Source organism: Roseivirga seohaensis subsp. aquiponti, assembly GCF_001267955.1.
Lineage (GTDB): Bacteria > Bacteroidota > Bacteroidia > Cytophagales > Cyclobacteriaceae > Roseivirga > Roseivirga seohaensis.
On the sequence record NZ_JSVA01000009.1, the window covers coordinates 1 to 192,752 of the forward strand.

The 192,752-nt window shown below is 39.2% G+C and carries 179 protein-coding genes and 1 riboswitch; of the genes, 97 read left to right on the forward strand and 82 right to left on the reverse strand.

Going from position 1 to position 192,752, the window contains the following annotated elements:
• Window positions 1-293: integrase core domain-containing protein (locus OB69_RS08635; protein ID WP_157608522.1), on the forward strand; the 293-nt coding region annotated here is incomplete at its 5' end.
• A gap of 1 nt (window position 294) precedes the next feature.
• On the opposite strand, the gene OB69_RS18985 is transcribed toward OB69_RS08635, so the two are convergent.
• From OB69_RS18985 to uvrA, 3 genes are all read right to left on the reverse strand, one after another.
• Window positions 295-480 carry a VOC family protein gene (locus tag OB69_RS18985; RefSeq protein WP_082338130.1) on the reverse strand — a complete coding sequence of 62 codons (186 nt, stop codon included), beginning with the start codon at window positions 478-480 and terminating at the stop codon, window positions 295-297.
• Window positions 481-513: 33 nt separating this feature from the next.
• Entirely contained in the window at window positions 514-993 is a 480-nt protein-coding gene (locus OB69_RS08640; RefSeq protein ID WP_221404867.1) for a DUF7000 family protein, read from the reverse strand.
• A 265-nt stretch (window positions 994-1,258) separates the two neighbouring features.
• On the reverse strand, window positions 1,259-4,078 hold the full coding sequence (gene uvrA / locus OB69_RS08645; protein ID WP_053223322.1) for an excinuclease ABC subunit UvrA: 2,820 nt from the start codon (window positions 4,076-4,078) through the stop codon (window positions 1,259-1,261).
• 278 nt (window positions 4,079-4,356) lie between these two features.
• Between uvrA and OB69_RS08650 the strand changes: the two genes are divergently transcribed.
• The 4 genes from OB69_RS08650 to OB69_RS08665 are packed head-to-tail and all read left to right on the forward strand — an operon-like array spanning window position 4,357 to window position 7,030.
• Window positions 4,357-4,956, forward strand: a complete 600-nt coding sequence (locus OB69_RS08650; protein ID WP_053223323.1) for an RNA polymerase sigma factor — start codon at window positions 4,357-4,359, stop codon at window positions 4,954-4,956.
• A complete protein-coding gene (locus OB69_RS08655; protein ID WP_053223324.1) occupies window positions 4,931-5,167 on the forward strand; it encodes a hypothetical protein in 237 nt (78 codons plus the stop codon). Before OB69_RS08650 ends, OB69_RS08655 begins: the two co-directional genes overlap by 26 nt.
• A 14-nt stretch (window positions 5,168-5,181) precedes the next feature.
• Window positions 5,182-5,835: an endonuclease III gene (gene nth, locus OB69_RS08660; RefSeq protein WP_053223325.1), complete on the forward strand. Its 654-nt coding sequence runs from the start codon at window positions 5,182-5,184 to the stop codon at window positions 5,833-5,835.
• Between the two features lie 19 nt (window positions 5,836-5,854).
• Window positions 5,855-7,030 (forward strand): glycosyltransferase family 4 protein, encoded by a 1,176-nt coding sequence (locus OB69_RS08665; RefSeq protein ID WP_053223326.1) that lies wholly within the window; start codon window positions 5,855-5,857, stop codon window positions 7,028-7,030.
• An 11-nt stretch (window positions 7,031-7,041) separates the two neighbouring features.
• Here OB69_RS08665 and gldB read toward each other — a convergent pair whose 3' ends face one another.
• Window positions 7,042-8,025: a gliding motility lipoprotein GldB gene (gene gldB / locus OB69_RS08670; protein WP_157608523.1), complete on the reverse strand. Its 984-nt coding sequence runs from the start codon at window positions 8,023-8,025 to the stop codon at window positions 7,042-7,044.
• A 43-nt stretch (window positions 8,026-8,068) separates the two neighbouring features.
• Here gldB and OB69_RS08675 point away from each other — a divergent pair, with 43 nt between their 5' ends.
• On the forward strand, window positions 8,069-8,716 hold the full coding sequence (locus tag OB69_RS08675; protein WP_053223328.1) for a porin family protein: 648 nt from the start codon (window positions 8,069-8,071) through the stop codon (window positions 8,714-8,716).
• A 19-nt stretch (window positions 8,717-8,735) separates the two neighbouring features.
• Here the strand turns inward: OB69_RS08675 and OB69_RS08680 are convergent, their stop codons facing one another.
• Entirely contained in the window at window positions 8,736-9,017 is a 282-nt protein-coding gene (locus tag OB69_RS08680; protein WP_053223329.1) for a hypothetical protein, read from the reverse strand.
• 172 nt (window positions 9,018-9,189) lie between these two features.
• On the opposite strand from OB69_RS08680, the gene OB69_RS08685 reads away from it, so the two are divergent.
• The gene (locus OB69_RS08685) at window positions 9,190-9,402 is read left to right on the forward strand and encodes a helix-turn-helix domain-containing protein (RefSeq protein ID WP_053223330.1); all 213 of its coding nucleotides are present in this window, start codon (window positions 9,190-9,192) and stop codon (window positions 9,400-9,402) included.
• A gap of 223 nt (window positions 9,403-9,625) precedes the next feature.
• Window positions 9,626-9,937 (forward strand): hypothetical protein, encoded by a 312-nt coding sequence (locus OB69_RS08690; RefSeq protein ID WP_157608524.1) that lies wholly within the window; start codon window positions 9,626-9,628, stop codon window positions 9,935-9,937.
• A gap of 22 nt (window positions 9,938-9,959) precedes the next feature.
• Here OB69_RS08690 and OB69_RS08695 read toward each other — a convergent pair whose 3' ends face one another.
• Window positions 9,960-12,221 (reverse strand): TonB-dependent receptor, encoded by a 2,262-nt coding sequence (locus OB69_RS08695; protein WP_053223332.1) that lies wholly within the window; start codon window positions 12,219-12,221, stop codon window positions 9,960-9,962.
• 114 nt (window positions 12,222-12,335) lie between these two features.
• Window positions 12,336-12,785 (reverse strand): Lrp/AsnC family transcriptional regulator, encoded by a 450-nt coding sequence (locus tag OB69_RS08700; RefSeq protein ID WP_053223333.1) that lies wholly within the window; start codon window positions 12,783-12,785, stop codon window positions 12,336-12,338.
• A gap of 125 nt (window positions 12,786-12,910) precedes the next feature.
• Here OB69_RS08700 and OB69_RS08705 point away from each other — a divergent pair, with 125 nt between their 5' ends.
• The 4 genes from OB69_RS08705 (at window position 12,911) to OB69_RS08720 (ending at window position 18,221) form a co-directional block, all read left to right on the forward strand.
• Window positions 12,911-13,342 carry a VOC family protein gene (locus OB69_RS08705; protein ID WP_053223334.1) on the forward strand — a complete coding sequence of 144 codons (432 nt, stop codon included), beginning with the start codon at window positions 12,911-12,913 and terminating at the stop codon, window positions 13,340-13,342.
• Window positions 13,343-13,497: 155 nt separating this feature from the next.
• Complete coding sequence (locus OB69_RS08710) at window positions 13,498-16,611, forward strand: S41 family peptidase (protein WP_053223335.1); 3,114 nt, start codon at window positions 13,498-13,500, stop codon at window positions 16,609-16,611.
• 4 nt (window positions 16,612-16,615) lie between these two features.
• On the forward strand, window positions 16,616-16,942 hold the full coding sequence (locus tag OB69_RS08715; protein WP_053223336.1) for a Rieske (2Fe-2S) protein: 327 nt from the start codon (window positions 16,616-16,618) through the stop codon (window positions 16,940-16,942).
• A 40-nt stretch (window positions 16,943-16,982) separates the two neighbouring features.
• On the forward strand, window positions 16,983-18,221 hold the full coding sequence (locus OB69_RS08720; RefSeq protein WP_157608525.1) for a DUF418 domain-containing protein: 1,239 nt from the start codon (window positions 16,983-16,985) through the stop codon (window positions 18,219-18,221).
• Here OB69_RS08720 and OB69_RS08725 read toward each other — a convergent pair.
• Window positions 18,218-19,192 carry an isoaspartyl peptidase/L-asparaginase family protein gene (locus tag OB69_RS08725; protein WP_053223338.1) on the reverse strand — a complete coding sequence of 325 codons (975 nt, stop codon included), beginning with the start codon at window positions 19,190-19,192 and terminating at the stop codon, window positions 18,218-18,220. The two genes, OB69_RS08720 and OB69_RS08725, sit on opposite strands and share 4 nt — an antisense overlap.
• A gap of 94 nt (window positions 19,193-19,286) precedes the next feature.
• Between OB69_RS08725 and OB69_RS08730 the strand changes: the two genes are divergently transcribed.
• The 6 genes from OB69_RS08730 (at window position 19,287) to OB69_RS08755 (ending at window position 25,264) form a co-directional block, all read left to right on the forward strand.
• Complete coding sequence (locus tag OB69_RS08730; RefSeq protein ID WP_053223339.1) at window positions 19,287-21,569, forward strand: family 20 glycosylhydrolase; 2,283 nt, start codon at window positions 19,287-19,289, stop codon at window positions 21,567-21,569.
• 379 nt (window positions 21,570-21,948) lie between these two features.
• Window positions 21,949-22,587: a hypothetical protein gene (locus tag OB69_RS08735; RefSeq protein WP_053223340.1), complete on the forward strand. Its 639-nt coding sequence runs from the start codon at window positions 21,949-21,951 to the stop codon at window positions 22,585-22,587.
• 82 nt (window positions 22,588-22,669) lie between these two features.
• A complete protein-coding gene (locus OB69_RS08740; RefSeq protein WP_053223341.1) occupies window positions 22,670-23,857 on the forward strand; it encodes a hypothetical protein in 1,188 nt (395 codons plus the stop codon).
• Complete coding sequence (locus OB69_RS08745) at window positions 23,854-24,219, forward strand: YccF domain-containing protein (protein ID WP_053223342.1); 366 nt, start codon at window positions 23,854-23,856, stop codon at window positions 24,217-24,219. Before OB69_RS08740 ends, OB69_RS08745 begins: the two co-directional genes overlap by 4 nt.
• 53 nt (window positions 24,220-24,272) lie before the next feature.
• Window positions 24,273-24,809: an antitoxin Xre/MbcA/ParS toxin-binding domain-containing protein gene (locus OB69_RS08750; protein ID WP_053223343.1), complete on the forward strand. Its 537-nt coding sequence runs from the start codon at window positions 24,273-24,275 to the stop codon at window positions 24,807-24,809.
• Window positions 24,806-25,264 carry an RES family NAD+ phosphorylase gene (locus OB69_RS08755; protein ID WP_053223344.1) on the forward strand — a complete coding sequence of 153 codons (459 nt, stop codon included), beginning with the start codon at window positions 24,806-24,808 and terminating at the stop codon, window positions 25,262-25,264. Before OB69_RS08750 ends, OB69_RS08755 begins: the two co-directional genes overlap by 4 nt.
• A 25-nt stretch (window positions 25,265-25,289) precedes the next feature.
• Here OB69_RS08755 and OB69_RS08760 read toward each other — a convergent pair whose 3' ends face one another.
• Complete coding sequence (locus OB69_RS08760) at window positions 25,290-25,595, reverse strand: hypothetical protein (RefSeq protein ID WP_053223345.1); 306 nt, start codon at window positions 25,593-25,595, stop codon at window positions 25,290-25,292.
• 156 nt (window positions 25,596-25,751) lie between these two features.
• On the opposite strand from OB69_RS08760, the gene OB69_RS08765 reads away from it, so the two are divergent.
• From OB69_RS08765 to OB69_RS08795, 7 genes are all read left to right on the forward strand, one after another.
• Window positions 25,752-26,639, forward strand: a complete 888-nt coding sequence (locus OB69_RS08765) for a phospholipase D family protein (RefSeq protein ID WP_053223346.1) — start codon at window positions 25,752-25,754, stop codon at window positions 26,637-26,639.
• A 28-nt stretch (window positions 26,640-26,667) separates the two neighbouring features.
• On the forward strand, window positions 26,668-30,561 hold the full coding sequence (locus OB69_RS08770; RefSeq protein ID WP_053223347.1) for a class I SAM-dependent DNA methyltransferase: 3,894 nt from the start codon (window positions 26,668-26,670) through the stop codon (window positions 30,559-30,561).
• 251 nt (window positions 30,562-30,812) lie between these two features.
• Window positions 30,813-31,223, forward strand: coding sequence for a hypothetical protein (locus OB69_RS08775; protein ID WP_053223348.1), 411 nt, complete (start codon window positions 30,813-30,815; stop codon window positions 31,221-31,223).
• Window positions 31,207-31,632, forward strand: a complete 426-nt coding sequence (locus OB69_RS08780) for a helix-turn-helix domain-containing protein (RefSeq protein WP_053223349.1) — start codon at window positions 31,207-31,209, stop codon at window positions 31,630-31,632. Before OB69_RS08775 ends, OB69_RS08780 begins: the two co-directional genes overlap by 17 nt.
• A complete protein-coding gene (locus OB69_RS08785) occupies window positions 31,629-32,078 on the forward strand; it encodes a protein-export chaperone SecB (protein ID WP_053223350.1) in 450 nt (149 codons plus the stop codon). Before OB69_RS08780 ends, OB69_RS08785 begins: the two co-directional genes overlap by 4 nt.
• 449 nt (window positions 32,079-32,527) lie before the next feature.
• On the forward strand, window positions 32,528-33,082 hold the full coding sequence (locus OB69_RS08790) for a hypothetical protein (protein WP_053223351.1): 555 nt from the start codon (window positions 32,528-32,530) through the stop codon (window positions 33,080-33,082).
• A gap of 331 nt (window positions 33,083-33,413) precedes the next feature.
• Window positions 33,414-33,980: an RNA polymerase sigma factor gene (locus OB69_RS08795; protein ID WP_053223352.1), complete on the forward strand. Its 567-nt coding sequence runs from the start codon at window positions 33,414-33,416 to the stop codon at window positions 33,978-33,980.
• 1 nt (window position 33,981) lies between these two features.
• Here the strand turns inward: OB69_RS08795 and OB69_RS08800 are convergent, their stop codons facing one another.
• Window positions 33,982-36,417 carry a bifunctional UDP-N-acetylmuramoyl-tripeptide:D-alanyl-D-alanine ligase/alanine racemase gene (locus tag OB69_RS08800; protein ID WP_053223353.1) on the reverse strand — a complete coding sequence of 812 codons (2,436 nt, stop codon included), beginning with the start codon at window positions 36,415-36,417 and terminating at the stop codon, window positions 33,982-33,984.
• Between the two features lie 9 nt (window positions 36,418-36,426).
• Window positions 36,427-36,768, reverse strand: coding sequence for a tRNA-binding protein (locus OB69_RS08805; protein WP_053223354.1), 342 nt, complete (start codon window positions 36,766-36,768; stop codon window positions 36,427-36,429).
• 130 nt (window positions 36,769-36,898) lie between these two features.
• On the opposite strand from OB69_RS08805, the gene OB69_RS08810 reads away from it, so the two are divergent.
• Window positions 36,899-37,270, forward strand: a complete 372-nt coding sequence (locus OB69_RS08810; protein WP_157608526.1) for a hypothetical protein — start codon at window positions 36,899-36,901, stop codon at window positions 37,268-37,270.
• A gap of 78 nt (window positions 37,271-37,348) precedes the next feature.
• Window positions 37,349-39,727: a TonB-dependent receptor gene (locus tag OB69_RS08815; protein ID WP_053223356.1), complete on the forward strand. Its 2,379-nt coding sequence runs from the start codon at window positions 37,349-37,351 to the stop codon at window positions 39,725-39,727.
• Between the two features lie 5 nt (window positions 39,728-39,732).
• Here the strand turns inward: OB69_RS08815 and OB69_RS08820 are convergent, their stop codons facing one another.
• From OB69_RS08820 to OB69_RS08830, 3 genes are all read right to left on the reverse strand, one after another.
• Entirely contained in the window at window positions 39,733-40,467 is a 735-nt protein-coding gene (locus OB69_RS08820; RefSeq protein ID WP_053223357.1) for a 1-(5-phosphoribosyl)-5-[(5-phosphoribosylamino)methylideneamino]imidazole-4-carboxamide isomerase, read from the reverse strand.
• Window positions 40,468-40,645: 178 nt separating this feature from the next.
• Window positions 40,646-41,356 (reverse strand): response regulator transcription factor, encoded by a 711-nt coding sequence (locus OB69_RS08825; RefSeq protein ID WP_053223358.1) that lies wholly within the window; start codon window positions 41,354-41,356, stop codon window positions 40,646-40,648.
• Window positions 41,349-42,899, reverse strand: coding sequence for a sensor histidine kinase (locus tag OB69_RS08830; protein WP_185096888.1), 1,551 nt, complete (start codon window positions 42,897-42,899; stop codon window positions 41,349-41,351). Before OB69_RS08830 ends, OB69_RS08825 begins: the two co-directional genes overlap by 8 nt.
• 140 nt (window positions 42,900-43,039) lie before the next feature.
• Here OB69_RS08830 and OB69_RS08835 point away from each other — a divergent pair, with 140 nt between their 5' ends.
• From OB69_RS08835 to OB69_RS08850, 4 genes are all read left to right on the forward strand, one after another.
• Window positions 43,040-44,041, forward strand: a complete 1,002-nt coding sequence (locus OB69_RS08835) for a T9SS type A sorting domain-containing protein (RefSeq protein WP_185096889.1) — start codon at window positions 43,040-43,042, stop codon at window positions 44,039-44,041.
• Window positions 44,042-44,136: 95 nt separating this feature from the next.
• Window positions 44,137-45,369 carry a diaminopimelate decarboxylase gene (lysA, locus tag OB69_RS08840; protein ID WP_053223361.1) on the forward strand — a complete coding sequence of 411 codons (1,233 nt, stop codon included), beginning with the start codon at window positions 44,137-44,139 and terminating at the stop codon, window positions 45,367-45,369.
• Window positions 45,370-45,498: 129 nt separating this feature from the next.
• Window positions 45,499-45,912, forward strand: coding sequence for a c-type cytochrome (locus OB69_RS08845; RefSeq protein WP_053223362.1), 414 nt, complete (start codon window positions 45,499-45,501; stop codon window positions 45,910-45,912).
• Window positions 45,913-45,994: 82 nt separating this feature from the next.
• The gene (locus OB69_RS08850; RefSeq protein WP_053223363.1) at window positions 45,995-46,933 is read left to right on the forward strand and encodes a hypothetical protein; all 939 of its coding nucleotides are present in this window, start codon (window positions 45,995-45,997) and stop codon (window positions 46,931-46,933) included.
• Here the strand turns inward: OB69_RS08850 and OB69_RS08855 are convergent.
• Window positions 46,930-47,709 carry a LytR/AlgR family response regulator transcription factor gene (locus OB69_RS08855; protein WP_053223364.1) on the reverse strand — a complete coding sequence of 260 codons (780 nt, stop codon included), beginning with the start codon at window positions 47,707-47,709 and terminating at the stop codon, window positions 46,930-46,932. The two genes, OB69_RS08850 and OB69_RS08855, sit on opposite strands and share 4 nt — an antisense overlap.
• 106 nt (window positions 47,710-47,815) lie before the next feature.
• Here OB69_RS08855 and OB69_RS08860 point away from each other — a divergent pair, with 106 nt between their 5' ends.
• A complete protein-coding gene (locus OB69_RS08860; RefSeq protein ID WP_053223365.1) occupies window positions 47,816-50,839 on the forward strand; it encodes a PAS domain-containing protein in 3,024 nt (1,007 codons plus the stop codon).
• An 8-nt stretch (window positions 50,840-50,847) separates the two neighbouring features.
• On the opposite strand, the gene OB69_RS08865 is transcribed toward OB69_RS08860, so the two are convergent.
• Together OB69_RS08865 and OB69_RS08870 are read right to left on the reverse strand one after the other, a co-directional pair.
• The gene (locus tag OB69_RS08865) at window positions 50,848-54,534 is read right to left on the reverse strand and encodes a metallophosphoesterase (RefSeq protein ID WP_053223366.1); all 3,687 of its coding nucleotides are present in this window, start codon (window positions 54,532-54,534) and stop codon (window positions 50,848-50,850) included.
• Between the two features lie 32 nt (window positions 54,535-54,566).
• Window positions 54,567-55,466, reverse strand: coding sequence for an SdiA-regulated domain-containing protein (locus OB69_RS08870; protein WP_185096890.1), 900 nt, complete (start codon window positions 55,464-55,466; stop codon window positions 54,567-54,569).
• 23 nt (window positions 55,467-55,489) lie between these two features.
• Here OB69_RS08870 and OB69_RS08875 point away from each other — a divergent pair, with 23 nt between their 5' ends.
• Together OB69_RS08875 and OB69_RS08880 are read left to right on the forward strand one after the other, a co-directional pair.
• A complete protein-coding gene (locus tag OB69_RS08875; RefSeq protein ID WP_053223368.1) occupies window positions 55,490-56,710 on the forward strand; it encodes a Pycsar system effector family protein in 1,221 nt (406 codons plus the stop codon).
• Window positions 56,711-56,870: 160 nt separating this feature from the next.
• Entirely contained in the window at window positions 56,871-57,545 is a 675-nt protein-coding gene (locus OB69_RS08880) for an ABC transporter ATP-binding protein (protein WP_053223369.1), read from the forward strand.
• Window positions 57,546-57,615: 70 nt separating this feature from the next.
• Here the strand turns inward: OB69_RS08880 and OB69_RS08885 are convergent, their stop codons facing one another.
• The 8 genes from OB69_RS08885 to OB69_RS08920 all read right to left on the reverse strand — a co-directional run bounded on the left by OB69_RS08885 (window position 57,616) and on the right by OB69_RS08920 (window position 64,403).
• Window positions 57,616-58,302: a fatty acid desaturase gene (locus OB69_RS08885; RefSeq protein WP_053223370.1), complete on the reverse strand. Its 687-nt coding sequence runs from the start codon at window positions 58,300-58,302 to the stop codon at window positions 57,616-57,618.
• Window positions 58,303-58,325: 23 nt separating this feature from the next.
• Entirely contained in the window at window positions 58,326-59,171 is an 846-nt protein-coding gene (locus OB69_RS08890; protein ID WP_053223371.1) for a 4-hydroxy-3-methylbut-2-enyl diphosphate reductase, read from the reverse strand.
• 74 nt (window positions 59,172-59,245) lie between these two features.
• A complete protein-coding gene (locus OB69_RS08895; RefSeq protein WP_053223372.1) occupies window positions 59,246-60,082 on the reverse strand; it encodes a phytoene/squalene synthase family protein in 837 nt (278 codons plus the stop codon).
• A gap of 26 nt (window positions 60,083-60,108) precedes the next feature.
• Window positions 60,109-61,584, reverse strand: a complete 1,476-nt coding sequence (locus OB69_RS08900; protein ID WP_053223373.1) for a phytoene desaturase family protein — start codon at window positions 61,582-61,584, stop codon at window positions 60,109-60,111.
• A gap of 12 nt (window positions 61,585-61,596) precedes the next feature.
• A complete protein-coding gene (locus OB69_RS08905) occupies window positions 61,597-62,106 on the reverse strand; it encodes an RNA polymerase sigma factor (protein WP_053223490.1) in 510 nt (169 codons plus the stop codon).
• A 252-nt stretch (window positions 62,107-62,358) separates the two neighbouring features.
• Window positions 62,359-63,258, reverse strand: a complete 900-nt coding sequence (locus OB69_RS08910; protein ID WP_053223374.1) for a MerR family transcriptional regulator — start codon at window positions 63,256-63,258, stop codon at window positions 62,359-62,361.
• Between the two features lie 2 nt (window positions 63,259-63,260).
• On the reverse strand, window positions 63,261-63,710 hold the full coding sequence (locus OB69_RS08915) for a sterol desaturase family protein (RefSeq protein WP_053223491.1): 450 nt from the start codon (window positions 63,708-63,710) through the stop codon (window positions 63,261-63,263).
• A 42-nt stretch (window positions 63,711-63,752) separates the two neighbouring features.
• On the reverse strand, window positions 63,753-64,403 hold the full coding sequence (locus OB69_RS08920) for a carotenoid biosynthesis protein (protein WP_053223375.1): 651 nt from the start codon (window positions 64,401-64,403) through the stop codon (window positions 63,753-63,755).
• Between the two features lie 80 nt (window positions 64,404-64,483).
• Here OB69_RS08920 and OB69_RS08925 point away from each other — a divergent pair, with 80 nt between their 5' ends.
• The 3 genes from OB69_RS08925 to OB69_RS08935 all read left to right on the forward strand — a co-directional run bounded on the left by OB69_RS08925 (window position 64,484) and on the right by OB69_RS08935 (window position 65,518).
• A complete protein-coding gene (locus OB69_RS08925; protein WP_053223376.1) occupies window positions 64,484-64,786 on the forward strand; it encodes a DUF4286 family protein in 303 nt (100 codons plus the stop codon).
• A gap of 122 nt (window positions 64,787-64,908) precedes the next feature.
• Window positions 64,909-65,136, forward strand: a complete 228-nt coding sequence (locus tag OB69_RS08930; RefSeq protein WP_053223377.1) for a hypothetical protein — start codon at window positions 64,909-64,911, stop codon at window positions 65,134-65,136.
• Window positions 65,117-65,518 (forward strand): type II toxin-antitoxin system VapC family toxin, encoded by a 402-nt coding sequence (locus tag OB69_RS08935; protein WP_053223378.1) that lies wholly within the window; start codon window positions 65,117-65,119, stop codon window positions 65,516-65,518. The genes OB69_RS08930 and OB69_RS08935 overlap by 20 nt, the downstream gene beginning before the upstream one ends.
• Window positions 65,519-65,524: 6 nt before the next feature.
• On the opposite strand, the gene OB69_RS08940 is transcribed toward OB69_RS08935, so the two are convergent.
• Both OB69_RS08940 and serS read right to left on the reverse strand, forming a co-directional pair.
• The gene (locus OB69_RS08940; protein WP_053223379.1) at window positions 65,525-66,001 is read right to left on the reverse strand and encodes a GNAT family N-acetyltransferase; all 477 of its coding nucleotides are present in this window, start codon (window positions 65,999-66,001) and stop codon (window positions 65,525-65,527) included.
• Between the two features lie 46 nt (window positions 66,002-66,047).
• Window positions 66,048-67,319 (reverse strand): serine--tRNA ligase, encoded by a 1,272-nt coding sequence (gene serS / locus OB69_RS08945; RefSeq protein WP_053223380.1) that lies wholly within the window; start codon window positions 67,317-67,319, stop codon window positions 66,048-66,050.
• Between the two features lie 259 nt (window positions 67,320-67,578).
• Between serS and rho the strand changes: the two genes are divergently transcribed.
• The 7 genes from rho (at window position 67,579) to OB69_RS08980 (ending at window position 77,268) form a co-directional block, all read left to right on the forward strand.
• The gene (rho, locus tag OB69_RS08950; RefSeq protein ID WP_053223381.1) at window positions 67,579-69,240 is read left to right on the forward strand and encodes a transcription termination factor Rho; all 1,662 of its coding nucleotides are present in this window, start codon (window positions 67,579-67,581) and stop codon (window positions 69,238-69,240) included.
• A gap of 201 nt (window positions 69,241-69,441) precedes the next feature.
• Window positions 69,442-71,403, forward strand: a complete 1,962-nt coding sequence (locus OB69_RS08955; RefSeq protein WP_053223382.1) for a histidine kinase dimerization/phosphoacceptor domain -containing protein — start codon at window positions 69,442-69,444, stop codon at window positions 71,401-71,403.
• Window positions 71,404-71,409: 6 nt separating this feature from the next.
• On the forward strand, window positions 71,410-72,021 hold the full coding sequence (locus OB69_RS08960; RefSeq protein ID WP_053223383.1) for a response regulator transcription factor: 612 nt from the start codon (window positions 71,410-71,412) through the stop codon (window positions 72,019-72,021).
• Window positions 72,022-72,092: 71 nt separating this feature from the next.
• Window positions 72,093-74,066 (forward strand): histidine kinase dimerization/phosphoacceptor domain -containing protein, encoded by a 1,974-nt coding sequence (locus OB69_RS08965; RefSeq protein WP_185096891.1) that lies wholly within the window; start codon window positions 72,093-72,095, stop codon window positions 74,064-74,066.
• Window positions 74,067-74,148: 82 nt separating this feature from the next.
• Window positions 74,149-74,535, forward strand: coding sequence for a response regulator (locus OB69_RS08970; protein WP_053223385.1), 387 nt, complete (start codon window positions 74,149-74,151; stop codon window positions 74,533-74,535).
• A gap of 104 nt (window positions 74,536-74,639) precedes the next feature.
• Complete coding sequence (locus OB69_RS08975; RefSeq protein WP_053223386.1) at window positions 74,640-75,254, forward strand: response regulator; 615 nt, start codon at window positions 74,640-74,642, stop codon at window positions 75,252-75,254.
• Window positions 75,255-75,741: 487 nt separating this feature from the next.
• Window positions 75,742-77,268: a GH3 family domain-containing protein gene (locus OB69_RS08980; protein ID WP_053223492.1), complete on the forward strand. Its 1,527-nt coding sequence runs from the start codon at window positions 75,742-75,744 to the stop codon at window positions 77,266-77,268.
• Here the strand turns inward: OB69_RS08980 and OB69_RS08985 are convergent.
• Window positions 77,263-77,865: a M48 family metalloprotease gene (locus OB69_RS08985; protein WP_053223387.1), complete on the reverse strand. Its 603-nt coding sequence runs from the start codon at window positions 77,863-77,865 to the stop codon at window positions 77,263-77,265. The genes OB69_RS08980 and OB69_RS08985 overlap by 6 nt on opposite strands.
• A 234-nt stretch (window positions 77,866-78,099) precedes the next feature.
• On the opposite strand from OB69_RS08985, the gene OB69_RS08990 reads away from it, so the two are divergent.
• Together OB69_RS08990 and OB69_RS08995 are read left to right on the forward strand one after the other, a co-directional pair.
• On the forward strand, window positions 78,100-78,456 hold the full coding sequence (locus tag OB69_RS08990; protein WP_053223388.1) for a response regulator: 357 nt from the start codon (window positions 78,100-78,102) through the stop codon (window positions 78,454-78,456).
• Between the two features lies 1 nt (window position 78,457).
• Entirely contained in the window at window positions 78,458-79,831 is a 1,374-nt protein-coding gene (locus OB69_RS08995) for a sigma-54-dependent transcriptional regulator (protein WP_053223389.1), read from the forward strand.
• 62 nt (window positions 79,832-79,893) lie between these two features.
• Here OB69_RS08995 and OB69_RS09000 read toward each other — a convergent pair whose 3' ends face one another.
• Window positions 79,894-80,514 carry a porin family protein gene (locus tag OB69_RS09000; protein WP_053223390.1) on the reverse strand — a complete coding sequence of 207 codons (621 nt, stop codon included), beginning with the start codon at window positions 80,512-80,514 and terminating at the stop codon, window positions 79,894-79,896.
• A 153-nt stretch (window positions 80,515-80,667) separates the two neighbouring features.
• Here OB69_RS09000 and OB69_RS09005 point away from each other — a divergent pair, with 153 nt between their 5' ends.
• From OB69_RS09005 to OB69_RS18465, 7 genes are all read left to right on the forward strand, one after another.
• A complete protein-coding gene (locus tag OB69_RS09005) occupies window positions 80,668-82,107 on the forward strand; it encodes a PAS domain-containing sensor histidine kinase (protein ID WP_053223391.1) in 1,440 nt (479 codons plus the stop codon).
• 132 nt (window positions 82,108-82,239) lie between these two features.
• Window positions 82,240-82,764, forward strand: coding sequence for a Dps family protein (locus tag OB69_RS09010; protein ID WP_053223392.1), 525 nt, complete (start codon window positions 82,240-82,242; stop codon window positions 82,762-82,764).
• Window positions 82,765-82,966: 202 nt separating this feature from the next.
• Window positions 82,967-83,158, forward strand: coding sequence for a CsbD family protein (locus tag OB69_RS09015; RefSeq protein WP_053223393.1), 192 nt, complete (start codon window positions 82,967-82,969; stop codon window positions 83,156-83,158).
• A gap of 4 nt (window positions 83,159-83,162) precedes the next feature.
• Window positions 83,163-84,080 (forward strand): mechanosensitive ion channel family protein, encoded by a 918-nt coding sequence (locus OB69_RS09020; RefSeq protein WP_053223394.1) that lies wholly within the window; start codon window positions 83,163-83,165, stop codon window positions 84,078-84,080.
• Between the two features lie 33 nt (window positions 84,081-84,113).
• A complete protein-coding gene (locus tag OB69_RS09025) occupies window positions 84,114-84,503 on the forward strand; it encodes a zinc ribbon-containing protein (protein ID WP_062301296.1) in 390 nt (129 codons plus the stop codon).
• A 24-nt stretch (window positions 84,504-84,527) separates the two neighbouring features.
• Window positions 84,528-85,016, forward strand: coding sequence for a hypothetical protein (locus tag OB69_RS09030; protein ID WP_053223396.1), 489 nt, complete (start codon window positions 84,528-84,530; stop codon window positions 85,014-85,016).
• Between the two features lie 247 nt (window positions 85,017-85,263).
• Window positions 85,264-85,422, forward strand: a complete 159-nt coding sequence (locus tag OB69_RS18465) for a DUF1328 domain-containing protein (RefSeq protein WP_082338133.1) — start codon at window positions 85,264-85,266, stop codon at window positions 85,420-85,422.
• Window positions 85,423-85,502: 80 nt separating this feature from the next.
• On the opposite strand, the gene OB69_RS09035 is transcribed toward OB69_RS18465, so the two are convergent.
• From OB69_RS09035 to OB69_RS09050, 4 genes are all read right to left on the reverse strand, one after another.
• Window positions 85,503-87,119, reverse strand: coding sequence for a mechanosensitive ion channel family protein (locus OB69_RS09035; protein WP_053223397.1), 1,617 nt, complete (start codon window positions 87,117-87,119; stop codon window positions 85,503-85,505).
• Between the two features lie 56 nt (window positions 87,120-87,175).
• Entirely contained in the window at window positions 87,176-87,898 is a 723-nt protein-coding gene (locus tag OB69_RS09040) for a LytR/AlgR family response regulator transcription factor (protein ID WP_053223398.1), read from the reverse strand.
• Window positions 87,899-87,915: 17 nt separating this feature from the next.
• Window positions 87,916-88,962, reverse strand: coding sequence for a sensor histidine kinase (locus tag OB69_RS09045; RefSeq protein WP_053223399.1), 1,047 nt, complete (start codon window positions 88,960-88,962; stop codon window positions 87,916-87,918).
• Window positions 88,963-89,030: 68 nt separating this feature from the next.
• Window positions 89,031-90,350, reverse strand: coding sequence for an NAD(P)/FAD-dependent oxidoreductase (locus OB69_RS09050; protein WP_053223400.1), 1,320 nt, complete (start codon window positions 90,348-90,350; stop codon window positions 89,031-89,033).
• 358 nt (window positions 90,351-90,708) lie between these two features.
• On the opposite strand from OB69_RS09050, the gene OB69_RS09055 reads away from it, so the two are divergent.
• Together OB69_RS09055 and OB69_RS09060 are read left to right on the forward strand one after the other, a co-directional pair.
• Entirely contained in the window at window positions 90,709-91,608 is a 900-nt protein-coding gene (locus tag OB69_RS09055; RefSeq protein WP_053223401.1) for a 1-aminocyclopropane-1-carboxylate deaminase/D-cysteine desulfhydrase, read from the forward strand.
• Window positions 91,605-92,189 (forward strand): hypothetical protein, encoded by a 585-nt coding sequence (locus tag OB69_RS09060; RefSeq protein ID WP_053223402.1) that lies wholly within the window; start codon window positions 91,605-91,607, stop codon window positions 92,187-92,189. Before OB69_RS09055 ends, OB69_RS09060 begins: the two co-directional genes overlap by 4 nt.
• A 3-nt stretch (window positions 92,190-92,192) precedes the next feature.
• Here the strand turns inward: OB69_RS09060 and radA are convergent, their stop codons facing one another.
• The 5 genes from radA to OB69_RS18800 form a co-directional block, all read right to left on the reverse strand.
• Window positions 92,193-93,566, reverse strand: coding sequence for a DNA repair protein RadA (gene radA, locus OB69_RS09065; protein WP_053223403.1), 1,374 nt, complete (start codon window positions 93,564-93,566; stop codon window positions 92,193-92,195).
• A gap of 290 nt (window positions 93,567-93,856) precedes the next feature.
• Window positions 93,857-96,787 (reverse strand): DEAD/DEAH box helicase, encoded by a 2,931-nt coding sequence (locus tag OB69_RS09070; protein ID WP_053223404.1) that lies wholly within the window; start codon window positions 96,785-96,787, stop codon window positions 93,857-93,859.
• A 95-nt stretch (window positions 96,788-96,882) separates the two neighbouring features.
• Window positions 96,883-98,109: an ABC transporter permease gene (locus OB69_RS09075; RefSeq protein WP_071426752.1), complete on the reverse strand. Its 1,227-nt coding sequence runs from the start codon at window positions 98,107-98,109 to the stop codon at window positions 96,883-96,885.
• Window positions 98,110-98,112: 3 nt separating this feature from the next.
• Complete coding sequence (gene rbfA / locus OB69_RS09080) at window positions 98,113-98,493, reverse strand: 30S ribosome-binding factor RbfA (RefSeq protein WP_053223406.1); 381 nt, start codon at window positions 98,491-98,493, stop codon at window positions 98,113-98,115.
• 207 nt (window positions 98,494-98,700) lie between these two features.
• The gene (locus OB69_RS18800) at window positions 98,701-98,859 is read right to left on the reverse strand and encodes a hypothetical protein (RefSeq protein ID WP_157608527.1); all 159 of its coding nucleotides are present in this window, start codon (window positions 98,857-98,859) and stop codon (window positions 98,701-98,703) included.
• A 130-nt stretch (window positions 98,860-98,989) separates the two neighbouring features.
• Here OB69_RS18800 and OB69_RS18805 point away from each other — a divergent pair, with 130 nt between their 5' ends.
• On the forward strand, window positions 98,990-99,631 hold the full coding sequence (locus OB69_RS18805) for a hypothetical protein (protein WP_221404868.1): 642 nt from the start codon (window positions 98,990-98,992) through the stop codon (window positions 99,629-99,631).
• A 14-nt stretch (window positions 99,632-99,645) separates the two neighbouring features.
• On the opposite strand, the gene rpiB is transcribed toward OB69_RS18805, so the two are convergent.
• The 4 genes from rpiB to OB69_RS09105 all read right to left on the reverse strand — a co-directional run bounded on the left by rpiB (window position 99,646) and on the right by OB69_RS09105 (window position 102,719).
• Entirely contained in the window at window positions 99,646-100,077 is a 432-nt protein-coding gene (gene rpiB, locus OB69_RS09090) for a ribose 5-phosphate isomerase B (protein WP_185096892.1), read from the reverse strand.
• 1 nt (window position 100,078) lies between these two features.
• A complete protein-coding gene (gene tatC, locus OB69_RS09095; RefSeq protein ID WP_053223409.1) occupies window positions 100,079-100,897 on the reverse strand; it encodes a twin-arginine translocase subunit TatC in 819 nt (272 codons plus the stop codon).
• Window positions 100,898-100,901: 4 nt separating this feature from the next.
• Window positions 100,902-102,176 (reverse strand): serine hydroxymethyltransferase, encoded by a 1,275-nt coding sequence (gene glyA, locus OB69_RS09100; RefSeq protein WP_053223493.1) that lies wholly within the window; start codon window positions 102,174-102,176, stop codon window positions 100,902-100,904.
• Between the two features lie 99 nt (window positions 102,177-102,275).
• The gene (locus OB69_RS09105; protein ID WP_053223410.1) at window positions 102,276-102,719 is read right to left on the reverse strand and encodes a response regulator; all 444 of its coding nucleotides are present in this window, start codon (window positions 102,717-102,719) and stop codon (window positions 102,276-102,278) included.
• A 299-nt stretch (window positions 102,720-103,018) separates the two neighbouring features.
• Between OB69_RS09105 and OB69_RS09110 the strand changes: the two genes are divergently transcribed.
• The 16 genes from OB69_RS09110 to OB69_RS09190 all read left to right on the forward strand — a co-directional run bounded on the left by OB69_RS09110 (window position 103,019) and on the right by OB69_RS09190 (window position 120,320).
• Entirely contained in the window at window positions 103,019-103,558 is a 540-nt protein-coding gene (locus tag OB69_RS09110; protein WP_053223411.1) for an RNA polymerase sigma factor, read from the forward strand.
• 66 nt (window positions 103,559-103,624) lie between these two features.
• The gene (locus OB69_RS09115; RefSeq protein ID WP_157608530.1) at window positions 103,625-104,590 is read left to right on the forward strand and encodes a tetratricopeptide repeat protein; all 966 of its coding nucleotides are present in this window, start codon (window positions 103,625-103,627) and stop codon (window positions 104,588-104,590) included.
• Window positions 104,591-104,940: 350 nt separating this feature from the next.
• A complete protein-coding gene (locus tag OB69_RS09120) occupies window positions 104,941-105,591 on the forward strand; it encodes an AlbA family DNA-binding domain-containing protein (RefSeq protein WP_053223413.1) in 651 nt (216 codons plus the stop codon).
• Between the two features lie 60 nt (window positions 105,592-105,651).
• A complete protein-coding gene (locus OB69_RS09125) occupies window positions 105,652-106,197 on the forward strand; it encodes a lipid-binding SYLF domain-containing protein (protein ID WP_053223414.1) in 546 nt (181 codons plus the stop codon).
• A gap of 127 nt (window positions 106,198-106,324) precedes the next feature.
• On the forward strand, window positions 106,325-107,236 hold the full coding sequence (locus OB69_RS09130) for a CPBP family glutamic-type intramembrane protease (RefSeq protein WP_053223415.1): 912 nt from the start codon (window positions 106,325-106,327) through the stop codon (window positions 107,234-107,236).
• 105 nt (window positions 107,237-107,341) lie between these two features.
• Window positions 107,342-109,069 carry a DUF885 family protein gene (locus tag OB69_RS09135; protein WP_053223416.1) on the forward strand — a complete coding sequence of 576 codons (1,728 nt, stop codon included), beginning with the start codon at window positions 107,342-107,344 and terminating at the stop codon, window positions 109,067-109,069.
• Window positions 109,070-109,175: 106 nt separating this feature from the next.
• Window positions 109,176-109,841 carry an FKBP-type peptidyl-prolyl cis-trans isomerase gene (locus OB69_RS09140; RefSeq protein WP_053223417.1) on the forward strand — a complete coding sequence of 222 codons (666 nt, stop codon included), beginning with the start codon at window positions 109,176-109,178 and terminating at the stop codon, window positions 109,839-109,841.
• 117 nt (window positions 109,842-109,958) lie between these two features.
• A riboswitch (cobalamin riboswitch) is annotated at window positions 109,959-110,156 on the forward strand.
• A 27-nt stretch (window positions 110,157-110,183) separates the two neighbouring features.
• On the forward strand, window positions 110,184-111,377 hold the full coding sequence (locus OB69_RS18470) for an ABC transporter substrate-binding protein (protein ID WP_053223419.1): 1,194 nt from the start codon (window positions 110,184-110,186) through the stop codon (window positions 111,375-111,377).
• Window positions 111,378-111,396: 19 nt separating this feature from the next.
• The gene (locus OB69_RS09155) at window positions 111,397-112,455 is read left to right on the forward strand and encodes an iron ABC transporter permease (RefSeq protein WP_053223420.1); all 1,059 of its coding nucleotides are present in this window, start codon (window positions 111,397-111,399) and stop codon (window positions 112,453-112,455) included.
• A 7-nt stretch (window positions 112,456-112,462) separates the two neighbouring features.
• Window positions 112,463-113,473, forward strand: coding sequence for an ABC transporter ATP-binding protein (locus OB69_RS09160; protein ID WP_157608531.1), 1,011 nt, complete (start codon window positions 112,463-112,465; stop codon window positions 113,471-113,473).
• Entirely contained in the window at window positions 113,470-115,350 is a 1,881-nt protein-coding gene (locus tag OB69_RS09165) for a TonB-dependent receptor plug domain-containing protein (protein ID WP_053223422.1), read from the forward strand. Before OB69_RS09160 ends, OB69_RS09165 begins: the two co-directional genes overlap by 4 nt.
• 4 nt (window positions 115,351-115,354) lie before the next feature.
• Complete coding sequence (locus OB69_RS09170; protein ID WP_071426754.1) at window positions 115,355-116,038, forward strand: Dph6-related ATP pyrophosphatase; 684 nt, start codon at window positions 115,355-115,357, stop codon at window positions 116,036-116,038.
• Window positions 116,039-116,043: 5 nt separating this feature from the next.
• On the forward strand, window positions 116,044-116,733 hold the full coding sequence (locus tag OB69_RS09175) for a Dph6-related ATP pyrophosphatase (RefSeq protein ID WP_053223494.1): 690 nt from the start codon (window positions 116,044-116,046) through the stop codon (window positions 116,731-116,733).
• 96 nt (window positions 116,734-116,829) lie between these two features.
• Window positions 116,830-117,609, forward strand: coding sequence for a DUF547 domain-containing protein (locus OB69_RS09180; protein ID WP_245620796.1), 780 nt, complete (start codon window positions 116,830-116,832; stop codon window positions 117,607-117,609).
• Window positions 117,610-117,776: 167 nt separating this feature from the next.
• Window positions 117,777-119,051, forward strand: coding sequence for a serine hydrolase domain-containing protein (locus tag OB69_RS09185; protein ID WP_053223424.1), 1,275 nt, complete (start codon window positions 117,777-117,779; stop codon window positions 119,049-119,051).
• A 90-nt stretch (window positions 119,052-119,141) separates the two neighbouring features.
• Window positions 119,142-120,320, forward strand: coding sequence for a DUF4221 family protein (locus tag OB69_RS09190; protein ID WP_185096893.1), 1,179 nt, complete (start codon window positions 119,142-119,144; stop codon window positions 120,318-120,320).
• Between the two features lie 93 nt (window positions 120,321-120,413).
• Here the strand turns inward: OB69_RS09190 and argH are convergent, their stop codons facing one another.
• From argH to lon, 4 genes are all read right to left on the reverse strand, one after another.
• The gene (argH, locus tag OB69_RS09195; protein WP_053223426.1) at window positions 120,414-121,745 is read right to left on the reverse strand and encodes an argininosuccinate lyase; all 1,332 of its coding nucleotides are present in this window, start codon (window positions 121,743-121,745) and stop codon (window positions 120,414-120,416) included.
• A 140-nt stretch (window positions 121,746-121,885) separates the two neighbouring features.
• Window positions 121,886-123,274, reverse strand: a complete 1,389-nt coding sequence (gene hslU, locus OB69_RS09200) for an ATP-dependent protease ATPase subunit HslU (protein WP_053223427.1) — start codon at window positions 123,272-123,274, stop codon at window positions 121,886-121,888.
• A gap of 1 nt (window position 123,275) precedes the next feature.
• Window positions 123,276-124,307, reverse strand: a complete 1,032-nt coding sequence (porQ, locus tag OB69_RS09205) for a type IX secretion system protein PorQ (RefSeq protein ID WP_053223428.1) — start codon at window positions 124,305-124,307, stop codon at window positions 123,276-123,278.
• Between the two features lie 56 nt (window positions 124,308-124,363).
• Entirely contained in the window at window positions 124,364-126,829 is a 2,466-nt protein-coding gene (lon, locus tag OB69_RS09210) for an endopeptidase La (protein WP_053223429.1), read from the reverse strand.
• Window positions 126,830-126,995: 166 nt separating this feature from the next.
• Here lon and OB69_RS09215 point away from each other — a divergent pair, with 166 nt between their 5' ends.
• Window positions 126,996-128,978, forward strand: a complete 1,983-nt coding sequence (locus OB69_RS09215) for an OmpA family protein (protein WP_053223430.1) — start codon at window positions 126,996-126,998, stop codon at window positions 128,976-128,978.
• Between the two features lie 131 nt (window positions 128,979-129,109).
• On the opposite strand, the gene OB69_RS09220 is transcribed toward OB69_RS09215, so the two are convergent.
• The 7 genes from OB69_RS09220 to OB69_RS09250 all read right to left on the reverse strand — a co-directional run bounded on the left by OB69_RS09220 (window position 129,110) and on the right by OB69_RS09250 (window position 133,560).
• Window positions 129,110-129,301 (reverse strand): hypothetical protein, encoded by a 192-nt coding sequence (locus OB69_RS09220; protein WP_053223431.1) that lies wholly within the window; start codon window positions 129,299-129,301, stop codon window positions 129,110-129,112.
• 3 nt (window positions 129,302-129,304) lie between these two features.
• Window positions 129,305-129,730 (reverse strand): type II toxin-antitoxin system VapC family toxin, encoded by a 426-nt coding sequence (locus OB69_RS09225; RefSeq protein WP_053223432.1) that lies wholly within the window; start codon window positions 129,728-129,730, stop codon window positions 129,305-129,307.
• The gene (locus tag OB69_RS09230; RefSeq protein WP_053223433.1) at window positions 129,727-129,984 is read right to left on the reverse strand and encodes a DUF6364 family protein; all 258 of its coding nucleotides are present in this window, start codon (window positions 129,982-129,984) and stop codon (window positions 129,727-129,729) included. Before OB69_RS09230 ends, OB69_RS09225 begins: the two co-directional genes overlap by 4 nt.
• A gap of 337 nt (window positions 129,985-130,321) precedes the next feature.
• Window positions 130,322-130,639 carry a type II toxin-antitoxin system RelE/ParE family toxin gene (locus tag OB69_RS09235; protein WP_053223434.1) on the reverse strand — a complete coding sequence of 106 codons (318 nt, stop codon included), beginning with the start codon at window positions 130,637-130,639 and terminating at the stop codon, window positions 130,322-130,324.
• The gene (locus tag OB69_RS09240; protein ID WP_053223435.1) at window positions 130,639-130,872 is read right to left on the reverse strand and encodes a hypothetical protein; all 234 of its coding nucleotides are present in this window, start codon (window positions 130,870-130,872) and stop codon (window positions 130,639-130,641) included. The genes OB69_RS09235 and OB69_RS09240 overlap by 1 nt, the downstream gene beginning before the upstream one ends.
• Window positions 130,873-131,085: 213 nt before the next feature.
• Window positions 131,086-132,393, reverse strand: coding sequence for an RIP metalloprotease RseP (rseP, locus tag OB69_RS09245; protein WP_053223436.1), 1,308 nt, complete (start codon window positions 132,391-132,393; stop codon window positions 131,086-131,088).
• A gap of 3 nt (window positions 132,394-132,396) precedes the next feature.
• Entirely contained in the window at window positions 132,397-133,560 is a 1,164-nt protein-coding gene (locus tag OB69_RS09250; RefSeq protein WP_053223437.1) for a 1-deoxy-D-xylulose-5-phosphate reductoisomerase, read from the reverse strand.
• A gap of 517 nt (window positions 133,561-134,077) precedes the next feature.
• Here OB69_RS09250 and OB69_RS09255 point away from each other — a divergent pair.
• On the forward strand, window positions 134,078-135,562 hold the full coding sequence (locus OB69_RS09255) for a trypsin-like peptidase domain-containing protein (RefSeq protein WP_053223438.1): 1,485 nt from the start codon (window positions 134,078-134,080) through the stop codon (window positions 135,560-135,562).
• Between the two features lie 185 nt (window positions 135,563-135,747).
• Here OB69_RS09255 and OB69_RS09265 read toward each other — a convergent pair whose 3' ends face one another.
• Window positions 135,748-137,529 (reverse strand): sodium:solute symporter family protein, encoded by a 1,782-nt coding sequence (locus OB69_RS09265; RefSeq protein ID WP_053223440.1) that lies wholly within the window; start codon window positions 137,527-137,529, stop codon window positions 135,748-135,750.
• 82 nt (window positions 137,530-137,611) lie between these two features.
• On the opposite strand from OB69_RS09265, the gene OB69_RS09270 reads away from it, so the two are divergent.
• From OB69_RS09270 to OB69_RS09290, 5 genes are all read left to right on the forward strand, one after another.
• Window positions 137,612-138,502 carry a nucleotidyltransferase family protein gene (locus tag OB69_RS09270; protein ID WP_053223441.1) on the forward strand — a complete coding sequence of 297 codons (891 nt, stop codon included), beginning with the start codon at window positions 137,612-137,614 and terminating at the stop codon, window positions 138,500-138,502.
• Window positions 138,502-139,518: a phosphotransferase enzyme family protein gene (locus tag OB69_RS09275; RefSeq protein ID WP_053223442.1), complete on the forward strand. Its 1,017-nt coding sequence runs from the start codon at window positions 138,502-138,504 to the stop codon at window positions 139,516-139,518. Before OB69_RS09270 ends, OB69_RS09275 begins: the two co-directional genes overlap by 1 nt.
• Window positions 139,515-140,012 (forward strand): cupin domain-containing protein, encoded by a 498-nt coding sequence (locus tag OB69_RS09280; RefSeq protein ID WP_053223443.1) that lies wholly within the window; start codon window positions 139,515-139,517, stop codon window positions 140,010-140,012. The genes OB69_RS09275 and OB69_RS09280 overlap by 4 nt, the downstream gene beginning before the upstream one ends.
• Before the next feature lie 50 nt (window positions 140,013-140,062).
• Window positions 140,063-140,383 (forward strand): heavy metal-binding domain-containing protein, encoded by a 321-nt coding sequence (locus OB69_RS09285; RefSeq protein WP_053223496.1) that lies wholly within the window; start codon window positions 140,063-140,065, stop codon window positions 140,381-140,383.
• Between the two features lie 161 nt (window positions 140,384-140,544).
• Window positions 140,545-140,754, forward strand: coding sequence for an LPXTG cell wall anchor domain-containing protein (locus OB69_RS09290; protein WP_053223444.1), 210 nt, complete (start codon window positions 140,545-140,547; stop codon window positions 140,752-140,754).
• A 15-nt stretch (window positions 140,755-140,769) separates the two neighbouring features.
• Here OB69_RS09290 and OB69_RS09295 read toward each other — a convergent pair whose 3' ends face one another.
• From OB69_RS09295 to OB69_RS09315, 4 genes are all read right to left on the reverse strand, one after another.
• Window positions 140,770-141,009 carry a VF530 family protein gene (locus tag OB69_RS09295; RefSeq protein ID WP_053223445.1) on the reverse strand — a complete coding sequence of 80 codons (240 nt, stop codon included), beginning with the start codon at window positions 141,007-141,009 and terminating at the stop codon, window positions 140,770-140,772.
• Between the two features lie 136 nt (window positions 141,010-141,145).
• Window positions 141,146-142,291, reverse strand: a complete 1,146-nt coding sequence (locus tag OB69_RS09300) for a hypothetical protein (RefSeq protein ID WP_053223446.1) — start codon at window positions 142,289-142,291, stop codon at window positions 141,146-141,148.
• A gap of 50 nt (window positions 142,292-142,341) precedes the next feature.
• On the reverse strand, window positions 142,342-143,088 hold the full coding sequence (locus tag OB69_RS09305) for a lysophospholipid acyltransferase family protein (RefSeq protein WP_071426755.1): 747 nt from the start codon (window positions 143,086-143,088) through the stop codon (window positions 142,342-142,344).
• 899 nt (window positions 143,089-143,987) lie between these two features.
• Window positions 143,988-145,355 carry a Gfo/Idh/MocA family protein gene (locus OB69_RS09315; RefSeq protein ID WP_053223449.1) on the reverse strand — a complete coding sequence of 456 codons (1,368 nt, stop codon included), beginning with the start codon at window positions 145,353-145,355 and terminating at the stop codon, window positions 143,988-143,990.
• A gap of 193 nt (window positions 145,356-145,548) precedes the next feature.
• Between OB69_RS09315 and OB69_RS09320 the strand changes: the two genes are divergently transcribed.
• Genes OB69_RS09320 through OB69_RS09335 form a run of 4 tightly spaced genes read left to right on the forward strand, consistent with a single transcriptional unit; the run spans window position 145,549 to window position 148,161 of the window.
• The gene (locus tag OB69_RS09320) at window positions 145,549-146,901 is read left to right on the forward strand and encodes a PhoH family protein (protein WP_053223497.1); all 1,353 of its coding nucleotides are present in this window, start codon (window positions 145,549-145,551) and stop codon (window positions 146,899-146,901) included.
• Window positions 146,902-146,915: 14 nt separating this feature from the next.
• Window positions 146,916-147,488, forward strand: a complete 573-nt coding sequence (locus OB69_RS09325) for a hypothetical protein (protein WP_053223450.1) — start codon at window positions 146,916-146,918, stop codon at window positions 147,486-147,488.
• Between the two features lie 42 nt (window positions 147,489-147,530).
• Window positions 147,531-147,881 carry a type II toxin-antitoxin system RelE/ParE family toxin gene (locus OB69_RS09330; protein ID WP_053223451.1) on the forward strand — a complete coding sequence of 117 codons (351 nt, stop codon included), beginning with the start codon at window positions 147,531-147,533 and terminating at the stop codon, window positions 147,879-147,881.
• Window positions 147,871-148,161: a helix-turn-helix domain-containing protein gene (locus OB69_RS09335; RefSeq protein WP_053223452.1), complete on the forward strand. Its 291-nt coding sequence runs from the start codon at window positions 147,871-147,873 to the stop codon at window positions 148,159-148,161. Before OB69_RS09330 ends, OB69_RS09335 begins: the two co-directional genes overlap by 11 nt.
• A 48-nt stretch (window positions 148,162-148,209) precedes the next feature.
• On the opposite strand, the gene purT is transcribed toward OB69_RS09335, so the two are convergent.
• The 4 genes from purT to polX form a co-directional block, all read right to left on the reverse strand.
• Complete coding sequence (purT, locus tag OB69_RS09340) at window positions 148,210-149,370, reverse strand: formate-dependent phosphoribosylglycinamide formyltransferase (RefSeq protein ID WP_053223453.1); 1,161 nt, start codon at window positions 149,368-149,370, stop codon at window positions 148,210-148,212.
• Window positions 149,371-149,483: 113 nt separating this feature from the next.
• On the reverse strand, window positions 149,484-149,753 hold the full coding sequence (locus tag OB69_RS09345) for a hypothetical protein (protein ID WP_053223454.1): 270 nt from the start codon (window positions 149,751-149,753) through the stop codon (window positions 149,484-149,486).
• Window positions 149,750-150,766 carry a glycosyltransferase family 9 protein gene (locus OB69_RS09350; protein ID WP_053223455.1) on the reverse strand — a complete coding sequence of 339 codons (1,017 nt, stop codon included), beginning with the start codon at window positions 150,764-150,766 and terminating at the stop codon, window positions 149,750-149,752. Before OB69_RS09350 ends, OB69_RS09345 begins: the two co-directional genes overlap by 4 nt.
• Window positions 150,759-152,471: a DNA polymerase/3'-5' exonuclease PolX gene (gene polX / locus OB69_RS09355; protein ID WP_053223456.1), complete on the reverse strand. Its 1,713-nt coding sequence runs from the start codon at window positions 152,469-152,471 to the stop codon at window positions 150,759-150,761. Before polX ends, OB69_RS09350 begins: the two co-directional genes overlap by 8 nt.
• A gap of 104 nt (window positions 152,472-152,575) precedes the next feature.
• On the opposite strand from polX, the gene OB69_RS09360 reads away from it, so the two are divergent.
• The 5 genes from OB69_RS09360 to OB69_RS09380 are packed head-to-tail and all read left to right on the forward strand — an operon-like array spanning window position 152,576 to window position 157,036.
• The gene (locus OB69_RS09360; protein ID WP_053223457.1) at window positions 152,576-152,983 is read left to right on the forward strand and encodes an EVE domain-containing protein; all 408 of its coding nucleotides are present in this window, start codon (window positions 152,576-152,578) and stop codon (window positions 152,981-152,983) included.
• A complete protein-coding gene (locus OB69_RS09365; protein ID WP_053223458.1) occupies window positions 152,983-154,527 on the forward strand; it encodes a hypothetical protein in 1,545 nt (514 codons plus the stop codon). The genes OB69_RS09360 and OB69_RS09365 overlap by 1 nt, the downstream gene beginning before the upstream one ends.
• 52 nt (window positions 154,528-154,579) lie before the next feature.
• Window positions 154,580-155,128: a bifunctional pyr operon transcriptional regulator/uracil phosphoribosyltransferase PyrR gene (gene pyrR, locus OB69_RS09370; protein ID WP_053223459.1), complete on the forward strand. Its 549-nt coding sequence runs from the start codon at window positions 154,580-154,582 to the stop codon at window positions 155,126-155,128.
• Window positions 155,128-156,060 (forward strand): aspartate carbamoyltransferase catalytic subunit, encoded by a 933-nt coding sequence (locus tag OB69_RS09375; RefSeq protein WP_053223460.1) that lies wholly within the window; start codon window positions 155,128-155,130, stop codon window positions 156,058-156,060. The genes pyrR and OB69_RS09375 overlap by 1 nt, the downstream gene beginning before the upstream one ends.
• A 4-nt stretch (window positions 156,061-156,064) precedes the next feature.
• Window positions 156,065-157,036, forward strand: a complete 972-nt coding sequence (locus OB69_RS09380; RefSeq protein ID WP_053223461.1) for an alpha/beta hydrolase — start codon at window positions 156,065-156,067, stop codon at window positions 157,034-157,036.
• A gap of 129 nt (window positions 157,037-157,165) precedes the next feature.
• Here the strand turns inward: OB69_RS09380 and OB69_RS09385 are convergent, their stop codons facing one another.
• Complete coding sequence (locus OB69_RS09385; RefSeq protein WP_053223462.1) at window positions 157,166-158,068, reverse strand: AbiTii domain-containing protein; 903 nt, start codon at window positions 158,066-158,068, stop codon at window positions 157,166-157,168.
• Between the two features lie 196 nt (window positions 158,069-158,264).
• Here OB69_RS09385 and OB69_RS09390 point away from each other — a divergent pair, with 196 nt between their 5' ends.
• Window positions 158,265-159,641: a pyridoxal-phosphate dependent enzyme gene (locus OB69_RS09390; protein WP_053223463.1), complete on the forward strand. Its 1,377-nt coding sequence runs from the start codon at window positions 158,265-158,267 to the stop codon at window positions 159,639-159,641.
• A gap of 336 nt (window positions 159,642-159,977) precedes the next feature.
• Window positions 159,978-160,754 (forward strand): HAD-IIA family hydrolase, encoded by a 777-nt coding sequence (locus tag OB69_RS09395; RefSeq protein ID WP_053223464.1) that lies wholly within the window; start codon window positions 159,978-159,980, stop codon window positions 160,752-160,754.
• A 12-nt stretch (window positions 160,755-160,766) separates the two neighbouring features.
• Here OB69_RS09395 and OB69_RS09400 read toward each other — a convergent pair whose 3' ends face one another.
• Window positions 160,767-161,588, reverse strand: a complete 822-nt coding sequence (locus OB69_RS09400; protein ID WP_053223465.1) for a universal stress protein — start codon at window positions 161,586-161,588, stop codon at window positions 160,767-160,769.
• A gap of 179 nt (window positions 161,589-161,767) precedes the next feature.
• Between OB69_RS09400 and OB69_RS09405 the strand changes: the two genes are divergently transcribed.
• Window positions 161,768-162,868, forward strand: coding sequence for a DegT/DnrJ/EryC1/StrS family aminotransferase (locus OB69_RS09405; protein WP_053223466.1), 1,101 nt, complete (start codon window positions 161,768-161,770; stop codon window positions 162,866-162,868).
• A 210-nt stretch (window positions 162,869-163,078) separates the two neighbouring features.
• On the opposite strand, the gene OB69_RS09410 is transcribed toward OB69_RS09405, so the two are convergent.
• Together OB69_RS09410 and tnpA are read right to left on the reverse strand one after the other, a co-directional pair.
• Complete coding sequence (locus OB69_RS09410; protein ID WP_053223467.1) at window positions 163,079-163,789, reverse strand: pirin family protein; 711 nt, start codon at window positions 163,787-163,789, stop codon at window positions 163,079-163,081.
• A gap of 677 nt (window positions 163,790-164,466) precedes the next feature.
• Window positions 164,467-164,931, reverse strand: coding sequence for an IS200/IS605 family transposase (gene tnpA / locus OB69_RS09420; protein ID WP_053223469.1), 465 nt, complete (start codon window positions 164,929-164,931; stop codon window positions 164,467-164,469).
• 540 nt (window positions 164,932-165,471) lie between these two features.
• Between tnpA and OB69_RS09425 the strand changes: the two genes are divergently transcribed.
• The 4 genes from OB69_RS09425 to OB69_RS09440 are packed head-to-tail and all read left to right on the forward strand — an operon-like array spanning window position 165,472 to window position 169,950.
• Window positions 165,472-166,284, forward strand: a complete 813-nt coding sequence (locus tag OB69_RS09425) for a glycosyltransferase family 2 protein (RefSeq protein WP_082338137.1) — start codon at window positions 165,472-165,474, stop codon at window positions 166,282-166,284.
• Window positions 166,285-167,772, forward strand: coding sequence for a cellulose synthase family protein (locus tag OB69_RS09430; RefSeq protein WP_053223470.1), 1,488 nt, complete (start codon window positions 166,285-166,287; stop codon window positions 167,770-167,772).
• Window positions 167,765-169,072 (forward strand): hypothetical protein, encoded by a 1,308-nt coding sequence (locus tag OB69_RS09435; protein ID WP_053223471.1) that lies wholly within the window; start codon window positions 167,765-167,767, stop codon window positions 169,070-169,072. The genes OB69_RS09430 and OB69_RS09435 overlap by 8 nt, the downstream gene beginning before the upstream one ends.
• Before the next feature lie 26 nt (window positions 169,073-169,098).
• Window positions 169,099-169,950: a hypothetical protein gene (locus tag OB69_RS09440; protein ID WP_157608533.1), complete on the forward strand. Its 852-nt coding sequence runs from the start codon at window positions 169,099-169,101 to the stop codon at window positions 169,948-169,950.
• A gap of 264 nt (window positions 169,951-170,214) precedes the next feature.
• Here the strand turns inward: OB69_RS09440 and OB69_RS09445 are convergent, their stop codons facing one another.
• The 5 genes from OB69_RS09445 to OB69_RS09465 all read right to left on the reverse strand — a co-directional run bounded on the left by OB69_RS09445 (window position 170,215) and on the right by OB69_RS09465 (window position 175,998).
• The gene (locus tag OB69_RS09445; RefSeq protein ID WP_053223473.1) at window positions 170,215-170,442 is read right to left on the reverse strand and encodes a hypothetical protein; all 228 of its coding nucleotides are present in this window, start codon (window positions 170,440-170,442) and stop codon (window positions 170,215-170,217) included.
• A 137-nt stretch (window positions 170,443-170,579) separates the two neighbouring features.
• Window positions 170,580-171,221 (reverse strand): DUF4253 domain-containing protein, encoded by a 642-nt coding sequence (locus OB69_RS09450; RefSeq protein ID WP_053223474.1) that lies wholly within the window; start codon window positions 171,219-171,221, stop codon window positions 170,580-170,582.
• 309 nt (window positions 171,222-171,530) lie between these two features.
• Window positions 171,531-172,652 carry a hypothetical protein gene (locus tag OB69_RS09455; protein ID WP_053223475.1) on the reverse strand — a complete coding sequence of 374 codons (1,122 nt, stop codon included), beginning with the start codon at window positions 172,650-172,652 and terminating at the stop codon, window positions 171,531-171,533.
• Window positions 172,653-172,734: 82 nt separating this feature from the next.
• Window positions 172,735-174,852 carry a methylmalonyl-CoA mutase gene (gene scpA / locus OB69_RS09460; RefSeq protein WP_053223476.1) on the reverse strand — a complete coding sequence of 706 codons (2,118 nt, stop codon included), beginning with the start codon at window positions 174,850-174,852 and terminating at the stop codon, window positions 172,735-172,737.
• Window positions 174,853-174,861: 9 nt separating this feature from the next.
• Window positions 174,862-175,998 (reverse strand): methylmalonyl-CoA mutase family protein, encoded by a 1,137-nt coding sequence (locus OB69_RS09465; protein WP_053223477.1) that lies wholly within the window; start codon window positions 175,996-175,998, stop codon window positions 174,862-174,864.
• Window positions 175,999-176,265: 267 nt separating this feature from the next.
• On the opposite strand from OB69_RS09465, the gene dnaA reads away from it, so the two are divergent.
• Entirely contained in the window at window positions 176,266-177,681 is a 1,416-nt protein-coding gene (gene dnaA / locus OB69_RS09470) for a chromosomal replication initiator protein DnaA (protein WP_053223478.1), read from the forward strand.
• Between the two features lie 60 nt (window positions 177,682-177,741).
• On the opposite strand, the gene OB69_RS09475 is transcribed toward dnaA, so the two are convergent.
• From OB69_RS09475 to OB69_RS09525, 11 genes are all read right to left on the reverse strand, one after another.
• Window positions 177,742-180,348, reverse strand: coding sequence for an ABC transporter permease (locus OB69_RS09475; RefSeq protein WP_053223479.1), 2,607 nt, complete (start codon window positions 180,346-180,348; stop codon window positions 177,742-177,744).
• 1 nt (window position 180,349) lies between these two features.
• On the reverse strand, window positions 180,350-180,676 hold the full coding sequence (locus OB69_RS09480) for a PadR family transcriptional regulator (RefSeq protein WP_053223480.1): 327 nt from the start codon (window positions 180,674-180,676) through the stop codon (window positions 180,350-180,352).
• Between the two features lie 824 nt (window positions 180,677-181,500).
• Entirely contained in the window at window positions 181,501-182,745 is a 1,245-nt protein-coding gene (locus tag OB69_RS09485; protein ID WP_053223481.1) for a TlpA family protein disulfide reductase, read from the reverse strand.
• A 409-nt stretch (window positions 182,746-183,154) separates the two neighbouring features.
• A complete protein-coding gene (locus tag OB69_RS09490) occupies window positions 183,155-184,642 on the reverse strand; it encodes a bifunctional metallophosphatase/5'-nucleotidase (protein ID WP_053223482.1) in 1,488 nt (495 codons plus the stop codon).
• A 280-nt stretch (window positions 184,643-184,922) separates the two neighbouring features.
• Window positions 184,923-185,135, reverse strand: a complete 213-nt coding sequence (locus OB69_RS09495; protein ID WP_053223483.1) for a hypothetical protein — start codon at window positions 185,133-185,135, stop codon at window positions 184,923-184,925.
• Between the two features lie 37 nt (window positions 185,136-185,172).
• Entirely contained in the window at window positions 185,173-185,748 is a 576-nt protein-coding gene (locus OB69_RS09500; RefSeq protein WP_071426756.1) for an RNA polymerase sigma factor, read from the reverse strand.
• On the reverse strand, window positions 185,723-186,118 hold the full coding sequence (locus OB69_RS09505) for a hypothetical protein (protein ID WP_157608535.1): 396 nt from the start codon (window positions 186,116-186,118) through the stop codon (window positions 185,723-185,725). The genes OB69_RS09500 and OB69_RS09505 overlap by 26 nt, the downstream gene beginning before the upstream one ends.
• 328 nt (window positions 186,119-186,446) lie before the next feature.
• Window positions 186,447-187,982 carry a YifB family Mg chelatase-like AAA ATPase gene (locus OB69_RS09510; protein WP_053223485.1) on the reverse strand — a complete coding sequence of 512 codons (1,536 nt, stop codon included), beginning with the start codon at window positions 187,980-187,982 and terminating at the stop codon, window positions 186,447-186,449.
• Window positions 187,972-188,559, reverse strand: coding sequence for a D-sedoheptulose 7-phosphate isomerase (gene lpcA / locus OB69_RS09515; protein ID WP_053223486.1), 588 nt, complete (start codon window positions 188,557-188,559; stop codon window positions 187,972-187,974). Before lpcA ends, OB69_RS09510 begins: the two co-directional genes overlap by 11 nt.
• Before the next feature lie 65 nt (window positions 188,560-188,624).
• A complete protein-coding gene (locus OB69_RS09520) occupies window positions 188,625-190,454 on the reverse strand; it encodes an ABC transporter ATP-binding protein (RefSeq protein ID WP_053223487.1) in 1,830 nt (609 codons plus the stop codon).
• Between the two features lie 49 nt (window positions 190,455-190,503).
• On the reverse strand, window positions 190,504-192,168 hold the full coding sequence (locus OB69_RS09525; RefSeq protein ID WP_053223488.1) for a hypothetical protein: 1,665 nt from the start codon (window positions 192,166-192,168) through the stop codon (window positions 190,504-190,506).
• A gap of 161 nt (window positions 192,169-192,329) precedes the next feature.
• Between OB69_RS09525 and OB69_RS09530 the strand changes: the two genes are divergently transcribed.
• Window positions 192,330-192,572 carry a type B 50S ribosomal protein L31 gene (locus tag OB69_RS09530; protein WP_053223489.1) on the forward strand — a complete coding sequence of 81 codons (243 nt, stop codon included), beginning with the start codon at window positions 192,330-192,332 and terminating at the stop codon, window positions 192,570-192,572.
• Window positions 192,573-192,752 lie beyond the last annotated feature (180 nt).

The following is a 192,752-nucleotide window of genomic DNA, read 5'->3' on the forward strand; positions in this document are numbered from 1 at the left end:
GGATAGAGTTTAAGTTCATCCAGCCCGGTAAGCCCACTCAAAACGCGCTTATCGAACGGTTCAACAAAACTTATCGAAATGCTGTGCTGGACAGTTACCTGTTTGAATCACTCGATGAAGTAAGGATGATTACTGATGATTGGATTAAAGATTATAACCAAGAGCGACCCCATGACGCCCTAGGAGGCTTAAGTCCAGCAATGTATAAGAACAAAAACGAAAAGCTTCTTGGCCTTCGTTCCGCTACGCTCCACTTAGGCCAAGAAGCTTTAAACAATCAATATATTTTATAATTTAGAACCGTACTAAAAATGGGGAGCCTACAATTCCCAATTCCAGATTTTTGTTTTTTGAGATTAAGTGTACAAACCAATCGCTATCAAAGTCCACCTTAAAGTCGAATAGTTTTGTGTAAAAATCTCGACTGGCCGCTAAATTGTCCGAGCAGATATTCGTCATTATTCGATTAATTGCCTTCATATTTTTCTTTTGTAGTTCAAGTTTAGACTTGAGTCAATTTAGTGTTTTTAGATAGTTCAATATTTCTTCCGAGGTAGTAATCATTTTAGCTTCTATCTGTTCGGTTAGTTTGGCCAAATTGTTGAAATCAGGATTTTCAACTAAAACCGCTTCAAGAATTGAGTATGCTGGCATTTCGTCTTTGTCATTGTTCCACTTTGTGCTTTTTGATAATTCCCAGTATTTCTTTTGAATCGGCTTTGTATTTCCAAGTAGCCAAACCTCAAACCTCATTTCTAAGTGATTTAATACTAGTCCGAGTTTTAGTTTTTTAGTTTTTAAAAAAACGTTCGAATAGTAAAAATATGTGTAGTCCATATATCCGTGAAGAATTCCCGTAAACGAATATTTATCAGAAAGCCCTTTAATAAATTCCGTTCTCAACTTCATAACAAATTTGACTAATTCGTTATAAGCAACTAAGATGTCTCCCTTGTCTAATTGCTCTTTATAAATTGCGACATATTTATTCAAGTCCTCCATTTAAATATCTCTAAAACTCTTCCGTTTCGTTGTTTTTTAAGTTTAAGCACAGCAGTATACATCAGTCACATTTATGACTGAGAACCATAAATATATTCATTTTTATGACTGACATACCAGTCACTGCTTAGCTTATAATTTGAAAACAACCCTGTAAATATGTTGAGGGAGTGCATTAACTTTCCAAAAGTTCTCCTTATTGAACCTTGATTATTAAAAGATGATGGGTGGAGTAGCCAGTTAACTTTTGGAAAGTTTATTTTCCCATATCCTCAGCCAAATACTGAGCGGTGTAATTGTCTTTGAGTTTGATCATTTCTTCTGGGGTGCCAGTAAAAGTGATATTACCGCCTTCTTGGCCGCCCTCTGGACCAAGGTCAATAATCCAGTCGGCCAGTTTAATGACTTCGGTGTTGTGCTCAATAATAATGACGGAATTGCCTTGTTCAATCAGTGCATTGATGGCTTTCATCAGTTTACTAATATCATGGAAATGAAGACCTGTGGTCGGTTCATCAAAAATGAAAAGAATGTGCTCCTTGTCATTCGATTTTCCTTTTCCTAAATAGAAAGCCAGTTTCACCCTTTGCGCTTCGCCTCCACTGAGCGAATTGGAAGACTGCCCTAAACGGATATAGCCCAAGCCCACTTCTTGCAGCGGCTTCAGTTTACTATGCACTGCTTTTTCATTGGCGAAGAAGTCCATAGCATCATCAATGGTCATGTCCAATACATCGGCAATGCTTTTGTCGTTATAGGTGGCTTCTAGAATTTCTTGTTTGAAACGCTTGCCTTTGCAGCTTTCGCAAGTCAGCTGAATGTCGGCCATAAACTGCATTTCAATTTTCACTACACCTTCACCTTGGCAAGTTTCGCAACGACCACCATCTACGTTAAAGGAGAAAAATGCGGGCTTATAACCGCGCTGTTTTGAAAGTGCTAAGTTGGAATATAAAGCCCTGATAGCGTCATAGGCTTTTACATAAGTAACCGGATTCGACCGAGATGATTTACCAATGGGGTTTTGATCAATGAACTCGATTTGGGTTACCTTTTTGGTGTCGCCTTCAAGCGCATCCATTTTTCCGGTTTGTTCGCCCACCGTGCCCAACATTTTACCCAATGAAGGATAAAGAATTTTCTTTACTAAGGTAGATTTTCCCGAACCACTTACCCCGGTAATTACGGTCAGCACGTCCAAGGGAATATCAACACTCACGTTTTTGAGGTTGTTTTCTCTGGCGCCTTTTATTTTGAGCGCATCACGCCATTTTCTTCTGTGTTCAGGAATTGGCAATTTTTCTCTTCCGCTCAAATAATTGGCGGTATGACCTGTGCCATTCTGAACCAATTCGTCAATCGTGCCTTGAAAAATCAACTCTCCTCCATGCGAACCTGCATCGGGTCCAATATCTATGATTTGGTCAGCCGCCTGCATTACTTTCTCTTCGTGCTCTACCACCACAACGGTATTTCCCAAATCGCGCAGGGTAAGCAGTACAGAAATCAGTCGGTCGGTATCGCGAGGGTGTAAGCCTATACTCGGTTCATCCAAAATATACATAGAGCCTACCAAGGCACTACCTAAAGAAGTGGAGAGTTTAATGCGCTGAAACTCCCCGCCCGACAAAGTGCTAGTCAATCGGTTGAGAGTAAGGTAACCTAAACCTACTCGACCTAAATACTCAAGTCGGTTCTGGATTTCTTGAAGTAACCTTTTGGCAATTTTTTCTTCATGCGCAGTAAGCGGAAGTTTTTCAAAGAAAACAGCTGCTTCTTTTACAGGCATTAGTACGATGTCGGTAATACTTTTACCGTCTACCTTTACATAAGCAGCATCTTTTCTTAATCGAGTGCCTTTGCACTCTGGGCAGTCGGTGCGGCCACGGTAACGCGAAAGCATTACGCGGTACTGAATTTTGTGTGTTTTCGACTCTAAATGTTCAAAAAACTTATTAAGCCCTTTAAAATATTTGTTGCCGGTCCAAAGCAGCTCCTTCTCTTTTTCGGTAAGTTCTGCATAAGTTCTGTGAATAGGAAAATCAAACTCAATGCCGTGTTTTAATAGCGGTTGCAACCATTTGTTCATGGTTTCGCTTCGCCAAGGAGCAATAGCACCTTCATATATCGAAAGAGATTTATCGGGAATGACCAAGTCAATATCAATTCCTAAAACCTTCCCAAAACCCTCGCAGCGCTTACAAGCACCAAAGGGGTTATTAAAGGTGAATAGGTTAACGCTTGGCTCTTCAAACAAAATTCCATCTGCCTCAAATCTGTCTGAAAAAGCCGTTCGGCCTTCACCAATCACTTCAACAATACAATCCCCTTGCCCCTCAAAAAGGGCGGTTTGTACCGAATCTGAAAAACGGAATTGTGTGTCTTCATTATGGGCCACAACACCTCTATCAATAAGAATTTCTAAGTCTTTGGAAACAATGTCCTTTTCGTCCTTGAGTAAATCTTCTATAAAATAGGGCTCGCCTTTGGCTACCACACGGGTATAACCTTTTTGTAGCAAGAGGTTCAGTTCTTCTGCTACGCTACGCTCTTCTTTCTGAATCAGCGGACAAAGAATCATCACCTTGGTGCCCTCCTCTTTGGCCATCAAAAACTCTACAATACTGGTTACGCTATCGCGGCTCACTTCTTTGCCACTTACTGGGCTATAGGTCCTTCCAATTCGGGCAAAAAGTAATTTTAGATAATCGTAAATTTCGGTAGTAGTGCCTACCGTAGACCGAGGGTTTCGGGTATTTACTTTTTGCTCAATAGCAATGGCAGGTGAAACGCCTTTAATGTAATCTACCTCGGGCTTTTCCATTCGCCCTAAAAACTGGCGGGCATATGAACTCAAGCTTTCCACATACATGCGCTGCCCTTCAGCAAAAAGCGTATCGAATGCCAGCGATGATTTTCCAGAACCAGAAAGGCCAGTAACCACTACCAGTTTATTCCTTGGAATGGCCACATCTACACTTTTGAGGTTATTTACTCTAGCTCCTTTAATAATAATGAACTCTCTGGGGTTCAGGTCATCAATAGGGGTAGGGCGGCTAAGTGTTGTTGAATTCATAAGATTGCAAAGATAACAGAGCTAACAACTAATTGTTAACTGAAAAATAATTACCTTTTTCAGAATTAAATTCTAAACTCTGGCATTATACTTGATTAAAGTTTTGCAATAGTGCTGAAGGCATTAGCCTAAAGCTTGAAAATCAAAAATTACGATCAAATATTTGTAATCTGTATTTGAATCAATACATTTGAGATTGTTACTTTCATTAATCCATTTCCAAAAACTAAACATTACCGTATGATATAAACCTCTACTTAGACCTAACAATAACTAACATGAGGAAGTACGAAGTAAGCGATAGCCAATTAATATCGCTATACAAAAACGGTAATGAAGACGCATTCGCGGAATTAGTATCACGTCACAAAAACAAAATCTTTACAACAATCTATATGATTGTAAAAGACCATGATCTTGCAGAAGATTTATTGCAGGAAACTTATGTAAAAGTGGTGAATACAGTAAAGTCTGGACGCTACAATGAAGAAGGTAAATTTTTGCCTTGGGTGAGCCGAATCGCACATAATTTAGCGATTGACCACTTTAGAAAGGCCAAGAGGTACCCTACAATTGTGATGGAAGATGGCAGCAATGTGTTCAACAGTTTAGAGTTTTCTGAAGAATCTATCGAGGATCGTCAAATAAAAGAAGATACACATGCGTTACTTAGGGAGTTAATAAAAGAGCTACCCGATTCACAGCGAGAAGTTCTTATGATGAGGCACTACATGCAAATGAGCTTTCAGGAAATTGCTGAAGTAACAGATGTTAGTATCAACACCGCCCTTGGTCGTATGCGTTATGCGCTCATCAATCTTAGAAAAAAGATGGACAAAATGAACGTTGCGTATGATAAGAACATCTACCCAGAATGACCTGATCAGATACATATATCAGGAAACCGACACAGAAGAAAATATCGAAATTCAAACTGCTGCTATTTTAAATGGCTCGCTGGCGCATGAGTTGCATGAACTTGAGCAAACAGTGAAGTCTATTACGGCAGCTGAACGAGTACCTTCTGAGTCGGCTATCGACAAAATACTAAGTTACTCTAAATCCTATGACCTTCATTCCTTGAAATAGCCTAATTTAGGGGCATGACGAGGAAGCAGAGATACGAGGCTTTTATAGCATACTTTAGTGAAAACCAACCACAGGCCGAAACGGAACTGCAATATGGCAATCCGTTCGAGCTGCTCGTGGCTGTGGTTTTGAGTGCTCAATGCACCGATAAGCGAATCAATATGGTTACGCCCAAATTGTTTCAAGATTTCCCTACCCCGGCCCATTTAGCGGCTTCTCATTTTGACGAACTTTTTCCCTATATAAAAACCGTTTCGTACCCTAACAACAAAACCAAGCACCTTTTGGGCTTAGGCAAAATGTTGGTGGAAGATTTTAATTCTGAAATTCCAGAAACCATTGAGGATTTACAGAAACTGCCCGGTGTAGGCAGAAAAACAGCTAATGTGATTACTTCTGTAATTTGGAATCAGCCCAGTATGGCGGTAGACACGCATGTATATAGAGTCTCCAAAAGATTGGGTTTGGTGAATCAGAATGCCAATACCCCCTTGGCAGTAGAAAAACAATTAGTAAAACACTTACCAAAAGAGGTGATTCCCTTGGCGCATCATTGGCTCATATTACATGGTCGCTATACTTGCTTAGCCCGTACTCCCAAATGCGAGTCATGCGCTTTAACTTCTTTTTGCCGTTATTTCGAAAAAAAGGAAGGAATAGCACGATAGCGCCCGTTGATTGTTCACCATGAAAATTCTGTATATCCACCAATATTTTAAAACGCCTCAAGAAGGTGGAGCCATTCGCTCTTACTACTTGGCCAAAGGCTTGGTGGACGAGAGTGTTGAGGTTGAAATGATTACAAGCCACAATGAAGGAATCTATCAGAAAACCGTGATTGATGGAATCACAGTCCATTATTTGCCAGTTTATTATAGCAATGATTTAGGGTTTCTTAAGCGTATTTTTTCTTTCTATTCATTTCAAAAAAAGGCCAAGCACCTGATTTCAAAAGAGAACTTGAGTTTTGACTTGGCATATTTAACTTCCACACCATTAACAGTAGGCTTGGTAGGTCTTTGGTTAAAGAAAAAATTAGGCAAACCCTATATTTTTGAAGTACGAGATTTGTGGCCCACTGCCCCGATTCAGATTGGGGCTATTAAGGCTGGTTGGTTAAAAAAGCAGCTTTATGCGCTTGAAGCTAAAATATACAACCATGCAGATAAGGTTATTGCACTTTCACCTGGCATGGAAGATTGGATTAAAGAAGTAGTTCCTGAAAAAGAAGTGCACATGATTCCAAATATGGCCGATTGCGAGTTTTTTAGTAAGGAATTAAAAGACCCAAAACTGACTTCGTTTTACCATGTAAACGATGCCTTTGTTGTTACCTATTTGGGAAGTATTGGAATTACCAATCACCTCGAGTTTTTGCTAAAAATTGCTGAAAAATGTTTGAAAGCAGGGCTAAATATAAAATTTAAAGTTGTGGGTGAAGGCTCGAAACTTCATCAAATTAAACTTGAGGCCTATTTAAAAAACCTAAGTAATGTAGAGTTTTATGGCCATCAGAATAAGGAGGGTGTGCGAAGATTACTGAACGTAACCGATGCCACATATGTCTCTTTTGCCAACATTCCTGTTTTAGGCACCAACAGCCCAAACAAAATGTTCGACAGTCTGGCTTCGGGTAAGCTTACCATTGTAAACTCAACCGGCTGGACAAAAGACTTAGTGGAAGAAAATCAATGTGGTTTCTACGCTAACCCAGAAGATCCTACTGATTTTATTCAGAAGATTACACCATTTATTAATCAACCCCAAAGGCTAGAAGAGTACAAAAACAACGCACGTAACGTGGCAGAAAAACTTTACTCTAGAAGACTCCAAGTACAGAAGTTGATTTCCGTACTTAAGTAGAGCAATAAAGGCTAGTTGTTTTTAGGTCTGTATCTGGATTGCAATAGAATGTCATTTGCGTCCGTCAATTTCATCAATTCGGTAAAGTCCAAATCCTTTTCTTCTTGATATTTCTGAACGATTCTCCAACCCATCCACTGGCCAATTCTACCAGGGCAAATGGGGTCAATTTCAGGAACTCCCGGGCGTTCATCAATATACTTCGTCAAATTGAGGGGATCTTTATTGTATAACAATGCATTATCAACAAAATACGACCAAAGAAAGCCTTCGCTTCGAATTGAAGAGGCTAAAGTTTCGCTATCATAGCCCATAATCAAACTATCGGGCAAGCATGGCAACATAGTTTTAGTAAACTCAAGTGCCTTTCCATAATAAACCATTTCCTCTAAAATAGTGCGCTCACCATTATCAAAAGTATCGTTGAATTTCAATGAGGTGAACTGAACAATGTGCGGAACCAGATGCTCTGGAGTTAATCTAACTAACAAATAATCATACACATTTGGTCGGTATGACGCTTCTGGCCCTAAATAATAATCAATTCCAATAACCACTAGGGAATCCGAAAAAAACACATCGTTACCAAAGGCAGAGTAAACAGTTTGAACTTTGGGCACTTTGTATTCTGGATAGTAAGACTTGATACGCTTAAAAGCTATTTCTAAATCTTGCTCTAATTGGGCTTCATTTATAATCTGCTTGGTTTGCTGATAGAGTGTATCCACAAAAGGGTTTTTTATGAGATTGAAAACCTCTGTAAGCATCTCAGCTTTAGACGGATAATCGGCCGCTAAAAAGAAGTAATCGCGTACCACAGGATTTTCTTCAAAAAAAGCACTCAATGCCGCAGTATCTTCTACCGAATGAATTTGGTCTACCAAACTCTTATAGTCCAAATCAAGGTCTATATTTGGAATGTCTTTGCAAGGGTCGTCTTTGCCACAAGCCATTACCAACAAGAAAACGAAACTAATAATCCAGCTTTTGTTCATACTTAATTTTAAATGACAAAAGTATTCATTTATTTTATTCCCCATGAGGAAATTCACTTTTGCAGCAGTTCTGTTAACCTTATTTAGTATATCAGCACTGGCACAAGATTATAACATAGGCATTAAATTAGGCCCTACACTTACTTATTCAAAACCAAGTACGGATGGTGCAAGCACGAATTACGATGATAACGGTTCTTCCGTTCAGTTTTTAATTGGTGCTTTTGTAGATTACCAGTTTAAAGAAAACTACTTTTTCAGTGCAGGAATTAATTATGCTTCCAAAGATTTTGGAGTAACTGCTCGATCAACCAATAGCATAGCCAATGTAATTGGAGCTGCCGATTTTAGCCAAGAGTTTTTGCAGGTTCCGGCTTTATTGAAACTTTACACAAATGAAGTAATCCTCGACACAAAAATCTACTTCAATTTTGGAGTGGTGCCTGAAATACGCCTGAGCAACTCTCCCAAATCCGACAATTCAGATATCATTCGCGAATTCAGAAGCTTTGATGTGGCAGGGAATTTTGGCGGAGGCTTAGAACGAACTATTGGCGTTAATACTCGCCTTTACGCTGGCCTTTTCTATAATTTAGGTTTCATTAATCAGGTAAAAACTCAAAACGAAACCTACGATGAGCTAAGCCTTAAAAACAGGCTGTTTGCATTAGAAGTTGGAATTAAGTTTTAAATGGGCATAATACGCTTGATCAAGTGAAGCTTTCAAGGGATTTATAAATCTGAAGAGCAACTATATAAAGCCCTGCCTCGTCTCCCCAAGCCACCTTTTCTATCTTGGACATTCCTTCCACATATACATCTGCCCAAGTGTCTAAGGTTTTTACATTAGAGTGCCCCATTAAAGCTCGAATAACACGAACTAAGTCGGGGTAGAACTCTATATGAATACCCACATTGTTTAGGCCAATAACCATCTGACGATACTTAAGGTCTTGTTTTATTAGATGCAAGGCGAGGGCTTTTTTATCCATAACAATTAGTTTAAACGTTTGTAATCTTCACTCAAAATTAAAATTTTTATCGTTAAACACAATTATTAGTTCATTATACGATATAATAATTAAGCAAAACGACATCTTGATTTATCACTAGTAGTTTTAATTTTCCTATTTTGGCCAATAATTTGCGTTAAACGATGATTTTATGGCTGATAAAAAAATTTACAACCGTATTAAGGCGGTATTAGCAGAGAAGGGAAAAACTAATAATTGGCTTTCCGAACAAACAGGGAAAAATATAACCACTGTCTCTCGCTGGTGTACTAACGATATGCAACCTACTATGGAAACCCTGTTTACTATTGCCAAAACACTAGACGTAGACGTTAGAGAGTTATTAGTAAGAACAAAAGAATAACTTATCGGTACACCTGATGAGTTTAGCCCTCCTCTTTTCAGAGTTATTTTATCTGCGCTTTTTGTTAAGTTTGAGTTAATGTATTGGTTCAACCATTAACCCAATGAACAAATATGTAATCATTTGATTACTAAAACAAACATATGATAACATTATTTTAATTATGTCAGTAAATGATCGAGTGGAGCTATTGATGAGGCACTTTGGGTTATCTGTAAATTCAATGGCTAAAAAACTGAATTTCAGTCGTACTACAATTCATAATATAGTTTCTGAAAATGGCAGACGCACATCTCCCAGTCATGACTTCTATTCAAAACTGAAAGAATCATATGAGAACATAAATTTAAACTGGCTTGTTACTGGAGAAGGTGAAATGTTACTTGATAATGAACCACTATTGGCAGCCGACTCCGCAGTAGAATACAAGGTTCTAGAACCGAAAAAGACTGATTTACAAGAGGCTTTAGCAGAAATAAAAAAAGAGCTACAATCTGTAAATCAACGAATTGACAAATTAGAGAGAGACCAATAGGCCTGAGCACTCAAAACTGCGGTTAATAAGAGAACTTTAATCTCGCGCCTATAAAGTAGTTTCTACTTGGTGCTGGCTGAAAGTAGCGATTGCCAAAAGCGTTAAGGTCGTTGCCCAAACTATAATCCACATCAAAAATATTGTTCACCCCTCCAAACACCTCCCATTGCGCCTTTTTCTTTTTAGGGATAAGGTAACTGTAATTCATATTCCATAGGTTGTAAGGTCTTGAATATACCGTGTTCGCATCGTTGAGGGGAATAGCGTCTGAATAATGATAACTTAGGTTCACGTCTAGGTTGTAAATGAAGCTCGCATTTACTTGTAGGTTCACTACATTTTTGGCCGTTCCGGGTAAAGCGTTTCCTGAGAAATCATCGCCATCATTCACATAATTTTTATATTCAAAAGCATGAAAAGTGTATGAAAGCGATGTACTCAAATTCTGCAAAGACTGTTTTTCATCTTTAATCCATTCGCCCAAAAGCTGCCATTCTAATCCTTGCTGAATGTTTTTTCCTGCATTTCTAAAGAGCACAACACCATCACCATTAGTATAAGATGAAATAGATTCCTTTAGGTCGAACCTAAAAATGGCCATGTCGAATGAAAGCCGAGAATTCAGCAAAGTGCCCCGTACATTCCATTCATAATTGGTGCCTTTTTCAGGTTGAATGTCGCGGTTAATGCTGCCCTCATTGGTACGTACTTCAGTGGTGGTTGGGGGTGAAAAGCCCTGCGAAATACTGAAGTGAACCGATAGATCTTCATTCAATTTTTTCGATACCCCTAGCCTTGGCGACCATACCGTTTCGAATTCCTTATTGAACTGAGTAGGATTGTTATTCACTTTATCCACCAAGCGATTAATGTCATAATTCAGTGCATTTCGGCTAAGACCAGCGGTGACAAAAAGATCTTTCATAGGTTCTATTTTAAAAGAACCAAACAAAATGGACTGCCTAGAATTGATGTCATCTTCAAAGTTAATGGTGTCTGCTTGACCCATCACGTTTCCAAAGTTCTTCCCTGAAAAAAAGGACTTCTGAAACTCTGCCCCAACTACAAACGAGGCGGGTTTTTCAGCCAAAATAACATCCCTACTCACCTCCATTCTTCCTCCCAAAATATCTTGTTCGTCTTGTTTATAGTCCAGAATAAATGGGTTTTCGAAGTCCATCTTCGAACCAAAAACGGACATTTTCCCTTTCCAGGCCCTGCCCCACTCTAACTCCTGTCCCAATTTCATAAGCCAATACTGATTATCAACAGAAGCATTTCTGTCTATACTTCCCGGCCTCGATTGCCTCCTGTTTTCACTTCGTTGTAAAGGATTTAGGGCTCCGGGTATTTCATAGAACAGGTTTGAGTATAGCCATGAAATCGAAAAGGTCTGTTTGTTATTCGGAAAAAATAAGGCATCCATTTCCAAAATACGCCTGTCCATTGCGTTGTGCTCTCTATAGCCGTCTGCTTTTTGAATGGCTGCTTTTACGGTAAGACTGTTTTTCTCGCTCAACTGATTGAAAATCACATCCGCTTTTTGCATTCCATAAGAACCCACCATGGCCGATGCCTGTATACTATTGTTCAGATCGCCCGGCACTGTACTTTTTAGTTTGATTACTCCGCCTGTTCCTGCGCCATAAATACTACTTGCAGGGCCTTTGATAATTTCAATTCCAGAAATATTGTTAAGGTCGAGCAAGTTGATAAAGGTATTTCCTCCGGGTTCAGTAAAGGGGATGTCGTTCCAATACACCTTCACATTTCGCACACCAAAAGGAGAGCGAACCGAACTTCCACGAATAGAAATGCGATAGCTTGCTCCGGCCCTTTCTTCGAAACGAATGCCAGGGACAGAATTAACAGCTTGCACTAAAGAGCTTCGATCGAAGCGTTGTAAATCCCTCAGTCCAATGGTTGAAATGGCACCTGCTTGCTCGCTAAGATCAGTGTTTTCCAAAAAGCCTTCTACCTCTACACTTTGTAAGTTGGTTGTATTTGGGCTAAGCGTAATGGTTTGCCAAGAGTCTACTTTGATCTCAATTTCCGTAGTTTTAAAACCGACATGAGAAATATTGACTTTACTGTTCTCTGTAATTTCAAGCACTACAATACCCCGTTGGTCGCTTACCTTCACTTGGCTTGTGCCTAGTACATTCACTAAGGCTCCTTCTACGGGTTCGGCATTCTTGCCTAAGAGTATTATTCCCGTTTGGGCCTTGGTTAAAAAACTTATACTCAAAAAGAATAGCACCAAAACTAACTGAGCATGCTTCATAATATATTTTGATTTCCGACCTCTCTTTGCAACGTAATTTTCCACACTCGAAGATCGGATTTTTTGTGGATTGAGAACACTTTGCCACCCTGTTTTAAAGGATTTCAGGCTTAGTTATTTCGAAATAGTGTAAGTGGTTTTTTCTTTGTCGATTTCTACTTCTGATAATATGAGTTGGGTGAGCGTATCACCGTATTCCATAATTTTATCGATAAGCTTCTGTAACTGCAGCCTGTCTTTTGCAATGATTTCTAGCTGAACATTCTGACCACCCGTAATTCTATAAGCTCTTTTTACTTCAGGGTAAGTTCCTACAACACTTAAAAAAGACTTGAGTTTGCCGTGAAATACCTTCACCGAGATAAAAGCCTCAATATCATACCCAAGTAAACGACTGTTGATTTCTACTGTATAATTAGAAATCACCCCTTTCTCTTCTAGCTTTTGCACACGCTCTCTTGTGGCAGAAGGGGAAAGACCAACAAGCCTCCCGATTTCGGCAAAGGAAAGCCTTGAGTTTTTCTCTAAAACCTTCAGGATTTTTAAATCTAAAACATCAATCATTGAATCAACTGCTAATCGTTAACAAAACCATTCATAAAACTGAAATATCTAATTTACACAATTCAATCCGTTTTATAATGAAGCAACCACAAAAGAACTTTGTGAGAAAATAACTTTAATACAAAATGAAAAAACTTAATCCATTTCACTTGGCTATTCCTGTTCAAAACTTGGAAGTATGCCGAGAATTTTATGGTCGAGTCTTAGGTTGTGCCGAAGGAAGAAGCGCTGAAAAGTGGGTCGACTTCAATTTTTTTGGCCATCAACTCGTCATTCACAAAACCTCTAAGGATCAAGAAATCGACAAAGCTCAATCTAACCCTGTAGACGGACATGATGTTCCCGTTCCTCACTTTGGTGTAGTATTAGACTGGAGCGAATGGGTGGATTTGTCGGAACGGTTAAAAGCCGAAGAAATCCATTTCGTTATAGAACCATATGTCCGTTTTAAAGGCGAAGTTGGAGAACAAGCGACCATGTTTTTTCTAGATCCTGACGGCAACGCTCTAGAGTTTAAAGCTTTCAAAAATATCGATCAATTATTTGCCAAAGGTTAAACCCCTTAAAATCGACAGTTTTTGCGATTGCGAATTCAACCGATTCTTGGCAGACGTTTGAAAGTAAAGTACAAATCCGATACATTTAATCACTAGTTACATGGTAGAACAGCCGTTTTGCCATGTAATTGGCTTCCATCATGAATCAATTTTGTATGAAAAAGACTTATTCGATACTCACTTTAATAATTTTAGCCACGTCACTTCATGCGCAAAGCGATGTATACTTTGCCTCCACGCCTAGCCTAAATCCAGATGGTTCGGAGGTTATTTTTGCTTATGAAGGCGATTTATGGAAAGTAGCTACCGCTGGTGGAACTGCCAGCCGAATTACAGCCATGGACGGCAATGAGAGTTACCCGCGCGTGAGCCCCGATGGCAAATGGATTGCTTTCTCTTCGGAACAATACGGAAATAACGACATCTACTTGATGCCCTATAACGGTGGCGAAATCAAGCAACTGACTTTCAATTCATCGAACGACCAGATGGAAACCTGGGCCTGGGACAGCAAAACGATTTACTTCCAGTCTAACCGTTACAATAGTCGATCGGCTTATTCGGTATCGGTTGACGGAGGAACACCTAAGCGCCTTTTCGAACATTACTTTAACTGGCCACACAACTTGGCCATTCACCCCGATGGTACAATTTATTTTAACGAAAGCTGGGAAAGCAGCAATCAAGTAGCCCGAAAGCGATACAAAGGCGCCTTCAATCCAGAAATTAAATCGTACAATCAAAAGACAGGCGATTTTAAGGTGCACACCAATTACGATGGAAAAGACATGTGGGTAACAATCGACCGAAAAGGGAATTTATACTTTGTGTCGGACGAAGCCAATGAGCAATACAATTTGTATGCGCTTGCAAATGGCAATAAAACTCAGTTAACCAGTTTCAATACTTCTATTAAAACGCCACAAGTAAATGCGAATGGTGGCAAGGTCGTTTTTGAAAGAGATTACCAGCTATATGTTTACGATGTAGCCAGTAGGAAGAGCGAGAAACTCAAAATCTCGATTTTCGAGAACACTACTTTGGCGAAGACCACAGACTTTAACACCAACGGAAATATTTCTGCCTTCGATATTTCTGGAGATGAAAAGAAAATGGCCTTTGTATCGAGGGGCGAGCTATTCGTTTCGGACATCAGCGGTAAGTTTATACGGCAGGTAAGCACTAATCCTAAGGAAAGAGTAACCGAAGTAAAGTGGCTTAAAGACAACAAAACTTTGATTTATACGCAAACAGTAAAGGGTTACACCAACCTTTTTAGCATTGATGCGGCTGACCTACAAGCCAAAGAAAAGCAACTGACACAAGATGATCAATCGGCCAGAAACCTTGAGCTCAATAAAGAAAAAACGCAGGGGGTTTACCTAAGCGGAATTAATGAAGTGCGTTTGCTAGACTTAAGCACACTAAAAAGCGAAACCATTGCTACTGAAGAACTTTGGGGGCTGTACAATCCAATACCAAGATTCTCGCCCGATGGCCAGTACATTGCCTTTACGGTTAGAAACGATTTCGAAGATGATGTTTACCTCTATCATATTCCTTCCAAAAAATTAACCAATTACACGAATACTGGCGTACCAGAAACCAGTCCATTTTGGGGGCCTGACGGCAAATACCTCTATTTCGTTTCAGACAGAACCAAGCCGAGTTACCCTTTTGGTATGCAGAATGGCAGAGTGTACCGAGTGCCACTTTCTCGTCAAGAAGAAGCCTTTAAATCAGATAAACTGAACGAGGTTTTTGAAAAAGAGAAGAAAAACGACAGCAGCAAAGTGGCGGTTTCAATCGACTTTGAACAGGACTGGCTGAGAAGTTTAGAGCGAATGAGTCCTAATTTTGGGGCACAGAGCAACCCCGTAGTAATCAAATCTGGTGACAAAACCCATGTGATTTATTCTTCTAACCACGATGAAAATCAGCGTTCGCTTTGGGTAACGACCATTGAACCATTTGAAAGAAACAAGACAGAAAAAATTGCTGGAACTGGCCGTGTAGGTGGCGACATTATTACGGTTAACAAAACGCATTACTTGTTGAATGCCGGTGCCATAAGCAAGCTAAACCTAGCGCAGAATAAGGTGAGCAGTATTGAAACTGACTTTACATTCAGAAAATCGCTACGCAACGAATTCGACCAGATGTATGATGAAACTTGGGCGGGCATTGAAGAGAACTTCTACAACGAAACCTTTCATGGTGCCGATTGGCCAAAGCTTAGAACACAGTACGCCCAATTTCTTCCGCATGTAAAAAGTAGAGATGAATTACGTGTGCTTCTGAATGATTTACTAGGCGAATTAAACTCTTCACACATGGGCTTTAATTCTGGAGGAAGAGAAGAACGCACTTATTATAACACCCAAAGCTTGAATTTAGGAGTACTATTCTCAAACGAAAACCCATATGAAATAACAAAAGTGGTTAGTGAAGGGCCAGCCGATTATTCGAGTAAGAACATACGAAAAGGCGACATTATCACTTCGATTAACGGTATGGAAGTCGATTCGAAAATGAACCGTGAGTATTACTTGGCACAGCCTTCGGTAGACGAGGAAATTACGTTGGGCATAAAACGAGGAAAAGAGAACTTAACCGTGAAAGTGCATCCTTCTAGCATGGGCGTCTTGCGTGGCAACTTGTATGACGAATGGATTGCCGACAACCAAAGCAAAGTAGATAAAGCCACCAATGAGCAAGTGGCTTATGTTCACATGAAAAACATGAGCACAGGTTCGCTAGAGGATTTCCTAATCGAAATGACTTCCGAAGGTCATAACCGCAACGGACTTATTTTAGATTTGAGATACAATACGGGTGGAAATGTTCATGACGAAGTGCTTAAGTTCCTTTCTCAAAAGCCTTATTTGCAATGGAAGTTTAGAGAAGGAAAACTTACTACTCAGGCCAATTTTGGAGCAGGCGCCAAGCCAATGGTACTCTTAATTAACGAGCAATCGTTGAGCGATGCAGAAATGACTGCGGCAGGCTTTAAAGAACTTGGTTTGGGTAAAATAATAGGTACCGAAACTTACCGCTGGATTATTTTCACAAGCTCGGCAGGTTTGGTCGATGGCTCTTCTTACCGCTTGCCTTCTTGGGGTTGTTACACCATGGACGGCAAAAATCTGGAAAGCGAAGGCGTAAGCCCAGACATTTTGGTAAACATGGATTTTAAAGACCGCATTAATGGCAGAGATCCACAGCTCGATCGAGCTATTGAAGAAGTGTTGAAGCAACTGAAAAATTAGCACCATGACATCATATAAACTCTTTGATTCCAAAGAGGAGTTGCTACAAAGGCTAGGAGATGAAGGGCGAAAGATTATTAGAATTGGGGACAAAAAGATTTGCTTAGTTTTATACCAAGGAGAATTCCACGTGTTTGACCATCTTTGCCCTCATAATCAGCATTCTTTGCTTGAAGGGGCAATTAATTATAAAAATGAAGTGGTTTGTCCGCTTCATGCATATCGTTTTAGTTTGAAAGATGGGATGGAATGTGAACAAAGAACAAAGCCACTAAAAATTCATTCTTTAAAAATTGAAAATGATGGTGTTTTTCTGCAAGTCAATGATTGATTTCACGATTAAAAACTAATTCACTAATATTAGTCCAGTTTTGGCAGGTTCATCATACATTCTTCAGCCCATCGACACCCAAAAGCGGGTAATATCTCTAGATATTTTGAGGGGACTAGCCGTGCTCGGTATTCTATTAATGAGTATTCAGAGTTTTGCAATGCCACCTTCTGCCTACTTGAACCCAACCTCTTTCGAAAACCTAGAAGGCATAAATTTCTACGTTTGGTTATTGAGCCATGTATTTGCCAATGAAAAGTTTCTGGCCATTTTAGCCATGCTTTTTGGCGCTAGCATTATTCTAATCTCTCAAAAAGCAAAAAAAGAGCATTTGCGATCGGGCAACTTACAGTACCGCAGACTTTTTTGGCTACTTATTATTGGTGTTTTTCATGCATACCTGCTTTGGTACGGAGATTTGCTTGTCGCTTTTTCCATTTGTGGCTTCTTTATGTTTGCTTTCCGAAGCAAGAGTAAAGCCTATCTTTTTAGGGCCGGAATAATATTTCTTGTACTTGGTTCGGCACTTAAACTTTTATTGGCGTACAGCATTCCGTTTTGGGAATCAGGTCAGTTTATGAAGCTTGAAGAAGAAGTTTGGAGGCCAAGTGCGGCTACAATTTCTTACCAGATTGACCATTACACTAGCAGTTGGGAAAGGCAAATGCTGATTAGAGTTCCTGAGGCATTAAACATGCAAACCAAAGTGTTTCTATCGGAAATATTTTGGAAAGTAAGCGGACTTATTCTCTTAGGCATGGCCTTTTACAAAAAAGGGGCACTTACCACAAAACAATCTAAAAAGTACCTATCTAAAATGGCCATCTATGGTATTGGAATCGGACTACCAATGGTAATTGGAGGGGTGATACTTGATTTCCATTATCGTTGGGATTTCGAATTGAGTTACTTCTATTTTTCTCAATTTAACTATTGGGGCAGTGTTTTATTGGCCATTGGCTATTGTGGTATAATCGCATTAATCTGTAAGATTTCCACCCGAAGCATTATTGCCAAAAGCCTTTCTTATGTAGGTAGAATGAGTCTTTCCAACTACCTGTTTCAGTCCATCATTTGCAGTTTTATATTTTACGGACATGGCTTAAGCCTCTATGGCGATTTAGACCGCTCGGCCCAAGCGGTAGCTGTATTGGTTATCTGGATTTTCCAGATTGCCTTTTCCACCATTTGGCTTAGCTATTTTCAATATGGCCCGTTTGAATGGATTTGGCGATCGCTCAGCTATGGACGTTTACAGGCCATTCGAAAAGTAGATTAAACCGCAGATTTAGAATCTATCAATTCATCCTGAGTATTTGATTTTACCGCAAAGTTAAACCCTTTGTGAATTCCATAAGCTCCATACTCTCCTGTTTTGCTTAAAGCCAAAAAGCCCACCTGCAAATCCATATAGTTGTTTTTGTACTTTCTTATAATTCGATCTACGGCTTCTTTACAGGCTTCTTGCGGAGGATAACCTTGGCGCATCAGCTCAACAATCATGTGTGACCCACAAATCTTAATCACAAATTCGCCTAAACCAGTGGCAGTGGCAGCTCCAATTTCATTATCCACATATAGGCCTGCTCCGATAATTGGAGAATCACCTACTCTACCGTGCATTTTCCAAGCTGCCCCGCTAGTGGTACATGCGCCAGAAAGATCACCGTCTGCATCTAAAGCCAACATACCGATGGTGTCGTGGTTTTCGACATTAATTTTCGGTTTGTAATCCTGATTTTTAAGCCAATTTTTCCAAGCCTTTTCAGCATTTGGTGTAAGCAGGTTTTCTTCTTTAAAGCCCTGCTCCAAAGCAAATTTTTTGGCGCCCTCACCTACCAACATCACATGAGGTGTATCGTCCATCACCTTTCTTGCCACAGAAATAGGGTGCATAATGTTTTGAAGAAAAGCGACTGATCCACAGTTTTCGTTATGGTCCATAATACAAGCATCAAGCGTTACGATGCCATCGCGATCTGGAAAACCACCAATTCCTACCGTAGCATTATCAGGGTCGGCTTCGGTAATTCTTACCCCTTGTTCCACAGCATCAACGGATTTCCCTCCTTTAGACAAAATCTCCCAAGCACCTACATTGGCTTGCATTCCGTGGTTCCAGGTAGAAATAACAATGGGCTTTTGGCCTGCTTTGGCTGGGGTGGCACAAGCCAAAGTGGATAGACTTCCGGTGGTTACTGCAAGGCCTCCTAATATGCCCGACTTGATGAATTTTCTGCGATTGCTCATGGTAAAAATTTTAGGAAGTTAAAAAAATGTACCGACCTGTGACATACCTTTTCACATTGATTTTATATTTGTTTGAATCTCAATATCTTCCCGAATGAAAAAAATAGTAGCGATTCTTGGTGTATTCGCCATCTTGGCCTCTTCATGCCAATCTAATTCTTATGAAGATCTGGCGGTTAGTTCGGTTCAAATTGTTCCTCAGCCTCAAAGTATTGAAACCACAAATAACGAAACGATGGTGATTTCTTCGGGCTTAACCATTGTAGCCGTAAATGAAGAAGAACAAAAAATCGCCAATTATTTGAAAGACTATCTCACTGAAATTAATTGGACGGTGAAAATTAAAGAAGATACACCAAGCAGTAATTTCATTGCTATTCAACAAAAATCAATTGGTTCAGATAACCCCGAAGCCTATGTACTGAGTACTACTAAAGAGGGTGTTAAAATAGAAGCCGCTAATGGCAAAGGCTTGTTCTATGCCGTTCAATCATTAATTCAAATGCTGCCCCTCAATGGAGAAGCTGTGAAACTCCCTGTAATGAAAATTAATGACGAACCTCGGTTCGTATATCGTGGAATGCACCTTGATGTAGCTCGCCATTTTTTCCCCGTAGAGTTCATAAAAAAGTACTTGGACATGATGGCCTTTTACAAAATGAACAACTTTCATTGGCACCTTACCGAAGATCAAGGTTGGAGAATTGAAATCAAGCAATACCCTAAACTTACCGAAGTGGGCAGCATGCGTAAAGAAACCATGGTAGAAAAAAACTTTAGTCCGTATGTAGGTGATGGCACTCCTCACGGTGGTTTTTATACTCAAGAAGAGGTGAAAGAAATTGTGGCTTACGCCATGGAAAGGCAAATCAATGTAATTCCTGAAATTGAAATGCCGGGACATAGCATGGCAGCTTTAGCAGCTTACCCTGAACTGGGCTGTACGCCTGGCCCTTTTGAAGTAGGTACCATTTGGGGTGTATACAAAGACATCTACTGCCCAAGCGAAGAAACGTTCACTTTCTTAGAAAATGTGCTTTCAGAGGTAATAGAGCTTTTTCCTGGTCAGTATATCCACATTGGCGGTGATGAAGCTCCAAAAGACCGATGGAAAGAAAGTGCTGTGGCACAAGCGGTGATCAAACGCGAAGGTTTGAAAGATGAATTCGAGTTACAAAGTTATTTCATCAGAAGAATCGAAAAATTCTTAATCAGCAAGGGGAAAAAACTCATCGGGTGGGACGAAATTTTAGAAGGAGGTTTAGCTCCTGAAGCCACGGTAATGTCGTGGAGAGGTGAAGCCGGAGGCATTGAAGCGGCAGAGCAAGGCCATGACGTAATTATGACACCAAACAGTGTTGCTTACTTTGACCACTACCAAGCAGGCCCAGAAGGTGAGCCATTGGCCATTGGTGGTTTTACTACGCTTCAAGATGTGTATGATTACGAACCAATTCCTGAAGAGCTTTCTAAAGAGAACCAAAAACATGTGCTGGGTGCTCAGGCCAATGTTTGGACAGAGTATATGAAAACCTCTGATCATGTGGAATACATGGTTTTTCCGCGTATGCTGGCCCTTTCAGAAACGGTTTGGACGAAGCCTGAAAATAAGAACTGGGAAAGATTTCAGAAGAAGCTAAAATACCAATACCAGCTGCTCGATTCAAAGAACATAAATTATCATGTGGCTGCTCCGGCAGGTTTGAAGCAAGGCTTAACACTTTCCGAAAAAATTGAGATTGAACTTTCTGTGCCGTATTCAGACGCAAAAATTTTCTATACAACAGATGGAAGTCAGCCTTCGGAAAATTCAATAGAATATACCGCTCCATTCATTCTGAACATAGCTGAAAAAGAATTGCAAGTAAAAGCGGTAACCGTTACTTCTACAGGAAAATCCAGTCCTATCGTTCAGGGAGTTTACAAGAAAGCTGAGTTGGTTGAATCCATAAACCCTCTAAAAGTAGATAATGGATTACAAACCATGCTTTACAAGCGAAACTATTCAAGTGTAAGCCAAATTGAGGGAAAAGCTTCTTCTACTTTTGTTTCCGAAAATGTTGTCTTGCCTACTAATCAACCAAATCAATTTGGGTTGGTGTTCCAGGGTCTCATCAATGTTCCTACTGATGGCATTTACATTTTTTACACCACTTCTGATGATGGTAGTGTACTTAATATCGATGGGCAAAAGGTGGTTGATAATGATGGTCCACATGGCGCTCAGGAACGAATGGGAGAAATTGCCTTAAAGGCTGGCTATCATAATTTTCTACTCAAGTATTTTGAAGCTGGAGGGGGTGAAACTTTGTCGGTTGCCTTTCAAGGCCCAGGTATAGAAAAACAAGCAATTCCGGCTAACATGTTTAAACATTAGGCTTCGCATTTATTCGATTCTGAATGCTCACACCAAACCGCGAAAAGCATATTTCACGACACACAATATCGACCTAAAAAATCCGTCCGTAGTGCTATCAATAGGCGGGTGTAATTCGCCTAACTCAATTGAACAGGCAGATTAAAAATGAAGAAAACTATGCTTTGGCAACTCATTTATTTTAAAGATATTGGATAGGTCAAACTCAAAAAACACTATCATGTCATTCTCCTATATTCGAATGGCTTCACGAAGCCGAGTTAAAAACAGCGTTTTTCTTTGCTCGGCACCTCTAGTTTTAACCTAGGCATAGTTGTTTTAAAGGTGAATTTTCAAACCCTGAAAATTGCCGAATTCACACCTACGAATACACTGCGTTATGAATAAAACATTTAGGAAAAACATCTTACTAGCCCTTGTACTGACTACATTTTCTCTGTTCAGTTGCGACCGGAGAAATGATGAAGATCGATTTCAGGCCGAAATCCGCTATTTCATTTTGGAGCATTTGGATAATGATATTGCCTATAACCCCGTTCGTTTTCAGCGTATAGACAATGATTTTCTATCGTCTGATATGACATTAATGACTTCCGTTTTAGCCATTCAAGATACGGTGAGAACAAAGGTAAACATGGCATTAAACTTTTCTGTAGAATTTGAAAGCCCTGTTATCCAAGCCTTTCTTAGCATGGAAAACAATTTCGAAATCGATTTGATTGATGAGTTAATTCTGGAAAACGTCAAATTAGACAACGCGCTTAAGGCCAAACTTAAATCAAGCCAATCAACTTTCCCCGAAAACTATCGTGCACAGCAGCAGCTTTTCAACGATCAGCTTTTCGATATTAACAATGCGTTGAGTCACTTTAACCTTTCAGCTTATCATATTGACCTCAGCGGAAAAACTTCTACTTTTTACTTACACGAATACCAACTTAACCAAGCGCAAAGCATCACCACGGTTTTTGAATTAAATACAGAGAGTTTAGAGGTACTTTCTTTTAAAGATATTTAGGCTCATTGACTGGTCTGCTTATTGAATAAAATGTCGGAATAGTTTATTCTTTTTTCAATAATTTATTAGCTTTCATATTGATATGAAAGCAAACCACCTTAAGTCCCTCGCAGCAGTAATTTTTTCAATATTCGCGCTAGCCTCCTGTTCTTCAAACAGTTCCACTGACAGTGAAAACTCAAACCTTGAAGGGAGTTACGAGCTGGTTAAAGTAGATTCTTTAATGGTACCTGTTTTAGAACCACTTCAGATCACCGATTATAACCCAAAAACGAATCGTTTCTTAGCCTATGGTACTCAAAGTAAGGCATGCATGGAGATTGATGCAGAAGGAAATGTACTCAGCTCAGTCGATCTGACAGGTGAGGGGCCAGGGCACTTTGGTCCTGGAATGAGTGGCTTGGGCTATTTAGGCACAAATATAGTTGTAGAGGGAGCTGGCGCTTACTATTTCTTCGATACCGACTGGAATTACCTTGAAAAATTCACTCCTGGCTCTAGCTATATTCCTTTAGGCTATATTAGCGGAAAGCCTGATGTAGTAGAAATAAATGGCGTAAACACTGTTATCAAAGCTAAGAGTCAGAACTATAATGGAGGTATTAAGTTAAAAGAAGATCATTTTAATACTGCTATGATGTTGGAGGCATTTAATTCTAAAAGCCAAGAACCAACAGAATTGTTACCTTATCCAGAAAATTCAATTTACAGGACTAGTGAGCTTTATTTTGACGGACATGAGCCTAAAATTAGCTATAATAAGCAGAAGGAAGAACTGATTTTAGTGTTGCCTTTGGAGCCGAAAATGTACAAATATGAACTCAAGAATAACCGGTTCGAATTTGTGAGTACATCGAATCTGGATTTGAAAAATTTCAGAACACCACAAGGTATACCTTATGAAGATCAGCATAAGAACCCACTCAAAAATTTCGGCAGGTCTAACGAGTTAAATTATGTTTATAGAGAACTGAATAGTAGTGTTTTAGATGTAAGTAGTTATGGTGAAATTACCATGATTAGGCATAAAACAGGGGCTAAAGAACCAACCAGTCTAACTAATTACATGGAAGCATCTAAATATGCTGACTCTGAAAGCGAAGCTCTTTATTCCTTTTTCGTTCAGGATAAAAAAGTGTTGGAAATCAATGATGATCTTGGCAGATATGTAAGATTAAGTGAAACTCAATTTTTAGTACCTTATGTAAACGAGGAAGAGGAACTCGATTATAATAAATTCTATATTTATGAGCTTAAGAAAATAGAATGAGTTTAATCGGAAACATAATCTGGATCGTATTTGGGGGCTGGATGATCGCCTTGGAATACATTATTGGCGGTATTGTCTTATGTCTTACCATTGTAGGAATTCCATTTGGAATTCAGTGCTTTAAACTGGCTATTGTAGGCTTTGCACCTTTTGGGCAGCAAGTTCAACCGGGCAGAACGCTTACGGGCTGCCTTTCGCTTCCGCTAAATATTATCTGGTTTATTTTTGGTGGCTTCTGGGTCTTTCTTACCCATCTTTTTTGGGGCGTTATCTTCTGCATTACTATCATCGGTATTCCTTTCGGAATGCAACACTTCAAACTCGCAGGTTTGGCCTTTGCTCCGTTTGGGAGGGGCATTTGAAACAGTTGTAAAATTTTTCCGTATATTTATATATTCAGTAAAATTTTACAGCAATGGAAGACTATAAAAGCTCTGATCCAACCCAGATTTTAGAAGAACCACAAGTGGTTTACCAAACCTTTGAAAAGTATTTCGGTTTACTTGGGCTCAAACCATTTGCCGAAGTATTCACTCCCATTAATGTACTTCCCCAAGAAGCCCAAGAAATTCACGCTTTGTTCGATGAGCCAATTTATATGCACAGGCTTTCAAGGTTAGCCTATCCACAATCGGTCTATCGGGTGTTGAAAGAAAACCTAAATCTCACCAATGAAGATTACCAATCAATTATGGGGCATACTTGGGCATCCGTAAGAAATCGCAGCTCAAATGATTTGGTTTCCAACGAGCATTCTGAAAAGCTGCTTCACAATACACAGGTTTTGCTAAAAGGGGTAGAGGTTTTTGGTGATGTTCCCCCCTTGAATAACTGGCTAAGAAAGTTCAACCCATTTTTAGATGCTCGTCCCATAGATTTACTCGGTACCGTTACTGGTTCCGAAATGGTTTTAGATGAACTGATCAGGCTACAAGAAGGCAGTGTTGCATGAATGTTTGGCGCGTTTCTTACATAAGTAGTTTAGGGGGTTCCGATGTACCCGGCAGATGGAATGAGAAAGGCATCAAGGTGCTATACACATCGGCCAACCCTTCCCTTTGTTCATGGGAATATTTTGCGCACAAAGTGGGTGAAAAAGACTGGCCCATTAACTTGAAACTTTTGGAGCTAAGCATTCCCAATGAGCATCCAGATATTGTAAAACTACCAATCAACAAATTGACCGAGGGTTGGAACGGATTGGCCTACAAACGCAATGTTCAGAAAACGGCACGACAAGAACTGCTTCATAAAAACAGGTTGGGTATTTGGGTGCCAAGTGTGGTGATTCCCGAAGACTATAACCTTATTCTAAACCCGAACTATGCTGGCTTTGAAAGCCTAATTAAGCGTAAATCCATTTTCCCATTTGAATACGACCAGCGTTTTAAAGTTATTTTTGAATAAAATAGGCTCACTTCAAAGTTTTTCTTTAAGCACCTAACATTTCAATTTTGCATCCGCTTTCCATGTTTCCGGAAACTACACAAGTGCAATCAGGTTTAACCCTAAGCATTGAAGTTCCAACCTGTGTAGCTTCAAAGCGGGCACTTACCGCATATTCAAAATTAACGCCCGGAACCTCAAAGGAGAAGCCTGAAGACCCAGGGTTCACTGTTATCTCTCTCCATGGGTTTTTAGGAAAATCAGTTGTTTCTGTCGGCTTTTGAAAAATAGTGATATGGCTCGGGTGGTTCGACTGATTTTCTACGGTCATCGTAATGGTAAACACGCTCATGTTTTTAAATTTTCCATGAATATAGAACTATTACATAAACAAATTGGCAGGCTTGGCTTTTGCTCTGTTTGGGAGGTGATTTAATATCTAATATTATTTTTAATAGATTTAGAAAAATGCGTTTCTTCGTGAATTATTCATTTTTTTTGGAATTAAATGGCAAAATTCATATCTGGTAAAGAGCTTGTTGAAGCAGTAGACGAAATCATTTACTCAGCCAAGTCAAGGCTTTTAATTATATCACCCTACATTCGGCTTGATGAGCATTTCAAAGACCTCTTTAAAAGTCATAAAAGTAATGCTGATGTTGAAATTATAATTGGTTTCGGTAAAAATGAAGAGAATGTATCAAGAAGCCTGAACCATTCTGATTTTGAATTTTTCAAAGACTTTCCCAACATAGGCATCGTGTATATCCCTAACCTCCATGCTAAATATTATTCAAATGAAAAGGTTGGGCTTGTAACCAGTATAAACCTTCTAGACTCATCTTTTCGGAACAATATAGAATACGGTGTTCTAGGTGAGCCTAATCTATTAGGAAATGGTGATAAATTTGATTTAGCTGCATTCGATTATAGTAGTAAAATTCTCAAAGATGGTTATGCAGTTTTTGCCAGAAAGCCCAACTTTAAAAAGAAATTATTTGGTCTTGCAAAGGATTATGTAGGATCAACAACAGAATGGGATATCATCGATGATTTAGTCTACAATCGAAGACTTGAACCGCATAATATTTTCGAATTCTTGGATAAAGAAAAGTTCGTGAAGTTTGACCAATCTCCAAGACCTAAAAGGCAAATTCAAGAAGATCAGTTTAATGTTCAAAAGTTTAAGAATAGAATAGATGAACATACTGGCCACTGCATAAGATGTAATTCAGACATAAACTACAGTGTTGATAAGCCATATTGTTATAGCTGCTATCAAATATGGGCTAATTATGGCAATTATGATTATCAAGAAAACTTTTGTCATTCTTGTGGTAAAGACGAAAGAACAAGTATGGAGAAGCCTGAATGTTATTCATGTTATATGTCTTAAATGTCTTGATTATTACTAATTTCATTGAATGCTTCTCTACCCCATACAGCCGAAAGACGCGCTTAACCAAGCTTACCGAAAAGTAAAGCCTTTTAGAAATGATGTTGATGCGTTTAGGCAAAACTTACTCTACCTCATTAGTCAGGTAGATGATGCTAAAGACGAGGAAAACCACAAAACCGAAATGCGGGATTTTCTCAAAAAGACCTATTTCGGAGAAGATTACTACTTTAATGTAAAGCAGAATATTGACTGGGCGATTTTCAATGGCCCTAAAAGCAGCGATTCGGTTGGGGTGATTATTGAAGCGAAAAGACCCACCAATAAGGCCGAAATGGTAACCAAAGACAACCTGAACCGCAAGGCCTTTCATGAGCTGATCTTATACTACTTGCGCGAACGCATCACGGAGAAAAACCTCGAAGTTCGGCACCTTATCATCACCAATATTCACGAGTGGTTCATTTTCGATGCGCAGGTTTTCGAAAAGCTGTTCGCCCAAAATAAGAGCTTTGTTAGGCAGTTCGAGCAATTTGAAAGCAAGCAACTTTCTGCTTCCAACACTTCGGTTTTCTACAACGAAATTGCCAAACCATTTTTAGATAAACTCGAAAGTGAAATTACTTTCACCCATTTCGATTTAAAGGATTACGAAACAGTTTTAAAAAAGGGTGATAGCGAAAGCAGCAAAAAACTAATTGCGCTGTATAAGATTTTCTCTCCAGAGCATTTGCTCAAACTCAATTTTGCCAACGACAGCAACAGCCTCAATAAAGAATTCTACAAAGAACTTCTTCACATTATTGGCTTGGAAGATAAGAAAGAAGGCGGCAAGCACATTATTCAGCGCAAAGCCAAAGCACAACGTAATGAGGCATCACTTTTAGAAAATACCATTAAGCAGCTAGATAAGCGCGATCTTATTTTTCAGGTGGAAAAACCAACCCAATATGGCGCTTCTAAAGAGGATCAACTTTTTGGAGTGGCGCTGGAGCTTGTGATTACTTGGGTAAACCGCGTACTTTTTCTCAAGTTGCTCGAAGCCCAACTGATTAGCTATAACAAAGACAAAGCCTTTGCTTTTCTGAATGCCGATTTGATTCATGATTATGACGATCTAGACGACCTCTTCTTTGGCGTTTTGGCCAAAAGGCCTGAAGAACGTGATGAGGAAAACCACAAAAAATTTGGCCATGTACCCTACCTCAACAGTTCTTTGTTTGAATCCACTTCCTTAGAAGCTTCAACGCTATATGTCGGTTTGTTGCGCGATGAACGCCAGTTGCCTTTGCACAACCAAACGGTGTTGAAAGATAACAACGGCAAACGTAAAAACGGTGAATTAAGCGCGCTGCACTATCTCTTTGCTTTTCTCGATGCCTATGATTTCAGCTCTGAAAACGGAGAGGAAATTCAAGACGAAAAGAAAACGCTTATCAACGCTTCGGTGCTGGGCTTAATCTTCGAGAAGATTAACGGCTATAAGGATGGCTCTTTCTTTACGCCCGGTTTTATTACCATGTATATGTGTCGCGAAACCATTAGAAGGGCGGTTTTGCAGAAGTTTAACCAATCCCTGCTTGAGGAGGGTGACCGTAGGTCGGGAGGTGAAGAAAATACCGTTGAGCTTTATGAAACGTTATCCGACTTGTATAGAGATATTGGTCGTGGAAAGCGGTTTAGCTTTGTTCAAGCCAATGAATTGATCAACAGCCTAAAAATCTGCGACCCTGCGGTGGGTTCTGGTCACTTTTTGGTTTCGGCTTTGAACGAATTGATCGCCATTAAAAGCGAACTGGAAATACTGATTGACAAGGACGGAAAGCCCTTGCGCGATTGCACTTTTGAAGTGATTAATGATGAATTGATTATTAAGCTTGACGATGAGCTTTTTCAGTACAACCCTAAAAACCCAACGAGTCAGCGCATTCAGGAAACGATTTTTCATGAAAAGCAGACCATTATTGAAAACTGCCTTTTTGGGGTTGATATTAACCCAAACTCTGTAAAAATTTGCCGCCTTAGGCTTTGGATTGAGTTGTTGAAGCATGCTTACTATCGTCAAAGTACAAAGGATCGTCACCCTGAACTCGTTTCAGGGTCTGCCAGTGATGAGATGCTGAAACAAGTTCAGCATGACCAGCTACGGCAACTAGAAACCCTCCCAAACATCGACATCAACATAAAATGCGGCAACTCGCTCATCAGTCGTTTTGGGCTAAACGAAGACCTGAGCGGAATCCTTAAAAAATCAATGAAATGGGACATTGAGGTGTATAAAAACTTGGTATTGGATTATAAACACGCCAACAACAAAGAGGAAAAGAAAGGACTAGAACAACTCATCGGACAGATTAAGAAAGACTTCCGCAGCGAGATTGCTAAGAATGATAAAAAAGTAATCCGTAAGAATAAACTGGGCGGAGAACTCTTTAACCTTACCCAAGAAAGCCTTTTTGAGGAAAGCGCTGCCCAAAAGAAAAAGAGAAAAGCCGAAATTGAGAAAAAGGAAAAGGAACTCAACAAGCTTTCTACAGAAATAGAAGAAATCGAAAGAAACAAGATTTACGAAAACGCCTTTGAGTGGCGCTTCGAATTTCCTGAAGTGCTAAATAATAATGGCGACTTTCTAGGCTTCGATGTGGTGATTGGAAATCCGCCCTACATTAGGCAAGAAGCTTTTTCTGCCGATAAACCCTATTTACAGCAACACTACCAAACCGCAGCAGGCACGGCCGACCTCTTTGTGTATTTTGTAGAAAGGGGAATGAACGTATTGGCACAAAATGGCCAATTCATTTACATTTTACCTAACAAATGGATGCGGGCCGGCTATGGCAAAAACCTGCGCAATTGGGTAGGCCAATTCTCTATCGAATCTATTGTAGACTTTGGTGATTTGCCCGTTTTTGAAGAAGCCACTACTTACCCCTGCATTTGGCATATGAGCAAATCCGCCAATGCCGAACCCAACTTTAAAGCCACCACCATTGAATCACTAGATTTTGAAGTGTCTTTGGGCGAATATGTAAAGCAAAACCAGTTTGAGGTTAACCAAAGCCTATTGCCAGAAAACGGCTGGACGCTTGTGAATGACAAAATTCAGCGCCTTTTAGAAAAGATAAAAAGCCAAGGAACGCCACTTGGCGAGTATGTAGAGGGTAAAATTTACAGAGGTGTATTAACTGGTTATAATGAAGCCTTTGTAATTGATGAGGCTACCAAAAACCAACTGATTGAAGAAGACCCCAAAAGTGAAGAAATCATTAAACCGTTTTTAGCTGGCCGAGACATTAAACGATATCAGCAGCCCAAGAGCGATAAGTATTTGATTTTTACGCGAAGGGGAATTGACATTGACAATTATCCAGCAGTTTTAAAATATCTCAGTCAAAATAAAACCAAGCTTGAGCCTAAACCAAAAGACCATAAAGGGGATTGGCCAGGAAGAAAACCCGGTAGCTACAAATGGTATGAAATTCAAGATGCTGTGGATTATTATGAAGAGTTTGAGAAGTTTAAAATAACCTGGCCTGAAACTTCATTAGATAATCAGTTCACATTTGTTCAACCAGGAGACTATCTCAATAAAACGAGCTTTTTCATTCCCAGTGAACACAACTATTTATTGGCAATTTTGAATTCGAGAGTTTCCAAATTCTATCTGGACTCCATTGTTTCCAAAATGAGGGGAGGGTATTTCTCATTGTCAAAGGCCTATGTTGAAACCTTAAGAATTATTGATTCTAATATTAATGAATTCAGTAGTATCAATTCCAAAGTCGACCAAATCCTTTCTCTCAAAAAGGCCAACCCAAAGGCAGATACTTCAGCCTTAGAGCGCGAAATTGATTTGATGGTGTATGAACTGTATGGGCTAAGCGAAGAGGAGATTGAGATTGTGGAGGGCACCAATGAATAGTAAAAACTGTTTATGGCCATCAATAACGGAAATTTAAAGAATGGATACGTCAAAGTATAGTTTGCTTCACTATATGAGTAAATAAAATTATTTTTTAATGATTTTACTTAACTTATCTGCCTATAATACATCAAAGACGATGATTAGACGGGTTTTACGCTGTCTTTACATCTCCATGCCAGAAGAATTATTCCTCTGGCTTCTTTAAAAAAGAGGTTAATAATTTTTAAAAATTAAGCAATAAGTTAATTTTGCCGAAACGAAAAGCTATATTAATCAGTTCATCAAGTAATGGAAGGAAAGCCATTTACGTTGATGTTGAGAATGCAGCACAGATTTTGGCATTTTTAGGCAGTAAACAATCGTACCTCAATAAATTTGAAATTGTAAAGGATTTGATTCTTGAGAGAAACATGCCACCAAGGGATTTATACGATAAAGAAGATTTTGAGAAAGGGTGTGAACATATTACTGCAATTAAATTGGCCAAAGGGAAGGACAATCCCAGAATCTATTGTCAGCAATACACACATGCTGAAAAAAAAGTGTTCGTAATTATTGCCTGCGAATTACTTGAAAAGAAAAAGTCTGAAGGACTTACCAATAAAGAAAAACAACTCATCAGAAAAGTAGCCAAATACGACTATGAACTTGAAGACTAAAAAGGATATTCAAAGTGCATTTGCTCAATTATCGTCAAACCAAACACCAGAGCAAAAGGTAGAAGGTAAAGCCAGTGCTTTAGCCCTCACGTTTCTTGCAGAAATCGACAAGGCCATGGCGGCTAAAAAAATGAACAAAAAAGAGTTGGCCTTGGCTGTAGATACATCTGCATCTTATATCACTCAACTATTCAGAGGAGATAGAAAACCAAACTGGACGATGCTAGTGAAAATGAGCGAAGCGTTGAGTTTAGACTTCCACATTACCACGAAAGATGATTTTTATGCGTCCATGTATTCTCCAAAAGGAGACAACAATGGAATGTGGGTATACAAGAATTTTGACAAACAGAAACAGGACTTCACAACATCTGCCTTTGATGACTCTATAAACCCAATAGCAGTATGAAAGCGAACGTCTCACCTCTAAAACTGCTCAATTTTTACATGCTCGAAAATCATTTTCGATTCGAGGAGCCTGAAAAGGATGTGAAGAATGTGCTTGAACTATTCGATAAATACGAGATTGAGATTGACTTTTCTCACTTCACTTTAGAAAACGACTTTTTCGAAGCCCACGTTAAAGTTCAAGTAAATGCAGACCAAAAACATAAGGGTTATGTTTTGGCTGCTTCTGGCTATGGTGTCTTCAAACTCTACGAACATTCAGAGATGGAAGAGGGCGTTAAGGATAATTTAAAAGGTTTTTCTTCGGTAAGTATAGGGATTAACTGCATTAGAAATTTGTTCAGTACTTCTACAGCAAACGCACCTATGGGTAGATATATTCTGCCCGCAATTGATATTCAGTCGTTATTTAGAGATAAGGAAGGTCAGCAAACTAAAGCTTCATGATCGAAGGAATTGTTTAGATTCTTACCAACCCTGCCATGAAAGGTTTGGTGAAAATTGGAATGACAACTCGTGAAATGGTTGATACCCGCAAGGGTAAATTGTGCAATAAGCCTTAGAAAAAGGAAACACCAATAATTCTAGAGTAAGAGATATTTGTAATGTTAGTAAAGCTACTGCAACTAGATACTTGACAGAACTTGATGGAGAGTTTCTTGAAAGAGTTGGTAAAACAGGTGAAGGAACCTACTACATTATAAAGGGCTCGTAAAGGGCTCATGATTTAATGGGTTAGATGAATTAAGAGCCAATAAGTAACTGTTAATAATCATTTTACTACGATTAAAGACAAATAATGGATTCAGAATGAAATCTGAATAGAATAACTGCGGATAGAAATGGTTTACTTTTAGTTAATGCTGTGAAAATTTAAGAAAGATAAATTAGAGCAAATGGGAATTACGCTAACCGCCATCACTAACGTGTCATTACCGCCCAACCACGGCAAAGCGTATTATGTTGCCGTTTTAGAAAAACTAAAAGCACTCAATCTTTCAACCACCTATATAGATCATAATGGCAAAGAATGCATTGATGATACGCCTTGGCGTTACTACAAAGAGCTGGTTTGGCTTGAGTCGAAAAACAGAGAAGAAGAAGTAGGTGTCGTTTTTGAAAACCCTACTTGGTACGAACCAATACTTTACCCAGAAGTTGGCTATATTATGACAGACCACAGGTACAATTTTTTATTTGATGCAGCCTTCTACCAACGCACTCGGCCAAATATTGAAAAGTTAGCCAAGGCTTTGGGCGGTACAGAAGTAATTTGGCTTAGTGACGCGGAACCACTTTGGAAATATGAAGAATTGGCCTACGATGCCGAAACCAGTTATGAAGAAATTAAGACGTTAATGCTTAAAGAACTTGGGCTGCCCATTACCCAACATTCAGTGCTAGACCCAAATAATGATAATCATTATTTTTTAGATAAATTTGAAGTGTAAAGTCACTGTAACCACGCCTTGCGAGTGTGATCGCCCTCAGGACTTTGTTTTTTACTGATAAAGTTTGGATCTGAGCAGTCGCCTCGCGAACGAAAAGATAGCGCTCTCTCCAGCCAGCCTTTGATTTTGTGGATTTTTTCAGATATTTAAGACGATGATTAAACAGGCTAAACTCTGTTTTCACATCTCCATGCCAGAGGTTAACCCCTCTGGCTTTTATAGATACACCTATAAATCCTAATCAACCCCTTTCCCAAAAACGATCATGTATTTTTCTACCTTTGTATTTCTTTGGTTCAGGCTTAAGAAAACAACATTGGGTTAAAGCTTTATGCTGAAAAACGACAATTTATCGGACGAGGAGGTAATTGCATTCTTGAGAGCAGGAGGCCACGAACGCTATTTCGAGATCATTACCAGAAGGTATGAGACTTATATTATTAAGAAGTGTCGTAGCTACGTAAAAAATGAAGACGTTTCGGAAGATCTTTGTCAGGAAATTCTGATTAAGGTATTTATGCAGCTCAAGAATTTCCGCAGCGATGCAAAGTTCAAAACCTGGCTCTATTCCATTATTCACCACACCTGCATAGATTATTTACGGAAAGAGAAAAAGAAAACGCACACCGTAATTTCTGAAAAATTGATGGATGAAATGATCGACTTGGTGGAAGAAGATGTACTGGACAAAGACGCCATGGAAACGGCTTTGTTCAAGTTATTGGAAGACATTACTCCTGAAGAAAAGTTGATTCTACTGCTCAAATACAAAGAAAAACACTCGATTAAAGAGATTGAGCAAACCATGGGCATTTCGGAAAGTGCCGTGAAAATGCGTCTTTCCAGGGCCAAAGAAAAAATCAATAAGCTATATTCTAAATACAGCAATCACGATTAACCTATTCTGCAAAGTAAACCCGTTTTACCCGGTCGCTCACATTGGTGAGAATTTCGTAAGGAATTGTTTTGGCCTTTTTAGCCAAATCTGAAATGGTTGGCTTCTCTCCAAAAATAATGACGGTATCGCCTTCTTCGGCTTCAATATTAGAAATGTCAATCATCGTCATGTCCATACACACATTACCAATCACTTTGGCCATTTGTCCATTCAGCATTACCTCTCCATTACCGTTACTGAAGATTCTTGAAAAGCCATCGGCATAACCAATCGCAATGGTGGCAATGCGCATGTTTTTGGTCACTTTCCCTTTTCTTCCATAACCAATCGTTTCCCCCTTCTTCACATTTCTAATTTGTGAAATAACCGTTTTCAAAGTGCTAATCGACTTTAGCTCATGCTGCAAGTTACCACTGGGTTCAATGCCATAAAGGCCAATGCCTAACCGTACCATATCGAATTGGTATTCGGAGTAAGCTACAATGCCTGCGGAATTCAATGCATGCTTTATGGTCTTTATACCCAATTGCTGTTCTACTTTTTCAGCATAAGCTTTAAAGGTTTGTAATTGCTGAAGAGAAAAGCTCTTGTGCTCTGCCTCGTCAGATGCCGCCAAATGCGTGTACAAACTTTGTACTTTAACATGGGGCAGATGCTTAATTTCATTAACTAAAGCTTCCAAATCTTCTGGGTCAAAGCCTAAACGATTCATACCAGTATTGATGGTAAAGTGGCCTTTCAGCTCAATACCCTTTTTCATATAAAACTCTGAAAAAACTTTTAGCTGCGCGAAACTGTAGATTTCAGGCTCAATATTATAAGTCACCAAATTAGGTAAATCTTCCTCCGAAGGGTTGATTACCATAATTGGAAGGTTGATTCCTGCTTTTCGTAACTGTACGGCCTCATCTACATAAGCCACACCCAAATAATCTACCTTATGAAACTGTAAAAGGTGTGCAATTTCAGACCCTCCACTTCCATAGGCCAGAGCCTTCACCATAATCAATAGTTTGGTATCTGCTTTTAACTGTTGGCGATATACATTAAGGTTGTGCGTCACCGCATCTAAATCAATTTCTAGTACTGTGCGGTGAATACGCTCGGTTAACTGCTTCGCGATTTGCTCAAAGCCAAAACTTCTGGCGCCTTTAATCAGAACAACCTCTTTTTCAAAATTATCTGTCGAATGTTGAAGAAAGTCTTCAGTAGTTGGGTAAAACTTGGTTGAAGACGGAAACAAGCTTTTAAAGTCAGCCAATTCGCTCCCAATGGCATAGAGCTGTGTTATGTCTTTTTCTTGTACCAATTCTGCCACGCGCGCATATGTACTTTCTTTCGGAGCTGACTGCGGAATGTCAGAAAGAATCAGTGATTTTTGGGGGTAATGCTTCTGTTGAGACAAAAAGTCGAGCGCAATTTCAAGCCCAGCCAAATCATTATTGTAGGTATCATCTATAATGTAGGTCTGGTTAATTCCCTTTTTCAGCTCCAGCCGCATTTTTATAGGCCGTAGAGCATCAATTCCTTTTTGAATTTCAGAAGGCGACCAACCATTAAAATATGCAAAGCAGATACAGTGCATTATGTTTTCTACATAAGTCTCATTAACTGAATGTAGTTTTAAGGTAAAGGTCTCGGTTTTACTTTTCAGTATAAAAAACGAACCTTCTTTTTTTGCTACTTGAAGATCGGCTTCAGAATTAAATCCCCAAGAAGTTTTATGCTTGGGTGGCTTTTTCATTCGGCCAATACCTTCATTAATCAGGGGGTTATCATTACAATAGTAGAGCTGGTCTATAGCTTCAAATAGAATAAGTTTTTCGTCTAACTTTTGTTCAATCGAGGTAAAGTATTGCTCATGGGCCGAACCAATATTCGTAAGGATTCCGTGCGTAGGCTGAATTACCCTTTTCAAAGAAGTCATTTCGCCTGGTTCCGAAATGCCTGTTTCAAAAATTCCCAAGTCGTGTGCATCACTCAAAGGCCAAACCGAAAGTGGCACCCCAATTTGCGAATTGAAGCTTTTCGGGCTCTTGCATATGTTCTGTTTTTCGGAAAGCATTTGAGCCAACCATTCTTTTATAATGGTTTTTCCGTTGCTGCCTGTAATTGCCACTACATGCTTATTAAACAAAGCCCTTTTGGCTTCCGCTATTGCCTGCAGCGCCCTAACGGAAGAGGCTACTTTAATAATATTGATTTTTTCAGAAAAGGCTTCAATTTCCTTTTCCACCACAAAATTTTGAAATCCTGCTTTAATTAATTCAGGAATAAAAGAGTGGCCGTCATGGTGTAGCCCATCAATAGCAAAGAAAAGCCCCGACTCTAAATCAAAAGCCTTTCTACTATCGGTCATTAAATGTGCTATATCATGATCTATTCCTATAGATAGATATTCGCCATCTATTAATTCAAAAATCTGTGAGAGTTTCAAGGCTTAAAATTAGAAAAGTTTAGCACCATTCGGCACGGCCTTGTCAGGTCTAGCCAAAATTATATTTCCGTCCTTATCAGGAAAACCTGTCACTAAAATTTCTGATTTAATATTAGCGATTTGTTTTGGAGGGAAATTCACAACACACATTACTTGAGTGTTAAGTAAATCTTCTTTCTTGTAGTGGTGTTTTATTTGTGCACTAGATTTCTTAACACCTATTTCGGCACCTAAGTCCACGTGAAGAATCCAAGCCGGCTTTTTTGCCCTTTCAAAATCCTCTACTCGTACAATAGTGCCTATCCGAATGTCAACTTTTTCAAAATCTGACCAACTGATAAGATTATTCATATAAGATTATTGTTTACAGAGTTTTAACACTAAGTTAGTGGTTAGGTAAGAAAACTAAACAAAATAAAATATTGACCGTTTAGATAATTGCGATTTTTTATTAATTTTATCGCCCCATGAGATAAATACTATGAATAGACAACTACTTCGTATCTTCACTTTCGGAATTTTAGGGATGTCAATGCATTCTATGAGTGCCTTGGGTCAAGAGGGTGAAGAAGTGCTTTTACCTATTCCTAGGCAAGAAAATGTGGCTACTCAAGATAGTATTCTTCCTGTAGATTTTCATACGGAAGGAAAACGTGATCTACCTCGAAGCACTTCTGAGTCGACCATTTTAGGCACCGAGCTAAATTCTATTACTCTAGAAAAATCAACAGAGAAAAAGAACAACCAACCAAAAGTTGCCAATAAAGAAGATAGCCAATCTGCGCTGTCATTCAATTTTCTTTACTACATATTCTATAAATTTAAGCCCTCAGAGGTTTTTGAGAAGAAATAAATACCTTCTTTAACCTCTTTTGACCTTTTGAAAATTCATAGTTGCAATGGAGTTGCATTTACGCATACTTTTGGCCTTATGATTCTCAAGCGTCTATCTTTATTAATTCTACTTCTCGGCTTTTTTAACTATTCTGGCATAGGTCAAACCAATTGTGACTTAAAACTCTCTGGAGTTATTGTTGAAAAAAATAGTGGTGAAACAATTCCTTTAGCCACAATCGAAGTTACACACACTCAGAATGGGGCAATTGCAAACGAAAATGGTGAGTTTGAGATAACGAATCTTTGTTCAGGAAGCTATGAAATCTTAATACGATTTGTTGGCTATACTCCTTATAAAGAAACCATTAGCATCACTAAAAACACTAAGATCCAGGTAGAATTGGTTCCTGAAATCAAAGATTTAAGCGAAGTAACAGTTGAAGCTGAAAAAGCGGAAGAAATTGCAACCTTAAAACAACTCGAGTTTAAAAAAGAAGAGCTTTTTAGAAAGAGTGGCGAATCTTTAGGAAAGACTCTTTCAGGTATGTCTGGAGTAAATATGCTTCAGACAGGCCCAAATATAGCCAAGCCAGTAATTCACGGCTTACACAGCAGCCGTATTCTAATTTTGAATAATGGTATAAGACAAGAAGGTCAGCAGTGGGGACAAGAGCATGCGCCAGAAATTGACCCATTTGTAGCGACTAATCTTCAATTAATTAAAGGGGCTGCGGCAGTAAAATATGGTTCCGATGCAATTGGTGGTGTTATTTTAGTAAATCCACCAGATTTACCAGAAACAGCAGGTATTTCTGGCTCATTCAATGCCGTTGGCAATTCCAATAATGGCATGTATACTGGTAGTGCCATGGTGGAAGGAGGAATTGAAGGACTTAATGGCTTTGGCTGGAGACTTCAGGGCAGTTATAAAAAGGCTGGAGATTCTAAAGCACCAAATTATAGACTTACTAACACCGGTACACTAGAAAAAAATTTTTCAATTGGGCTGGGTTATCATAAAGAAAAAGGTGGGCTGGAATTATACTTCAGTAGTTTTGATGCCGAAATGGGTGTGCTCAGAAGTGCTCATACAGGAAACCTCACCGATTTAGAACGCGCTATTGGAAGTGACAGACCGTTATACATCAGCGAATTCAGTTACGACATCAATAATCCTAGGCAACACGTTCAGCACCAACTACTCAAATTAAATGGACATACAGATTGGAGTAACCTTGGTACTTTTAACATGCAATATGGGCTTCAGAGAAACCAAAGAAAAGAATTTGACATTAGACGAGGAGGCCGATCTACCATTCCTGCGCTTTCGCTAGAGCTCATCACTCATACTGTAGAACTCGACTTAGACATGAAGCCGATTGGTGATTTTAAGGGAGATATTGGCGCAAGTTTTCTTTTTCAAGGAAATTCTAACGACTCAGAAACTGGCATTAAACCATTGATCCCCAATTTTGACAATTGGACTGTAGGGGTACATGGCATATGGCGATACATTCAAAATTCTTATGAATTGGAAGCGGGAGTTCGATATGACTATAAACATTACCTAGTAAAACGCTTTGACTCACAAAACAACCTTCTAAAGCCAGAATTTGATTTTAATAATATTACCGGCTCGCTTGGAGCCGTATTTTTTCTTCCTTCAGGCTGGAATTTCAGAACCAATTTAGGAACTGCCTGGCGTGCGCCTCATATTAACGAGCTATACAGTGGGGGGCTTCACCATGGCTCTGCAGCCATTGAAATGGGAAATGAGAACCTTTTAAGCGAAAAGGCCATTAAGTGGATCAGTAGCTTTGAAAAGGCCTCTGAGAACTTCGATGTAAATATATCTGCTTATTACAATTACATATATGATTACATTTATTTAAGACCAGAGAATGTTGAACTGACCATTCAAGGCGCTTTCCCTTTATTGAGTTACACTCAAACAGATGCTTCGTTTATTGGGCTAGACACAGATCTAAAATATCATCTCAATGAGCATTTTGATGTTACAGGTAAACTGTCACTGATAAAGGCAGAAGATCAGTTGAATAACGGGCCGCTAATCAATATTCCGGCCAATAGACTATCAGCCGGAGTTACCTACAATTTTAATGACGGTTGGTTAAAAGAACCATACATTTCACTATCAGCCGATATGGTAGACAAGCAAAGAAATGCACCAAGGGTGGTGAGTATTTCTGAAGTAATAGAAGCGAATGCCACAAATTCGGATCTTTTCACGAACGATAAAACCGTATTTGACTTTTTGGCAGCACCGGCTGGTTATACCAATTTTGGTTTTAGCGTTGGCTTTAAAGTGCCAGTATCAGAAAACTACATTGCCGTTTACGCTTCTGTTGAAAACATGTTCAACAATAGCTATCGTGACTACATGAATAGATTACGCTACTACTCAGATGAGGTAGGCCGGAACTTTAGTATAAAACTGAATTATAGCTTTTAAAAGGCCTACTTAGATTGGCTTACTATAAACTTCTCTATGTCTTTAAGAGTCAAGTTACCTTCGTAATATGCTCTTCCAAAAATTACAGATTTAACACCAATTTCTTCTAGCTTTTTGATGTCATCTATATTTCTTACTCCACCGCTGGCCAACACGTGAATTCCTTTAAAGCGAGATACGATTTCCTTATACATCTCGAAGTTAGGGCCTTCTTGAATACCGTCTTTAGCTACGTCTGTGCTCTTTACATATTTGAGTCCACGCATGTAGTAGTAATCAATATGATCGAACAAATCAATATTGGTGTCTTTTTGCCATCCTCTAATGGCTATTTTCCCATTCCTAGCATCGGCTCCTAAAATAATTTTTTCTCTTCCGTAAGAAACAAGCCAAGAACCAAACTGCTCTTTATCTGAAGTAGCAATGGAGGCAGCGGTAATTGAAGTAGCTCCATATTCGTAAGCTTTACTGATATCACCATCTGTTGCGATACCTCCACTATAGTCTACTTTTAGTTTTGTGTAGCCCACTATAGATTCCAAAATATCATAGTTTACGGGAGTGCCACTTCTTGCTCCATCTAAATCAACGATATGGATTTTCTTTACCCCACAATCTTCAAACCTTCTAGCAATGTCTACCGGACTGTCTTTGTAAACAGTACCATGTTCGTAATCACCTTGTTTTAAGCGGGTTAGTTTTCCGTTGATAATCGATATAGAAGGAACAATTTTTATCATATAGTTGGGAATATAAAGCTTACAGAGCCAAAATTAGCAGTTTCTAACACCAAAAAGAAAAAAACGATATTAATATTATGTTAGAATTCAAGCCAAGTAAAATAGGCCTTTTGAGTCAAAATTCAAAGCGAAGAAGGGCGAAATATTAACTAGTTAAAAGACAACACCTTTTAATTACCTATTCCTTTTCTGCATGTCCCTCCGTTATTAACTTAAAACCAGACCCATGAATGGTAATGATTTGAACCGATTCATCTGCTTTCAACATTTTTCTGAGCTTAGCAATGTACACATCCATGCTTCGAGCATTAAAATAACTATCGTCTCTCCAAATAATTTTCAACGCAGTGGATCGGTCTAAAGGCTGGTTTTCATGCAAACACAATAACCTTAAAAGCTCAGATTCTTTGGATGTAAGCCTATTCTCACCCCCATCCCAAGAAAGTATCTGTTTATCAAAATCAAATCGAAATGAGCCAAACTCAAAAATCTTTTGATCTGAAATTTGAGGATTTTTTTCAGCCGTCCTTCGAAGTATGGCTTGTATACGCAGTAGCAATTCCTCCATGCTAAAAGGTTTGGTGATGTAATCGTCACCTCCAATTTTAAAGCCTTCAATGGTGTCTTCTTTCATAGATTTGGCCGTGAGAAAAATAATTGGAGTTACTTTATCATCTCTCCTAATCTCTTTAGCCATAGAAAAACCATCCTTTTTTGGAAGCATCACATCAAAAAGACAAAGATCGAAAGCTTCGCGTTTGAACGCCTTAACGCCCTCCTCACCATCGCGGCAAAGCTTCGTTTCATACCCTTTTAGCGAAAGGTATTCGTTTAAGATTTGACCCAAGTTAGGGTCGTCTTCTACAAGTAATATTTTAAAACTAGCCATGATTGAAAGGTAAATATACTTTAAATGTGCTTCCTTTTCCTAGGTCGCTTTTCACTGAAATGGTTCCTTTGTGCATTTCAACAATGTTTTTTACGTAAGATAGCCCAAGGCCAAACCCTTTAACATCGTGAATATTGCCTGTAGAAACACGGTAAAATTTTTCGAAAATTTTGTCAATATCTTCTCGGCTCATACCAATGCCCTTATCGGATATTTTAATGATAACGCCTGTTGAAATGTTTTCTGTTCTAATATGTATTTCTGGCGGTTCTGGAGAATACTTATTGGCGTTATCTAACAGGTTATAAATAATATTAGTGAGATGCACCCTATCTGCTTCAATTATTGGGTTTGAAGCCAACAACTGACTGGTAATTGAACCTTGACGTTTTTGAACCAAGATGTCGATGTTAACCAAAGCCTTCTCAATAATATCATGCACATCGGCAGTTTCAAATTTCAACCTAAAGTCTTTTTTATCCAGACTAGCAATTTGAAGTACCTTTTCTACTTGCATCCCTAGCCTTTTATTCTCGTCACGAATAACTTGTATGTATCGGTCTACTATGCCTTCATTCTTGCGAAGGTCGGCATCTTGAAGTGCTTCGGTAGCCAAAGAAACCGTAGCAATAGGCGTTTTAAACTCGTGCGTCATGTTATTAATGAAATCGTTCTTGATTTCAGAAATCCTTTTCTGACGAAGAATAACTACAACAGCGTATGTAAAACAACCAATCAAAATTAGCATTAACAGCCCTGAAGCTGATAGCGGCAACAAACCCTGCTTCAATAGAAATTGCTTTTGGCTCGGAAAATAAACGCTTAGAAAATAATCTTTAGGCTGTAAATCTGTTGGAAAGAGGTTGGCCTGTAATTTTGAGTTTTTGATATTCTCTAAATCATCTACACTTGAAGTATTTATCAAATTGGTCTTTCCCGTTCTACGTTCAATAATTCCGTAATTGTACTCTAAGTCAATCCCGCGATTCCTCATTTCCCTTTTTAAAAGCGTATCTAACTCTGCTGGGTTTACCCTAGAAAAGAGGTTGTTACTTCCTACCAAATGTTCTGCCCAGTCTTTCTGAATAGACCTCCACCTATTCTTCATTTGTTGCTCTAGCTGAAATCTCTCCTGATCAAAATTTGGGTTGGCCTGATCATAAAAATCCTGAATCAAAGCATCAAAATTTACTTGAAAGTTAATTCTCTGATTCACCTCGTCTATTTCTACACCAAATTGTATCAAACTTTGATCAACATAAGGCACAGGGCGCCTGTTTTGAGGCCGGTAGAAACTTGATAAACTATCCCCTTGCTGCATTCGCTCTGGCGGACTCGGCATCATTTGGCTAACATCCGTCTGCAAAAAGTTGGTGTCGTTTAAACGGGCCAGCTTATTAGTGACTTCATTCAGTGCTGTCTGAACATTTTGAGTAAACCGCTCTTCGTTTACCTTAGTTACTTCCTTGATCCAATAAAACTGGAAGAAGATCAAACCAAGCATGGCTATGCTCAGCAATCCTATCAACCATCTTATCTTCATTCTACTCATGGTTCAAAAGTACTTTAATAAAACGGTCATGGTTATGGGCTTAACAAAAATTAACATGATTTAACCGCCTTTTAACAATGCCATTTTCGTTTATTAAATACTTTCGTATCAACAACTTAAAGGTTAAAAAGATGAATAGGTCAGGTAATAAAAAAACACTAAAAATGGTGGCATTCATTGCCATAATTACTTTACTCGCTACCAGTTTTGTTGGTCATGCACAAACCCAAGAACGTAGACAATCGCAGTCGGTTTCTATAAATACCACTGAAGATGGTAAAATAAAGCTCAAGGTGGTAATGAAAGAGGGGAATGACACCAAGACTTTTGAAAAAACATATGATAGCTACGATGAAATTAACGGTGATCCGGATTTAGAGAAAAATGGCATCGATTTAAGTGGCTGGAACTTTGGCGGAGGAAACTCAGGTTTTGGCTCTTCATTAAGGTCCTTCCGCAGCGGCCCATCCATGTTTGATTTCGATATGGATAATATGCGCAAATACATGGAATCAATGATGCGCGGAGGCTTTGGAACCAACAACTTCTTTTTCAATTTTGATAATGACGATCCTTTTTTTATGAACATGGATTCACTCCAAAATAAACTAAATTTTCATTTCAAAAATGGGAAAATGTTTCAGAATGGAGACGAGATTATGGACATGGACTCGATTAGAGACGCCTTGAAAAACAGGTTTGGCAGTATGAATTTTGACTTCGACTTTGATAATGACAGTGGAAATTCTAGCGGATGGGGTTTTGGTAGCGATAATGATGATGAAGGTTTCCATATAATCTCACGAGCTCGAGTTTTTATTCGCGCAGCAAAAGACAAGGATAAAGAAGTAGTTGGAGCAGATAAAATGGAGCCGCTTGAAATTAAAGACATAAGCTTTTACCCGAACCCAAGCGATGGGCGGTTTGATCTAGAAATAGAAACTACTAGCCGCGGGCCATTACAAGTCAAAATTGTAAGCCCAACTGGAAAGGTAATATATAGCAAAACCGATTCATCAGGCGAATCGGGCTTTAGCTTCGACATTGATATTTCAGATGAAAAAGAAGGTTTATATATTTTACAAGTAATTCAGAACAATAAAACGCTTACAAAAAGGGTGATTATTGAGTAAAAAATATTCATTCTCATTTTCAAAGAGGAAGGTTTGGTCGATCTTCCTCTTTTTTATTTTTCTACACAGTATATTTGCCCCTTAATTTATTTGAAATGGATTTAGTGAATGACCGATACACCATTCAGGGTGTAGATTTAGTGGAGCTTACCGAAACGTATGGCTCTCCACTTTACGTATATGATGCCGATAAAATTGAAGCTCAGTTTAAAAAGCTTACTTCTGCTTTTAGCGGAGTTAAAATGAAGGTAAAATATGCCACTAAAGCCCTTACAAATATTTCAATTCTTAAGCTCTTGCGTAGCATTGGTTCCGAACTCGACTGCGTTTCTATTCAAGAAGTACAATTGGGGCTAAAAGCTGGCTTTGAGCCCAATCAAATTTTATATACTCCCAACTGTGTTTCTATTTCTGAAATAAAAGAAGCGGTGGAATTAGGAGTGATGATTAACCTCGATAATATTTCTATTCTAGAACAATTCGGAAACGAATTCCATGATACCGTACCGGTTTGTATCCGCTTAAACCCACATATTATGGCGGGTGGAAACAAGAAAATTTCAACCGGTCATGCCGATTCTAAATTCGGAATTTCGATCTATCAACTTCAGCATATTGTTAGAGTTGTAAATACATACGGACTGAATGTTACGGGTTTACACATGCACACGGGTTCTGACATTTTAGATGCCGAGGTTTTTTTAAGGGCTGCCGCTATTTTATTTGATGCCGCAAAAAGCTTTAAAGATTTAGAATTTATCGATTTCGGTAGTGGCTTTAAAGTAGGCTATAAAGAGGCCGATATTGTAACCGATATTGAAGAACTTGGCGAGAAATTAAGTGCGGCTTTTAAGGATTTCTGTAAAGAATATGGCCGCGAGCTAGAAATGTGGTTTGAACCGGGTAAGTTTTTAGTGAGTGAAGCAGGTGTTTTTCTTACCAAAACCAACGTAGTTAAAACCACGCCAGCCACCGCCTTTGTAGGGGTTGATTCTGGAATGAATCATCTGATTCGTCCTATGATGTACGATTCGTATCATGAAATAATGAACTTGTCGAACCCAAATGGCACAAAGCGAATTTACACCGTAGTGGGCTATATCTGTGAAACCGATACTTTTGGATTAGACAGAAAAATGAATGAGGTAAAAGAAGGCGACATTATTGCCTTCAAAAATGCTGGAGCATATGCCTTCAGTATGGCCTCTAACTATAATTCAAGGTTAAAGCCTGCCGAAGTTCTGATTTACAAAGGCGAAGCAAAGCTAATCAGACAAAGAGAGGTGTTCGAGGATTTAGTTCGGAACCAGGTTGAGATAGATATTTAGAATATTTAGTTTTTGGTTCGGTTTCTGTATAAGAACGAACTGAAACGAGCAACTTCTGGCTTTTTTGTTTTCAGAGTTACGGGTTTCAAAATATTCTCATACTTTTACTAACAATACAATCTAAGAGAGATGAAAAAAACATACATTCTATTTGCGGTTTTGGCCATTGCCACAATTTCATTCAGCTTCACTACTGTTCAAGATGCCGAGTTAAAAAAGAGCATGGCTGACGGCAAAAGTGTTTACGAAGGGCTTTGCATGGCTTGTCATATGAACGAAGGACAAGGTATTGCCAATGTTTTTCCTCCATTAGCTAAGTCTGATTATTTAATGAAAGACCTCGACAGATCAATTAACGTGTTGATTAAAGGCCAGCAAGGTGAAATCACTGTAAATGGCAAAAAGTATAAAGGAGTGATGCCAGCAACCGGTTTAGACGACAAAGACATTGCCGATGTACTTAACTACGTTCGAAACTCTTGGGGCAACAAAGGCGATAAAGTTACCGCAGAACACGTAGCCAAAGTTCGGGCAAAAAAATAAAACAACATCTAATAGCCTCAAACGAGGCTATTTTTGTTTACACCAAGTCTTTTCTAAAACAAACAGAAATACTTTTAAGAAAATGAGCGTTAAGGCTGTAATGAAAACCCTAAAAACTGGACTAATACTTTTTGTGCTAACAACATTTGTAGCCGCAGGTTGTAAAGAAGTTTCTGGCGATGATACTCCAGCAGACAATGCTGAAATCAGTAATTTATTTTCCGCTGCGCAAGAAGTAGGTACAATTGCTTCTGAAGATATTGACGAAGCCTCAGGCCTTGTAGCCAGCCGTTCTAACAGCAACTATTTATGGACACACAATGATAGCGGTGGCGAACCCATCGTATATCTAATGTCGAAAACTGGGGCCGATGCCAGCAAAGCCAGATTAGAAGGAGCTCAAAATATAGACTGGGAAGATATTGCGATGGGGCCTGGACCTGATGACGCTATTCAGTACTTATACGTGGGCGACATTGGAGACAACAGCGCGAGAAGATCTAATTTAACCATATACAGAGTAGCCGAACCTGATTTGAACATCGCAAATATTCCAAGTACGCAAACACTACCGAATTTAGAAGCCATTAATTATGTGTATTCAAATGGGGCACGGGATGCCGAAAGCCTAATGGTTGACCCATTGACCAAAGACATTTATATCGTTTCTAAACGTGAGTCGCAAGTAGGGCTTTACAAATTACCTTACCCTCAGTCATTAATAGAAATGGACACCGCAGAGTTTTTAATGAACATGCCCTACTCTGGTTTTGTGGGGGGTGATATTTCTATGGATGGTTCTGAAATTTTGATCAAAACCTATTTTGAAATTTACCACTGGCCCAGAGCCAATGGAACAACGGTTAAGGATGCGCTAACTGAAAAACCTAGCAGATTAGCCTATACAGCCGAGCCACAAGGAGAAGCCATCTGCTTTTCAACAGATGGCTCCGGATTTTTTACTGTAAGCGAAAAGAATTCTGCCGATCCTGTTCCCTTACTTTTTTACAGAAGAAATTAACTTGCGCTAATCGTATTCAAAGTAGCTGTAAAGGCATTGTAATACGACCTGCCAATCGGAATTTTCTTGTCTTCCAAATGCACATGATTCGTATCAATGGCGGTAACTGCGTCTACTTGTACTACAAACGATTTATGTACCCTAAGAAATTTATCTTTCGGAAGCTTATCCGTAATTTCCTTCAGTGATTTTCTAACCGTGTAGCTTCTTTCTTTAGTGGCATGTAAAGTGATATGATTCCCGTCTGCTTCAATCCACATTAGGTCAGAATACTTTACTTTTTCTAGCAATGTTTTCTTTTTAATGAAGATGGAGTCATTGCTATAAGTAGTTGGGTTTAGGGTAGATATATTACTAATGCCTGAGCTGGCCGCAATTCTTTGTTTATTAAATAATGCTACCTCAATGGCCGCATAAACGTCATCTTTGGTAAAAGGCTTTACAATAAAACCTAATGGCCGAGTGTGTTTTGCGCGGTTAACGGTTTCTTTATCAGAATAAGAGGTAATGTAAACGAAAGGTACTTTATACTGCTCATGAATTATACCTCCTAACTCTATCCCATCTTGGTCGCCTTTTATCTTTACATCCAGCAGTATAAGGTCGGGTAATGAGGCTTTAATTGCCTTGATTGCCTGATTTGCCGAATTAGCAATTTCGGTTTGTTCATAACCGAAAATGCCCAGCATTTCCTGCAGGTTTTCCGCAATAAAAGGTTCATCTTCAACTATGAGAATTCTTGGAGATTGGTCATAGTCATTGTTGATTACAGCCATTTTTAATTTCTATTTAGGTGTGTTGGGTGAATTGTTTTTTTGTCAGTAATTACTGAATATGCTATCTTAAATTTAGACAAATTAATTCACAGAGGCCATAGTTGTTATGCAAAACGTTTTCGATGATTCTACAAGCGAAATACCAGATACAAACGCAAAAAGTATCAATTATGAGTCTGTAGTCAAAAACCTCTTAGAAGTAGTTTGGAGTATCGACATGTCGGTAGAGCCCTATGAAATTATTTATTTAAACGATCCATTAACCAGAACTCCGGGTGAAATTTATGACAAAGCAGCCTCCACCATAGAGGAATGGCAAAGCACAATTCACCCTGATGACCAAGAACGAATTCTTGATGAAGTGGTAAACGTTCTTAATGTAGGTAGCGGCAACTATGCGTATAGGGCTCTAAGGGGAAAAGACAACTACCGTTATGTACGCGATAGGGTTAAAGTATTTTATAAAGAAGGTAAACCCGTTCGGCTAGATGGCATCACTACCGATATAGACGACATCAGAAGATCTAGAAGAGATTTAGAGTTAAGCCAGCAGCGGCTTAAAAGCATTGTAGAGGCTTTACCCGACCCCGTTTTCATTTCAACTCAAAATACTGGAAAAGCAATTTTTGCCAACGAGATGCTTTTTGAGGTATATGGAATGAACCCTGACGAGTTTTTGGGAAAGAAAGTAATTCAGTTTTACCAAAACTTTGAAGGGCGTAAGTCATACCTCGAAACCTTAGTGAAAAACGGATCGGTACAAAATCACGAGCTCATGCTCCAGAACAATAAGGGAGGGTCATATTGGGTAAGCGCCTCGACAATGCCGCTGGAATTTCAAAACGAACCTTGTTACATCACCATTCTTCAGGATATCACGGTTAGAAAATCATTAGAAAGAGAACTGAAGCAAAGTAATGACCGCTACCAACTGGCGGTGGAAGGAACCAATGATGTGATTTGGGAATACGATTTTAAAAAGTCTAAATCTTATCTCTCGCCTCAATTCTGGGAGGCAATGGGTTTAAAACCTCAAAAAAACCCACTAGATAAAAACCTGCTAGCAAAATTTATTCATGAAGAAGACAGGCTAGAATTTCTTCAGCTCATTCACCATAAGTTCGAAACCAAAAATGAAGAACTTGAAATGGAGACTAGAATGGTAGGGAAAGATGGCCTAATGCTATGGATTTTTATTAAGGCAAAAATACTCTATAGTGAAGGCAAAGGCCTTCCAAAAAGAATTGTAGGCTCACTTTCAAACATTACTTCACTTAAACAAGCGCAGTCGAAACTGAGAGAAAGTGAGGCCAAGTATAAGCTCATTTCTGAAAACTCTAGTGATTGTATTTGCTTACAAACTCCCGATGGAACTTTCATTTTTGTAAGCCCGGCCTCTAAAGATATCATTGGTTATGACGCCACCGAGTTAGAAGCGCTTAGACTACGTGAGTTCATCGAAAAAGATGGCCTTATTCAGGTATCGCAAGCCATGCTAAACGTAATTAATCAAGAGACGAAAATGGCCAGTGTCACCTTTAAAGCCAAGCATAAAAACGGCCATTATGTATGGCTAGAAAGTAGAGGAGGTTTAATTACCGACAGCGAGGGTGACCCTTTATATCTGCTTACTTCAACCAGAGATGTAACAGAGCGATTTATTGCCGCTCAAAAATTAAAAGAAAGCCAAGAACGTTACAAGCTCATTACAGAAAACTCGCACGACATTGTTACACTCATGAACCCAGATGGTGTTTATGACTTTGTATCGCCTTCAGTGAAAGATATTTTAGGCTACGAAACCTACGAAATGATTGGCCAAAACTCAATGTCATTCATTCACCCCGAAGACTTACCTGAAGTGGCTAACAGAATGAAAGCTACGATAGATGAAAAATTAAAAGATGAAAAAATTACTTTCAGATTTAGAGACAAAGAGAATAACTGGCGTTGGTTAGAAGCACAAGGGGGAGTAATTCTGAATGATTCAGGTGAAATCATCTTTATTAGAAGTAACAAGCGTGATATAACAGAAAAAGTACTAACAGAACAGAAACTGCATGAAAAAGAAGAGCAATACAAACTGGTTTCTGAAAACTCAGGAGATGTTATTGCTTTACAAGACTTTGAAGGCAGAATTTCATTTATTTCGCCATCTTTAAAATTCTTGCTTGGCTATGAACAAGACGCTCTTTTAGACACTTTCTATTCTGATTTAATTCATCCTGAAGAGCAGCCCTTTGTTCAGTCGGTTATTAACCAGGTAATCGAAAATAAAAGCAAAAACGTTAAAGTCACGTATAGAATTCAGGCCCAAGATGAAGAATGGGTATGGGTAGAATCATCATACAGTTCAATAGAAGATTCTAATGGAAACTTCCTATACTTACAGTCATCTACACGTGATATTTCTGAAAGAATTAAAGCGCTTGAGAAAGAAAGGCAACTGGGAAAATTGAAGTCGAGTTTCATTTCAATGGCCTCGCATGAATTTAGAACTCCGCTCACAACAATTCAGTCGAGCAACGAGCTCATCAACATGTATTTAGACGCTGACCCTAACCCCAATACCAAACTCAAAAAACATGTTGGCCGAATAAGAACAGAGCTAGAAAGGATGAATTCCTTGCTCAAAGATGTATTTACACTTGGTAGATTGGATGTTGGTAAAACAGTAATTAAAAAAGACATTACCTCTTTAACAGGTATTATTAAGCAAGTCGTTTTAGAAAACAGCGTTCAGCATAAATCTCGGAATGTACTGGTTAAAATTGAAGGTGAAGAACGGCAAGTTGAACTCGACAGTCAGCTTATTGGTCATTCGCTTTCAAACCTCATTAATAATGCCTTAAAATATTCTGAAAACAGGCCCGACCCAGAAGTTATCGTAACTTATAAAAAGGTGGGCGTTCGTGTAGAAATCAAAGATTTCGGTATCGGAATTCCAGAGAAAGACCAAAAAGGGCTTTTCGAATCGTTTTCGCGTGCTACAAATGTTGGCGACATTGAGGGCACAGGGCTAGGCCTTATCATTGTTAAACAGTTTGTAGAAATACACGGAGGTACGGTTTCATTTGAAAGCGAACTCGGAAAAGGAACTTCCTTCTTTATAGATTTACCTGATGTTTAATTGTAGACTTAAAAATAGAACCCAAACTTAACTAGTGGTAAAACGCTTTCTTCTGAAACAGCTAGTAAGATGTTGATGGCAGCAAAGTTGAATGGGGTAACGTAAAGGCCACCACCATATCCATGATGGATTTTATTAGATGACTCTCCATCTACCCAAACTCTACCTAAGTCGTTAAACAAGATCATTCCCACTTGTGAAGGAAAATAAAAAGATCTCCAATCGAATAGTTTCACTCGCATTTCCAATTGATGATACAAGCTACTTTCGCCTGAAAAACGAAAACGCCTGTAGCCTCTTAAAGTACTAAAACCATCGAGCTGTGCCGACTGAAAAAACTCATAGTCTCCGAATACTTTTTGGTAACCCATTCTGGTGGCAAATACCGTTCTAGACGGCTCCCGAAAACTCCACCTGAAAGAAGCATCGGTTTTGAGTTGGGCACTATTGCCAGAAAAGGAGTTAAAACCAGCGTTATAGTCTAAAACAGCATTAAAATTTAATCCAGTCTTAGGAATGAGCTGGCCTAAGGTTTCATTAAAATGAAAACCAAAAGTTCCACCCGCATACACTTTCTGTTCAAAAACACTTGCTCCCAAAGGGTCGGTATTTGCAAAATCATTGATAAAACGATCTGTACTTTCCTCAACCTCAACTGTTCTGAAAGTAGGCCCGAAATTTATAGAAGCACCTTTGCCAAGACTCAAGGTTAAGGTTGGTCTTATCGAATACTCTTCAAATCTGGTTCGGTAATACCTCTCTTCAATGTCTTTATCGTAAGGCGTTTCGTTACCCATTCCAAAGAAGTTATTTACAAAATTAGGAGCCTTAGCATCAGCCGATAACGCAAAATCCAACTTTCCGAAAGCATCAATTACGTCTAAGTCGTAAGAGAATTGATACGAAGAAGTTCCTACGGCATAGTTACCAGAAATCTTATGTTTAGTAGCATAAGGAGATTTTCTGAAACCATCAGTTTTAATTAAAACCCCTCCTCCTAAAAACAATCCGTCATCTGAATTGTAGTTTACAGATACCAAAGGAGCCAACAGGTTAAAATCAAATTCCTGACGATTATGAGCATTAATATTGGGGTCTTTATCTGTTGTTAAATCTCTGGTTTCTGAACTGGTTTCTAAATCCGTTCCGCTCTTGGTGTCATAAACAATTGTCTTTTTTCCGAGGCCTCTCACCTTACTATTGTCAATAATAACATCATCATCGTCTCCAGCAATAATTCTTACTTTAATGCCCTTATTTACTTCCCCAGTAATTTCATACCTATCGTTTCCATCAAAACCAAAAAGGCGTATTTCATCTGTTTCCGAGGTTTTAAATGTGCGTTCATAAATGATTTTATCTAGGTTTCCTTTTTTAGAAATTTTATGAACCACAACTTTAGTATGCTCATCATCCAACCTTTCTACTTTAAAGAGTTCTTGTTTGTCACTAGCCAAAATATCTACCTCTTTTGAAATCAATAGGTAATATTCTTTAGCATATTTCTCTAGGTTGTCCCTCCTGTTTTTCAGTTTTCTAATTATCTCTTCTCCGTGTAGGTCATAAATTTCATTGGGCCATTGTCTAATCGAAGATTCAATGATTTCATCGGTTAGGGCAGCTTTTAATTCACGTGCCTGTTCAAGCCATTCCCCCATTGAAACTTCAGTCATAAAAATACGATCGAAGTAACGGATTCGGTAAGAACCCATACTTGGCATATAATCAATGTCATCGTGAAAACCCCTAAGCGCAGGTTGAGCCCATTTTGAAGACGCTATTTTTTTAAAAATTCCTTCACCTGCAAAAAAGGCTACATCTCTATCTCTTGGAATGGGCTTGTATAGTTTTTCGTCATCCTTTTTATCGTACTCTACCCATCTCCATTGGTCATCATGACGGTCCCAATCACCTAGCCAAAAATCAAAAAGGCGATTTCGAGCCACAAAAACTTGGTCTACATGGTTGTCGTTATCCTTTCTAAGTTTTTCATACAAATCTGGACTAGAGAGTACATCGTCTCCTTCTCCAAAAAAGGGCTCTTCAATATTCTTTTTGTTGGCTCGCTCTTCAAACAATGCCAACGTATTCGCAAAATCTTGTCTGTGAATTCCAAACCTTGGATCGTCAGGAATATATACCACTTTTGGATTGGCGTGGAAAATCCCTGCGGCATCGGCAAGTGTGGGAATAATAAAAGGTGCATACGGGTGCGAAGCCGAAATTCCATCTTGAACAATGTCCTTAATAAAGGTTTGACGAAATTCTTGAGGCAAGGTAAGCGCAGGGTTCTTGTCCATCGACCTCAGCACATACTGTTTTCCATCTGCAGCTTCTAACCTAAGCGAAATGGTTTGGTGCCCTCCTCCTCTTTTAATAATTTTCAACCCGCCTTTCTCGCTTCCAATATCAAAAAACGGAACATTGATTTTAGTTGCCCACTCATTTCGATAGTTCTCTCCAAACATTTTTAAATGGAAGTTACTTCGCTCATGATAAAGCTCACTTGCCGCAAAAAGAGTGTCTTTTCCAGCAAAAGATACATTAGCAAAGGATTTTAACAAATTAGCCGGAGCTGGTTTAAAAGGTTTTTCAGAAAGAACTTTACTATATATTTCAGAAGGTTTTTCATCTGCTGGAGTAATAAATTTTAATTCCGTTTTTCCATCTGAATAGTAATCTAAACGACCATAGCCTACGGTGTTGGTGGCAAACAAGGCATCTCCTTTTTGCTTTACATGTGCATTATTTTTCGAGCCCGATCCGCTTACTATAAAGTCTATCCCTTCTTTTTTAATATGCTGAAGCGCATGTTCATGGCCAGCTACATCAACAATATCTGGATGGTTTTTCATAAGCAAAACCATCGCGTCTCGAAACTGACGATAGACCGGATGGGCTGTATCTTGAATATTACCAAACCATTTTCTGTATAACGGATATATAGAGCCTAAAACAGGCAAAGGGATATATAAATTCTTAGTTCTACTAGAGGCCGTCAATGGAAAAATATGATCCTTTAGACTAAAAATACCTCCATGAATTCCATAAGTGTATTTAGGGTGATGCGAAGCTACTATTACCTTTTTATGAGCATTCCTTTTTAGGGCATCTTGAAAATTGGCCATTACATCAACAATAGTAATTGCCTCACAGTCTGAGCCTTCGGCAGGTTTGTCACCACGGTGTAAAAACCATTGGGTATCTACCACAATCAGTGTGATATTTTCATTTAAATCAACCTCAACGGGGCCAGGGCAACCTCTGGTCGGAACCCAAACATCTTGGCTATCGAGTTTATCTTCCACATATTTCTCTTGAATCTTTAGCCAATCAAAACCATCAGGCCGGCCTTGTGCCCAATCGTGATTGCCAGGTACAAAGAATTTTTTACCCTGAAAATCTTTAACCGCGTTGATTTGTCCATCAATAGCAATTTCTGCATCTGGTCTTAGCTTATGCCCTCTAGGTGGCATACCTTGAGGATAGATATTATCACCTAGAAACAGCACTGCACCACGATCGCCCACTTTATCTAGTTCTATTTTCAGTAGGTCCAAAACAGGGTTTTCACCTGGTTCACCCGCATCGCCAACCAGAAAAACCGAGTAAATGGGCTGTTCCTTTTCTTGAAAACCATATACAGACGTTGCGAATAAAAACAGACTTAAGGTAATTATAACAATGCTTTTCATAGAGCAGTAATACTGTGTAAAAATTAACCGGTTCACTTTTGTTTCATTTTGAAACGATGGATAGTTCCTCCATCTTCCCCTTCATTAGATATAAACAAGTCGCCATTAGGCATAAAGGCAATGCCCTCTGGTTGAGGAAAAAGACTTCTCTTTAAAATACTCAGATTTTTAGGACTACCGTCATTATTAAAAACAACCAATGCAGAACCCACGGAAGCAATCATATAAACTTCATTGCTTATAGGATGAACCGCTACTCCAGATGGTCGAAATTTTGTGCTGTTCGACCCAAGTACCCGTTCAAGGTCTTTGTCTTGTAAAACGAAAAGAGGTGTTTTCGAAAACTTTTCAGTGGTTAGATTATAGCCATACACTGCCTTTCCCTTAACCTTCACATGGTCAATATCTCCTTTTCCTTTTAGGGCAATCAATAATGTATTACTATTCTTGTCGTACCCCAAGCCTTCAATATTATTCTCGGAAGTAAAGGGAGTATCAATCGACTCAACAACCCCTTCAATATCAATATTGAACTTATACAGCTTACCATTGCTTTTAATAGCGTACATGTTTTTACCAACCAATTCTAAGCCCTCAAAATCTCCATTGCCTTCGAATCGAATGCGTTGAACTATCTCCCGTTTGTTGAAGTCATAGATATAAACCCTACCCTGTTCGTCATTCAGTGTAGCTAATTGATTTGGTGCGTAATAACTAAGGGCTGACACCTCCTCTAAAATTGCAGGAAGCCGGTAAGTTTCAGAAGGTGATTCGAGGTTATAAGGGAAATCACCCTTATTTTGAGCCCAAACCGAAGAGGGAAAAGTAAGCAGGTATATAATAATGAATAGAATAGACGTTCGTTTCATGTTCATCCGAACAAAAATAGTAGATATATAATTCACCAGAGCAGGTAGTTTTATGTAATCCAAAATGAGCAGATTATATTTAAGCAATGATTGATCAGAATTTGATTTTAGAAAAGGTAGCATTGTATGCGAAAGATGTCTTAGAAAACGACATTCCTTCTGACTTTGTTTATCACGACCTATACCACACCAGTAGGGTAGTGAAGGCCGCAGAAACCATAGGTAAAGAAAGTGGCCTTTCTGATGAAGATCTTGAAATTGTAACCATTGCTGCTTGGTTTCACGATTTAGGCTATAAATCTGGTTGCATAAAACATGAAAAAACGAGTGCCGAAATGGCCCGTCAGTTTCTGATTAAAGAGGGTTACCCCGAAAAAAACATCCAAAAAGTTGAAGGCTGTATTTTGGCTACTCAAATGCCTCAAGCCCCAAAAAACTTGTTAGAAGAGGTGCTGTGCGATGCCGACTTACATCACTTGGCATGCAACGACTACAGTATGATTGCTGAAAAAATGCATACTGAAGTAGAAAAAATTAAAGGGCATGAAATAAAAATGGAGGACTGGAATACCATGAACTTCAACTTCTTTAAAGATCATGAGTATTTTACTGAATATGGCAAACAACATTTAGAGCCTATTAAAAAGAAAAACCTCAAGTCAATAAAAAAGAAAAATAAGGGGCAAAACGATAACTACATTAAGAAGCTCGAAGAGAAAGTAGAAAAGCTAGAACGAAAAGCAGCCCAAAAACCCGACCGAGGAATTGAAACAATGTTTAGAACTACCTCTAAAAATCATTTAGAGTTAAGTGCTATGGCAGATAACAAGGCCAACATTATGATTTCGGTAAACACCATTATTCTTTCTGTAGTGGTTTCGGTTTTGGTTAGAAAATTATATGAATACCCAAACTTGGTAATTCCAACCATTATGCTGGTGGTAGTATGTTTATTTACAATTGTATTCGCAATTCTAGCCACAAGACCCAATGTTTCATCTGGTGTATTCACCGATGAAGACGTTTTGAACAAAAAAACCAACCTGCTCTTCTTTGGTAATTTTCATAAAATGAAATTAGACCGCTACCAATGGGGAATGCGAGAGATGATGAAAGACAGCGATTACCTATACGGAAGCCTTACCAAAGACATTTATTTTTTAGGGGTAGTTCTAGGTAAAAAATATCGACTCTTACGAATAGCATACACCACTTTTATGATTGGTTTTGTGCTTTCAATTATTGCGTTTTTATGTGCAATGATGTTTTTTCCGCCCCAAGACACCCCAAGCTTCTATACATTTTAGAAGCTGGTACAAATTAAAAGAAGTCTCAAAATCGAACGAAGGTGACCGAATTTGTACATTATTGAACAAGGAAATTTTGCTTAACTACTTAGTATGAATAAATTAGGCCTTGGCATGTTAATTGGTAAATGCAGAAAGGTCAGAATCTAAATCAACCACAATGATTAAACTAAAAGATGTCGATAAGTTTGTCGATTCAAAATACCAAAGAACCTTCATACTTAAGGGTATCGATCTAGAAATTAAGCAAGGCGAGTTTGTTACTATTATGGGGCCAAGTGGCGCTGGAAAATCCACGGTGATGAATATTATTGGTATGCTTGACGAGCCTTCGCAAGGTGAGTATTACTTTTTAGATGAGCCTATTCATAAGATGAAGGAAAGAAAGCGATCTGAACTTCATAAACACCATATCGGGTTCGTTTTTCAGGCTTATCATTTAATTGATGAACTGACAGTTTACGAAAACATCGAAACCCCACTTTTATATAAAGGCGTTAAATCTTCTGAAAGAAAAAGTTTGGTGGCCGAAATGCTAGACCGATTCCAGATGGTAGCGAAGAAAGATCTTTTCCCAGAGCAGCTTTCAGGCGGGCAGCAGCAATTGGTAGGCGTAGCACGTGCGCTAATTGGTCAGCCAAAATTGCTTTTGGCAGATGAACCAACGGGTAATCTTCATTCAGATCAAGCTGAAGAAATTATGAAGCTTTTCCAAAAACTGAACAGCGAAGGAATGACGATTGTGCAGGTAACGCACTCCAAAGAAAACGCGGCCTATGGCAAACGAACCATTAATATTGTAGATGGCGCCATTGACACAGATAGCACGCATTAAGATAAAATAATCCAAATTTTGAATTGAGGCTACACTGAAGTGTGGCCTTCATTTTTTCTAAAAATTCAGATTAAATTTCCCCCTTCACCTTATATAACTGCCACCAAGGCGTACCTGGTGAATCATGATGCTCATAGTGGTAGCCAAAGAAATAACAGCTTAAAAACGCCCAAAGGTGGTTCTTCTTTTGGCTTCGCGAAAAGTGCTTATTGTCGGGGGAGTGATGGCCTTTATGGGGTAAATAGGTGCCGAAATAGAAAAGCTGGAAAGTAGAGAGTACAGCGGGTAGCATCCAAAACAGTATTAGGTTTTCCACCGGAAAAAAGAGCTTTAAAATATTGAAGCTAATGGCCATTAACACAATTTGCTGCCAAGTAATGTACTGTTTTAAAAAGCTGAAATACCAAGAAAAAAAGCCCCCGTTGTGATAATCAGGATCTTTATCCGTAGCTACAAATCTATGATGTTCGTGGTGCTTGGGAAAAAGTTTATGATAGAAATTGAAACTGAATAATAAGGCGCTAATCGTGCCTATTAGTTTATTGGTTTGCCTGTTTTTAGATATGGTACCATGCATTCCGTCATGGGCGGTAATGAAAAGACCCGTATACAAATGCATTTGAACCAGAATAAGCAGATAAGTGAAAGGAGATGAAAAGTTGATATTCAAATTCAAGCCAAAGGCAAGGCAAACTCCCCAAGTCATAATAATGATTAGCGCGATAATCACCCCAAAATGATTTTTGATGCTATTCATATTACAAAGAAAGGAATAATCAATTAGAGATTCTGCAAGTGTTGCTGAACCTCTTGCATTAGCCACATTGGCGTAGAGGTAGCTCCACAAATGCCAACACGTTCGTTTTTACCAAACCACTCAGCTTTCAAATCGGCAACTGAGGAAACAAAATAAGTATTCGGATTTTGATCTAAACACACATTATAAAGCACCTTTCCGTTTGATGATTTTGTGCCACTCACAAACACAATTCGATCGTAATTCTTGGCAAAATTTCTCAATTCTTTGTCGCGGTTTGAAACCTGACGGCAAATCGTGTCATTTGTGTTTACTGTAATTCCATTATCTGCCAGCACCTTGTTTATTTCATAAAAGCTATCGGTGCTTTTTGTGGTTTGGCTGTAAAGCGTTATTTCTTTAGGTAATGTAGCTAAATCAAGTTCTTCTAGATTTTGAAAAACTACAGCTTCTTCATTGGTCTGACCTAAAAGCCCAACTACTTCAGCGTGGCCATGTTTGCCATAGATGTAGATGTTTTCTTCCTTATCGAATGAGTTTTTGATTCTATTCTGAAGTTTTAAAACTACGGGGCAAGAAGCATCGATCAATTCAATATTATTTTCTAAAGCCAGTTGGTAGGTAGAAGGCGGTTCGCCATGAGCTCGAATCAAGACCGGAGCATTCTTTATTTCCTTGAGCTCGTCATGATTAATAATTTTCAATCCTTTAGACTCAAGCCGCCTCACCTCTTCATCATTATGCACAATATCTCCCAAGCAATAAAGCATACCTGTTTCGTCCAGAATATCTTCGGCCATTTCAATGGCGTATACTACTCCGAAACAGAAGCCTGAACTGGGATCGATTTCTACAGTGAGGTCAAACATGCGGTAACAAACAAGTGTTTAACTATTTTGTTTAAAATTTCTACGATTATCTAAACTCTACTTATAAACGAAAACTAGAGTACTTTGATTCTATGTTGAAAATAAGTCAACAGCAGAATACGCATTTTCATGCTGTCCTTTATCCTTATTCTTTCTTGTTTAATACGCGAAGCTGGCAGCCTTTTTATTTTTCTGAAAAGCTTTAAATAGTACCTATAAGCCAGGTAGACCCCCAGTTTAGCCCCTTTGGGCAAACGAAGAATTCCCTCCAGTGCTTCGTCAAAATCCTTTTGAATATCCTGCTCAATCAAATCCTTTGCGGGTTTGGTAAACTGGTTAAAATCTACGCCCGGAAAATAAACCCGTCCTCTTTCTTCGTAATCACTTTTAATGTCTCTTATAAAATTTACTTTCTGAAAAGCAGCGCCAAGCTTTTTAGCAGGCGCTACAAGCGAGTCATAAAGCTCTTGATTGTTTTCGCAGAACACCTTTAAACACATTAACCCCACCACTTCGGCCGAACCATATATATATTGTTCATAGCCCGTTTTGTCATATGTGGTTTCTTCCAAGTCCAGTTCCATACTGTATAGAAATGCTTCGATCAAGTCATGGTCAATTTTGTATTGGTTCACCACTAACTGAAATGAATGCAGAACAGGGTTAAAGCTTACGCCATCTTCAATCGCCTTGTAGGTTTCTGCTTTAAAATCTTGAAGAAGTGTTCTTTTGTCATAATCGTGGAAAGTATCCACAATCTCATCGGCATACCTCACAAAGCCGTAGATGGCATATACAGGCAGATGGAATTTCTTGTCTAAGGTTTTTATGCCTAAGGTGAATGATGTGCTGTAGCGCTGGGTAATTAGCCTACTGCACTCCAATGAGGTTTGGTTGAATAAATCCATCATTATAATTTACAAAATCTATTCGCCATTTAGGCAAAATCCTTGATAATTTCTTTTGCCACCACTTGCCCAGAGATTAAACTTGGAGGAACTCCAGGGCCTGGCACGGTTAGTTGACCGGTGTAAAACAGATTGTTTAACTTTTTGTTTGCCAATTGAGGTTTTAAAATTGCAGTTTGGGTTAGTGTATTCGCCAAACCATACGCATTCCCCTTAAAAGCATTATAGTCACTTACGAAATCTTTATGAGCAAAAGATCGCTTGTATACTATGTTTTCTTTAAAGTCGAGCCCCATTCTATCCTTCATTCGTTCCAAAATCAGGTCGAAATAGTGTTCTCTAATTTCTTCGGTATCATCTAAACCAGGAGCCACAGGAATGAGCATGAAAATATTTTCGCAGCCTTCTGGCGCAACGGTGTCATCTGTTTTGGAAGGTGCCGAAATATAAAAAAGTGGTTTCTCTGGCCATTTTGCTACGGTATAAATATCATGCGCATGCGGCCCAAAATCTGTATCGAAAAATAAATTGTGATGAAGAAGTCCGTCTAATTTTTTGTTTACCCCAATATAATATAGGAGCGAACTCGGAGCCATTACTCGTTTGTCCCAATAAGCCTCATCGTAATTTCTAGTCTCACTATCGAGCAACATGCTATCCACATGATGATAGTCAGCGCCAGCCACTACAACATCAGCCGTAAAATCACCGTGGTTTGTACTAACGCTAGTGGCTTTCTTTCCTATATAATTGATGGAAGTTACTTCGTGATTGGTAAGAATTTCAACTCCTTTTTCTTTGGCCAAGCTTTCCAGCGCTTCAATGATTTTATACATTCCACCTTTAGGATACCAAGTTCCTAATGCCATATCCGCATAGTTCATTAAGCTGTACATGGCCGGAGTATTTTCTGGAAGGGCTCCCAAGAACAGCACTGGAAACTCCATTAGCTGGATAAGCCGTTCGTTCTTAAAAAATTTTCGAACGTGCTTAGCCATTGATTGAAAGATTTGAAGCCTCACAGCGTCAATGGCTAGTTTTGAGTTTGCAAACTCGAGTACGGAACGGCTAGGTTTATAAACGAATTTATTAATTCCTACTTCGTACTTATACTCGGCTATTTTCAGAAATTCCCGTAATTGATTTCCTGCCCCCGGCTCAATTGAGTCAAATAATTTTTCTATTTCCTGCATATTGGCAGGAATAGGCATAAAATCATTTTTACCGTGGATTACCTGATAGGAAGGGTCTAGCCTGATTAGTTCGTAATAATCGGCTGTGGTTTTCCCAAAATGATTGAAGAAGGATTCGAACACATCGGGCATCCAATACCAACTCGGCCCCATATCAAAAGTAAAGCCCGACTCTGTAAACTGTCGGGCTCGGCCTCCAATGGAGGTGTTTTTTTCTAATATCTTAACTTTAAATCCTTTATCGGCTAGGCATATGGCTGCTGAAAAACCAGCAAAACCAGAACCTATAACTACCACCTTGCCTTTACTCATCGAGGATATTTATTAACGTGACTTATATACGCTTAATTTATCCTTTAAAAGTTTCCTAGCAATGTGAATTCTATTTTTTACTGTGCCAATCGGAATTTGTTCTCTATCAGCAATCTCTTGATATTTAAACCCTCTGAAGTACATCATGAAAGGTATTTTGTATACATCATCAAGTTGATCGATTGACTTATTGATGTCATTAAGAGTAAAATCTCCGTAAGCATTATTTTCAATTTTAGTGCTCGAAGAATTTATGAAATGAAGATTATCTGTGGTGTCAATGAAAGTACCTCTTCTCATCATTTTCTGATAATTAGTGATGAAGGTATTTTTCATTATGGTATACAACCATGCCTTGAGATTTGTTCCTTCAGAAAACTTATCTCTGTTCTTGTACGCTTTCATCAGAGTTTCCTGAAGCAAATCATTTGCGTCTTCAGAATCTCTAGTCAGCTTTAGAGCAAAAGGTTTTAGTGACTTACTCATTAGTCCGATCTCGTGGTTGTATTCTAGAACTGTCATGGCTGTCTTTTTAATTTTGTTTAACAAATATCTATAAAGGTTAAACAAAATACAAACAAAAACCATGATGTTTTTTAAAATACGATTTAGTTTTAGACCCCGCATCGATCTAAAAATCAATATAAAAGGCACGATTAATTGCCTAAAAGGAAATAGAAAGGTGTTTTGAAAAAATTTGTGTTCCTAAAAAATAATTCTTTCAGAATGTCATCATTTTTTAAGGCATCACTTCTAGTGTAGAAAATATTACCCTTATGGGGTATCGACTGTGGAATTCTCTTCCGCAAAAGTGATCAGGTCATTAAGGCTTGCCAGGATAGTAACGTTATTGGGTAGTTCTAGGTCTTGACCAACCACCTGCCGTCCACTGACTAAAATTTCTGAACTAGGAAAAAGATTTGATAGCTCTTCAATGTATTCTTTCGGTGTAGAGTTTTGAGGTTTACCAGTAAGCACAGTTAATAAATACTCAGGCTCATAAATTTCATGCGCCATCTTTAAGTCAGTAATGGGTAATGTTTGGCCAAGGTATATCACTCTTCCGCCTCTTGATTTTATGAGATAATTTGCGAAAAGCAATATGAGCTCATGAAGCTCCCCCTCTGGTAAAAACAGCATATATTTTTTTGCAGAACTATCAATATTGGTCTGTTGACCATCAATAGCAACCATAATTTTCTGTCGCACTAAATGACTAATAAAGTGCTCTTGAGCAGGGTTAATGGCATCTGTAAGCCACATTACTCCGATTTTAGATAAAAACGGAATTACCAAGTTTGTCATGGTTCGTTCAAAACCATGCTTAAGGGTATTTGAATTTATTATTTTTTCGAAGCGCTGTTCGTCTAAATCAATCATGCACAAGGTAAGGGCATAAATCTGATCAGCGAAGTTGGTGCTGCTATCTGAAATATTGATAATGGCTTCGTTCAATTGTTCCCGAGTCATTTCGGCAATCTTCGATATCTTAATGCCATTGTCTTTTAACAGTGACACATTCAGAATAAGCTTCAGGTCGTCTTGATCATAAAACCTAATATTGGTTTCTGTTCTCTTAGGATTAATAAGGTTATAGCGCTGTTCCCAAATACGTAAAGTATGGGCCTTAATTCCTGATAAATGTTCTAAATCTTTGATTGAATAATTCGCCACGGCTAACTTTCTCCTTCCTCGTTAAAATACTTTTTCGGCACTACAAACAAACCAAACGATACTGAATCGTCTTTTTCTTTTGATTTGTGATGCGCCCTATGTGCCCTTGTAATTGCTTTTAAATATTTAGACTTTGGTCGACCAAGAAGCTTTAATCTTTTGTGAATGAGTACATCGTGTAAAACAAAGTAAAGCATTCCGTACAAACTAATTCCGCAACCTAACCAAAACCTGTAATCTAAATTTTCAACTCCTAAGAAGATCAGCACTACGGCCGCTCCTCCAAAAAGGAGTGTAAAAAGGTCATTCAATTCAAAATAACCCTTTGTATGTTGATGGTGTGTTTTGTGAATTTTCCATAAAACCCCATGCATGATATACTTGTGAATCCACCATGAAAAGGTTTCCATAAGCACGAAACCCACCACTAACCACAATACAGCTTTAATCATCAGCGGCATAACTCAATGTTTGATGCTTTGTTTAACAAAAATTCAAATTAGGTTAAGACTTACGAAAAACGCCATTTCTATAATAAGAAGCTTTATTGCAAGCGGATTGTTTTTAGAAAAGTCCAATTTTTGAAAAATTACATGAAGAAAGAAAGAAATTAGGTACCAACTTAAATAGTTGCGGAGTGGGATATCGGAGCCCGCCCACTGCCAAAAATCATAACGGATGGCCACTGGCTCAATCAGTAAATCAAGTGTCACCATCATTCCCGCTCCAACAGCGCTCCGAACCCAAAAGTTACTGGAGAGTCTGTTGCTGGCGATTCCGGTAATATAGATAAGTATCGCCCAGTTCAGGCCAATAGTAAGAGGTACAGCAAATACTTTAAAACCTAAAGTTGGGCCATAAGCATATTCACCAAAGATGGCTCCTGTTTTAACGCCTGCCACTTCAATAAAAAACCCGAATAGAAAGGTGAAAATAATGAAGATGAAGTATTTGATATTCTTGCCTTCTTCAAAATGAAAAATAATAGCGGCTGTAAGCAATAGGTTAAAAGGTGTAAGCGACTGAAAAAGCGCTCTACTTTCTTCAAAATACAAACCCAATACCCCAGCCGTATGCATGGCTATAAGTAAAATAAAAGCAATACGTTGATTTTGACGACCAGTTGAGAGAAGTTGTTTTAACATGATTTTGAAAAACTTGATGAACCGCTTATTGTTTTAGGGTTCAAGCAGATTGTTTTAGATTTGCAGTAAATCTAATATTTATGATCTTATACAACGTTACCGTAGCAATTGAAAAAACTGTAGAGGAAGATTGGAAAGTGTGGATGCGCGATATTCATATTCCCGAAGTAATGGCTACAGGTGCTTTTGTTGAGTATAAATTTTTTAAAGTGATGAGAGAAGAAGAAGACTCTTCGTCTTATAGCATTCAATATTTTGCTGAAGATCATAGCAAATTACAAGCTTACCTTGGCCAACACGCGCCCGGCCTTCAGCAAAAAGCAGGAGAAGCCTTTCCTGGTAAATTCGCTGCTTTTAGAACTTTGCTTCAGGCAGTGGAGTGATATTTCTCTTGCGCTTAAAAAGATCGATGGACTCGAACAGGAGGCTCTGCATAACTATAGATATGTTCAATCGTATATTTACAAACGCATTGTAGAATTGGTAAATTCACTAACTTTAGAATATGGATATTAAAGCTAAGAAACTTCATTTCATTCAAGAGGTATTGGCTTTGACTAATGAAAAGGTCATTGATAAGCTCGAATCTCTCCTTAAAAGGGAGAAGCTGAAAAAAGCTAAGAATACTTCAGCGCATGATTTATTGGGAGTAATGACCAAGGATGAGGCGCATGATATGAAGAAAGAGATTGAGGCAGCTTGCGAAAATATAAATGAAGAAGACTGGAAGTAATTCATTCCTTTTGGATACTAATATCATAATCGATCTTTTTCAGGGTGAAAAGGGAATTGCGGATAGAATTGAGAACTCCGATATCACATACATTCCAATTCCTGTTTTAGGAGAGCTGTATTTTGGAGCAGAGACTTCCAAGCGAAAAGCATATCATACTGATCAAATTCAGAAGTTATTGAAAGTCGTAGAGTTGCTAAATACAAGCGATATTACTGCTGAAATTTATGGAAGAATAAAGTCCAAACTTAAACTAGGTGGCACTCCAATTCCAGAAAACGATGTTTGGATTGCTGCTATGGCAATTGAGTATAACCTACCTTTAGTGACAAGGGATAATCATTTCACTAAGATTAAAGAGCTAAGTTTAGAAAGATGGTGACTTCATCTACCCCATCTTATACTCCTGAATCTGCTTCAACTCTAGCTTACAATTGATCCATTCTTCATCTAAGTTAGCCCCTAATTTTTTGTAGAAGTTAATAGCGGGTTCGTTCCAGTCGAGCACTTGCCACATTACTTGACGAGCATCTACATCCTTGGCTTCTTGAACAATGGCATCTAAAAGTTTTTTACCAATACCTGCACCTCGCTTGGCTTTTCTAACCACCAAGTCTTCAAGAAAAATAGCTTTGCCCTTCCAAGTAGAGTAACGATAATAAAATATAGCCGTGCCCTCGATCTTGCCATCTGCTTCGGCCACAAAGAATTCAAAAATCGGCTTCTTCCCAAAGGCATCTTCTGTCATTCTTTCTACAGAATTTTCTACTTCGTGAAGTGCCTTTTCGTATTCTGCCAATTCCTTAACCAATTCAAAAACTTGGGTTAAATCCTTTGCAGTTCCTTTTCTGATGGTAATGCTCATGCTGGGTATATCAAAGAAATGGGGCCTAAGCCCCATTGTATTCCAATTAAATTTTATCGAAGCCAGTATATGGTACCAAAACTTCTGGAATATTGATTCCGTCTGGTGTTTGGTTGTTCTCTAAAATGGCCGCTATGATTCGAGGTAGAGCCAAGGCACTTCCATTTAAGGTATGCAACAACTGAGTTTTCTTATTCTCGTCTTTGTATCTCAATTTTAACCTGTTGGCCTGAAAAGTCTCAAAATTACTTACAGAGCTTACTTCTAACCACTTTTCTTGGGCAGCAGAATATACTTCAAAATCGAAGGTGAGGGCAGAAGTAAAGCCAATGTCGCCACCACAAAGTCTTAAAATTCGATATTGAAGCCCAAGCTTTTCAAGCAAATTAGCCACGTGATTACACATATCGTCCAGCGCTTTGTAAGAATCTTCGGGTTTACAAACCTGAACAATTTCTACTTTATCGAACTGATGTAACCTGTTCAAACCACGAACGTGCGCTCCCCAGCTTCCTGCTTCTCTTCTAAAACAAGGCGTAAAACCAGTGTGCTTAATTGGTAGTTGGTCTTCGTTTACAATTACATCTCTATACAAGTTGGTAATTGGCACTTCGGCAGTAGGAATAAGATACAAATTCTCATTCCCCACATGGTACATTTGCCCTTCTTTATCTGGCAACTGCCCCGTAGCATAACCAGAAGCTTCATTTACCATAATTGGAGGTTGTACTTCAGAAAAGCCTGCGGCCACTGCTTCATCTAAAAAGAAATTGACCAAAGAACGCTGCAAACGAGCACCCTTTCCTTTATAAACAGGAAAACCAGCGCCAGTGATTTTAATACCTAGGTCAAAGTCTATAATGTCGTACTGTTTGATCAAATCCCAATGGGGAACCGCACCTGCATAAAGCTTAGGGGTTTCACCAACTGTTTTCACAACTTCATTGTCCTCGTCTGTGTTTCCTGATGGAACCGAAGGATGAGGCACATTTGGAATTGTATACAACAAAGCCAAAAGCTCCTTTTCTACTTGATCCTTCGCTTCTGCCAATTCTTTACTGGCAGATTTGAGTTCGGCAGTTTTACTTTTAATGGCTTCGGCCTCTTCGCGTTTTCCGGCCTTCATTAAGCCGCCTATTTCTTTGGCTAATGCATTTGCTTCTGCCAAATTGGAGTCGAGGCTTTGTTGCGATGATTTACGTTTTTCATCAAGCGCAATGGCCTGATCCAAAACTTGTTCAACATTCGGGAAATTGCGTTTCTTCAATCCCTCAATTACCCTTTCTTTCTCCGTTACAATTTGGCTGATTTGCAGCATAACTAAATATTCGTTTATAGCGGCAAAGTAAATCAATTCCTACAAAAAAGAGGGGGAAAAACTAGCCAAGTATATCCTTTTTATTAAAATTACCGTTGAATGTTTGATAAGTAGACGGAGATGCTCTATACTTGCGTGTTCCTAGGATGAGAGTGATCTTTTTCTGCACATCATCTCTTGAATTACTCAAATAATTATTTCATTAATTTTAATTAACTCCCACCCATTCGGATAAGGGATTCCCCCAAAGTATAAATCTATGTACACCATTGAAGAATTGAAGCTAATGCTGCTTTCAGAACTGAAAGAAATTGCAGAAGCGATGAGCTTGAAGAACTACAAAAAGCTCGGAAAACAAGAACTTATTTACGCCATTCTTGATCAACAAGCTCGAACTCCAGACGAAGCTTTACCAAAAAAAGCAGCCGTTAAAAAGGAAGAAACTACTAAAGAAAAAGCTGAAAGAACCGAGCGCCCAAAAAGAAGGGTTCAACGTGAGAACGTAACTGAAGTAAAAGCAGAAGATTCGGCCAAAAAGGATGACTCTACTGAAGAAAAACAAACTGAAGTAAAAGAGAATAAACCACGCGAGGTAAGAGCCCCAAGACCACGTCCGGAAAGAAAGGATGCTCAACCAAAATCTTCTGAAAACGAAGACAGCGAACAACAAGAAAAAGGCGAACAGCAAGAAGGCGAAGCAAGAGATGCTAAGCCAGAAAGAAGAAATAACGACCGTAGAGAAAACGGTGATCGTAGGGACAACAGAAAAAACAACAAACAGCAATACAATCAGAGCATCAAAGATTTTGACGGCTTAATTGAAAGCGAAGGCGTTTTGGAGATTATGCAAGATGGCTACGGCTTCTTAAGATCTTCGGATTACAACTACTTGGCTAGCCCTGATGATATTTATGTATCGCCTTCTCAAATCAAATTATTTGGTTTAAAAACAGGAGATACTGTAAAAGGCCAAATCAGACCTCCGAAAGAAGGTGAAAAATATTTTGCTCTATTAAGAGTAGAGTCTGTAAATGGAAAAACCACTGAGGAAATTCGTGATAGAGTTCCTTTCGAATACTTAACCCCACTTTTCCCTGAAGAGAAAATCAATTTAAGTACTAAGCCAAGCCTTACTTCAACCCGAATTTTGGACATGTTTGCTCCAATTGGTAAAGGGCAAAGAGGTATGATTGTGGCGCAGCCTAAAACGGGTAAAACTGTTTTATTAAAAGAAATTGCTAACGCGATTGCTGAAAACCACCCTGAAATTTATCTGATCATTTTATTGATTGATGAAAGACCTGAAGAGGTTACTGATATGGCCAGAAGCGTAAAAGCAGAGGTAGTATCTTCTACTTTCGATGAACAAGCAGATAGGCATGTAAAGGTTTCTAACATTGTGTTAGAGAAAGCGAAAAGAATGGTTGAGTGTGGTCATGATGTAGTTATTCTTTTGGATTCAATTACACGTTTGGCCAGAGCTTACAACACCGTAGTGCCTTCTTCTGGTAAAATTCTTTCGGGTGGTGTAGATGCAAACGCACTCCACAGACCAAAAAGATTCTTTGGTGCTGCAAGAAACGTAGAAAACGGAGGTTCGCTTTCAATTATCGCTACTGCCTTAATTGAAACTGGTTCTAAAATGGACGAAGTAATCTTTGAAGAATTCAAAGGTACGGGTAACATGGAGCTTCAGTTAGATAGAAAACTGGCCAACAAGCGTGTTTATCCTGCTATCGATGTTCCTGCTTCTGGTACAAGAAGAGAAGATCTATTGATGAGCAAAGAGGAATTACAACGTGTTTGGATTCTGAGAAAATTCATGTCGGACATGAACTCAATCGAAGCCATGGAATTCTTATTAGACAGAATGAAAGGAACGAAAGACAACGAAGAGTTCTTGATTTCTATGAACGGATAATTCTTCCAAGTCGAAAAATTAAAAGCGATTATCGAAAGATGGTCGCTTTTTTTGTTTCACTGCTTTCTACATAAAGACTAAATTGAAGTAAATGAGAGGAAGAACTAAATTATTATAGCAAATTGGTCAGAGATTGAATACATCAATCTACCTACCTCAACATATCTCTAATCTTCTTTTCGCAAACCGATAATAGCAATAATGCTACAACTAGAAATTCTGAAAAAGCACACTGGTTTTGTTTGGGGTATAATTCTGCTTGTACTCCTACATTCGAGTTCCGTTTTACATGCCCAAGAGGTAATCACAATCGATTCACCCTTATTTGATTTTTCGGTCAGTAAGGGGAAATCACTACTTGTTTTTGAAGATACCACTGACGCACTAACTTTAAATGATATTATTGAAAACCCACCATTCAATAATCAAGTAACTGGTCCAAATAATATCACTGGGTTTTACTGGATCAAACTAAGCCTACAAAACACAACAAGTAACGATTTAGAGGTAATTGTAGAAGGTTTTAGGTCGATCAACAGTCAGCTCTTTCAGGTATTAGAAAATGGAGAAATTTTTACGGCTCGGTATGGATCGTTTCAAAAGAAATCAGGGCTTAACCCCGGAGATAGTCGGGCGCATGTTTCGTTTATTCTGAAAAAAGGAGTTACTCATGACATTTACTTTAGAGTTCATGGCAGAGCTTTCAAGGGTAACTTTATGGATAGCAAAACCTTCCGCACCAAAAAAACACAAGCTCAAGTACAGGATTTATTATTCTTTGGCGCTTGCCTGATTTTCGTGATTTACTCACTTATACAGTTCGGTGTTTATCGATACATGCCATATTTGTGGCTGGCCATGTTCGCGCTAGGAATGGGCATGTATGCCTTCTCTGTGCAAAACTACTTTGTAGACTGGATTCTGCCCAACGCTCCAAAAACTGGGCTTAACTTCACTATGCCTTGGTCTCAATTTGGCCATTTAGGAATGTTGCTTTTAGCCATTAGCTTTCTTGAGTTAAAAAGAAAATTTCCCTTTTGGTATAAAGTATTTATTGGCCTGATTATTCTAACCGTTTTACGCACAGTAATCGGTGTGGTGCTTACGGCAGTCTACCAAAATTATGGACTCATGACTGACATGAGTATTAAGCTGCTTATGATTGACATTGCCTTGTTTCATATTATGCTTTTTGCCCTTTGGAAAAAGGTAGAAAAAAGCAGAAAGGTGTTTTTAGTAGGCTTAATCATTTTCGGGTTAACTCTTATAATTGCTTCATTAACATGGAAGTACATTTTTGTATCTAAGTCCGTTGTGCTTTTGTATACCAGCTCACTAGGGTCGTTGGTGCAGGTGCTTATTTTTTCCATTGCCATTGGCATTAGAATGAGGCAACACGAGAAAGAAAAGAATTTAGCACTCAAAAGGCTGAACATTGTATTGCATGAACAGAATAAAAAAATTGAGAACGAGGTAGCCGAAAGAACAAGAGAGATAGAAGATCAGAAAATAGTTTTACAAGAACGAAATGAACGAATAGAAACCCTTTTCAAAGAAATTCACCACAGAGTAAAAAACAACTTACAACTGATTTCAAGTTTGCTCAACATGCAACAAGAATGGAGCGGAACAGAAGACTCTGCCAAAGCCATTGAAGAAAGCAGAAGTAGAGTTGTGGCCATGTCGATGATTCATCAGTTCTTGTATCGAACAGATGATATCGCAACCATTGATTTTAGAGATTACGTAATTGAGTTGGCAGAAAAAATCAATTCCATTCAGACTGAAAATATCGAGTATCACCTTTCGGTAGACTTTGACTGCCATCCGAACTTTGATTTAGACACATCAATCTCTCTCGGTTTAATTTTAAATGAGTTGTTGACTAATTCTTATAAACATGCCATCAGCAAAAATCATTACCTAGAAATTCTGCTTAAACTTCACCTTAGAAAGGATGGAATGTTTAACTTAACATGCCAAGATAATGGATATCCAATGCCCCATACATTTGAGCAAATGACAAAAAAAGGATTTGGTCTTAAGCTAGCTTCACGACTAACAAAGCAATTACACGGAAGCCTTAGCTATAGCTATAATTCTGGAAATACTTTTACGATTGTATTTGCTGATGAGAAAAAGAGAATGACACTTGTTGATTAATATATCATGAAGAAGCGGATATTAGTGGTAGATGATGAAGTAATTATTGCAGATGATCTTTGTAGCACCTTGATTAAACTTGGTTATGACGCCTTGGAACCAGCCCTTTCTTATAAACAAGCCATAGAAGTGTTGTCAAACGAGTCAATAGACATGGCTATTCTAGATATTAACTTGGGGGGAAGAAAAACCGGAATGGACGTAGCCGAATACATTCAAGAGCATTTAAATATTCCTTTCATTTATCTGTCGTCACATACTGATTCTAAAACTTTAGAGTTAGCCAAAAACACAATGCCCTACGCCTACCTTGTTAAACCATACGGAGCTACTGATGTAATGACAGCCATTGAAATTGCTTTTAATAACCAAAAACGCTACTCTGAAACCAAAGTAACTGCAGACTCAGAACAGATTAGTAACTTAACGGCTATGGAAAAAGTGGTAATTAGAAAAATAGCCGAGAACCTTTCCACCAAAGAAATAGCCGAACAACTCTGCGTTAGTGAAAGTACAATTAAGAATCACCGACACAATATCTGTGTAAAATTAGATTTGGCATCGGGAACCCATTCACTTCTTAAGTGGGTAATGGAGAATAATCAGTATATTCAATAATTATGATCTCCCAGTTCAAAAAGCATCTCATCCGCCAGATAACAATCTTTGGCATTTTTATACTGATGCCAATGAGTATTCTTGCTCAAAATACTCTAAAAATAAAAATGGACAGTTTGGAGCAAATTATTACTCAAACGAGATCGGAAGACAGCCTAAGTAAATTATTTTCTGCCCAAATCGAGCTAGTTAGGGAAATGGAAGACTTTGCTAAGCTGGCTGAAATAGAGCTTAAACTAGCCAAAATTTCGAGTTATGATGGAATTGAAATGCAAAGGCATGCTCAAAATGCACTCAATTATTATAGCGCTCAACAAGATACCGCAAACATAATTGACGCTACCTATCAAATAGCCTACTCAAAGCAACTTCAAAACGATTATGACAGCACCCTTTTTTTTGCTAAAGAAGTGGTTTATTTAGCCGAAAAATCACAAAACACAGTATCTGTTATTAGCGGACGATTAATGTTATCGTCTGTGCATAATCACTTGGGTCAATACCCAGAATCATTACAAGAATTGAATAGAAGTAAGATTTTGGCAGAGAACACACCAAACAATAAATCGGTAATTACAGATATACTCAACAGAGAGTCATTTATATATTATTCATTGGGTGAATATGATGAGAGTGCTGATAGGATCAGCCAGATTATTGAAATATTAAAACCTGAAGGAGAGGCCAGAAAATTGAACATTTGGTCGAATAATTTAGCAAGCGTTTATTCCCTTTGTAACTGCGTTTCGTTTGAAAAAAGAAAGGCTGTACTTAAGGAATCAATCAACTACGCAAAACAAGCAAATTTCACCTATGGTAAAGCATTCGCTTATAAACATTTGGCCGATACTTATAGAGATGCAAATCAATTTGATAGCACCAAGTATTATTTAGAACAGATTGAGGTTTTGCTTCCCGAAATCAACAAACCCGATTTTACCGGATTAGTGAGTGTGGCCCAAGGTTCATATTGGGCTAATGTAGGTAACAACAAAAGAGCAATTTCCTATTTTTTAAAAGGCTACAATATTTGGAAAACACTAGGCAAAAAGAAAGACCAGATGGACATTGCTTTGTATTTGAATGATTTATATCAAAAGCAAAAAGACTATGCTAACGCTCATAAATTCCTCAATACATATGTGGCATTAAAAGACTCCTTATTTAGCGAAGAGAAAATAAGAGAAGTTAAAGAGCTTGAGTTGGCTTACGATTTCAGACAAAAACAGATGACCGATAGCCTCAAAAATGCCGAACGACTCCTAAAATCTGAATATGAAACCACCCTTCAGAAAAGATCAAAATTGATGATTCTATTCGTGGGAGTTGCTATCCTTATTGTGGCCATAATCATTTATTACGGCTTTATTAAACAGAAGAAGCTCAGCCAGTTGCTTCAAGTAAAAACCGACCAAGTAGAAAGTGAACTTCATCAAAAAGAGCTGCTTCTAACAGAAATTCATCATAGAGTAAAAAATAACTTTCAAATTCTTTCTAGCTTATTAGAGTTACAAGCAAAAGGAGTGGATGACCAAGCTACAAAAGATCTCATATCAGAAGGAAAAAGCAGGGTAAGATCAATGGCGCTCATCCACAATCAACTTTATAATAATGATAGCCTAACTATCCATTTGGCTGGCTATCTTCAAAATCTAATCAGTGAAATTCAAAAGTCCTTTGAAGGGCAAACCTCCAAGGTTAAAATGGATGTAGACCCTAATTTTACGCTCGACATCGATAATATGGTTCCACTTGGGCTTATTGCAAACGAGCTTGTTACCAATGCCTTTAAATATGCCACAAAAAATAACAACCAGTTAAAGCTAGAAGTAAGCCTTTATGAAAAGAATGGACAAAACCTGTTTGTTTTTAAAGACAACGGACCAGGCTTACCTCCAAGTTTCGATATCAAAACCACAAAAAGTACGGGAATTTGGCTCATCAGTCGTTTGGCGCTCCAACTACACGGCCACTACGAATACGAGTATGATAATGGTGCGGTATTCAAAATTTACTTTACACAAAGCGAGTTTGTAAACGCCTAAAAAAGCTTTTTCAATTATTTAATCACAATATAAACCTTGTGGTCTATTTACCCCTCTACCGCTAGTCAATAGCTTTGTAACTATGCTAGGAGCCAGCACCTTGTCGGTAAATAGAAAAGTTCTTGTAGTGGAAAATGAAATCATTATTGCCGATGATATCGCCATGACAATTGCCAATATGGGTTTCTATCCTTTAGACCCTGTCTTTGATTACAATAGCGCAGTAGATTCTTACAACACCTACAGCCCCGACTTGGTAATTATTGATATTCGCCTTCAAGGAAAAAAAACTGGAATTGATTTTGCCGAATGGATTCGCACTCATTTCAATACACCAATTATCTATATTACTGTTTTGGGAAGTAAAATCATCAGACACCAAGCCGAGCAAACCCAACCTACAGCCTACTTGGTAAAACCTTTTCTAAATCAAGACATTATTGATGCGGTAAATTTAGTATTGAGCTAAAAAATTTAGACCTAAAGGTCTATTTACTGCTTTATATTCTCAATGTAGTTTTAACATGTCATTAGCCCCTTTTTATAAGGACTAATAATTTGAAGAGACTTACTGTGAATCAGAAAAGAATACTAATCGTTGAAGACAATCTAGAATTGGCCGACTGTCTTTCAGAAGCACTCAAGGCATGTGGTTATCAAACTTGCCCTGTCGCTAGGTCTTATAACGAGGCCATTTCGTATTTTGAAACCTATAACCCCGACCTTGTTACTTTAGATATTCATATTGAAGGTGAACGAACAGGAATTGATGTTGCAAATTTTATTAAGAAAAACTCAAATACTCCTTTCATCTATCTTTCTGGCTCAATCGACCGATCATCTATTTCATTAGTTAAAGCTACCAACCCCTTTGCATTTTTGGTAAAACCATATGAGTTTCTTTCACTCGAAACCACTTTAAAATCCGTTTTCAATGACTCTAGGCCGGCAATTAAAAATGCCCAGGCTGAGAAAAAAAGGCTTCCCAAATTTACACCCATGGAAGAAGTGATTTTAAAGGATGTTGCAAGCGGCCTTACTTCGCAGAAAATTGCTTCAAAACTCGACTTAAGTCCTAGCACTATTAAAAATCACAGACATAACATCTGTGTAAAACTAAAATTACCTAGAACTACTCATTCGCTCTTAAACTGGGCACTTGAAAATAAAAGACAATTGAAGCTCTAATCAAGCTTTGAAAAAATTAGTAATATCTTCTTTTTAATTGTTTGAAAAGAATGAATTTAGACCATGAGGTCTATTTACCAATGTTGATAAAGGTTTTAGCTTTGAAAAGAGAAGCCTTAAGGGCTAATTCAATTCAAATTGAGGATGTGGGTGTTCTTGTTTGAGCTGCTTACTACAGGGAAACTCAACAGATTTTCCCTGTTAGGCAGTTTCACCTTTTTTACAAATAAACAAATAGTACCCTTCTTAACGGCTTAACTCTATTGAGCAAGAAGTAAATATGTATTACAAAATATTTGTTAGTCTTAATTACAGACCTAAAGACTAATAAAGAAATCGATAATTTCGGTAGACGACTATTTGGTTGAGGTATAGTCAATCTACGAAGCCACCATACGGGTGGCTTCTTTTGTTTATGGCTATACGGTTTTCTTATCATGGCAAAACTCTTGCAATACTCAATTCATTAATAACATAAATGAATCAAATGCCACTGTTAGGAAAGCTAATAAAGAAATCTATTGATGTTGCCAACGATCTGTTTGAAGAAGATAAGAATCCCGTTGAAGCACAAACTGTAGTATTAAAAAACTTGCTAGAATCGGCTAAAAACACTGATTTCGGAAAGAGGTACCAGTTTAATGAAATACTTAAATCAGAAGACCTCGCCAAGTCGTTCCGAGTATCCGTTCCATGCTTTGATTATCACCGAATGTTTGGGGAATGGTGGAATAAAACTGTGGAAGGAATTCCCGATGTAACCTGGCCAGGTAGCCCAGAATATTTTGCACTTAGTTCAGGAACCACAGGTTCTAAAAGCAAGCGAATACCGGTTACAAAAGAAATGATTGAAGCTATTCGAAGCACTGGAATCAAACAAGTAATGAGCCTTTCTGATTACGACTTACCCGATGAATTTTTCCAGAAGGGAATTCTTATGCTTGGTAGCAGTACCGAACTTGAAGAAAGAGATGGACATTTAGAGGGAGAAATTAGTGGCATAAGCGCAAGTAATATTCCGTTTTGGTTTAAAGGATACTACAAACCGGGTGAAGAAATTGCTAAAATTCAAGATTGGGATGAACGCGTTCAGCGAATTGCTGAGCAAGCACCCAATTGGGATATTGGGGCTCTTTCGGGAATACCCTCTTGGATTGAGCTCATGCTTAAAAAGGTTATAGAACATAATAACTTAAAAAATATACATGAAATTTGGCCATCGCTGTCGGTATTCACAACAGGCGGGGTTCCTTTTGAGCCTCACCAAGAAAGCTTTGAAAAGCTATTAGACCATCCCTTACTTTATTTAGATACCTACTTGGCTTCAGAAGGGTTTATCGCTCTTCAAGTAAGGCCTAACGAAGACATGTCGATGCAGTTGGCCTACGATGGCGGTATTTATTTCGAGTTTATCCCATTTCAACCCGAGTATTTTGACGAAAACGGAGCGCCATATGAGGACGCCCCAGCCCTAAGTTTGGCTCAAGTAGAAGAGGGTAATGAATATGCAATGCTGATTTCAACCGTTAGTGGCGCTTGGCGTTACAGTATTGGCGACACTATAAAATTCACCAATAAAGAAAGGGCCGAAATTAAGATTACGGGCAGAACAAAATTCTTCTTGAACGTAGTAGGCTCACAACTCTCTGTAAACAAAATGACAGATGCCATTCAAAAACTTGAGGAAGAATACAAAATATCTATTTCAGAATTCACGGTAGCAGCTGTAAAGCATGAAGGAGAGTTTTACCACCAATGGATAATTGGTAGTGAAAATGAAAATAATATAGATGAAGAATCGCTGGCTAACTCTTTAGATAAAGCACTTAAAAGTGCGAATAAAAACTACGGTGTGGCTAGAAGTAAGGCATTAAAAGGAGTTAAACTCAAATTAGTAAATCCAGAAATCTTCTACGATTGGGCCGAACAGACTAAGAAAAAAGGCGGGCAAATAAAAATTCCTCAAATGATGAGTGAGTCAGAAATGAAGGCTTTTTTAGAGTTTATTTCATGAAACATCAGCTATTTTCTTAGGAATCTCCTCCTCATCAGTATTTACAATTTCCATAACCTCTTCAGGCGACAGATAAAGTCGCTTGATTTTTTTCTTGTATCGCTCAGGAAGATGTGTGTTGTTAAGAATAAAGTTCTTGGTTTCCAATATTTCAGACCTTAAACCATGGCGAACCGCAAATTCATCTGCTCTTCTTTCCGCTGCTCGTATGTACCTTCCCAAAATAAGATAACCTAAACCAAAACCTATAAGTGATAGCACAGACCGGTCTTTATAATCCATAACATGACCAAGTTCATGACCAATCCAACCAACTAAAATAGTTTGTGGCAGTTCTTCAATTCTCATCAATTTTCCTTCAATCACAAACCTACGCCTTACATAAATTACATAAGCCCGATCTTCTAACAAGCTAAAAACAGACTTCAATGAAGGCCTAGCGCTCATTACCGATTTGTTCTTCTTTTCCGCAAAGCGAAACTCTATTTTTATGCCTTTGAGCTCTGGGTAGTGCGAAAGCGCAATTAGGGCGGGTGTTCTAATTTCTTCTGGAATTTTCTTTCTCCAGCCAAATGTATTTAACAGTAAGGGTTCCATAAATTTTGTGTTAGGAAGCGTTTATTCAAAAATTGTTTTGCTTCTGTTTTTTGAACTTTGATTGGTCGGCCTCTAATTTTCACAACTAAAAAACTCCCTCCAAAGCCCATTTTCACCATTTATAGAGAAAACTTCGTGCCGTGCTGAACAAAGTGAGCCTAAGTAGACTTTAATAATTATTCTGTGTAGATTATTCCCCAATGAGGGGGCATATTCAGACACTTTAATAGAATCATGAAAGAAACGAAGAGTGTGGCAATTGTGGATGATGAAGAGTTTATCGGACACATGGTGTCAAAATTTTTGCAAAACGAAGGATTAATAACTGTTTACTTTGATAGAATGCTTGCTGCGAAGGAAGACTTTTTAAAAAAAACCTATGATTACTACTTTTTGGATTTGAACCTTCCGGATGGAACAGGTTTCGACTTAGTGCCAATCATCCAAGAAAAGGCCAAAAATGCTAAAATAATCATCATTAGCGCGCATGATGGGCACGAAGAGTTGAGTAGAGCTAAATCATTTGGTGTTCATGGTTTTATTCATAAGCCTTTCAATAAGCAGGCAATACTTAATACAATAACAAAATAGGATGGAGAAGATTTTAATTATTGACGATGATCAGGACATATGCCTGCTCCTTCAAAAATACCTTACAAAAAAGGGCTATGAGGTTTTTATTACTTACAGTGGAAAGGAAGCTGAAGAATGGTTAAAGAAAAACCAAGTGGATTTGGTGCTTTGCGACTTTAAACTACCCGATTACTCTGGGCTCGAAATTCTTCAAAAGATAAAAATCATTGACCCCAACATTCAAGTCATAATTATTACAGGCTACTCTGATGTGCGTGTTGCCGTTGAGGCCCTTAAGAAGGGAGCATTTGAATATGTAACTAAACCCTTATATCCAGATGAAATACTCCTGACGATTCAGAATGCGCTAAACCAGAAGTTAGAAGAAAACCACCCAAGAACCCGAATCAAGAAAAAGCAAGTCAGAAACGAATTTGTGGAAGGTGTGAGCCATGCTGCCCAAACCGTCATCAAACATATTGAATTGATCGCCCCCACTGATATGTCGGTAATTATTATGGGTGAAACGGGAATTGGAAAAGAGTTTGTTGCTACTGCTATTCATGAAAAAAGTAAAAGAGCCGATCAACCATTCCAGGCTGTTGACTGTGGAGCATTACCAAAAGACTTAGCCGGATCAGAACTCTTTGGTCATCAGAAGGGCGCATTTACAGGAGCAATTGCCGATAAAAAGGGTTGTTTTGAATTGGCCAATGGGGGAACCCTATTCTTAGACGAAGTAGGAAATCTTACTTACGAAAACCAAGTAAAACTTCTAAGAGTACTCCAAGAAAGAAAAGTAAAACCCATTGGAGCCAATAAAGAGGTAGAAATAGATGTTCGTTTAATAGTTGCTACAAACGAAAACCTGAAAGAAATGGTAAAAAAGGGCACTTTCCGTGAAGATATTTACCATAGATTGAATGAGTTTAAAATTGAAGTTCCCCCTTTAAGAGAAAGACCCGATGATATTATCGTTTATGCAGAGCACTTCTTGCTTAAGGCCGATCGCCAGTTAGAAAAAGATGTGAAAGGTTTTACAGAAGAAACAAAAGAAAAGTTGAGAGAATACCCTTGGCACGGAAATCTACGCGAATTGGGAAATGTGATCAAAAGAGCGGTATTGCTTTGTCAAGGCGACCTTATTGAAACTATCCATCTACCACAAGAAATTGTGACCCCAGATTTATCAGAAGCAGATTCCTCACTACAAGTATCTTTCAATGGAGAAATGCCTACAGACCTAAAGTCGGTAGCAGAGGCAGCAGAAAAGCGGGCAATTCTTGAGGTGCTAAAACGCACTAAAAACAACAAAAGCAAAACAGCAGACTTGCTGAAAGTAGATAGAAAAACGCTTTACAATAAGCTAAAAGCTTACGGAATAAGTACCTAATACAAAAAAATGACCGGCCATATGGCTGGTCATTTTAATTTCATTCAGTCTAGACGGCTCAATTACAAACCTAGAGCAATGTAAAACTGAATTACTGAGTTTTTTGCGTCACCCAATATGGTTCTAGCATTATCTGAATCAGCTATTTCTGATAACCCCAAATTATACCGTGCACCTAACTCTGTATTTCCAAAATTCAAACCTAGCCCACCAGATAGACCAAAGTCGAAAGCGTTTAATTGATCTCTGTCTATTTCGCTAAATGAGTTTCCAAAGTCTCCTTCAGTAGTTACATTAGCACTAATCAAATACGACACGTAGGGGCCAAAAGAAATATCGAGGGCATCGCCAGCTTTTAAATCGAGCATAACTGGTAGCTCTAAGTAGTTTAAATTGAACTTCGCTTCTCCATCGAATGGGCCTGTTCTATACTCCGACCTATTTCCTTTTGTAGAAAATAACAATTCGGTTTGTATGGCCGAAGAAGCCCCAATTTGATTTTCTTTAAAAATACCAATGCTAAAACCAGGTCTTAAATTATTGTCATCAATATCGTCAGTGTAGAGGTTACTTAAATTAAAGCTCCCTTTAATTCCCGACCTAAACTCCTGCGCCTGACTCTGATTTGTGAAGGAAACCAAGCTCAATAGATAAAAAACACCTGTTATAATAATCTTTTTCATGTCTTTCTAGTTTAAATGTTATATGCTTTTTTCTAATAGCTTAGAAAAGGTTATGCCATTTGCTTAAAAGCTCATTTAAATGCGTTACTACCCTTCAATTGGGGAAATGAAGCCCCCTTGTGAGTAAAATCAACCCTACAATAAACTGAGAGTATGAGTTTAAAACCTGAGTTTGAAGACCTAATAATATCCATTTTCGAAAATGCACCTTATGGTATTATTTCATTTAAATCTATTCGCGATGAAAATGACAAAATCATTGATTTTGAATGCCTTTTTATTAATCCTAAGGCAGAAAAAATTGTAGGTATTCCCGCTCATCAGATGGTAGGAAACTCACTTCTCAATACCATGCCTGGCAATAAAGAAGCAGGTTTGTTTGATTTATATGTTAAGGTTGTTGAAAAACGCAAAAGCACAAGTATAAAAAAACATTACGAAGGAGAGCATTTTGATAATTGGTTCGAAATTCATGCAAGCCCATTGGCTGATGGATTAACTGTAAGCTTTTTAGACATCAGCGAACATGAAAGAACTGTAAGGAAAGCCAAAGCGTCAGAGGTTCGTTACGAACAACTCTTTCATGAATCCATCGACTCAATTTTTATTACCAATAATGAATTACTGTTGTTAGAAACCAACGATGCCATGCTCAAAACTTTTGGCTACGAGCGAGAGGCAATGAGAATACTCACATTTAAGAGTCTGTTTTTAAATGAGGATGACTTTATACGCTTTAATAAAGAATTCTATAAAAATGATCGTGTAGAAGAGTTTGAAGCTGAACTTTTGCTGAGTGATGGTAAAACGGGTATATGCTTAATTAATATTGTTGAACTTAGCCAGACTGAAGACGGACTCAGGTTATACCAAGGAATAATCAAAGACATCACGCGAAAAAAGATGTCTGAACGTGAATTGATTTGGGCTGAAAAACTATCGATGACAGGAAAAATTGCCAGAAACATAGCCCATGAAGTAAGAAATCCACTCACTAATCTATCTCTAGCACTTGACCAACTCAAAGATGAGATTCCAGCGGAAGTAACTGAAGCTGATTTATATATTGACATCATTGCGCGTAACGCAAAACGCATAGGTAATTTGATTACCGAATTATTAGAATCATCAAAACCTAAATCTTTAAACCTTACCAATACCTCTTTAAATGAAGTAGTACAAGTTACTCTTGAGCTTATAAAGGATAGGTTGAAACTTCAAGGCATGAAGCTATTGGAGAATTATGATCCTTCTATTCCTTCAATCCCTTTAGATTCCGATCAAATGAAAACAGCTTTAGTAAATTTATTTATAAACGCTATTGAAGCAATGGAGCCAGAAAAGGGTATTTTATCTGTGAAAACTTACTTAAAAGAAGATATGATTTTCTTAGAAATAGCGGATAACGGTATTGGCATTTCAGAAGATAACATCGACAGCCTTTTTGAACCTTTTTTCACGGCAAAAATCGGAGGAATGGGATTGGGGCTTACCACAGTTCAAAATATAATCAAGAGTCATACAGGACACATATCGGCCAGTAGCATGGTTGGGGAAGGAACAACCTTTCAGATTTCCTTTATTAAAGATTGAGGGCTGATCTCCCCAAGGTTGTAGATCAAATTGCTCATTTTTCTTAGTTCAAATCCCTTTTAACACTTAAAAGGCTGTTGGAACGAATTTCGCCTACAGCATAACAAGAGTTTAATTTTTAAAAAAAAGGATATGACAACTAATACACAAATAGAAAGTAAACCAAAGCCAAAATTACAAAAAAGAGCATTCGCCAGATTAGGCTACACCAAAATGGAAACTGCAGAGTTGGTAGATGCTATGAATAAGCTATTGGCCAATTATAGTGTGCATTATCAAAAGTTAAGAAACTTCCATTGGAACGTAAAGGGGCCCGATTTCTTCGATATTCATGAACAGTTTGAGCAACAATACAATACGGCTAAAGTATCCATTGATGATGTTGCTGAGCGAATTAGGGTTTTCGGCCAAACACCAATGAGCACAATGCGCGATTACCTCGAAACATCAGATATTAAAGAATCAAGCACTGACCTAAGTGCGATGGAAATGGTTTCTGAAATTGTTAAAGATTATGAAATTCTATTAGAGCACATGTTCAATGTAATCGAAGTTGCTCTTAATAATGGAGATAGCGGAACAGTAGATATGGTGAATTCTATGGTGAAATACACCGAGAAAAACCATTGGATGCTTACAGCCTTCTCTAAGAAATAAGTTAAAGTCGGTGTATGTGTTAATTAAGGGTGGGGTTTTTTTACCACCCTTTTTTGTGAAAAATATTCCACGATCAACAATTTACATTTTATCTAAAACGGCTCAAAACCACCATAAGCAGTGATTTTACCAATATGAATAGCTTGGTATAATTATTTCTCGATGATAAACGGAAAGCCAACTAAGAACTACAAAAACCAATATGAAAAGATTTCTTCAAGGTAATTGGAATCAGATTAGAAGAAAGCTAATAACAAAATATAAACAGCTAAATGACCAAGATCTGAAATATATAGAAGGGCATGAAGAAGAACTGATTGGTAGACTTCAAGTAAAACTAGATAAAACGAAGCGAGAAATAACTAAAGAACTTAAAACGATAATAACTGACTAACCCTATGGATTTCGGAATAAACGATGCGGCCAATATTGTATCTACCAAGCTAAAAAGCTGGCTCGAGGCACTTACCTCTATGCTACCTAATATTGTAGTGGCTGTTTTGGTACTCATTGCGTTTTATTTTCTTTCTCGATTAATGAAAGCAGGATCCAGAAAATTGGTTTCTAGATTCTCAGATCAGGCCGCAATAAGAGACTTATTTTCAACCATTATTGCTTTGGTAACGATTGCCATCGGTTTGGTGGTAGCCTTAAATGTGCTCCAGCTTACAAAAGCAGTTACGTCACTCTTGGCAGGAGCCGGAATAATCGGATTAGCATTGGGTTTTGCATTTCAAGACATCTCCGCAAACTTTATTTCAGGAGTAATTATGGCCTTCAGAAAACCAATTGTTGTTGGCGATATAATAGAAACCAACGGATATAACGGTTTTGTAGAAAAAATTGAACTAAGATCAACCGTTATCAGAACCTTTCAAGGCCTCCATGTTATAATTCCGAATAAAGATATTTTCCAAAATCCATTTACCAATTATACCCGCACACACACTAGACGAATCGATCTAGAAGTTGGTGTGTCTTATGGAGATGATTTGGATAAAGTAACCGAAATAGTAGAAAAGGCTGTGGCCAGTAATAGTCACATAGTCGATGGTCAACCCGTAAAAATGGTTTATGAAGAATTCGGCAGCTCCTCTATCAATTTTAAAGTAATGTTTTGGATTGAATACGACCCTAAAAATCCAATGTACTTAGAAGCCAAAAGCGAGGCAATTAAAGCCATTAAGAAGGCCTTTGACGCCAATGATATTATGATTCCGTTCCCAATCAGGACACTAGATTTTGGAATCAAAGGGGGCGAAAAACTCTCTGATCAAATAGAAACTAAACAAATGAAACTTTTACCAAAAAATTAATAATTCAACTATAACACTTTAAATAACACAATTATGAAAACAATTTATAAAACCATAAGCCTAATGATCGTTTTTTCCGTATTTGGAATAATGAGTTGTCAAAATGAGTCATCTTTTGCTGATGAAAAAGCTGAAATGGAAGAACGACTTGAAAAAGCCGAAGCCAATGTAGATGAAGCCATAAATGACATTGACAGAAGATTAGAAAATGCAGGAGATGAAACAAGAGACAGGTTAGAAGAAATCAGAGAAGATTTAGTAGACGATAAATCTGCACTGGAAGAAGCTGCAGATGATGTTGCAGATGCTACAGAAGAAGCATGGGAGGATACTAAATCTGCGGTAAGCAGAACTTACGATGATGTATCAGAAGGTTTAGAGAATTTTAAGAAGAATATCGAAGACCTTTTCGACAATAAATAATCAAATCACATATAAACGATAACGATGAAAAAATTTATAATAAGTACATTCGTGATTGCCATTACTTTTTTGGCCTCGAATCAAGCAAAAGCACAAGATTACAATACTGCAGTAGGTCTGCGTTTTGGCGGAACTAGCGGTTTAACCTTTAATAAAGGCCATTTTGAAGGAATATTGGGATTCTGGGGAAACGGATTTAGTGTAACAGGTCTGTTAGAAAAGCGTACTACAGCCTTCGAAACTCCCGAGTTAAACTGGTTTTATGGTTATGGGGGGCATGTGGCTTTCTTTAATAACGGAAACCCAGGTACCAACTTTGGTAGAGGAGACAGAAGATACGATGATTCTACTGTTGGCTTTGGTATCGATGGAATTATAGGCTTAGAATTCGTACCTAGAGAAATACCCTTTGCTTTCAGTCTCGGTTTAAAACCATTCTTGGAAGTGGATACTAACGGAAATTTTTATGGCGCACCAGATCCTGCCATAGGCATAAAATACATTATCAATTAATAAGTAGAGTTGATTTTGACGAAAGAGGGGTTCATTTGAAAAAGTGAATCCTTTTTTTGTGCCATATCTTTGTTGAAATTAGCCACAATTGAAAGGAAAACATTGTAGATAATATTCTACAAAACAGCACCTATTTAAAAACAAAATAGCCTTTCAAGCATCTGACAAGCACTTTTTAGTTTTGGATACCTAATTGTCTTACAGTCATTAAGATTAAAAAATAAGTATTCACTAAAATTCTAAAATCATGTTATACTGGTCAATCGTATTTTTTGTGGTAGCTATTATCGCTGCCTTATTCGGGTTTAGAGGAATTGCTTCGGCAACGTCTAGCATTGCCAAGTTTTTGTTCTTCATATTCATTGTTCTTTTTGTATTGTCACTTCTCTACCAAGGATTCGCATAAAGGCTATGAATGAAGCAAATGAATAAAAAGCCCCGAGTAATCAATTACTCAGGGCTTTTGCATGTTAAGGGAATCAATCTTTATTCCTTCTTTATTCTAAACCAAGGCGCTACGTAATCTGCTGGCAGGTTTTCTTGAGGGATAGTAGATTGGTTTCCATCGCGCTGAGCTCTGTAATGTGGCGACATAATTTCTACACCCGCGGCATTAAATCCGTCTTGAATATTTTGGTGCAAATCAGAATATATTTTAGACATCTTTTGCACCTCACGGGTTCTCACATTCAACTGATAACTCACGTAAAAGTCATCTAAGCTGGTTTGGTATACATAAGGGTGTGGCTTCTTCTTAACAAACTCTGTTTTAAGGCCGGCTTCAATTAGCAACTCATGAACTTGCCTCCAAGGCACATCGTAACCTATAGTTACCGTGGTATGAAGAATAAGTCCCTCTTCATCGTTTGCGGTAGTATAGTTTATTGTATGGCTGGTAAGCAAGTTTGAATTAGGAATGGTTATGATTTCGTTTTTGATTGTTTTAATTCTGGTATTCAAAAGCGATTTCTCCTTTACATCGCCTACTACATCTCCAATTTTTACACGGTCTCCAATCTTAAAAGACCTCATATAAGTAACCACAATTCCGGCTATCACATTGGCAATGGCAGAAGCACCGCCTAGCGCCACCAATAGACCAAAAAAGGCAGAAACACCTTTAAAACTATCAGAACCTCCCATTGGTAAAAGAGGGAAAATACCAATCAGTACTAGGGCTAGAATAATACCTTTAACAATGTTATAAGTAGGTCTTGCCCAATCAGGATAAAAGCCAGGCACCAAAAGTCTACCTTCTTCGATTTCTACCTTAAAGAATTTTATCATTCTTAAGAAATAGCGGGTTACAAACACTGTAACTATAATGGTAAGTAAATTTGGAAGGTAATCTAACAGCCCAATCCCCAACTTCTTAAGGGGGGTAAGGATTAGATGAAACAAAGTATCTGCAATGCCTTGTGTCCAAGGAAAAAGACTAAAGAGAATAGGAAGCAGCAAATAAACTACTATTACCAGAATTAAGACCCTTAAGCCCTTGGCCGCATATACAATAACTCGAGTGAGTACTTCTGATTTAAGAAGCTGGTAATTCTTAATAGAAATGCTCTTTATCATTTTACCCTCTTGGGCATGAATTTTAAGATACACTGCTCTAAAAAACCTGTTATAATATTTTAGGCCGTAGAGAAAAAGACCTAGGATTAACAGTGCAATTAAAATGTTAATAATTAAGCCTTGCCAATTAAAGAAGCGCTCTTTTGTAAGTCCCTCCTTTAAAAGTTCGTAATAATAGTTGGTGGTTCGGTTAAGGTTGAGGCCTAATTGTACTGCATCTTTTTCCGTAACAGACATTATTATGGTTCCTTCAACCGTAATGTCTTGAGTTGTATTGTTTTTTAAAATTTTTAGAGAGTCAACAACCTGAGTTTCGCTGGCAAGAAAATCTTCAATTTTTCTATTGATTTGCCTTACTCTTTCTTCTGGAGAAAAAGGGCCAATGCCTTGTTGAAGATAGAAGAGAGTATCTTTTGCTATTACAGGAAAACCCGCAGGTTTAACTTGGGTAGTAGTATCCGTTTCGGTCTGAGCCCTAAGCCCCTGAAACGAAAGAATTAAAAAAAGAAAGCTGAAAACTATTTTCATATGGCACAATGCTACGCATTATCATGATAATAGTTTTCAGCCAAAGAAACAATTTTTTAGAGGCTCATCATCTCTTTAAAGCGAGCAGCTTGTCTTCTGCTTACTTCAACTTTGTCGCCACCACGCAAAACCACCATTAACCCACCGTTAAACCACGACTCAATGCTTTCAACCCAAGTAAGATTAATGATATGTTTTCTGCTAGCGCGGAAGAATGACCTATCGTCTAACCTTTCGTCTAAGGCGTTCAATGACTTGTGAATCATTGGTTTAAAATTATCGAAATAGATTTTGATATAGTTTCCGTCAGATTCGAACAAACGAATGTTTTCTAGCTTTACAAACCAGCATTTATCACCATCTTTTACGAAAACACGGTCGTTCGGGCCTAGCTTTTTGTCTTCTGATTCACCTCTAACCTCTTCTGGCTGAACTCGCTTTAATAACTTATTCAGAGCATCTTTTAAACGGTCTGGCTCAATTGGCTTCAACAAATAATCAAGTGCATTAAAGTCGAACGCTTTAAGTGCGTACTCATCATAGGCAGTTGTAAAAATAACTTCTGGAACATTATCTAAAGATTCAAGCAGCTCAAAGCCTGTTTTTTCTGGCATCTGTATATCCAAAAACAACAAATCTGGCTTTAGCGAGTTAATCTTTTCCTGAGCGTCTTCAGCATTTACCGCTTCTCCTACAATGTCGATTTCAGGGTATTCCTGAAGCAAATTGGTTAACTCCTTTCGGGCTAATCTTTCGTCATCTATTATAAGTGCTTTCATAATTTATGGGCTAACTGTTAAATTCCCTGAGGAATTCTAACTTCTGTTATTACAAACTTATCATTTTCATTGTAAATATTGAATGTCGCTTCCGATCCATAGATCAGTTTTAGTCTTTCTTTGGTGTTACTTAGGCCGTATCCGCCCTTTTTCCCGGGTTTTTTAACACCATGAACATATTGACCACTATTTTTTATTCGCAATTTTAATACGGAGTCTTCTGCAATACTCTTGATTTCAATAATTCCTCCTTCTACTAAATTCGAAACCCCATGTTTTATTGCATTTTCAACCAAAGTTTGCAGCATCATTGGTGGAATCTGAAAATGGTTAGAACGTGGATCAATATTGTATTTTATTTTAAGTCGCTCTTCAAAACGAATTGACTCAAGCGCTAAGTATGCCCTTACAGTATTCAGCTCATCATTAAAGTTAATCACTCTTTTCTTGTCCATGATAAGCGAAGTTCTCAGAATATTGGACAGCTGTGTGATTGCAATTTTGGCCTTAGCAGGTTCTTCATCAACCAAAGCCCTTACGCTGTTTAATGCGTTGAAAATAAAATGTGGGTTAAGCTGTGACTTAAGCTGATTCAGCTGCATTTCATTAATGGCCGCCTCATACTTTAATGAACGGTTATTACTTTCTAAGTAATGATAAAGGAAATAAATGGTTGTCCAAATAACATAGAGAAAAGCAGTTACGAGAAAATCGAAGGTAAGCTGAAGAAAAAGGTCTCCATTATTAAATTCTGCACTTCTAAACACCAAGTATGAAAGTTGGTTAAGCAGGCCCGAAAGTACAGCTACAGCTAGTATAAGCGCTAATATTCGAGAAATTATTTTACCAAGGTCTACCTTAAGCCAGTTGTATTTAATTATTACGTTTCTAATAATAAAGTGAGAAACCAGAAATGGGATGAGGCTCTGAGTAATGGCTTCAAACTGCTGCCTACGCATTTGTTCTGGGCTTTCGCCAAGGGCCGAAATAAAAATCAAATTGATAATAGCGGGCAATGCCCACCCAACGATTTGTAATGTCCAATATAGCCTCTTCTTCCGCACCCCAAAAAGTAAGAATATTTAATCATTCCATTGACCGCGATTTTATAAAAGGCAGAAAGAATACCTAATCACAAAGATTCTCCCTGTTTATAGTTTTTGTTCCGAACAAAAGTTCGAATGATTAATCGCGTTCCCCGGTCGTAAGTAAAGTAGTTCCACACCCAGTTACTAAAAACAACAAGACGATTTCTAAAACCAATAATCGAGAGCAAGTGAACGAACATCCAAACCAACCAAGCTGGAAAACCACCAAAGGTGAATTTTGGCATATCTACTACCGCTTTGTTTCGGCCTACCGTAGCCATAGAGCCTTTATCTACATAATCAAAAGGCTTCATTGCCTCATTTTTTGATTGCCGTATAAGGTTGCGAGCCAAAAGCTTACCTTGCTGAATGGCTACCGGAGCCAGCATTGGCTGACCATTAGGGTAGCGGTCGGTTTTCATAAAAGCAATATCGCCCAGCGCAAACATGTTTCTTATGCCCTTCACAGCACTAAAATCATCTACCAAAATACGCCCACGTTCTAGTGAACTTTCTGGTATGCCATCAATAATATTCCCTTTTACACCCGCGGCCCAAACCACAGTTTTGGCAGGAATTACTGTGCCATCTGAAAGTGTCACCTCCTCACCATCATAATTTTTTACAAAAGTGTTTAGCTTCACTTTTACATCAAAGGCATCCAAGTATTTCAATGCTTTTGCACTAGCCTTTTCCGACATTCCAGCCAAAAGTCTTGGGCCTGCATCTACCAAATGCAGGTTCATAATATTAAAGTCTATGTCTGGGTAATCCTTCGGCAACACATGTTTTTTCAACTCTCCAAGCGCTCCAGAAACTTCCACACCGGTAGGCCCTCCACCTACTACCACGAAATTTGTCAGTTTATCCTTTTCAAGTGGATCTCTAGTGAGTACGGTTTGCTCAAAATTCTGAAGCATTTGACTTCTTAAATTAAGCGCTTGCGGAATCTGCTTGAGCGGAAAAGTAAGATTGAACATCTCCTGATTACCAAAGTAATTGGTTTTAGAACCGTTGGCAATTACTAAATAGTCATAGTATAAATCGCCTATTAGGGTGTTTATTTTTTGTTCTTCTGGTTGAATTTCAGTCACCTTGGCCATTCTAAAATAGAAGTCAGGATAATTATTGAATAATTGGCGAAGCGCACCAGCAATAGAGTCTGGTTCTAGGCCTGCGGTGGCTACTTGGTATAGTAGTGGCTGAAAAGTATGATAGTTATTTCGATCTAACAGAACTACCTGAAAACCATGACCTTTTAACCCTTTTGCTATTTGAATACCGGCAAAACCACCGCCAATAATTACTACTCTTTTCTTTTGGGTTTGAGGAATGTCGAGGTGAAGATTTTTGAAGGGATCCATATGTTAATAATAGTTAATTAATGAACGATTATAGGCACTTATGGTTTAAATAAATGAACATCGGTTTAAAAGAAAGTCAGAAGAATTTGAAATACAACACAACGACTTTCCGTTATAAAACCGAAGAAAGAAATTACTAGCCATTGGCTAGAAAAGGCAACGTTAAAATCGTGTTGGTAACTTTGAGTGTTAGGTAAATGCTTAGGTTAAAAGTAGAGACAGAGTAGATTTAGATTTTAATGTTTTTGGTTGAAGATGGTGCTGTTGCGAAAGTGACAGCATCTTTTTTTTGTAGCTGCTGTTTTGTCAAATTCACCTTATAATTCGGTAAGTTTTTAAAAGCCATCTATCTTCATTCATGCAATCGCCCAAAACCCCTATTCAGGAAATCAAAGCCCCACTTTTTGATGAAAAAGGAATCAAGTTTTTTGTGAAGCGCGATGATCTTAACCATCCAGTAGTTTCGGGCAATAAGTTTAGAAAACTGAAATATAACCTAGAGCAAGCGAGACTGGAGGGGCATAATACGCTACTAACATTTGGCGGTGCTTTTTCTAATCATATTTATGCGGTAGCTGGTGCGGGTGCTTCGTTTGGTTTTAAAACCATAAGTATTATTCGTGGCGAAGCACACGAAACGCTAAACCCAACCTTGGCTTTTGCACAATCGCAAGGAATGCATTTGCATTATATGGACAGGGAAACTTACCGAAAGAAAAGTGAGCCTGAGGTATTAGAGCAGCTCGAAAGTCAATTTGGTAAATGCTATATTTTGCCCGAAGGAGGAACAAATCAGCTGGCCATAAAAGGCTGCACAGAGATTATTAGCGAGATTGATCAGGATTTTGATGTAATTACTTGTTCAGTAGGCACTGGAGGCACCATTTCGGGTTTGATTGCAGGCTTAAATGGAGCGAAAAAATTGATAGGCTTTTCGGCACTTAAAGGCGATTTTCTGAAAACTGAAGTGAATGTACTTTTGCAAGAGATTGGGGTTGACAAGCTCAATAACTGGTCTATTCAAACGGATTATCATTTTGGCGGCTATGCCAAGATAAAACCTGATTTAATCCGTTTTATTCGGGAATTTGAGCGGGCACACAGTATTCCTCTAGAACCCATTTATACAGGTAAAATGTTCTATGGCCTTTTCGATATGATTAAGAATGACTTTTTTGAAAGAGGAACCACAATTATGGCTGTACATACGGGTGGTCTTCAAGGAAATGCTGGCTTTGATTTTAGAAAACTGGAATGAAAAAGGGGAAATTATTTTTACTAGGAATTATACTGTGGCTTCAAGCTTGCGACACTAAAACCGAACAGTCTACAAGTGAATTTCGCTTATCTAAAGAAGAACAATTGATTTTGAAATCAGGGATTGAGCCTTTGTTATATGTAGATATTGAAACGCAAAAGCCTCGTAAACTAAGCGATTACCTTATTGTAAATTCTATTAGTAATTTCTCATTAAACTATTCTTCAAAAGATTCTACAGAGGAACTAACAAGCCATTTCATAATTAAAAATAAAGAGGTAATAAATCAGTCAGTTGTGTTTGATCACATTCCTAATGTCCAAACTATTGACAAGAATAAACTAGACAGCCTTGGCGCTACAGTGAACAGAAGTGATTTCTGGTATAATTTTCATGAAAATTGGTTTCCAACTAAGACTGGCTATATTGAAATTTCAAAACCATCAATTCAGAATGACCATGCCTTCTTTTATTTCTTTCATATGGAAGGCGGTAAATCTGGACGATTAATGCGTGTTTGGATGATTCTGAATAGTGAGGCCTGGCAAATTGATAAATCTGAAATGGTTTACACATTTTAAAATTTAACCCAACAACTCTTCAAAAACATCGGTCAACCTACTAAAAGGCCTGATTTTGATCTTGTATTTCTTTTGATCCAAGCCCTTCATATTGTATTTAGAAATAAAGATTTGGGTAAAGCCCAGTTTTTCGGCTTCAGAAATTCGGTTGTCGATTCTATTAACCGCCCTCACTTCACCACCCAAACCTACCTCGGCAGCAAAAGCTGTTTTATCAGAAATTGGCGCATCGTGCAAGCCACTTACCAATGAGGCACAAACCGCAAGATCAATGGCGGGTTCTTCAATTTTAATTCCGCCAGCCACGTTTAAAAATACATCTTGGCTGCTCAGTCTAAAACCTCCACGCTTTTCCAACACCGCTAACAACATGTTAAGTCGTTTGGCATCAAAGCCCGTAGAGCTTCTCTGAGGCGTTCCGTAAGACGAAGTGCTCACTAGCGACTGAATCTCTATTAAGAGCGGTCGGTTACCTTCTATAGATGCGCCAATGGCTACACCGGGCGAGTCAGCTTCACGCTGACTGATTAGAATTTCAGATGGATTTGAAACTTCGCGAAGCCCAGTAGACTGCATTTCGTAAATACCCAATTCAGAAGTTGAGCCAAAGCGATTCTTTACTGTTCTCAAAATTCTATACGCCAAGTGTCTGTCCCCTTCAAATTGAAGCACAGTATCTACCATATGCTCTAATACTTTGGGACCCGCCAAACTTCCTTCTTTTGTAATATGACCTACAAGAAAAACAGGCGTATTGCTTTCTTTGGCAAACTTGAGCAGTTCAGCAGTGCATTCGCGCACTTGAGACACAGACCCCGCTGCAGATTCTATTCTTGGGGTATGAAGTGTTTGAATGGAATCGATAACGAGAATATCGGGTTGAATTTCTCTAATTTGAGTGAAAATGTGTTGGGTTGAAGTTTCAGAAAGAATGAAACAATTTTCTGACGATTGACCAATGCGCTGTGCTCGCATTTTAATTTGTTGTTGGCTTTCTTCGCCCGAAACATACAACACTTTTAATCGCTTAGATGAAAGCGCCAGCTGAAGCATTAAAGTAGATTTTCCAATACCTGGTTCGCCACCAATAAGCACCAATGAACCATGTACAATTCCACCGCCTAATACGCGGTTCAACTCATTGTCATAAGTAACTATACGCTTTTCGGTATTGCTTTCTATTTCGTTTAGCCGAATTGGTTTTGAAAGTGTGGTTCTTGAATCATTTTCTCTCCAATTGGTGAGTTCTTTTTCTGAACCTCCTACTTGTTCTTCAACATAAGTATTCCATTCGTTACACGAATTGCATTTACCAACCCACTTGGCAGATTGGACTCCACAATTTTGACAAACGTAAACAGATTTGATCTTCGCCATACCTTGGGCAAGTTAAATGGAAAGGGAGTATAAAAAAATAGCGGACACCTTATGCGCCCGCTTTTCAATCGAATTATCAACATCTTTTTTTTACTAACTATGAAGAAAGTATTCTAAAATGAATGTCAATTCTTAAAGTAACTGAGTTTGCGGAAAAAAAGATGCGTCTTGAATTAACTTTTTAGTTAAAAAAACTAAAATTCAATTTATAGTAATATTTAATATAGCTTAGTCCAATCGAATAGCCTTATCTCCGCACTATGGTTTCAATATTTGACTTTTAAATCAGATTAACTGAGTAGGCTCTCTATGTCGCTCGCCTCTAGTTTTTTGATAAAGCTTTCTTCTGTAGTAATTAAGTCTGAAGCCAGTTTGATTTTATTTTGTTGGAGCGCTAAGATTTTTTCCTCCACCGTATTTCGGGTAATAAATTTATAAGTGAAGACGGTGTTCTTCTGTCCTATTCTGTGGGCCCTATCTACGGCCTGAGCTTCAATGGCCGGATTCCACCAAGGGTCGAGTAAGAACACGTAATCGGCACGCGTTAAATTTAAACCCAAACCACCTGCCTTTAATGAAATAAGAAAAAGCCTGATGCTTTCGTCTTTCTGAAAAAGATCTACTTGTTCTTGCCTATTTTTGGTGCTTCCGTCTAGATAGGCATACTTCAAGTCGTTCTGTTCAAAGTACTCTCTAACTATAGATAGATGTTTCACAAACTGACTAAAAATAAGAATTTTATGGCCTTCGCTTAAAGCCGATTCTATCATGTAAGTCACGTCCTCCAATTTGCCAGAATCGCCTGTATATTCTGGGTCGGTCATTTTTGGATGGTTGGCAATTTGCCTGAGCTGCGTAAGGCCTTGCAATAGCAGAAGTTGCGATTTTTTAACTCCTGTTTTTTCTATGTTGTCCAGAATTTTGTTTCGGTAATATGATTTTACCTCTTCATATTTTTCCTCTTGCTGAGCGGTCATTGTGCTGTATTTCACATTTTCCACCTTTTCTGGTAAATCTTTAGCTACCTGCGATTTTTGCCTCCTCAAAATGAATGGTTTAATAATCACATTTAGCCTTTTGGCCTTTTCTTGGTCTTGCTTCTTTTCAATCGGCAGCTGAAACTCATCTCTAAAATAACTTTCGGTACCCAATAGCCCTGGGTTTACAAAACTCATTTGAGACCATAAGTCTAAAGTGCTGTTTTCAAGCGGTGTACCGGTGAGAATGAGTCGGTATTTAGATTTCAGCTTTCGTACAGCCTTGGCAATATTCGCAGTAGGATTTTTGATGGCCTGAGATTCATCAAGAATCACATAATTGAAATAATAACCCTTGAGAATATCGATGTCTATTCTGGTAATTCCGTAAGAGGTCAGAACCAAATCATAGCCTTCAAAGCTCGCTACATCTTTATTTCTTCCAGAACCCGTATATACCAGTACCTTCAAATCTGGAGTAAATTTTGAAGCTTCAATTTCCCAATTATAAATTAGGGAAGTAGGCATAATTAACAACGAGGCATTCTTCTTTCCTTTGTCTTTTTCCGATTGAAGCATGGCCAAGGTTTGTACGGTTTTACCCAAACCCATGTCGTCTGCCAAACAGCCACCAAAGTTGTAGCTAGAAAGAAAACGCATCCAATTATACCCTGCTTTTTGGTAGGGCCTTAGCTGCCCTTTAAATGAAGAAGGAATTTCATAATCCTCAATTTCTTCAAAATTTTCAAGCTGCCTTAATTTCCTGTCCATACTGACTTGCGCCAGTTGTCCATTCTGTAAATCTTGAATAAGCGATAGGTGATGCTTTTTAAGTTTTGGCGAACCTTCATGGTCCATAAAAGCGAAAAGCTCAGCGTAGTTAACAAACCAAGCATCAGGAATTACAGCGATTTCACCATTTGGAAGGATAATTTCCCTCTTTTTACCCGAAATAAGCTTTCGTAATTGTTCAAATGGAATTTCGTAGTCGCCAAATTTTATAATGGCATGAATATCGAACCAATCAATATTCTCATTTACTTTAATATCGATATGGGCTTCACCAACGAAATAGCGCTTGCTATCCTTTTCGCTCTGGCGAACAACTATTCCCTCCTTCTCAATGAACTCCTTTTTCTCTGTGAGCCAAGCAAAGCCAGCCCCACGAGTTAAAGTTTGGCGTCCATTTTTTAACACCAGCCCCTTCTCTCCCAGTTTTTTAATAATGTCTAATTCGGCCTCTACATTTCGCTTTATTTTATGGAAAATGTATTCTTCTCCTTTACGCTCTAACTTTACAGATGAAGTGGCATTTACATCGTAAGGAAACGTATACGGCCCGTATTTAAACCCAATTTTGAATAGCAATTTGGCTGGTTCAGGGTCGGATTTTCCATTACTTCCAGCCAACCCAAATAAGTCTGGCGTGCCAGTTTGTACAGTCGATAATTCAGAGAAGGTAATTTCTGGAATCAGTTCATGCCTCTCTGTATTGATTTCAAAACCCTTGGCATATACATCAAATGAAGCCACCAAATTGCTTACAAACTTTTCGTAATAAGTGGCCTCTACCTTTCTCGGGATCACAACAAATTTCTTGTTCAGAAAGGGCTTTAACTTTGGCCCATCAACTCCCTTTTCAAAACGAAAAAGTTGATCGTTTACCACCAACCAAGCTGGTTGGTTACAAATAAGGAATGAGCCATTGTATTGCCATTCTAACTTTTCTCCATTGTGTTTGATGGTAGGGAAATAATGGGTGTTTTCTTCATTTCTTCTAAAATGAAAAAGTACACTGGCCTTTTGTTCCATCCAGTGAATTTGCCTCCAGGCAGGTTCGCCATCACGGCCCATTTCAAAAATCATTTTACCTTCCATAAGATCTAGAACTCTAGAACGCCTTACTTCTAAGTAATGGTCAATGGTTTTTTGTAATTCTACATCGCCCTTTTCTTTATCATATACTTTAAAGAAGAATTCAGCGGGTTTGATTTTTTTCTTATAAAACTTAAGCGTAATGGCTTCTTGCTGCATTTGATCCATAAGCTTAATTAGCTCATAGTCCCTTTCGTCCATTCCCTTCCCAAATTCTTTTGCGTTTTTAGAAGAAATGTTTTGATGCTGTAGAGTCAAGCGCCCTTTATCGTCCAACTGAACCACAAAGGACTCGAATAGATAGCCTAAGTATTCATGCTGAAAGAGCGAATAGATTAACTGGAATGGTTTGCCTGTAGATACCTTCATTTCAAAAAAATGCGACCCGCAAATTAATTATTAATTTGAGAAGGAATGGCCGAAAACGAACAAAAAACCAATCAAAAAATTTAATTAACTGAAAATCAATTCAAATTTTTAACGGTTTCAACTCGAGAGGCAATAATTGCAGGACGATAGGATATTAAAATGGTAATAAGAAAAATGCTAACACCCACCATTATAAAATCGGTTACCTCTAATTTAACGGGATAGGCATTCATAACAGCACTTTGCATTCCCATACTGACTAGGCCGAACTTCTGCTGTAAAAGGCAAAGCGCTAAGCCTGCAAGTAAGCCTATTACAGATCCTACAAGTGAAATGATACTGCCTTGTTTCAGGAAAATTTGTCGAATAAACTGAGACGTAGCTCCAAAGGAGTAAAGCACAGAAATGTCTCTCTTTTTTTCTATGGCCAACATTGAAAGGGTAAAAAAGATATTGAACGAAGCAATGGCCATTATAAATGATAGTGTGATGTAGGCAAAAAGCTTTTCAATTTTTATGGCTTTTAGCAAACTAGAGTGAAGTTCATCACTATCCAATACTTCAAATTCATTACCGAGTCTATTTGAAACTTCTTCTTTAATTTTATTTATGCTTACTCCTTCATCGAGGTATAGTTCTATGGAAGTCCGTTTGTTCTCATAATCCATTAAGTCTTGAGCAAAACTCAACGGAACAAACACATAGCTTTCGTTATAAACAGGTTCAATGTTAAAGATAGCAGCAGGCACTATGCTTTTTCGGGTAATTGAATTATTGGTAACAGGCATTCCTGGTCTGAGCTTTTTAGGATAGACAATTTGCATTCCATAGGAATTCACATCAATTCGCAGGCTCAAATTGTAGGCTACGCCTGTTCCTAAAATTGCATAGTTGATATCACCTTCCTTCAGTTTCATTTTCCCTCTAACCAAGAAAGTATCTAACCGATTTACAGAGGTATAGTTGCTATCTACACCTTTGATTTTAGCCACAACTTGTTGGTCTTGAAAAAGAATTAGCGCATTATCTTCAATTACTTCGGTAACTATGTTTACTCCTTCTATGGATTCTACTTTAGCGCGTAACTCAGGAGTCATCTCAAAGGATTTACCTACCGAGGCCTGAATGGTTAGAGGTGCATCAAAGGAATTATAAACGGACCGAACAAAATCCTGAAGACCATTAAAAACGGAGAGCACAACAATAAGTGCGGCTGTACCTATCGCAACTCCAATTACAGAAATCCACGAAAGTACCTGTATAAAGTTCTTTTTTTTCTTTGAAGCGAAATAACGCTTTGCTATGAAACTGGAGAGATTCAAAATTTATTCTTCAGTATCGTTATTGTTAGCAGGAGGAATATTCAGTTTGTTGATAATTTGATCCATTTTCTCAGCCTCTTCCGCAGTACTGTCGACATGGAAAGCAATATGAGGAATGATTCTTACTTCTTTTCCGATACGTTTTCCTAAGCTGCCTCTAATTTTGCTTTTAGCAGCTTCTATTTCTTCCATAATTTTTTCAGCAGATTTAACAGGAAAAATACTGAGGTAAATTCTTGCCAAACCAAGGTCTGGGCTCATGCTTACATCTGAAACCGTAACCAATGAGCCAATAAATTTAGCTGAATATTCTTTCTGAAATATTTCGCTTATCTCTTTTTGAACGAGTTTAGAAAACTTAAGCTGTCTTTTACTTTGGGTCATGCTGCAAATATCTTATTAATTTATCTATTTTCCTTCCTGTGCTTTTTTTGGCTTATTTTACCAACTCATAGTAACTACGACCAAATTGCTTCAATTCTTCAGAAAAAACGATCCGTACCTGCTATTGTTTATAGCTGCCTTCTTGATCATAACAAGAGTTATTTTACTTATTATAGGCTTAGAAGAGTCGACTATTTTGAATAGTTCTTACTTACTAGGCACTGCCTTTAACGAAAATCCCGGCACAGTAATATCCAATTCCATTTCGGCTGGGCCTTTATACACTTTTTTCTCTGGATTGCTGGTCCTTTTATTCAATAGTTCAGTAGTTGCATCGGTAATAGTATCCGCCATACTCGTATTCATACAAGCAGTTATATTTAATACTACACTACAACGGAATGCAGCTTTTGAAGATAATACTTATTTACCTGGTATACTTTACGCTATAATTTTAAGCTCATCTAAAGAGTTTCTATACTTGAGCCCAGCCTTAATGGCCAATACGTTTTTACTATTGGCTACTGATAAAATTCTTATTCACTTAAAGTTTAGAGGCTCTGAAGAGAATATTTTAACCACAGGTTTTTTACTGGGCTTAGGCGCATTGTGCTATGCTCCTTATTCTATCTTCCTGATTTTTACGATCCTTATTTATGTAGTTTATTCGGGCACCTTGGTTAGAAGATATTTCTTAATGACTTATGGCTTCATTTTCAGTTTTCTAATCTTCTGGATTTATTATTTGTGCTTTCAACAAGGCGCTGCCTTTATTGGAAATTACTTTTCGGGCTTGTTCAGAATAAACGTAGTAGATGGAACAGTACTGAATAATATCTTATTAATTTTTGGCTTGCCCTTATTTTTAACTGTTTTATCTGGTGCCCAAAGCTTTCAAGGCGCTGGCCTTACTAATCATCAAATCTTAATTCAAAGAATGATGTTGTGGATGCTAATTTTTGCATTGGTCATTCTCAGGTTAGACAATCAAATGACCCTTTTAACGGTTCAAACACTAGCAATTCCATTAACTTTCTTTTCAAGTCAATTTTTGTTAACCAGAGCAAAACGATGGGTAGCAGACCTCGTGTTTCTATTTTTGGCTACTTCATCAATAACTTTTTTGTTTACTCTTTGACCTTGAGAAGTTAGCTAGCAATTGATTTTGTCAACCCTTTTTTGGTGACGACCACCTTCGAAATCGGTTTCGAGAAACACCTTTACCATTTCTTTAGCTAAATCTAAATCTACAAATCGAGCAGGAATACAAATCACATTTGCATTATTGTGTTGGCGAGCTAACGCGGCCAGTTCCGAATTCCACGTTAAAGCAGCTCTGATTCCTTGGTGCTTGTTGGCTGTCATGCATACTCCATTTCCACTTCCGCAAATGGCAATACCTAAGTCTAGTTCACCAGCTTCAACTTTAGAAGCCATTGGATGAATGTAGTCAGGGTAATCTACCGAATCTGTTGAGTTAGGTCCAAAATCAGTAACCTTAAAGCCTAAACCTTCCAAGTAAGTTATAATTTCATTTTTGTATTCAAACCCTGCGTGGTCTCCACCTATTCCTATGTTTTTCATTCTATTGATTTTTCTGACTTTTCTTTTCTACTCTTCTCGATACTATAATACTCACCTCGTAAAGCAAGGTAATTGGCAGTGCAATTAAAATTTGACTCATGACATCGGGCGGAGTAAGCACCGCAGAAAGTATAAGAATAACCACCAAAGCGTGTTTTCTATACCTCTTCATTAGTGCTGGAGTAACCAATCCTGCTTTAGACAGAAAGTGAGATACTACAGGTAGTTGAAACATAAGCCCACAAGCCAAGGTAAGCATTGTTAACATGCTTACAATCGACTTTATATCGATATTGTTCTCGATTAACTCTGACAATCGGTAATTGGCTAGGAAGTTAATCGATAAAGGAGTTATGATGAAATACCCAAACGATACACCCAGAATAAAAAGAAAAGACACTACAGCAACAGCACCTCTTGAAGCGTTCTTTTCATTACTTTTCAAGCCAGGCTTAATGAACCTCCAAAGCTCCCAAAACACATAGGGAAAACCCAATATCAAACCTATTACGGCCGATGACATGATGTCCATCATGAACTGCCCAGCCATTTCTCTATTCTGAAAAGAAATTGGAATGGAGTCAATACAAAGCTGAGGAGAGCCAATCATTTCTCCCAACTCGCACAATTTCCGATAAGTCCAAAAGTCAGGTTGAGTAGGGCCCAAAATAACAGTACCCCAAACAAAGTCAGTTGAAATATAAGCCAAGAGCGCGAAAACAAAAACAGCAATCACCGATCGCACCAAGTGCCACCTTAACTCTTCGAGATGGTCTAAAAAGCCCATCTCTGTTTTATCATCTAACTGATCTAGTGCCAATTAATTAAGCCTGAAAAAGTGGGAAATCTCGCATCCATGAATTTACCTCGGAGCGAATTGCACTCAATTTCGAATCATTATCATGGTTCAAAAGCGCATGATCAATCATCTTAACAATTCGTTCCATATCCGACTCAATTAAACCTCGAGAGGTAATTGCAGCCGTACCAATTCTCATTCCCGATGTCACAAATGGCGATTTGTCATCGAATGGAACCATGTTTTTGTTTATCGTGATGTCTGCTTTGCCAAGAGTAGCCTCGGCTATTTTTCCAGTAAGCCCTTTGCTTCTTAGGTCAATCAACATCATGTGGTTATCAGTACCACCAGAAATAATCTTATACCCAGAATCAACAAAGGCTTTTGCCATTACATGAGCATTTTTCTTCACTTGAAGAATATAATCCATGTATTGGTCGCTCAATGCTTCACCGAAAGAAACGGCTTTGGCTGCAATTACATGCTCTAATGGGCCACCTTGAGTACCTGGGAAAACTCCTGAATCCAGTAATTGAGACATCATTCTAGGCTCTCCTTTAGGAGTTGTCAAACCCCAAGGGTTTTCAAAATCCTTACCCATCATAATCAAACCGCCTCTTGGTCCTCTAAGAGTTTTGTGTGTGGTGGTGGTTACGATATGACAATGCTCTAATGGATCGTTTAAAATTCCTCTAGCAATTAAGCCTGATGGATGTGAAATATCTGCCAAAAGAAGAGCTCCAACTTTATCAGCAATTTCACGAAGACGTTTGTAATCCCAGTCTCTACTGTATGCAGAAGCACCACAAATAATCATTTGCGGTTTTTGTTCAATTGCAGTGGTTTCAACTTTATCCCAATCAATTAAACCAGTTTCCTGTTCAACTCCATAAAAAGATGGCTGATATAATTTTCCTGAAAAATTTACAGGTGAACCATGAGTGAGGTGACCACCATGAGACAAATCAAAACCAAGGATTCTATCTCCTGCTTTTAAACATGCTAACATTACAGCCGCATTGGCTTGGGCTCCTGAGTGTGGTTGCACATTCGCCCATTCTGCTCCAAATAATTCCTTGATTCTAGAAATCGCTAGCGACTCAACTTCATCTACAACTTCACAGCCACCATAATATCTCTTACCAGGTAGTCCCTCGGCATATTTATTAGTAAGCACTGACCCCATGGCTTCCATAACTTGATCAGATACATAGTTTTCTGAGGCAATTAATTCAAGCCCTTCGGTTTGTCTGTGACGTTCTTTTTTAATAAGATCGAAAATGAGTTGGTCTCTTTGCATGGCTATGGTGTAGTTTTCGCCAAAAATAGGGTAACAAGTTCTAATTACCAACCAAGGTACCCTTGTGAGTCAATATAAAAAAAGAAAGAGGAAAGAATGTTATTTCTGAACACCAACAGCCTCTAGTATGGTGTCAATTACCTGAATATGCGTAAATGGCTTTCCGATATACCCACTCATTCCGCAAGCTTCAATTTCAGCTTTAACATCATTGTAGCTATAGGTGGTGTATGCAAGTATCGGAATTGGATTGTTTTTAAACTCTTCTGTTTCTCTAATTAGTTTGGTGGCCTCAAATCCATTAATGCCAGGCATATGTAAATCCATTAAAATTAAATGGATAGGCTTTGATTTGAAAGCCAGAACAGAATCCTCAGCACTAAGACACTTGAAAGAAGTACCTCCAAACTTGGCAAGAGTTTTGTCTGCCACGGTTAGATTTATAGGATTGTCATCAACAACTAAGATATTGATTCCATCAAGTAATTTTTGATCCGATTGATTAACAATAAATGAAGGCTCATTGGAAAAACTGTCCTCCATGAGATGAATCTTATCATCAATCAAATAGTATGATGTCCCTTTCAATTGCAATGTGTCTCTTTTAACTTTAATGATTTAACAAGGCAAATGTCACCCTTCAAAAACTACTAATTTCAAATTTTCAAAAAAAATCACTTTAAAATCGAAAAAAGTTATAGTTCTTAGGGTCAGAATACAGAACCTCTAAGATCGGTTATTTACCTAAATTCAGTCAAAAAATTGGGGTTTTAAAAAAAATTAAAAAAAAATCACTTTACAAGGGTGACATTTGGAGTTCTAAATCATTAATAAGAGAAGGCATGAGCGAAAGCAGTCTTATCGTGAGGCTAAAGCGTGGTGACCAGCAAGCACTAGAACAGATTTACTCTGAATATAGGCAAAGCTTTATCACGTACATCACAAACACTCATAACTGTTCAGAGGAACAAGCTGTTGATATCTATCAGTATGCTATATTATCTTTCTACGAGAACGTTGTAGATGGTAGTTTTGAGGAAATGAATGCTGCTGGGATCAAAACATACCTTTATTCCATTGGAAAAAATAAATTACTTGGTGATTTAAGGAAAAAGACCAAAATCACTTTTCAAGGGAAATTTAATGATGATGATCTAATACTTGATGAAGACGAATTTGAAATTGAAAAAATTGAAAAATACGACAAGATTAGTGAAGTCATACGCTCAATGGGAGATCCTTGTAAGCGAATTTTAGAACTGTTCTATTTTAACAAACTTTCAGCTGATGAGATTGCTGAAATTATGGGATATAGTAGTGGAAATACAGTTAGAAATTTGAAATACAAGTGTATTCAAAGAATAAAGAAACTAATAGAGTAAATTCCAATGAAGGAGAATTTAGATTTAATTGACGCTTATTTGAATGGCAACCTCGACACCAACGAGATGCTGGATTTTGATGATAGGTTAAAAAGTGATCCTGAATTCCAATTGGAATTTCAAGAAGTAAAACTCATAAAGAATATTACAAGAGAAGAAGTAAAATCAAAAGTACTTCAATCTTTAAAAAACCAAGAAGCCTCAATTCAATCACTACAAATAACTAAAACCCACACTACTATGAAGAAGTACATTTCAATTGCAGCAACTTTGCTTTTGATAGTATCACTAAGTTACTTCGGTCTCTTTAGCGGTACATCAGAAGTTGATGGCTCTAAAATCTTCGGTGAATACTATGAAGCATATACTAACGTAGCTTCAGGTATTGAAAGAGGTTCAGCTGTCGACCTTACAGACTTAAAAAATAGGGCTTACTATGCTTATGATTTAGGTAGTTATGAAGAAGCCGAAAGAGGTCTTACTCAATTAGTTGAAACTGAGAAAAATGCTGACAATTATTTTTATTTAGGCATCTCTCATATTGAAACAGGAAATTTAGATGCTGCTATTAACGATCTAAATGTTGTATTGAATAATTATTCAAAATATACAGATCAAGCACAATGGTATTTGGCTTTAACACTTTTGAAAAATGGATCAACAGATGAAGCTCTATCTAACCTTGTTGACTTAAGCGTTAAAGGTGAATCTTATAAAGAACAGAGCCTTGAAATACTGAAAGAAAAATTCGGATTTAAAAGTTTTGGTGAAATTGATCCAGAGACGGTTGTAGTAGTAGAAGCTACGAAGAGACCAGACCCAGAGCTTGGAACAGACTGGGATGCTCCAGATGGCTCATTCGTTGATAAACGCCAAGTTCAGTTTGGTGTTGTGATGAACTCAAACGGAGAGGCATTTGACTTCTTTAACGATAAACCAATAGATAACCTTAAAGAAGGTGATGTTATCCAGTGTATCGTTCTTACTAAAGGTAAAAAAGGTAAAAAAGGGTACGCTTTCTTACTAGGATAATTTTAGAATTCCATATACACACATATACACACACTTTAAAGCGTCTCAATAATTTTGAGACGCTTTTTGTTTTTAAAAGCCTTGCTCCAACTAAAACTAAATTGAGCTTAATCAAGCAAAGTGTTCTAGAGCTCCATAGAAAAACATTGCCTCTCAACTCCTTTTTATATTATTGAACCAACTAAAAACCTCTATCCGCTTCTGTTGAATCAAATAAGGAAGAAACCTGAATTGAGTATTGCTATTATAAATTTGGCTCATCAATTTGAACAGTTAGTTATAAAGTAAGGTTTCTTTTTCTCTCAGCATATAAAACACGGTCAGAGAAAAAACTGTATTATTTAATAAGTATGGTAAATTGGAGCATCCGAAGGATAAGTGAGCTTGCCAAAAAGGGCGAAGGCGTTCACCTTGAATTTAAGAAAAAGGCCAACTTTCCTGATAAAATAGCCAAAGAGTTAGTCGCATTTGCTAACACCCAAGGAGGAGTTCTTCTATTAGGTGTAGATGATGACGGCACTGTATCAGGAACTCGCGATATTGAAGGAGAAGTATATGTATTAGAACAAGCAATTCGAAACCTCATTTGGCCCAAACTAGAATATGCTTTACAAATTATTAAACTAAATGAGAAAAAAGGAATAGCAGTTTTTGAAATTGAACGAGGCAAGAAATTACCTTTACACCTTAAAGAAAATTTAAATACCAAAACAGGGAAAGCTTACGTTAGGGCTGGTGAACAAAGTTTACAGGCAAGCAAAGAAATGCGTGAAATTTTAAGAAGACGCATAAAAGAAAAGGATACTCAATTTACATTTGGAGAGAAGGAAAGAAAATTAATGGAGCTTTTAGAGTCTAACCAAAACATTACGCTCAAAAATTACGCTCAAGCAGCCAATCTATCCAAATTTATTGCTTCACGGACATTGATAAAATTAGTACTCGCAAATGTACTGGAAATTCAACCTGAAGAAGGTCAAGACTTGTACTTCAGAAAATAACAATTTATAGAACTTTGGAAGAACGGTTGATTAGTAGGGATCGATAAAACAAATAGTATTATGAGAATCAAAAGTTTAATAGTGACATTTATAACAATAGGCCTATGTTTTTCGATGCAAGTGAATGCCCAAAACAAAGAAAAATACGACATAAAAAAGGCTAACAAGACCATAACTGAGTTCAAAAAAGCAGACAATAGCCTAGAAACCTTCTTTGAAAACTCATTTGGTTATGCAGTTTTTCCGTCTATTGGAAAAGGCGGTATCGGTATTGGTGGCGCAGCAGGAAAAGGTGTAGTTTTTAAACAAGGTGAAATGATTGGCGGATCCAACATGACCCAAATCACTGTTGGCTTCCAGTTTGGGGGTCAAGAATACAGTGAAATCATTTTTTTCGAAGATGCGGACAGCTTCAACCGTTTTATCAATAATAAATACCAGTTTGCAGCTCAAGTTTCCGCAGTTGCATTAAAATCTGGTATATCGGCAGACGCAAGTTATACCGATGGTGTAGCGGTTTTTACCCAAGCCAAAGGCGGATTAATGTATGAAGCTTCTATTGGAGGACAGAAATTTAAGTTCGTTTCAGAAAATGAAATGAAGTAGTATCTGACTAAAAATTGTTGAAGCTATTGAAAGGTTTACTAGAGAACAGTAAGCCTTTTTTATTACCTTATTGTAAACTAGAGTTTATAATATTTTTCATTTACTTTGGTAGATTAATTCTACAATATTGATAAAGCAAATATTTTCTCAGCGGAATTTCAATTGGATACTAAAAACAGGCGTCATATCATTAGCCTTAGGCCTAATAATTCTTATTACCTCTTCAGAAAACATTACTCCTGAAAATTTTGGCGGATTTAGCTTTGAGCTCTTCTTTTTTATAGCGGTCCTTTTTGCACCAATTCTGGAGGAAGTAACTTTTAGAGGACAGCACTCTACAAATAACACAATCAAAATTGTTAGTCTTATTGCCATCATTCTGGTAACGATTAGTCAGTATTCCCAGTGGCTCAATTTCACCTTAGGCATAGCCTTGATTATGGTCATTCTTTTAGCCAGAACAGGCCGCTTAAGTCAACCAAAATACTTACCTACATATATTATTCTTAATTCAGTATTATTTGCTTTAGTACATTTAAGTGAGGGAGAGTTTGGACTGAATACTGACACTTTCTTAACCTTTATTCAATTAGGTTCAGGCCTAATCTGCAACTGGATTTGCTTAAACTTTAAACTACGAAATGCCATTTATTTTCATATGAGCTGGAATTTTGTGCTGTTGAGCACTTTGTTTTTTGCTCTTCAATTTCCTTTTGGCAAAAAGATAGTTAAAGAAACTAAACATGGTATACTCAGTTATGAGCAAGTTCCTTATTATGATGGAATACCAAGCAAAACGAATATAAACAGGGAGCAGATAACTCTTGAAGGTCAGGATATTGAAGGCCTATTAAAATATTTAGAAATAGCTGACAAAGGAAAAAGTGCAGACAATTTTCTAATTAATGCACCATTTTTTAGATTCAACTTGAAGTACACCTCTAAGTATGATACAATATTTTACCAAGATTTCTTTGAGGTCTTACAAAGCGAAGAATTAATAACCCTAGCCAAGAAGCCTGAAAACAATCTAAAATAGCTAGAAAGAAACCATTCATCAGGCCAACTGACAATCACAGCAACTTCATAGATGAACTTCGGTTTTCTCTTCTATTTTTACTTTTTGATTAAACTCGTTCTACAAATGAAAAAGCTATCAAAGTTATTTTTTATCGCTTCTCTATTTTTAACTTCTGGGCACTTAACTATTGCTCAACAGCCCGACAATCAATCAGGAGTTACCGAATTATACGATTTTTCGGTAAACCTAAGAGCAGATTACGGAAGCCTATCTCGCTTCTACTCTATTGAAAACTCCCCAGAAAGAAGGTTACGTTTCGAAAATTTTTTTAAAGATCAGCTCTCGAAGCTTGAGAAATTCAATTTCAATAAACTGTCAACTGGTGGTCAAGTGGACTATCTACTTCAAAAGCGATATATAGAAGAAAACTTATTTGATTTATCAGAAGAAGAAAAAGAAGTAACCCAGCTAAAAAAATGGATTAACCCTGCTGAATATCTCTATGAACTAGAAAAGAAACGGAGAAGAGGATTGCACCTGGATAGCGAAAAAGTAGCTGCTGACTTGAACGACATCGCTAAAAAGCTAAAAGTGGCTACTGACGAATTAAAAAAAGAGAATCCAACTTTTTCTAGAGAACTAACCCGTAGAGCAGAACGAACAATACGAGGCCAAAAACGCGCACTCAATAGTGTTTATGATTTTTACAAAGGCTACGATCCGCAATTTACTTGGTGGGTTACAAAACCATATGAAGTATTAGATAAGGCCCTAGATGACTACTCAAAAGTACTCAGTGCCCAAGTTGATAAATCTACTTTGCCTAAAGATGACGGCAGTGGAATTATAGGTAACCCTATTGGAAGAGAGGAATTGATTCGGCAGTTAAAGTATGAGATGATACCTTATTCACCTGAACAATTGGTAGAAATCGCCAATAAAGAGTTTGCTTGGGCAGATGCCGAATTACTAAAGGCTTCAAGAGAAATGGGCTTTGGCAATGACTGGAGAGCCGCCCAAGAAAAGGTGAAAATGTCATTCGTACCTGAGGGGCACCAACCAGAAGCCATGCTGAAACTGTACAATGAGTCAGTAGATTTTCTGAAGAAGAACAACCTACTCACCATTCCACCAATTGCAGAAGAAACCTGGAGAATGAGCATGATATCGCCAGCAAGACAGTTAATCAGCCCTTTCTTTTTGGGTGGAGAAACACTTCAGATTTCTTATCCAACGGATGAAATGAATCACGAAGATAAACTGATGAGCATGCGAGGCAACAACCCTCATTTCTCTCGAGCCACCGTTCACCATGAACTAATCGCTGGCCATCATCTTCAAGGATTTATGAATAACCGAAACAAGGAATACCGTTCATATGGCACTCCTTTTTGGACGGAAGGTTGGGCACTTTATTGGGAGCTTTTACTTTGGGATATGGACTTCCCTCAGTCGCCAGAAGACCGTATAGGCATGCTTTTCTGGAGAATGCACCGTTCCGCCCGTATTATCTTTTCACTTAACTATCACTTAGGTGAATGGACACCCCAGCAGTGTATCGACTTTTTAGTAGATAGGGTGGGACATGAACGCGCCAATGCAGAAGGAGAAGTGAGGCGTTCTTTTGAAGGTAATTACGGTCCACTTTATCAATTGGCGTATATGACAGGTGGCCTCCAGTTTTATGAGCTTAAAAAAGAGTTAGTAGATAGCGGTAAAATGACCATTAAAGAGTTTCACGATGCCGTTTTAAAAGAAAACAGTATGCCTGTTGAAATGGTACGAGCTATATTAACCAATCAGCGGTTAAAGAAAGATTTTAAAAGTAGCTGGATGTTCTATAATAAATAACCTTTTCAAATTATCCTTAAGCCAATTTCTAAACGAGTTTATAGCTTGATTATTAAAGGTGTATTTAATTTTTACCTTTGCGCCTGACTTTAAAAACTAAACGATTATGAAAAACATACTTTCTATTGGTGTGGTAATTCTTTTGGCCACTGCCATTGGATGTAGCAGTGACAATGGTACTATGCCGATTGCCCAAATGAAAACCCAGCAAGATAGTCTTAGCTATGCTTACGGTGTTCAAATTGCAGAAATGCTAAAGCAACAAAACAAAACCCTAGATGCTGACATGGTTGCAGCAGCAGTTAAAGAAGCCTTGGCAGATACTGCGCAACTTTCTTTAGAGCAATGCCAAGAAATTCTTATTGCAGACCAACAGAGAGCAATGGAAGGAATGAAAAATGAAAGTGAAGCTTTTTTAGCCGAAAATGCAACAAAACCTGGTGTACAAACCACGGCTAGTGGCCTACAGTACAAAGTTATTCAAGAAGGAACGGGTGCGTCTCCTAAAGCAGAAGATACGGTAACTATTCACTATACAGGTAAACTTTTGGATGGTAATGTATTCGATAGCTCAGTGGGTGGTGAACCACTTACCTACCCCGTAGGCCAGTTCATCCAAGGGTGGATCGAAGGTCTTCAATTGATGAAACTAGGTGGTAAAATGGAATTGTATATCCCATCTAACTTAGCATATGGCGAAAGAGGTATTAGCGGTGCAATCCCTCCAAATGCTGCTTTAATATTCGAAATAGAATTGCTTGATATTAAGTAGTTCTTTGAAAATTAAGACTTTGAAAGCCTTCTCAATAATTGAGAGGGCTTTTTTGTTGTGTTAGGCTAGAAATCAATATTTTCATCTTCATTCGTCCATTCAAAATTTAATTCTCTACATTTGTGCTACCGCAAGGGTTTCCTGAAAGCTTCGGTTTTCGGAATTAAAAGGGAATCGGGTGTAAATCCCGGACAGTCCCAGCTGCTGTAATCCTACAAAAAAGTGTGTTGCACTTTGCCACTGTTTCAGAATTTGAAATGGGAAGGCGCAACACACTAGGAAAGTCAGAAGACCTGCCATTGCAAAGTTCAACTAAACCACCCTCTGAGGAAGGGCAATAGCATGAAGAAAATTGAAAAACGCAATGCGCACCGCTGGGCGGCATATACCCTGCTGTGTTTATTAATGGTTGGCTTTTCAGCCTGCCAATCCAACTCCAAAAATCAATCTGATTTTCCAGATTTCGATCCGAAAAAAGACTATTTCCCAGAAAAGGTCTCGATTGATCACGCCATTGGTTTTGATGTTGAATACCATAACAACTACAAAATACTCCACCTTTTTAGGCACTACAATGAAGTAGCAGATACCATGAGTTTTTTGTTGGTTCAAAAAGGAACCCCGGCCCCTAAAGGCGTTGATTTACCTGTTATTTCTATTCCTGTCGAAAAAGCAATTTCATTATCTACCACGCATTTGGGAATGTTCGATTTGCTGGACGCACTTGATGAACTTAAAGGAATTGAAAGAAAGCAATATGTGAGCAGCCCTAAGGTAGTCAGCATGGTAGATTCAGGAGAAATCATTGAGGTTGAACCTTCAGGAACACTAAATGTAGAAACCATTATTGAACTTCATCCAGATGTAGTTTTAGGCGTAGGCTATCCTAACTCCCAGAACGAGTCTTTCCAGCAACTCGGGCGCTTAAATATTCCCGTAGTGTTGAATGCCGACTGGCAAGAGGTTGATCTATTAGGACGTGCCGAATGGGTGAAATTATTGGCCGTTCTATTAAATAAGGAAAAGCTAGTTAACGAAAAGTTCGATGCCATTGAAGCCGAGTTTCAGAGCGTTTTAGATTTGATTGCCGAAAAAGTAACAGACGCACCACTGACCATTACTGGCATTGCCCAAGGTGATGCGTGGCATGTATCGGGCGGAAAAAGCTTTGCTTACAACGTACTGAAAGTAGCCAAAGCAGACTACCCATGGAAAAACGATAATTCTACTGGTAGTATTAAGTTAAGCTTTGAAACCGTATATGAAATAGGCCTGAATGCCGATTTCTGGATTGCTCCAGGTGGAGCTAGTACTTTACAGAACATTAGAGACAGAGACCCGCGATATATGGATTTCAAATCCTATAAAAATGGCGGTATTTACAATGTTTTTGGTCGAAATACCGAAGGCGGTGGCAACGACTATTACGAAACTGGTGTAATAGAACCGCACATTGTTCTGAAGGACGTGGTGAAAATTTTCCACCCCGAGCTTCTCCCCGATCACCAATTGGTGTACTACAATCAGCTAAAGTAAGCTATTAATTCCCTTTACTATGAATGCAATCACTCAAGGAAAACGCCTTAGAGCGAAGTCGTTGATCCTATTAGGGTTAATGCTTATCGTTCTTTTCTTACTCGACATCGGTTTGGGTTCGGTACGAATTCCTGTGAGCGATGTGATCAAAACACTTTTGGGGCAACAAATCGACAATAGTGGTTGGCAAGGAATTATTCTGAAAATCAGACTGCCGAGAGCGGTTACCGCTATTTTAGCAGGAGCAGCACTTTCATTGGGTGGTCTTCAAATGCAAACACTTTTCAGAAATCCGCTAGCGGGGCCTTCAGTATTGGGAATTACTGCTGGGGCCAGTTTAGGCGTTGCTGCCGTAATGTTAGCCGCAGGTACAGTAACTACTACTTTTTCTATTCGCGAATTGGGGGTAGACGGAAGCTGGTTGATTATCATAGCCTCAACTTTAGGTGCTGCACTGGTGCTTATGCTTATTCTGGGCATTTCTTTCAAAATCAGAGACAATGTAGTCATGCTTATTGTAGGATTGATGGTGGCAAATATTACCATTGCCGTGGTGAGCATTTGGCAGTTCTTCAGTAATCCAGAACAAATTCAAGAATACATTTTATGGACTTTTGGCAGCTTGGGAGGAGTAACTAATGAACAGCTTGGCGCTTTAGCCATCATTGTAGTCACAGGTGTTATCCTCACTTTCTTCCTTTCAAAAACATTAAATGCGCTGCTATTGGGTGAAGATTACGCCCAAAGCATGGGTCTCAATGTAAAATGGGCAAGAGTAGCCATTATCGCCACTACCAGTATTTTGGCAGGCGCCATCACGGGCTTCTGTGGCCCAATTGGCTTTGTGGGTATTGCAGTGCCACACCTTTCGCGCAGCTTTTTAAATACTTCCGACCACCGCACTTTAGTGCCTACTTGTGCACTGGTAGGTGGAATTCTGATGTTGGTTTGCGACATTATTTCGCAAGTACCGGGCAGTCAAACAGTGTTGCCTGTCAATGCCATTACGGCACTCATCGGTTCGCCTATTGTCATCTGGATCATTATTAAACGCAAGAACCTAAAGACTTCTTTTTAAAAGTAGAATGATGAAAGAGACAAGAATAATACTCAGCACTACAAACCTTACAGTAGGTTACAAAGATAAAAAGGGGGAAAAACCTGTTTTGACCAACCTTAACCTCAGTCTGGAAAAGGGAAAACTTACCTGCTTGCTTGGCACTAATGGCACTGGTAAATCTACTTTGATGCGAACCATTGGAGGAATTCAGAAACCATTGAAGGGTGAAGTCTTCATGCAAGGGAAACCCATCCGATCCATTGATGCGAAATCCCTTTCAAAGCAACTGAGCTTGGTACTTACCGATAGAATTGCACCCGGAAACCTAACGGTTTATGCTTTGGTTTCTCTAGGTCGTTTTCCTTATACCAGTTGGCTTGGAACATTGAGTCAAGAAGATAAAGACATCATTTTTATAGCCATGGAGGCCACTGGAATACTCGAGTTTGCCAATAAGCATATTGGGGAACTGAGCGATGGTGAAAGACAGAAGGTAATGATTGCCCGAACGCTTGCACAAAACACGGAGGTCATTTTTTTAGATGAACCCACCGCGCATTTAGACCTTCCAAACAGGATGGAAATTTTTCATTTGCTACGTGAACTGGCTGTTAAAGGAGATAAAGCTATTCTACTTACTACTCATGAATTAGATATGGCTTTGGCCAATGCCGATCATTTATGGCTTATCAACCAGAATCAATCTATTGACTCAGGCCTACCTGAAGATTTGGTATTGAACGGACTGCTAGAGGAAGCTTTCCAAAGAGATCAACTTCAATTCGATTACGAGCAAGGAACATTTAAAAGGACTTCGACCCAAAGCAAAACAAAGGTTAGGCTTGAAGGTGATGTGATCTTGAAGCGCTGGACGAGAAGCGCTTTGGAAAGGGCGGGTTACGAAGTAACTCCTGACACTTCTGATATAAAAATTAAAATTTCAGGCAGCCTAAAAGCACCACTTTGGCACCTGAATTACAACGACACTACCTATAAAACTATTCAAGAATTATTAATTCAATTAAACAATCAATGAGAACCATTTTTAGAAAATTAAGCATTGCTTCATTGGCAATTTTGACGGCTTCATTTAATCTATTTGCTCAAGAGGAAGGGCAGGTAAGAGACTTGGGAAAAGTTGTAGTTACAGGCAACAAGTTTGAAACCCCCATTGAAAAATCAGGCAAAGTAATTTATAAAATTACTGCCGATGAAATTAGAAACTCACCTGGAAGAACGGTTGCCGATCTTTTGAATCAACTTCCAGGAATTAATATTGACGGTGCTTTTGGCACACCAGGAACGAACCTAGATTATAATATTCGAGGAGGAAGAAACGCCCATACTTTGATATTAATTGATGGACTTCCTATCAACGATCCGTCTGGCATTGCAATGGATTATGATTTGAGGTTACTCAATGCACAGGCAGTTGAATACATCGAAGTACTAAAAGGTGCCGCCAGTACTTTGTACGGAACAGGAGCGGTAGCTGGTGTAATCAATATTAAACTAAAAGCTTCAGCCTCTGAAACACCAAAAGTAACTTTATCACAGTCAATAGGCTCGTTTAGTACTTCCAATACCAATGCCGATGTGCAAGGCAAAGCAGGAAAACTCAGCTATTTAGTAGCTGGAGCTTTCGCCATAAGCGAAGGAATTTCAGCAGCGCAAGACAACGACCCCGCTACCGATTTTGGTGACGATGGTTTTTATCGTTATTCAGGAAGAACAAAATTTGCATACGACTTTTCGGAGGCTTTTAATTTAGGCGCAAACTTCTCATTCGAGAAACTGAGATCAGATTATGATGATGGCGCTTTTGTAGATGCAGATAACGAATTCACTTTGAAACAGACGAGCTTTGGCCTAAACCCAAAATTTAAATACAACAAAGGAAACTTACAGTTGAAGTTCAACCATAACCAAATCAAAAGAGATTTCGTTTCGGCTTACCCTTCAACAAGCGAAGGCGAAAATACACAAGCCGATTTGACTAATGAGTACAGATTTAGCAATCGAGTAAAAACCATAGTTGGGGTTCATTATCAGGGATATAAGTTTGTAGCTGGCGATAACGAACCAGATGCAACCAATATTGACCCCTACTTCAATTTGGCTGTAGATGCCACCGAAGCGCTCACCTTAAACGCAGGGGCTAGGCTCAATATCAACAGCGAATACGGTTCAAATTTCGTTTATAGCCTAAACCCTTCTTACTTATTCAACCTTGGCGGTGAAAGTAAGTTAAAGGCTTTTGGTTCATACTCTACAGCATTCATTTCACCTAGTTTATACCAATTGTTTGCTCCACTCTACGGAAATACTGCGTTGGAACCACAAGAAACTCAGTCGACTGAATTTGGTCTGTCGCTTTACCTTGGCAGAAATTTTACTGTAAATGCAGAATACTTTACGCGTAAAGAAGAAAACGCAATCGATTTTGTATCTCGATTCGACAATGCAGGAAATTATGTTGGCGGAGGTTACGATAACGTAACAGGAACTAGAGAAATCGAAGGTTTCGAAATTGATTTCCAGTGGCAAATTATTGAGCCGCTTTCTTTGAGCGGAAATGTAGCTTCTTACCAATTTGGAAACCCTGCGCAGTTCTATAGAATTCCCGATTTAAAATTAGGTTTCAATACACGTTATGCCATTACATCAAATACAAGTGTTGGAGTAAACTATACTCGTTTTGGCGAACGCGAAGCTGCTATTTTCTCTGATCCTTATTTGGTAAAGCTTGAAGCCTACAATATGGTAGACTTATCTATTTCACATAAACTGTTTGATGGTACACTCACCCTTTCTGGAACAGTAAATAACTTATTGGATGAAGATTTTGTAGGCGTTTATGGTTTTACCACGCGCCCGGCAAACTTTACAATTGGTGTAACAGGTACTTTCTAAGGATTTGAAAAACACCAAACCAACTCATAGCTGTTCTTTTCTTTGCTCTTGGAGCGGGGGAAAGGACAGCTATTTGGCTTTTTATAGGGCGCTCCAAAGGAATGCAAAACCGATGGTACTTTTCAATGTAATGAATGAATATGGCGATAAGTCTAGGTCTCATGGTATTCCGCGCGAGGTACTAGAAGCCCAAGCTGAATGCATTGGTTTGCCCATTGCTTTTATCGAAAGCACTTGGGAAGATTATGAAACTAACTATATAGAAAAGCTAAAATGGCTTAAAACAGCATACCAATTCAATCATACCGTATTTGGCGATATCGACATTCAATCGCACAGAGACTGGGAAGAAAAAGTATCTGAAGCAGCAACGCTAAAAGCCCTTTTACCGCTTTGGCAAGAAGACAGAGAAGCCTTGGTTTTTGAAATGTTGAAGCTGGGGGTTAAAGCGCTTGTGGTTTCATGCAGAACAGAGTTTGCTTCATATATTTTAGGGAAAGTGATTAATGAAGAGCTTGTCCAAGTTTTTCAGGATTTAGACATTGATGTTTGTGGTGAAAATGGTGAATACCACACATTAGTAATAGATGGGCCAGCGCACAAAAAACCATTATTGATTGATAGCTTTGAAATTCAGTCGAATAAAGGCTATTCATTTTTAGATATTAAGAAGGCAAAACGGAGATGAATAAAATGAAAAAAGCAATTTTTAATTGGAGCGGTGGCAAAGACAGTGCCTTGGCTTTGCATTACATTCTTCAACAAAAAGAGTTTGAAATCCTGACCTTAATGACCAGCGTTAATGCTGAACTGGAAAGAATTTCCATGCACGGAGTGCATAAAAACTTGCTACAAAGGCAAGTAGATGCCATTGGCCTTCCTTTGTCAATTATGTCGATTCCTGGCGAAGTTACAATGCCCGAATACGATCGGTTAATGTCTGAAAAAATGGAAGACTTTAAAGCCCAAGGCATAACGCACTCCATCTTCGGTGATATTTTTCTGGAAGACTTAAAAGAATATAGAGAAAAGAGATTGGCTGAAGTTGGGCTGAAGGGACATTTTCCGCTGTGGAAAAGAAATACGGCTGACTTAGTAAGAGAGTTCATCGACTTAGGTTTTAAAACCATGCTCGTTTCGGTAGACGGCAGCAAGCTAGATAAATCGTTTGCAGGCCAAATCATAAACCATGACTTGCTCAAAGAACTTCCGAGCAATGTTGACCCCTGCGGGGAAAATGGAGAGTTCCACAGTTTTGTTTTTGATGGGCCAATCTTTAGCCATCCAGTGGTGTTCGAAAAGGGCGAGGTTGTACCAAAAGAATACACTTTGTCGGCTCAAACCAATGAAAAGGTAACATACTGGTTTCAAGATCTACTTTAACCGTCTACTTTCTCTATTACAAAAGGCATCTGGCCGACAATCTTCATGTTTTAAATTGAACAGGAAATTGCCTTGTACTGTTGGGTTAGAAATTTGATGATGAAAAGCTTAATTAATATTTCAGTACTCTTTTTCTTGCTGGCGCTCATTTCGTGGCCCAATAATAGCTTAATTGCTGTTGAGAATGGCCCTGCCCCAAGTCATAAAATTTGGGATGAACTCCTTAAAAAATATGTAAACGAAGAGGGCTTTATCGATTACAAAGGGATTATTTCTGAGCAAGATAAGTTTGAGAAGTATCTTGATTTGTTAACCAACAATGCTCCATCAAACAATTGGAGCAAGAATGAGAAACTAGCCTATTGGATCAATACTTACAATGCCTTTACTGTAAAGCTCATTATCGATAATTACCCTTTAAAAAACATTAAAGACTTAAATCCAACTTTAAGTATTCCAACCATCCACACCGTATGGACGAAAGATTTTTTTAAAATTGGGGAGGAAGACTTCAACTTAGATCGGGTTGAACATAAAATTCTTAGGGTAGAATTCGAAGAACCCAGAATTCATTTTGCGATTAACTGCGCTTCATTTTCTTGCCCAGTATTAAGACCCGAAGCTTTTAAAGCCGAAAAAATCGAGATGCAATTGGAGGAACAAACCAGGGCTTTTATTAACGATTCACAGCGAAACAAAATCACCAAAAACAAAGTAGAACTGTCAAAGATTTTTAGCTGGTTTGGTGGAGATTTTAAGAAAGACCAAACCTTAATTCAGTTCCTTAATAAGTATTCAGTAGTGAAAATCAACGACAATGCTGATATTGATTTTATGGATTACCAATGGAGCCTCAATGATGCGTCTAAAAAGTAGTTCGGCATTTTTTTAAACCTCTTACCTCTTATTTCGTCTGAAGAATGTGATTATCAGAGCAAAAAAGGGGTTCATTTAGGACTAACCGCAAGAGACTGTCCATTGGCCTTTACGTTTAACTCTAGTTTTCTTATAATTGCTTTTCGAAAAGGGTCGTTTCTTAATATATGCAGCATAAAGGCAAAGTAATTCTGGTTATTCTTACCATGGGTATTTTCGTATCCCTGCTGTCATTATCCCCCGCAAAGCTAGAAACACCTACCGAAAATAAACCCGCAAAACGTACTCTCACCAATAAAGACTCTAACAATCCAGCTTTGGAACCCATCGATAAAATGGCGCAGCGGCTTGTTACCAGTTTAAAGCTTGAAGGTGCAACAGTTGCGGTAGTAAAAAACGAAAAGCTGGTATACGCCAAAGGCTTTGGCTATGCAGATAAAGAGAATAAAGTCACTGTTGAACCTTATCACCTTTTCAGAATAGGAAGTATTTCTAAACTAGTTACTGCCATTGCAATTCTAAAAATGGTAGACGATAAAAAAATTGGCTTAGACGATTATGTTTTTGGAGATAACGGAATTCTGAAAGGTTCTAAATACAAAGGCATTACCAACCGAAACTTCTATAAAATAAAGGTAAAACACCTGCTTAATCATACCGCTGGCTGGAGCCTAATTACTTATGGCGATCCTATGTTTATTCCTGCTAAAATCCATAAAATGGACAAAGCAGCTTACCCAATAGACTTTGATGAAGTAATTCATTTCGTTATTACGCGCCATCTACCATATACACCAGGAACACATTACAATTACTCTAATTTTGGTTACTGCTTGCTTGGTAGAATTATCGAGGAAAAAACAGGCGAGAAATACGAAGACTGGGTTCAGAAAAACATCCTAAGGCCGAATGGCATTACCCACATGCAAATTGCTGGCAATTTTGAAAGCGACCGTCTTAAAAACGAGGTAAAATATTACGACTACAGCCCCGACAACAAGCAGCTGGCCTACACCGGTTCTGGTAAAATGGTAGACAAACCATATGGTGCCGATGATGTTGAAATGCTCGGTCCTGCTGGCGGTTGGGTAGCCAATTCGGTAGACATGATGCGATTGTTGGTCATGGTAGACGGTTACTCTAAACGTTACAAAGATATTTTGAGCAAAGACACCATGGACAAAATGATCAAGGGAGTTGGGGGCGTAAATCAGCCTTTGGGCTGGCGCAGTGTAAGTGGAGAGCATTGGTGGCGAACCGGCACACTTTCAGGCACTTCAGCCTTACTTACCCGCGACCTCAATGGCGTTTCATGGGTAGTAATTTCCAACACCACACCACGCAGAGGTAGCTTTTGGAGCACCAGTCGTTGGGCCATGCGCGAATCCTTTAAGCAAATCAAAAACTGGCCCAGCACAGATCTGTTTGAGGTGAGCGAGTAGACTCATTTTTTTAATTCAATAAGGCTCAAGGAATCAATATATTTGAAATATGAAATTCTTGACTGAAATAAAGGTAGCCTTATGTTTACAATGAAAGTAAAATCTTTAATAGTAGTTATGGCCGTTGTTGTGTCGTCTTGCACAACAGGTAGCTCTGAGTCAAGTATGCCAAATGATAACTGGAAAAGCTTTGATGAAACCATTGATTTTGAAGATGAAAAAGTTGTGCAACTCCCTTTAGATACAAGTACAGGATTTTGGCATTATTCAATGTCAGTGGATGTAATTGATGGAGTTGATGTACTTTCTTTTATCAATCCAATGAACAATGCTATCTACACATACGATTTAATGAACAGTTCTTTAATGGGTAAAACACTGCTAGATAAACAAGGCCCTAATGCTGTTGGGGCACTTAATTTAGCTACGCACAAGCTCGTTAGCCTTGATAGCATGTTTATTTTTAACCTGATGCATGGCGTTATGTATTTGAGCAATGCAGAAGGGAAGATTGTAAAGAAGTCTACGCTAGTTAACTATAAAATAGATGGAGTAATGGGCAATCCTGAGCCCTCTTTATCCTCTCCTATGGTTCTTTTAGGGAATAAACTTTATATAAGTTGTAGTATTGATCAATACGAGGAAAGTTATAAAGCACGAAAAGCCGTGATGACTTACGATTTTTTGACTGACGAAACAGCGTATGTTGTTGATTACCCTGAAACATATAGTCAGGCATATTGGGGACCTGTATTTAAATATATTCCCAGTCTTGATTTAGGATTAGATGGAAAGTCTTTGGTCGCTAACTTCAGCGTGGAACCTAAAATACAAAAAACAAACGACAGGGGTGAACTTCTGTCTACACATTACGAGATGTCGAGTTTTATAGATAAGATTGAACCTCTTGACTCCGACATTAAAACTGCAGTTCGAATCAATCATAACGTGGTTAATCCTGAGAAGAAAGAATATGGTCTCACTAATTCTGACTTTAATAAAATCATTTCAGACCCTTATAGAGGTTATTACTATCGCGTGGCTTATATAAGACCAACGCTAGAAGAGTTTCGTTCTGGAAATACAGTAATTGATTTCTCGATATCAGTCTTAACAGAAGACTTCAAAAAAATAGGAGAGAAATTATTTGACGGATCTATTTACAGGCCTTCTATGATATTCTCAGGAAAGGGCGGCTTGTACATCGGTCGGACTGATTTATACTCCCAAGATGAGGATATTATGCCCTTTTCTTTATTCAAGCTATAGTTTTACTCCCTTTATAAACTTAATAGCAGATCAAGTTTCTCGGAATCAGTAATTACTTGACTCTTTAGTTATTGAGCTCCGATTGGGTATAACTTATTCAACCAATTCCTCAAAAGCCTTTTCCCATTTAGTAAAGTTAAAGTTGGCGGTGGCTTTGCTCATCATGACTTTAATTTCTGCATGATTCAATTGGCCAATGCTGCCTTCGTGGCTATGGTTTACACTGCGTTCGGGCTTAAATTCGCCTCGTTCAATGGCCATGCCGACTTGCTTATACGCATCTCTGAATGGAACGCCAGAAAGCACTAAGCGATTTACTTCTTCTACCGTAAACAGGTAATTGTATTTGTCTTGCTGAATGAGTTGATCGTTAATCGTGATTTTCTCCAACATAAAATCAGCCATGAAAAGGCAATCTTTTAAATCTTGAATGGCAGGGAAAACCACTTCTTTAATTAACTGCATTTCACGGTGATAACCCACTGGTAAATTGGTGGTCATCATGGCAATATCATTAGGTGCCGCCTGTAGTTTATTGCATTTGCCACGCATCAGTTCGAAAACGTCAGGGTTCTTTTTATGCGGCATAATGCTAGAGCCCGTGGTCAGTTCATCGGGGAAACCGATAAAGCCGAAATCAGAGCCCATATAAAGGCATACATCCATGGCAAATTTGCCCAAAGTGGCCGCCACAGCCGCCATTCCAGTCGCCAATGAACGTTCGGCTTTGCCGCGGCCCATCATGGCATACACCACATTATAATTCAAATCTTCGAAGCCCAAAAGCTCCGTAGTCATTTTTCTATTTAAAGGGAAAGAAGAGCCAAAGCCAGCACCAGAACCCAACGGGTTTTTGTTTACTACTTTATAAGCCGCTTCCAGAGCGTATAGGTCGTCCACCAAACTTTCGGCATAAGCCCCAAACCAAAGCCCAAAAGACGATGGCATGGCCACTTGCATGTGCGTATAACCCGGCATTAAAGTGTTTTTGTGCTGGTCGCTCAAACTCATTAAGCGATCGAAAAGCTTATTTGTGCCTTCCACCAAAGCCTTGATTTCGGAACGCATAAAAAGCTTCATGTCTACCAAAACTTGGTCGTTGCGCGAACGGCCACTATGGATTTTCTTTCCTACATCGCCCAGTCGTTCGGTAAGGATAAATTCCACTTGAGAATGAATGTCTTCTACGCCTTCTTCAATCGAAAACTCACCTGTTTGAATGGACTTGAAAATATTTTTAAGCTCCACATGAATGGCCTCTTTTTCTTCCATTGTTAGCAAGCCAATGCTGGCCAACATTTCGGTATGGGCCAAAGAACCCAGCACATCATAAGGTGCTAGATGGATATCAAACTCTAGGTCGCGACCAACGGTAAATCGTTCTACAATTTCAGATACGCGGGTTTCCTTTTGCCAGAGTTTCATGTGCTTCTATTTTGGGCGAAATTAGTAATTCAAAATTAGTGATCTCTGAACTTTCCAAAAGTTTTACTCATTCAGTATGAGTAAAATATTCGTTAGCAGACTGTCTAATCAATAACTTTTGGAAAGTTTATATTCAAGCATTATAACATAAACTCGCTCAAGTCTTTGCTTTGTACCAAACCAGCGAGTCTTTCTTGCACCAATTCTTTGGTTACGACCACCTTAGCATTGTTCGGGATTTTCTCAGGAATATCGAAAAGGATATCGTTGAGCAGTTTGCTCATTACCGTGTACAAACGTCTAGCACCAATATTTTCGACTTCTTCGTTTACTTTGAAAGCAATGTCCGCCAATTCCATTAAGGCCTCATCGGTATATTCTAAAGACACATCTTCAGAGTTCATCAATGCCTCATATTGCTTTGTAAGGGCATTTTTTGGCTCTTTCAAAATTCGGTAGAAATCGTCTCGCGTAAGGCTGTTCAATTCCACACGGATAGGGAAACGACCTTGCAACTCAGGAATCAAATCCGAAGGTTTAGCCACATGGAAAGCCCCCGCAGCAATAAACAGAATATGGTCTGTATTGATAATACCGTGCTTGGTATTTACAGAACTCCCTTCCACAATGGGTAAAAGGTCGCGCTGTACACCTTCGCGACTTACATCGGGTCCGCCACCGCCTTTTTTAGAACTGCCTGCTACTTTATCAATTTCATCAATAAAGATGATGCCCGTATTTTCCGCTTTGCGAATAGCCTCTTCTTTTACTTCATCCATATCGATAAGCTTGGCACTTTCTTCATCTAAAAGCAGTTTTTTTGCTTCGCCAATGGTCACCTTGCGCTTTTTCGATTTCTTGGGCATCACATTACTCAACATGTCCTGAAGATTCATCATGGAAACTTCGTCCATGCCGCCACCTACCATGCCCATGCCACCGCCAGAAGTGGTAATACTGATTTCGATTTTACGGTCGTCAATTTCGCCAGAGCGAATTTTCTCACGGAAACGCTCGCGGGTTCTTTCATTCAGTTCTGCATCCGACATTTTTTCGGGCTCTTCTCCGTTTTCAACCACAGTAGCCGAAGGGCGTGTATTTTTGATTGGGGGAATCAATGCGTCAAGAATTACATCTTCAACCGCCTGTTCAGCCCTGCCTTTTACTTCTTCTTTTTTGGATTGGCGCACCAAGTTGACCGACTGCTCAACCAAGTCGCGCACCATGCTTTCTACATCCCGCCCAACGTAACCTACTTCGGTGAATTTAGAAGCTTCCACTTTAGTGAAAGGAGCGTCCGCAATTTTGGCCAATCTTCGGGCAATTTCTGTTTTACCCACACCCGTAGCCCCAATCATAAGAATATTGTTTGGAGCAATTTCGCGCTGCATCTCTGGCTTCACGTGCATTCTTCTCCAACGATTTCGAAGGGCAATGGCCACGTTTTTCTTAGCGTCCGCTTGGCCAATAATGTACTTATCTAATTCGGCAACAATTTGCCTTGGGGTTAAATATTTCGCGTCTAACATCTTAGTTTTTTTTCTTTACTATCCCACTCAAATTGGTGGTCAATTGTATGGTGTTGCTTCCTCCTGCCGAGTGATAAAGTGCTCTGGCATAAGAAAATTCAAATCTTTTTACTTTAAACATCAGCCCAAATGAAAAGCCAGCGCCTCCCGATGCGGCTTCTTGTTTAAGCTCTTTTCTTAACAAATGGTTATATCCAAAGCGCAATTGAAAATTGTCACTCAAGAGTAATTCAGTACCAAAGACCAATCTTCTAAACACCTCTTCACTAAAGCCCGGTTCCTTTTCTGTAGCACCAACGAGTGTATTGGCTTTTGGGTCGAAAAAAACGACATCGGAACGATTTAAATTTCTGGCTGTAAGCGAAAACCGGAAGGGCATAAACTCAGGTTTGTAGGTCACCCCTAACTGAACATCTAAAGGCAATTCGCTTTGATTGTCTTCCGTATAGTCGCTTAATAACACGCCTAAATTTTTAACCGCTAAACCTACGGTTAAGTCTTTTTCTGGATGTTTAAAGGTGCCTCCAAAATCGAAGAGTAATGCAGAAGCTTTATACGAACCTAAATCGGAAGCGGCAATTTTTAAGGTAGAACCTGCTTGAAAAGGGCCAAAGGCCATGGAATGACTTAAGCCAAAAACGAATTCGGATGCTTTGAAATCGCCATTGAGAAAACCGTTTTCATCATAGCCTTCAATGGTGCCGTAGTTCAGATAAGTTAGGTTGGCTGCCCAAAGCCCAGCTTTTTCAATGTTTCGGGCATAAGAAACGGAAGTTTGAGCGATATCGGCAAAATAGCCCAGCCTGTCAATCACCAGTTCGTTATGCCAATCGCCATTCAGTAATGCGGGGTTGGAAGCCAACATGCCAGGGTCACTCCAGCCAGAGGTAAGATTTACACCACCTAAAGCCGCTTGGCGAGCACTATTCGGGAGGTTTAGAAATTCAAATGCCCTTTGCCCACCCAATTGGGCAGTCAATAGTTGGGGAATGAAAAGCCCAGCAACCAAAACACTACGGACAATTTGCTTCAATACCTCGGGATTAATTGGGGAGAACCGAAGTTCTTCCCCTTAAAATAGTTTGAATTTTAGTCTTCTACTACTAGATCAATAGCATTGGCTACTTTTTGCTTCATTAATGCCAATTCTAACACCTCCTCGGCTGTTTCAACATAATGTATGCTGAGGCCTTTGGTATATCGTTCGTCAATATCAAGAATGTCTTTCTCATTCTTTTTGCTCAAAATCAATTCTTTGATACCAGCTCTTCGCGCAGCAAGAATTTTTTCCTTGATTCCGCCCACCGGCAACACTCTACCACGCAATGTGATTTCGCCTGTCATCGCCAGTTTGTTCTTCACCTTGCGCTGCGTAAATACCGAAGTAATGGCAGTAAGCATGGTGATACCCGCAGAAGGGCCATCTTTTGGTACTGCACCCGCAGGCACATGTATATGCAAATCGTATTTATCGAAAACGCGGTAGTCGATATCGTATTTATGTGCTTCAGACTTCAAGTAAGAAAGCGCAGCTACGGCTGATTCTTTCATTACATCACCCAACTGACCCGAAAGTGTCAATTTGCCTTTACCTCGACTCAAATTAGTTTCGATGAAAAGAATTTCACCACCAACGGAGGTCCAAGCCAAGCCTGTAACTACACCAGCTAAATCGTTGTTATCGTAAGTTTCCTTGTCGAAGACAGGGCCGCCAAGTACTTTTTCAATGTATTCAGCGGTCACTTTTTTAGGATATTCTTCTTCTAAAGCAATTGATTTAGCGGCACTTCTAACCACAGAACCAATCTTTCTTTCCAAGTTTCGAACACCAGATTCACGGGTATATTCATCGATTATTTTCTGAAGCGACTTTTTATCGAAAACTAAATCCGTAGACTTCAAGCCATGTTCCTCTTTTTGCTTCGGAACAAGGTGTCTTTTAGCGATCTCCATTTTTTCTTCAACCGTATAACCCGACACCTCAATGATCTCCATTCTGTCGCGCAAGGCAGGCTGAATGGTGTCCAATGAGTTGGCCGTGGCTACAAACAATACCTTAGAAAGGTCGTACTCCACCTCTAAGTAGTTGTCGGTAAACTCTGCATTTTGCTCAGGGTCGAGCACCTCTAACAAAGCTGAAGATGGATCGCCACGGAAGTTTGAGTTTACCTTATCTATTTCGTCCAGTACAAATACTGGGTTCGAAGTTTTCGATTTTTTTATGTTTTGGATCACCTTGCCCGGCATGGCGCCCACATAAGTTTTACGGTGCCCACGAATTTCAGCTTCATCATGAATTCCGCCTAAAGACATTCTGACATACTGACGGTTCAAGGCCTTGGCTATACTTCTTCCCAAAGAGGTTTTACCTACACCTGGAGGGCCGTAAAGGCAAAGAATTGGCCCCTTCAAATCGTTTTTCAACTTAAGTACGGCCAAGTATTCGAGAATTCTATCCTTTACTTTCTCTAAACCAAAGTGATCTTTGTCCAAAATTTTCTTAGCTCGCTTTAGGTCTAAGTTATCCTCAGAGTATTCTCCCCAAGGCAAATCGGTCATCAATTCGGCATAATTCATGGAAATTGGGTATTCCGCTGCCATTGGGTTCATCCGAAGAATTTTGTCCAACTCTTTATTGAAGTGCGTACCGACTTTTTCTGGCCAGTTTTTACTTTCCCCTTTCTTTCTGAGGGCTTCCACTTCACGCTCTGGGCCATCTTCTCCCAGTTCATCTTGCAACACTTTCATTTGCTGACGCAAGAAATAATCGCGTTGTTGCTGATCTATGTCTGAATGAACTCTGCTATGAATTTCATGCTTAAGTTCAAGCAATTGCACCTCTTTCAGCATGTACTGAAGCAAAGCCGTTGCACGCTCAATACCATCATTGATTTCTAAAAGCTTTTGCTTTTCCTTGGCCTCCGTATTGATGTTACTGCAAAGGAAATGAATCAAGAAACTGGTCTTATCTATATTGTCCAAGGCCACCTGTGCTTCCTTCGGAATTTCAGGATTAAGCGACATAATTTTATTTGCCGCATCTCTAACCGACTGTAAAATAGCCTTTACTTCTTTACTCAGTCTTTTCGGGAAGTTTTCCGGTAAATACTTCACCTTGGCCTTCATATAAGGTGCTTCAGTAGTATATTCTTCTACCTCAAACCTGCTTTTACCTTGAATAATGATGGTGGTATTTCCATCAGGCAACACCAACATTTTTACAATCTTGGCGGCTGTTCCTATTCTGAAAAGATCCTTTTGGGTAGGGTCGTCTATTTTTGGGTTTTCTTGGGTAAGAACCCCCACAAGACGGTTTCCTTTGTATGCATTCTTCACCACCTTAATCGACTTTTGGCGACCAACAGTAATAGGAATGAGTACTCCTGGAAATAATACTGTATTGCGTACCGCCAAAATCGGCAATTCATCTGGTTGGTTGGCTTCGTTTAACTCTTCGTCATCTTCGCCCCCAATTACCTGAATAAGATCACCTGCTTCATCGTCATCGATATCGCTGGCTATCATGGATCCGAACATTTGGTTATTAATTTTCATATATAAAGTGCCAGATTGACACGTTTGTGCTTAAATAAATTTGGACGACCTAAATTGCAAGCCGTGTGCCAAACGGCAATGTGTCATGAACGGTTTTTTAATTGCACTGAAAAACACGTAATTTGATGTATCTTTTACTAAAAAGAGACTAAAACACTTGAAAAGAATGAGACCGATACTACTCATTGCGGTCGTACTGTTATACTGTAACTCTACAGTACATGGACAGTTTTTCAAAAAAAAGAAAGACAATAAGAAAGCCGAGCTCGTAGAATTGAATTCCGATTCGGTATCTGTTGAAATTACGGACATCATCTTTAGAAATATAAACAAGGTTGGGCTTTACACCAACGATAAACAGCTTAAAAGAATAGATAAACTCGATAAGGAAAAGAACTGGAAGGAGCTGTATCCTGAATTAAAAGAGTATGTCTCCAATTTCGGAATTCAAAACTTTGCTTATCAAACCTATTATTTGTGGAGACTAGCCAAACTGACGGAGGTATTTGGTACGGTAGACCAAGCGAGACCACTGTACAGCCTTGTACTAAAACATCATCGAAGGGGGCTTCCGATTGAAGACGTACTAGCGCGGTATGATTCCATCAACCTCAATAAGATGGAATACTATGTTCCGTTGGAGTATTATTATGAGTTGGTGGAGTACCGCAGGCAGGTAGATACACTTATTCCGCCACGTGGCGTACTGACCTCCATGGGAAATAAAATCAACTCTTTAATGGAAGATTATGCACCTAGCGTAGCCAAAGGCGATGAAATTTTACTGTTCACTTCCAAAAGAAATGCCCATAATGAAGGCATTAAAGTAATTAGTAATGAAGATATTTTTATAGCCCAAAGTACCGAAAATGGCTGGGGCGAAGCCAAACCTTTTGAAGCAATCAATAGCAAATACAACGAAGGTTCGGCTGCAATGACCAAGGATGGAAATACCATTTTCTTCTCACGCTGCGATGCCCCCGATAGTTTTGGGAATTGTGATTTGTACACCTCCGTTTTTCAGGGCGATACTATTTGGACAGAACCCAAAAATATGGGAGAATTGATCAACTCCAAAGGCTGGGACTCGCACCCTACGCTTTCACCTACTGAAGACACGCTCTATTTTTCATCTGACCGTCAGGGTGGATTCGGCTTGGCCGATTTATATTACACTTATAAAAATTCGCAAAACAAATGGGTTCAACCCCAGAATTTAGGCCCCATTGTAAACACGCGTCAGAATGAAGTAAGCCCTTTTTATCACCCCGAACACAATGTGCTGTACTTTAGTAGCAATGGGCACTTGTTGAATTTTGGGGATTACGACATCTATAAAGCTTACAAAGTAGGAATCAATTTTTCGGAACCGATCAATATTGGACCTTTGGTAAATGGCCCTGGAACGGAGTTTTACTTTACCATCGATAAAGCTTCTAAAGATATTTTTTACTCTCGCTCAGAGGAAAAAAGTATGAAAAATCTGGATCTTTTTTCCTTTCCATTACCCATGGGCGGACAGCCTTTGGCGACTACTCGTTTTATGGGAAAAATACAGAGCGTGACAGGAAAGATTCCTCAAAATATGGTGGTTTCCATCATCGATTTGGATGAAGGGGTAGAAGTGGCCCCTAAATTTGCCCGTGAAGACGGCACTTTTGAATTCGACTTAATCAATCAAAGAAATTATTTGGTGGTGATTCAAGGAGATGATTTTTTCCGTCTAGAAAAGATGTTTTTTCTAGATGGCGATACTGAATATGAGGGTATTGTAGAACGTGTGGCCAGTAAAATTGAATTTGCCTCTTTAGAGTTTGAAAATGGGAAGTCAAACATACTTCCAGAAATGGAGAGTGACCTGAAGAAAGTGGTGGACTTTCTAATTGATCATCCATCATTCAAACTGAATGTATCTGGCCATACCGATTCTAGTGGCGATGCCGTTTTAAATCTTGCCCTTTCCCAACAAAGAGCCCAATCGATTAAAAACTGGATTGTGGATGGCGGTGTAAATAGTGAACGCATTAATGCCATTGGCTACGGAAGCCAACGACCCATTGTTAAAGAAGAAAAAACGGACGAAGACCGCGCAGTCAACCGCAGGGTAGAGTTTGAAATTTATAGAGAGGCGCAGGAGGAAGGAAATTAACAAGGCCTAAAAGTATTCGGATTCGCTCAGTGAGTTATCGGTTTGAAACCGACTTCAACGGCATCCTCGATACAATCGAGGATGGGAGGGTTTTGAATAATTTGTATTTGGCTAGAAGATCTGAACTACTTTTAAATCGATTGTTTTGAAAAATCAGATTCTGATTGGTCAATTCGTTTGTTCAATTCAACTTGAGCCATTGGTTCAAGTTCTCGTTTGCTGGAAAAATCCCTTTCCTTTTTCAATGTTTTTTCATGACAAGAAAACTTCTCCTCACTTAAAGAACTCTTCATATTACCTGTTTTCTGAGCTTCTAAATTCATTTACTAAGGCTTTATTTTTCTGCTCTTCAAATATTCATCAGGAGTCAAAACGGAAATTTCTGACGCTTTAAAATCTTTCCCATTTCGGGTAATGAGTATATTGCACTCGGTTTTTACTGCACAATAGTATTGTAGAGCATCTTCAAAATCAGCAAACTTTGAAGAAAGTCCTTGGTCAATAATTTTGTCTGTTAAATCTGAAGTTTCAGCAATGACTTTAAGTTTTCTCATTTTCTCTTTTACGACCTCATTGTCCTCATATCTGGAGAGAAGGTAATACACTGTTGAGTAAGTTAAAGCGGAGACGATAATATGTACTTTCCCTTTGTCTGCAAGCGTTGCAATTTTTGCCGCAGATTCGTAGAAAGATGCACGCTCGCCCAGTAAATCGATTACGATATTAGTGTCTAGAAATAGTCTGTCTTTCATTTGTACTTCTCTGCGAGGTGGTCACCGTAGGCTTTTTTATAATCTAAATCGACAGGTATTTTAACTCCTGTTTGCATGCTTTTCACAAAGGGAGATATCTTAATATTGTCTTGTGAGAAGGCGTCTTCCGTATCAATTAGTGTTTTTAAGTAAGATTCAATCAAGCGAGAGAGACTTCTCTTTTGAGATGAAGCATATGCCTTTGCTTTGTCGATTACTTGTTTGTCAAGCTTTAAAGTCAATTTTGTATCCATAGCAATCTTTTTATTATACGTACAAATATAAATAATTTAGACGTATTATAAAAACACTTTGATTGATGGTTTGGTTGTTGGTAGAAGGCTAATTATGCCTGAGTGAAGGATGAAAGCCCTAAAAGCCAAACCCTTAACCGCAGGGTAGATTTTGAAATTTATAGAGAAGCGCAGGAAGAGGGTGGGAATTAGCAAGGCCCAAAAGCATTATAATTCACGGATTGAGTTATCGGTTTGAAAGTGAGTTGGTGTGGCATCCTCTATACAATCGAGGGTGAGGTTCGGGAGAGATTAACTACTATTGACTCAAGATCGTCTACTCGATTGGCAATTAATTCTATTTGATTCTTTTTAGTTTCGGTGGGTTTTGTCGAGTATCAAAAACGTCTGCAATTTTTACAAAACCGTTTTCTGTGTCCACTGAATAAATCAGCTTATAGTTTTTGAAAACTAAATATCTATATCCAATTTTTCGCTGCTTGAGCAACTCTTCTTCTTGTCCTATGAATGGTGCTTTTATCAACTTTTCAGGTTCGCTGATAATCTCCTTCACAAGTTTTTTTGCAATACTTGGACTTGCCTTCTTTTCGTAGTAATTATAAATCTCATCCAGTTGATTTTCAGCAAATTCAGACCAAATAATTTTCAAAATCATTATTCATATTTAGCTAAAAGTTCTGAACTGCTTTTAAATCGATTGTTTTCAAAATCAGCCTCTGATTGGTCAACTCGTTTGTTCAACTCACCTTCAGTCATTGACTCAAGTCCTAGATTGTCTAAAGTACTCTTCTCCTTTTTCAATATATTTTCAAGACGAGAAACCGCCTCCTCACTTTGAAGTTTTAAGAACTCCTGAACAAATTCTATTTTTCGGGCTTCTAAATTCATTTTCTAAGGTTTTATCAAAGATACAAAAAATCAATTCAGCTATAATTTTTCTTGAATTGGCGAGATAAACAGTTTGCTTCTTGTGTTGAATAACGTCCAATTAAAGTAAATCGTTTAGCAAAACTTGGCTTATTCTAAAAGTTTTCGTCTAGGTGTAAAATCAAAAAAAGGTGCCCTTTCAAGCACCTTTTTTATTAAAATTTTTGGTTCAGTCTAAATTCCGAAAAGCTTTAGAATATCGTTTCCGAATACAAATACCATTAGTAAAAGGAGAATAACCATACCCACTTTTTGGGCGTTTTCAAGGAATTGATCTGAAGGCGCTTTGCCCGATACCATTTCGAAAAGCAGGAACATTACGTGTCCACCGTCCAATGCCGGAATTGGCAATAAGTTCATAAAGGCCAATACCATTGAAATAAAGCCTGTAATTCCCCAGAATGCATTCCAGTCCCAAGTTTTAGGGAACATGTTGACGATACCGATTGGGCCACTCATATTTCTGGCAGACATTTCGCCATTGAACTTGAACATTTTGCCCATGGCCTTGGCGTTGAGAATTACAGCGCCAAATGCTTTTGAGGTACCTCTTGGAATAGCTTCGGCTAAAGTATATTCACTTATTTCGTAGGCTGGCGCCAAAGCAATACCTATTTGAGTTTCTTCATTTACATCAAGATTCACCGTCACTTCCTGACCATTTCTCTCAATTAAGAAAGCCACATTTTGACCTGCATAGTTTGCCATCTCAGACCTCAACTGGTCAAAATATTGAACTTCAACACCGTTGGCCTGTAAAATTTTATCTCCTTCCTGTAATGGAATGTTAAATCCTTCTTGCAAGCCCCCTACAATTGACGGCTGTCTTGGTTCTAAGAATTTAGATTGAAATTCTTCATCGCTCAAATTGTTCAAAAAGCCTTTCGGAATTGGAATATCAAGCTGCTGTCCGTTACGCTCTACTGTCCAGTAGCCATCGGTAGTAAGTAGCGTTTCACCACTGGTGATGTCGCCAAAACGGTCGTAATCAGCACCGTTTACCATGATTACCTTGTCGCCAGTTTGGAAACCTACTTCTTGAGCAATTTCACCAGCAACTACACCATATTCTTTTGAAAATTTGGCTGGAATATAAGCTTCTCCCTGATTGTAAGTAAGAATTACAAAGGCAATAATACCTGCGATTACGTTTACGATAATTCCACCTAACATTACGATTAAACGCTGCCAAGCTGGTTTAGAACGGAATTCCCATGGTTGTGGCTCTTGTTTCATTTGCTCCTTATCCATAGATTCATCGATCATCCCAGATATTTTAACAAAGCCACCCAATGGAATAGCACCTAAACCGTATTCTGTATCTCCCTTTTTAAAACTGAACACTTTTGGAGGAAAGCCAATGAAGAATTTCTCCACTTTCATTCCAAAAAAACGAGCGGCAAGCATATGGCCTGCTTCGTGAATTCCTACCAGAATTGATAGGGCCAGCAATAGCTGAGCAATCTGTACTATAGTTTCCATTAATTAAATTATGTGTTCAAATGCTATTTTTCTCGTCTCCTCGTCTGTAAAGACATAGTCCTCATACGTTGGCTTTTTAACAAAGGATACTTTTTGCATACAAGCTTCAACTACATCGGACATTCCTAAGAAGCTGATTTCATCTTTAAGGAATTTCTCTACCGCCACCTCATTGGCAGCATTCAATATACAAGCCATGTTTCCGCCTTGTTTAAGGGCCTCATATGCCAGTGCCAAGTTACGGAAAGTCTTTGTATCGGCCTGCTCAAAAGTAAGTGCAGGATAATTCAAGAAATCGAACCTTGGAAAGTCGGTTTTGATTCTTTCAGGGTAAGTCATGGCAAATTGAATCGGCAGCTTCATGTCGGGCAAACCCATTTGTGCTTTCATGCTACCGTCTTCAAACTGCACAATCGAATGAATAATTGATTGCGGATGCACAATGACTTCAATCTGCTCTTGCTTTAGGTTGAAGAGCCATTTGGCTTCAATCACTTCCAATCCTTTGTTCATCAAAGAAGCCGAATCGATTGTGATTTTTGCGCCCATGTCCCAGTTGGGGTGTTTCAGGGCTTGTTCTTTGGTTACTGTTTTAAGAAAGTTGGTATCCTTTCCACGGAACGGACCACCAGAAGCAGTAAGTATAATTTTTTCGATTGGGTTATGGAATTCCCCCACCAAGCATTGGAAAATAGCCGAATGCTCAGAATCTACGGGGTAAATGTTCACGCCATACTCTTCGGCCAAAGCAGTAATCAGTTCACCAGCCACCACCAGAGTTTCTTTATTGGCCAAAGCAATTGGCTTTCCGCTTTCAATGGCTTTAATAGTTGGTCTTAAACCCGCATAACCCACCAAAGCAGTAAGCACCAAATCAATGCTGTCCATTTGCACTACCGAAGAAAGAGCATTTTCGCCAGCATAAACCTTAATATCGAGTCGGTCTAAAGCGTCAAAAACTTTGTCGTAATGATTTTCATTACCAATGACCACCGCATTCGGTTTGAAGGTAACGGCCTGTTCAATCAGTAAATCGCAGTTGTTTTGTGCGGTAAGCACTTCCACCTGAAAACGATCTGGATTGGCTTGAATTACCTCTAAGGCCTGCGTGCCGATAGAGCCAGTGGAGCCCAAAATGGCAATGTGCTTCTTCTTAATTTCTTCCACGTATTGCTTAACTATTTCAGATAATGTAAAAGTGCATCTGCAAGTTTACGGTAGTTTGAAAGGCGAAGTCAATTATTTTATTCGCCTTACTTGCCCTGCGATTTAATCTACTTTCTGAAAGCATCGCGCGACAATCATTTTACTTTCAGCGTTTTTCGAATACTACACAAAATCAGATGACCTTAGTAAGAATTCATTTTTCGAAGCTGCAAATTTAGGTCTTTTTCAAAGGCCTCCAAATGAGAAAGTTCTTTGCAAAATCTGACGTTTCTATACAAACAAAATTGCTACCCACTTAATGTGCCTTTGCCTTTAGCAAAGATATGTTTTTGAGGTGTCGGAATCATCAAAAGTTGACAATCTCCATGCGTCCATTTAACTTTTAACCTTAATTAACAATGCACAGATTACCAACAATATCTCTGTTACGTATGTTTGAATATTGCGAGGTAAAGTCTCTGAACGACTTCCTCCTATTTCTTTCGAATTTAGATAAAACAAATATTAGCATACAGATATGAAAAGCGCAGCTAAGATTATTCTTCTGGCTTTTGTAGCCGGACTGGCCGGAGCCTTTGTTTTCCAACAGTTTTTGAGCCCTGCTCAAGTGAATGAAATTATACGAGAAGTACCGGCCAATATTAGGCAAGCCAGCTATACGACTGACCGAGCGGATAATGAATCAACAGTTCGGCCGTTTGAAACTCCAGCAGATTTTAGAACCGCTGCCGATAAATCCATCCGCAGTGTGGTATACATTAAGAACTTACAGCGTAACAGAAGGAGCATGTCTTTCTTCGATTACATTTATGGACGCGAAGGCGCTAGTTCCGAAGTGGCCATTGGCTCAGGCTCAGGCGTGATCTACTCTAAAGATGGATACATTATCACTAACAATCATGTGATTGAAGGCGCAGATGAAATTGAAGTAATGCACGAAAAAAGAACCTATCGTGCAACACTAGTGGGCACCGACCCTAGTCTTGATTTAGCTGTACTAAAAATTGATGCGAAAAACTTACCAGCAATTGAACTGGGAAAAAGTTCAGATGTAAGAATTGGAGACTGGGTTTTAGCAGTGGGTAATCCATTCAACCTAACCTCTACAGTAACAGCCGGAATTGTAAGCGCTATTGGCAGCGAAACAGCCGCATTAAGAGAAAACTTCCCGCTTGAACTTTATATTCAAACCGATGCCGCCATTAACCCCGGAAACAGCGGTGGAGCTCTGGTAAATACCGATGGTGAATTAGTAGGTATTAACTCTTCCATTATTTCCAGAACTGGCTCTTATGCAGGTTATGGTTTTGCTGTGCCTTCCGACATTGTAGTGAAAGCGGTAGAAGATTTGAAAAAGTACAAGTATGTACAAAAAGCATATACTGGTGCCGATGTAGCAGAAATTAATGAAGAATTAGCCAAGAGAGAAAATCTGAAAGACCTAAAAGGAGTATTCATTCAGTCGATTAGAAGAGAAAGTGCAGCAGATAAAGCTGGGCTCGAGGCGGGTGATGTGATACTTACTTTAAACGGAAAGCACATCAATAGCAAATCTACCTATGATGAACTACTCACTTACATGTCGCCAGGCGATAAGGTGTTGGTAGAGTACAGAAGAAACCAGCGTGTAGGCCAAACTTATGTTACTTTAGAAAACATATTGGGGAACACCGATATTCTAAATAGCCAATCTGCCCTTAGTGAAGACGACATTCACTTCTCGGATTTTCTGGGTGCCGAAATGAGAAAATTAACTCAAGCGGAATTAGAAAAGAACGGCCTGAAATACGGAGTGAAGATCACCAAAATTAATAAGGATACCGGTTTTATGAGAAAGTTGAGCGACCTTAAGGAGGGAGATATTATTGTGGCCATTAACCAAAGGTGGGCAGGAGACCCAGCGGCTGTAGCAAATTACCTTGAACGTTATTCTGGAAGAATACAGATTGATATTCTTGACTCAAAAGGAAAACAAAACACACTAAGATATAGGTTTCAGTAAAAGATATTAGTGAATTGAAAAGAGGGTGTCTAAAAAGTAAAATAAACCCTCTGAGAATCGCGTATTTGAAAGCTTTCTCAGGTAGGTATCCGGATAAAAAAGAGGCTGTCTTGACTTTTCAGACAGCCCCTTTTTTATTTTCAATAACCAACAGTTTCGGCCGTAAATCGGCTTTTCTCCTAAGTTTAGAATGTCAATTTCTTCCAAGTTCGTAGCAAGAGTAAAACACTTACCAGTGTAACAGAAAGTAGAATGACTGCAGTTGAAATATTACCATAGAGCAGCATGCCAACACCAAACAGCGCACTGTAAACAATGATTATTCCGAGGAACATTGCAATCAGGTCAATGCTAAAACGACCAACATGGCTTTCTAATTGAATACCCTCTTTTTGAGCAATTTTCTTGAAGCCATTCCAACCAACACCATAAGGTTTTACAGAATTGAAGAAGGTAGCCAGCTTACTATAATCAGTTGGTTTGGTTAGTAAAGTAACCCCTACCCAAGCTATGGTGGTTATACCTACACTCCACAATAACTGGTAATCACCAGGTATGGCAAGCATAAAGTCTGGACCCGTTTTTTCATAAAAAAGTAATGCCATAATGAATGAAACAACCATGGCCGTAATTTCAGAATAAGCATTTACCCTCCACCAGAACCAACGAAGCAAGAATACAGCTCCCGTTCCTGCACCTACTTTAAGTAGAATTTGGAAGGCATCATAGGCACTGGTAAGTACCAAAGCAAACAAAGCGGCAAAAACCATTAAAAGCACGGTAGAGATTCTCCCAACATTCACCAATTCCTTTTCACTTGCCTCTGGCTTCACAAATCTTTGGTAAAAATCATAGGCCACATAAGAAGAACCCCAGTTGAGGTGCGTTGAAATGGTAGACATAAAAGCCGCAATTAATGAGGCAATAACAATTCCCAAAAGCCCTTTAGGCAAAGTAAGGAGCATGGCTGAATAACCTAAATCGTGGCCCATTTTTCCTTCAGAGATATTAGGGAAAGCGGATCTGATGGACTCCAAATCAGGGTAGACTACCAACGAAGCCAACGCGATCAAAATCCATGGCCAAGGGCGCAAAGCGTAATGGGTAATGTTGAAAAGCAAAGTAGCCGAAACTGCGTTTTTTTCATCCTTTGCCGAAAGCATACGCTGGGCAATGTAGCCCCCTCCACCAGGTTCGGCACCTGGATACCAAACGCTCCACCATTGGACGGCCAGCGGAATGACTAGAAGTGTAATAAACAATTCTCTATTATTAAAGTCAGGAATCAGATCCAGTTTTGGCGTAACATTTGGGTTGGCCAAAAGCTCTGTTAAACCACCCACTTCAGGCAAGTTAATGATGTAAACTGCTGCGGCTATGGAACCTACCATAGCCACTAAAAACTGTAAGAAATCCGTAAGAATAACCCCTCTTAGTCCTCCCATAGAGCTATAAGCCACAGTAATTACCGAAGCGTATAACATGGTTTTCCAAGGTTCTAAACCAAACATAATTTCCCCAATTTTAATGGCTGCCAAGGAAACCGAGGCCATAATCATCACATTAAAGAAAACGCCTAAATAAATAGCACGGAAGCCCCTTAAGAAGGCGGCCTCTTTTCCGCTATAGCGTGTTTCGTAAAATTCTAAATCAGTAAGTACGCCCGATTTCCTCCAAAGCTTGGCGTATACAAAAACGGTAAGCATACCCGTAACCAGAAAAGCCCACCATACCCAGTTACCAGCCACACCATTTTGGCGCACAATGTCTGTTACCAAATTTGGGGTATCGGCAGAAAAAGTGGTGGCCACCATGGAAATTCCCAATAACCACCAAGGCATATTTCTTCCCGATAGAAAAAATTCTTTTGAGCTGGTTCCTGCCTTTTTTGATACTTTAAGGCCGATTAACAAAAAAATGACAAAAAAACCGAGGATGATAATCCAATCGAGTGTCGCTAGCTGCATAATATAATGATTTGTTAAATTGACTCGTCTTGTCTTTTTCGACAACTTCGAGCCAACAATTATAATTAAAATAGAGGACATTATGGATTTGACTTTGGTAGTATTGGCTGCGGGCATGGGAAGCCGATATGGTGGAAATAAACAATTGGACGGAATTGGCCCACATGGCGAAATCATTATGGATTATTCAATTCATGACGCCATCAATGCTGGATTCACTAAAGTGGTATTTATTATCCGTACGGATTTGAAAGACGCTTTTGATGAGCACTACAAAAATCGATTCAACGGAAAGATTAAAATGGAGTATGCTTTTCAGAATGAATACACAGAGCATACTGCGCCATACGAAGCCGATAGAAAAAAACCTTGGGGAACAACGCATGCTATTTTGGCTGCCAAACACCTCATTAATGAGCCTTTTGTAGTAATTAATGCCGATGATTATTATGGTCAGGAATCTTTTGGTGAAGTGGTGACTGCCATGAAAAACTTAAAGGAAAATGAGTACTTAATCATGGGCTACAGCTTAGTCAACACGCTTTCTGATCACGGAACGGTTAATCGTGGCGTTTGCCAAGTGAAAGAAGACATGACCCTAACGGGCATTAAAGAAACGCTGGCCATCAGTAAAGACGGTGACGACATTACTTATGAAGAAAATGGAGTGAAGCATTCACTCGCGCCAGATACTTACGTGTCGATGAATTTCTTGGGTTTCCCAGCTTCTGCGCTTCCTCATTTCGAAGAAAAATTTATCGATTTTGTGAAGGAAAACCACACCAACCCTAAGTCGGAGTGTTTTATTCCTGCCGAAATGGACAACCTCATGAACGAAGGCAAAGCTACTGTTAAGGTAGTACCGACTTCTGCTTCGTGGTTAGGAGTAACCTATCAGGAGGATAAACCATTTGTTGTAAGCGGAATTAGTAAAATGATTGCGGACGGGAAATACCCTGAAGAAATAAAATAATGAACATTGCCTTAGCAGCATTAAAGGCATTCCAATTAAAAGGGGCAATCGAGAAGGTTGCCCCTTTCGGTTCTGGCCATATCAATGATACCTTCAAAGTTGAAACCGACTGCGGAAACTACCTACTTCAGAAAGTAAACACCAAAGTTTTTCAGAATACGCAAACTTTGGAAAACAATCTTAACCTGCTGCAAGGCTTGCAATCAGAAGTATTTGCAAGGCACATTACTACCGAAAAGGGGAAATGCTTTTATGTAGATCAAAGTGGCTGTTGGAAATTACAAGAGTTCGTAGTGAATGCCTATGGACCTACAACTGCTAATAATCTCACTTTGGTTAAAGAAGTTGGAAAGGGCTTTGGCATGTTTACCAAAGTCACGTCTGTTTTAGACCCTACCGTTTTCAATGAAGCCATCCCGAATTTCCATAACTTAAAATGGCGTTTGCAACAATTAGACGAAGCCATTGAACAGAATAGAGCCAACCGAAGAGAGTCAAGCCAACACTTTATTGAACAGGCAAACACTTTCCGTTGGATTGCCGAACACTTTAATCAACTTATAAGGGGCGGTTTGCCGTTAAGGGTGTGTCATAACGATACAAAAATTGACAACATTCTTTTGACCGAAGGCACCGATGAATTTCGTCATGTGATTGATTTAGACACCACTGGCCCAGGTTATGTGCTCTCCGATTTTGGCGATATGATGCGCACTTTACTCAGCCCAACAAAAGAAGCTGAACTGGATGAAAGCAAAATCGAAATCAGAGAAGGTTATTTAGAGGCGCTAAAATCAGGTTATCTTTCTTCTTGCGCTGAGTCTCTTTTACCTCTGGAAATTCAAAATCTAGAATTTGGCGGTTTATACATGATTTACATGCAGGCCATTCGTTTTTTGGCCGATTACCTGAATGGCGACACTTATTACAAAATAAGCTTCGCGGAAGAAAACTATATCAGGACCAGAAATCAATTCAGACTATTGGAACTACTGAACAAACAAATTGAGCTATGAAAGCGGAATACTACATTGAAAAACTAAACCTACTGGCTCATCCAGAAGGAGGTTATTACGCTGAAAACTATCGATCGGAAGAAAGTATTGAAAAAAGCGCATTGCCCAATTACTATGCATCGGCACGAACATTCGGTACTTCAATTTACTTTCTGCTTACACCCAATAGCGTTTCAAACTTCCATAGGCTAAACTCAGACGAAATTTGGCACTTTCATGATGGAGGCGCGGCCCGTATTCATATGCTTTCGCCCGAAGGAAAATTGGTTTCTAAAACCATTGGGAAAGACTTAGAAAAGGGTGAAAGTTTCCAAGTTGTAATTCCAAAACACCATTGGTTTGCCGCGGAAATCATTCAAGGAGACTTCATTTTAGTAGGCTGCACAGTCTCACCCGGTTTCGAATTTGAAGACTTTGAATTGGCCGATCGCTCGACATTAGCTTCCGCTTATCCAGATCATAAAACACTGATTGAGCGTTTCACGAAAGCATAGTTATTCGCTGCATGAATTTGTGGCAAAAACTTAAAACCAAAAACAACAATATGCTTTTAACAACAACCCCAACCATCGAAGGTCACACAATTACAAAGTACCATGGCGTAATTACAGGCGAAGCCATTATTGGCGCCAATTTATTCAAAGACATTTTCGCCAGTATTACCGATTTAGTCGGTGGGCGTTCTGGCTCGTATGAGCGAGTGCTTCGCGAAGCAAAAAATAATGCAATGCAAGAATTACAATACGCGGCTCAAGCCATGGGCGCAAACGCAGTAGTGGGCATTGATTTGGATTATGAAACGATAGGTCAAAGTTCTAGCATGCTTATGGTTACAGCCAGCGGAACAGCAGTAACCTATCAATAATACTCACCGATTGGTGTTTTTTATCCCATAAAGCCTCGATTTATAGCAGATCGGGGCTTTACTTTTAATGCTCACCAATAAACTTTTACCCACTTGAAATGTTAGTTAAGCATAATTAGCGTAGCTCTAAAAGCAAGCGCTTGTACTAACAGAAACTAATTATGCTTTATACATTTATAGAAAATCCTTCAAGCCATTTCCATGCAGTTGAATATACTCCTGTAGTTCATCAAAAATCCATTTACAAGGCCAATGATCCAGATGAGACAGACTTTCTTTCTGAAAATCCCAATTTGATTTGGGGTATTTTGATTGGCGTAATGGTATTGGCTTTTGCCTTTTATGCCTTTTTAAAAAAGAAGAAGGACTAGGGATATTACTCTTATTTAGAGTACGGTTCTTTTAGATAGAAGTAAATACAATTGTTCTACTTTCTCTCTGGCCCATGGCGTTTTCCGCAAAAAAGTAAGGCTCGATTTAATGGATGGATTGTGCGTAAAACAACGAATATTGATTCTATCGCCCAATTCTTCCCAACCATATTTTTTTACCAATACCTCTAGTATATCGGCCAGTTTTACTCCGTGGAGAGGGTTGTTGGGTTGAGATTCTTTTGGGGTGGTCATATGTTTTTATTTAGAAGGTTACCTCAATTACTACTGGTCACCCTGAGCTTGACTCAGGGTCTGTCAAAATAGACAGACAATAAGCAGGTTCTGAAACAAGTTCAGAATGACCAATAGCTTTAAGATAGGCCTTTATTTATATTTCAGAATCTCGGTAAAAATTACTGATACTTCCAATTATTTGATCATAAATGCGGTCTACAAAACCGATGAATAGGGTTTGAGGGGGTGGCGGAGGCAACTCCTTCAACTTACTCATTTCTATTTCATCGCGGGTAAGCGCTCTAGAGTCTCCGTTAAACGAAGCCCATTCATGCACCCAAACATCTTGGTTAGGCAACTTACGATTGGTCAAAATTCGGTTAGTATATGCATCTCTTATTTCGAAATTCATTACGCCCTGCGAGGAAAGCGTTTTGCGGTTAATCGTCAATTCGGCTTTCACAGTATTATATACATCGTGCTTCACTCCTTTGTCGTCAGTAAACTGACCTACCACTACACTGTCACGCTTCACCTCTTTGGTTTTCGATTCAATCAAAGTTTGGCCTAAAACGAAATCATCAAATTGCATTGATACGATTTGGTCGGGTTGCAAATCAATCTGCTCTGCTTCATCAACAGTGAAAAACTGAACAAATCGGCCTTGGCTAAATCTATCTAAGTATTCGATTACTCGGTTTTCAAAATACTCATTGGTCAACTCCAAACTGCGAGAGTGAATTGGAATTGGTTCGATCAAAACCCGAACAGTACCCATGTTTCTAGCGTCAGTCAATAGACTGTCAATGTTTGGTACGTTTCTATCAAAATTGAGCGCAAAATTGAAATGCTTAAAAGCCCTTCTTCCACCTTCAATTGTATTGGTAGCTAAAGCGTTATTTCCCAATTCTATCTGGTATTCAGCAGCTTTTCTGGCTGCTTCACTTTCTTCGCTAATATATGATTTTGGCATTACTAGCGACAAACAAGCAGGGCATCGTTGAATTTGACGATAATAACTGTTCAACTGCTTATACTGATAGTACGTAGCCTCCCATTTATTTGGGTCGTTATTTACAGCCAACATGCGAATGTAATCCATATGATAATTGCTCGCCAAACGGTAACCCTCAATCAATACATCTTGTGATTTCTTATTGTCTGGGTTCGATTGTAAACGATTGATGGCACGGTCTAGAGCCGTTTCGTAATTGCCTTTTTCGAGTGCGTTTTTTCCTGTAGCACAGCTTACGATAGTCAGCACCAGAAGGGCTAAAAGTGAGTGTAAAAAAGTTTTCATAAGCTTTATTGTTTGGTTGAGTAAGCCACTATTCCAAAATGAATGCCAAATTAGCGTTTATTCTTCTCATCTAATTCAATGATCTTAGATTTCATCATTTCGTAAACTTGAGCTTTTAGGGCTGGAAGGTCTTCCTGGGTCATATTTTGGGTAGAAATTGGCGAAAGAAAATAATTATGAATTACACCAGGCTTTAAGCCCAATTGACCTTTTGGCATCAGTCTTTTGGCATCGTGAATGATTAAAGGCATAATAGGAGTACCCGTTTCAATGGCCAACCTGAAAGGACCATTATAAAAAGGAAGCAGTGGTTCATCGGTATTGTTTCGTGTACCTTCTGGGGCTACCATAATAGAAAGGCCTCGGTTTAAGTTTTTCACCAGTTTCTGAACACTTTTCTTTCTACTTTCTTCGCTGGTACGATCTACCCAAACGGCAAAGCTACTTGCAATAAACCCAAACAGCGGAATTTTAGCCAGTTCCTTTTTGCCCAAACCTTTTAACGGAACGGGTATGGCCCTTGGAATAGCGGGAGCATCTAAAAACGAAGTGTGATTAATAGTGAAAATATATGGCTGCCCGCGTTGAATTAACTTTCGGTTGTGGGTTTTAAAATGAATGAAAGAAATCATCGAAAAAAGGAAGACCCAGACACGGGCAAAAAAGTAGCTGAATTTATCCAGTTTATGACTTATCAATCTTGGAATTACTGTAAAAGGAGACAGCGCAATCATGATGCCTACAAACCAAATGGCGCACCAAGCAGTATACAGTATTTGAATCCCTTTTTTCAGCATAAAAACTTTTCTGAAGAATTAGCTAAAATAGTTTTTTTATGTGGAATGCGTCATTAGATTTGAGCGGAAATTAATGACAATTGACCATGATTATTCATCCAAATCATGACTCAATTTAAAGAAAAGGATGACTTCACTCTTTACTTGCAGCCCACACCCTTACCGGTTTGGGCTTTTTTTGTGGATTAGTTTAACTTGATACAAATCGTATTAACTCTTGCTTTGCTTTATCAAGAGCCAAGATCATGGACTTGAATTTGAAGCGGTGATTCTTTTTTACCACTAAGAACACTGCGTTTAGCTAAGCCTAAATCGAAGCGCAATCGCTCGGTTATACCGAGTGATGACTAGAAGTTTGGCTTCAAGCCAATAAGCTAAAAGTCACTCGGCAAAGCCAAGCGACTGAGGGAGAAGCTTCAGAATGTTCAGCAACACAATTAAGGTTTTATTTGGTGAAATGGGAAAAGACCTCTAAGCGGTGAATGTTATAGTGAGCTGTTTTTTACCGCTAAGAACACTGCGTTTCGCTAAGCCTAAATCGAAGCGCAATCGCTCGGTTGCACCGAGTGATGACTAGAAGTTTGGCTTCAAGCCAATAAGCTAAAAGCCACTCGGCAAAGCCAAGCGACTGAGGGAGAAGCTTCAGAATGTTCAATAAAACAAATAAGGTTTTGTCTTGTGAAACGTGAAAAGACCTCTAAGAGGCGAATGTTATAGTGAGCTGTTTTTTACCGCTAAGAACACTGCGTTTCGCTAAGCCTAAATCGAAGCGCAATCGCTCGGTTGCACCGAGTGATGACTAGAAGTTTGGCTTCAAGCCAATAAGCTAAAAGCCACTCGGCAAAGCCAAGCGACTGAGAAAAAAATAAGGCCGCTCTTAATATGAACGGCCTTTGCTATTAATAACTATCGTCTAATGCGAAAATCGGTTTTCTGTTAATCCATCTGCCACGGGTAAAGTCAGGGAACTGAACTGGTTCACCACCTTGTAGAATAGATTGTTCTGAAAGCGCAGTAACTGCCATCCAAGCTGCACCGTCATACACATCAATTGGCATTGGTGCATCTCTTTTCAGGGCTTCAACAAAAGCATGGAATACGAAGAAGTCCATACCGCCATGCCCAGCACCTGAAGCTTTTTCACCATATTTTTTCCAAAGCGGATGATCGTATTTCTCCATCATCTCTTTGTCAGACTGCCACTGATGTGGTCGGCCTTGTCCTTCTACATAAAGCGATTTATTAATGTCCATCCAAAGCCCTTTGGTTCCTTGAAAACGGAAGCCTAAAGAATAAGGTCTTGGAAGGTTGGTATCGTGCGTAAGGTTTATGGTTTCACCGTTTACTGTTCTAATCATGGTGGTGACCACATCGCCCAATTTGAAATCTACCTTAGCGTTCGGGTGGTCTTTTCCTCCTTTCGGGTGATTCACAATATAGTCGTGTAAACCTCTGCTTTTCGAACTCATGGAAGTAAGATAAGCCATTCGGTTACCTCTGTTCAGGTTAATGGCTGTTGCTACTGGCCCCAAACCGTGTGTTGGGTAAAGCTCTGCATTTCTATGTACCGAATGCGTTGTTCTCCATTTCGATTCGCTATATCCGTTTTCGCCAAACTCAACGCCTTGTCCATAAGCCGATTTACCATCGTTCAGTTTTACCGCCCTTAGGTCATGCTGATAGCCGCCTTCTAGGTGAATCATTTCACCAAACAGGTCATCGCGTACCATATTTAAAACCGCCATTACATCTCTTCTGTAACACACGTTTTCCATAAACATCAAAGGCACGCCAGTTTCTTCTTGTGCGTTCACTAAATCCCAGCATTCTTCAATATCGGTAGCGCCAGAAACCTCAAGGGCAACCGCCTTTCCAGCCTTCATGGCTGCAACGGCCATTGGCACGTGCCAAACCCATGGGGTAGCAATATATACGGCATCCAAGTTGTCCATTTCGAGCATCTTGTGGTAAGCTTCGCCATCACCATCAAAACGTACTGGCTTCTTAGCTCCGCTTTTTGTAATCATGTCTTCGGCCTTTTGCAAAACCGTAGTGTCTACATCACAAATAGCAACTACTTCAACATCGTCTCTTAATAAGGCTACATTCAATTGGCTTCGGCCTCTTTCACCTGTACCAATAAAGCCCATTCTGATAACAGACTTCTTTTGATCTGAAAAAAGCATTGATGGCGATACAAAAGGCAATGCTGCTCCAACAGTTGCCGTATTTCTAATAAAGTTTCTTCTGGAAAGTGGAGGTGTCATAGTTGTGTGAATTTGGTTTTCAAATTAAGGTATTTTTTCGAATGATGTAGTCAATAAATTTAACTCCTTCACTTTCAATAGATTAATTCAAATCGTGTGTTAAGGCTATATTAATAAAGCTTCTTGGTCTTGTTTGAACCATTATTTTACTAACTTAAAACAACCTTTCTACTTAATTATTGACCAACCTGATATGGCAAGAGCTAAGACGCTGAGTGAGAAGAAAATTTTCGTACTTGATACTTCCGTAATACTTTTTGAACACATCTCCATCATGAATTTCGAGGAACACGATATTGGGATTCCCATTACCGTGTTGGAAGAATTGGACCAGTTCAAAAAAGGAAATGACACCAAAAACTTTGAGGCCCGTGAGTTTACCCGATTACTCGATAAGCTGGCGCAGGATAAATCTTTACAAGACTGGATTCCTCTTAACGGAAAAACCCGCGGTAGCCTGAAGGTGATCATGGAAGCTGGCTCTGGAAAAGGACAACTGGATGCCAATGAGGTTTTTGGAGAAACGAAAAATGATCACCGGATTCTGAACGCTGCCTTGCGCATGCGCGATGAAAACAAAGGCAGAAAAGTAATTCTCGTCAGTAAGGACATTAACCTTCGGTTGAAAGCAAAGTCCATGGGCTTGGCAGCTGAAGATTACGAAACTGGAAAGATCAAAAACGTTCAGTCGCTGAGAAAAGGGATGATTGAAATTGAAAAGGTAGATTCTGATTTGGTGAATCACCTTTATGAAGACGGAACGATTGAGCCTAAAGAAGTACTCAAAAGAAAGAAAGCTCACCCGAATCAATATTTTATTTTAAAGAGCGATAAGAACTCGGTATTGGCCCATTACAATGTCAATGAAGACTGTATTCAGAAGGTAGATAAACGCCCAGTGTCGGGCATAAAGCCGCGCAATGCCGAACAGACTTTTGCGATTCATGCCATTATGAATCCAGATGTTAAGCTGGTGACCATTCAGGGCGTAGCCGGAACAGGAAAAACCTTACTGACTTTGGCGGGTGCTTTGGAGCAACGCAGAGAATACAAGCAGATTTACTTGGCCCGACCTATTGTGCCTTTGAGTAATAAAGACATTGGTTATTTACCGGGCGATATTAAATCGAAGCTAAATCCATATATGGAACCGCTTTGGGATAACCTGAAATTCATTCAAAACCAATACAAGGAATCTGACAAGGAGTTTAAAGCCATTACCGATATGGTGGCCAAAGAAAAGCTGATGATTACGCCTCTGGCTTACATCCGTGGACGTAGTTTATCAAACATTTTCTTTATTGTAGACGAAGCCCAAAACCTAACGCCACACGAAATCAAAACTATAATTACCCGAGCTGGCGAAAACACCAAAATCGTGTTTACAGGCGATATCTACCAAATTGATACGCCTTACCTAGACTCGCAATCGAATGGACTTTCTTACTTGATCGATAGAGTAAAAGATCATCCACTTTATGCGCATATTACCCTTGAAAAAGGCGAGAGATCTGAGTTGGCTAATTTGGCAAATGAGATGTTGTAATTTTAAATTCAAAGATGTCAGAATTTTGGATAAATATTCTTGTAACCCTCGTTGTTGGCACGTTGCTTTTCTATTGGCAAGAGCGCGTTAAAAAAAAGCTAGAAAGAGAAGGTAAAGAGCTTCAAGCAGATTTAGATAAGGTTGTTAACGAAAGCAACGTTCGGTTTTCACAAGCTTATTCCATAAGAACCGTTGCAATGCGAGAATTGTATAAAAAGCTTGTTCAAACAGAAAGCGCATTAAAAAAATTTATCACTCCTGGCTCTTCGTTTGGCAAAAATGAAAAAGACGAATTAAGAGAAAATACAAAAGCATCTATTACTCTATTTGAAGAATTTTATTTTCAGAATGCTATCTTATTTAATGTAGAAACATGTACTTCAATTGAAAAAATTATTGAACTTCTCAATGAAATATATTTTGGATATGGCATAATGAAGGACATAGCTACAACTGTCCAAAACGAAAAAAAAGTGGAGTTACAAGATGATTTTAGAAAGAAATGCGACCTAACCTTTCAAAAATTAATACCTAATCTTAAAAACAATCTTAAAAAAACTTTCAGAGCAGAGTTCGGTATCACATGATTTATTTCCTTAACTGTAACTTTTAAGTTACATTTGTGCGTTATGAAGATTAGAGAAGTAATAGCCTATAAGCATTATTTTGAAGATTTCTTGAAAGACCAACCAATCAAGGTTCAAAACAAGATCTTCAAAATAGTTGAAGCTATTGAGACTCTAGAAAGAATTCCAAGTCAATACTTAAAGCATCTTGAAAATACGGATGGATTATATGAGGCTAGGATAAAACTAGGCTCTAACATTTGGAGAGTCTTCTGCTTTTTTGACAAAGGGAAATTGGTGATCCTATTAAATGGTTTTCAAAAGAAAACTCAGAAGACACCAAAAAACGAGATTGAAAAAGCTTTAAAACTGAAAGCAAACTATTATTTAGACAAAGGGAAAGATGGAAACTAAATCATGGAAAGCCATAAAGGATGAAGTTTATGGTAAAAAAGGGTCAGTCAGAAGAGATGAGCTAGAACGTGATTTCGAGGGGTTTAAAATTGGTTTGTTACTACGGAAAGCTCGTGAAGACAAGCATCTGACCCAAGAGCAGCTGGGAGACCTAATAGACAAGAAAAGAACTTATATTTCCAGAGTTGAAAATGACGGAAGCAACCTTACACTTAAAACCCTTTATGAAATTGTTGAAAAGGGCTTAGGCGGTAAGGTCAAAATCAGCATTGAAATGTAAAAAAGCTTACATTGATTGATGAGCGTTATTTAGTCCAAGAGTCGGGTTTTACCTAACCTCTATCGTCTTCGCTACTTCAGCAGCACGTGCTCTTAGTTCGTCTGTAGATTCTTTCCTTCCATAAGCCAAGGCTACTCCCATTCTGCGGAACGGACGGGTAACGGGTTTACCGAAAATTCTAAAGTCAGTATCAGGAAAATTTGCAGCTTCTTCTAAACCAGAATATACAGGTTCGGTACCAGCAGACTCGGTCAAAATTACCGCACTGGCTCCGTTGCGCTCTAATTTTATTTCGGGAATAGGCAAGCCCAAAACAGCCCTGGCATGCAACTCAAACTGATTAAAGTTTTGAGTTCCCGCTAAGGTTACCATGCCGGTATCGTGCGGTCTTGGAGAAAGCTCAGAGAAATAAACATCATCTTTGGTAAGAAAGAATTCTACACCCCAAATTCCCGCTCCGCCTAAAGCAGTAGTCACTTTTTGAGCAATTTTTTGTGCGCGCTGAAGCTGCCCAGAAGATATGGCGGCTGGTTGCCAACTTTCCATATAATCGCCCCTTTCTTGGCGGTGGCCAATGGGTGCGCAAAAAAGTGTTTCACCATTTTTTTGTGTTACGGTCAGTATGGTTATTTCCGATTCAAACTCAATAAATTCCTCCACAATCACCTTGCGAGTAGCCTCGCCACGGGCTTTGCCTGCGGCAGACCAAGCCATTTCTATATCCGTAATGTCTTTGATTACCGATTGCCCTTTTCCAGAAGAAGACATCAACGGTTTTACCACGCAAGGGAAACCTATTTTGTTCACAGAGATAATCAGTTCGTCTAGGCTGGAAGCGTATAAAAATTTTGGGGTGCGTACTCTCAATTCTGTAGCTGCCAAATCCCGAATGGATTTTCGGTTCATGGTAAAGTTGGCTGCTTTGGCACTCGGCACCACCTGCATACCTTGTTTTTCGTAATCGTATAGCCTTTCGGTACGAATGGCTTCAATTTCTGGAACAATCAAATCGGGTTTATGCTTTGCAACAATGCGGTCGAGTTCTTCCCCATCTAGCATATTAATCACCTCGCACTGATGTGCCACTTGCATGGCCGGAGCTTGATCGTAACTATCGACAGCGATAACATGTTGGCCTAGCCTTTGGCAGGCGATAACAAACTCTTTACCCAGCTCTCCGGAGCCTAAAAGAAGAATCCTTTTTTGCATAGTTTTGGTTGGATTGACCTACAAATATAAAATATATCCTATGAAATTAGTCGTTGTTTATAATTTGTTAACACTGCCTTATGCCAAAGGAATATGCAGGGAGCAGTTAAGTTTTAGACAGGGAGAATTGCGTATACAATCAGCGCATAAACGGCATACAGCAATCCAAGAGCTTGGCTGATGTTTTTTTCGCGCTTTGGAATTCCCATTTTCTTCACAATACTCACATTCATGCCAATGGCAAAAAGGATGAGCCCCAAAGAAATGCCCATGGTTAAAGAATGATCTTCCGAAGTGATTTTATCCGTTCTTATTCCAACTTCCAAAACAATGGAGGCAAGAAAAAAGGCCAATGAAGTACGTTGAATATGGTGGTGTTTCATGGAATCCAAAAGTCAAAAATGATGTCGTTCATGCACTTGAAATGTCCTTTCGGGCATTTATCGAAACCGATTTTAGAACAAGGCCTACAATCCAATTTCTTATTTTCTAAAATGGTGAATTTTGTTTGGTAAGGATACATTCCAAACTCAGGAATGGTATTTCCCCAAATTGAAAAGATGTTCTTTTTAAAAGCTGCAGCAATGTGCATTAAGCCTGTATCGTGGGTAAACACATGGCTGGCACCTTTTAATATTGAAGCCGATTGATTGAGGTTGAATTTTCCGCAAGCATTGTAAATAATGGCCTTCTTACCCAATTCCTCTAAAGGCGAAATCATATCCGCCTTGTCGTGTTTTCGGTTGAAGAAGTCTTCGAGCCTTTCTCCATTTTCTACGTCTTCTTTTCCACCTAAAACCACAATCGGTTTGTTTATTTTATCGCAAAGCTCAATCATCCGATCGATGGGTAGTTTTTTGGTGTTGAGCTGACCGCCAATGGCAAAAGCAATATATCCGTTGCGGTGGGTTTCTGGCAGCCAATCCTTTTCTATTTCATCCTTTTCAGGAATAAAATAATCAAGCCCAAGCATGTCTTTCTTCACCCCCAAAGGCTTTACCGTTTCAAAGTAACGGTCTACAATATGTACGTTCGGTAGTTTGTTTATTTTGAAATTGACGATCAGCCACTTTTCCCAATTCAGCTTATCGAATGCGTTACTCGGTTTGCCCAAACGGGTTTTTATAATGCGGGTGCGAAGATTATTGTGGAGGTCTACAATGTGGTCGAAATTCTCTTTCTTCAATTCAGCAATCAAAGGGTTTAAGTCCTTTTCTAGCAAATGCACTTTATCAATGTAAGGGTTGGCTTCTAAAATTGAAGCGAAACCCGCTTTTGTGCAGAAGTGAATTTCAGCATCATCCAGCTGCGTTTTCAGTGCGCGCACAATAGGAGTAGTGAGCACGATATCGCCAATGGATGAAAACCGAAGTACAAGGATTTTTTGCTTAGCCATTCACTGCGATTTTTTGTTTGCGCTCCGCAAAGTATTTCCCTATTTCTTCAGCGCTTAAAGCATTAAATGTCATGTTGGCTGTAAGCCCACCCTTGCGGCCAGCTAGCAAACCATAGTACATATGTTGATAGCCATCCATTTCGTGCGCATCGGGGTTAATTGCCAGTTTTACGCCTTGTTCTAAAGCGTAATGTACCCAGCGCCAGTCCAAATCCAGTCGCCAAGGATTGGCGTTGATTTCAATCACCACATTGTGTTTTGCACAATGATCAATTACCATTTTATGGTCAATCGGGTAGCCTTCTCTTCTGAGCAATAAGCGCCCTGTTGGGTGACCTAAAATGGTAGTGTATGGATTTTCAATGGCTGTTAAAAGTCGTTGTGTGGCCTTTTCAATATTCATGTTCAAAATTGAATGCACGGAAGCCACAATGAAATCAAAGCTTGCTAAAACGTCATCATTATAATCAAGCTGGCCATCATAAAGAATATCAGACTCAATGCCTTTGAAAATCTTAAATGGGGCTAGTTTTTCGTTCAGTCTGTCAATTTCTTCGTGCTGCTTAATTACACGGTCTTCCTTAAGCCCATTGGCATAAAAAGCAGATTTACTGTGGTCGCAAATACCGAGGTATTCGTAGCCCAAATCTTTGCAATGTTGCGCCATTTGTTCAAGGCTATGCTTTCCATCGCTGTAAGTAGAATGGTTGTGCAGAATGCCTTTGAGGTCTTTCATTTCTACCAGCTCTGGCAAGTTTCCGTTTTTAGCCGCCTCAATTTCGAAAGTACCCTCGCGCATTTCAGGAACAATTTCTCCCAAACCAGCCGCGGCATAAATTTCTTTTTCCGAAGTGAAGTTCTGCTGTCTTACAATTTCCTTTAAAGTCAGTTTGTCTTTTACTTCTAAGCTGAGGTGCAGATTGCTGCCCGTTCTTAAAAACTGCTCTTTTACAAAATCTTCCTTTTCGCAGAAAGAAAGCTGAATCGGAATTCTCAGTGCTTTATAATTTCCTCGCCAGGTAATTGGCCCCGATTCTTCAATCACTTGCTCAAAGTTTTCTGCATCATCCAAGGCATCTTCAATGGTTTCAATGTCATCGGTGCCCACAATCAGGTCGATGACTTCGATGATCTCCATTTTTCTTCGCAGCGCGCCAGTAACTTCAATTTTAATATCTGGGGCAATTTCTAGAATTTCGGTAATTACAATTTCCGCCAGTTTTTCGGCTTCGGCATAATGGAGTTTATTGGCGTTAGCCTCTTTAAATTCTAAGGCATTTATAATGGTCTGTTGCGTTTTTTCGCCAAAACCTTTCAGCTTGGCCACCAAACCAGAGTTGGCGGCTTCTTTCAGTTCATGACCACTTTCAATGCCCAATTCTTTCCAAAGTACTTTTATTTTTTTAGGGCCAATGCCCTTCATATCGAGCAATTCGACAATGCCTTCTGGCGTGTTTTTTAGGTATTCTTCTAGAGCCGAAGAAACGCCCCTTTGGTTGATTTCATTAATGTTGGCGGCAATGCTTTTTCCTATACCGTCAATTTTTTCGAGTTCGGCCAAGGATAAATTGCCCAACTCAATGTCGGTTTTATCCAGATTGAACACCGCATTCTGGTAGCCTCTGATCTTGAAACTGTTTTCATCGTGCAGCTCCATAAGGGCAGCCTGAAGCTTTAATTGTTTAAGGATCGTCCTGTTGTCCAAAGCGGCAATTTTTAGTTCGAAATAAATGGAAGAAAATGTTCTCCTTTTTTAATCATTGAACATTTCCTAAATTCCATCGAAAGCTAATTCAAAAATAAGTCTTTATGAACTATTGGTTGATCAAATCGGAACCTGAAGCCTACTCGTGGGACGATCTGGTGGCAAAAGGCACCGATCATTGGGATGGTGTAAGAAATTATGCCGCCCGAAATAACATGAAAACAATGAAAGTAGGCGATTTGGCTTTTTTCTATCACAGTGTAAAGGAAAAAGCGATTGTTGGAATTGCAGAATGTGTAAAAGAGCATTACCCCGACCCAACCACAGATGACGACCGCTGGGTAGTGGTGGATTTTTCGCCCAAACAAAAGCTAAAGAAACCAGTAACTTTAGAAGATATAAAGGCAGATGATCGACTTCAAGGAATGGATTTGCTTCGCCTGTCTCGCCTTTCAGTTCAATCCGTTAAAAAAGAAGAATTTGACATCATTTTAGAAAAATCTCAATCCTAATGCGCCAATTCCTCCTCATATCGAGCCTATTTCTACTTTCTCAATTTGCCCAAGCTCAAATCGAAAATCATAAAAGGTTTGAGTTGGAATATGAATGGCGGGATGAGGACTACCTCCTAATCTCTAATGAACAACTGGGCCTAACTTTAGTGCAGGCTGATTACAAAGGATTAAAAGAATACACACTATCAATCAAGCAGTTAGATACTGATTTTAATCAGAAATGGGAAAAAGTAGCAATGATAAAAAGGGGCTTTGAACTCTTAGGCTACCATTATGTTCAAGGCAAAACCTACTTAATGCTTCAGGAGTTTCCAAGCAGGTTTAAAATCAAGATACTGAGTATTGATAACCGAACCGGAGAAATTCAAGAGTATAACCCTAAAGAAATTCTAGAATTAGACATTCAAGAATTTGAGGTGATCCAAAACACAGCCGTTATAGGTGGTTACTTTGAATCCAGGCCAGTAGTTTTTGCTTTTGACTTGAAAAATGATAAAATCAAAACCTTAACCAATGTTTATCAGAACGAATCCAAACTTCTTGAAATAAGGGTAAACAGCGATAGCCTAACTTTTAACGTATTAGCTACAGAATATAATAGAAACCGAGACCAGACAATCAAAGTAAATACTTATGATTATTTGGGAAATGCAGTTCGGGACTATGAGCTACAAACGCAGAAAGACTACCACCTTACATCAGCAATTTCTTCATCTATAAACGATATTTCACAAGTTGTTGTAGGAGTTTATTCCTATAAAGCCACCAATAGCCCCGCAGGTATGTTTATCAACCATGTAGATAGAACAGGACTGCAAACCATGAAGTATTATGGTTTTGGTGAGCTAGAAGACTTCTTCTCTTATTTAGGAGAAAAAAAAGCCACTCGGTATAAAGAAAAAGCTGAAGCCGTAAGAAAAAAAGGTAAGGAGGTTAGGTATAGGGTACAGCCCCTATTTGCTGAAATGATTGAAGATGATGATCAACTTATTGTCTTTGGCGAATTTCTTCGAAGCTACAATCATGACACAGACCACTATGTATGGGCAGGAACCAATTATCCAACCGGCTTTAGAAGCCAAGGTGCAAACACCGATAACAACTCCCAAGAAAGAGCCTCATTTCAATTCACTCATGCTTACACCCTTGTGTTAGATAAAAAGGGAAATATTCAATGGGATGACTGGCTTGAAGTGCCCGAAGATGGAAAGGGAATTCCTGAGCCTTTCGGAGGATTTATTTGGGACAAAAACCAAGGAACCTATGTCTATTATTTCGAAAAAGAAGTTCACGCTAAAGCAATGGACGGTGAAGAAGACAATGATGTGATTGTGGACAATGTTCAGTTGAGCGACCCAGAAGACAAACTAAGGTATGAGAATGAAAACAGTTCAGGAACATTACGATGGTACGATAAGTACTTTATCGTTTATGGCGTACAAAGTATTCGCTCTGGAGAAAATAATGGCGACTTGAGAAAGGTTTTCTTCATCAATAAAATTTCTTTAAACCCAAACCAAAAAGGAAATGGCATCGATTAATTGACATGAATCGTTCCAGTAGCCAATCCTTTTAGTATCTTTGACACTTGAAATGCAACGCAGACTCCTTTTAGGACATCCACAACTGGCCATCACTATCGGCCGACTCTGTCAGGAACTGATAGAAAACCACCAGAATTTTGATAATACCGTAATCTTAGGCCTTCAGCCTAGAGGCATTTTCTTTGCCGAGCGTATTAAGGAAAGGCTTCTAGAAATTACAGGCACAGAAATCGAGCTCGGTTACTTAGATTCTACCTTTTACCGCGATGACTTCAGAAGAAGAAATTCTCCAAAGCGAGCTAACGAAACCAAAATTGACTTTTTGATTGAAGGCAAAAAGGTAATTCTGATTGACGATGTGTTTTACACAGGCCGTTCTATCAGAGCTGCTATGGATGCTATGATTGCTTATGGCCGCCCAGCCAAAGTAGAGTTACTTGTTTTGGTAGAAAGAAAATACTCAAGGCATGTACCTATTAAGCCCGATTATGTAGGCAGACAGGTAAATACGCTTGATTCGCACAAGGTTTTGGTGGAATGGAAAGGTCAGGGCGTTGATGACGACAACATTTGGTTAATGACTAACGAAGAAGAATAATGCAGGAACAGTTAAGTGTCAAACATCTTTTGGGAATCAAGGATTTAACGCCTGGAGATATTGAACTTATTTTTGAAACTGCCGATGAGTTTAAAGACGTCATCAACAGACCCATCAAAAAAGTGCCTTCATTGCGCGATGTAACTGTCGCCAATGTATTCTTCGAAAACTCAACCCGCACAAAGCTGTCATTTGAACTGGCAGAAAAAAGGCTTTCTGCCGATATAGTAAACTTTTCTTCGAGCAATAGCTCAGTAAAAAAAGGAGAAACCCTGCTTGATACGGTAAACAATATTTTGTCTATGAAAGTAGACATGATTGTAATGCGACATGCCAGTCCTGGCGCACCGCATTTTCTTTCAAAACACATTAAAGCCAACATTGTAAACGCTGGCGATGGCACCCACGAACACCCAACACAGGCTTTACTCGACACCTTTTCAATTAGGCAGAGACTTGGCGGTGTGGCAGGAAAAAAAGTAGCCATCATTGGAGATATTCTGCATTCAAGAGTTGCCCTTTCAAACATCTTTGCACTACAGAAATTAGGGGCCGAAGTGATGGTCTGTGGGCCAATAACTTTACTGCCAAAACACATTGCCTCGCTTGGGGTGAAGGTAGAACTGAACGTAAGAAAAGCACTAGAATGGTGCGATGTAGCCAACGTATTAAGAATTCAGCTGGAGCGCCAACAGATCAAGTATTTTCCTTCGCTTCGCGAATATTCACTTTACTACGGCATCAATAAAAAACTGTTAGATTCACTCAACAAAGAGATTGTAATCATGCACCCTGGGCCAATTAATCGAGGGGTAGAACTGAACAGTGATGTGGCAGATTCTGATCATGCCATCATCTTAGATCAGGTTGAAAACGGTGTGGCTGTACGTATGGCCGTGTTGTACTTACTCGCTTCGCTCTCAAAAAATTAAAATCATGAAGAAGTTTTTCAAAATCATGATCATTGGCCTTTTGCTAGTGATTGCAGCTTTCTATTTCTTGGTATTGCCATACACGGTAAAACTGATTACAGATTATGACCGCTACACTTTTGATTATGTGTTGAGCGACACCGCCATGATTACCAAGTTTGGTATTGGTGAAAATCGTGACCCTGCGGATTACGGCTACCCTAATTTTGAAGAAGTTGATTTTCAAACTTTGACCGATGGCATCAACCTCAACGGTTGGTATGTTCCTGCTTCAAAAGAAGGAATTACAAAAACTTTGATGATCAATCATGGCCGTACTTCCAATCGACTAAAAACCATGAAGTACTTGGCTTTAGTGAAAGAAACTGGGCTTGATTCATTATACAACGTTTTCATTCCTGATTTACGAAACTCCGGAAAGTCGGATGATGCGGAAACAGCCTTGGGTTATGAGTTTGCCGAAGACATTACGGGCGCCATGAAAATGCTGAAAGACAATTACGGCCAAAACGAATTTGTGCTTTGGGGTTTTTCAATGGGCGCAATGGCCAGTGCCATTACCGTAAACCGACCAGATTTAGTTGAATTCGCCCAAAATGAAGGCTTAAAAGTAGACAAGCTAATCCTCGATAGCCCTTTGAGTAATATTTATGCTACCACAAAGGTAGAAAGCGAAAACATGGGAATTCCAGGCTTCATATTCGACATGTCCTTCAATAAGTTCGATCACGTAATTGACGACTGGGGAGACAATATGAAATTCTCTTATCTTTTGAGTCATAACCCGTTACCAACCCTAGTCCTATATGGCAATGGCGATTCAACAACACCCGCTTCAATTTTGGAAGATGAAATCAAAGGACTCAGCAATGTACACACTGAACTCTTTGAAGGTGCAGACCACGTTCAGCTCTATACTCGCCCAGAATACAAAGACCGATACACTCAAGCAGTGAATGATTTCTTGAGAAAGTAATTTTTGAGAAAGTTGAGGTGAGTACCTGTCGCAGGTACTGAGGAATCTATGATTGTAATGGTTGGTTTTAAAGACTGAAGAAGTGAAAAGAAACTTTTAGTCATTTTTGTCTTTTAGCAAAAAATAAATTTACCATCCATAGTAAGCCTTAATTCCTTCTGACAATAAATTTCCGGCTGCACCTAAGCCGATCTCCCAAGAATTTTCCATTGCCTTTGTCATCATGCTGTTTACCCAAGTCTTTACTTTTTCCCCGAAAAGCATATTTGTTTTATCAGGATTGTCGTCATCTATTATCTCTTGAAGCTCCCTGATGTATGTTTCTGATAGTTGGTGCTTTTTAAGGAGTTCTTCAAGTACTTTAAAATTTCCCTTTGAGTATTTGATATTAATTTTTTGACTGTTCCCTTCACCAACAATTATAGTTGTATTGTCTCCAAAGACTGAGTTATTAAAAAGGTTATCAATTGTTTTCTTGATTTCTTCCTTAGAACCCTGAATATCATCTTCAAAAGTTATTTCGTCATTAAGGTCCAAAAGAAAATCAAGGAGTTTTGACTTGATTGAAATTAAGCTCTCATGCACTTGAGATTTATGAATTTCGGATTTTGCGTATTCAACAAAAAATCCATTCCCAGAGTTTTGATTAAAAAGTTTATAGAATGATGGATCAATGTGTTTCATCATTTGAGTATTCTCAGAGCTTACGAAGTCCTCCAAAGTTGCGATACTATGATCCAAGTGCATTTTGATAAAACTCTCTCGGGTCTTTTTTTCTAAGTGCATCATTGGGATTGGGTAGTTATCAAACCTTTGATAACCATTGGATATAACTCCTGTAACTACGGCAGATAGCTTTCTATAAACAGGTAGAGAATCGCTTTCATTATAACCATTTACTTCCTTATTTATCCAAGCTATTAATGTTTGATTTTTGAGTTTATGAGCTAGTACTTTCGTCCGAATTAAAATATCGGATAACTCTTTATTATCACTACTCAAGTCATCAATTAGCTCATCAATTATTTTCATATTCACGTATTTAGCTCTTGGCAAAGTGCATACTAATTGCAATATATAAACTTGTATCAGCAATATTAACAATTCCCTATGTGCCACAGCTTATCTTGCATTACACAATCGACCATAAACCTTTCTTAACAAAGGTTTAAAAACTGGGCTTAGGATTGAGCGATAGAAATCGTAATTTTGTTCAAACTTTTAAAAAATGAAGTATTACAACTCAATCATTGAAACCATTGGCGATACGCCTCTTGTAAAGTTAAACTCCGTAACCAAGGGTATTCCGGGCACTATCTTGGCCAAAGTGGAATATTTCAACCCGGGCAATTCTATGAAAGATAGAATGGCGGTGAAGATGATTGAAGATGCCGAAAAAGCTGGTTTAATTAAGCCAGGAGGAACAATTATAGAAGGTACTTCTGGTAACACAGGAATGGGTTTGGCCTTAGCTGCCATTGCCAAAGGTTACAAATGTATTTTCACTTTGGCCGATAAACAGTCGCAAGAGAAGATGGACATTTTGAAGGCAGTAGGTGCCGAAGTAGTTGTTTGCCCTACAAACGTTTCTCCAGATGACCCTCGCTCCTACTATTCAGTAGCAAAGAAATTGAATGCTGATATTCCAAACTCTTATTATCCAAACCAGTACGACAACATGTCGAATTCTGCGGCCCATTACGAAACTACTGGCCCAGAAATTTGGAGAGATACTGAAGGTCAAATTACTCACTATGCGGCTGGTGTTGGCACTGGAGGTTCAATGTGTGGCACTTCAAAATACTTGAAAGAACAAAATTCAAATATAGTAACAGTAGGAATTGACACTTACGGTTCGGTATTCAAAAAATATAAAGAGACAGGTATTTTCGATGAAAAAGAGATCTACTCTTACTTAACGGAAGGTATTGGTGAAGATATTCTACCGAAAAACGTAAACTTCGATCTGATCGATCACTTTGTGAAAGTAACAGATAAAGACGGTGCAATCATGACCCGTAGACTATCGCGCGAAGAAGGACTGTTTTGCGGTTGGTCTTGTGGTTCGGCTGTAGCTGGAGCATTGGAATGGGCCAAAGAAAACATGAAAGAGGATGATGTGATGGTAATTATTTTGCCAGACCATGGTACTCGCTACTTGGGCAAAGTATACAATGACGACTGGATGAAGGCCCGTGGTTTTATTGAAAACCGTGCTTTCGAAACTGCTGCCGATATAATGAGCCACCAAAATGGAAATGGTAAACTAACGACTATCACTCAAACGGCTACCGTTGCCGAGGCCATTAAATTGATGACCTCCAAAGGAATTTCTCAGTTGCCAGTGGTTAATGGCGATGAGTTTGTTGGAAGTTTGGTTGATTCTAAGCTTTTAGCTCACATGATTGATGACGCTGACGTAAAAGGCAAATCAGTTTCTGAAATAATGGACAAGCCTTTCCAGTTCGTTTCGCCTGATAATACTTTAGATGTGTTGTCTTCAGTAATTACCAAAGATAACCCAGCGGTAATGATTAGAGATAAAGCCAACAAAGTACACATCATCACAAGACACGATTTGCTACAAGCCATGGCTAGCAATTAAGTATCTGATAGAATTTAAAAATGAGAGACCGACTTAGAAATGTTCTGAGTCGGTCTTTTTGTTTCATCTTAGTATGATTAAAAAATAAATTTAATAAGCCACAATAAAAATAATACTAAAGGGTTTCTCTATTATATGGTATGGCAGATACTGTATGTTTTGGTTGAAGAAAGGGATTGTCCGAAAGGCGATCCCTTTTAATTTTTACTACCCCATTTTTATAATTTACCACCGCACAAACCCCTCTAATTGAATACTTAACAATAGCTTTATGAGTTCAAATTTGGTAGAATGTATTCTATCATCAATCTTTAACCAACCATAATTCGAATCACCATGCCCAAAGGATTTCTAATAGACCAAGACGGAGTTATATATGTTGAAAACAGATTGATTCCTGGTGCCGACAAGTTCGTAGAGATGCTTCAGAAGGAGAACATTCCCTTCACTTTTATGACTAATAACAGTCAGCGAAGCCCTTTGGATGCCGTACGAAAATTAGAAAAGCTGGGGATTTATGTAGAAGAAAAAAATGTATATACCAGCGCCATGGCTACCGCTCATTTTATGGGGCAGCAATTCCCGAACGGAACGGCCTATGTGTTAGGAGAAGGTGGTTTGATTTCAAGTTTACATGAGCACGGTTTTACCTTGGTTCAAAATGACCCTGACTTTGTGGTAGTAGGTGAAGGCATCAACTTCACTTTAGAAATGGTGAGAAAGGCGATTGATTTTATCCTTGGCGGTTCCAAATTCATTGCTACAAATCTGGATCCTTCGCCTAGAAAAACGGGTTGGAACAATTTAGGCATCGCTAGTATTGTAGCCATGATTGAAGCGGCAACAGGAAAAGTAGCCTTTACCGTAGGCAAACCTAGCCCGGTAATGATGCGGCAAGCCAGAAAGCACATTGGCTTGGCTACAGACGAAGTCACCGTAATTGGCGACACCCTAGCTACCGATATTCAAGGCGGAGTACAAGTGGGTTACAATACCATTTTGACTTTATCTGGGATGTCAAAAAAAGAGGACTTAAACGATTTCCCGTTTAAGCCCGATATGGTTGTTAATTCGATTGCAGATATAAAACTGCCACTTCCTTGGTGGAAATAGATCTTAAAAAATCTATTCTGGCATTATCATCAAAGGCATCGGAATGTCCATCACCAATCGTTTAGTTTCACTTCCACGTGCAATTCTATCTATAAAACTATGATGGCGTGAAATCATAACGAGTAAGTCGATATTTTCTTCCTTGGAGAATGCCAATAAACCATCTTCCACATCGTAGTCTCTTTTGAAGTGAAAAGAGTGATTTACCTTTTTCAAATATTTCTCTAAGCTTTTAGCGATTTCAATTTCATCATGCTCCAAGTCTTTATCTTGATCGATATGAATAACAGATAAATGAGCGAAAAATGCCTTTGTTAATGCAATTACAGGTTCAATGGAATGGGCGGCAGGGCTATGCTTATAGTCACCCGACATCGCAATTTTCTTCATTTTAGTAATGTCCGCATCTTCAGGTAATGCTATAACAGGACATTCCACATTTTTAATGACCGTATAAGCATTGCTTCCCATAAATACTTTCTTAAGCCCAGAAGCACCATGAGTTCCCATAATCACATAAGCTACATCGTGTTTTTCAAGAACATCGGTTAAGGCGCTCAAAAGTAGACCTGCGGTTATTTCAGTGCTATACTTCACACGGTCGAGCTCAGGTGTTTTCTTAATAAAATCAGTCATGCTCGACTCAGACGCCTTTTGTAAATCATCTATCATTGAGCCTACTATTAACGGAGTGCCATCTGTAGTAGCCACAGGCAGCATAAAGGAATGAAGTAAAACCAATTCCATATTCATGCGTTCGGCCACTATTATGGCATTTTTTAACGCATTTCGAGAGCAATCAGAGAAATCTATTGGAACAATAATCTTTTTCATAATAATGTTTTTTAAAGTTAACACGCTAAGTATTAAATCGTTTTATAAATCTAGAACTGAGGGCTGATATGAAAATTACAGACCTTCTAGATTCTATATCCAAGGTATGTTGGTATCTTTAACTTTGGCCTGACAGGCATCAGTAAGAAATATGATCCTCGTCATCATTTTAGAAACGCATGGAGATTCCCTTCTTAGACCTTAAGCGACAATATCTTTCCATAAAAACAGAAATGGATACTGCTGTTCAATCGGTGATTGACGAACATCGTTTTATTGGAGGGGAAGTAGTTTCAAGTTTTGAAAAAGCCTTTGCCAAAGCCCACAAAACCAAGCATTGTATTGGAGTAGGGAATGCCACCGATGCCCTTTTTGTTATTCTGAAATCTTTGGGAATTGGGAATGGAGATGAAGTAATTGTTCCAGCCCACGGTTGGCTCTCTGCTGCCGAAATGGTTTCACTCAGCGGTGCCACGCCCGTCTTTGCCGATGTTGAAATGAAGCGTTTTGGCTTAGACCCCATAAGTGTAGAAGCGAAAATTACCGCACGGACTAAAGCCATTATTCCCATCCATTTGTATGGACAAATCTGTGAAATTGAAGCTTTGGCCGAACTCTCAGAAAAGCATCACCTGTACTTGATAGAAGATGCCGCCCAAGCGCACTTTGCAGAGAAAAACGGAAAAATGGCAGGCAGTTGGGGAATTGCTTCGGCTTTCAGTTTTTACCCTAGTAAAATCCTCGGGGCCTTTGGCGATGGCGGTGCAATACTCACCAATGATGACATTTTCGCAAAGCAGTGCCGAATGTTTGCCAATCATGGTGGCTTGTCAAAAAACGACCATCAAGTGAAGGGCATCAATAGCAGACTTGATACGCTTCAGGCCGCTGTACTCAATGTAAAGCTCAATCATGTTGAGAAATGGATTGAAGCGCGAAATCGAATTGCTAAAAGGTATTCAGAGGCATTCAAGGATATTCAGGGAATCATCACTCCAGAAGTAAATGAAAGAGAAACGCATAACTTCCATATTTACTGCCTTCGAGTTAAAAATAGAGATGCGCTAAAAGTGCATTTTCAGAATGCCGGAATTTCAACTGAAATTCATTATCCGTTGGCCAGTCCATTGACACCAGCTTTTAAGGCTAATGATAAACCTGAAGGTTTTCCCAACAGTTTTCAACTTCAAAACGAAGTGCTTTCATTGCCCATTTACCCAGAATTAACAGACGCTGAAATTGAGTACGTTATTAAAAAGGTAAAGGAGTTCAATCAGTAAAAATACCCCGTTATTTAGGTCGTCAACTGATTAATTATCTAATAATAACTGTTTTATAGTTTTCTATCCTGATCCCGAAGTTTCGGGAGAAGGAACTATATTTAAACTCTAGACCCTTCGTAAACTCAGGGAAAGAAGTCCGAGGTTTCAGGATCATAGGTACATTAGTTTTATAAAAAAGGATGCCCTTTCGGACATCCTCGTTAATTTCTAAAACTCCATCGGTACTTCAATCACCAACACTTCGGCATAAGATTTTGCCTTAATTTCGAAGCTATTGGTTTCGGTAACCGCCACGGCATCTCGCGTATCTAAGCTTTCATTGGCGGCAACAAGCTCTCCGTTCAAAACAAAAACATAAACGCCATTTCCAGGGTGCTTTACTTCATAAGTCAATTTTGTACCTGCATCTAAATTGGCCAAACTGAACTCCGCATTTTGGTTAATCCAAAGCGCATCACCTCCATTTGGAGAAACTACCGTTTGAAACTTATTCATGCGGTCTTCCGCTAAATACGTTTTCTGTTCATACCTCGGCTCAATGTTTCTTTCCTTCGGGAAAACCCAAATCTGAAGAAAATGAACAGCCTCATCTTTATTATGATTGAATTCTGAATGTTGAATTCCTGTTCCAGCCGACATGATTTGAACATCGCCTTGACGAATTACTTCATTGCGGCCAGTGCTGTCTTTGTGTTCCAAATCACCTTGAAGTGGAATCGAAACAATTTCCATGTTATCGTGAGGATGGACACCAAAACCCTGACCTCCATCCACTTCGTCATCATTCAACACCCTAAGTGCCCCAAAATGAACGCGCTCAGGATTGTGATAACCCGCAAAACTAAAAGTATGACGGCTTTTTAACCAGCCATGGTTTGCTGAACCTCTTGATTCTGATGTATGTACAACGGTTTTCATAATGAATTTCCTCTCTTGTTTAAAATGTATGTATGTACATGTATTAAACTTACTTTGCTCTAAATCAGTTCCCAATTTCGTTTTTTAAAACATAATATCAAGCCCTGCTCGGGCTAGGTGTCTTTTCGGGTCGCTCCTACGGAGCTTGTGAATTGCGATTGGGGTATTGTCTTTTCTACAAGCAGTTCGCCCCGATGGGGCTGTGGCTGCGGATTACCATAGTGAACTCGTTGGCGGAAATAGATTTCATAATAATAGTAGTGCTGAAAAAATGGGCCTTCAAGCTTAGAGAAAACATAGACAATCATTTTCAACCCCAGCGGGGTGAAGGGTTTTTTAACTTTAGCAACAAACTCTCATTAGATAAATTTTCATTTCACAATCTTACCTCCATTATGCCTATTGCCGTAGTCATTAAAAAGGGGTTGCAAAATTCAGGAAAAACATAAGCTCTTTAGATAACCCCAGCGGGGTAAACAGTCTTTAGCCTAACCAGAAATATCTATTCGTTAAGCTTACCTCTCAATTATGTTCACGCTGATAGTACCAACTTACGCAGTCATTAAAAACAGGCTAATTACCTTATTAAAAACAGAAGCATTTTTAAATAACCCCAGAGGGGTGAACCGATTGTAGCTTTAGCAACAAGTTATAACACCGAGCCCCAGCGGGGCGGCCTAACCCTCTATCCAATCGAACAAATATTTCTCTTCGAATTCAACATTGAATTTGTTTAGAAAATCAATATACTCCTCTTGAAAAGTTCGCTTTTGGTGATGCTCTACTTGATTATTAATGTACTTGATCACATTATCAATTTGCGATCTAGAATACGAAAACGCACCATAACCCACCTGCCAATTAAATTTTTCCTTAACCCAATCGCTCTCATTGATAAATTTTGAAGAACCAGGTTTAACATCACGCACCAAATCTGATATTGATATGTTTGGCTCAAGTCCAACAAGCAAGTGCGTATGATCTGGCATAGAATGAATTGCTAAAAGTTTCTGTCCTCTATTTTTTACTATACCAGTAATAAATTTCTGCAGCGTTTCCTTATTCTTTGGTTGAATCAAATTTTGATGCCCTTTTACGGCAAAAACAATTTGAATATATACTTGTGTATAGGTATTAGCCATAATCTTAACTTCCACTTAAAACCAAATAATCTTTGAATAAGATATAATTGATAATTATAAAAGAAAATAGGTTCAAAGATTAATTCAATTACATCCTTGGGTCGCTCCTACGGAGCTTGTGAATTGCGATTGGGGTATTGTCTTTTCTACAAGCAGTTCGCCCCGATGGGGCTGTGGCTGCGGATTACCATAGTGAACTCGTTGGCGGAAATAGATTTCATGATAGTCGTAGTGCTGAAAAAAATATACCTTCAAGCTTAAAGAAAACATAAACTATCATTTTCAACCCCAGCGGGGTGAAGGGTTTTTTAACTTTAGCGACAAACTCTCATTAGATAAATTCTCCTTCCAATAATCTTCACTCCCATTGAGCCTATTGCCGTAGGCATTAAAAATAGACTACAAAATTCAGGAAAAACATAAGCTTCATTAGATAACCCCAGAGGGGTGAACTGGTTGTAGCGGCATTAACGACAAACTCAAACACCAAGCCCCAGAGGGGCGGCCTGACCCTAACCTCATTTCTATCAAAAACATAAAATGAACAATTGTATTGGTCAGATAAAACACATTTGGCCAAACGAATTTCAGAATAAAGGAACTAATGTGTCGAATGAAGCTTTCCTCTTATTAATATTTTTAATTTTGTCCGTGAACGAACAGGTGAGGCCGAACATCAAAGTGGTAATACCCGCATACAACGAAGAGCGATCTATCGCGCATGTAATTGCTGATATTCCAAAAGACTGGGTGAAGGAAATTATTGTGGTGAACAACGGTTCTACCGATAAAACAGCCGAAGTCGCTGAAAACGCTGGGGCTACGGTACTTCATCAACCCAAAGCAGGTTATGGAAATGCTTGCTTAATGGGCATTGAATACTTAAAAGACCCCAGTAACAGCCCCGATATTTTAGTGTTTATGGATGGCGACTATTCTGACTATCCACAGCAATTGACAGAAGTAGCAGGGCCTATTGTAAATGGTAAGGTAGATTTCGTCATTGGCTCTAGGGCTTTGGGAAATCGTGAAGGAGGTTCCATGACCTTTCCTCAGGTATTTGGTAATTGGCTGGCCACTTCAATGATGAAATGGTTTTATAAAGTTAATTATACCGACCTTGGCCCTTTCCGTGCTATCGCTTTTCCTCAGTTAGTGGCGCTCGACATGAAGGACAAAACCTACGGTTGGACGGTGGAGATGCAATTGAAGGCCGCAAAACAGAAATTACGAATAACAGAAGTGCCCGTAAACTATAAAAAGCGAATTGGGGTTAGCAAGGTGTCGGGTACTGTGAAAGGCACCGTAATGGCCGGCTACAAGATTATCTTTACCATATTTAAATACCTATAAATGTATTGGCTAGAGCTGATCATATTAACATTATACACTGGAGCGCTGTCGTTTATTTTCGTCTACAGCATATCACAACTGAACCTTGTTTATAAGTACCGCAAGGCGAAAAGAAAGAATTTACTTCCGCAAATCCCCGAAATTCCTGCCAATTATAAACACCCTTTAGTTTCTGTTCAATTACCAGTTTACAACGAATTGTATGTAGTGGAAAGGCTGATTGATGCGGTGGCTTCACTCGATTGGCCAAAAGACAAGCTGGAAATTCAAGTGCTGGACGATTCGAATGACGAGACCGTTGATTTGATCGCAGCAAAAGTAGCCGAATGGCAGGCCAAAGGAATTGACATTGCACAAGTGAGAAGGCCTGAGCGAAAAGGCTTTAAAGCGGGGGCGCTGCAGTACGGAATGAAGATTGCCAAAGGCGAATTCATCGCCATTTTTGATGCGGATTTTGTTCCAGAAAGGGACTTTCTAAAAAATACGGTTCCGCACTTTGCGCATGATGAGAAAATTGGAGTAGTTCAAAGTCGTTGGGGGCACATCAATGAGAATTACTCCATGCTGACCAAACTTCAGGCCTTTGGCTTGAACACGCATTTCTTCGTAGAACAAAATGGGCGCTCCAGCGGAGGTCACTTCCTTAACTTTAACGGAACCGCTGGTGTTTGGCGAAAAAGCTGCATCAATGATGCTGGTGGTTGGAAAGCCGATACGCTGACTGAAGATTTGGATTTGAGTTACCGCGCTCAACTTAAAGGCTGGCAAATTTTTTATGTGTCGAACACTGTGGCTCCTGCGGAACTTCCTGCGGCCATGGGCGCTATTAAATCGCAGCAATACCGCTGGACAAAAGGCGCGGCTGAGACCAGTAAAAAGCTACTTCCTCAAGTACTGAAGTCGAACCTTTCTTTCGGAACGAAATTTCATGCGGCTTTTCATTTATTGAATTCCGCCATTTTCATTTGCATAGTGGTTACGGCCATGCTAAGTATACCTGTTTTGTTCATCCGTAATCTATCTACAGGTTGGGTAACGCTGTTAAACGTTTCTAGCATTTTCCTACTGGGCTATATCTTTTTGGTCATCTTCTATTGGAATGGCTTCAAAGAAAAACGCGAAGGTTTTTGGAAAACCCTCAAGGAATTTGTGCCTCAAATGTTTATGCTGCTTTCTGTATTTCTAGGCCTGAGCATTCACAATGCTGTAGCCGTTTTCGAAGGTTGGATTGGAAAGAAAACCCCATTTGTACGTACCCCAAAATTCAACATTACAAGCAAAAAAGAAGGCTGGAAAGGCAACAAATACTTCGTGAAGAAAATCAATCCGCTTACCGTGGTGGAGGGATTGCTTTCGCTCTATTTTATGGCTGGTTTGGGCTTGGCCTTTTACTTTCAAGATTTTGCTTTACTCCCTTTTCATATTTTGCTTAGCTTAGGCTTTCTGTTGGTATTCTATTATACCGTGCAGCATACGCGAAATGCCTGAAAATAATAACCGACTTTCATTTGCCTACATTCTATATGCCATGCTCATTCTTGTGGCCGGCTATTACTTAGATCGTGCGCTGACAATCCCCTTGCTATCGTCTTTTGTATTGATGGCCGTATCCATGATTTACATTATGCGCTGCACGCAAGAACGAGAAGCAGATTTGCCCTTTTACTGGGCCATGCTGCTTCGGCTGCTTTTGCTCTTTTCCATTCCTGGTTTATCCGATGATGTATACCGCTTTATTTGGGATGGCAGATTGCTGACTCAAATGGTCGATCCGTACAAAGAATTGCCTACAACCTATTTAGTGCAGGGTATTGAAGGCATTAATATTGGTTTATTTGCCAAGCTTAATTCCCCCGAGTATTTCTCGGTGTATCCGCCTTTTAATCAGGTGTTTTTCTTCCTATCGGCTTTGCTAAGTCCGGGTTCCGAATTCTGGTCCATTGTGATTTTACGCGTGATTATTCTGGCCTTCGAGTTTGGCAATATTCGTTTGATCAGAAAGCTATTACGCCATTATGGTTTGCCTGAAAGGTATGGCCTTTTCTATGCGCTTAACCCTATGGTAGTCCTAGAGCTAACCGGCAATCTGCATTTCGAAGCCATTATGATTTTCTTCCTGCTTTTGGCCTTGTGGAATTACGAACAGAAGAAGCTTCATCAGTCAGCCATTTGGTTTGGGCTCTCGGTAGCAACAAAATTTCTACCCCTGATTTTCCTTCCGCTGCTGATCAGAAAAATTGGCTTTAAGAAGACCCTGATCTACGGCCTCATTGTGGCTGGAGTGCTTATTATTTCTTTTCTTCCATTAATCAATACGGCCCATATTTGGGCGATAAAAGACAGTCTAGAACTGTATTTCCAGAAATTTGAATTCAATGGCAGCATCTATTATTTAGCGCGTTGGTATGGTTTTGAAACCGAGGGGCACAACATTATAGCGCAGTCGGGGAAATGGATGATGGCCGCTACTTTTATTGGAATTTTACTGTATTCGCTTTTGCCGTCAAAAAAAGAATTGCCTGTGCGAATGCTCTGGGTTTGGACGATTTATTTGCTCTTTGCTACCACGGTTCATCCTTGGTATGCCATTCCTTTACTGGCCATTAGTGTGTTTACCGAAAAGCGATTTGCGTTTTTATGGACACTGCTCATTTTCTTTACCTACGCCAACTACCTTGGTGGTGAATATTTTGAATGGATTGAAATCGTGATTATCGAATACAGTCTGGTGGCTATTTTTGCCCTTTACGAAGCCACAGGCCGCTCATTGCAAAGGTGGTTTTTTTGATGCCAAGGATTACTAAATTGGCATCAATGTTCAGGCACCTTTCCCTCATTTTCGTTTTTCTTATGTTTGGTTTCTTGGCCAACAGTCAAGAAGGTTTTAGGGTGATTCTATCTTCTGGAAAAAACTACAAAAAGACGGAAAAGGGATATTTTGAACTGAAAAACGGAACACCTCTGAGCAAAAAAGATCAAATCGAAGTGCTACCAAACGGCTTGGTCATTTTGATGGATAGCGAAGGGCGGTTATTAGAAATTGAACTCGAAGGCCAGTATAATATGGCCACGCTCGACCTTAAAGAACTCTATCCTCCTTCAGAATTGATTTATACCGAATGGGAAAAATTCTATAACCCAAAACGAAATTTAGAAGCTTGGCCACCCAACGAATACGCCAAAGAACCTTCCAATTTTGTAGACCTCCACCTCAATTTCCCTTCTTCTACAGAAGTTTATGGAAGGTACATTCAACTGGACTGGGCAGATATTCAGGATCAATATCAAGTAAGGTTTTGGAACGAATATGATCAGGTTTTTGAAACGCATGTTGTCGATTCCACTCATTTCAGCATTGACCTTTTGAGCAATAGCTTGGCATTTAAAGGCCTATTTGGGGTGGAAGTATTCGCCAAGAATAGTAAACGATCTACGGGAGTTTATTTTCTAGATAAGCTCTCTCCTCCGGACAAGGAATTGCTCGATCAAGCCTTGAATACTTTTCCTGAAGAAGGTACTATGCTCACTGATTTGACCAAGGCCATTATGTTTGAAAATAGAGGCCTATTTGCCGATGCGGCCACGGCCTATCAAAACCTCATTAAGCAATACGGTGACTTGATGATTCCTTTCTATCAGTCTTATTTAGATCGGTTTGGGTATTAACCTATTTCAGGGCCAGACAGGTGCTTTCGTTAATTTATACAGGTCTGACCTCCGGTCCCGAACCTCTTTTAAAGTCGGACGGCACGTCAGACTTGTGTACTAGGTAATGAACTACGACTACTTCTGCGAAAAACTTGAGGCTTTTAGTATTATCAGGTCTGACCTCCGGTCCCGACCTTAGAGTGGCCCTTCTGTAATCGGTTGGTACCGAAGCGCAGACCGTACCCTAAAAGAAGATTGAGATTGCTTAACGTATTCTATAATTTATAGATGAAATTCTCGATAAGCTACAACCACCCTTGAAAGCTTCAAGTGCAAAAAAATGGGGAAACTTTCGGCTTTGTCATTGCGAGAAATAAACTTCGCGATAGCGGAAGTTTGTGACGAAGCAATCTCTCCGTCCATGGCCACTACTGTTTTAAACAGACAGACCGAAACATCGGAGCCTTCGGTTGCCTGAAAAGGAATTCCTTCGCTATAGGCTACGGCCAACGTTCTAGGCTATGAGTAGTTGCGTGGTTTAGCACTCAACTTTACAAGTACACACCAAGTTGGAAATTCCTGCGGAATTTCCAAAGTAGGCGAGAACAAGCAATTACTTATAGCCATTGTTGTAGCCAGTACTTTTTTTAGTCCCACCACAACCAAATTCCGTTCATTTCTTTTATTAATTCTTTTAAATTTTCTACTTCTCCAACTCCTTGGTCAACAGAATCTGGACAGAATTCATAAACTTCTTCAGAAAAAGTGTCCAAGTCAGTTGGTAATTTTTTGAATTCCAATTCGAGCCAATCACGTCCGCAACCAATTACTGTCAATCCGAATTCATCATTCCATTCAGATATTTTGGTAACAATATCGTCATTCTCATAATCGTGATTAATTCCGTCCGTTCTTCTATATCGCAAAATATCAAGGTCGTTTGTTCCTTTTATTACTCCAATACTTTTAGAATCATCTTCTCCTGTAAAAGCAAATATTAAATATCCCTTTGCTCTAAATTTTTCCTTTAACTGTTTTACAATCGTGTTTGCTTTTTCTTCTGAAATACTTGAGTGAATTCCGTTATGAAATTCATCCAAAACATCAGCAGTTTCTTGGTCGATTGCTGGCAATTGAATTAATTCACTTTTGGTTTCTTTTTTTAGGTCTTTCATAAGTTCGATATCAAAATCTAACTTATTGACTAATTCAGTTTCTTTCGGTGATAAGTCTTTTGCTCCACAACCAAAGAAGGATAAAATTCCCATAAACATTAATATTTTTTTCATTCAGTTTGTTTTTTCTCGTATTGGCTACAACGTTAGCTATCGATCACAAACGTGGCGTATAGCGATATAAATTGTCACAAAGTGAGCGTTAGCACCCCAATATGGTGTGCTATACGCACCTTTTAACAAGCAATAAGTTTAGTGAAATTAACTGATAGAACAGCAATATTTATTGTCTATTTAGCATTTAACATGCTGCGTAACTGAAGTTAGGCGGCTTTCGATCCAATAATCGTAAGTACGTTTGTAACTCTTGCGCCAGAGCTTTCACAGGAGGGAGGTACAGTTCGAGTAAAAAAGTAGTAGCTACTAAACAGCAAGTTCGTAAGTGATGTGCTTTTTTCCTGGCACAGCGCCTAATGCCTTATGAATAGCAATCATTTTATCATTAAAATCGCCTACCCAAGAGAGTTCCCCTTCTACATACTGGCTTTTCATGGCGCCTTCAAAGCATTTGTAAACCAAAACGGATTCTAGTCCAGTGTTTTGGAATTTTGGATGCGTTCCCATGGCCCAAACCCTAAGCCTAGTAATGGTTTTCTTCCGCTTCAACATCACAAAACGCAGCTTATTCCAAAGACTGAGTTTACCATTCAGGTGTTTTAAGATTTGATTTACATCGGGCAACACCAAAACGAAACTAGCAGGTTGCCCATCTACATAAGCAAACCAGATGTAGTTAGGGTCGTAAAAAGGCTTTACTTTTTCGAAAGTCTCTTTTACATACTCCTTTTTAATGGGGGTGAAATTTTCGTGATGTGCCCATGCCGAATTATAGATTTCCATGAAATCAGCGGCACATTCATCAAATCGGTTGGCATCTAGGGGTTTTAGCGTAAGGTTTGGTTTTTTCGAAATGGCATACTTCGCAATTTTGACAAAGCGCTCTGGCAAACCATCCTTTATGTTCAAATGGTTGGTCAGTTGTTCCATCTTCTTTTTAAAACCATAGGCTTCAAAAAAATCACGGTAATGGGGCGGGTTATAAGCCATTCCGTTTGATGGATGTGTAAAACCCTCTACCAAAAGCCCCCAATACGAATCGTTTTCGCCAAAATTAATCGGTCCTTGAATCGTGTTTACCTTTCTTTCTAACAGCCATTTTTTGGCGGTATCAAAAATTTGAAAGGCTATGGATTTATCATTAATGGATTCAAAAAAGCCAATACCACCAATCCGTTGAGTACCAAAATTAGCTTTGTTCTCATTAATAAAAGCAGCAATTCTGCCAATCAGGTTTCCCTTATCATCTTTAAAAACCCAACGCGCGGCCTCTCCATTTTGAAAGAACACGTTTTCTTTCGGGTCAAAAATATTATTGATTTCCTGATCCAAAGGGCATACCCATACCGGATCATTTTTGTAGATAACTCTGGCCACGTCCAGAAAATCCTTCTTATCTTTTTTACTCTTAACCTCGATGATTTGCATTGACCTAAGCTTATCCCTGATTGTTACAAAGAAATCTGTTATTTAGTTCTGGTTAAAATCTTTAAGCGTTTTTTTCAACCGCTCACTCTTCCATCAACTTCAGAAGAATTTCCTGAGCCGCTTTTGCAATTACTGTACCCGGACCAAAAATGGCCGCAGCTCCAGCTTCTCTCAGAAAATCGTAATCGGCTGGAGGAATTACACCACCTGCAATAACCATTATGTCTTCACGCCCTAGACGCTTTAATTCGGCAATAAGTTGTGGAATTAAGGTTTTATGTCCTGCGGCCAAACTCGAGGCGCCAATCATGTGCACATCGTTTTCGGCTGCTTGAAGTGCCGTTTCTTCTGGGGTTTGAAAAAGTGGTCCAATGTCTACATCAAAACCTAAATCGGCAAAACTGGTAGCAATTACTTTAGCACCACGGTCGTGGCCATCTTGCCCCATTTTCGCCACCATAATTCGCGGTCTTCGACCGTCCATTTCGGCAAACTTATCGGCCAATTCTCGGGCTTTTTTAAAGTCTTCGTTGTCTTTCACTTCATTTGAATATACGCCAGAAATTGATCTGATCACAGCTTTGTGTCTTCCGAAAACATTTTCCAATGCTGTAGAAATTTCCCCTAAAGAAGCCCTCAGCCTAGCGGCATCCACTGCCAGTTCGAGCAAATTGCCTTCGCCAGAACGGGCAGCATCTTCTAATGCTTTTAAGCTCACTTCTACTTTTACTGTATCTCTATTCGCTTTCAAAACCGCCAGCCTTTCCAATTGCGATTTTCGTACCGAAGCATTATCCACTTCCAGTAAATCGAAATCTAAGGCTTCATCTACCTGATACTGGTTTACCCCTACAATAATGTCTTTTCCTGAATCAATTCGTGCTTGCTTGCGGGCTGCGGCTTCTTCGATTTTCATTTTCGGAAGGCCTTGTTCAATGGCTTTGGCCATTCCGCCAAGCTCCTCCACTTCTTCAATCAGTTCCCAAGCCTTTTTTACCAGTTCTTCGGTAAGGTATTCCACATAATAAGAGCCGCCCCATGGGTCTACCACTTTGGTAATGTCAGTTTCTTGCTGAAGGTATATTTGTGTGTTTCTGGCGATTTTTGCCGAGAAGTCCGTAGGTAAGGCAATGGCCTCATCTAAGGCGTTTGTATGCAGCGATTGCGTATGACCAAGCGCAGCGGCCATGGCTTCCACACAAGTTCTAGTAACGTTATTGAAAGGGTCTTGCTCTGTTAAGCTCCAGCCCGAAGTTTGGCTGTGTGTTCTCAGTGCCATCGACTTTTCGTTCTTTGGATTGAACTGCTTTACAATTTTTGCCCAAAGCAAGCGCCCTGCTCGCATTTTAGCAATTTCCATAAAATGGTTCATGCCAATTCCCCAGAAAAACGAAAGGCGTGGGGCAAAGGTGTCAATGTCCATTCCTGCATTAATGCCGGTGCGGATGTATTCTAAACCGTCTGCTAAAGTATAAGCCAGCTCGATATGCGCTGGCGCACCCGCCTCGTGCATGTGATAGCCCGAAATACTGATCGAGTTAAATCGAGGCATATTTTTGGACGTATATTCGAAAATATCGCCAATGATTTTCATAGATGGCAAGGGCGGATAGATATAGGTATTCCGCACCATAAATTCCTTCAGAATGTCATTTTGAATGGTTCCGCTTAACTCTTCTTTTGCCACACCTTGTTCTTCTGCGGCAGCAATGTAGAATGCCATGATGGGCAACACCGCTCCGTTCATGGTCATGGAAACCGACATTTTATCGAGCGGAATTTGATCGAAAAGCAGCTTCATGTCCAAAATGGAATCGATGGCCACACCTGCTTTCCCAACATCACCCACCACGCGTGGATGATCGGAGTCATAACCTCTATGAGTGGCCAAATCGAAAGCTACAGACAGTCCCTTTTGCCCTGCGGCTAAATTTCTTCTGTAAAAAGCATTTGATTCTTCGGCCGTGGAAAACCCAGCGTATTGGCGGATGGTCCAAGGGCGTTGGGTATACATTGAAGCATAAGGACCTCGCAGGTAAGGAGGAATTCCCGCCACAAACTTTAAATGCTCGGCATCTTTAATTTCGGAAAAAGAAATAGTTGAAGGCACTTCAATTCCTTCTGCAGTTGTCCAATTTTCAGCAGCTTTAGTTTGAGTACTTTCAGCCGAGATGTTGAGTGGTTTTAATGTCGGTCTCATAATTTCGGATTAAAGGGCTAAAGCGTTAATGTCGTTTTCAGAAAGGTTTTTTAAACCTCCTTTTTCTTCAATTTGTTGAAGAATGCCCCAACTTTTTTCTACCAATTGGGCGGTCAGTGATTCTATATAATAAGAGCCAGCAGAGGGGTCGAGGGTTTTGTCCAGATACGATTCGTCTTTAAGAATAGTAGAAATGTTTCTGGCAATGCGCTCGCCTTGGGCTGTATTTTTAGGGAATAGCTGATGGAAAGGTTGAATAATCACAGCGTCTGTTCCTCCTATAATGGCAGTCATGGCTTCCGTTGTTGCGCGCAACAAATAATTATATTCATCCTTGGTGGGTTCGTTCCATTGGCCAGAACTAGACGAAATCTGAATGATGTTCAGTGCTAATTCAAAACCATATGAATTTGCAAGCTGAGCAACCAAAATCCTTAATGCGCGATGACGGGCGATCTCTAGAAAGTATGATTCACCTACATTGAGGTTAAACTGCAGTTGGTTAAACCATGCTTGAACCTCTTCAGTTGTGGTCGTATTCGTGTCAATAACATCGATCGTTTTGGCAAGTAGAAGTGCTAAACCTAGGCTTGCATTCTCATTTTTTTCTTCTGAAAGGAAAAATCTGAAATTGCGCAGCTTACTTAAAAAAGGCGATTCATTGGAGCGGATAAAGCCTCTTACTTCATTTTCATTAATCCCTTTTGCTTTTACATAAGCTTCAAAGGCATTCATTAACGACTCAGCTCCATTTTCTATTTCAAAACCAATCTGGCAATAATTGAGCAGCACATCTTTGAGCAGTATGTCGAAATTTGGAACCGCTATCAGTTGAAATAAAATGCCTGTAGCGCCATTGTTTAGGGCTAAAAGGGCCTTTTCATTGGCCTCTTTTTCCGAGTCCACCTTAATTACTTGGTAGTTAACCCAATTTCTTATTCCTAGAGCTTCTGCCTGCTGATTTGGGCTTTGTAATTGTGGTAATGAATCTGGTAAATCTTCTTCAGTGTAAAAAGGCTTTCCTTCAACACCCGCGATTTTCCAATTCAGTTCTTCAATAGATTTTCCTTTCAGTTCTTTAATGATTTGGTTCTGCCAAGCTTTAGGCTCTGGTTTTTTAAAGTCATCGAAAAGTCTTTGCTCCATACTCCATCCATTTAATGACACGAAAATAAGGGATTTCAAATCGCCATGCTGATTTAAAGTGAAATTCACATTGATAAACTGGATTTTGAAACCGGTTTAGGCCATTTAACAGGCGCTGAGGCACATAGCTAAGGGAGCTAGTTTTGGCGGTCAAATTATTTTCACCTCTCTTATGAATTCGCCTTTCATGTTCGTCTTATTTTTATCATTTTTGTCGTCCCCCAAAAATCACTTGGGGATTTTTTATCCAATTTGTATAATCAATTGATGGTGAAAGATTGCGTATCGGTTTGGGAAGACTGTCTCCGATTTATTAGGAGCCAAGTGGGCGATCAAAGTTTCAAAACTTGGTTTGAACCTATCGTTCCACTCAAACTGAATGAAGGTATTCTTACCATTCAGGTACCAAGCCAGTTCTTCTACGAATATCTAGAAGAACACTATGTTCAGCTGTTAAGGCAGGTGATTCATACCGAACTGGGGCCACATGGCCGACTTGAATACTCTGTAATTGTTGACAGTGGAAGCGCCCAAAATCAAGCTTACTCTGTAACCTTACCTAATCAAAACCCAAAGAATAAATGGGAGCAAGACAAACCGGCAAAAATTCATAGCCCGTTTGACATGCCTTCGGTAGAAGACGAGTTTCGACACTCTAACCTGAATCCGAATTACGATTTCGAAAATTATATTGAAGGCGACTGTAACCGTTTGGCGAGGTCTGCCGGTATAGCTGTAGCCGAAAAACCAGGGGTTACTTCTTTTAACCCGTTGATGGTTTATGGCGGAGTTGGCTTGGGGAAAACTCACTTAATTCAGTCTATTGGAAATAAAATTAGAAGAGACGATAAAAAGCATTTTGTGCTCTATGTGTCTTCTGAAAAATTTACCACCCAGTTTACTGACGCAATTAAGAACAACAGCATTCAAAGCTTTACCAACTTCTATCTACAAGTAGATACTTTGATTATAGATGATGTGCAGTTTTTCTCGGGCAAAGAGAAAACGCAGGAAATGTTCTTCCACATTTTCAATCATTTGCATCAGAGCGGCAAGCAAATTATTATGTCGAGTGACAGGCCGCCAAGAGACTTGAAGGGCTTGCAAGACCGGTTACTTTCTAGGTTCAAATGGGGACTAACGGCAGATTTACAGATGCCTGATTTTGAAACCAGAATTGCCATTATCTCCAGAAAAATGGAATCGGATGGAATTTATATTCCTGATGATGTGGTGGAATATTTGGCTTATAGTGTAGATACTAACGTGCGTGAATTAGAGGGTGTTCTGATCTCACTTATTGCTCATGCAACGCTAAATAAAACGGAAATCAACCTAGAGCTGGCCAAGCAAACGCTTAAGAACATCGTTCACGACATTGAATCGGAAGTGGGTGTTGATTTTATCCAAAAGTCGGTAGGTGAATACTTCCAGATTAGCGTGGAAGATTTGAAAGATAAAACGCGTAAGAAAGAGATTGTAATTGCCCGACAAGTAGCAATGTACTTGTGCAAAGAATATACAAACCACTCATTAAAATCTATTGGTTACCATTTTGGTGGCCGCGACCACTCTACCGTAATTCATGCGGTGCAATCGGTCAGCGATATGATTGAAATTGACACTAAGTTCTGCCATAGCATGGACGAACTCAAGAAGAAAATGAGAATGAAATCAGTATAAAAAAGGGGCTTTAAGCCTCTTTTTTATTTCTCTAAAACCTTTGTGTGGTTTTTTCAATCTTCACTCATTCTTCAAACAGTCAACAGGGTTAATTCTGGCTGATTTAATCGTTTGAAAGCCTACGGTAAGCCAGGAAATTAACAAGGCCGAAATACCTGCCAAGGCAAAGAACCACCATTTCAATTCAATGGAATAGGCAAAATTTTGAAGCCATTGGTTCGAAAAGTAATAACCAATTGGGATGGCAAGAATGATGGAAATCAGCACTGTTTTAGTAAATGTAACCGTAAGTAATTTTACTACTACAGCTTGGCTTGCACCCAATATTTTTCTGATTCCAATCTCTTTGCTTCTTCGTTCTGCGGTAAAGGTGGCCAAACCAAATAGGCCAAGGCACGAAATGAGAATTGCAATACCCGCCATGTAGTTGGACAGTTGGGCTACCTTATCTTCAGTGCTATACAGGGCTCGATAATCATCTTCTAAAAAGGAAGGCTCGAAGTCGTGTTTTGGGTTGAACTTGGCGTAAATCATTTCGATTTTTTCAAGTGTGTTTACTTCATCTCCTGGTTGCAATCTGACGATAAAATCATCTCCGCTACTCCTGAAGCGGAAAAGCATGGGCTCAATTTCTTGGTGCAATGAGCCATATTGAAAATCACTTATCACACCTATCACTTCCTTAAAATCGTCTGGCGAAGCTTCCAGTTGAAAGCCAATTGGATCTTTCAGTCCCATAAATTTTACAGCGGTTTCGTTCAGCATTATTTTGCTCTCATCGTCATTCATTTCTTTTGAAAATGCCCTGCCTGCTACAAGTTTTAGTTCCAGCGTTTCAACAATGTTATAACCGATTCTTGGCGATTTGAACAGGTGATTGTCATCCTCGTCACCTTCTTTCCATGAGTAGCCGCTGCTGTTGTCATTTCCCCAAAGAAAGTCGCCAGACATATTGCCAACACTGGTTACGCCAGGCAATGCCCTAAGCTCTGTTAAAAACGGAGTAGGATCGAAATTTTCTGGGCCTTTTCGGGTAAAGGTTATGATGTTTTCACGATCATAACCCAGCGGTTTACTATAGGTATATTCCATCTGTCTATTGATGGTGATTACCCCAATAATGAAAATAATGGACAGGGTGAACTGCACCACCACCAAACCTTTTCTGATCCACTCCTCACCCCTTAGGTTAGCTACTTTTCCTTTAAGCACTGCCACGGGCTTAAAGCCTGACAGGTAGAAAGCAGGGTAACTACCGGCTAGTAGTCCTGTGGCCAATACGATGGTTAAAAGGGTTAAAATGAAATCGCTAAGATTAAATTCAAACTGCTTAGAAGTAATCTCATTGAACTGAGGAAGAAGCAAAACAACCAAGCCAATGGCCACCAAAAGCGCCAGAAGTGAAAGTAAAATGGACTCTCCTAAAAACTGAAGAACCAAGTCTCTGCGGTTGGCTCCAATGGCCTTTTTCACGCCTACTTCTTTCATTTTTTTGGAAGCTTGCGCAGTAGAAAGGTTCATGAAATTGATGCAGGCAATTAGTAGAATAAAAATGGCAATGACTGTGAAAAGCCGAACATTCTCTATTCTACCACCTACTTGAATTCCATTATCATACGTTCCATAAAGGTAGTTTTTGGCATAGGGCTGAAGGAAGAGGTTTTGCTTATTATTACCTGTTTTTTCATGCATTAAACCCGCAATTTTTTGATTCAATTGCTCGACATTTGCCCCTTCTTTTAAAAGTAAGTAGGTGCGTGCATAACCACCTTTCCAATCTTCGGCCCATTCTTCAGCATCGATCAATACTCGGTAATTGACAACAATATTGAATTGCTCGGTGGCATTTTTTGGAGGATCCTTAAACACACCAGTTACCACAAAAGCTTGGTTGAAAAATGAACTCTCCCATTCAATCGTATTACCCACTGCCTTTTCAGCAGAACCAAACACAGTACTGGCCAGCGACTCTGAAATTGCAACTGAGTTTTTGTCTTGAATTATCCTTTCTGTTGTTCCCGAAATCAGCGGGTAAGTCATGACTTGGAAGAAGTTAGGGCTCGCAAAAAGGCCGTTTACTTCAAAGTTTTTTTCGCTGTGGCTAATGGTGCATTGAGGCCTAAAAAAGTGATTGCCCACCCGCACCGCATCTTCCACTTCAGGGAATTCTTCTTTTATGGCTTGTGCCAATTTGCCCGAAGTATAATCCCAAGTGAGCACGCTTTCGGGTAAAGTGAAATTGGTGAAGACCCAATACAGTCGGTCGTTTTTCTCATTGAATGTATCTACCGAACGTTCATCATTTACCCAAAGGAAAATGAGTAAGGCCGCAGCTAAACCCGTGGAAAGGCCAATAAGGTTAATTAGGAAAGTAGCTTTGTGCCTTTTGAAACCTCTGAGCGTGATTAATAAATTGTGTTGTAACATACCGAGATAATTGAGTTGATGATTTCCGCCAAGCCCTCTGACCAAAGTAGGGCGTAGCAGTTTTAAGACCTCACGATTGTAAAGCCGTCTAGATTTTTTGACCGAGTACTCAGCTAAATTTTCAGCGAATACTTCCTCCATATCGCCTTCTATTTCTTCTAAAAAGTCTTTTTTCAGAAAGAAGCGTAGAAGCCTTAATGACCAGCGAGGCGGCTGAATATCGTTTTGTGCGTTGTTCAAATTAGCTGGTGGCTATGTTTGGCATGGCTGACCAAAGTTGGGTGCGGATGTCTTTCATTTCTTCCAAAACCCTGTGGGCATAAGGTGTGGCGCTATAAATGCGTTTACGTTTTCCGCCTCTTTTTTGGGTGGATTCCCCGAATTCTGAAGTCAGAAAACCCTTTTCTTCCATACGTTTTAAAGCGGACTGTATCGAGCCTACGCTCAGCTTTTCTTTGAGTCGATCTTCCAGTTCGCGCTTAATTTCTACCCCATAGGCTTCGGCTTGAAGCACAACCACCGTCATAAGTACTAGCTCTTCAAACTCTCCTAATTTGGTTTTCTTCATAGCTATATCATTCGTAATTGCAGTAAATATAGAAAATTATTTTATTCGCAATTGCAGTTTTTATTAAAAATAGTATGGGGCATTGAGAAATGTGTAGTGCGTTGGGCGGCTAAAAGTTGCCTTAATGCTAGTTGTTGACAGTGACCTTATATTTGTTATGATGCGTGATAAGATCTCTACGAGATGACTGTAATAGCTGGATGAGGTCGGTTTTAGACTGCTTCGTGCCTCGCAGTGACGGTTCTGGGAAAAGCCTGTTCGATCAGTCATGCCGCCCCGAAGCTTCGCGGGTGTTTCGGTATCCCACAAAGATATTGGAGGATCAATTCTTCAACTAATGGCTAATTGAAGTTCTTTATGCTGAGAAGAATAAATAGACACCAGTAGCTAGGTTAAAAATAATACAAGTCCAACCCGCATATACTTTAAGCTTTATACTAATCATGATGGCAATCAAATAGACAAACCCAAAAAAGAACCCTGAAATAATAGGGCCTATAATCCAAAGAAAGCCGCCCAAACCAGCACTATTCGGAATATCAGCACTTAGTGCAATCGCTCGGTTGCACCGAGTGATGTTTAGAGTTTTGGTTTGAAACCAACGTACTACTAGTCAATCGGCAAAGCCAAGCGACTGTTGGGGAATCCTTTTACCGCCAAGAACACGGAGTTTCGCAAAGGTTGGGGTATATGTTGGCTATGCTACTAAGGCTAGCTTTCGTGTAGTTGCTAACAAGCTAAGTCATGCTGTAGGCATCTTTTTAGAAGCAACGGGAAGGATGTCTAGGTCTGGTGAAAAGCAAAACCTGGATACTAACTAAGGTTTACTTGCTCAAATTCTCTTCAAGAAACGATCTAAGTGATTTCATACTTGCGATAGTGGTCACAATTTTCCCTTCTGAGTCTACAATGTAATAAGTGGGTAAGGCCAAAATATTGAATTGAAATTGAACATCTTCCGTAACGAAAGCCAGAGGCCAATTGATTACATTTTTGGTTAGAAATCTTTCTGTCGAACTTTTTTTATCATCCGCAATTCCAATGATTCCAAATTCATCGCCATATTCTTCATAGATATCTTTCATCTCTGGAAATGCCGCGATACAAGGCTTACACCAAGTTGCCCAAAAGTCTAGAAGGGTATATTTATTTTGTTTGAATAAAGGAAGAAGATCAATTTTACCAGTGAGTGTTTCTAGACTTATGTCAGGTATCTGATCATTCACATTTACTTTCTTTGGGATGTTAGAAAGAGCAGTCTCTTTTATTATTAATTCTGTGGCACTCTCGTTTATTGATTCAATTTTGAACCCCTTATCCCCAAGTCGAAATAACCCCTTTTTATACTCCCAGTAGTTTGGCTTGGCTATTTTGTCGTTAGCAATTTTGGTAAAAAGTAAGTCTTGCCTTGTACCGAACTTAGTATTAGCGTCAAAATCTGAAATTTGAATTTCATAATTAACCCCATCCACCTCAACAAAACCTTTAGCTCTATCAGGAATAAGCTCATTGAACCAAAATTTGGAGTGAACTACTTTTACATTTTCATCTTTAACAACGCGAAGAGAGTAATCTTCCTCATTCGTGGACTTCAATTTAAGTAGTATTCTTTCTTGATCTTTAATTTTAAATTCCAAGAACTTGGCATTCAATTTACCATCGAAAAAACCGAGAACAGTATCCTTCTCAAAGGATCTAGGCTCACCGTCATCCGTAAAGTCAAAGTTTAAATTATTGTCGAAATAGAAAATAGGCTCTTCAGTCTCGTAGTCTGCTATCATGTAAACAAATGCATGCTTAATTCCTTGTAGGTCACCTCTATAATCAGCAAGACCATAGGCTAGCTTCTTTGTGGTTTTTGGGGCTACAATCTTATGTGATTTTCCGTCCTTATAGATCTTTCCTTCATAAAGGTACTCATAAAGTATGTCAACATCCATTCCATTGGTAATGGCGTCTAGATCCAGTTTTTTATCTAAGGTTACCCTATATTCAGTTTGACCCTGAGTAAAATTAGACCCGAAAAGATAGATAAGTGCAGAAAGAAAAAACCTAATAGATATATTCATTTTTAAATATTATTATTTATCTGTATATATCAATGATTAATACTGTAATTGTAGATTAATTTTTGTTAATCCAACTCTATTGATATCAGAACATATCAATAGAAGGTTGAGATGAGTCATATAAACTAATCTATATAAATTGTGCTTCGGAATCTACCTACTAGTCACTCGGCAAAGCCAAGCGACTGTTAGGTTGCTTTTTAACCGCAAAGAACACGAAGTTTCGCGAAGGTGGTATTGGGTAATAGCCAACAAGCCAAGTCATGCTGTAAGCATCCTTTTCAGTAACACAAGGAGAAAAGCTATCTTGTAAAGCGTGAAATTCCGAGATTTCGGAATCTACGAGGTGACTGAAATAGTAGATTTAACCGATGTTAGACTGCTTCGTGCCTCGCAGTGACGCATCGGCTTACTTCCCCCTAAAATAAGCCATCACAATATCCCTAACATCGTTTTTAATACCGTTGAAATCTGGAGGGGCGATGGCTTGGTTTTGATAATCTTTGATAAACTCAAGGTTGGCTTCGCCACCGCTGAGTACGAAATCAGGAAGCGCCATTTTATAGGTTTTGGAAGTAGATAGCTTTTCACCTTTGATGTACCAACCATCTGCTTTCTTTTCAGCATTGGCCAATTGTAAATAACCACCAATACCTACATTGGTTACTGTGCCGGTTTCTAAAATGCGTTGTACTACATCGCCCTTTAAATCTACTACTGAAATGCCACCTCCAAAAGGGAAAGACCGAAGGATATCGTACTCGGTAATGGTACCAGTAAGCTGATCGTCTAGGCGAATGGAGCCACTATTAAAAATAGCCAAATCGGCTTTGGGTACAGCGAATAAAAATGCCTCGGCTGTCATAATTGGGTAATTGGTGGGGCGATAGCGAATACTGCTTTCGCGCCCATCGAGGGTGTCGGTGGTAGTCATCACAATTTCATTGGGCGTATAACCCATTGCCGCCATACTCTCATTGGAAATGTTCACCCATTTGTCTACTAAGGCTTTTACTTCAGTATCTTCCAATATGCTTTCATTAATAGGGATTAGCTCGGAAGTAATACTGGTTTTACCTGTGACTTTATTGTAACTCACCGTGTGCACATATACTGTTTTAGCATTAGCATCGGCTTTGGTCATTAGCGTATTTCCGAAAGTATATTTCATGTTGGCGTGGTCGTGACCTCCCAAAATCAGGTCGAGCTCAGGCACAAAATAAGTAGCCAACGAGTCGTCCATGTCTTCCTCTAAATGAGTTACGCCTACAAACACCTCCGCTTCACTTTTTATGCTATTATAAACTTCTCTCATCGACTCATACTTGTCGGTATAGCTAACATAATCCTTTTTAGTAAAGGGTACGGTACTACCAAAAAATGCAATATCCACTCCATCAATGGTTTTCATTATGTGGTTAGGAAAAGGCTGGCCGTTCTGTGTCCAAGAAACGGTGTCATCATTTACAACATGAAAAACGTTAGTGGTGGTCCATTGAAACTTTGATTCTGCAATTCGCTTGATCAGTTCATTCTCTTTAATGTCGAACTCGTGATTACCTGGTACAACAATATCAACACCCACGGCATTCATCACCTCTACCATCTGTTTGCCTGCAATTTTTTCTCCTTCATAAGTAAGCGTACCAATTAAAGAAGGGCTTACAAAGTCTCCTGAAAGAATGGTAAACACATTCGGGTTTTCCTTCAATAAATTTTTTCTCACTGTGGCTACACGCGCCATTCCACCTACTTTGCCTCCTTCTAATGGAGCAATTTCATAGACATCATTCATTTGTAAAACAATGAAATCTACCGTGTCCGAAGATTTCTTAGAAGAACATGAACTAGAAAAAATAAAAAAAACAGACAGGAAAAAAAGGGAAAGTCGTTTCATGAAGATGCGTTTTTAAACTTGCAATAAAGTTAGTAAAAATGAAGTTTAAAGCCGTAGACTTTGGAATACTTAAAGTGAAAGGTGGGGTATGGCAAAGCCTAAATCGGGGTGGAATCACAGTCTTCTTTTAGGCTACGGTCTGACCTTCGGTACCGACCGATTACACAGGAGACTATTCTAAGGTCGGCACCGAAGGTCAGACCATGAATATTAATCTTAGGGCTTACTTTATGGTTCGAAAGGTCAAATTCACTCGGCAAAGCCAATTAGAAAGTCACCCCTATCCAGTCAATTCATCGCAATAAAAACCTTGGCTGGTCAATATAGTAATAACGGTTTCGGGGGCTACTTCTTCGGTTTCAACCCGTAAGATTTTATCGCAGTCTTCTAGGTCAAAATTCCACTCTTCGCTAGGCAATAAGATATTCAAAAATGAGCCCACCTGCCGTACTTCTTTTTTACTGGCTACGGAAGTTTTAAAAATATGAACCATGGTGATTGTTGTTGTATAGTTTGAGGTATTCTGATTGTTAATCGTTTATCAGTTCTTCGTAAGTTGTTTTGAGGTGCTTGCGAAGAAACTTAACGGCATAATGTTTTCTTGAAAGCAAAGTGTTGATGGAAATTCCTGTAACTGCTGAAATTTCTTTTACAGGCACCCCTTCCAATTCAGTCAATTCAAAGATTTCGCGTTGTTCAATAGGCAGCTCCGTAAGCGCAAGTTCTAGTTCTTCCCACATCAATGACCGTATATAAACATTCACCGGACTGTCCGCTTCATCTGTTTGGGGAAATAGCGAGGCAATCACACCTTCCGAATCATCGCCATCGTGTTCCATGAAAAGAGGCGCTTCCTTTTTTTTCTTGCTTTTATTCACAATCAAGTTTCGGGCAACGCGAAATAGCCAACCAGAGATATTCTCAATAGGATTATGCGTGGTGTCCATAGTTTTCACGAACTGAAAAAACACATCCTGAGCAATATCTTCAGCATCTTCTGTAGAAGGAACTCTGTTCTTGATAAAAGAGCGGATTCTCGGCTGATGTTCTTTAATCTGCCTTTCTACATTTTCCTTATGCTCAGTTTTGCTCACGGTCAGAACCATCGTTTTCTTTTACGTCTGAATCGGAAAAACAATCATTTTTATGCTCCATCCATTGCGCGAACTTTCTTTTTTTGAACCATTCTTTACGTTCCTCTGAACTCATGGTCTTCCATTCTTCACGACCTTTTAAGTCACTCCATTTGTGTTTATGAGAATGTTTCTTTTTACCCCCAATTCCTGAAAAAAGTATTCTTGAAAGGATGAAGAGTCCTAAGGCCTGCCAAAAACTAATGGCGGTCAAACCAAAAATTTCTGGCATTAACCAGTTCCATAAAAGCATGATTACGGAACCAAACAAAAACAACGCTGCTGCGCCAAATACAGGGAAGAAAATGTACTTGTACTTATATATAAATTCTTTCTTTCTCATTTCAATCATTAATTATGTTCTCTTGTATAGGTAGACAAATGAGATAGAAAAATATTTTAAGTGAGCGATATTTTTTTTGAGAATTGGAGCAAAATCACCCAGTGCGACTGTATAAAAAATGTGGTTCAAATAGGCAGACCCTGAAACGCCCCGAAGCTTCGTGGGTGTCTCAGCATCCTCTCAAATTACTGGAGAACCAATTGGATTTATATTGAATTAAAACGGACAGAGTTCTAGCAGTCATAGTGAGTCACAGGTTCGGAGAACCTGCGATAGCGACTGAGTAACTATAGACTATAATCTAACTTCTAATATCTATCCTCTAAATTTAACCTGCCCAACCATCTCTATCTAAGCTGCGGTATTGGATGGCTTCGGCCAGGTGCTCAATTTTTATTTCTTCGCTGCCGGCTAAATCGGCAATGGTGCGGCTTACTTTTAGGATTCTATCATAGGCACGGGCAGAAAGCCCCAAACGCTCCATAGCGGTTTTTAAAAGCACCCTTCCTGCATCGTTAATCTGGCAAATGTCTTTCACCATTTGCGAAGGCATCATGGCATTGGAATGTAGGCCGTGGTCTTTCAATCGGGCAGTTTGAATAGCGCGGGCTTTGATTACCCTTTCTCGAATAGCAGCACTGTCTTCGGCCCTTCGGTTTTCTGTCATTTGGTCGAAGGAAACTGGCGTTACTTCTACATGCAAATCAATGCGGTCCAGTAATGGTCCACTGATTTTATTGAGGTAGCGCTGCACTTGTCCCGAACCGCAAACGCAATCTTTTTCTGGGTGATTGTAATAACCGCAAGGGCAAGGGTTCATGCTGGCAATCAGCATAAAGTTGGAAGGAAAATCTACCGAAACCTTGGCGCGAGAAATGGTCACTTTACGTTCTTCCAAAGGCTGACGCATTACTTCTAAAACAGTGCGTTTGAACTCTGGCAATTCATCCAGAAAAAGTACTCCATTGTGCGCCAAAGAAATTTCTCCCGGTTGTGGGTTTCCACCGCCACCCACCAAGGCTACATCGCTTACGGTATGGTGCGGAGAACGGAAAGGTCTTTTAGTAACCAAGTCGCCATTGGCAGTCAGTTTACCCGCTACCGAATGTATTTTGGTGGTTTCCAGCGCTTCGTACAAACTCAGTGGAGGAAGGATAGACGGAAGCCTTTTCGCCAACATGGTTTTTCCTGCGCCAGGTGGACCAATCATGATGACGTTATGACCACCCGCTGCTGCAATTTCTAAAGCACGTTTGATATTTTCTTGTCCTTGAACATTCGAAAAATCCGCTTCATAGTCATTCAAATGGGTGAAGAACTTATCGCGGGTATCGTATTCTAAAGGCTCAATATGTCGCTTTCCTTCCAGAAATTCGATGGCCTCAATCAGGTTGCCTACACCAATTACATCAAGGTCGTTGACGATGGCCGCTTCATTGGCATTTTTGCTCGGAAGGATAAAACCTTTGAAACCGTTATTTCTGGCCTCAATGGCAATAGGCAGCACACCTTTAATCGGACGAAGATTTCCATCCAAGGCCATTTCGCCCATAATGAGGTATTTCTCTAATTCTGGGGCATTGATTTGGTTAGAAGCGTTCAACACGCCCAAAGCGATGGGCAAATCGTAGGCAGAACCCTCTTTCTTGATGTCGGCTGGAGCCATATTGACCACCACTTTTTGGCGTGGCATGCGGTAATCGAAATGCTTGAGGGCAGATTCTATGCGATGCTCACTTTCCTTAACAGCGCTATCGGGCAAACCACTGAGCCAGAACTTAGTGCCTTGCACAATGTTCACTTCAATGGTGATGATTCTTGCATCTACACCATGTACAGCCGCTCCGTAGCCTTTACTCAACATCTGTAGTTCCTTTTTCTATCAGTTGAATAAGTATGTGAATTACTTTAATGTGAATTTCCTGAACGCGGTCGGCATAGCCCATGTGTGGCACACGAATTTCTACATCGGCCAGTTCTGCCAATTCACCCCCATTTTTCCCCGTAAGGGCAATAACTTTCATTTTTCGCTGCTTGGCCACTGTGGCTGCGCGAAGAATGTTCTTAGAGTTGCCGCTGGTGCTAATCGCCAAAACAGCATCGCCCTCGCGTCCCAAACCTTCGATATAGCGAGAGAAGATAGATTCGTAACCGAAATCGTTTGAAACACAGCTGATATGGCTGGGGTCTGAAATGGCAATGGCAGGCAAGGCCCTTCGGTTTTCGCGGTAACGACCAGTCAGTTCTTCAGCAAAATGCATGGCATCACAGTGCGAACCACCATTGCCGCAGCTGAAAATTTTACCGTCATTATTTATGGTATCTACAAAGGCTTGAGCGGCCTTTTCTATGGCTTCAATGTTTTGTTCGTTATTCAGAAAGTTTTCTAGCACTTTGGCGGCTTCCTGTAATTCTTGCTTAATCAGACTATAATTGTCCATGTTGAAGAGGTTTTAATCGAATAAAGGGAATTATAAGAAATATATCAATGTAATCTGAAATAAATCTAAATGGATTGCATGTTGATGAGCTTAGTATACACTCCGTTTTGTTGCAATAAAGTTTGGTGATTACCTCGCTCTACAATTTCACCTTTTTGCATTACCAAAATTTCATCGGCATGCTGAATGGTGCTCAATCGGTGGGCAATCACAATCGAGGTTCTGTTTTTCATTAGGTTGGCCAAAGCTTCCTGCACCAGTTTTTCAGATTCAGAATCGAGTGCCGAAGTGGCTTCATCCAAAATCAATACCGGTGGGTTTTTCATTACCGCACGGGCAATGCTCAATCGTTGGCGCTGACCACCAGAAAGCTTTCCGCCTCGCTCACCAATATTGGTTTCGAAACCATGTTCCAAATCCATGATGAAGTCGTAGGCATTGGCAATTTTGGCGGCTTGCATTACGTCTTCCAGCTTGGCATTGGGCATGGCAAACGCTATGTTCTTAAATACGGTGTCGTTAAATAGAATTGACTCTTGGGTTACAATACCCATAAGCGCACGTAACGATTCGGCCGTTACGCTTGTAAGCGGATGCCCGTCAATTAGAATTTCGCCATCTGTTGGGTCAAAATAGCGAGGAATCAAATCTGCCATGGTCGATTTTCCGCCACCAGAAGAACCTACTAAAGCCACCGTTTTCCCTTTTTCCACCGTAAAGTTGATATTCTTTAATACCGTTTCTTTGTCGTAAGCGAAGCTCACATTTCGGAACTCAATTTTATCATTGAAACCTTTTAGAACAGTAGCATTCGGTTTGTTTTCAATTTTTGGTTGTTCATCAATCAATTTAAAAATACGATCTGCTGAAACGATACCGCGCTGAATGTTACTCAAGGACTGAGAGATACTTTTTGCTGGATTAATAATTTGGCTGAACACGGCAATGTAAGCCAAAAGCTCACCCGCTTGTAAGCCACCTTTTTCGTTTAAAACGAGTGTTCCACCATAAACCAAAAGGGAAGCCACTACCACAATACCTAAAAACTGAGAAACGGGCGATGCCAGTTCGTTCTTACGCGCCATGGAAATGTTGATTTTTCGGTATGTCATGGTTTCCTTTTCGAAAAGGTCGTCTACATAATCTTTGGCATTAAAACCTTTGATAATGCGCATGCCAGAAAAAACTTCGTCCATCAGGTTCACAATTCTACCTAATGACTCTTGACTTAGTACGGCCTTTTTCTTTAACTTCTTTACAATCCACGAAATCAGAAAACCCATAACAGGGAAGAAAACCAAAACGAATAAGGTTAGCTGAAGCGAAGTAGCTAAAAGAAAAGCCACATAAATAATGATGGTGGCAGGTTCTCTAAAAAGCACTTTAATAGAGCTGACCAAAGTGACTTCAATTTCCTGAATATCGTTCGTCATACGCGACATGATGTCGCCTTTTCTTTCACCAGAGAAGAAGTTCAAGTGAAGGTTAGTGGTGTTTTTAAATACTTTGGTTCGAATTTTTTGCACCACATTGGCCTTTACAATGCCCATGGTGACATTTGAAAGGTAAGTGAAGAGGTTGGAGAGCAAGGCCGAAATGGCGATAATCACACTGACATAAATCAAGCTACTTGACTTACCGTAGGTATCGCGCAGGTAAATCAGTTTTTCGTAGAGAATGCCTTTAAGCTGATCTAAAAAGCCAACCTGATCACCAACAGTCGCTACAGGGTCAAGTCCTTCCTTTGTGTTTTCAAATATGATACTGAATAAAGGCTCTAATAAAGCCAAATTAGTTAAGCTGAAAATGATGGCCAGCGTGGCAAACAGAAAGTACTGTGGGAAATGCTTATGGTAAGGTTTGGCAAATGCCAGAATTCTCCGAAAAGTCTTCATAATTCAATTTCGGCCAAAGTTAAATATAAATAATGGGGAAAGCCCGATTTCAAAACTCGTGTTGGCGCTTGGCCAAATTCCAACGAAGTGAGGCACTAATGGTTGTGCTGTTTAAGTCGCGAGCCGCCAATTCGCTATTAAAGTTCCTTTGTAATAAACCCAAATCGAAAAACACGTTATGCATAAGCGTGTACGACCCTCTTAATTCGATGTACATGTTTTTAGCATTTGCGCCTTGCCCAATTTTGTTGCCCGAAGTAGACGCGCGGTCATCCGTATCGGCCAATACGTTTCCACCATAATTTACGCCATCGCCAAGGTCTTCGCCCAAATCGGAATAAATGATTTTACCTACCACTGAAAGTCTTTCCAAAGGCTGGTAGCGACCTACTAAAACCAATTCTTGAAAATTCGCTCCTATTGGATGCGCTAATGGATTTCTGTAATTAGAGTAACTATTATCAAATTCGCTTTGGTAGAGGTAAGGGCGAGCAAAATTAAGTTCTGCCTGTAAGTCGAGATTAGAAACACCAAAAGCATCGATACTTTTAGCGCCAAGTTGTATGCCGTAGCGGTTTCTCCAGCTGCCTTCACCAGCGCGAAGATCGCCAAGTACAAATTCGTCTAACAGAGCTTGGCCGTAAACAGAAATTCCTTTTTTCACTTTCCAGTTAAAATCTAGCCCGAGCAAAACGTTATCGGGGCTGCCTTCCTGTAGTTCTACGGCTCGGTAAAAAATAATGGGGTTAAAATAGGCCAATGTGGCATTCTCACTCATTACCGATTCAAATAATCCAATACTGAATTTTGGCGTAATATTTAACCCTAAACGGTGAAAAGCCCAGAACTTTTTAGGATAATCGCCATCACCAGGAAAACCCCTGCCGGTAAACGCGATGTCCGCTGTGAGTTCAGAAAACATGTTAGTGTACTGAAAAGGCCCTACTTGAGTATCGATTTTCAAGAAGAGATAAGGGCTAGAGAAATCCGAAAGAATCATGGAGCGGTGTCCGTTGCCTATAAAGTTCTTATCGTAACCCGCTTGTACTTTTATGCTTTTGGTTAAGCCGAAGGTAAAATACCCTCTTGCGTGAAAAAAGTCATAACCGTCATCTTTAAACTGTTTCCATATTCCCTCATTCGGAAAGGCCATTTGTGGGCCACTTATATAGTTATTCACATAGGTAGGAAACTGTGCCTGTGTAGTGCTTATGAAAGTATAAAAACCTATTTTTCCATCTATTGAGCCTTGCACTTCTGCGCCTCTTGTGTTAGTGTAAATAACGCCATCGGTTTCTGAGTCTTTTCCGCCAGTAAAATCAAAAACCGGGTTAATGTGTATGGTAGAATTTCCTCCTTGGTAATAAAGTAAGTCCGACTTCTTAGTGTAGAAGACATCCCACCAATTTTTATCGTTTTCTATGTATTCCGAATCAGTAAACTCCCAATTGTCGTTCATTAAAAACTCGAAATTAAATTTATCTTGTTCCGAAAAGTTTGGATACTCCTCTTTAATCGAATTTAAAAATACCGCTAAGTTTTCTCGGCTTACGGGTTTAAAAGTCGTTTGGAACTCTTTGGCCTGCTCAGGAAATTTGGCTACAAAGCGATCGATGATATGGTAATAATCTCGATTGTAAGGAATTAAACTGCTTTGGCTCAAAGCCGAAACTGTAAAGAATGTAAGGCAGAGAAGTAAAAATAGCTTTTTCATAGGCGTATATAGCTGCTGCAAGATAAGCACTGCTGCGGTACAGATGGTTTAATTTTAGGGAAAGCTTAAAAACATCAATAATAAAGTAATTATATTTGTGAAATCGACTGTGGCTCACTACATTTGCAGTCCTTTTTGAGGGAAGTACTAAGAATAGCGTTATGAAAAAAGAAATCCACCCTGAATATAAGCCAGTTGTATTTTACGATACTTCAAGCGAGTTCAAATTTATGACGAAGTCTACAATGACTTCAGGAGAAACCATTGAGTGGGAAGATGGAAACACTTATCCATTGATTAAAGTGGAAGTTTCTTCTGCTTCGCATCCCTTCTACACTGGTAAGAAATTATTTGTTGATACTGCAGGACGTGTTGAGAAGTTCAACAAGCGTTACAAGAAGTAATCATCAATTTTGTCCCGTCCTAAATAAGCGATACAGTTTTACAAGGATAAATATTAATAGCCAATGGGTCATGACCCATTGGCAATTTTGTTTTTATAGCTTTTGATTTTTATAGTTTTTTGTCTGTGCATTAAGTTTGGCGTTTTCATTGAACAGCTCAAGTGAGGCCTTTCTTCATTG

Excerpts from the sequence above, each read along its gene's own strand:
- OB69_RS18985 (WP_082338130.1), bottom strand. The coding sequence starts at position 480 with ATGAAGGCAATTAATCGAATAATGACGAATATCTGCTCGGACAATTTA.
- uvrA (WP_053223322.1), bottom strand. The coding sequence starts at position 4,078 with ATGAATTCAACAACACTTAGCCGCCCTACCCCTATTGATGACCTGAAC.
- OB69_RS08650 (WP_053223323.1), top strand. The coding sequence starts at position 4,357 with ATGAGGAAGTACGAAGTAAGCGATAGCCAATTAATATCGCTATACAAA.
- OB69_RS08655 (WP_053223324.1), top strand. The coding sequence starts at position 4,931 with ATGATAAGAACATCTACCCAGAATGACCTGATCAGATACATATATCAG.
- nth (WP_053223325.1), top strand. The coding sequence starts at position 5,182 with ATGACGAGGAAGCAGAGATACGAGGCTTTTATAGCATACTTTAGTGAA.
- OB69_RS08665 (WP_053223326.1), top strand. The coding sequence starts at position 5,855 with ATGAAAATTCTGTATATCCACCAATATTTTAAAACGCCTCAAGAAGGT.
- gldB (WP_157608523.1), bottom strand. The coding sequence starts at position 8,025 with ATGAACAAAAGCTGGATTATTAGTTTCGTTTTCTTGTTGGTAATGGCT.
- OB69_RS08675 (WP_053223328.1), top strand. The coding sequence starts at position 8,069 with ATGAGGAAATTCACTTTTGCAGCAGTTCTGTTAACCTTATTTAGTATA.
- OB69_RS08680 (WP_053223329.1), bottom strand. The coding sequence starts at position 9,017 with ATGGATAAAAAAGCCCTCGCCTTGCATCTAATAAAACAAGACCTTAAG.
- OB69_RS08685 (WP_053223330.1), top strand. The coding sequence starts at position 9,190 with ATGGCTGATAAAAAAATTTACAACCGTATTAAGGCGGTATTAGCAGAG.
- OB69_RS08690 (WP_157608524.1), top strand. The coding sequence starts at position 9,626 with ATGGCTAAAAAACTGAATTTCAGTCGTACTACAATTCATAATATAGTT.
- OB69_RS08695 (WP_053223332.1), bottom strand. The coding sequence starts at position 12,221 with ATGAAGCATGCTCAGTTAGTTTTGGTGCTATTCTTTTTGAGTATAAGT.
- OB69_RS08700 (WP_053223333.1), bottom strand. The coding sequence starts at position 12,785 with ATGATTGATGTTTTAGATTTAAAAATCCTGAAGGTTTTAGAGAAAAAC.
- OB69_RS08705 (WP_053223334.1), top strand. The coding sequence starts at position 12,911 with ATGAAAAAACTTAATCCATTTCACTTGGCTATTCCTGTTCAAAACTTG.
- OB69_RS08710 (WP_053223335.1), top strand. The coding sequence starts at position 13,498 with ATGAAAAAGACTTATTCGATACTCACTTTAATAATTTTAGCCACGTCA.
- OB69_RS08715 (WP_053223336.1), top strand. The coding sequence starts at position 16,616 with ATGACATCATATAAACTCTTTGATTCCAAAGAGGAGTTGCTACAAAGG.
- OB69_RS08725 (WP_053223338.1), bottom strand. The coding sequence starts at position 19,192 with ATGAGCAATCGCAGAAAATTCATCAAGTCGGGCATATTAGGAGGCCTT.
- OB69_RS08730 (WP_053223339.1), top strand. The coding sequence starts at position 19,287 with ATGAAAAAAATAGTAGCGATTCTTGGTGTATTCGCCATCTTGGCCTCT.
- OB69_RS08735 (WP_053223340.1), top strand. The coding sequence starts at position 21,949 with ATGAATAAAACATTTAGGAAAAACATCTTACTAGCCCTTGTACTGACT.
- OB69_RS08740 (WP_053223341.1), top strand. The coding sequence starts at position 22,670 with ATGAAAGCAAACCACCTTAAGTCCCTCGCAGCAGTAATTTTTTCAATA.
- OB69_RS08745 (WP_053223342.1), top strand. The coding sequence starts at position 23,854 with ATGAGTTTAATCGGAAACATAATCTGGATCGTATTTGGGGGCTGGATG.
- OB69_RS08750 (WP_053223343.1), top strand. The coding sequence starts at position 24,273 with ATGGAAGACTATAAAAGCTCTGATCCAACCCAGATTTTAGAAGAACCA.
- OB69_RS08755 (WP_053223344.1), top strand. The coding sequence starts at position 24,806 with ATGAATGTTTGGCGCGTTTCTTACATAAGTAGTTTAGGGGGTTCCGAT.
- OB69_RS08760 (WP_053223345.1), bottom strand. The coding sequence starts at position 25,595 with ATGAGCGTGTTTACCATTACGATGACCGTAGAAAATCAGTCGAACCAC.
- OB69_RS08765 (WP_053223346.1), top strand. The coding sequence starts at position 25,752 with ATGGCAAAATTCATATCTGGTAAAGAGCTTGTTGAAGCAGTAGACGAA.
- OB69_RS08770 (WP_053223347.1), top strand. The coding sequence starts at position 26,668 with ATGCTTCTCTACCCCATACAGCCGAAAGACGCGCTTAACCAAGCTTAC.
- OB69_RS08780 (WP_053223349.1), top strand. The coding sequence starts at position 31,207 with ATGAACTTGAAGACTAAAAAGGATATTCAAAGTGCATTTGCTCAATTA.
- OB69_RS08785 (WP_053223350.1), top strand. The coding sequence starts at position 31,629 with ATGAAAGCGAACGTCTCACCTCTAAAACTGCTCAATTTTTACATGCTC.
- OB69_RS08790 (WP_053223351.1), top strand. The coding sequence starts at position 32,528 with ATGGGAATTACGCTAACCGCCATCACTAACGTGTCATTACCGCCCAAC.
- OB69_RS08795 (WP_053223352.1), top strand. The coding sequence starts at position 33,414 with ATGCTGAAAAACGACAATTTATCGGACGAGGAGGTAATTGCATTCTTG.
- OB69_RS08805 (WP_053223354.1), bottom strand. The coding sequence starts at position 36,768 with ATGAATAATCTTATCAGTTGGTCAGATTTTGAAAAAGTTGACATTCGG.
- OB69_RS08810 (WP_157608526.1), top strand. The coding sequence starts at position 36,899 with ATGAATAGACAACTACTTCGTATCTTCACTTTCGGAATTTTAGGGATG.
- OB69_RS08815 (WP_053223356.1), top strand. The coding sequence starts at position 37,349 with ATGATTCTCAAGCGTCTATCTTTATTAATTCTACTTCTCGGCTTTTTT.
- OB69_RS08820 (WP_053223357.1), bottom strand. The coding sequence starts at position 40,467 with ATGATAAAAATTGTTCCTTCTATATCGATTATCAACGGAAAACTAACC.
- OB69_RS08825 (WP_053223358.1), bottom strand. The coding sequence starts at position 41,356 with ATGGCTAGTTTTAAAATATTACTTGTAGAAGACGACCCTAACTTGGGT.
- OB69_RS08830 (WP_185096888.1), bottom strand. The coding sequence starts at position 42,899 with ATGAAGATAAGATGGTTGATAGGATTGCTGAGCATAGCCATGCTTGGT.
- OB69_RS08835 (WP_185096889.1), top strand. The coding sequence starts at position 43,040 with ATGAATAGGTCAGGTAATAAAAAAACACTAAAAATGGTGGCATTCATT.
- lysA (WP_053223361.1), top strand. The coding sequence starts at position 44,137 with ATGGATTTAGTGAATGACCGATACACCATTCAGGGTGTAGATTTAGTG.
- OB69_RS08845 (WP_053223362.1), top strand. The coding sequence starts at position 45,499 with ATGAAAAAAACATACATTCTATTTGCGGTTTTGGCCATTGCCACAATT.
- OB69_RS08850 (WP_053223363.1), top strand. The coding sequence starts at position 45,995 with ATGAGCGTTAAGGCTGTAATGAAAACCCTAAAAACTGGACTAATACTT.
- OB69_RS08855 (WP_053223364.1), bottom strand. The coding sequence starts at position 47,709 with ATGGCTGTAATCAACAATGACTATGACCAATCTCCAAGAATTCTCATA.
- OB69_RS08860 (WP_053223365.1), top strand. The coding sequence starts at position 47,816 with ATGCAAAACGTTTTCGATGATTCTACAAGCGAAATACCAGATACAAAC.
- OB69_RS08865 (WP_053223366.1), bottom strand. The coding sequence starts at position 54,534 with ATGAAAAGCATTGTTATAATTACCTTAAGTCTGTTTTTATTCGCAACG.
- OB69_RS08875 (WP_053223368.1), top strand. The coding sequence starts at position 55,490 with ATGATTGATCAGAATTTGATTTTAGAAAAGGTAGCATTGTATGCGAAA.
- OB69_RS08880 (WP_053223369.1), top strand. The coding sequence starts at position 56,871 with ATGATTAAACTAAAAGATGTCGATAAGTTTGTCGATTCAAAATACCAA.
- OB69_RS08885 (WP_053223370.1), bottom strand. The coding sequence starts at position 58,302 with ATGAATAGCATCAAAAATCATTTTGGGGTGATTATCGCGCTAATCATT.
- OB69_RS08890 (WP_053223371.1), bottom strand. The coding sequence starts at position 59,171 with ATGTTTGACCTCACTGTAGAAATCGATCCCAGTTCAGGCTTCTGTTTC.
- OB69_RS08895 (WP_053223372.1), bottom strand. The coding sequence starts at position 60,082 with ATGATGGATTTATTCAACCAAACCTCATTGGAGTGCAGTAGGCTAATT.
- OB69_RS08900 (WP_053223373.1), bottom strand. The coding sequence starts at position 61,584 with ATGAGTAAAGGCAAGGTGGTAGTTATAGGTTCTGGTTTTGCTGGTTTT.
- OB69_RS08905 (WP_053223490.1), bottom strand. The coding sequence starts at position 62,106 with ATGACAGTTCTAGAATACAACCACGAGATCGGACTAATGAGTAAGTCA.
- OB69_RS08915 (WP_053223491.1), bottom strand. The coding sequence starts at position 63,710 with ATGATTAAAGCTGTATTGTGGTTAGTGGTGGGTTTCGTGCTTATGGAA.
- OB69_RS08920 (WP_053223375.1), bottom strand. The coding sequence starts at position 64,403 with ATGTTAAAACAACTTCTCTCAACTGGTCGTCAAAATCAACGTATTGCT.
- OB69_RS08925 (WP_053223376.1), top strand. The coding sequence starts at position 64,484 with ATGATCTTATACAACGTTACCGTAGCAATTGAAAAAACTGTAGAGGAA.
- OB69_RS08930 (WP_053223377.1), top strand. The coding sequence starts at position 64,909 with ATGGATATTAAAGCTAAGAAACTTCATTTCATTCAAGAGGTATTGGCT.
- OB69_RS08935 (WP_053223378.1), top strand. The coding sequence starts at position 65,117 with ATGAAGAAGACTGGAAGTAATTCATTCCTTTTGGATACTAATATCATA.
- OB69_RS08940 (WP_053223379.1), bottom strand. The coding sequence starts at position 66,001 with ATGAGCATTACCATCAGAAAAGGAACTGCAAAGGATTTAACCCAAGTT.
- serS (WP_053223380.1), bottom strand. The coding sequence starts at position 67,319 with ATGCTGCAAATCAGCCAAATTGTAACGGAGAAAGAAAGGGTAATTGAG.
- rho (WP_053223381.1), top strand. The coding sequence starts at position 67,579 with ATGTACACCATTGAAGAATTGAAGCTAATGCTGCTTTCAGAACTGAAA.
- OB69_RS08955 (WP_053223382.1), top strand. The coding sequence starts at position 69,442 with ATGCTACAACTAGAAATTCTGAAAAAGCACACTGGTTTTGTTTGGGGT.
- OB69_RS08960 (WP_053223383.1), top strand. The coding sequence starts at position 71,410 with ATGAAGAAGCGGATATTAGTGGTAGATGATGAAGTAATTATTGCAGAT.
- OB69_RS08965 (WP_185096891.1), top strand. The coding sequence starts at position 72,093 with ATGAGTATTCTTGCTCAAAATACTCTAAAAATAAAAATGGACAGTTTG.
- OB69_RS08970 (WP_053223385.1), top strand. The coding sequence starts at position 74,149 with ATGCTAGGAGCCAGCACCTTGTCGGTAAATAGAAAAGTTCTTGTAGTG.
- OB69_RS08980 (WP_053223492.1), top strand. The coding sequence starts at position 75,742 with ATGCCACTGTTAGGAAAGCTAATAAAGAAATCTATTGATGTTGCCAAC.
- OB69_RS08985 (WP_053223387.1), bottom strand. The coding sequence starts at position 77,865 with ATGGAACCCTTACTGTTAAATACATTTGGCTGGAGAAAGAAAATTCCA.
- OB69_RS08990 (WP_053223388.1), top strand. The coding sequence starts at position 78,100 with ATGAAAGAAACGAAGAGTGTGGCAATTGTGGATGATGAAGAGTTTATC.
- OB69_RS08995 (WP_053223389.1), top strand. The coding sequence starts at position 78,458 with ATGGAGAAGATTTTAATTATTGACGATGATCAGGACATATGCCTGCTC.
- OB69_RS09000 (WP_053223390.1), bottom strand. The coding sequence starts at position 80,514 with ATGAAAAAGATTATTATAACAGGTGTTTTTTATCTATTGAGCTTGGTT.
- OB69_RS09005 (WP_053223391.1), top strand. The coding sequence starts at position 80,668 with ATGAGTTTAAAACCTGAGTTTGAAGACCTAATAATATCCATTTTCGAA.
- OB69_RS09010 (WP_053223392.1), top strand. The coding sequence starts at position 82,240 with ATGACAACTAATACACAAATAGAAAGTAAACCAAAGCCAAAATTACAA.
- OB69_RS09015 (WP_053223393.1), top strand. The coding sequence starts at position 82,967 with ATGAAAAGATTTCTTCAAGGTAATTGGAATCAGATTAGAAGAAAGCTA.
- OB69_RS09020 (WP_053223394.1), top strand. The coding sequence starts at position 83,163 with ATGGATTTCGGAATAAACGATGCGGCCAATATTGTATCTACCAAGCTA.
- OB69_RS09025 (WP_062301296.1), top strand. The coding sequence starts at position 84,114 with ATGAAAACAATTTATAAAACCATAAGCCTAATGATCGTTTTTTCCGTA.
- OB69_RS09030 (WP_053223396.1), top strand. The coding sequence starts at position 84,528 with ATGAAAAAATTTATAATAAGTACATTCGTGATTGCCATTACTTTTTTG.
- OB69_RS18465 (WP_082338133.1), top strand. The coding sequence starts at position 85,264 with ATGTTATACTGGTCAATCGTATTTTTTGTGGTAGCTATTATCGCTGCC.
- OB69_RS09035 (WP_053223397.1), bottom strand. The coding sequence starts at position 87,119 with ATGAAAATAGTTTTCAGCTTTCTTTTTTTAATTCTTTCGTTTCAGGGG.
- OB69_RS09040 (WP_053223398.1), bottom strand. The coding sequence starts at position 87,898 with ATGAAAGCACTTATAATAGATGACGAAAGATTAGCCCGAAAGGAGTTA.
- OB69_RS09050 (WP_053223400.1), bottom strand. The coding sequence starts at position 90,350 with ATGGATCCCTTCAAAAATCTTCACCTCGACATTCCTCAAACCCAAAAG.
- OB69_RS09055 (WP_053223401.1), top strand. The coding sequence starts at position 90,709 with ATGCAATCGCCCAAAACCCCTATTCAGGAAATCAAAGCCCCACTTTTT.
- OB69_RS09060 (WP_053223402.1), top strand. The coding sequence starts at position 91,605 with ATGAAAAAGGGGAAATTATTTTTACTAGGAATTATACTGTGGCTTCAA.
- radA (WP_053223403.1), bottom strand. The coding sequence starts at position 93,566 with ATGGCGAAGATCAAATCTGTTTACGTTTGTCAAAATTGTGGAGTCCAA.
- OB69_RS09070 (WP_053223404.1), bottom strand. The coding sequence starts at position 96,787 with ATGAAGGTATCTACAGGCAAACCATTCCAGTTAATCTATTCGCTCTTT.
- rbfA (WP_053223406.1), bottom strand. The coding sequence starts at position 98,493 with ATGACCCAAAGTAAAAGACAGCTTAAGTTTTCTAAACTCGTTCAAAAA.
- OB69_RS18800 (WP_157608527.1), bottom strand. The coding sequence starts at position 98,859 with ATGAATACGAGTATGGCGGATACTATTACCGATGCAACTACTGAACTA.
- OB69_RS18805 (WP_221404868.1), top strand. The coding sequence starts at position 98,990 with ATGGCCAATACGTTTTTACTATTGGCTACTGATAAAATTCTTATTCAC.
- rpiB (WP_185096892.1), bottom strand. The coding sequence starts at position 100,077 with ATGAAAAACATAGGAATAGGTGGAGACCACGCAGGGTTTGAATACAAA.
- glyA (WP_053223493.1), bottom strand. The coding sequence starts at position 102,176 with ATGCAAAGAGACCAACTCATTTTCGATCTTATTAAAAAAGAACGTCAC.
- OB69_RS09105 (WP_053223410.1), bottom strand. The coding sequence starts at position 102,719 with ATGGAGGACAGTTTTTCCAATGAGCCTTCATTTATTGTTAATCAATCG.
- OB69_RS09110 (WP_053223411.1), top strand. The coding sequence starts at position 103,019 with ATGAGCGAAAGCAGTCTTATCGTGAGGCTAAAGCGTGGTGACCAGCAA.
- OB69_RS09115 (WP_157608530.1), top strand. The coding sequence starts at position 103,625 with ATGCTGGATTTTGATGATAGGTTAAAAAGTGATCCTGAATTCCAATTG.
- OB69_RS09120 (WP_053223413.1), top strand. The coding sequence starts at position 104,941 with ATGGTAAATTGGAGCATCCGAAGGATAAGTGAGCTTGCCAAAAAGGGC.
- OB69_RS09125 (WP_053223414.1), top strand. The coding sequence starts at position 105,652 with ATGAGAATCAAAAGTTTAATAGTGACATTTATAACAATAGGCCTATGT.
- OB69_RS09135 (WP_053223416.1), top strand. The coding sequence starts at position 107,342 with ATGAAAAAGCTATCAAAGTTATTTTTTATCGCTTCTCTATTTTTAACT.
- OB69_RS09140 (WP_053223417.1), top strand. The coding sequence starts at position 109,176 with ATGAAAAACATACTTTCTATTGGTGTGGTAATTCTTTTGGCCACTGCC.
- OB69_RS18470 (WP_053223419.1), top strand. The coding sequence starts at position 110,184 with ATGAAGAAAATTGAAAAACGCAATGCGCACCGCTGGGCGGCATATACC.
- OB69_RS09155 (WP_053223420.1), top strand. The coding sequence starts at position 111,397 with ATGAATGCAATCACTCAAGGAAAACGCCTTAGAGCGAAGTCGTTGATC.
- OB69_RS09160 (WP_157608531.1), top strand. The coding sequence starts at position 112,463 with ATGATGAAAGAGACAAGAATAATACTCAGCACTACAAACCTTACAGTA.
- OB69_RS09165 (WP_053223422.1), top strand. The coding sequence starts at position 113,470 with ATGAGAACCATTTTTAGAAAATTAAGCATTGCTTCATTGGCAATTTTG.
- OB69_RS09175 (WP_053223494.1), top strand. The coding sequence starts at position 116,044 with ATGAAAAAAGCAATTTTTAATTGGAGCGGTGGCAAAGACAGTGCCTTG.
- OB69_RS09180 (WP_245620796.1), top strand. The coding sequence starts at position 116,830 with ATGATGAAAAGCTTAATTAATATTTCAGTACTCTTTTTCTTGCTGGCG.
- OB69_RS09185 (WP_053223424.1), top strand. The coding sequence starts at position 117,777 with ATGCAGCATAAAGGCAAAGTAATTCTGGTTATTCTTACCATGGGTATT.
- OB69_RS09190 (WP_185096893.1), top strand. The coding sequence starts at position 119,142 with ATGAAAGTAAAATCTTTAATAGTAGTTATGGCCGTTGTTGTGTCGTCT.
- argH (WP_053223426.1), bottom strand. The coding sequence starts at position 121,745 with ATGAAACTCTGGCAAAAGGAAACCCGCGTATCTGAAATTGTAGAACGA.
- hslU (WP_053223427.1), bottom strand. The coding sequence starts at position 123,274 with ATGTTAGACGCGAAATATTTAACCCCAAGGCAAATTGTTGCCGAATTA.
- lon (WP_053223429.1), bottom strand. The coding sequence starts at position 126,829 with ATGAAAATTAATAACCAAATGTTCGGATCCATGATAGCCAGCGATATC.
- OB69_RS09215 (WP_053223430.1), top strand. The coding sequence starts at position 126,996 with ATGAGACCGATACTACTCATTGCGGTCGTACTGTTATACTGTAACTCT.
- OB69_RS09220 (WP_053223431.1), bottom strand. The coding sequence starts at position 129,301 with ATGAATTTAGAAGCTCAGAAAACAGGTAATATGAAGAGTTCTTTAAGT.
- OB69_RS09225 (WP_053223432.1), bottom strand. The coding sequence starts at position 129,730 with ATGAAAGACAGACTATTTCTAGACACTAATATCGTAATCGATTTACTG.
- OB69_RS09230 (WP_053223433.1), bottom strand. The coding sequence starts at position 129,984 with ATGGATACAAAATTGACTTTAAAGCTTGACAAACAAGTAATCGACAAA.
- OB69_RS09235 (WP_053223434.1), bottom strand. The coding sequence starts at position 130,639 with ATGATTTTGAAAATTATTTGGTCTGAATTTGCTGAAAATCAACTGGAT.
- OB69_RS09240 (WP_053223435.1), bottom strand. The coding sequence starts at position 130,872 with ATGAATTTAGAAGCCCGAAAAATAGAATTTGTTCAGGAGTTCTTAAAA.
- rseP (WP_053223436.1), bottom strand. The coding sequence starts at position 132,393 with ATGGAAACTATAGTACAGATTGCTCAGCTATTGCTGGCCCTATCAATT.
- OB69_RS09255 (WP_053223438.1), top strand. The coding sequence starts at position 134,078 with ATGAAAAGCGCAGCTAAGATTATTCTTCTGGCTTTTGTAGCCGGACTG.
- OB69_RS09265 (WP_053223440.1), bottom strand. The coding sequence starts at position 137,529 with ATGCAGCTAGCGACACTCGATTGGATTATCATCCTCGGTTTTTTTGTC.
- OB69_RS09270 (WP_053223441.1), top strand. The coding sequence starts at position 137,612 with ATGGATTTGACTTTGGTAGTATTGGCTGCGGGCATGGGAAGCCGATAT.
- OB69_RS09275 (WP_053223442.1), top strand. The coding sequence starts at position 138,502 with ATGAACATTGCCTTAGCAGCATTAAAGGCATTCCAATTAAAAGGGGCA.
- OB69_RS09280 (WP_053223443.1), top strand. The coding sequence starts at position 139,515 with ATGAAAGCGGAATACTACATTGAAAAACTAAACCTACTGGCTCATCCA.
- OB69_RS09285 (WP_053223496.1), top strand. The coding sequence starts at position 140,063 with ATGCTTTTAACAACAACCCCAACCATCGAAGGTCACACAATTACAAAG.
- OB69_RS09290 (WP_053223444.1), top strand. The coding sequence starts at position 140,545 with ATGCTTTATACATTTATAGAAAATCCTTCAAGCCATTTCCATGCAGTT.
- OB69_RS09295 (WP_053223445.1), bottom strand. The coding sequence starts at position 141,009 with ATGACCACCCCAAAAGAATCTCAACCCAACAACCCTCTCCACGGAGTA.
- OB69_RS09300 (WP_053223446.1), bottom strand. The coding sequence starts at position 142,291 with ATGAAAACTTTTTTACACTCACTTTTAGCCCTTCTGGTGCTGACTATC.
- OB69_RS09305 (WP_071426755.1), bottom strand. The coding sequence starts at position 143,088 with ATGCTGAAAAAAGGGATTCAAATACTGTATACTGCTTGGTGCGCCATT.
- OB69_RS09315 (WP_053223449.1), bottom strand. The coding sequence starts at position 145,355 with ATGACACCTCCACTTTCCAGAAGAAACTTTATTAGAAATACGGCAACT.
- OB69_RS09320 (WP_053223497.1), top strand. The coding sequence starts at position 145,549 with ATGGCAAGAGCTAAGACGCTGAGTGAGAAGAAAATTTTCGTACTTGAT.
- OB69_RS09325 (WP_053223450.1), top strand. The coding sequence starts at position 146,916 with ATGTCAGAATTTTGGATAAATATTCTTGTAACCCTCGTTGTTGGCACG.
- OB69_RS09330 (WP_053223451.1), top strand. The coding sequence starts at position 147,531 with ATGAAGATTAGAGAAGTAATAGCCTATAAGCATTATTTTGAAGATTTC.
- OB69_RS09335 (WP_053223452.1), top strand. The coding sequence starts at position 147,871 with ATGGAAACTAAATCATGGAAAGCCATAAAGGATGAAGTTTATGGTAAA.
- purT (WP_053223453.1), bottom strand. The coding sequence starts at position 149,370 with ATGCAAAAAAGGATTCTTCTTTTAGGCTCCGGAGAGCTGGGTAAAGAG.
- OB69_RS09345 (WP_053223454.1), bottom strand. The coding sequence starts at position 149,753 with ATGAAACACCACCATATTCAACGTACTTCATTGGCCTTTTTTCTTGCC.
- OB69_RS09350 (WP_053223455.1), bottom strand. The coding sequence starts at position 150,766 with ATGGCTAAGCAAAAAATCCTTGTACTTCGGTTTTCATCCATTGGCGAT.
- OB69_RS09360 (WP_053223457.1), top strand. The coding sequence starts at position 152,576 with ATGAACTATTGGTTGATCAAATCGGAACCTGAAGCCTACTCGTGGGAC.
- OB69_RS09365 (WP_053223458.1), top strand. The coding sequence starts at position 152,983 with ATGCGCCAATTCCTCCTCATATCGAGCCTATTTCTACTTTCTCAATTT.
- pyrR (WP_053223459.1), top strand. The coding sequence starts at position 154,580 with ATGCAACGCAGACTCCTTTTAGGACATCCACAACTGGCCATCACTATC.
- OB69_RS09375 (WP_053223460.1), top strand. The coding sequence starts at position 155,128 with ATGCAGGAACAGTTAAGTGTCAAACATCTTTTGGGAATCAAGGATTTA.
- OB69_RS09380 (WP_053223461.1), top strand. The coding sequence starts at position 156,065 with ATGAAGAAGTTTTTCAAAATCATGATCATTGGCCTTTTGCTAGTGATT.
- OB69_RS09385 (WP_053223462.1), bottom strand. The coding sequence starts at position 158,068 with ATGAAAATAATTGATGAGCTAATTGATGACTTGAGTAGTGATAATAAA.
- OB69_RS09390 (WP_053223463.1), top strand. The coding sequence starts at position 158,265 with ATGAAGTATTACAACTCAATCATTGAAACCATTGGCGATACGCCTCTT.
- OB69_RS09395 (WP_053223464.1), top strand. The coding sequence starts at position 159,978 with ATGCCCAAAGGATTTCTAATAGACCAAGACGGAGTTATATATGTTGAA.
- OB69_RS09400 (WP_053223465.1), bottom strand. The coding sequence starts at position 161,588 with ATGAAAAAGATTATTGTTCCAATAGATTTCTCTGATTGCTCTCGAAAT.
- OB69_RS09405 (WP_053223466.1), top strand. The coding sequence starts at position 161,768 with ATGGAGATTCCCTTCTTAGACCTTAAGCGACAATATCTTTCCATAAAA.
- OB69_RS09410 (WP_053223467.1), bottom strand. The coding sequence starts at position 163,789 with ATGAAAACCGTTGTACATACATCAGAATCAAGAGGTTCAGCAAACCAT.
- tnpA (WP_053223469.1), bottom strand. The coding sequence starts at position 164,931 with ATGGCTAATACCTATACACAAGTATATATTCAAATTGTTTTTGCCGTA.
- OB69_RS09425 (WP_082338137.1), top strand. The coding sequence starts at position 165,472 with ATGAACAATTGTATTGGTCAGATAAAACACATTTGGCCAAACGAATTT.
- OB69_RS09430 (WP_053223470.1), top strand. The coding sequence starts at position 166,285 with ATGTATTGGCTAGAGCTGATCATATTAACATTATACACTGGAGCGCTG.
- OB69_RS09435 (WP_053223471.1), top strand. The coding sequence starts at position 167,765 with ATGCCTGAAAATAATAACCGACTTTCATTTGCCTACATTCTATATGCC.
- OB69_RS09440 (WP_157608533.1), top strand. The coding sequence starts at position 169,099 with ATGTTCAGGCACCTTTCCCTCATTTTCGTTTTTCTTATGTTTGGTTTC.
- OB69_RS09450 (WP_053223474.1), bottom strand. The coding sequence starts at position 171,221 with ATGAAAAAAATATTAATGTTTATGGGAATTTTATCCTTCTTTGGTTGT.
- OB69_RS09455 (WP_053223475.1), bottom strand. The coding sequence starts at position 172,652 with ATGCAAATCATCGAGGTTAAGAGTAAAAAAGATAAGAAGGATTTTCTG.
- scpA (WP_053223476.1), bottom strand. The coding sequence starts at position 174,852 with ATGAGACCGACATTAAAACCACTCAACATCTCGGCTGAAAGTACTCAA.
- OB69_RS09465 (WP_053223477.1), bottom strand. The coding sequence starts at position 175,998 with ATGGAGCAAAGACTTTTCGATGACTTTAAAAAACCAGAGCCTAAAGCT.
- dnaA (WP_053223478.1), top strand. The coding sequence starts at position 176,266 with ATGGTGAAAGATTGCGTATCGGTTTGGGAAGACTGTCTCCGATTTATT.
- OB69_RS09480 (WP_053223480.1), bottom strand. The coding sequence starts at position 180,676 with ATGAAGAAAACCAAATTAGGAGAGTTTGAAGAGCTAGTACTTATGACG.
- OB69_RS09485 (WP_053223481.1), bottom strand. The coding sequence starts at position 182,745 with ATGAATATATCTATTAGGTTTTTTCTTTCTGCACTTATCTATCTTTTC.
- OB69_RS09490 (WP_053223482.1), bottom strand. The coding sequence starts at position 184,642 with ATGAAACGACTTTCCCTTTTTTTCCTGTCTGTTTTTTTTATTTTTTCT.
- OB69_RS09495 (WP_053223483.1), bottom strand. The coding sequence starts at position 185,135 with ATGGTTCATATTTTTAAAACTTCCGTAGCCAGTAAAAAAGAAGTACGG.
- OB69_RS09500 (WP_071426756.1), bottom strand. The coding sequence starts at position 185,748 with ATGGTTCTGACCGTGAGCAAAACTGAGCATAAGGAAAATGTAGAAAGG.
- OB69_RS09505 (WP_157608535.1), bottom strand. The coding sequence starts at position 186,118 with ATGAGAAAGAAAGAATTTATATATAAGTACAAGTACATTTTCTTCCCT.
- OB69_RS09510 (WP_053223485.1), bottom strand. The coding sequence starts at position 187,982 with ATGTTGAGTAAAGGCTACGGAGCGGCTGTACATGGTGTAGATGCAAGA.
- lpcA (WP_053223486.1), bottom strand. The coding sequence starts at position 188,559 with ATGGACAATTATAGTCTGATTAAGCAAGAATTACAGGAAGCCGCCAAA.
- OB69_RS09520 (WP_053223487.1), bottom strand. The coding sequence starts at position 190,454 with ATGAAGACTTTTCGGAGAATTCTGGCATTTGCCAAACCTTACCATAAG.
- OB69_RS09525 (WP_053223488.1), bottom strand. The coding sequence starts at position 192,168 with ATGAAAAAGCTATTTTTACTTCTCTGCCTTACATTCTTTACAGTTTCG.
- OB69_RS09530 (WP_053223489.1), top strand. The coding sequence starts at position 192,330 with ATGAAAAAAGAAATCCACCCTGAATATAAGCCAGTTGTATTTTACGAT.